Here is a 228,925-nt window from a genome sequence, read left to right on the forward strand (position 1 = left end):
ATTTTATCTGTTATTTGATGAAAGAGATACAGGGAATGAAAATGATTACAGTGCTGATGCATTGCGGCTTCCCAGTGGTAATTACGACTATCCCTTCAGTATTGGTGATCGGCGCTTTGATTCCAAAGGTATGCTCTATTACGATCAACTTCACCCAGAAGGTGTGTTGGGGGATAAAATTATCATCAATGGCCACATAGAGCCGGTTTGGGATGTCGTTGGAAGAAGGTACAGGATGCGCTTCCTGAACTCTGGTCCTAGCCGGTTTTATGATCTGGCTATCGTGGATAAATACAATGTAATACAGAGCTTTACCTATATCGCTAACGACGGCAATCTGCTTAAGTATCCGCTGATGAATACCAAGAGCATAAGATTGGGAAGTGCAGAGCGAGCCGATATCATCATGGACTTCAGTCGTTATAGCACGCAGGGTAAACCTGTGGAGCTTTATCTTGTTAATCGACTGGAACAAACACAAACTAGTAAACCCGGTAAGGTTAGAACCCCGGGCCAACGGATAATGAAAATCATTGTTTCTCCCGGCATTGTTGATGATCCCAGTGTGGAACTTAAAGACGGCATGTTATTAAGGAATTTACCTGGGAAGTTCAGCAAGACAGAGGATGAATTAAGAAGACTAAATATACCTGTGCGGCGTTGGGTATTCGAAAATAAAAGTGGTCTGTGGGTGGTCAACGACAAATTATTTGATGCAACCAAAGCGGCAGTGACGGTTAAAAAGGGCTCCTCAGAGATATGGGAATTTGTAAATCCCTCTGGCGGTTGGGCACATCCTATCCATGTTCACCTTGAGGAGGGGCGTATATTGAGCAAAGTTATTGATGGAATCAAAGTACCAGTCCCGCCCCATGAGCAAGGGCGCAAGGATGTTTATGTGTTGGAACCAAATTCAAAGGTCCGTGTCTATCTGGAGTTTCGTGATTTCACTGGCAAATATGTTATTCATTGTCATAATCTAATTCATGAGGATCATGTGATGATGGTCCGTTGGGATGTTATTTAATGAGAGTGATAAAGTTTTATTGTGACGGATAGCATTGTTATATTAATGACTAAGGAGTCATAAGATGAATCTTGATGGCTACAATAGCAGCCTACGGCGTCAACTTTTATTGGGTTTGGGTGCTGTGGGAACCATGGCAAGTTTGCCATTAATTGCCGTTACGCAATCTAAAACCACCAAGGTGCCTTATCTTGGTCCGAGTAAGATACCGAATGTTTCATTATTGACACACGAGGGAAGGGAGGTGAAATTTTATGATGACATCGTAAAAAACAAAATTCTGGTCATGAACATGATGTATGTTGACTGCGTGAGCTCATGTCCATTGGCTACTAGCAATCTCATACAGGTTCAACGGCTAATATCAAAGAAAATGCAAGGTGCCCCCGTGCAGATGTGTTCGTTAACCATAATGCCGGAGCAGGACACCGTATCCCACCTGTCTCATTATGTTAGGCAGCATAATATACCATCTGGTTGGTTATTTATGACCGGTGAGCCAGAGTTGGTGGATTTAGTACGCTACCGTTTGGGGTTCTATAATTCTGATCCTGCTATTGATGGGATCGTTGCAACGCATACCGGCATGTTAAGAATTGGCAATGATAAAATTTCTCGCTGGGGCATGATGCCAACTCAGGCAAAACCGGATCAGATTGTGAAAATGATTGAACATGTAGCCAGATGGCCCACTGTGTAACCTTTAGCTAGGTAGAGCTTTTTCCCGAAACGTGTTTGAGAGTCTTTTAGGGACTGGCGTCCAGGCAACCCGGTTTTCATGCCTAAAGGTCGCCAGGGCAGTACGACCGGGTAGTCCGAATCTTCTGGTGCGTGAATTTGCTCCCCCGCAGCCCAATCAGGTGTGGCAATATCATTTACGTGTGGGTCGGTGGCATGACTTGGCGGCGGTGCTTGACCTCCATACCCGGCGGGTCAATGTCTGACAGACCTGAGGCTGACTTGGTAGTGAAAGTGCTCGAGATGGCGTATCAGCAGCGGGGGAATCTGTCAGGCGTGCTGCTTCACTCCAATCAGGGGAGTCAATGCGGCAGTATGGTCGATATCGCTATCAGGCCTGGCGTCCAGCTCCGACGCATTGCTCAGGTTGGCGTGGTGCGGGTGAGGTTGCGCTTGAACTGTTCCCGTATCACGTGCCGGTTGATCTCGCCAAGCAGCGTCTCCTTGTTGATGGGCTTGGTGATATAGCCGTTCATCCCGTGGGACAGATAGTATTGCTTCGATTCGGGCATGGCATCGGCGGTCAGGGCGATGATGGGAATGTCGGCCCAGGGCTGCTGTGAGGCCCGGATATGGGTGGTGGCCGCCAGCCCGTCCATGACCGGCATCTGCACATCCATCAGCACCAGGTCGAAGCTGGCTTGTGCCAGTTTGTCCAGGGCCTCTGCCCCCTGTATCGCCAGGGTGACCTGGTGGCCGACCGAGTCGAGCATGGCGCCGATCACCTTGCGATTGGTGGCATTGTCATCTACCAGCAGGATGCGATAGCGCTCCTGTGCCACGGGTTTGGCAGGGAGGCAGACGATGGAGGGGGTCGTCACCCGGGCAGGCCAGCTGTAGGTGAAGGTGCTGCCACAGCCCTCCTGGCTCTCGACCGAGATATCCCCTCCCATCAGGCGGGCGAGGTTGCGGGAGATCTCGAGGCCCAGCCCGGAGCCGCCATATTGCCGCGTGATGGAGACATCGGCCTGGGAGAAGCGTTGGAACAGATTCTCTATCTGGTGGCGGCTCATGCCGATCCCCGTGTCCTGGATAGCGATGCGGATGGCATGGCGATCCTTGTCCAGAGCTTGGCTGTCCACCCTGATAGTGACGGCACCCTGGTGGGTGAACTTGATGGCATTGTTCAGCAGGTTGAACAGGATCTGGCGTACCCGCAGAGGATCCATCATCAGCCATTCCGGCGTGTCAGGGGCCAGGGTCAGGGAGAGCTGGATCCCTTTTGCGCTGCAGTTGTTCTGCATCAAGGCCCGGATGTCTTCCAGCAGCTTGGGCAGATGGCAAGGCACCAGCTGCAACTCGATGCGACCCTCCTCCAGTTTTGAAATATCCAGAATGTCGTTGAGCAGCCCCAGCAGATGGTTGGCCGATTCCCTGGCCGTCTCCAGATATTCCCGTTCTCTGGGCGCCATGGTGCGGTCAGCCAGCAGTGACAGCATGCCGAGAATGCCGTTCATGGGGGTGCGGATCTCGTGGCTCATGTTGGCCAGGAAACTGCTTTTGGCCCGTTTGCCCGCCTCGGCCTCGCGGTTGGCCTTGAGCAGCTTCTCGTTGAGCTGCTGCATCATCTTGTGCTGCAGGAAAGAAAGGTTCATCTGCCGCCAGATCAGCAGGGCAAGCACAAACAGCAGGGAAAACTGCAACGCCGCGATCAGGGTGGTGATGATGATCTGCTTGCGCACGCCGTCACGACGGGCCAGGTCGAACAGGGTTGCCTGCTCGTTGACCTCCAGGGTCAGCCGATGGAGCTGGGGCAGCAGCTGCTCCAGCCCCTGGATCAGGGTTTGATGGGAGTCTGGATCCAGCGGTTTGTCCTGCTCAGGCCCGAGCCAGAGATCGGCCAGGGCAGTGAAACGGCGCATCTCCTTGCTGGCCTGCTGGTAGATGGGCGTGTGTTGCAGCAGGTTGCGATCCTTGCTCTCCAGCACCAGGTCCATCCGGCTGACCAGGATGTCGTATCTGAGCTGGAATTTGGCTTGCGAGTCATGGCGCAGCGCATTTTGAAAGCGCAGTGCCTCGTTGTAGAGCTGGAAATAGTTCCACATGACGTTGTCTTCCCCCTGGCTGGTGCTGCGCGGCAGCTCCTGGAATTGCCGGTACTGGATGGTACTGATGCCGGCAAAGGCCAGCAGCAGGACACAGAGCACCACCAGCAGGGAACGTTGACTCGCTGCCATGGATTTCATGGGGTCTACTCCACCTTGATCTGGCTGATCTGCCAGATGGCGCGGCCGTAATAGAGCTTGTTGCGAAGCTCCGGGTACTGGTCGAACGGATAGATGAGGAACAGCGGCCCCTTGTCACGCACCGACAGCGGTTTGCCATTGATGCTGCGGGCCAGGATCACCTGATACCGGGTGGCATCGCTGGTGGGCACCTGGATCGAGTAGTCGTTGAGGGCGGTGATGGTCAGCTGCGTGCCGGTGGCGCCCACCTTGGCCAGCAGGTCGCTCAGACGGGGGCCACGGAAGACCTTCTCCTCGTCATACCAGGGGGTGTGGGTCTTGATCTCGTACTCGGGGAGCGCATCCAGCATGGCCTTGTCCCACAGGGCAGACTGCTGGTAGTTGGGCTGGGTGATGGCGCCTTCCACCCTGAGCTGCGCACTGTCGGGATCGGGAGTCGCCTGGGCGGTAGCGCAAAGAATGGCCAGCAGGGGGGCTATATAAAAATTGAGTCTCATACCTTCCTCCATGAATCCGTTCGACGCTGACACCAGGAGAACCACAGGTGTCGGTATCAGAAGCAGGGGCAAGAAGCATGCCGAAGAAGCAATGCCGCGATTTTCGGGGCCTGAGCACCGACATTCGGGGTGTGTCGCGCTTTTTCATCGCATTTTGCGAGGAAGGTATCGGCGTCATGTTGCAAATTGGTAACAATTTCCCGAAAAGAGAGGTCGCCATGGTGCCCCCTGGTGAGGGATAGCGAGCAAAGGATGGAGTCAGCTGGGTTCGGCATAGCTCTTGCAACGCTCTCGGTGTCATGGCGATGAGCCGTCTTGCAACAGCACAAGGAGCTTCAACATGGAAAGCATGACCTACACCCTGAATGACACCCAGGTAGTGGCCTTGGAAAACGAACTCGATGCGATGGCTGTCGGCGAGCTGCGCCCCTTGTTCGAGAAGTTGTCGGAGTATGCCGGGGATGTGCTCGCCGATCTGCGAGACGTGCATTTCATCGACTCGTCCGGCATCGGTGCCCTGGTGTTTCTGCACAAGCGCCTGGTCATGAATGGGCATCATTTAGAGCTCATCTGTGGCCCGGGCCAGCCCTATGACCTGCTGGAGATGCTGCACATCAACCGCTCCATCCCCTGTCATGAGAACGTAAAAGCTTACATGCTCGCTTCCGGCATGATGGCGGCGACATCATGAAACTCGGGTGCATCCTCTGGATGTGCGTGCTGGCCTCGGGCTGTACCCAATGGCCCCCGGAGGGCAGGGGAGGGATGGCCGAGGTGAGGCCCACCCGGTTGCCGTTAAATGAGGGTGAAGAGCGCCTGCTGTCGGGTTATGATGAGCGTCAACAGAGGCTCGATCAGCAACTGGCCGACTTGCAGCAGGCCCACCTGGGCGACTGCATGCCAGCCGGGCTGAAACTACTACAATCTCAACGAGTTGACATCGTTCGGGATATGCATGGCCGGCTCTGGTCAGAGGTCGCCTGGCGTCAGGCTATGCTGGCACAATCATTACAACAAGCGCGTTTGCAGCTGGAAAAGACAACCCGTGGGGGTTGTAGCGGTAACTGGTCTGGACTCCCCTTGCGGCAGTGGGGGCAAACGTAGCGAACAAAAAGGATCTCTATGGTTCGGGGCGCTATCAAAGGATTGATTGGTCTTGTTTTCTTGCTGTTTACCCACCCCTTGCTGGCCAGCACCCTGTTGGCACCCGGGGACAGGCTCTCAATCGTGCAGCCGGGGGAGGCGGCATTTGATCAGCCCTTCCAGATCAACAAGCAGGGGCAAATCACCCTGCCCGAGGTGGGGGACGTGGTGGTAGGGGGCAAGACGCTCCCCGAGGCCGAGGCCATCATCCGCACCGCCCTCAATCCCGTCTACAACAACCTCTCCCAGTTGACGGTGGCGCTCCTGGAAAAACGCCTGCTGGTGAGCGTCATGGGCTATGTGAAAAAGCCCGGCAGCTATGATCTCGCCCCCGACGGCAACATACAGATGGCGCTCGATGCCGCCGGCGGCCTGGTGCCGGGGGCCCAGCTCAACAACATGCAGGTGCGCCGCGGCGACAGCGTCTCCAGCTTCGACTACAAGCGCTATCTCGATACCGGCGATGCCGCCCTGCTGCCCCCGCTGCAATCCCTCGACGTGGTGTTCGTGCCCGCATCCCCCCTCATCGGCAACGTCCAGATCGATTTCGATGCGGCCACCCTGGCGGCCGGGGGCGATGGCGACACCGGCAAGGCGATCAAGGTGTTTGGCGAGGTGAACAGCCCGGGAGCCTTCAGCTTCAAGAGCGGCAACTCCATCGTGGATCTGCTGATGCGGGCCGGTGGCGTGACCCGCTTTGCCGGGGTGGAGCGGATCCGGGTGATCAACGGGGACGCCCCCGAGCTGTTCGATCTCAAGGCCTATCTCGATTCCGGCAACAGCAAGCTGCTGCCCGCCCTGGCTCCCGGTGCCACCATCTTCGTGCCCAAGGACGAGGAGCAGATCAAGCGGGGGGCGCGCACCATCTACATCATGGGGGAGGTGTTCAAACCCGGCGCCTACGAGGGGCGGGAGGGGGACTCCTTCCTCGATATCCTGGCCAACGCAGGCGGCCCGACCCGCTATGCGGAGAGCCGCCAGATCCGCTTGCTGCGCACCGACGGCACCGTCGAACCCATCGATCTGCAGGCCTATACCGAGGGGATGCAGAAGGCGCTGCCCCAGATAAGGCCGGGGGATGCCATCTTCATCCCCGAGAAGACCGACATCAACGAGAAGTCCTGGCTCAAGGTCGCGCCGGGGCGGGCGGTGATGGTGATGGGGGCGGTGCGCATTCCCGGGCGCTATGAATGGTCTGACGAGATGTCCCTGCTCGATCTCATCGCCCACGCCGGCGGTCCGAGCGAGCGGGCCGACATCGCCAAGGTGCAGATACTGACGGCGGAGGGGGGAATGGCGACGCCCACCGTCTTCGATCTCGACAAGTTCCTCCATCAGGGGGGGGCCCTTGGCAGCCTGCCCAGGATCCACGCCGGCTTCACCATCATGATCCCCGAGCTGCCCACCGATCCCAGCGACAACAAATCCCAGTGGGTGCGCCAGTCACCGGAGAGCTCCATCTACATCTTCGGCCAGGTCGGCGCCCCTGGCCGCTACGCCTTCAACGATCAGATGGGCTTTATCGACATCCTCTCCGCCGCCGATGGCCCCACCGCCGCCGCGGATTTGCGCAACGTGCGCATCGCCCATCGCAACGGCAGCACGGCGCGGGTGAGCAAGCTGGATCTGGCCCTCTACTTCGAGACCGGCGACGAGACCCTGCTGCCGAAAGTGCTGCCGGGGGACTCCATCTACCTGCCGGAGAAGAACCGTCCCTGGCTCGACGAGCCCAAGGAGAACACCATACGGGTGCTGGGGGCCATCTCCCGGCCCGGCCGCTATCGCTTCAACTCCTCCATGACCCTGCTGGATCTGCTGGCAGAAGCCGGCGGGCCGACCAGCTCGGCCTACATCAAGAAAATCGTGGTGATCAACATGGCGGCCAGCGGCCAGGGGGATCAGGCGCGCACCTTCGATCTGGACGGCTTTGCCAAGGAGCCCGATTTCAGCAAGCTGCCGGTGCTGAGGGCAGGGGACACCGTCTTCATCCCCGACAGCAAGAGCAGCAACTGGGCCATCTTCATGGACGGGATGCGGGACATCCTCACCACCATCTCGGTCGTCGCCCTGATAGGAACCCTGTGAGATGAGCATCCCCATCCAGTACCTGGAACTGGAGTCGCTCTACGCCTCGACCCTGGCGCGGGGGATCCGCTCCCTGGCGGTGACCTCGGCGGAAGGGGGCGAGGGGGTCAGCACCATCTGCGAGGCGCTGGCCAGGCGCGCCGAGGCGGACGGCCTCAAGACCCTGCTGGTGGATCTCAATCTCTGCCATCCTGGCCGGTCTGCCCCCCTGGCCTGGGGCCCGAACGACGTGCCCGAGCCTCTGCATCAGGGTCAGACCCTGGCGGTGCTGCCGGCACCCGGCAAGGATCTGATGGCCTTTCGCAACAAGGAGACCCTGCGCCAGCTGCTGGTGCGCTGGCTCGAGCATTATGACGTTGTGCTGTTCGATACCTCCCCCCTCAATGCCCTCAACCGGGGCAATATCCCGGCGGATCTGGTGTGCGCCGCCTGTGAGGGGGCCCTGCTGGTGGTGCTGGCCGGGGTGACGCCGACCACCATGGTGCAGAGCGCCGTGGAGAAGTTGACCCGGGCCGAGGCCAACCTGCTAGGGGCCGTGTTCAACGACAGGGTCAACCCTGGGCTGGCCAGCGAGATCCTGCGCGAGCTCAACCGGCTGCCGAGCAACCGCCTGACCGAGTGGCTCAAACGCTGGTGCCGGCGCAGCGCCCTGCTCAATTTCCGGATCTGAGGAGACGCGATGGAAGAGTGGCTGCGATCCGCCCCCGCCACCCTGCAGTCGGTGCGCGACCTGCGTGCCCGCCTGGCTCAGGGGTTGGCGCTGTTTCAGGTGCCTCCCCGGGAGCAGGCCAACTGGCTGCTCTGCTTTAGCGAACTCGCCACCAATATCGTGCGCCATGGCTCGCCGCCGGCGAGCCAGCTCTGGCTCACCCTGCAGCAGGATGAATCCGGTCTGAGCCTGCTGCTCGACGACGATGGCGGGCCCCAGCCTGCACTGGCGGCGACACCCCTGCCGGACGAGCCCCAGGAGGGGGGCTATGGTCTGGCGCTGGTGCACCGGCTGTTTGACGAGGTGAACTTCAGCCGGGAGGGGGATCGCAACCGGGTGAGGCTGCGAGCCCGGGGCAGTGCCAGTCAGGCGCCCGTGGTGGCGATGATCGACGATGACAAGGTGATGCGCACCCTGCTCACCGGCTATCTGCACGAGCACTACCGGGTCGAGAGCTACGCCGACCCCTGCGCCGCCCTGCAGGCGCTCGGTCGCCAGCCGCCGGCTCTGGTGCTCTCCGACATCGAGATGGAGGGGATAGACGGCTTCGCCCTGCGCCAGCAGCTGATGAAGGATCCCAAGATGCGCGGCGTCCCCTTTATCTTCCTGACCGGCCATCAGGATCAATGGACCCAGAGCCGGGCCGGTGCCCTCGGCATCGACGATTTTCTGGTCAAGCCCATCACCAAGCAGGCGCTGCAGCAGGCGGTCTTCAGGGTGCTGCAGCGTTCGGCCCAGCTCAAGGCCCAGTGGGGGGATCAGCTGGATCAGCGCATGACCTCGGCCCTTCGCCCCCTGCTGCCGGCCAACCAGCTGCACGGCTATCAGCTGGCGCTGCAGACCCGCGCCGCCGCTGTGGGCGGGGGGGATTTTCTGCTGGTGCGGGATCGGGTGCTGTGGCTCGGGGACGTGATGGGGCACGACGCCGAGGCCAAGTTCTTCGCCCACGCCTATGCGGGGTATCTGCGCGGCCTGCTGACCGCCCAGAGCGAACAGCGATCCCCTGCCAGCCTGCTGACCACCCTCGCCACCGCAGTCCACAGCGATCCCCTGCTGGGGGCCACCCTGCTCACCACCCTCTGCATCGAGCTGGGGGAGGCAGGCTTGATCCGCTGGGCCAGCGCGGGGCACCCGGCGCCCTGGCTTGTCGGGGCGGACGGCATGCGCCAGCTCGGTGTCACCGGCCCCTTGCCAGGCCTGAGGCCGGATCCCCACTACGAGACCTGCGAGCATCAGCTCCAGCCCGGGGAGCGCCTGCTGTTCTGGACAGACGGCCTCCTGGAGAGCCGGGATCCTGCCGAGCGCCAGTCGTGGGAGGCGCAGCTGCAACAGATCTGCCTGGCCCCCGAGCCCGAACTGGTCCGGCTGGCCCAGCAGATCGCCACCTGGTTTGACGAGCGGGCCGCCAGCGCCCCGGACGACATGACCCTGCTGCTGGTCGCCCTGCCTGCCGGCTGAAAGCACCCCATCTCTGGCCCGCTCTATGCAACCTCCCTGTGGTATCTGGTCCGATACCACGAGAGGAGTGCGCATATGTTGCCAACACATCAGATCTGGCTCGCCATCGATGCCCGCCAGGTCGGCGGGATCGAGGTTCACATCACCCACCTCGCCAGCGATCTGCTGGCCAGAGGGCTGGAAGCCACCATAGTGCTGGTGGAAGACCACGGCATGACCCCTTTTGTCGCCCTGCTGAAGCAGCAGGGGCTGCCGTATCGCGTCTGTCGCAACAGCCGGGACTTCGTGCGGGTGCTGGCGAGCCAGCCCGGCTTCGTGCTGCTGCACACCCATGGCTACAAGGCCGGGATCCTGGGCCGCCTCACCGCCTGGTGCACAGGTACCCCAGTGGTGTCGACCTTCCACAGCGGGGATGAGGGGGAGGGGAAGCTGAAATTCTACAGCTGGCTCGACCGGATCACGGCGCGCTTTGCGAAGTGCATCGCAGTGAGCGAGCCCATCGCTCGCAGATTGCCGGTGCCAAGCACCGTCATCAGCAACTTCGTGCCCATGCCGGCAACTCCGGCGGCGGTGGCGGGCAATCGCATCGCCTTCGTCGGCCGCCTCTCTGACGAGAAGGGGCCCGAAGCGTTCTGCCAGCTGGCGTTCCTCTGCCCCCAGGGGGAGTTTCACCTCTACGGCGACGGCCCCCTCATGGGAGGGTTGCGCATGCAATACGGGGACAGGGTGGCGTTTCACGGTTTTCGCCAGATGGCCGATGAGTGGCAGCAGATCGATCTGCTCTGCATCACCTCCCGCTTCGAGGGGCTGCCCCTGGTGGCCCTGGAGGCCATGGCCCATGGCATCCCGGTCTGCACCTTCGCGGTGGGGGGGCTGGTCTCCCTGATCGACCACAAGTGCAACGGCTGGCTGGTGGCGCCGGGCCAGGTGCAGGAGATGGCGGCCGTCGTCAACTACTGGCTGCACAGTGACGCACGGCTGCGTGGTGCCATGAGCCGGGCAGCCCGCCAGACCATCACCCGGGGCTACAGCGTCAACCACAGGGTCAGCGACATCCTGGCGGTCTATACCGCCTGATCCCGATCCGCAAACAACCAGCAAGCCCAGCGAGTGGCCAGGCCACTCGCTTTTTATGGCCTCGTGCCAACTCTACCGCCCGTGTTCTCTGCTCCCCTGTCATCCTCCCGTTGGCGTCTCTGCCCCTCTATCCGGCGAAAGCCAGGCTGAACGGCAGGATGGCTCGGTTCGCGAGGCACCCGGCCTCCGGGCGGCACACCGAAGGCACCAGGAACCGCGACACCATCACCTTGCCAGAGAGCGGGTCGCGGGGTCTGTGTCCCCGTTACAAGAGTCAGGGGCGCCGTGATGGCTGCGGCGCCAGCCGCCCCGGGGGGAACATGGCCGCCTGTCTGGTGAGGGGATGTGTGTGAGGCAAACCACGGGCGCGGCTTGCGGTCGGCAATGAAAAGGGGGGCAGGATGGGAAAAGCAGGGGGAACGTGGGGGAAAAGCATCGGGCCACCGCCAGGGCAGTGGCCCGCAAACAGACCAGGGGGGGATCAGCGCCCCTTTCGGCCCACCATGATGGCGACCGTCTTGCCGATGATCTGCACGTCCTGCACCAGCCAGCGCCAGGGGTGGAGCAGGGCGAGGGAGTAGGCGAGATCGAAGGCGAGCTTGCTGCGCACGTCATCCAGGGATTCGTCATAGCCCTGATTGACCTGGGCCAGCCCGGTGATGCCGGGAGTCACCTCATAGGTGCGCTCGATAAAGAAGGGCACCGCGTCTTCCAGCCGGTTGGCGATGCCGGGGCGCTCCGGCCGGGGCCCGATGAGCGACATCTCCCCTTTGAGCACATTGAGGAACTGGGGCAGCTCGTCGAGCCGGGTCTTGCGCAGGAAGTTGCCGCTGCGGGTGATCCGGCTGTCGGCCTTGCCACACCAAACCGGCCCCGTGCCCGCCTCGGCATCGGCCCGCATGGTGCGAAACTTGATCATGAAGAAGAGCTCGGTGTGGCTGGCGTGGCTGCGGCCGATGCGCAGCTGGCGAAAGAACACCGGGCCCGGGCTGTCGAGACGAATGGCCAGCATGATGAGGGGCCACAGGGGCAAGGTCAGCAGCAGGCCGAGGCTGGCGCCGACCAGATCCATGGCGCGCTTGATCACCAGGGTCATTTTGGGGATGGGATGTTTCATGCTGCTTTCTCCTGTGCAGTGGGGCGTGCCCGCATCCGCAGGCCGTAACGCAGGGTGCCGATGCCGTTGTACCAGTGTCCGAGCACCAGATAGTGGATCTTGCGAAGCAGGTTGGGCCAGGGATGGACCGGGGCGAACTGGATCAGCATCACCAGGGCATAACCCAGCAGTTGGGCGGCCAGCAGCGCCATGAACAGGGGCGAGTGGATGGCGAGCGGAATGGCGCACAGCCAGAGCAGGGTCAGGCACAGGGGCATGAGCACCCGCAAGCCCTTGCCGCTGGCGAAGTTGAATGCCACCCAGCCGAATCTGGGGTGGAGCAGGGGCAGCAGTCTGAGCAGCTGCTGGGTGTTGCCGGCGCCGATGCGCTGCCGGCGTACCGACTCCAGCATGGCATCGGAGACTTCCAGCTCCAGGGCGGCGCAGCGGTTGTCGTACACCGCCTTGTAGCCCCTGGCGATGGCCTGCATCGGCAGGATGAAGTCATCGTTGATGGTGTCGGGCGGCAGCGGGGCCAGGCAGTCACGGCGCATCACGTAGAAGGCGCCGTGGGCTCCCAGCATGCTGCCAAGGGCGGATTCGCACAGCTTGATCTGGCTCTGGTAGCGCCAGTAGCTCTCTTCCCCCTGGGAGCCCGGCTGCCAGAAGCGATAGGCCTCGCCCACCACGCCGATGGCGGGATCCTGGAAGTGGGCGGCGGCCAGCAGCAGGCTGTCGATGGGCAGCAGGGCCGACACATCGCTGAAGGCCACCAGGGGAGTGTCTATCTGGGTCATGGCCTCGTTGAGCACCGCCACCTTGCCGCGATTGCGGGAGTGATCGAACAGCCGGATCCGCAGCTGCTGCAAGGCGGGATCCCCGAGCTGGCACAGCGCGATGGGGTAGCTGTCGTCGGTGCAGCCATCGAAGTGCAGGTGCACCTCCAGCTTGTCGGCCGGATAGTCGAGGCTGGCCAGATTCTGCAGCTTGGCTGCCAGGGTCACCGCCTCGTTGTAGACGGGCATCACCAGGGTGATGGCGGGCAGGGCCGCGTCGTCAGGCGCCTGCCGAAAATCGCGCTGCCTCGGCGCCGGCCGGTGAAGCTGCGCGCTGGCCCGCTTGCCGAGGCAGCTGAGCAGCAGGGGATAGCCGACATGGTGGTACACCACCAGAGCCGCACACAGCCAGAACAGGATCATGAGCCACTCCATGGGACACTCCTTTGTTACTCGTTGACGCGCCTTGGCGCTAGGGTCGATTCAACGGACATACAGCGCCTGATAGGCTTGCGCCATCCGGCTCAGGCTGCCCTGCTCGCAGACAAAGGCGCGGGTGACGGCGCGCAGGCCATGGGAGTCGAGCAACCCCTGTGCCAGAAGTTGCGCGAGCAGGACGGGATCCCGTTTTTCGAGCAGCTGGCCGCTGGCCGGGCAGACGATATCGGCGGCGGCCCCCACGGCGCTCATCACCACGGGCACGCCGCAGGCCTGGGCTTCCAGCACGCACAGGGGCATGCCTTCCGCCAGCGACGGCAGGCAGAAGAGATCCAGCCCCTGATAGAAGCGGGGCATCTGCTCCACCAGACCGAGAAAGTGGACCCGATGGGCTATGCCCAGCTGCTGGCACTGCTGCTGCAATGCATTTTGCAAACTGCCCACCCCGGCCAGTGCAAGATGCACCTCGGGGGAGAGGTGCGCCATGGCCTCCAGCAGCAGGCTGTGGCCCTTGACGGTCTCCAGGCGGGCGGCGCAGCCGATGAGCCTCACCCCCAGGGGCAGTCTCAGGGCCTGGCGTGCCAGCTCGGCGGGGCCGGGGGCAAAGCGTCTCTCGTCGATGCCGTTGGGGATCACCAGGGGGGAGAGATTGCCGAGGCGGGCCTGCAGCTGGCTCGCCACCGGCGCGGCGTCCGCCACCAGGGTGGGCTTGAAGGTGCGAAGCCCGATCCCGGCCAGCTGACGCTGGCGGGGATCGTCGAGATACCAGGCGTCGTGCTCGGTGTGCACCAGGGTCGGCACCCGGGCCAGTCGGGCGGCCAGCCCGCCATAGAGCAGCGGACCCAGATGGTGGGTGTGCACCGCTGCCGGGCGCAGCTGGCGCAACAGGCGGATGAGGCGATAGAGGGTGGCCAGCGACCAGCCGGCGGGCTTGTCCAGACAGTGGATCCGCGCGGCGAACGGGGCCAGGGCGGGCCAGGCGGCGAGCAGCGCCTCCTTGCTCCCCTCAAGGGAGACGATGTGCATGGGCTGGTAGCACTCGTTGGCCTGGCTGAGGTTGAGCACCATGGTCTCCAGCCCCCCGGGCTGCAGATGCTGGACGACTTGCACGATAGCGGTGCTGGCAGAGACGGACATTGGGATTGGCATGGTGCTCTCCTCTGGACATTCGCTGGGCCATCCTGGGCGTCGGAGCCTGGGCTCCGTGACCATGGCTATGCGAATCCTGTACCACCCGCGCCGGAGTGCGGCGTCGAACGGTGCTTGATGTCTGGCATTGCCCTTGCAGTGCTCCTGCCTGTGGCGCTATGCCATGTCTGTCTTGTGGGGAGTGACGCCATGCCGGTCCAGTTCTACTACAACCTCCATATCATCCTCTTCGCCGCCTGGCGGCGCCGTTATCTCATCCTGATGCCGGCGCTGATAATGCCCCTGGTGGGGATGGCGATCGGTGTGCTGAGCCCCAAGGTGTACGAGAGCCGCACCACCTTCATGGTGCCGCAGGACTCCAATCAGACACCGACCCTCAAGGATCTGATCACCCAGGAGAGCCTCAAGGATCGCTTCGCGGTGCTGGAGGCCATGCTGCGCAGCCGCTACGTGATGGACGGGGTGGCGCGGGACCGCAAGCTGGTGGATGACAACACCCCGCCCGCCAAGCGCGACGCCATCATGGACTGGCTCTCCGCGTCCGTCTCCATTCGCCTTATCGGGGACGAGGTGATCGAGCTGAAGGTAAAAGCCGACTCGGCAGAGAGCAGCGCCGGCCTGCTGGAGGCCGTGTCGCGCCGCTTCTTCTATAACCTGCTGAACAAGGGGCGCCAGTCGGCCGAGTCCTCCGAGCGCTTCCTGCAAAGCCAGCTCGACAGCCGGCGCAGCGAGCTGCAGGGGGCCGAACAGCTGCTGGCGGATTTCAAGCGCGAGCACGCCAGCGCCCTGCCGGATCAGCAAAATGCCAATGCGGCCCGGCTCTACGGCCTGAAAGAGCGCCACGCCGAGAGCCTGATCCAGCTGCAGCAGGCCAAGGCCCGGGTCGAGCAGCTCTCCCGCGGGCAGGAGGGGCCGACGGCTCGCAGCCTGGAGGAGAAGCTGCAGCAGATGCAGACCGAGCTGGCGCTGCTGCGGGTGCGCTACAGCGACGAGCACAGCAAGGTGCAGAGCCTCCTCTACCAGATTGAGCAGCTGCAACAGGAGCTGGCGCGATTCAAGAGCCAGCCCGAGGCGGCCACGGGCCCCGAGTGGGAGCAGGCCAGGGCGCAGCTCGCCGAAGCCGAGCAGACGGCCGCAGGGTTGAAGCGCCAGCTCGACGAACTGACCAGGGTAGTGGCCTCCCAGGGGGAGACGGAGAGCCAGCTGGCAGAGCTGGAGCGGGACCTAGAGGTCAAGCGGGCCCTCTATCAGGATCTGCTGCTGCGCTACGAGAAGGCCAAGGTGACCGGGGCGCTGGGCAGCTTCGAGCCGAGCGAGCGGATCAAGGTGATCGACAAGCCCTTCGCCCCGAGCAAGCCCAGCAACTACCCGCTCTGGCTGTTTCTGATTGCCGGCGTGGTGGGGGGCCTGGGGCTCGGCTGCGGTCTGGCCCTGCTGATTGAACTGGCGGATACCAGCCTGCGCCGCACCGATCAGCTGGCAGCCCTTATCAAGGCGCCGGTGCTCAGTCGCATTCCCTATTGCGAGCCTGTGCATCCCCACACTAGCCAGGTAGCCCATGCCCAACCGCCACTGGTGGAGGTGCCGGGTTGATAACAGCCCATGGCCATCAAGACAGGTCATTGTTCTGGACCCGAATATTTCTAATAAGGCCTCGTAATGAGGCCTTTTTTTATGTCACTCAGGCAGCTTCTTGACTGTGATTTATCACGGTGATACAAGTGAAACCGTCATATGTCATTGAAAATACGCTTATAAATTAGAGGCTGGTTGGTAATGCGGATATTAACCTACAAAAGAACTCACATAGGCGATCCAAATTCTGCGGGTGAATTCGGAATAAACGGCTGCATGGGCCGCGTCCGCAGCTGGAGCTTTGATGCTGTTATCGGCGTTGGTGGTTATGGCAGCGAACCTCAGTCTTATGGAATTGCGGGGCGAGTCAATTGGGTTGGCGTAAGTCCCACATGGACCACACATCCACAAGGTCACGGACTCTTAGTAACGTTTGAGTCATTTTCTCTTTTTGAAGATAAGGGGCCAATGCTCCACGAACTTGCACCTCTACTTGCAAGGCGCATGTACGAGAAAAAGGCTCGAGTCCTATTCAAGTCTTACTCGCCACAGGAAAAAGCTGAGGCTGAAGCATTAATTCACTCACTTCTTGGCCAGCCCTCTGTCGTAGTTACAGCTAAGTTTCGTCGCTCTAAGTGTCGTACCAACAGAATATGCAAGCCCTGTCGGCCTGCAATATAAATATTCATCCAAGCTAACGCCTTAGGCGCCGCTTAATTCCAACCTTATAGGTATCAGCTTAGAGGGAGTTTTATGCAGTTATTTTTCCATGATGTTGGTTTAAAAGGAGCTAACGCAGACTTCCCTAAAACAATATTTGGCGATGTTGCTGTTTCAGATATCGTTGAACATAGCCCGGTTCATCTTAAAGCAGAGATTAAAGCTAATCTAATGGCTGAGTTTCCGGACGGTTGGTGTAATGTCTGGGGGGTTCCAGCCGGCGCGAAGAGTGTCATTCGTCAACTGAAAGCTAATGATGTAATGCTCCTCATAAAAACAACTGGCGGGAATGAGGAGATTCCCGCTCTTTGTCACGTGAAATGCTTTTGGAAAGAGCAGTTATTGGAGTTATCAAATTTCTTATGGGGTAGCACTCACTTCCCTTATGTCTTCTTTTTCAAAACACAGTCCATTAAACTTACTTGGACCCAGTTTAAGCAAGATGTTCAATATCTTCCGAAGTTTCGACCTGCAGGAAATGTTTATCGGGTGAAAGGTGAAAGGCTAGAGCATTTTGGTGGCCCAAGTGGTTATGTTCATCACCTTCTCCGAGAGGATTATGAGGCTTATGCTTATAACAGCTATCAAGTTCAGGAAAACTCTCCTGAGCAGGAATACGCTGAGGGTGAACGGCAGGTTCGAGAAGCTTCTTATTTTAAACGCAATTCACAACTAGTAAAAGATGCAAAGGCGAAATATGGCTTTATATGTCAAATATGTGAGTTTGATTTTGGAGCTGTATATGGCGATGAATTAGGAGCAGGTTTCATTGAATGCCATCATAAAAATCCGTTGGCTGAAAAAAATGAAACATATCACAGTACGCTAGATGATGTTTGCGTAGTTTGTTCTAACTGTCACCGTATGCTTCATCGAACTAAGCCAGCGCTGCTTCCCGAAAAACTGAAAGCAAGATTGCGTAAGTGAGGCGTATAACAAGTTGTTTAAAAGGATGTAAGTTGCTTAGCTTGAGCTCGTTCGCCGCTGATGATTGCATTGAAAGTGAATGGGGTGCCACAATTAATATCTATGACCCGGACGGAAGTAGAGTAGGTATTCGCGATGAGTTAAGTTTTAAAACGTACATCAAGTCTAACTAACGCATCAAGTGAGACTTTCAATATTCGGCGTTTCCAAGCCTTATGTCCGTGGTGCCATGGTGGCAGCAATAAATCAGGGAGCATCAGCTCCCTAATCTCTGCACTCGGGGTGACAAACTAGCCGATGACCGGCATCCGTTGCCATCCGACGTTCTGCTGGTTGCGGCCTTGAGTGCGACGCTGATAGCGCCAGGCCAGCAGCAAGGGCATGCCGAGCAGCAGCTGGGCCGCCAGCGGGATCTCCTCGATGGGGGCCGCCAGCGCCCCCTCCGGGATGATCCCCCCCTCAATCTCGGCCGCGAGTTTCAGCTCCAGGGCGCTGCCAAAATCGGCAAAGGTGGTGGCGTTGATGACGAAGGCATCCTCGCCGCCGGCGATATTGTTCAGATACCAATCCTGCAGCACCCCATCGGGGTAGTCCTGGCCTATGGTGATACCGTTGATGGTGTCGATGCCGGAGGCGAGCAGCTGATCCCGCACCGTGGCGGTATCGAGCCCTGCATTCTGGATCCCGTCACCGGAGACATCCATCACCTGGCGCGTCGCGGTAAAGTCGTTGGTATCGAACTGCAGGGCGCCGAATTGCATGGCCGAGCCCGGCGCCGTCATCCCCGAGTAGGGGCGCACCAGAGCGTCCAGGGTGGCGGCAAACTCGTTGATGGAGGTCATGTCATAGAGGTAGAACCAGTCGGTCATCACCGCCTGCTGGGTGGTGCCGCTCCACATCACCATCTGGACCGCGATGGAGCCCAGCTTGCCATCGCTGGTATCCAGGATGGCGTCTTGCACCGCCTGGCTGTAAAAGGCGTCCACATAGCCCTGCAACTGCAGGTTGAACTCGGACGCGCTGACGCTGCCCGACACATCCATCAGCAGTTGCAGCTCGGTATCCACTTCAGTCAGGGCGTAGGCGGGGGCGCTGACCAGCAGCATTCCCACCAGCCCAGCCAACGGTTTGAGTCTCATCGCTCGCTCCTTCTCCTTGGGCCTGGAACTCAGTGCCGACCAGAGTAATGAATAAAGCGTGCCACTTTGCAGGCGGTCCGAAGCGGGCATGGAACTTGCGGTCTCCAGCCAGGATGCGTGTGCAAGAGAGCGGGGTGAGGCGATGGAGATCCGTCCCTGGCAGTGGGCGCCCAACTGGTTGCTGTTGGGGCTGGTCAATCAGTGGGCCATGGTGTGGCTCAACACGGGGCAGTTCAACCTGCTGGTGGTGTTGCTGATCGCCAGCTGGTGGCAAATTGCATCGCGGGTTGCAGCGCACTGGCAGCCTGGCCGTGCCAGCCTACTGTGCTTCTCGCTGCTGAGCGTGATCCCGAGCGCCAGTTGCAAGGCGCTGGCCTGCCTGCTGCTGGTCGCGAGCCTGTGGCGGCGCAAGCAGGGGGCAGACGAGCGTGCCGTGCTGCACATAGTGGTGGCTTTCACCCTGGCCGTGTTGTGGGGGCAGCAGCTCTTTGCCCTCTTCTCCGGCCCCGTACTGGCGATCGATGCCTGGGGAGTGGGCCAGTGGCTGCAGCTGCTGGGGTGGGAGACGGTGCAAAGCGGCAATCGCATCGAGCGGGTGGGGGGGCATGCCCTGATCGTGCTCAAGGGCTGCTCCTCGTTCTCCCAGCTCTATCTGGTGGCCCTGGCCTGGCTGGTCTCTTCCTGCTGGCTGGCCCCCGGGCGGGCCCTGCATCGCCAGTTGCCCCTGCTGGGGCTGGTCCTGCTCTGCTATATGGGCAGCAACCAGCTGCGTCTGGTGCTGATGAGCCTGGATCTGCGCTGGTACGGCTGGCTGCATACCGGCACGCTTGCCCAGCTCTATCAATGGCTGGTGATGCTGCTGGTGATGACACTGCTGTTTATAAGGGGGCGCCATGAAAGGAGTGCCTAGGGGGTATCTCTGGCTGCTGCTGGTGGCGCTCGCCTCCACCGGCGCCATGGGGTGGCGCTATCAGCACCGCCAGCCGGTGGATGGTACGCGCCAGATGCTGCGCGAGCTCAGCCAGCTCGGCTGGCAGATGCAGGGGGCGCGCCCCGTGCTGGGGGGCACCTATGTGGGCTACCGGCTGCGCCACCCCGATTGTGACGGTGTCTTGCAGGCGATGGCGGTGGCCCCGGATCGGGAGGCCATGTCGGTGCGGCTCGCAGGGGCTGGCCGGCTGCAGGGGGTGATGTTCGAGGGGCGCTGGCACTCTGAGCCGCCGCTGCTGGCCTATCGCTTCCATCAGGGCTGGAACACGTTGTGGGGAAACGCGCCAGCCCCCCTCTATCGGGTCGCGCTGCCCGGGGCCTGCCTTGCCCTTATTGCGCCTGGTGAGCCTCGCTGAGAGGGCTCGCCGCGTCGGTGGGCAGCACCCGGATCAGCAGGGTGTTCGGGGCCAGCATGGGGTCGTAGCGCGGCTCTATCTCGATGGCGCGGGCACTGAGCAGGCCGGTCAGCTTGCCAAGGCGGCTGCTGGCAAGGCGCGCACTCTCCAGAAGGTCGGTCTGCGGCCCGGGGCCGCTGATAAGGGCTATCTTCGCCGGATCCCGCTGGCCGAGAAACTGGTGCAGCTGCTGCTCCTGATGCGCCGCCAACATCACCGCTTCCTCCTGATAAGTCAGCGACAGCTGGGCCTGCTCGGCCAACTGCTGCTGGCGCAGTTGCGCCAGCATGGGCAGGGGATCCTCGGTGGGCGTCTGGCGGGCACAACCGCCAAGTAGCAAAGAGAGCAGCAAGCCAGCGGCAAGCTTGATGTGACGGGGACGACGCCCGGCACTCTGGCGCCCGCAAGCCTTTATGTTGGTGACGTTCTGATGCGGCATAAGCTGGCCAGTCAGGGGGATGAATGGGCTCCAGTTTGCAATGTTTTCAAGCGCTTGGCCAGTTGTTCAATCTCGCCGCGAAAGCTGGCCCAGCGGTTGGCGGGGAGCGCTTCGGCCTGCTGCCAGCGGGTGGGGACCGCCTCGCGCAGCCGCTGCAGCAGCAGGGCTGCCTCCACCTGTTGGCGCGCCGCCTGCTCGAGCCAGGCGAGCCAGCGCAGATCCTCGATGCCCTGTTGCAGCAGCAATAGATCGTAGGAGAGGCGATGGGCCTCGCAGGCCTGCGGGCCCAGCAGCAGAAAGTCGCTCTCGCGCCCGTCGGTGGGGTCATAGGGCAGGGCGGTGGGCATGCGCCCGTGCCACTGCAGATAACCCTCGGCCCCGCTCTGCCAGAGGTAGAAGCCGGCGGCGCGCGGGGTGCCGAGGTTGTAAAACCAGGGGGTGGCCCCGGCGGCCCTCACCCGTTCCACATCGGCCTTGTCGGCGCCGAAACCTGCGTTGACCAGGGCTATCTCCACCTCGGCAAGCAAGGGCGCCTGGGCTGGGTGGTTGAAGTGACCGGCCCGCACCACGGCAGGATCCCGGTGTTTCATCTCGCGGGCCATGGCTTGAATGGCGGGCAGGGTGGCGAGGTCGGGTTCGTCAAACAGGCTCCAGGCCAGGGGCGGCAGCCCCTGGGCGCGAAAGGCCGCCTGGCGCTGCTGCCAGGCATCGAGCCGGCTGTTGGCGTCGCTGCCCCAGCGCTTGAGGGAGGCGTAGGCCAGCAGCGGCATGTGAAAACCAAGGCCGATGGCCTCCTCCTGAGTGGTGCCCATCCCGGCTTCATCCTGGGGCAGGGCGGGGGCCACGCCGCTTATTCCAAGCCCGGCAAGCCGCGCCAGATCGCAGCGACTGGCGGCCAGCTGGGCGCTGGCCAGCTCCGGGCCCTGGCCGAACCAGCCAAGGTAGGGGGGCGTGTCGAGGTAGATGCCGACCGGTTTGCTGGCGGCGGGCAGGATCAGGGGCAGCACCTCGACCTCTAACGGCAGCTGTACCAGCTGCTGGTGGCTGAGCAGCTGGATATTGCCCTGATAGCGCCCCGCCGGCGCATCTTTCGGAATGGGAAGATGCAGCACCAGGCGCCTTGGCACCCGGCGCTTGAGGGTGAGCCCCGCTACCCCCTCCACCAGCTCCTGATCCGAGGGGAGCAGCAGGGTGCCGCTCGCCTGGGGGCGCACCAGATGCCACTGGCCGTGGTAGGGGGTCAGCGGCAGGGTAACGCCGTTGGCCGCCGGCGGCTGGATCACCAGCAGGGGGGCGGCGTCATCCTCGGGCGTTTCGATGACGAACTCCAGCAGCAGCTGGCTGCTCCGGGCGGCCAGTACGGGAGCGGCGGGGGCTGCCGGGGTGGCCCTGGCACTCAAGGTCGGTTGCCCCTGGGCGATGGGGGTCAGGGTGAGACGAGCGGGGGATTCTGGTTGCGAATAGGGGGCCAGGGCCCACCTCTTCGTAAAGAGCTGACGCTGCTTAGCCAGCACCCGTCCGGTGGCTTCGGCCAGCACAGGAGCGTCCGTCTTGGCGTCAGCCTGCTTGTCCGCCGCCGGATAGGGGGCCAGCAGCAGGCCGGCGAGGAATTTCGCATCCGGCGAATTGCCTCCCAGGGTGAGGGTGAGCGGGCCGCCCGGGTGCTCAAGCACCAGGCTGACCGGCCCCCCCTGGCGGGCACCGAACAGCTGCCAGGGATCGGGATTGGGCAGCGCCTCCTGCTGCTGGCCGGCGAGATAGCGCCGGGCCAGCCACTCGCCCGGCTGCAACCGCTCGGCCCAGACCGGTTCCCCATCGATCAGCACGCTGCGCTCGAGGGGGTGGGGCAGGTACTCCCACTCGCCCGGATCGTCGAGCCAGAGGGTGAGCTGGTAGCGTCCCTTGGGCACCTCCAGTCTGACGCCGTCGAGGTTGCGCAGCCCGTCGCGGATCAGCGCATCGCCGGAGGGGCGCAAGACCGGGCTGGGGTGGCCCAGCAGACGCGGATCCCCCGGCGCCAGGGTCTCGAAACCGGTGAAACGGGGGGCATCGCTCGCCCCCAGATCGAGGGCAATGGTGCCGGCGGGCAGGGTCAGCCCGGGGGACCAGTACCAGCGTGTCAGGGTGAGCGGCGCCGCCCCGTCGGCCATAAAGAGATAGAGCCTGGTGAGCCGGTCGAGGGCCAGGGCCCTGGGCTGGGCGGTGCGCCAGTCGCTTAACGAAAAGCGCAGGGTAAAAGGGCCCGGGGGGATGATCCGCTCCAGATTGACCCGGCTGCGGTAGTTGACCGAGGCGGCGTCGTCGACCCGCAGGATCAGGGTCTGGGGGCCGGCCGCGGGATTGTGACCCTCGATCACCAGTTCGTCATCCGCCCCGACAGGCCAGGGCAGGCGCTCGAAGGTGAGCCGCTGGGGCGTCTGCTCGCCGCTGAGCGGCAACGGGGTGGGGCCATCAAGGCGGCTCGCCGCCAGCACAGCACTTCCTGTTAGCAGGCTGAGGGTGAGCAGGCCGAGTACCTGCAGCCAGAGCGTCTTGTGCAAACGCGCCGCCAGCCAGCCCATCAGGCCAGCCCCGCCAGCCAGGTTTTCAGTTCATCGGCCCTGTGATCCCAGCTCTGCTGCGCCACCGCCTGCTGGCGCTGCGCTTTTCCCTCGTGGCAGGTCAGCGCCTCCCACTCGTAGCGCAGGAACCAGTCCTGCCCGGGGGCGTCGAGGGCGGCGCGCTGGATGGCCTGGGCCAGGCTGTCGCCCGGGCGGGGCAGGTGCACCAGCGCCCGATAGCCGTCCAGGGCCGGAAAATCGGTGCTGACCACGGGCCGGCCGGTCGCCAGATACTCGCGCAGCTTCAGCGGATTGCAGGCACGGATCTGGGCATTGTCGACGAAGGGGAGCAGGCTCACCTGCCAGTGTTGGGCGTAGGCGGCCAGGGTGTGGTGAGGCCTCGGGCCGAGCAGGTGCACGTTCGGCAATCCGGCCAGCGGGCTCAAGTCAGTCTGCCTGGGTCCTATCAGCACCAGATCCCAGTGGGGCAGGGCGCGGGCGGTGTCGGCCAGCAGGGGAACGTCTATCCAGTCGCTCAGGCTGCCGTAAAAACCGGCGATGGGGCGTCCGCTCGGCAGATCCGCCGGCCTGGGTTGGGGGGGCATGAAGAGCCCGAGATCCACCCCGTGGCTCAGCAGCCGGGTCTTGTGGGGGGGGAAGCGGCTGGCCAGCGCCGGGCTGGCGGCCAGGATAAGGTCTGCCTTTTCTACCAGCCTGGCCTCGCAGCGGGCGATGGCGGCGTGATCCACCCCCGCCAGGGCCGAGAAGTCGTCGCCGCAGTAGTAGATCACCGCCCGCTCGCCGAGCTTGCCCACCAGATCCACCGCACTTGGCAGAGAGAGCCAGAGCAGCGGCCTGTCGAGCTCGGGCAGCTGGCGGCGGATCTGGGCCGCCAGCCAGTGGCCGTTGATCCGCCCCGCCAACGGGCTGCCGGGCAAAGGCAGCGCCAGCGGAGGCATCACCTGGGGCGTCGGCTCTTCCTGGGGGGCGAGGGCAGGGGACTGCTCCTTGGCCGGGCGGCGCAGCACGGCCCCCAGCTTGCGGCCGAGGCGGCCGAGGTCGCGCACATTGAGGCGGGGGCGGCGCAGGCCGATGGAGTTGACCCAGAGCACCCGATAGTCCGGCAGCAGGCGCTTGATGAGATGCTGGGTGCTGGAGGGGTGCTGGCCCCAATCTTCCCCCAGTACCACCAGTTGGGGCTGTGCGTTAGACGGCTTCATGGCTGCTTCTCCTCACTCAGGCGGCTGGCGGCACTCTCTGCCAGCGCGTCGCGGCAATCTTGCGCATCGAGGGGGCGCAGCACCCGGGCCGGCACCCCCGCGGCCAGCACCCCGGCGGGCAGGCTGTGGGTCACGATACTGCCGGCGGCGACCACGGTACCGGCTCCTATGGTGACCCCCGCCATCACCATGGCGCCGGTGCCGAGCCAGACGTCGTGTTCGAGCACGATGTCGCCGACCTGTTCGTCCCGATCCGGCAGCCCCCGGGCCCGCTCCTGGGCATCCAGCGGGTGGCCCGGGTAGCCTGCGAGAAAGGCGCGCCCGGCGATGCGCACGTTGTCCCCGAGCACCACCTGGCTGCCCACCGCGATGGTGGTCTGCCAGCCGATGCCGACGTTGTTGCCAATCCTGAGTGCGGGGGCCTTGCTCGAGGGGCGGCCGCTGATGGTCATGGCGGCGCTGAGGCGACAATCCGCCCCCACCTCGATCGACACCGGGCCGCTGATAAAGGGGATGCCGCCATAGAGATAGAGGCGGGGGGCGGGGGCGCGCAGGCGGGACTGGAACAGTGGCGTCCACCAGAGGGTGCGGGCCAAGGTGGCGAGAGTCTGGCTTGCCAGCCGGTAGAGGCGATAGAGCAGGCCGTGCAGGGGCGGAATGAGCGGGAAGCTCCAGCTGCGGGCCCCCTTGGCGAGCCGCCACACGAGGCGGGCCTGGGCTGACTCCCCCTGCTTGGCCCAGGCTTTCATCCGATACAGGCTGATGCTGTTCATGGCGTCCTCTCCTCTGGCTCTGCTGTCGTGATGGCCGAGCGTCACTGTCGGCGACTAGCCGGGATCTAGCAGGGATCGGGCCAACCGGCTCTCTGCATGCGCCGGCCACCCGCAGGAGCGTCTTGCGGCGGTGCGCGGTGCAAATTGCGCCGACGGGGCTGCAAAACGCAAAAAAGAGTCTCATTCTGAACCTTGATTCTTGCCGTGCGAGTGCCGCAGGTGCAAAGCGCGGGGCGCCGAGCTCCGTGCCCGGTGTCTACCCTGGCTGGCGTGCCCCTTGCATTGACGGGTAACAGAGTAAGCACGATCCGTTGCCCGGTGGCTGGGAGGCCCTATGAGACTCGGAGTGAACCAGATAGCCATGCTCTATTACGCCGCCGGCCTCTTGCTGATGAAGGGGATCTCCCTGCTGATGCTGCCGGTGCTGACCCACCTGCTGGCGCCCCGGGAGTATGGCCAGCTGGAGGTCTTGCTGACCATCATCAACCTGGGCTCCCTCATCCTGGGGTTCGGGCTGGTGGATGCCCTCTATCGCTTCGCCGGGATGGCGGCAGATGAGAGCGAGCGCAAGCAGGTGGTGGCGTGGGTGTTCGGCCTGGTCTGGATCATCGCCCTGGCGAGCCTGGTGCTGCTCTGGTGGCTGGCGCCCCTGGTGCAGCGGCTGCTGCCAACCGAAACCCGCCTTGCCGATGTGCGCTGGGTGCTCTGCGCCCTGCCGTTCGAGGGGGTGATCGGGGTGCCGCTGGCCTGGCTGCGGATGCGCAATCAGGCCCGTCTCTTCTTCGTGGCCACCGCCGGCAAGGCGGTGATCCAGTCCCTGCTGACCGCCTGGTGGCTCTGGCTCGGCTGGGGCGTGAGCGGGGTGCTCGCCTCCGGCACCCTCACCTGCGTCGGGCTGGCGCTGCTGCTGAGTCTCTGGCAGTGGCGCGATGGCGGCATCCGCTTTGACTGGCAATACTATCGCCCCCTGCTGCGCTACGGCCTGCCACTGGTGGTGAGCGGGCTGGCCGGCTTTGCCCTGAGCGGGCTGGATCGCTGGCTGCTGGCCGAGCACGTCGGCGAGGCCCTGCTGGCCTACTACGCGGTCGCAGGCAAGCTGGCGCTGGCGGTGGGACTTTTGCTGCAACCCTTCGCCCTCTGGTGGTATCCGCGCCGCTTCATGCTGCTCAGGGAGCCGGACGGCCTGCGTCTCAACGCCCACTACAGCGTGCTCGGCTCCGTACTGGGGTTTGCCACCGCCGGGGTGGTGGGGCTCACCGCGCCCCTGCTCATTCGCTGGCTCACCCCGGAGAGCTATCACGGGGCCATCGCCTATATCCCGCTGCTGGTGCTGGGGATGGCGGTGCGCAACGTATCTGATCTGCTCAACGTCGGCTGCTTCAGCGGCGAGGAGAGCAAGGCCCAGATGATTATCAATCTGGGATGCAGTCTGCTCGGCGTCCTTGGCTTTTTGCTCGCCATTCCGCACTTCGGGGTGGCCGGGGTGATCTGGACCCTGCTGCTGGTCTACCTGGTACGGGCGCTCGCCTTCTATCTGGTGAGCCAGCGGTTGCTGCCGCTGCCTTACCGTCTCTCCATGCTGTGGGCGAGCAGTGCCGGCTCCCTTGCCATGATGTGGCTCGGCCAGTGGTGGGCAGGGCAATGGGCCGCCTGAGCCACGCCCTCTGGGGGCTGGCCGCCACCCTGGTGGTGGCCGGACTCTGGTGGCGGCTGCCGCACCCGCTGCTGCTGCCGGTGCTGGGGCTGGCCATTCCCGCCATCTGGTTTGCCCTGCGCTGGCCGTTTCTGATGGTGCTGGGGTTCGTCACCTTCTCGTTTTTCCGGCTGCACGAGGTGTTTCCCCAGCTCTATCCCCTCAAGATCCCGCTGCTCTTCTCGCTGGCGGCGATCGGCGCCCTGATATGGCACACCCTGCTCACCGGCCGCATCAAGCCCTACTGGAGCCAGCCCCTCAGCTGGTTGACCGCCTTCTTCGTGATGGTTTCCATCGGGGTGCTGTTTGCCAGCAACCGGGGGGAGGCGATCGCCACCTGGACCGGCAGCTACAGCAAGATCTACCTGATGACGCTGGCCACCGCCTGGCTGGTGAGAAGGCCGGAGGACTTCGCCCTGGCGGTGCGGGTCTTCGTGGTGGCCGGCTGCATGGTGGCCCTGGTGGCGCTCTACAACAAGAGCAGCGGCATCGGGCTGGTGGAGGGGACCCGGGTCACCATAGGGCGCGAGCTCGGCTCTGTGCTGGGGGATCCCAACGATCTGGCGCTGGTGCTGCTGTTTCCCGCCGGCTTCTCCCTGAGCCTGCTGCTCAACCGGGGCAACGGCCTGGGAGGGCGCATTCTGGGGGCGGTGGGGTTCGTGCTGGTGGCCGCCGCCATCATCGCCACCCAGAGTCGAGGCGGCCTGCTCGGGATCTGCGCGGTGAGCGGCCTCTTTGCCTGGCAGCGGGTGCAGTCGAAAACCCTGCTGATCCTGTGCGGCACCCTGGCGCTCCTGGTGCTGTTCGCCGCCGCCGGGATAAGCGACAGGGCCTCCGGCGGGGCGGCGGAGAGCGGGGTGGATGCCTCGGCCATGGGCCGCCTCTACGCCTGGCAGGCCGCCTGGGGCATGGCGCTGGCCCATCCGCTCATCGGGGTGGGGCTCTCCAACTTCTACTACAACTACTTCTTCTACAGCCCCCACTGGGACGGCCTCAACCACGCGGTGCACTCCACCTGGTTCGGGGTACTGGCGGAGACCGGCTTCGTGGGGCTGACCCTGTTTGTCGGCATGGTGGCGGTGACCCTCTACCGGGCGTGGCACTGCCGCCTGGATGGCATGCCTCCTGCAGTAGTCACAGCCATGCAGGGGGTGATGGCGAGCATGGTGGGGTTCGTCATCTCGGGGTCCTTCCTGACCCAGGGCTTTACCTGGCCCATCTATCTGGAGCTGTCGCTGGCGGTGGCAGCCATCAAATATGTCCGGCAGGCCAGGGAAGCGGAAATGGCCATGGCCGAGGCGGAGCGGGATAAACAAGAAAAGGGAGCAGAGTCATGAGCGCAACCCCCATTTTGCTGGTGCATTACGGCGAGAACTGGATCCGTGGCAGCGAGCGCTGCCTGCTGGATCTGCTGGCCCACCTGGATCGCAGCCGCTTTGCCCCCCTGCTCTGGTGCAACAGCCAGCAGCTGGCAGAGGAGGCCGCCCTGCTCGGGGTGAAGGCGGTGGTCGAGCCCTTCTCTCTGCTGCTGGGCTGGCAGGCCCCCCGCTTCGATCTGGCCGCCCACCGGGCCCTGTGCCAGCGGGCGCAGGCGCTGATAGGCGAGCACGGCATCACCCTGGTGCATGCCAACAGCGCCGCCCCCTGCCAGTGGCTGGCCGGGGTGTGCCGCAAGATGAAGGTGCCCCTGGTGTGCCATCTGCACGCCCGTTATCAGCCCAGAGACAGGTTCACCCTGCGGGTGCATCAGGCCAACGTGCTGATCGGGGTGAGCCAGCCGGTGCTGGCCCCCTGGCGGGAGGATGGCTGCGAGCACACCCGGCTGGTCCACATCGCCAACGGCGTGGACGAGATGCGGCTCAATCGGGGTGAGCCCTGGCCCGTCAGCAGCCTGCCCGGGCTGCCGGCGGGGGAGCTGATCCTGGCCACCATAGGGTCGCTGATCAAGCGCAAGGGGGTGGACCTGCTGATCCGCTCCCTGGCCGAGCTCTGTGCTCAGGGGGGCAAGGCGCAGCTGCTGGTTGTCGGCAGCGGCCCCGAACTGGCCGCGCTCACGGCATTGGCCGCTGAGCTGGGGGTGGCCGAGCGGGTGCACTTTCTCGGGGAGCGGCCTGACAGCGCCGCCATCCTGCGGGGCGGAGTGGATCTGCTGGTCTCCGGCGCCCGCGAGGAGGTGTTCGGCCTGACCCTGGCCGAGGCGGGCATGCTGGGGCTGCCGGTCAGCGCCTATCGGGTGGGGGGCATCCCCGAGGTGGTGGAGCACGGGATCACGGGCCTGTTGGCCGACCCCGGCAACTGGCGCCAGATGGCGGCCCACTGGCAGCGATTGAGCGCTCCGGCCCTGCGCAGCCGATTGGGGCGGGCGGGGCAATTGCGTGCCAGCCAGCTGTTCACGGTCAAACGCTATGTGGAGAAGGTGAGCGAGCTCTGGTCGGCGACGCTGGCGGGGCGCTGGGACAGCCCCGCGCGCGCCCCCTATGGCCGCATGGTGCGCTGGGTAGGGCAGCGTCTGCTGGCCAGGGTGGGTCTTGCGGGGGAAGGTGCGCTGGCCGGGAGCCGGAGCCTCACCATCCCATCGGACGAAGGAGTGCAATCATGAATCAACGTCATGAGCCGGCCGCCGCAATGGCAGGCATGGGAGCGCGGTCAAGCGCGACGACAAAGCTGGTGCTGGTGGATCCCATCCCGTTTCGCGGGGGCTCCAAGGTGGCGACCGAGGCGATGCTGGAGGCCCTGAGCGAGCGCATGCCCGCCATGGAGCACCATGTCCTGACCGCCGATCATGGCTCCTGGCCATCCTGCCGGCACCACCACCTCCGGGTGCCGGCCCTGTTGCGGGGGCGCGAGTCAGGCGTGGGGTATCTGCTCAAGCAGGGGTGGCAGACCCTGATGATCCTCTGGCTGATATGGCGTCTGGGGGAGGTGCGCGGCCTGCTGGCGGCCTCCGGCCCCGGCGTGGATCTCTGCTGCTACTGGGCGGCCCGGTTTGCGGGGATCCCGGTGGTGCAGCTGATCCACGGCCCCGTTGGCGGTTCTCGCCTGTCAGCCAGGGCACTGTGGCGTGCAAGCCAGGTCTTCTATCTGGAGGCTGCCCGCCCGTCGCTGCTGGCCTTGATGGCGCACCTTGGGCAGCAGGATATCCCGGTACACTGGCAGCCCTTCATCAATGGCCTGAGGGAGGCCGACTGGCCGACGGCGACCTCGGGCGGGACCGGCATCTTGTGGGCGGCCTCCTTGCTCAAGTGGAAAGGGCTGGAGACCATGCTGGCGGCGCATCAGCAGCTTGCCGAGCCCCGTGTGCCGCTGACCGTCTGCTATCTGCAACCGCGAAACATACTGCAACCTTGCAGCAAACCCCGGCCAGATCTGCCCGATACCCGCTGGCATGAGAACCCCGGCAATCTTGACGAAATACGGGCCGGGTGCGGGATCTTCGTATCGACCAGCCACCACGAGCCCTTCGGGCTCTCCATTCTGGAGGCCATGGCGGCCGGCCTGTGCGTGGTGATCCCGTCTGACGGGGCCTGGTGGGATCGCCACCTGGTGGAGGGGGTTCACTGTTTCAAATACCAGCCAAACGCCCCTGATGATCTTGCCCGGGTGCTCAGTGAACTGAGTGACGCCCCAGAGGCGGCCGGCGAGGTGGGAAACGCTTCACGTCTTCATGCCATGGCGCACTATCACGCGGCCGATGCCTATCGGGGCATCATCGACCACATGGCGGGGCTGCTTGGTGAGGAGGAAAACCCCCACCTGGGCCGGCCCCTCTACCGATGAGTGAGCGCAGGCGCGACAGGGCGTCACGCTCGCGCCCCAGCCGCAGCGCCATCAGCCAGCGTTTTTCACCCGAGCGTCCTCCTTAGGTGCCCCCATCCCGAGCGGTGCGGGGCATTTCTCTCCTTGATCACTCTGGTGACCACCGCGCTGATCAGCCTATCTCGGCGAGGCCCTGCCCATGGGCCTGGCGCAGCTCCTCGGCGCCGAGCACGAACTCCGGGTTGTCGGTGAGGCGCTCGACCGCCAGATCGATGAAGCGGCGGACCCGGGCGGGCTGGGCGGCGCGGCTGCCGTAATAGAGGAACAGGCTGTAGACGTCGATCATATGCTCGAGCAGCAGGGGCACCAGGCGACCGGCCCGAATGTGCGCCGCCGCAGTCGGCCCGGCGAGCTGGCCGATCACCTCACCAGCGAGAACGGCCCCGAGCTCCACCATCTCGTCGTTGGTGGAGAGGGCGGGGCGCACGAGGTGTTCCTGTATGTTCTCCCCGACGTTCACGTGCCAGGGAACCAGGTGGCCGGTGCCCGCATGGCGAAAGACGCTGCAACGGTGCAGGCCGAGATCGTGCAGGGTGTGGGGCACGCCGTGCTTGCGCAGGTAGCTGGGGGAGGCGCAGATGATAAGCTGCAGGGGGAAGAGGCGGCGCGCGATCAAGCCCTCCTGGGGCGAGAGGCCGATGCGCAGGCCCACGTCGACCCGCTCCTCCACCCAGTTGCCGATGCGATCATCGAGCTGCACGTCCGGCTGGACTTCCGGGTAGAGCCGGCTGTATTCGTCCAGGACAGGCCCGATGACCCCCTGCACCACGGAGCGGGGTCCGACGATGCGCAGCGGGCCGGCGAAGGCCTCCCGGGTCTGGCGCGCCGCCGACAGGGCCTGCTGCAGGGCGAGCAGGGCGGGCTGGGCGGCCTCCAGGAAGCGTTGCCCCTCTTCGGTCAGGGACATGCTGCGGGTGGTGCGATGAAAGAGGCGCACCCCCAGATACTCCTCCAGCTGTTTCAAGGCCTTGCTGGCGGCCTGTGGGGAAATCTGCTGTGCCTGTGCCGCCTTGCTGAGGCTCCCCAGCTCCACTGTGCGCACAAAGATGGTGATGGATCGCAAGTCGCTGATCATGGTTTATCTCACCTATTTACATCATTTAGTTGTAACTGATTCATCCATTTGCCGTCTAGTTCGATGTCTATCGCACATTTATAGTTCGCTCCATCGACCAAGTGCCCTGCGTCAGAGCCTTGTGCAGAGAGACTACAAGATGGATAACTTCAGCTTCTGCACTGCGGCCCGTACCATCACTGTCCGTTTCACTTAATGCGTGGCCCCGTGCAGGGGCCGGCCTTGATTCACCAGACACAACACCGTCAGGAGTGTCATGAATGCAGAACCCGTCTGCATCTTCCCGCGCCCTCCCGAGGGGGCGCCGTTCTCTGTGGTTGCTCAAAGGAGCCCTAATGGTTGGCATGATCGCATCTCTACTCAAACCGGGCCTGCCTGAACACCCGGACTCCTCGCAATATCGCGGGGGCCAGTTCAACAATGCCGTGACACCTCAGGCGCGAAGCCTCTGGGAAGGGGCCCGGCTCTGGTGGGACTTCCTGTTCGCCAAGCCTGAGGGCACGATGCCGGATCGCGCCATCCCGGTGCAGGCCATGACCCTGGAGGGGCTCATCGCGGCGCCGGATAACAGCGTGTGGCGCCTCGGCCACTCCAGCCTGCTGCTCAAGTTGCAGGGCAAGTTCTGGCTGACGGATCCCGTGTTCAGCGAGCGGGCTTCGCCAGTGCAGTGGTTCGGTCCCAAACGCTGGCACCAGCCGCCCATCACCCTGGAGGCGCTGCCCTCCATCGAGGGGGTGATCCTCTCCCACGATCACTACGACCATCTCGATCACGGGGCCATCCTGGCGCTGCAGGAGAAGGTCGCCCACTTCATCACGCCCCTCGGGGTAGGGGCGCGCCTCAGGGACTGGGGCATTGCGGCGGAGAAGGTTCGCGAGCTGGACTGGTGGCAGCAGACCCGGGTGGGCGGCGTCACCCTGGTGGCGACCCCGGCCCAGCACTTCTCCGGCCGAGGCCTCGGGGACGGCAACCAGACCCTCTGGGCCTCCTGGGTCATTCGCGGGGAGGGGGTCAATCTCTTCTTCAGCGGAGACAGCGGCTACTTCGACGGCTTCAAGGAGATAGGCAGGCGCTACGGCCCGTTCGACGTGACTTTCCTCGAGACGGGGGCCTACGACAAGCGCTGGGAGCTGGTGCACATGCACCCGACGCAGACGGCGCAGGCGTTTCACGATCTCGGGGGGAAATGGCTCTATCCGGTGCACAACGGCACCTTCGATCTGGCCATGCACCGCTGGAACGATCCGCTGGAGCAGATTGCCCGCCTGGCCGCCGAACAGCAGATCCCCTTGACCACGCCTGTCATGGGAGAACCTCTGGAGGTGCTGAGCCCCCATGAGGGCAGCCCATGGTGGCGCGACTGAGCGAGGCAGGCTATCAGGCCCCCGTGCCCGGGGGCAGTTCGCCGGAGTCTGAGTGCGAAGGGGGAGGCGTGAGCCGGAATGCCTTGAGCCCCTGGATTACCCCAAGGGCAGGTGTCACCACCGCCGAAGCGGGTGGCAGAGAGAGAAACCGACCATCTCCATGATCCCGATGGCGTTCGACAGGGGTACCAGGGGCCTGAGGACGAGCATCATCGTCAATCTGTGATGACACAGAGAGTGCGCAACGGATATCCGGACAGGGGGAGTGCTGCACAACGTGAAGAGTCGGCCTTGTTCAGCCTGTTTGAATGTGGCCTCGGCGTCACAGTGCTTCGTGGTCGATGGCCACCGTCCTGTTGCGTCCTGCATATTTGGCGTGATACAGGGCCTTGTCCGCTCTGAGTAGTGCATATTGGAATCCCTCACTGCATGTTAATTCTTCTGTGGTCAATGCAGTCACACCGATACTGGCAGTGAAAGGAATATGCTGTTCATTGAATGAAATATTCAGAGAGACGAAGCTTTCGCGAATTCGTTCGGCGACTTCGATGGCCGAGGTGAGGGTGATATTCGGCATGGCGATAACGAACTCTTCACCACCGAGCCGGGCCGATATGTCATGCTCCCGTAAATCCGCTTTCAACCGTTCAGCCACTGCTTTTAATACTTCGTCTCCGGCGCTGTGGCCGAAGGTATCGTTGATTATTTTGAAATGATCGATGTCGATCATTGCCAGGCACAAGGTATCGTCCTGACGTCGTGCCAGGCTGCAAGCCTTGTGTGACCATTCATCAAATAACCGACGATTGGCCAATCCCGTGAGCGGGTCTCGTCTTGCCTCCTGAACAAGCACCTCACATCTGCGCTGGTATTTGGTCCGCATATATCTGAGTTGCATCCATTGCAGGAAGATCATTGAAACAAGAAAAGAAGTAACCAACATGGATAATAAGTACCTGTCAAAATGCAAGGGATGGCATCGTCACTGTGGTCATGATATTGCCTAAACCATCTATGGTGCACCCCGTAAGGGGGCTGTTTTAATACTGCAAATAAATAATTATGGGGCAATAGGTCATGATAACGATATTGAATGATGTGTCAGTGCTAAATAGCTTCTGAACGTATTGTCCTTGCCTCGGCTGATTGCATGAGATAAATCGCGTCAGGCTCAACTCTGGCGAGGTGTTTTTTTAAACAGGCCACTCGGCATGACAACAAGGAAGAGTACAAGTAAACCATGCAAGCCATTGAAGAGATCCTTGCCATGCAGACCCTCGCTGAGTATCGGGGTACAGGTAGAGATCAAGAAAACAACAGAGAACAGGAACAAATATCTCCCCCGTAAACCAATGTCACGGGCTCTCATGACGGCCAGATTGATATTCGCATAGCCGACCAATAAAAATAACGCCACCATGCCTGCTATCAGTGGTATTGCCATTTTTGCAATGTTGCTGGCAATTAAGTCATGTGCCAGGGTACCTGTGCCCAAGGTAGTCATTAATGCGGAGAGAACAATAAAAATTAACAGGAGCATGTAGCCAATATAGCCACGCCTCTGCAAACGCTTGTTCATCAAGCCGGTAAAAAGTCTCGATAACATGAGGTATATCCTGGTGGTGAGAGAGAAGAGACCCCAAACATAGGGGCACTCGCATGCCCCATCTGAATGAGGATGATCAATCGTTCATGATTGCGCGAACAGTGCCATCTTCTTCGACGGTGCAGACGGCAACATTGCCATTATCACCCCGCATCTCAACGTCGAACATGCCATCACCAGTGTATTGGGCACGACCGGCTTCCACTGCCTTGGGGCTGACCTCCCACTCTGCGGCAGTTTCATGAACACAGTTGCTCAAGGCATGGCGGCCCAGGGTTCGAGAGGATGGCTTGTTGCCGGGAAGTGGGTTGACCAGAACATCCATTAATCCCCCCTGGCTATCCAGGACACAGTTGAATTCGAAGCGATCGCCATTGCTGCGTGATAGCTGCCCGGTGACGGAGGTGCCTGAGCGGGAGTCCATGATCTGGACTCGTTTTTGTACGGCATCGCCATATCCACGGTCGCTGAGTGCGTCGTTACAGGCGGCTTGAGGATTGGCATTGACGATGGAGGACGTCAGCAAGACGCCCATCAATAACGCAGTTGTAGTCAATTTCATGTTCAGTTCCTGCAGAGTAAGGGAATTAATAACCAGACAGGCCGCTGGTATCTATATCACGGGTGGCCTCTTGTTCCATTTTTCGATAATAGTCATCCTGTCTTTTGTCATGAGGCTGTTTCTTTGTGGCTTTCTCCGCATCTTTTATGGTTCTTTGCATATTGGCTTGGCAGATATTAAATCCATCACGCCATGCATTGGCATAGTCGGGCTCTTTACGAAATTGCGCATCGTTCTTGGTATAGGTATCCAGATAGCTGCCTGCAGCCTGATTGCCACTGTGGCAACCATCTTCATACCCTTGCGCATAGGCTTGGCTATAGCCTTTAGACCTCATTTCGTCATATTGACTGACGCAGCCTGCCAAGAGGGTACAGGTCAGGCTGGTCAGGAGGATTATATGTTTCATCGGAAGGATCCTGCATGTCAAAAGTGATAGTTAACACCAATATCAAAACCATCCGCATCGACGTTCTTACCTTGGACAGGGGATGCATCCATATAATTATAGCTGGCACTGATTTCCAGGTTTTTTGTGATTGGATAACCTAACGTCAGGCCATATTCTATGGCGGAGTTTGTCTGACCATGTTGATCCAGTTTCGCGATCCCAATGCGTGGCATAACAGATAAGCCGGCAATATCAAACCGATGGCCTATCCCCAGATCCATGAAAGAGATATCTGTCTGGGTACTGTGTATATCTCCTTGCATATCAACATAGCTGTGTCCACTTCCTGTCGTTTTCCCTGTGCTGACACTGATATCCATCAGCCCAAGGTCATATCCTCCTTGAATGAAAAATCCGTAGGTATTTTTACCATCTAGTTGGCTATGAATATGCTGGAATCCACTACCGATATAGGGTTCAGCACTTGCACAGGGCGTCACAAAAAGCGCACTCGTCAGGATGCTGTATAATACTTTATTCATTGTTTTTGCCTTTTTAAGATATGGCTATTTGAGGCTTATCGAGAGTTGGTAGGGAACTCGTTTATCTATGTTGTCCCCCATATTGAAAACGTGAATGATGAAATCACCATCATAGGGCAATAACAAGCTGGCACTGTTGCCTTCACTGGAGCCGTCATAAAGACTGACACCGTCAAGCGTGGTGATATTGAAATAGGTTGCTTCCTGGTCCCTCAAAGACAATCTGACTTTCAGTCTCTGTTCTGCCCTGCCACGCAGTCTGTAAGTGTTGGCATCACGTTTAATCACTACATCTTGATACGATATCCCTGTCGTACCCTTCAAGAAATGCACATCGTAGGTTTTATCTGCGGCAGATGCGTTGTTCATGGACATGGCCAACAGTAAAGGCAGTGCGAGACGATAAAAAAGCATAATTTAAATCCGTATTACCAGACGATGTAGATGATTATAAATGCCATCTCAAAATGGGCTGTCAATTCTGATCAGGAGCGCATTCAATATGGCCATGCCATTCCTGGCAACTATTACCGCGGCTTGCCATATCACTGTGTCTGGCGTTATGGGCCCGAGATTTATTATGTTCTGCACGGTTAGCCCGTTCGCTCTCTTGTTCTGCCTTATGGTTTTTATGAACACCATAGGCTATTCCACCCACGGCCGCAGCAGCAGCGGCACCCAACAAGGCTTTCTGGCCAGTCGACATATGATCGATGTCCGCGCATCCGGCCAGGATGAGAGAGCATGAAATCATGGAGACGCAAAGTAATTTTTTCATGGTATATCCTATCAATTCGGTACGAGTAGTAGTTAATTCACATTTTATGTGTGACAGTCGGTTATTTTGCCGTCATGCGATTCAAGTTTTTTGCGAACTTTCTGAACGAGTCTTCATAGGCAGGGAATTTATTTTTTCCCAAGAACACATAGTCATCCAGTTCAATATTGCCATGCCAGTAGAGCTTGGTAATATCAAGAAACCATTTTTGGACCTCCGGGCTATCCAGGGGGATCCTGTGATAACTATCATCGGCCAATGTTATCTTTGTGGCGGAGACCATATCCGACTGGAATTGATTCACAATGGCGATGTTGCCAAAGTCACTTTCCAGAACCTCTACAGGAGTCTTCTCTGCTGCGTGAGTCACTGGGCTCATCATCAAAAAGACAGGCAGGAATATGGTCATTAAATAAATGTTTTGTTTCTTCATGTTGTTCTCAAATATTGATGCTTTATCAATGGTCAGTAGAGATAGAAATGTTCTTTCGAGTTATCATGGTATGAGCGTGGCACTGCTTGATTATCAGCCAACTCATGCTACGCGTTTCGTATTTCCATGTTACTCTGCGGGATAGACTCATTCCCGGAAAGGGCTGTCATTATTCATGGCGATAGTTGCCATCCCGATCCTTGTAAACGCGACCGTGTTGTATATTGCCATGTTGGTCAACATATTCATGCTGGGCATTATCATGTGGATGGTGAGCCGGAGCTGTCATACCGGCGAGGATCGCTCCCGTTGCACTGGATAACAGGAATCTATCGGTTGCAGACATATTGTCAGTCGAAGCGCAGCCAGACGCTGCGATGGAAAACATGACTGACACGGCCAGGGATAATGTAGACGCTCTCATGATATCAACACCTCATAATGGTATTTGCTACTCCCACCTCCCTTGTGCTGGCTCATCCTTATGGGTGACCTCGATGGACCCTGCCACCGCCTTCAGCTACTTGAGAAGGGACATCACCTGTTATGTGTATGATAGGCAGGGTCAGGGGCTTTCCATAGTCATAAAAAGCCATAAAAATTTAGCAAAGCACTGATTTTAAAGGGTTTTGATTTTAACTGTAAAATGGATGCCACTTCATAGACGCGAAGAGGTGGGAAAGAACCCCGAGTGTGGCGCGTGGCCAGGGGGTAGAGAGGGGCTGATGGCGGGTCAATTCGTCTGCAAACCTGCGACGGTCAGGTGGGAGAGGTGATGATGCATGTGGGCGCGTAAAACACGCAGGCCGTGCTTGAGCGGCCGGAGAGTGGAACAAGGATATAGAGGTCACCTGGGGTTGAGAAACCAATGACCGATTTTTGTCGCAGCCCCCGTGAGAGGGAATATCAAGGCTGCGACAAGGGGGAAGTAAATACTGAAAGAGAACAACTCCGTATCTGGATAACATCTGAGAAGGGCAGAGACGCACCCTATTTATTGCCAAGCAATGGTGTGGCAGGAAACAACCGATGGGAAAAACTGAACCAGCCGTTTTGCTGTACCAGGATAACGTCATGGTGCGGCGTTTTTTGGAACATGGCGATATGGCTTTTTGTGAGTGGAACCCAAGTGTAATTCACGATGGTATAGTCTGACTGGAGCTGGTTGTAATTGTTAAGTGCTGAGTGCTGGCCATTTCCCTTATTCAACAGTCGTCTCTCAGAGACGAAAAAAATAAATTGATTCATGAAAGCAACCTGCCAGCCGTCTACCTGCCACTTGGCTTTCGTCGCCGGTTCTTCCTCAATGATGCTGAGCATGCCCCAGCGACAGACTCCCTGATAATCTATACCTGCGGTGTTCATCTTCATTTCATAATTACAGCCAAAGCTGTCAATTGAAATGGCGGTGACAATCAACACGAGCAGGGTGAGTGGTAACCAGAGTAGCCAATGGGATATTGCCTTAGTGACTTTATTCATTTTTCTCTTCTCGTAAATTGAGAATGTTTCGCTGACTCAACTTTATCTTAACCGGACCTGAAATAAGCCAAAGCGTGTCACCGCTTTCATCCAGGGTAAGTTGATCTCTTGTCTGGGTTTGCTCGGTATCCAGAGCACAGATGATATTGCCATTATCATCCTGACAATCCACCGTCAGCCATTCGGATGCGGATATTAATCCTAATAATGCCAGCAAGGTGAGCGAGAGCACATTGACAGACAACAGTACTCTCTTAAACCAGAAAGTAGATTCCGGTAGTCGAGATGCAGGAGAAAGTGTTTCCTGAGCGCTTGGGGCGGATATTTCATGCTCGGGTTGGGGAGAGCGCTCGAGGGGGACCATCAGATTCAGAATATAACCCTTCTTGGGAATACTTCTGATCTCCAGCTCCATGTCCAGTCCCAGCAAATGGCGACGAAGATTGGCAATGGCAACAGTCAGCGAGTTGGGGCTGATCGGCCGCCCCTCCCAGCCTATGAATAATAGATGTTCTTTATCGTGAAGCTCCCCGGCATGCTCCAGCATAAAAGCAAACAACAGCGTTTCAGCACTGGGCAACCGGATCTCCTTCGCCTGATCGTTGCGTTTGAGCGACCGGTGGAGGCAATCAAGCTGGCAACTGCCAAACCAGAGTTGCTTGGGGGCAATGTATTGTAATGTCACGATAAAACCTGATAACGGCGAACTTAGCGTATTAGGCTAGCGTGACTCATGTAAAAAAGAAATACCGCGCAGGGCTGAACTCCTTACGCCTAGCCTGGACGCGAGTGAGAGATAACGGGCCGTATTTCTGTTTGAATACCCTACGAGTACATGGCGACCTCGTCGGTGAACACAGGGTGTCAGGGCACAAGGCAGGAGGAGGCGACGGTACCCGAAGCGAGCGTGTTCCTTCACGCTCGCATGTGTCCCGGTTGCTGCTACCCGTGCCACGGCCTGGCTTTTGCAAGGCCGGGAGCGTCACTCTGGCTGGGCGGCGGCCTGGCGCTTGAAGGGGCCGGGTTTGTTGGCCTTGCGGTGCTCCGAGACCAGGATCAGCAGGCGCTGCAGGGCGATGAAGCAAAACAGCAGCAGGCCGATGATGATCTTGGTCCACCAGGAGCTGAGGGTGCCGTCGAAGTTGATGTAGGTCTGGATCAACCCCTGGATCAGCACCCCGAACAGGGAGCCGAAGACGGTGCCCACCCCGCCGCTCAGCAGGGTACCGCCGATCACCACGGCGGCGATGGCATCGAGTTCCACCCCGACCGCGGCCAGCGGATAACCCGCCGAGGTGTAGAGCGCGAACACGATGCCCGCCAGGGTCGCCAACGTGGTGGAGAGCAGGTAGATGCGGATGGTAGTGCGGCGTACCGAGATCCCCATCAGGGCCGCCGAGGTGGCATTGCCGCCGATGGCGTAGACGTTGTTGCCAAAGCGGGTGCGATTGGCGAGCAGGATGCCAAACACTACCACCGCCAGCATGATGAGGGCCAGCAGGCTCAGGCGACCGCCCCCCGGCACCTTCCACGACAGGCTCGACAGATAGGTGAAGCTGGGGTGATCGATGGGCAGGGACTGCTCGGAGATGAGAAAACTGGCCCCCCGCAGGAAGAACATGCCCGCCAGGGTGATGATGAAGGCGGGGATCTTCAGGGTGTCGATGAGCCAGCCCATGAGGGCGCCGAAGCCCGCTCCCAGCACCAGCACCAGGGGGATGGCCAGCACGGGGCTGACCCCGAGATCCCCGATGAGCGTGGCCAGCAGCACGCCGGTGAAGGCGATGACGGCCCCCACCGACAGATCGATGCCCCCCGAGAGGATGACGAAGGTCATGCCCACCGCCACTATCCCCAGAAACGCGTTGTCCGTCAGTATGTTGCAGATGATGCGGGTGGAGAGAAAGGCGGGGAAGGAGGCCAGGCAGAGCAGGTAGCCCACCAGAAACACCATGATGGTCACCATCAGGGGGAGGTTGCGCTTAAACATGGCGAGTCCCTCGCTGGAAGAGGTGGTTGAGGGCCGGCGACTGCATGACGAGCACCGCCAGCACCACCATGGCCTTGACGATCTGGTTCCACTGGGGCTGGTAGCCGGAGAGCAGGATCCCGGTGTTCACCCCCTGGATGATCAGTATGCCGATCAGGGAGAGGGCGAGATTGAAGCGCCCCCCCATCAGAGAGGTACCCCCGATCACCACCGCCAGAATGGCGTCCATCTCGAGCCAGAGCCCGGCGTTGTTGGCATCGGCACCCCGGATGTCGGCGGCGACTATCATGCCGGCGACAGCGGCCATCATACCGCTCAGCAGGTAGGCGGCGATCACTACCATGGGGGTGTTGAGCCCGGCGTTCTTGGCGGCCTTGATGTTGATCCCCACCGCTTCGATGAAGAGGCCGAGGGCGGTGCGCTTGGTCAGCAGCCAGAGCAGCAGCGCCATGCCCAGGGTGATGATGACCGGGGTGGGCAGGTAGAAGAGGGCGCCGCTGCCGATCCAGGCCAGGGCGTCGTTGTTGAAGGTGATGATCTGCCCCTCGGTGATGAGCTGGGCGATGCCCCGGCCTGCCACCATGAGGATCAGGGTGGCGACGATGGGCTGGATCTTGAACACCGCCACCAGCAGGCCGTTCCACAGGCCGCACAGGAGGCCCACCCCGATGACGGAGGCGAGAATGACCGGCAGGCTGTGACCGCCGGTGGCCAGGCTGGCCATGGTGGCCCCGCTGATGGCCATCACGGCCCCCACCGACAGATCGATGCCGCCGGTGGCGATCACCAGCGTCATGCCGAGGGCGAGCAGGGCCACCGGGGCGCAGCGGTTGAGGATGTCGATGAGGCTGCCAAACAGTCGGCCATCCTGGATGTGGATGGCGAAGAAGTTGTCGGCGACCAGGGCATTGATGAGCAGCACGCCCACCAGGGCGACACATTGGGCCGAGCCCGTGGGCCAGGGCCGGCGGGGGCGGCTGGCCCCCTTGGAGAGGGGAAGAGTGGATGACGTCATATCAGGCCTCGCATGCAATGGCGTTCATGATGGCAGGGACGCTGAGGGCGTCCGTTGCAAGCTCTGCCACCTGTTTTCGATCGCGCAGGACTATCACCCGGTCGGCATAGCCCACCAGTTCCTCGAGCTCCGAGGAGATGACCAGCAGGGCCAGCCCGTTGGCGCAGAGGGATTCGATGAGGCGGATGATCTCGGCGTGGGCCCCCACGTCGATGCCCCGGGTGGGTTCGTCCAGGATCAGGAACTGCGGCTTGGTCAGCAGCCAGCGGGCCAGCAGCACCTTCTGCTGGTTGCCCCCGGAGAGAAACTGGATGGGCTGCTCCGGCCCCGGGGTCTTGATAGCCAGCTGGGCGATGAGGCGGGCGGTGATCTCGTCCTGCTCCTTGCGGGACAAGGGGCGCAGCCAGCCCCGCTGGGCCTGCAGGGCCAGCACCATGTTTTCCCGCACCGAGGCCGAGGCGATGATGCCGGCGCTCTTGCGATCCTCCGGGCAGAAGCCGAAGCCGTGGGCGGCGGCCTGGCGCGCACTGCGGATGGTGACCGGCTTGTCCCGCACCCGGCACTCGCCGCTATCCTTGGCACTATGCCGAACATCAGCTCGGCGGTCTCTGTACGACCGGATCCGAGCAGGCCGGCCAGGCCCACGATCTCCCCGGGCATGACGTCGAGGCTGAAGGGGGCAATGACCCCGCGCTTGCCATAGTCCCTGAACGACACCATGGGCTGGCTGCTGCGCAGGGTCTTGCCCGCCCGCTTGAGGGCGTTGTCGTCCAGCTCGCGCCCCAGCATCATCTTGACCAGTTCCAGTTGCGGCAGTGCCTGGGTGTCGCGGGTACCGACCAGCTCGCCGTTGCGCAGCACAGTGATGCGATCGCTGATGGCGTAGACCTGGTCGAGGAAGTGGGTGATGAAGACCAGGCTCACCCCCCGATCCCGCAGGCTCTTCATCAGGGCGAACAGCATCTGGACCTCGCTGGTGTCGAGGCTGGCGGTGGGCTCGTCCAGGATCAGGATCTTGGCGGACAGGGAGACCGCCCGGGCGATGGCCACGATCTGCTGCATGGCGACCGAGTAGTGACCCAGGGGCAGGGTGACGTCCATCTCGAAGCCATGGCTGGCCATGATGGCGCTGGCCTGCCGGGTCATGGCGACCCGGTCGATGAAGCCGAAACGGCGGGGCTCGTGGCCGATGAAGAGGTTGTCCGCCACCGACATGTTGGGCAGAAGGTTGACCTCCTGGTAGACGGTGCCTATTCCCAGGCGCTGGGCGTGGGCGGTGTCCGTCGGGGAGATGGGGACGCCATCGAGCTCGATGCGGCCCGCATCACGCTGATAGACGCCGGTGAGGGTCTTGACCAGGGTGGACTTGCCGGCCCCGTTCTCGCCGAGCAGCGCCATGATCTCCCCCCGTCGCAGGGAAAAATCCACCTGATGCAGGGCCCGTACCCCGGGAAAGGCCTTGCAGATCCCCCGGGCGTGCAGCAGGACATCGCGATTGTTTTCTGACATGGAAATGGCTCTCCGATATAACACGCCATATAAGCACTCGGGCATATATGGCGTGTTACTTGACAGGCTGTTTCAGAGGGTGGCCGGTATTAATAGCCCATGTCTTTTTTCAGTTCGAGCTGGGCCTGGGCACTCTCCGGCTCAAACAATTTGGACTCTGTCTTGATCTGTTTGGGAGGCAGGGTGCCATCTTTTTTATAGGCCAGCAGGGTGTCAAAGGCGGGGCCCGCCATATTCGGTGTGAGTTCCACCGAGGCGTTGGCTTCACCTGCGATCATCGCCTTGAATATATCCGGCACGCCGTCGATGGAGATGATCTTGATATCCTTGCCCGGTTTGAGCCCGGCTTCCTTGATGGCCTGAATGGCCCCGATGGCCATGTCATCGTTATGGGCGTAGACGGCGCAAATATTCTTGCCGCCGTTTTCCGCCTTGATGAAGCTCTCCATCACTTCCTTGCCCTTGCTGCGGGTGAAGTCGCCGGACTGGGTGCGGATGATCTTGATGGTGGGCACGGCCGCGACGGTATCGAGGAAGCCCTTCTTGCGGTCCAGCGCCACGCTGGCCCCGACGGTGCCTTGCAATTCAACGACGTTGCAGGGCTTGCCATCCTGCTGCTTGATGAGCCAGTTGGCCGCCACCGCCCCTTCGTGGACGCTGTCTGCGGCGACGCCCGTCATGAAGAGGGAGTCGTCCTTGACCGTGATATTGCGATCCAGCAGGAACACGGGGATCTCGGCCTCTTTTGCTTCCTGCAATACCGGGTCCCAGCCTGTCTGCACCACGGGGGCAATAAAGATGGCGTCCACGCCCTGGGCAATAAAGGAGCGAATGGCCTTGATCTGGTTCTCCTGTTTCTGCTGGGCATCGGCAATCTTCAGGGTAATGCCGCGTTTCTGTGCCTCGCTCTTGGCCACCGAGGTTTCTGCCGCCCGCCAGCCGGACTCAGACCCTATTTGGGAGAACCCCACCGTCATGTCCGCAGAATAAGCGGAGGCAGAGAGAATAAGGGTGCTGATAATGCCCGCCAGTTTCACTTTCTTATACATGTGACACTCCTTTGTGATGCATGGTGAAATAAACCGGAACGCGTCAGGTTTTTATTGTTCGGGTCAAGGTTATAGGCTCGCGGATTTAACGACGGGAGGTGGCTCACAGAAAGTTTTCAGCAGCACGATGCTTCATACAAACAGCAGAAGAGTTCATACCTCAGGTGGGGGCTGCATTGATTTATCTGTATATTTATTTTTGTCGGCGACCATTGTGTCCAGAATGCAGCCTGGCTCGCCCGCGTCTTTCACCCCGGCACCGTGTCTGACGCAAGCCTTAGCCCCATCACGGGACAGAGGGACACAGAGGGAGGCCACCCCGCCAGCGGCGAGGCGGGGTCAGGGTTGGGCCCGTCTGCTCTCAGTGCGCACCGCCGCCAGCAGGTAATCCACGAAGGCCCGCACCCGGGCAGAGAGGTGGCGATGCTGGGGATAGAGGGCGTAGAAGGGGCGGGAGCGCCCCGCAAAGGGGGTCATCACCTCGACCAGCTTGCCTTGCAAGAGCGCCTCTTGCGCCACGAAATGGTAGATCTGGAACAGACCGCCGCCCGCCACCGCCCAGCCCAGGCCCGCCAGCACGTCGTCCAGCACCCGCTGCCGGCTGTGCACCTGAAGATCGACGGGGGCTCCCTGCTCGTCCACAAACTGCCAGGGGAAGGGGCGACCCGTACTCGGGGTGATGAACTGGATCAGATCGTGCTGCGACAGCGTCTCCAGGGTGGTCGGCGCGGGGCGACGGGCCGCGTAGGCGGGGGCGCAGAAGACCCCTAGGCTGGCATCCTCCAGCTTGCGGGCGATCACCCGGGAGTCGCGGGGCTCCCCCAGACGAATGGCGAGATCGTAGCCATCCTCCACGAAGTCGATGTTTCTGTTGGAGACGTTGAGCTCCAGCTCGACCTCGGGATAAGCCGCCATGAAACCCGGCAGCAGGGGCACCAGACGGTGGTGGGCATAGACGGTGCCCACGCTGATGCGCAGCACCCCCTTGGGGTGGCGCTGGCGGCCGGTGATGGCCCGCTCGGCCTCGGCGATTTGCTCCAGCGCCTGCTGGCACTGATCCCGATAGAGTTCCCCGTCGTGGGTGAGGCGCACGCTGCGGGTGGTGCGATGGAAGAGTTTGACACCGAGCCTGGCCTCGAGCCGCTGGATGGAGCGGCTCACCGAGGCCGGGGTCACCCCCAGCACCTGAGCCGTGGCGGTAAAGCTGCCAAGTTCGGCCGCCTTGCAAAAGAGCTCTATGGTGCCGAGCTGGACGGGGTCGAAGGCACGGGACATATGTTCATCCATGTAAATAAACAAGTTCAATGGCGTGAGTTTATTTGCCTGTGGGTAATCAGTAAATTCGTCATCCATCGCGGCACCCTTGCCGCACAAACGATCACTGCCATCAGAAGGAAGATCACGATGAAGAACACCCTCAAGGCCTTGCTGGCCTCACTGCTGCTGGCGACCTCCGCTGTGGCCAGCGCCGCTTCGAAAGGCGAGATCCTGGTGCTGCTCTCGAGCGAGACCGAGCTGCCGCTTCAGGGGGGCAAGCACTTTACCTCCGGCTTCTATCTCAATGAGCTGGGTGTCCCTGCCGCCGCCCTGCTGGAGGCCGGCTACACCCTGACCCCGGTGACCCCGAGAGGGAACCGGCCGGAGGCCGACAAGGGCTCCGTCGATCCCCGGTACTTCGGCGGCAACCCGCAGGAGATGGGACGCATCGGCGCCGTGGTGGACGGCCTGCTCACCCCCGGCAAGGTGCTCTCCTTGAAGGAGGTGCTGCAATCCGGTCCCGAGCGCTATGCCGGCCTCTTCATTCCCGGTGGCCACGCCCCCCTCATCGATCTCGCGAAGGATCCCGAGGTGGGCACTTTGCTGCGCCACTTCCATGACAACCGCAAACCCACGGCGGCCATCTGCCACGGCCCCATCGCGCTGCTGGCGGCGCAGGCGGATCCGGCCGGGTTCGAGCAGTCGGTCATCGCAGGCAAGGCGGACGGCGCCAGGGAGTGGATCTATGACGGTTACAGGATGACCATCTTCTCCGATGAGGAAGAGGCGGTGTTCGAAGGCTCGCTCCAGGGCAACAAGCTGCGCTACTACCCGGCGCAGGCCATGGCACAAGCCGGTGGCAAGATGCAGTTCGTCGCCCCCTGGCAGCCCGGCGTGGTGATCGATCGCGAGCTCATCACGGGCCAGAATCCCTTCTCCGACCACGCCCTGGCGAGCGCCTTCATCGCGGCGCTGGACAAACAGCGACGGGCAGACTGACGTCATTCAGGGAGTCAGATCCCGACATCCATGTGCAGGCAGCCCCGGGCGGGCTGTCTTTTTCATGCCTCGGCCTGGGCGAGAAACGCCTTCATGGCGGGGGTGACGCTGTGCTTGCGGGTGATGAAGGCGATGGTGCCGGCGCTCGCATCGCTCAAGGGGTGGCAGGGCAGCTGGAACAGCCGCCTGGCGGTGGCGGCGATGCCGGCGCTGACCACGGCGCGGCCGAGCCCGTGGCTCACCCCGTTGACCAGGTGGAACAGGGAGTCGGTCTCCAGCACCACCCGCAGGCTGAGCTGCTGGCGGGCGGCCGCGTCATCGAGGTAGCGGCGAAACTGCATGGTGGTGCTCGGCAGGATCAGGGGGAGATCCTGCAAGTCCGCCAGTTTCAGGGGCTGGTGCTCGCCGAGGTGCGGGGGCAGGGGGCCCAGCAGCGCCATGGGGTTGGGGTGGCGCAGCTGGACGTCGAGGGCCCGGCGCTGGTGCTCGGTGAGCAGCTCGTCAAAGCCGAGGCCGATGTCGATGCGATGCAGATCCAGCTGCTCCATCAGGGTGCCGTGGGTCATCACGCTGAGGTGCAGGCTGACATTGGGGAAGGCGTCGTTGAACCCCTTGAGCAGCGGCATGATGTCGATGCTGGACTGGGGCACCACGCCGATGCGCAGGGCTCCCGAGAGCCCGCCGCTGAACAGGCTCAGCTCCTGGCGCAGGGCGTCCTGCTCCTGCAGCATCCGTTCGGCGTGGCGCAGCACCACTTCCCCCGCCTGGGTGAGCGCCACGAACTGGCTGTTGCGCACCACCAGCTCGGTGCCGAGGGACTTCTCCAGGGCGGTGATGCTGGCCGACAGGGTCGGCTGGGTGATGAAGCAGGCCTTGGCCGCCTTGGCGAAGTGACGGTGCTGGGCCAACTCGTAGAAATAGTGCAGCTGCTTGATGTTCATGTCGGGAGGCCGGAAGGGGCGGTGGCTGACAAAGTTAATCAATCGACATGGGGTTGGCAATAGAACTTCTCTATGGGTGGATAGATTTGTTTCATTGGTTTTGACCCGCCGGCTTATCTAAACTTGAGGCCCGAATACACGTTATAAGCGTCTCGCATGATCCCTATCACTTCACGGTTGCCCAGGCTGGATGAGCTGGTGGAAGAGGTGGCCGTGTCCGTCAACATCAACGGCATCAACCACGCCGTCATGATGGCCACCCCGGACGATCTCGACGATTTTGCCATCGGCTTCCTGTTCGGGGAGGGCATCATCGGGGGCAACCACGATGTGCACGATATCCAGAGCACCCCGTCCGAGCACGGCATCGTGCTCGACATCACCATCGCCAACCGCTGTCTGGCGGCCCTGGGGCAGCGCAAGCGCCGCCTGGCCGGGGCGAGCGGCTGCGGCATCTGCGGGGTGGAGGCCATGGAGCATGCGCTGCCTGTGCTCACCCCCTTGCCAGTGGCCGCGCCCTTTGACACCGGCCGTCTGCGGGACTTGCGCGAGCGCATCGCCCCCTGGCAGTGCAAGGCCCGCCAGAGCGGGGCCCTTCATGCCGCCCTGGCCCTGGACGAGCGGGGCGCCATCCTGGCCTGCCGGGAGGACATCGGGCGGCACAACGCCCTGGACAAGCTCATCGGCATGCAGCTGCGCCAGCCCGTGCGGGCAGCCACCCTGGCCATCACCAGCCGCTGTGGCAGCGAACTCATTCACAAGGCGGTGCAATTTGGCGCCGCTCACCTCATCAGCCTTGCCTCTCCCAGCCAGCTCGCGGTGCGGCTGGCGTTGAAATACAACCTGACCCTCATTCATGTGCCCCGATCCGATGCCCCGGTCTGCTATGCCAGCCCCCGCGCCCAGGATCAGTTCGGAGACTCCCATGTCCAGTCATATTGAGAAACCGGCCAAGGCCGGCGGCTTTTCCTCCCTGCAGTCCACCTTCAAGCAGGTGCTGCGCAGCCAGAAGACCCGGCAGAACATCAAGAACCTGCTGCGGGTCAACCAGACCGACGGCTTCGACTGCCCGGGCTGCGCCTGGGGTGACAACAAGCAGGGGGCCTTCCAGTTCTGCGAGAACGGCGCCAAGGCGGTGGCCTGGGAGTCCACCGGCAAGACGGTGGGGGCCGACTTCTTCGCCGAACATTCGGTGCGCCGCCTCGCCACCCAGAGCGACTACTGGCTCGAATACCAGGGGCGACTGACCGAGCCCCTGCGCTACAACCCGGCCACCGATCACTACGAGCCGGTGAGCTGGGATCAGGCGTTTGCCATCATCGCCGACAAGCTCAAGAGCCTGGCCAGCCCCGACGAGGTGGAGTTCTACACCTCGGGACGCGCGAGCAACGAGGCTTCTTACCTCTATCAGCTGTTCGGCCGCCTCTTTGGCACCAACAACTTCCCGGACTGCTCCAACATGTGTCACGAGGCGAGCGGCGTGGGACTCATCCAGTCCGTCGGGGTGGGCAAGGGCACAGTGGTGCTCGATGACTTCGACGCCGCCAAGGCCATCTTCGTGTTCGGCCAGAACCCGGGCACCAACCACCCGCGCATGATGAACGCCCTGCGCAAGGCGGCGCGCCAGGGGTGCCAGATCGTCACCTTCAACAACTTGAAAGAGGTGGCCCTCGAGCGCTTCGCGAGCCCCCAGAGCCCGGCGGAGCTGCTGACCCCGGCGGCCACCACCATCAGCCACCAGTACCTCACGCCCAAGCTCGGCGGCGACATGGCGGCCATTCGCGGCATGGCGAAGTACATCCTGGAGGAGGAGGAGGGGCGCATCGATCTCGCCTTCATCGAGCAGCACACGGCGCACTTTGAGCGCTACCTTGAGCAGGTCAAGGCCACCGAGTGGGCACAGATAGAGGCGCAGTCAGGACTCGGTCGCGAGGAGATCACCCGGGCGGCGCAGATCTTCGGGAGGAGCGAGAGCGTGATCAGTTGCTGGGCCATGGGGATCACCCAGCACAAGCACTCGGTCGACACCATTCGCGAGATCGTCAATTTGCACCTGATGTGCGGCCAGATTGGCAAGCCGGGGGCCGGGCTCTGTCCGGTGCGCGGTCACAGCAACGTGCAGGGCAACCGCACCATGGGGATCAACGAGAAACCCAACGCCGCCTTCCTCGACCGTCTGGAGCGACGCTTCCCGGTGGGGTTCAAGCGCACGCCGGGGCACAACGTCTACGAGGCGCTCAAGGCCCTGCACGGCGGCAGGAGCAAGGTGCTGGTGTGCCTTGGGGGCAACCTGGCGGCCGCGGCGCCGGATACCGAGTTCACCTATGAGGCGATGCGAAGGAGCGAGCTCAATGTGCAGATCAGCACCAAGCTCAACCGCAGCCACCTCATGGTGTCAAAAGATGCCTTGATCCTCCCCTGCCTGGGTCGCACCGAGCTCGATCTGCAGCGCACCGGCGTCCAGAAGATCACGGTGGAGGACACCTTCAGCATGGTCCACGCCTCCACCGGCATGAACGAGCCCGTCTCGCCGCTCTGCCTCTCGGAGATCGACATCGTCGCACGCATGGCCGAGGCGACGCTCGGCAGCGAGCGTGTGGACTGGCTGGCCCTGCGGGATGACTACGGGCTGCTGCGGGATCTCATCGAGGAGACCATCGCGGGCTTTGGCGACTTCAACCGCCGCATCGAGGAGCCCTGCGGCTTCCACCTGGAGAACAGCGCCGCCCTGCTGCGCTGGAACACCGCGAGCGGACGCGCCGAATTCAGGGCGAGCCGCTTGCCGGCCTCCATCCTGCCCGAATGCACCAGCCATGCTGAGCAGATGGTGGGCGAGCCCGTGCTGCTGCTGCAGAGCCTGCGCTCCCACGATCAGTACAACACCACCATCTATGGCATGGACGATCGCTATCGCGGCATCAAGGGGCGGCGCAACGTGGTCTTCATGAACGAGGAGGATGCCCGCATGCTGGGGCTTGCCGAGGAGCAGCGGGTGGACATGGCGGCCATCTGCAACGACGGGCGCGAGCGGGTGGTGCAGGGCTTTAGCGTCATCTTCTACGAGATCCCCAGGGGCAACATCGCGGCCTACTACCCGGAGACCAACCCCCTGGTGGCCATCGAGAGCATCGGGGAGGGGTCTTTCACTCCCACCTCCAAGTCGGTGCCCGTGCTGGTGACCCCCAGCAAGGCACAGGTCGAGAGCCTCGCGGTCACTGTATAATCGTCCAGCTCGCTCCCGGCCTTGTTCAACCCCTGCCATGGCAGGGGTTTTTTATGGCGAGCCCAGAAGCGTCCTGCGCTCAGGACCGACGGGGCGGATCAGGCTGAGGCCACCACCACGCAGTTTCTGCCCCCGTGCTTGGCGTCGTAGAGCGCCTTGTCCGCCTGCTTGAGCACGGCGGCGAGATCCCCTGATTGCGCCCCCCAGTGGGCGACCCCGAGGGAGAGGGTGATGTGGCCTGCCGTCTCCATCTCATGGCTGGCCACCCGGGTGCGCAGCCGCTCGGCGATGGCTGCGGCCTGGCTCAGGGAGACCCCGGGCAGCAGCAGCAGGAACTCCTCGCCGCCGCTTCGGCACAGGGCGGCCCCGGCGCGCTGCTCCTGGCGCATCAGATCCGCCAGGGCAATGATGACGGCATCCCCGACGTCGTGGCCGAAGCGGTCGTTGATGCTCTTGAAGTGGTCGATGTCGAGGGCGATCACGGCCAGGGGCTGGTGTTCGTCCTGGTAGCCATCCAGCATCTGCTGCATCGCCCGGCGGTTGAAGAGGCCGGTCATGGGGTCGGTGTGGCTGGCGGTGTGCAGCTTGTCGATCTTGGTGTTGAGCAATCCCAGCCCCTTGAGGATGGCGTGCTTGAGCTGGGCGGCCTCGAAGTACCAGGCGCGGATACCGGAGATATTGGTGGCGGCCTCCTGCTGATCCATCAGCCTGGCCCGGTTGGCCAGCTGGCGCAGCGGCCTGGCGATGATGGTGGCAGAGAGCCAGATAAAGAAGAGGATGAAGAGGGTCACCGGAACCATCCCCTTCAGGATGTCGATCATCTGCTGATCGAGCCCCGCCAGGGTAGCGCTGCGGGGACGCTGTGCCACCACGCCCCAGCCGGCACCCGTCACCGGAGCGAAGCCCGAGAGCATCTCGTTCCCGTCGGAGTTTCGCACGGCCAATGCCCCTTGCTCGCCCTGCAACACCTCGTCCACCACCCGGTTGGCCCCCACCTTCTGGCCGATGCGCTCGGGATCCGGGTGGTAGATGAGCGTGCGCTGGCGATCCACCACATAGAGATAAGAGCCATCCTGGTAGTAGTGCTGGCCCAGCAGGTGGGAGAGCACGCTGGCGGACTCCAGGTAGATGGTGCCGGCGACATAGCCCAGGTAGCGCCCATCCGCTGCAAAGACGGGGTAGGAGAGGCTGATGAGGTAGTTGCCGGAGAGGGAGACGAGGGGGTCTGAGATGACCGGCTTCTGGTTCTTCAGGGTGCGGCGGGCATTGGGGGAAGTGAGCTTGGCCCCCTTCACATTCAGGGTCTCGGGGGAGACGGCGATGATGGTGGAGTCTGTGTTGACCACGGCCACCGAGTTGAAGGTGTTGGTGCGCCTGCGCAGCTGGGTCACCTCCTGCTCGAGCCCGGCGATGTCATCGGCCTGCAGCAGGGGGGCGAGCTGGCTGGCGCTGTAGGCGAGCTGTCCCTGGGCAGCGCTCAGCATGGCATCGGCGGAGGCGGCCAGCTTGGCGGCATAGACCCGGTTCGCTTCCAGGGTGTTGTCGATCAGCAGTTGCCGCTGAGCCTGGTGGATGGCGTAGAAACTGTTGCCGAAGGTGGCCAGCACGCCGATGACGGCAAGGGAGAGGATGAGGCGATGAAGATCAAACCTCAGCAACCAGTGAGAGTGCATGAACGAAACGGATCCTTGTCGTGGGTGCCTGGCAGGGTGGCACGATTCTAAGGGGGGGGGCCACGCAACGCCACCCTTAATGTGGCACTCAGGTGGCACTCTGCCGTGCGTTTTCGTCACCGGCTGTTGCCAGGCTCTGGTCCCCGAGCTCGGCCACCGTCTGCCAGAAGGGGGCGATGAGGGGGTTGTCATTGCCCGGCGGGCGAATGATCCCGATGATCCAGCTCGCCTCGGGCTCCCTCAGGGGCAGGGTGATCACATCGGGGTGCTCTATGGTGGTGGAGGAGGGGACCAGGGTCCAGGCGATGCCGGCCGCTGCGGTGGCAATGCCGGCTGCGAAGTCGTTCACGTACTGGATATCCTGAAAACGCAGCCCGCTCTGGGCCAGGTAGTGCACGAACTGATCGTGAAAGGAGGGGGCCTTGTCCCGGCGCAGGATGGCCAGCGGCTTGTCCAGCAGATCCGACAACCCCTTCACCCCCTGGTAGGCGGCGGGCAGCACGGCGACGAAATGGGCGCGCACCACAGGCAGGCAGTGCCAGCCCTTGGGGGCGGGCAGGCGGCAGAAGCCGAGATCCAGCCTGCCCTCGGCCAGCGCCAGCAACTGGTGATGGGTGGAGAGATCGTTGAGCTCGATGGCGACGCCGGGGCGGCTGGCCCGAAAGCGGGCGATGGCGGCGGGGACCAGCAGCTTGGTGGCGACGCCAAAGCCGATGCGCAGGGTACCGCCATTGCCCGCCAGCACGTCGCGGGCGCTGCGGGCGAGCTGCTCGCTCTGGGCCACCAGGGTACAGGCCTCCCCGTAGAGGGCGCGTCCCAGGGCGGTGAAGCGGGTGCTGCCGGCATTGCGCTCGAACAGCTCGCCGCCAAGGTCCGCCTCCAGGCGGCGGATCTGCTTGCTCAGGGCCGACTGGGTGACATGCTGGCGTGCTGCCGCCTGGCCAAAGTGCATCACCTCCCCCAGGGTGACGAAGGCCTTCAGATCCCGTAGCTCCATGGCGCCTCCATTGATTCCTGTTTGGAATCTTGAGTGGTCATATTTGTCATTGGACGGAATTTTAGAAGTGTTGGATGCTGATGCCAATTCATTTCGACCCCAAGGGGGGTCGGGTTATCCGGGATGGTTGGTTCCATCCGCGCAGAAGGAGCAACACCAGATGCATCACCACAAGTTCAACGATTTCCCGAACGGTTTCCTCTGGGGGGCCGCCTCCGCTGCCTATCAGGTGGAAGGGGCCTGGGACGAAGGCGGCAAGGGCCCCTCGGTGTGGGACAGTTTCACCAAGCTGCCGGGCAAGACCTTCCAGGGCAGCAACGGGGACGTGGCGGTGGATCACTACCACCGCGTGGAAGAGGACGTGGCCCTGATGGCCGAGATGGGGCTCAAGGCCTACCGCTTCTCGGTGAGCTGGCCGCGCATCTACCCGACCGGCCGGGGCGAAGTGAACGAGGCGGGACTTGCCTTCTACGAGCGGCTCATCGACGCCCTGCTGGCCCACGGCATCGAGCCCGTGCTGACCCTCTACCACTGGGACTTGCCCCAGGCCCTGCAGGACGAGTACGGCGGCTGGGAAGACAGGCGCATCATCGACGACTTCGAGCGCTACTGCGTGACCCTCTACCAGTGCTTCGGCGCCAAGGTGAAGTACTGGGTCTCCCTGAACGAGCAGAACTACAACCTGACCAACGCCTACCAGCTCGGCACCCATCCGCCCGCAGTGCAGGACAGGAAGCGTTTCTTTGCCGCCAACCATATTGCGTTTCTGGCCAATGCCCGTGTCATCAAGGCATTCCGTGAGCATGTGCCAAACGGCCTCATCGGGCCGAGTTTTGCCTACTCCCCCGCCTACCCGGCCTCCTGCGCACCGGAGGACATGCTGGCGTTCGAGAATGCCGAGGAGTTCACCAACTACTGGTGGCTGGATGCCTACTGCTTCGGCCGCTATCCCCAGGCGGCGCTCGCCTACCTGAAGGAGAGCGGCGAGGCCCCCGAGATCCTGCCAGGAGATCTGGCGCTGCTGCGCGAAGGCACGCCCGACTACATCGGGGTCAACTACTACTACACCCTGACCTACACCGACAACCCCCTCGGCGGTCAGACCATGCAGCGCATCAACACCACGGGGCAGAAGGGCACCACGCCGTCCAGCGGCGTGCCGGGTCTCTACCGGACCACCCCGAACCCGCATCTCGAGACCAGCAACTGGGACTGGGCCATCGACCCCACCGGGATGCGCATCGCCCTGCGTCGCCTCTCGTCCCGCTATGCCTTGCCGCTGATGATCACCGAGAACGGCCTCGGCGAGTTCGACAAGCTGGAGGCCGGCGACAAGGTGCAGGATCCCTATCGCATCGACTATCTGCGCAGCCACATCAAGGCGTGCCAGGAGGCGATGCAGGACGGGGTCGAGCTGATTGGATATTGCGCCTGGTCCTTCACCGACATCCTGAGCTGGCTCAACGGCTACCAGAAGCGCTACGGCTTCGTCTATGTGGACAGGGGCGAGCAGGGCGGGTCCCTGCGCCGAGTCAGGAAGGAGAGCTTCCACTGGTACCGCCAGGTGATCGCCTCCGGCGGCAAGGCGCTGTGACTCACGGCGGGAGGGCTGAGCGCCGCCAGTGATCCGCTCCCGGGCTCAAGCCCGCGCTGAATGCCACAAGGCCCCCTCATCCGAGGGGGCCTTGTGCTTTATGGGGAGCCAGGGGATCAGATGAACATGCCCCCGGAGGCCTCGATGCGCTGGGCGGTGATCCAGCGGCTGTCGTCGGAGAGCAGGGCGGCGATGGCGCCCCCGATGTCGTCGGGCTGGCCGACCCTGCCGAGGGCCGTCTGGCTCGCGAGGAAGGCGTTCACCTGCTTGTCATCGCGCACCACACCGCCACCAAAGTCGGTCTCGATGGCGCCGGGGGCCAGCACGTTGACGGCGATGCCCCGGGGGCCCAGCTCCTTGGCGAGGTAGTGGGTCAGCACCTCCACGCCCCCCTTCATGGTGGCGTAGGCGGCGTAGCCCGGCATGGCGAAGCGGGTGAGGCCGGTGGAGAGGTTGAGAATGCGCCCGCCATCCTGGATGAGCGGCAGCAGCGCCTGGGTCAGGAAGAAGGTGCCCTTGAGGTGGATGTTGAGCAGGGTGTCGAACTGCTGCTCCGTGGTCTGCTCGAAGCTGGCGTGAATGCCGATGCCGGCGTTGTTGACCAGGAAGTTGAAGCGGGTGCGCTGCCACTCCCGGGCGAGCAGCTGGGTCACTTCTTCGGCGAAGGCGGCAAAGGTGGCGCTCTCACCCACGTCCAGGGCCAGGGCATGGGCCTTTACGCCGAGGGCGCGGGCACTGGCCACCACCGCCTCGGCCTCCCCGGCCTGGCTGCGGTAGGTGATGATGAGATCGACGCCTTTGGCCGCGAGGGCCAGGGCGCCGTGTTTGCCAAGGCCGCGGCTGGCCCCTGTGATGAGGGCGATGGGTCTGGTCATGGTGTGACTCCTGTCAGGGCAAGGGCTCGGTGTGAGCCGACGGGATCACTGTATTGTTCCTTTCAAACCGGATAAATAGCGTGATAATGAAAGGACTGTTCCACTTGACGAGACAATCATGGATCAACTGGATGCGATGAGGGCGTTCGTGCGGGTCGCCGAGCTGGAGAGCTTTACCCGCTGCGCCGAGCAGACGGGCATCCCCAAGGCGACCCTCTCCGCCGCCATCCGCCGGCTGGAGGAGCGCATGGGGACCCGGCTCTTGCTGCGCACCACCCGGCGGGTGCAACTGACCACGGACGGCCAGCTCTGCTACGCCAGATGCCGGGAGCTGTTGGCGGATATGGAGGAGTTTGACGGACTGTTTCGCCAGGGGGGCCAGATCTCGGGCCAGCTGAGGGTCGACATGCCGAGCCGGATGGCCCGCCACCTGGTCATCCCGGCGCTGCCCGCGTTTCTGGCGCAGCACCCCGGCTTGCAGCTGATGCTGAGCAGCACAGACCGGCGGGTGGATCTGGTGCGGGAGGGGTTTGACTGCGTGGTGCGGGTCGGGGCGCTCGAGTCCTCCAGCCTGGTGGCGCGGCCGCTCGGCCACTATCGCCAGATCAACTGCGCCAGCGCCACCTATCTTGCCCGCCACGGGGTGCCGCAGTGCCTCGCCGATCTGGCTCATCACCGTCTGGTGCACTATGGCTCCGGTTTTGGTGCCGGTCAGGGGCGCGGAGAGCCCGGGTTCGAGTACCGGGACGAAGACGGCAGCCGGGCCCTGCTGCCGATGACGGGGGCCCTGATGGTCAACGACAGCGAGACCTACCTGGCGGCCGCGCTGGCGGGGCTTGGCATCATCCAGATGCCGAGGGTGGGGGTGGAAGGGCTGCTGGCGAGCGGGGAGCTGGTGAGCATCCTGCCCGGCTGGCAGCCGCCACCGCTCCCCATCCACGCCCTCTATGCCCATCGCCGCCAGCTGGCGCCGCGAGTGCAGCTCTTCATCCACTGGTTGGGGGAGTTGATCGGTCGCACCCTGGCAGAGGGATCAGAGGCGGCTGCGCCTTGATCGAAACTCGCGGGGGGAGAGGGCGAACGCCGTCCGAAAGAACCGGGTGAAGCTGCTCTGGCTGGCAAAGCCGAGTCTGTCCCCCACCTCCTGTAGTGGCAGGGCATGATCCTGCAGCAGGCGGCACGCCTCCTCCCGGCGCACCTGCTCCAGCAGGGCGGAGAAGTGGCAGCCCTCCTCCCGCAGATGACGGTTGAGGGTCCAGCGGGTGAGCCGCAGGCTCTCGCAGACAGTGGCGAGCAGGGGCGGCGCGTCCAGACCCTCTTGCCAGAGTCGCTGGCGGATGAGCCCGAGCACGCGATCCCGGTAGCGGGGGCTGGGGCGCAGCTGGATCATCTGGCGGTCGAGCTCCTCCAGCAGCAGGGGCTGCAGGGGGACATTGCAGTTGCCATGGGCGAGATCGAGCAGGGCCGAGGGGAAGCGCAGCTCGAACCCCTGACCCCGCAGCAGGCGATCCCCCAGCCAGGCCGACAGTTGGCGCCACAGGTCGGGTCTGATCAGGGCGGGCAGGACCAGCTGACCCTCGCCCGGGTGGTAGAACTGCAGCAGGGCATAGAGATGGCCCAGGTTCGCCAGGCTGCTCAGTGCCACCACGTCCGGGTGATCGGATTCCGAGTGGTAGCTGAGCCTGGCCTCGTCCCCTTCCTCTCGCAGCGTGATCCTGTCGCACTCGCCGATGAGGGGACGGTAGGTGAGGAAGAAGTGCAGGGCCTGCCGCAGGCTGGCGCCGTTGCAGCAGAGGCTCCCGAGCGGCAGGAAGTGGGTGAAGAGGCCGGTGAGGGTGGGGGGCGTGTCCCACTGGTGGCTGCTCATATGGGGGGCCGCCTGGGCCAGCAGCCGGAAGTGGCGCTGGCTATCGATCCGCCCCTGGGGAAGCAGCAGCTCTTCGCGCGCGATGCCGGCACCCAGCAGGAGATGGTCCGGATCCCGCCCCTTGGCCTGCCAGTGGGTGAGGCAGAGCTGGGCTATCCGGTTGGAGACTGTTTTCACGGCAAAAATCCTTGTCGGCAGTGGCCCTCCATCATCCCCCTGCGGCGGCAAATTGCCGTGAGCCAGCGCTGGCTTCATGTTTCAAAATTGTAACCAAGGGTAACCCTGCAACCCTTTTCACACTTTTCGCATCTGCTCCCAACCGGCAATTTCCTGCACCCTGCGGGCAAGTGAGGGCAGCCGCTTTTGCATAGAGTGGCCTGACCTACACACACAAGGAAGGTCACAATAATGAAACACCATCCGCTCGCCCTGACTCGTCTGGCCCTGAGCATAGGGGCCCTGCTGCTGGCAGGGTGCAACGACAACGACTCCACCCCCAAGCCGACACAACCCACCCTGGGCCATCGCACCGCCGCCCTGATCGAGCAGGACGGCCTGCAGTTCAAGGATCTCGATGGCAACGGCACCCTGACCCCCTACGAGGACTGGCGCCTCGGCGCCGCCGAGCGGGCCCGGGATCTGGTGGGCAGGCTCACCCTGGCCCAGAAGGCGGGGCTGATGATGCACGGTACCCTGGTGCTGGACGCCGAGGGGCGGGTCAACCTCGACGCCATGGACAAGATGCTGCGCAGCGATGGTGTGAATACCTTCATCACCCGCATGGCCGGGGATCCCGCGGCCATCGCCGAGGACAACAACACCCTGCAGGCCCTGCTGGAAGGGGTGGGGCTCGGCATTCCCATGACGGTCAGCACGGATCCCCGCAACCATTTCACCCATGATCCCAAGGCTACCAGCATTGGTGCCGGCGCCTTCTCCCAGTGGCCGGAGACCCTGGGGCTCGCCGCCATCGGCGACGCCGCCCTGGTGCAGCGCTTCGGCGACATTGCCCGCCAGGAGTATCGTGCCGTGGGTATTCACGAGGCGCTCTCGCCCCAGGCGGATCTCGCGACCGAGCCGCGCTGGGGCCGCATCAACGGCACCTTCGGCGAGGACAACCAGCTCGCCAAGTCCCTGGTCAAGGCCTACATCGAGGGATTCCAGCAGGGGAGCGAGGGCATAGGCAAGGAGAGCGTGATCACCGTGGTCAAGCACTTCGCCGGGGCCGGCCCCCAGAAGGATGGGCTGGATGCGCACAATCCCTGGGGCAAGGAGCAGGTCTATCCCGGTGGACAGTTCGCCTATCACCTGGTGCCCTTCGAGGGGGCTTTCGAGGCCAAGGTGGCCGCCGTGATGCCCTATTACGCCCTGCCAGAGGGGCTGACCTACGAAGGGCAGACCATAGAGGAGGTGGGGTTTGGCTTCAACCGCCAGATCCTCACCGACCTGCTGCGGGGCCACTTCGGCTTCTCCGGGGTGGTGCTCAGCGACTGGGGTATCGTCAACGACTGTCCCACCCGTTGTGAGGAAGGGCTCAGCCAGGCGGAGGTGGATGCCGGCGTGAGCCCCTGGACCGTGCCCTTTGGCATGTCCTGGGGAGTGGAGAAGCTCTCCAAGGCCGAGCGCTATGCCAAGGCCATCGACGCCGGGGTGAACCAGTTCGGCGGGGTGGAGGATCCTGCGCCGCTGCTGGCGGCCGTGCAGGCCGGTCTGGTGACGGAGGCGGCGGTCACGTCATCGGCTGAACGCATTCTCGAGCAGAAATTCGAGCTGGGTCTCTTTGAAAACCCCTATGTGGACGTGCAGGCGGCGGTCACCCTGGTGGGCAACGACGCCTTCCAGAAGGAGGCCCAGGCGGCACAATCCGCCGCTCATGTGCTGCTCAAGAACGAGGGGGCATTATTGCCGCTGAAGGCAGATGGCAAGCGGGTCTACCTGTATAACGTCAATGCCGAAGTGGCCAGGGCCAACGGCTACACCGTCGTGACGAGCCTGGCCGAGGCCGATCTCGCCATCGCGCGGGTCAACACCCCGAACGAGCAGGATCCCCGCTTCCCCTTCGGCATGGTCCATTTCGGCCAGCTCGGCTTTGCCAGCCAGGCTGAGGTGGTGCAGGAGACGGCCCACGAGGGGGTCTATCAGGGGGCGGACGACCTGGCCGCCATCCAGGCCATCGAGCAGGCTGGCGTCCCCCTGGTGCTCTCTATCTATCTGGACAGGCCCGCCATCCTGACCGAGGTGGCACCGGCGGCCAAGGTGCTGCTCGCCAACTTCGGCGCCCTGGATCAGGCCCTGTTCGATGTCATGAGCGGCACGCAGAAGGCGCGCGGCAAGCTGCCCTTCGAGCTGCCCTCCAGCTGGCAGGCGGTGCTGAACCAGTCACCGGATGTGGCGAAGGACTCCCTGAACCCCCTCTATCCCTATGGTGCCGGTCTGGCCTATTGAGCAGAGCACATCTGACTATCTCCAAGGCGCCCGAGGGCGCCTTTTTCATGGCATGCGGCGGGGTGCCAATGGCGGGCCGTCCCCCGGCCTTTGCCATATTGGCCATGATAACGTTCTCAAGGCGTCCTCTACTGTTAATCTTGTTTATATTTGGTTATTGTTCGCCCACTCAACAGTGCTTCTTAATAACAAACATTTCAGATCACACATAGTTGTTATACTCTGACCGGGAGCGCTGGGGGGACTCCCGAACGCTTGGTTGCTGCGGAACAGGGCGAAGTGAAACAGTAATAAAAAAGCAGTGTGAGGTAGACATGCATCATAACGACAGAATATTTGATCCTCATTTTTTGTCTAAAGTTGGCCCTGGCAAAAAGATCACTGTTCCGGTTTCCTTTATTCAGGATCTGACTCAGGCTGCATCCCTTCAAGATGTGTTGAATGTGATGGCCAATTGGATTTTCCATATTTTCTCGGCCGAGAGAGCCAGCATCACCATCAAGGAGAGCGAGACCTCATTGCGGCTCTATGCCGTGATGGGCAACAACGCCATTCCCATGGAATCCCTGGTCCCGGTGGAGGGCACCATGGTGGGAAGGGTATTCTCTTCCGGCATGCTGGCGATCTGTGATGACTTGACGGCATCCAGCGATCAGGACTGTGTCATCCTGTCCCGGCACGGCATGGGGTGCTGCATGGATGCCCCCATGATCCAGGGAACCAGATGCATCGGTACCCTGAATGTCGCGCACCATGAGAAGGCCCATTACACCGTCGAGGACGCGATCATATTGCAGTGCCTGGCAAACTGGCTGGCCCTCAATATCCAGCTGCACCTTCAGGTGACGGAGATGGAGCATCAGGCATCCACCGATTACCTCACGGATACTGCCAATCGTCGCGCCTTCATGAACGAGGGGGAGCGCAGGTTGATATTGTCCCGATTGACGGATATACCGCTCGCCGTCGGGATACTGGATCTGGATCACTTCAAGAGTCTGAACGACAAATATGGTCACGATGCGGGGGATCATGCCCTCAAAGAGGTCGCCAGTGTCGTCAAAAGAAATATGCGGTCAGAGGATATGTTTGCCCGTATTGGCGGGGAAGAATTTGCCATTATCGTCACGGGCAGTCACCCCGATAATAATCTGGCCATCTTCGACAATATTCGTGCTGTCATCGAATCCCAGGTCATCGAGTACGGCGGAGAAATCATCAAACTGACGGCCAGTATCGGCTTTTCTTCCCTGTCTCATCAGGACTCGGATCTCAGCGCCATTCTCAAGCGTGCCGACAGCGCACTCTATGCCGCGAAGCGAAATGGCCGCAACAGGGTGGAGTGCCATCTCTAGCCAGGCCTGACGCCCGGGAACACAGTCCCGGGCGCTCCATCCCGGGCGGTGCGAGATCGCCACATCGATTGTCATCAGGGCGCCTGCGGGCGCCTTTTCTATGGCGGCCATCGACAATCCCGGTTTGGCGCAGGGGAGTGGCTTGGGCATAATGGCGCCCCAATACGGATGCCCTGGCCTTGCGACATGCGAGGAGGGCACAAGGCAACAGCGCAGAGGAGATGAGATGAAATTTATCGGAGCCCACGTCAGTGCGGCCGGCGGGGTGGAGAACACCATCGCCCGTGCCCAGGCTATCGGGGCCAACGCCTTCGCCCTGTTTACCAAGAACCAGCGCCAGTGGCAGGCGGCACCGTTGTCAGAGGCCAGCATTCGCGCCTTCAAGCTGGCCTGCGAGAAGGGAGGCTTTCGCCCCGAGCAGATCCTGCCCCACGACAGCTACCTCATCAACCTGGGTCACCCGGATCCCGACGCTCTGGCCAAGTCCCGGGATGCCTTCCTGGACGAAATGAAGCGCTGCGAGCAGCTCGGGCTCTGCTACCTCAACTTTCACCCCGGCAGCCACCTGAAGCAGATCCCCGAGGCCGCGAGCCTCAAGCTCGTGAGCGAGTCCATCAACTGGGCGCTGGAGCGAAGCGAAGGGGTGACGGCGGTGATCGAGAACACCGCCGGCCAGGGCACCAACCTCGGCTGGTCGTTCGAGCACCTGGCCACCCTGATCGAGGGGGTGGAGGACAAGAGCCGGGTTGGCGTCTGCTTCGACACCTGTCACGCCTTCGCCGCCGGCTACGATCTGCGCACCCCTGAGTCCTGCGCCGCAGTGTTCGAGGACTTCGACCGCATCGTGGGCTTTGACTACCTGAAGGGGATGCATATCAACGGCGCCAAGTGTACCTTCGGTAGCCGGGTCGATCGCCACCACAGCCTGCGGGAGGGCAATCTCGGAGAGGCGGTGTTCCACCACATCATGAACGACGACCGTTTCAACGGTATCCCGCTGATCCTCGAAACCATAGACGAAACTATCTGGGGAGAGGAGATAAGCTGGCTGCGCAGTCTGCAGGGCGCCCAGGCCATTGCCTGACGTCTTGTTTGCGTTGCCAGGCCGGGGTCGACGTCCATCCACAGAGGAGTGAGGAGGCAAGATGCAGGAAGAGGGAAGGGCGCCGCTGCGCTGGGGAATTGCCGGGGCGGGGGCCATCGCACGGCGTTTTTGCCGCGACGTCAACTTGCACGCCAGGAGCGCTGAGGTGGTGGCGATCGCCGCCCGGGATCAGCAGCGGGCCGACGAGTTCGCCCATGAACTGGGGCTGCCCCTTGCCTATGGCAGCTATCAGGCACTGGCCGAGAGCCCCGAGGTGGAGGCCGTCTATGTGGCAGTGATCCACCCCGAGCATGCCCACCTGATCAGGCAGATGCTGCTAGCGGGCAAGCACGTGCTGGTGGAGAAGCCGGCGGTGACCCGGGTGGCGGAGTGGGATGCTTTGGTGGCGCTTGCCCATGAACGCGGCCTCTTGCTGCTGGAAGCCATGAAGGTGATGTGCTTCCCCGCCATGCGCGCCCTGCTGCAACGCCTGCCGCTGCTGCCGGCCCCCCACCGTCTTTGCGCGGCCTTCGGTTCGGCTCAGCCGCCGGTCGGCAAGTTGTTCGATCCGGCGCTGGATGGTGGCGCCGCCTGGGATGTGGGGGTCTATCCGCTCTGGCTCTATGCCGTCTTCTGCGAGCGGCTGGGGCTGGCCTGCGGCACTCCTGAGGTCACCCTGGTGCGGGCCCCGGGAGAGGTGGACTTGACGGCCCGCTTCACCTTCGACACCCCCTTCCAGGCGGAGCTTGGCGCCTCCATCACCGAGGATCTCGACCGGGATGCCTGGCTGGAGGGGGAGGGCTGGTCCCTGCTCATCGAGGGCAAGTGGTGGAATCCCCAGCACATTCGCTGGCAGGGGGAGAAGGCGCCGGCCGCCTGGCCGGCAGATATCTACCTGCCGGTGGAGGGGGGCGGCATGCAACACGAGGCGGATCACTTCGCCGACTGCCTGCGCCACCGGCTGCTGGACTCCCCCTGGCTGCCCCACGCCCTGACGCGGCGGGTGCTGGGCTGGGTCGAGGCCGGGCTCAAGGAGAAGGGGTGAAGTCAGGCACCTGGCCGGCATTACCACGCAAAAAGAGAGGGCGCACCGGCGCCCTCTCTTTTTTGTATCCGCCATCGGGGATCAGGGGAGGGACTGGGCGCGGCAGAAGGCGAGGAAGCGGCGCAGGGCCGCGGAGTGAAACTTCTGTCTGTGCCAGGCGAGGGAGAGCTGGCGGGGGAAGCGGCGGTTCGGGGTGAGGGCCACCAGACGGCCTTGCTGCAGCCGATCGGAAACTGCGAGGCGGGAGACGAAGGAGATGCCGAGCCCCTTCTCCACCGCCAGCATCACCGCCTCCAGGGTGTTGAGCTCGATCCCCGCTCGCCAGCGCGGCAGCCCGGGCTGGATCTGTTGCTCGAACTGTTCGCGGCTGCCGGATTGAGGCTCGCGCAGCACCCAGGTCTCGTCGGCGAGGCGTTGAAGCGGCAGCTCTGCCTCGCCAGCCAGGGGGTGGTGGGGCGGGGCGATGATCAGCATCTCGTCTTCGAGCCAGGGCTCGCTCACCAGCTCCGGGTGGTGGTTCTCCCCCTCGATGAGCGCCAGATCCAGCTCGAAGTGGGCCAGGGCGTGGCACAGCAGGTGGGTGTTGGCGATGGTGACCCTGGGGGCGGCGCCCTGATCCCCGGCGCCGCCGGCCAGCAGGCTGGGCAACAGGTAGTTGCCTATGGTTTGGCTGGCTCCCAAGCGCAACTGGCCGCTGGGCTCGGCATCCGGGCTGAACAGCTGCTCAATCTCCTGCATCCGGGTCAGCATCTCCTCGGCGGCCGGTTGCAGCAGCCGCCCCTCGCTGTTGAGCTGTAGCCTGGGGTGTACCCGATCGAACAGCGGGGTACCGAGCTGGCGCTCCAGCTCCTGCAACGCCTGGGAGACGGCCCCCTTGCTGAGACAGAGCTCGTTGGCCGCCTGCCCCAGGTTGCCGTGGCGGGCGATGGTGGCGAACACCTTGAGTTGCTGGAGGGTGAGCTTCATGTTGTTTGGTTTTCCTAAACGTGTAATTCAATTCATTTAGATATCGTAAACGACAAGCCCTCTTTATCCTATGGTCATCGTCACCAAACAAGAGGGTATCCGAGATGATCGCACGCACCCGTCGTTCTCTGGGCCAGGCCCCGACCCCCATGGCCGGACTGGCACTCGGGATCGCCAGCCTTGGCTGGGCCTGGGAAAATGCCGGCCAGTTCGATGGCCGTCTGCAGTTGCTGGGGGCCGCCATCGCCACCGTACTGCTGCTGATCCTCACCTTCAAGTTCCTGCTGCACCCGCGCCTGCTGTGGCAGGATCTCGCCCACCCCGTGGTGGGCAGCGTGGTGCCCACCTATGCCATGGGGACCATGGTGGTTTCCAAGGCGGTCGGTCTGCTGGCTCCGACCCTGGGCCAGGGGCTCTGGTTGTTTGCGGTGATCATTCACCTGGTGTTCCTCGCTACCTTCGTCTGGCACAGGGCCAAGGCGTTTGAAATTCACCACATGGTGCCGAGCTGGTTCGTGCCGCCGGTGGGGATCATCGTCGCCGACGTCGCCTACCCGGGTGGCCCCTTCGCCGCCCTGGCACAGGGCCTGCTCTGGTTTGGCATGGCCTGCTACGCCCTGATGCTGCCGCTGATGCTCTATCGCCTCATCTTCAGCCACGAAGTGCCGGACGCCGCCAAGCCGACCATTGCCATCCTGGCGGCCCCTGCCAGCCTCTCTCTGGCCGGTTACCTGACCGTGAGCCCGGATCCGTCGCTGCTGCTGGTGGCCGTGCTGCTCGGGATTGCGGTGCTGATGACCGGCATCATCTACCTGGCCTTCATCAAGTTGCTGCGCCTGCCTTTTTCACCGGGTTATGCCGCCTTCACCTTCCCGCTGGTGATCGGCGCCACCGCCCTGTTCAAGGTGAGTCAGCTGCTGTCGCAGTGGCCAGAGGCTGCCGACTACGCCTGGCAGCTCCATCAGCTGGCCTATCTGGAACTGGGAGTGGCGACCCTGGTGGTGGGTTACGTGTCGCTGCGCTACCTGATGTTCTTCCTGCCCCCGGGTCAGACCGGTGTGCTGGAGGTGCCCGCACGCCGCTGATGCCACGCCCTTGCCTCTGTTACGGACCCCGCCTTGCGGGGTTCGTCGCATGCCACACACAGGGGCGGGGAGGGGAAGGCAGATGGGGTAAATGAGGCGGCTGTCAATCCGTGATCCCGCTTAAATACTTGTCCATACAGGTGACATTCAGTTGGCGTTAACTGGTAATACCTGTCAGGATGGCCGCCATTATCCCACCTCTATCTATTGCCCAATTTTCATGTCCTCATCTGATCCCGTTTTTGACGCCCGTTTCCAGACCCGCCTGTTGCATCCCCGTTACTGGCTGAGCTGGCTCGCCCTCGGCGCCATCGGTGTGCTTGCCTTCGTGCCTCCGCGCTGGCGGGATCGTCTGGCCGATGCCCTGGCCCCCCTGGTGTGCGCCATCTCGAAGAAGCAGATCTACATCGCCAGGACCAACCTCGCCATCTGCTTCAAGGACAAGAGCGAGGCCGAGCGGGAGGCGATTCTGATGACCTCCATCCGGGTCGGCCTCAAGAGCCTGCTGGGCTTTGGCGAATTCACCTGGCGCAGTCCCGCCCACGTGATGGGGCGGATCCAGGTCAGTGGCTGGGAACATATCGAGGCGGAGCAGGCCGCCGGTCGGCCGGTGATCCTGGTGGTGCCCCACAGCTGGCCCATCGACGCGGCAGGCTACTACTTCGCCCAGCGGGGCCTGCCCATGTGCACCATGATGAAGAGCGCTCGCAACCCGGTGTTCGACTGGCACATCAATGGCGCACGGGCCCGGCACGGCTGCCGCGTCTACGAGCGCAGCGCCGGCATCAAGCCGGTGATCAAGGCCGTCAAGTCGGGCCTGAGCTTCTTCTATCTGCCGGATCAGGATCACGGCCGCGAGGCGAGCCTGTTCGCCCCCTTCTTCAACCACCCCAAAGCGACGTTGCCGGCCCTGCCACGGCTGGTGAAGCTGACCGGCGCCCGGGCGCTGCCGGTGCTGGCCTGCTACGACGAGGCGGCGCACGGCTACCGGCTGGAGATAGAGGCCCCCTACGCCGATTACCCGAGCGAGGATCTGCTGGCGGACACCTGCCGCATGAACGACAGCGTGGAGCGCCAGCTGCGCCGACACCCCGGCCAGTACATGTGGTTCCTCAAGATCTTCGACACCCGGGAGGACCAGGTGGGCCCGGATGGTCTCTACGAAGAGGGGATCCGGCGCATTCGCCGGGGCCTGGCTCCTCACCCCTGAGCGCCCTTCAAAGGTGGTCCCATGCGGACCACTTTTTTTTTCTAACTAGTCTGATCAGTGACTTGGCGTCAGGGCCCGACGCAGGGCAGGGTAGAAAAAAATGTCAGGATCACTAAAATAACGGTCTGTTTCGATGATTCGATGGCGACCATGTCCGCACAAGACCCGGTGTTTGACACCTCCTTTCATCTTCGCCTGCTGCACCCCCGTCTGTGGGGCAGCTGGCTGGCGATAGCCCTGCTCTCCCTGCTGGCCTGGATCCCGGCCAGAGTCCGGGACAAACTGGCCAACGCCCTGGCGCCCACCCTGCTGCGGTTCTCCAGAAAGCAGGCCTACATTGCCGATACCAACCTCAGGATCTGTTTTCCCGAGCTCGATGAGGCGGGTCGTCAGGCCCTGCTGCTGAAATCGATCCGGGTCGGTCTCAAGACCTTCATGGGGTTTGGCGAGCTGACCTGGCGAAGCCCCGCCTTCCTCAAGGGGCGCATCAAGGTGCGGGGCTGGGAACATGTGGAGGCCGAGCGCGCAGCCGGTCGTCCCATGATCTTCGTGGTGCCCCACACCTGGGCGGTGGACATGATAGGCCGCTTCATCACCGACGAGGGGGTGCCCCTGTGCACCATGATGAAGAGCCCCAAGGATCTGGTGTTCGACTGGTACATCAACCGCGAGCGCAGCAAGGGGGGCAGGGTGTACGAGCGCAGCGTCGGCATCAAGCCCGCCATCAAGGCCCTGCGCAGTGGCGACAGCTTCTTCTACTTGCCGGATCAGGATCATGGCCGCGAGGCGAGCGTCTTCGTGCCCTTCTTCGGCCACCCCAAGGCGACCCTGCCGGCCCTGCCCAAGCTGGTGAAGCTGACCGGTGCCAGGGCCGTGCCGATCCTCGCCTGCTATGACGAGGACGAGGGCTGCTACCGGATGGAGATTGAACCGCCGTTCGATCCCTATCCCACGGCGGACCTGGAGGCGGACGTCAACCTCATGAACCGCATGGTGGAGCTGCAACTGACCCGCTTCCCCGAGCAGTACATGTGGTTTCTCAAGATCTTCGAGACCCAGGAGGATAACCTGGGGAAAGATGGTCTCTACGAGGAGGGGATCCGCCGCATCCGCCAGGGGTTGCCCCCCGAGCCTTGATCGACACGGCCCGTCTGCGGGCCGTTTTTATTGACCTGATGGCGCTGGCACCGCATGCTCCGGTTGCAGAGATGACCATGGCGGTCAGGGGACAAACAGAGGCAACTATGCCATGAAGAGGGTGACAGGGCGTTAATGAAAATTCCGAATCGAATCCAGCCCCTGGTTGATGACGGCCTGGTGGACGAGGTCATCAGCCGGTTGATGAGCGGCAAGGAGGCCGACGTCTACGTGGTGCGCTGCGGGGACGAGATCCGCTGCGCCAAGGTCTACAAGGAGGCCTCCAAGCGCAGCTTCAAGCAGGCGGTGGTCTACCAGGAGGGACGCCGGGTGCGCAACAGTCGCAACGCCAGGGCCATGGAGAAGGGCTCCAAGTACGGTCGCCAGCAGCATGAGGAGGTGTGGCAGAACACCGAGGTGGATGCCCTGTTCAAGCTGGCCGCCGCCGGCGTGCGGGTGCCCAGACCCCATGTCTGTCTGGATGGCGTGCTGCTGATGGAGCTGGTGACCGATGCAGACGGCAACGTGGCTCCCCGTCTCAACGACGTGGCGCTCACCCGGGAGCAGGCGCTCATCGACCATGGCAAGGTGATCCGCTACGTGGTGCGCATGCTCTGCGCCGGCCTCATTCACGGGGACCTCTCGGAGTTCAACGTGCTGGTGGACGCACAGGGCCCGGTCATCATCGACCTGCCCCAGGTGGTGGACGCTGCCGCCAACAACCAGGCGAAGGCCATGCTGGAGCGGGACGTCAACAACATGCGCAACTACTACGGCATGTATGCGCCCGAGCTGCTCAAGACCCGCTACGCCAGGGAGATGTGGGCCCTGTTCGAAGATGGCAAGCTGGGCCCCGAGACCGAGCTCACCGGCCTGTTCGAGGAGAGCCGGGAGGCCGTCGATCTGGACGGGGTGCTGCACGAGATAGAGAGCGCCCAGGCCGAGGCCATGGCTCGCCGGGCCAGGCAGCAGGCGGAGCAGGAGGAAGGGTTCTGATACGAGTCTGAGGCGTCCCTTGTCTCAGGCCTTCCGTATGAGAGGGCCGGCCATCTTGGAGCCGCAAGGGTATTGAGCACAGAACCAGAAGAGGGGCCGTCATGGCCCCTCTTCTGGTTGGCGCTGTGCCCGGCCGGGGTCGATTAACGAGGCGGATCAGCAAACTTGCCGACAAGGGCGCCGTGCCACCACGAACACCAGGGTGCACAAGGCCATCGGCACCATGAAATCCAGAATGCTCCCGAGATCCCAGACCCTGGGATCGAATCCGCCCCACCAGGGCATGTTGATCCGCCGCCCCTCTCCCAGCAGGGCTATCCAGCGGTATTCTGCCTGCGTCTGCTCCCGTGCGATAAACCAGATGCACCCCACGAGGCCGCCGTATCCCCAGTGCCCAAGACGGTATCCGATCAGCGCCTGGATAAAGAGCGCTGCGCCGGCGTGATAGAGGGGAGATAAATCCATAGACAGTCCTGGGTGGTCACCAAAAGAGCCCGTAGTCTGCCCTGTTTGACCCGCTTGTGCCAATGGCACAGCAGAGCCTGCTGGCTGACCTCAGTCGAGAGAGGCCGTGGCGGCCAGTCGGCCTCGCTCAGGTTTGGCGCCTGGCGAGGGGAATGCCGTGGGCGGGATGCCGGGAAGCGGCGCATCACCAGGCCCCACGGCACGAGCGAGGGCTGAGGGGCACCTCCATTGAGTCAAAAGAGCGCCATGGGCGCTCTTTTGCTTTTCAGCGGCGGGGACTAGATCCCGGCCAGGGGCGGCGCCTGGAGGCGGGGGCCGGCATAGCCCTGCACCTCGCCAAAGCGCGGATCGCCGCGCTCCCAGTCGGCGGCGGCGGTGCGAATGGCCTCACGGTCGAAGCTCACGAAGTTCCACCAGATCTGCAGCGGCTGGGTCAGGGGCTCGCCTCCGATGAGCAGCAGGCGGGCACCCGGGCTGAGCTCGACCGCCACCTCCCGGTTGCCCGGCGGCAGATAGAGCAGCTGTTCCGGCTCGAGCGCGTCCCCTGCGATGCTCGCTTGCCCTTGCAGCGGGAAGAGACCGTGCTCGAAGGCGGGGTTCAGGGTCAGGGTGAGCCGTCCCCCCGCGGGGGCGTGCAGATCCAGTCCCAGGATGGGGGAGAAGTGCAGGGTGGGCGCGCTACATCCCCCGTGCTCGCCGATGAGCAGGGTCAGGGTGATCTCCCCCTCCTGCCAGCGGGGGAGCCTGGGGTAGTGGTCGAAGCGGGGGCTGGTATGCTGATCCTCCTCCGGCAGCGCTATCCAGAGCTGGGCGGCATGCAGATCGGGCTGGTTCGGGAGGGACTCCTCGGTATGGGCGATACCGCGCCCGGCAGTCATCAGGTTGACCTGGCCGGGGCGGATCACCTGTTCGCTGCCAAGGCTGTCCCGGTGCAGGATCTCCCCCTCCAGCATCCAGGTGAAGGTCTGCAGGGCGATATGGGGGTGGGGGCCCACGTTGAGCCCCGGGGCGCCGGGTGCGAAGCGGGTCGGTCCGATATGGTCGAGAAAGCACCAGGGCCCTATGGTGCGCCGCTCCTTGACCGGGATGGCCCGGGCAACCGGGATGCCGCCCACGTCGGTGAGGCGGGAAGAAATGCGTTGCCACTCATGTGTCATGGGGTGCTCCTTGTGTGGGGAAAGGAAGAAGATAGCCGCTCTGGCGGTCCATCGCCGCAACGCTTCTGACTGGCGACGACGCAGCACAGGCGGCGATGAGCTGACCACAAGGCTACTATGCACCAATCCCGCGCCGGATGGCAGGCGAAGGCCTCCTGGCCGGGCAATTGCGGCAAGGCACTGTATGAACGTACAATAGTCCCATTCCAGCCTTGAGCCCGACAGCCTGCATGACCGAGATCCAGCCCCCCTCCGTGACTCCACCCGCCGATGGCTTCATCCTGACCCGTCATGGCCGGGACGTACACGGCCGCACCGAAATCGTGATGTGGCTCTGGAGCGAGCAGGGGCCGGTGCGGCTGGTGGTGCCTGGGCAGGAGCCGGTCTTCTTCCTGCCGGAGCGCCATCTGGAGGAGGCGGCCGAGCTCTTCAAGGGGGCCGGAGTGAGGGGGCGTTTTCGCCGCCTGCCCATGCACACCTTCGAGGGCTGCAAGGTGGTGGGCTGCTACTTTGCCACCCTGAGCGCCTTCCACCGCGCCATCGAGCTGCTGCTCATCCGTGGTCTGGAGCACTTCGAGGCGGACATCCGGCTGCCGGAGCGTTTCCTGATGGAGCGCTTCATCACTGCCGGGGTGCGCTTTGGCGGCAAGGCGAGGCGCAAGGGAGGCAGGCAGGGTTACTGGGAGGTGAGCGAGGCGCGCTGCGCCCCCCAAACCGTGACGCCGACCCTCTCCTGGGTCTCCCTCGACGTGGAGTGCGCCATGGACGGGGCCCTCTTCTCGGTGGGGCTCTACAGCCCCGAGGATGCGCGGGTCATCATGATTGGTGCCCCGGAGGCGGACAGCGACAGCTGGGGCACCCGGGTCGAGTGGGTGGCGGATGAGAACGCCCTGCTGGGGGCTCTGGAGAGCTGGTTCCAGCGGCACGATCCCGATCTCGTCATCGGCTGGAACGTGGTCAACTTCGACTTTCGCCTGCTGCTGCGCCGTGCCGAGCTCTACAAACGGCGGCTGCGGCTCGGGCGGGGGCGCGAGCTCTGCTTCTGGCGATCCTCCCGTGGCGATCCCCAGACTGGCAACGTCATCATCCCCGGGCGCATGGTGCTGGACGGCATCGACACCCTGAAAAGCGCCACCTGGCAGTTCCCGAGCTACAGCCTGGATGCGGTGGCGAGCGAACTGCTCGGGCGTGGCAAGGATATCGAGGACGTGGCGAACCGGGGGGAGAAGATCACCGAGCTGTTCCACTCCGACAAGGAGGCGCTGGCCCGCTACAACCTTGAAGACTGCAAGTTGGTGTGGGAGATCTTCGACTACTGCCACCTCATCCCCTTTGCCATCGAGCGGGCCTCCCTCACCGGCCTCGAGCTCGACCGGGTAGGGGGCTCGGTGGCGGCCTTCACCAACCTCTATCTGCCACGGCTCCATCGCGGCGGCTACGTGGCCCCCAACCTGCCTGCCGACGGGGGTCTCGCGAGCCCGGGTGGCTATGTGATGGACTCCAAGCCGGGGCTTTATCGCCACGTGCTGGTGCTCGACTTCAAGAGTCTGTATCCCAGCATCATCCGCACCTTCTGCATCGATCCCATGGGGCTGGTGGAGGGGTTGCAGGATCCCGTGCACGCCATTCCGGGGTTTCGCGGCGCCCTGTTCTCCCGCACCCGCCACTTCCTGCCGGATCTCATCGCGACCCTCTGGGCGGCGCGGGACAGGGCCAAGGCGGCCGGCAACAAGGCGCTCTCCCAGGCCATCAAGATCATCATGAACTCCTTCTATGGGGTGCTGGGCTCGGGGGGCTGCCGCTTCTACGATCCGCGCCTCGCCTCCTCCATCACCTTGCGCGGTCACGGCATCATGCAGCAGACCCGGGAGTGGATAGAGGGAGAGGGGTATGAGGTGATCTATGGCGACACCGATTCCACCTTCGTGCATCTGGCGGGGCATACCAGCCCAGAGCAGGCGGACGAGATTGGCCAGCATCTCGCGAGGATGATCAACGACAACTGGACGGCATTGATCAGGCGGGAGTTCGACCTGCCGAGCCATCTCGAGATCCAGTACGAGACCCACTACCGCCGCTTCCTGATGCCCACCATTCGCGGACTGGAGAAGGGGAGCAAGAAGCGTTACGCCGGCCTGGTTGGAAAACAGGATGAGGGGCGAGGGGAGGAAGAACATCTGGTGTTCAAGGGGCTGGAATCGGTGCGCACCGACTGGACGCCCCTTGCCAAGGCGTTCCAGACCCGGCTCTACGAGATGGTGTTTCACGACCAGGATCCCAGCGGCTATGTGCGCACCATGGTGGACGAGACCCGGGCCGGCCGGCACGACGATCTGCTGGTCTATCGCAAGCGGCTGCGCCAGAAGCTCGAGGAGTACCAGAAGAACGTGCCGCCCCATGTGCGGGCGGCGCGCCTGGCCGACGAGGAGAACCTGCGCCGCGGTCAACCCCAGCGCTACCAGCACAGGGGCACCATCGCCTACCTGGTCACCTTGAACGGGCCGGAGCCGCTGGAATACAGGCGCAGCGCCATCGACTACGAGCACTATATCGACAAGCAGTTAAAGCCGATTGCGGATGCCATCCTGCCCTTTATCGGCGAGTCGTTCGAGCGGATCTGCGGTCAGCAGCTGGATCTCTTCTGACGGCCAGGGGGGAAACAGGCTGGCCAGTGGCTGGCCACCTTTGCCGCCATGGTGTCTCTTGATGAAATACGGGCTTCGCTGTGGGGAAGGGGGCAATGCAAAAAGCCCGCTCAGAGAGCGGGCTTTTCATAAAATGGTGCGTCCTAGTGGATTCGAACCACCGACCCCCACCATGTCAAGGTGATGCTCTAACCAGCTGAGCTAAGGACGCAGGGTGCGCAAGGCGACTTTGTGCTTCGTTGCAATGAAGTGGTGGGTTTAATTGGATTCGAACCAACGACCCCTACCATGTCAAGGTAGTGCTCTAACCAACTGAGCTATAAACCCACATCAAATTCACATCTGCAATCTATTCAAACTGTTATGGTGCGTCCTAGTGGATTCGAACCACCGACCCCCACCATGTCAAGGTGATGCTCTAACCAGCTGAGCTAAGGACGCATAACAGGATTTCGTGATGGTGCGTCCTAGTGGATTCGAACCACCGACCCCCACCATGTCAAGGTGGTGCTCTAACCAGCTGAGCTAAGGACGCATCACGAAAAGTGGTGGGTTTAATTGGATTCGAACCAACGACCCCTACCATGTCAAGGTAGTGCTCTAACCAACTGAGCTATAAACCCACTTCATAAACCGGATTGAAAACCCGTTTTATCCCGCCAGCATTGCTGGCGTGGTCGGCATACTACCCATGGCCCCCAGGGCTGTCAACAAGGGACACGCACAAAGGAGACTGTTTGCCCAGTTCTTGCGCAGCCTGTTGATTTTACAGGCGAGCTTGCCACCGGGCAGGGTTACTTTGACTGCTATTGCGCCCGGGAAAGGGCGGTGCAGGCTGCGGGGCTCGCGAAGCGGCCATAGATGACGCGAAGCCGCGCTCCCAGCATCAGGGCGGCACTGGTCAACCCGACGATGAAGCCGACCCAGAAGCCCTGGGGCCCCATGCGCGGCACCACCCAGTCGGTCAGTCCCAGGATCATGCCGGTAGGCAGTCCCATGCCCCAGTAGGCGACGATGGTGACGTAGAAGATGGCCTGGGTGTCCTTGTAGCCGCGAAGGGCGGCGGCCGCGACCACCTGCACCGAGTCGGAGATCTGGTAGATGGCGGCGAAGAAGAGCAGGGTGGCGGCGAGGCCGATTACCTGCAGATCGTCGGTGTAGATCCCCGCGATGGGCTCGCGCAGCAGCACGGTGAGGGCGGCGGTGGCAGCGGCCACCCCCATGCCCAGCATCAGGCCGGTGCGGGCGGCGACCCTGGCCTGATCCGGCTGGCCTTCCCCTATGTTGTGACCGACCCGGATGGTCACGCCGACACCAATGGACAGCGGCAGCATAAAGACCAGGCTGGAGAAGTTGAGCGCTATCTGGTGGCTCGCCACCGTCTCCGCGCCAAAGGGCGCCAGCATCAGGGCCACCACGGTAAACAGGGTCACCTCGCAGAAGATGGCCATGGCGATGGGAAACCCTAAGCGGAACAGGCGCCAGATCCGGCTGCCGTTGGGGCGCGCAAGCTGGGCGAAGAGGTTGATCTTCTGGAAGTGGGACGAGAACTTCACATAGAGGATCATCGCCAGCAGCATGGCCCAGAGCACGATGGCGGTGGCCACGCCACAGCCGACCCCGCCGAGTTTCGGCATGCCGAAGTGGCCGTGGATGAAGATGTAGTTCGCGGGGATGTTGACCGCGAGGCCGACGAAGCCGATCACCATGGTCGGCATGGTGTGGGAGAGCCCCTCGCTGAAGTTGCGCAGCACCTGGAACAGCACGAAGGCGGGCAGCCCCCACAGGATGGCGTGCAGGTAGCCGGCGGTCTTGGCCGCCATGACGGGATCCACGTCCATGAACTGGAGCGCCAGGGGGCTGAAGTAGAGCGCTACCATGGCGATGGGCGTCACCATCAGTGCCAGCCAGAAGCCCTGATGCACGGCGGGGCGCACCTCGTCTTGTTTGCGGGCGCCGTTGAGCTGGGAGACGATGGGAGTGAGGGCCATGATGATGCCCTGCACCAGCAGGATGACCGGCAGCCAGAAGCTGGAAGCCACCGATACGGCGGCCAGATCCACGGCGCTCACCTGTCCCGCCATCACGGTATCGACGAAGTTCATGGCGATCTGGGCCACCTGGGCCACCAGTATGGGGCTGGCTAGACGAATAAGCTGCCTCGCCTCGGACCAATAACGTTGCACTGACACCTCCGAGTGGATCAGATAAAAGAGAAAGAGCGGGTAAGAGAGATGGGCTTTTGCCTCCTCGTCCTGAGGAGACAAAATGCGGGGGTGTCATTCTAGCCTGAAAAACCGCCAACGGGGAAGGTCGGCGGCGTAGTTTGACCCGGTGATCAGGCGTCCTCGTGATCGCTGATCAGCAGGTTGGCCGCGGCATAGGCGGCCTGCTCGCGCAGATCCGCCGGTACCCGCTCGTCGGAGGCCACGGCGTTGAGCGCCCGGATGGTGGCAGCGATGGCATGGGGCACATAGCCCTGTTCACCGGAGCCAATCTGGTTGTAGGCGATGCGAATGGCTTCACAGCATTGATATACCTGCATTTTTATTTCCTCGTTAAGCCTGGATTGAATGGGGTCACTATAGCGATCGCGCTCGTTCTTGTCAGCCGGCAGCCTTGTCTTGCACGGTGGCGAGGGGTAACCTGCCGACAAATTTGTCACAGTGTGGAGAGACACATGTTCACCGGCATAGTACAGGGGACCGCCGAACTGGTGGCCATCGAGGCGAAACCCAACTTTCGCACCCATGTGATCCGCATGCCGAGTCCGGCCTGGGGCGAGGGGCTGGCGCTCGGGGCCTCCGTGGCCCACAACGGCTGTTGCCTCACCGTCACCCGGGTGGAGGGGGATCTGGTCAGCTTCGATCTGATGCAGGAGACACTGCGCCTCACCAACCTCGGGGAGCTGGTGGTCGGGGACAAGGTCAATGTGGAGCGGGCCGCCCGCTTTGGCGACGAGATTGGTGGTCACGCCATGTCCGGCCACATCATGGGCACGGCGCAGGTGACCTCGGTCATCGACACCCCCAACAACCGCCAGGTGTGGTATCGCCTCGCCCCCGAACTCATGAAATACGTGCTGACCAAGGGGTATATCGGCATCGACGGCATCAGCCTGACCGTGGGTGAGGTACGTGGCAACGAGTTCTGCGTCAACCTGATCCCCGAGACCCTGGCCCGCACCAACCTCGGCTGGGTCAAGGCCGGCTGGCAGACCAACATCGAGATCGATCCCCAAACCCAGGCCATCGTCGACACGGTGGAGCGGGTGCTGGCGGCACGCCAATAAGCGCCGGACACGGCCGCCGAGGCTGTTGCTGCGCACAGGAGAGCGGGACCCATTGGGTCCCGCTTTGTCTTTCTCTATCCCGCGATAGGGTGACTCAGAACATCTGCTCGTCGTCGGCATCCACGAAGAGTTGCAGGCAGTCACGGGCTTCGTCCCTGTGCAGCCGCAGGTGGATGGGGTTGCAGCAGGCCATGCAATCCTCGTAGAACTCCTGATCCCCCTGGCTGGCATCCAGCTCGACCCGGGTGTGATGGCCGCAGTGGGGGCAGACGATGCGCTTGCTGGTGTACTCGATCATGGTGACCTCCTCGGGCCCTTGGGCCGCCTTTCTCCCCTGATTCTAGTTGGGTCGCGTGGCCTTGACCGCGAGCAAGCGCACGTTTATGACCCTGATCAAGGGAGAGGCGAGGTCACCCACGGATGAGGTCGACGGCTCAGGCACCAGGGTACCGTTTTGGGGCTCACCAGACCCAGCTGGCCAGCATCTCGGCGTCCAGCTCGGCAAGGGAGCGCAGCTCGTGGTTGGCGATGGCCAATACGCGGATCACCCGACCCATCTGGCCAGCATCTCGGCGTCCAGCTCGGCAAGGGAGCACAGCTCGTGGTTGGCGATGGCCAGGCGGGGATCGCCGACCAGGGCCGGGTCCGGCACGATCAGCGCCGTCATGGAGGCGGCCTTGGCGGCCAGCAGCCCGGTGAAGCTGTCCTCGATGGCGAGACAGTGCACCGGGTCCACACCCAGCTTCTCGGCGGCGTGGATGTAGACATCCGGGTGGGGCTTGCCAAAGCGCTCCACCTCGGCGGAGTGCACCGCCATGAAGCGATCCTGGATGCCCAGCTTGCCGAGGACGGCGTCCACCATGGCGAAGGGGGAGGAGGTGGCAAGCCCGATCTTGAGGCCCTGCGCCTCGATAAGGTCGAGGGCCTCCAGCACGCCGGCCTTGGGCTCGCCTTCCGCCAGAATGAGGGTGATCACCTGATCCAGGATGCGCTGTACCACCTCGTCCTGGCTGGGACCGCTCCAGGGGCGCAGTCGATACCAGTGGGCCACCAGCTGATCGATGCGCACCCCTATGGTGGAGTTGCAGTCCTCTTCCGTGTGGGGGTGACCCAACTCGGAGAACACGGCCATCTGGGCCCGTTGCCAAAAGGGTTCCGAGTCGATCAGAACGCCATCCATATCGAAGATCACGGCAGCTAACATCTTGTACTCCTGACAGAGGTGAAGGGGGGATTATACGGCAGGCGCCTCAATGGAAAAGGGGCAGTCGCCTGCCCCTTGCGCCAGATCATGCCGATAAGCGTTTGTGTTGTGCGCCGATGCAACGGGATCAGAAGAGGACCTCGACCCGGGCGGCAACCGCCTTGGCCTGTTCCACCGCTTCAGTGCAATCCTGGCCGCGGGCCAGGGCTACCCCGAGGCGACGGCGACCGGCGATCTCCGGTTTGCCGAACAGGCGCAACTGGGCACCCGGCACCAGAGCCAGCGCCTCACCGACACCCTGATAGCGAATGTCCTGGCTGTGGCCGTCCCGCAGTACCACGGCGGAGGCGCTTGGCCCGAACGTGGTGATGGTGCCGATGGGCAACCCCAGGATGGCGCGCACGTGCAGGGCGAACTCGGAGAGATCCTGGGAGATCAGGGTCACCATGCCGGTGTCGTGGGGACGGGGGGAGACTTCGCTGAACCACACCTCGTCACCCCTGATGAAGAGCTCGACCCCGAACAGACCGTAGCCGCCAAGGGCTTCGACCACCTTGGCCGCCACCTCCTTGGCGCGAGCCAGGGCCAGCTCGCTCATCGCCTGGGGCTGCCAGGATTCGCGGTAGTCGCCATCCTCCTGACGATGGCCGATGGGATCGCAGAAGTGGATGCCGTCCACGGCACGCACCGTGAGCAGGGTGATCTCGTACTCGAAGGGCACGAAGCCTTCGACGATCACCTTACCGCGACCGGCGCGACCCCCCTCCTGGGCATAGGTCCAGCTCTCGTCCAGTTTGGCGAGATCGCGCAGCAGGCTCTGGCCCTTGCCGGACGAGCTCATCACCGGCTTCACCACGCAGGGCAGGCCGATCGCCTCGACGGCGGCGACGAACTCCTCCCTGCTCTGGGCGAAGCGGTAGGTGGAGGTGGGCAGCCCCAGGGTTTCGGCGGCGAGGCGGCGGATCCCCTCCCGGTTCATGGTGAGCTGGGTGGCACGGGCGTTCGGCACCACCCTGACCCCCTCCTGCTCCAGGGCAGCCAGGGTATCGGTGGCAATGGCCTCAATCTCGGGGATGATGAGGTCGGGTTGGATCTCGGCCACCAGGGCGCGCAGGGCGGCGCCGTCCAGCATGTCCAGCACGCGGGCCTGGTGCGCCACCTGCATGGCGGGGGCGTTGGGGTAGCGGTCGGCGGCGATCACCTCGATGCCGAGCCGTTGCAATTCGATGGCGACTTCCTTGCCGAGTTCGCCGGAGCCGAGCAGCAGGGCACAGGTGGCGCCGGGGCGGGTGGCGGTTCCAAACATGTTATCTCTCCTGAGGTCGAGGATCAGCGGGGCTGATCCGGGTGAGCAAAAAAAGAGGCACGCATGGCGTACCTCAGGAAACGGGTTTGGTGGCGCGCTGCTCCAGATGGGTCAGCAGCGTGATGGCACCGATGATGATGGCGGCACCCAGCCACAATCGGCCGGGAGGCGCCCAGCCGAACACCAGCCAGCCGGCCAGCACGTTCATGGGCAGCTTGGCAAAGTCGAAGGGCTGCACGAAGGAGGCCTCCGCCACGCTGTAAGCGCGGGCGATGGACATCTGGGCCAGGGCCGACAGCACGCCGGAGGCGGCCACCAGCAGCCACTGCGCCTGGGTGGGCCACTGCCACTCGGGGAGCGCCAGCATGGCGTTGAACGGGGTGCTGAAGATGAGCAGGTAGACGACGATGGTATGGGACGATTCGCTCGCCGCCTGATAGCGCACCAGCAGGGAGTAGCCGGCCCAGAACAGGGCCGCCGCCACCGGCAACAAGGAGGCCCAGCTGAAGTCGTCGGTCCAGGGCGCCAGGATCAGCATGGCGCCGACAAACCCCGCCAGGGTCGCGAGAATGCGGGCCCGGCTCACCTGCTCTTTGAGAAAGAGGGCCGACCCCAGGGTGGCGAACAGCGGCGAGGTCATCAAGAGCGCGATCCCCTGCCAGATGGGGACGGGCACTGCCAGTGCCCAGAGCCAGAACTGAATGCCGACCACGGCCAGGGCGACCCGCAGCAGGTGCAGCCGCAGCTGGTTCGTCATCAGGGACTGGCGCAGGCCGTGGCGAACGAGCCAGGGCAGCAGGCAGATCAGGGCAATCAGGTACTGGTGGAAGGCGACCTGGGTCGAGGGGAGGCCGAGACTGAAGCTGACATACTGGCTCAGGCTGTTGACGGCGGCAAAGCAGAGGCCTGCCACCATCATCCAGACGGCGCCGGCAAAGGGGGAGTGCCTGCGGGAGGAGGTCATGGGATCCGGGTCACTTAAAAAAAGTGCGGCGGATCATAACGGCAATCGTTTGCCCTGCCAAGGGCGGAGCGCTCGCTGAGTACCGTCGTTTGCCCTGGGGGGCCTGAACATCAAAAATTTTGAATAACTTGAGCATCTATTTTCGCTATCAGGCTTGAACCTCAATCTTTATAGTGACCTCCATCGACAGCCTGGCTGTTCAATTGACAATCAAATGGAGTATCACCATGGCCAATATCCTCGTACTCAAGTCCAGCATCCTGGGCCAGTATTCCCAATCCAACGCCCTGATCGACGGCTATCTGGCCGATCGCCAGGGTGACACCATCAAGGTGCGCGATCTGGCGACCCTGAACCTGCCGGTACTGGACGGCGAGCTGGCCATGGGCCTGCGCGGCGGCGAGAACCTCAACGAGCGTCAGCTGGCCGTGCTGGCCCAGTCCGACGAGCTGGTTGCCGAGCTCAAGGCGAGCGACCTGGTGATCATCGCGGCCCCCATGTACAACTTCAACATCCCGACCCAGCTGAAGAACTGGATTGACCTGGTGGCCCGTGCCGGCGTGACCTTCCGTTACACCGAGACCGGCCCGGTGGGCCTGGTGGAGAATACCCGCGCCCTGGTGGTCAGCCCCCGTGGCGGCATGCACGTAGGCAACGCCACCGATCTGGTGACCCCCTACATGCGCACCGTGCTGGGCTTCATCGGCATCAACGAGGTGGACTTCATCTACGCCGAAGGCATGGGCATGGGTCCGGAGGCGCAAGCCAAGGGGATCGAGCAGGCCAAGGATCAGCTGGAAAGCCTGGCTTACTGATGCCTTGACGGGGAAAGCCCCGGACAGCCTGAAACAACAACGCAGCCCTCGGGCTGCGTTGTTTTTTTGTCTGGATACTGAACGGGCTGATCACCAGAGGGCGAATCGTCAGTCCTGCAGGAAGTGGCGGCAACCGCTGCCGATCACCAGGCAGACCGCCACCAGGGAGCCCAGCAGCAGGGTCGTCAGCCACTGTTCGGCGCTGTCAGGCAATTGGGGGGAGAAGAGGCTGATCATCAGCAGGATGCTGAGGGTGATCAGGCTGGTCGAACGGGTCAGGCGCATCATGGGTCATCCTTGGCTGCTGGCGTGAACGGAAGGCTAACCGCGGTCTGTGACAGCAAGATGTATCCATACGCCTTGCCGTGGGTTCGTTGACCGGGTAGCCATCACCATAGCATTTTTTGCCGCCGTGACCAGCCTCATGGGTCGGGTTGTGATCCGGATCCCTATCTGAACTGCCTCTGATCAGGCTGGTAGTGGAAATCCCCGCTGGCAAGGCGGGCGATCAGGGCCTCCTTGTCGAGATCCTGGGCCCGGCAGAGATCGTCCAGATCCGCGTAGTGATCGCGCAGCTTCATGTTGACCAGACTCAGCAGCATGTTGACGTCCATGGTGGCAAAGTTGTTCAGGTTCATGGCTGTTGCTCGCTATCCAGCAGGTGGAGTTGTTCGATGGCGTCGCTGACGCTTTGCAGGTGCACGCGGATGTTCTGGCGCGCCTCGACCGGCAGGTAGTCGGTCAGGGTGTGTTGCCAGCTGCCCGCTTCGGTCTTGAGCTGCTGGAACAGGGTGAGCCCGGCCGGAGTGAAGGAGACCAGGCTGATGCGCTTGTCCTGTACGCTGTTCTCGGTGAACAGGATGCCTTTCTCCACCAGACGATGGATCTCGCGGGAGATCCGCACCTTGTCCATGCCGCTCGCCTCCACCAGCTCTTTCTGGCTGATGGGGTAGTGGGGACCAAGCACCATCATCAGGCGCCATTGCGGCACGGTGAGTTGGTACCGCTGCTGATAAAACTGTTCAAAGGTATCGCGCACCATCTCAGCGGCGTGGACCAGCTGGTAAGGAGGGTAGTGCGCGAGCAGCTCTATGATTTTCGACATATGACATCCTGCTGTGGCGGCTGCATCGGGTGCAGTTTCTCTTGATACTTTGAACTTGATGATACGTAAGACAGGCACATTTGTCCGACCAGGCACCAGAAAAATGTGCGGTTGCGCACGTGTTGCATCATGGAAAAGAAAAATCGGGGTCTCAACTGGCCTGCTTGCCGACGGCGTGACGCAACCAGATCAGGGCATGATGGGTCAACCAGGCTTCGCGACTCTGCAAGGCATAGAGTGCGGCTTCGTCGCGGCTGCCCCCCTGCCAGTGGCGAGGCTCCTGCTTGGGCAGTTTGCGCTGGCCCAGCAGGGCGGCGGGTACATGAGGGTTGGCGGCAAGGGCGAGGGCCAGATGGGGGCGTGCGGCCTCTTCTCCCTCGCAGACGAAACTCATCAGCGCCCGGTTGTAGAGCAGCCAGCAGGAGGCTTCATCGAAGCGAACCAGGAGCTGTTGCAGGGCGTCCCACTCCCCTTGCCAGGCATAGAGGCTGGAAAGGGCATGGCGGCAACCCGGCTCGTCTGCGAGGCAGAGCGCGAGCAGGGAAAGGTACTCCTCCCTGGCCTGTGTCAGCTGTCCCAGGCGCAGCAGGCAGTCGGCCCGACCCGCTCTGGCCGCGATAAGGGGCCGCACTTCAGGGGCGCGCCAGCCGTAGCCGGCGTGGGCTTGCCAGAACGCCTCGTCGAACAGGGGGGCGGCATCGGCCACGATGCGCTCAAACCAGGGGAGACGGGCGAGAGGATCGCGGCAACTGGCCGCCTGCTCGAACCATTGCTGCCACTGGCGGGTCTGGTCGGTCTCGGGAAGCGCCGCCTCCTCGGGCTGGGCCTCATAGTGATCCTGGCTCAGCAAGAGGTTCAGGGCCGTTTTCATCTGCTGGCGCTGGCGCTTGCAAAAATCGAGGAAGGGCAGCTCGCTGGCCGCGGCCTGGTGCAGCATCTGGGCCATAGGCCTGTCGCGAAACAGGCAGAGCTCCGCCACCAGGCTGAAGCGATGGCGGGTCGCCGGATCGTTGAGATCCGTCGGGGTGGGCCAGCAGGCGACCCCCTGGCTGAAACCGTAGCTCCACTGGCCGAGGGGATGGCTCTGCTCGAACACCTGTTCCGGGGTCTCGTTGGAGAGGCGGCACTGGCTCGGCAGCGCGAGCCGGGCGTCGTCAGCCTGGGCCTCCAGCTCGGCGATCAGGTGGTGCAGCGCCTCGGCACTCTTCTCGTCCAGCTCGGCGTCATGGGGCAGCAGGCCGGCCAATGGGGTCTGCCAGTCGGGGGCCGTCGGCCCCGTCAGACGGGCGCAGAGAAAGCCGTGCAGGGCCGGGTAACTCATGTCCTGCCCGCTGTGGGTCTGGATCCACTGATTGAGATGACGGGTACGAGTGGCTGGGTTCATCGACGCTTCCTCCGGATTTGACGGCCGCGAAGTCTACCTAAAAGTGGGGGTATTTGCAGCAAAGATGCGATTGAATGATGCTAATATCGCCAATCTGGTCGCCGGAGCGCGCGAAAATAGTCCGCGCGGCGGGGCGCGGGGCTAGGTCCCGCCACCGCTCTGGGGTAACATGCGCGCCAGCATGAGAAACAAGCCCCGTCCTCTCCCATGGGATGGCGGCGAGGCACCTCTATTGACGGGCCGTGAGTGCAGGCCCACCCGGATATTGAAAGAAGAGATCACCATGTTACAGATTGGCAAGATGAACACCCTCACCGTCGTTGAGATCGAGGATCGCGGCGCCTGGCTGGCGGCTGGCGAAGAATACGGCGAGCTGCTGCTGCCCAAGCGCCAGCTGCCGGAAGGCGTCGTCGAAGGGGGCGAGGTGACCGTCTTCCTCTATCTGGACGCCGATTGCGAGCCGGTGATCACCACCGACAAGCCCTTCGCCATGGTGGGTGACATCGTTGGCCTCAAGGTGGTCAACGCCAACAAGATCGGGGCCTTCCTCGACTGGGGCATGAAAAAGGATCTGTTCGTGCCAAGCCGCGAGCAGAACAAGCCGATGCAGGTGGGGCACACTTATCTGGTGCACCTGATGCTGGACAACGAGGGGCGTATGGTGGGCACCAGCCGCCTCGAGCGCTTCCTGCGCATCGATCCCCCCTTCAAGGCCGGGGACGAGGTGACGGCGCTGCCGGGCGAGCACACCCCTCTTGGCATCAAGGCCGTGGTCAACGGCCAGTACGCCGGCATGCTGTTCAGGAACGAGGTGTTTGGCCGCGTGATGACGGGGCGGCCGCTGACCGCCTGGGTCAAACAGGTGCGTGAAGACGGCAAGCTGGATCTGGCCCTGCAAAAGCCGGGACTGGCCCGGATGGACGATGCGGGCGAGCGTATCCTGGTGCGCCTGCAAAAGCAGGGTGGGAGCCTGGCGGTGGGGGACAAGAGCGACCCCGAGCTCATCTACAAGATGTTCAACATGAGCAAGGGCACCTTCAAGAAGGCGATCGGCGGGCTCTACAAGCAGGGCAAGATCGTCATCGAGGAGCACAGCATCCGTCTCGTGGCAGAGCACACCGGGGAAGGCGAATAAGGTGCCGAGTCCCTGCATCGGCGATTGTCGAGCCAAGGATGGGCTCTGCCTCGGCTGCGGCCGCACCCTGACCGAGATTGGCCAGTGGTCTGCCATGGACAGCGAAGCCCAGCTCGCCCGCATGGCCGAGCTCGATGGCTCGAAGAGTACCCATGCCTGCCCAGGGTGTGGCGAGCCGGCGTTCTGCGCCGTGTCGGCGGGGGAACCCATCGAGCGCTGCTGGTGCAGCCAGCTGCCTGCCCTGCCCATGAGCGAGGCGAGCGCCTGCTGGTGCCGGCGTTGTCTGTCCAAGGCCATCGCCGCCCGTCCCTGACGGGCTGGAACGACGGACACGAAAAAGGCGCCTGGGGCGCCTTTTTTATGCCTGTTGCTGACGGTGCCAGCGCACGTGCACCTCGTGCTCGCTCTGATCCCGGGGCAACAGGAAGGTGGCGTAGATCACCTCGAATTCCTCCTGATGATCCAGCAGGCCGACCCAGACCTCGGCCCAACGAGCCATGTCGACCGGCACTCCGAGTTCGGTCGACCAGTCGGCATTGGGCAGGGTGGCCTCGACGGCCCCGCGTTGCTCGAACTCGAGGGTGATGTCGACGATTTGTTCGGGGGCCAGCATGTCGGCTGCCTGCTCCAGAAACTGATCATAGGCCCACTCGACCAGCTGATCCGGGCTACGTTGTTCCATGAAATCACTCCAGATACGTCCAGGTTCGCCACTTTAACAAGTATTGGGAGTGGCAGCCAGCCTGGGTCTGCACGGCGCACTGTCAAATGACGGGCTCAGGGGGTAAGGTTAACAGAGCCGCCAGCATGGGCGGCATGGCGAGGCGTGCGGGCAGTATGAAACGACGACAGCACAGGCGACGGATCACGCGGCGGCGGGAGACCTGGTGGTGGCACTATCTGCCGCTGCATCGGCAGACCGTCGGCGGGCATCTGGGCCCTGTGCCCGAGTCCGCCGACGTGCCTAGCCTGCCTCGTGGACACGGGTCAGGGTGATCTGGCCAAGCTGGCTCATCTGGCGGCGGATCCAGGCCGAGCGCTGCTGCACATAGGGCGAGGGGGGCTTGACCCGGTAGCGCCAGGGGTTGGGCAGGGCGGCCGCCAGCAGAGAGGCCTCATAGCGGGTCAGACGGGCCGCCGGCTTGCCGAAGTAGTGCCGGGCGGCGGCCTCGGCCCCATAGATGCCGGGCCCGAACTCGACGATGTTCAGGTACACCTCGAGGATGCGGGACTTGTCCCAGCCCAGCTCCATCAGCAGGGTGAACCAGGCCTCGATCCCCTTGCGCAGGAAGCTGCGATCGCTCCACATGAAGAGGTTCTTGGCCGTCTGCTGGCTGAGGGTGCTGGCACCGCGCACCCGCTCACTGCGCTGATTGTGCCTGAGCGCCGAGCTGATGGCGTCCATGTCGAAGCCGTGGTGTTCGGCAAAGCGCTGATCCTCGGCGGCGATGACCGCCAGCTGCAGCTCGCGGGAGATCTGCTCGAGCGGCACCCAGTCGTGCTTCACCTCCGCCACCTTGGCGGGGGGAAACAGCGCCCGCTCCAGGCGCCAGGTCCACATGGGCGGATCGATGAAACGCAGCACCACCACGGAGAAAATGGTGCTGAGGAAGGCGGCCAGCAGCAGCTTGCCGAGCCAGTTCAGCAGACGACGCACCCGGGACGGCGGCACCTCGTCAGATTCCGGCTCCCAGTCATAGTGGCGCGGATCATCGGGATCCGGAATTATTGGGGCAGCCATTCGATGTGGCAGAACTTCTCGTCGACACGGCGGGAGAGCAGCATGCGGGCGAACAGGTGCTCATACTCTTCCTGCTCGTTGCCAAGGCCGACCCAGACCTCGATATACTCGGCATCGCTGACGTCAAAGCCGACGTCGGCCGCCCAGTCATCGGCGGGATCGGTTTCCGCCAGCAGGCCGCGGTCGTTGAACTCCTGGTTGAAGCGGGCGATCTCCTGCTCCGGCAGGTTGTCGGAGGCCAGCTCCATGAAGAGTTCGAGGGCGGTGTCGAGCAGTTCCTCGACACTGTGCATTTCGTCGTTCAAAGACATAAGACCTGTGTTCCAGATAAAGGGGAGGGGCGCCGTCGGCAGACCCCGTGGTGCGCGGTATTCTAGCTGGCCGTGCCGCCCTTGGCGAGATGCCCTGGCACCAATAAAAAACCGGACCCTGGGACAGGATCCGGTCTTCATTGGGGGAAGGGGTCACGCATGGGGCGTCAGCTCATCCCTTCTTGTCGTCGGCGAAGGTGATGTTGAGCTCCAGTACCGACAGCTCGTCACTCTTCTTGTCGAGCTGGACCGTGATCTTGTCAGGGTCTATCTCCACATACTTGCGGATCACGTCGAGGATATCCTGCTTGAGCTGGGGCAGGTAATCCGGCCCCCCTCTGGATGAACGCTCGTGGGCGACGATGATCTGCAACCGCTCTTTGGCCAGTTGTGCGGTGCTCTGTTTCTTGTTGGAACGGAAATAATCCAATAATGACATGCTTAACTCCCGAACAGTCGGCTAAAGAAGCCCTTCTTCTCTTCTTCCAGAAAACGAAAATCCTTGGTGTCGCCCAGCAGACGCGCGACGGCGTCCTCGTAGGCCTGACCGGCATCGGACTCCTTGTCCAGGATGACCGGTTCCCCCGAGTTGGAGGCGCGCAGCACCGCCTGGGACTCCGGGATGACACCGAGCAGCTTGATGGCCAGGATCTCCTGCACGTCCTGCACGCTCAGCATGTCGCCGCGGTTGACGCGGGTCGGGCAGTAGCGGGTCAGCAGCAGGTGCTCCTTGATGGGCTCTTCGCCGCGCTCGGCACGGCGTGACTTGGAGGCCAGGATCCCGAGGATGCGGTCGGAGTCGCGCACGGAAGAGACTTCCGGGTTGGTGGTGACGATGGCCTCGTCGGCAAAGTAGAGCGCCATCAGGGCGCCAGACTCGATGCCGGCGGGGGAGTCGCAGACGATGTAGTCAAACTGCATCTCCGCCAGCTGATCCAGGATCTTCTCGACCCCTTCGCGAGTCAGGGCATCCTTGTCCCGGGTCTGGGAGGCGGGCAGGATAAACAGATTCTCGCAGCGCTTGTCCTTGATGAGGGCCTGGTTGAGGTTTGCTTCCCCGTTGATGACGTTGACGAAGTCATACACCACGCGGCGCTCGCAGCCCATGATGAGATCCAGATTTCTCAGGCCAATGTCAAAATCGATGACCACTGTCTTGTGGCCACGCTGGGCTAAACCGGTACTCAGGGCCGCGCTGGTTGTGGTCTTGCCAACGCCACCTTTGCCCGATGTAACGACTATGATTCGCGCCATTCTCGCTTCCTTGTAACTCTATTTGATTCGGTCTATACGAAGTTGTTCGTTGTCCAGCCGGATATGGACTGGCTCTTGGATAAGGCCTGCCGGCAATGCATCGCTGAGCTGGAAGGTGCCCGCGATGGAGAGCAGCTCGGCCTGCAATTGCTGGCAATAAATGCGGGCCCTGGGATTGCCCTTGGCCCCTGCGATGGCCCGGCCACGCAGGGCACCATACACATGGATGCTGTCGTCGGCGATCACCTCGGCGCCCGGGCTCACCGAGCCCAGTACCACCAGGGAGGTGCCGGCGGCATAGATCTGCTGGCCGGAGCGCACCGGGCCGACGTGGACCTTGCTGGCTTCCAGGGGAGCTGGAACGGGGGCGATCGGTGTCGCCACCACGGGTTCGGGGGCCGGTGCGGGCGTCACGGGTTCGGGCTCTGCCTTGCGGCTTCTGCCCGATACCATGACGGCGAGCCCGGCCGCCTTGGCCGCCGTCTTCATTGCCTCGTCCCGCGTCCCCGTGATACCGACCAGCACGAAGTCTTCCGACTCGACCAGCTCCTTGAGCTGTTCGAAGTCGGGGATCTCGGTGAGCCGTTCCACATTGAGGACGAGGGGGGCACAATTAAAAAACTGGGGGGCCTGCGCGACCTTGGCCTCCAGCAGTTGTCTGATCCGGGCCAGATTGCCATCGCTGAGATGCAACACAGAAATAGTGAAGGTAGTCCCTTTCAATTCGTTATCGCGTTCAACCATGAATCTTCCCCGAACCGAGACGGCAATACGTTATTGTTATTCAATTCCCGATGTTATAGTTTGCCACCACCAGAGGCAATAAACCCGTCGGATTATATCAAGTTCCATGTTGTGTGCAGTCTATAAAAGTCGCAAAAAAGCCGAGACCTATCTCTTTATTGAAAGAAGAGAGGATTTTTCCCGCGTCCCCGAGGTGCTGATGAGTACCTTTGGGCGCCCCGAGCTGGTGCTGATGACCAAGCTGGATCCGGCCAAGCCCCTGGGGCTGGCCTCGACCGAGCGGGTGATGGCCGCCCTGAAGAGCCAGGGCTTCTATCTGCAGGTGCCGCCTCCGCCGGAAAACCTGCTGGAGCAGCACAAGGCGCAGTTGAAGGGCGCCCGCTGATGCCGAGCCGGTCGGCACTGCTGTTGTTGGGGGCCCTGCTGGGGTCCCCCGTGCTGGCCGGCGTCGATTTCGACCACTATGTGGCGAGCCTCAGAGAAGAGGCTTTGGCGGCAGGCATCCCGTCTGCGACGGTGACCGCCGCCTTTGCCGATGTCCGGTTGGTGGAAGCGGCTATCAGGCACGACAAAAATCAGCCGGAATTCAAATTGACGCTGGACACATATATTCCACGCGCCGTCCCGGAATGGAAAGTCAAGCAGGCCAGAGCCTTATATCGCCAGCATTTGCCGTTGCTCACAAAAATAGGGCGGGAATATGGGGTGCAGCCCCGTTTTATTGTCGCCTTGTGGGGAATAGAAACCAATTTCGGCAAAATCACCGGTCATTATCCCCTGATCTCTTCCCTGGCAACCCTGGCTTGGGAAGGGCGGCGAGAGGCTTTCTTCAAGGGGCAGTTGTTCGATGCCCTGCACATCCTGGCGCAGGGGCATGTGAGCCCTTCCGCCTTCCAGGGCTCCTGGGCAGGGGCCATGGGGCAGGTCCAGTTCATGCCCTCGTCATTTCTCGCATACGCGGTGGATCAGGACGGGGACGGCAAAAAGGATCTTTGGGGCAATCTCGCGGATGTGTTTGGTTCGGCAGCCAATTATCTGCACAAGAATGGCTGGCGCGAGGATCAGACCTGGGGGCGGCGGGTGAGGGTGCCGGACTCCCTTGACACGGCGCTGATCGGGCTGGCAGTGCGCAAGTCGCTGCACGACTGGCAGGCCCTCGGGGTTCGCCAGCAGGATGGCTCCCGGCTTCCTAAGGCCGACATGCAGGCCTCCCTTATCCGGCCGGACGATATTCACGGGCGCAGCTACCTCGCCTATGACAATTACCGGGTGCTGCGCCACTGGAATCGCTCCCCCTATTTCGTGGTGGCCGTCGGCACCCTGGCCGATCGTATCGTGGAATAGCCGTCTCTCGTAACCTCATCTCATTCATGCCTCACGGCTACCCGTATCGGGCCGCTGCTTTCCGCTTTTCTCCTTGTCCCTTTATTTCATGCGGCCTGAATCTGGGCTTTCCCGACAGGCCCGTGAAATAAAGACCAAAAAAAAAAAGCGGGAACATATCCCGCTTTTTTCATGTCAGTGCGATCCGGATTTAGTCGCAGGCAACCTGCATCACCTTGATGGCCAAGCCACCGCGGGAGGTCTCGCGGTACTTGGAATCCATGTCCTTGCCGGTGATGTACATGGTCTCAATCACCTTGTCCAGGGAGACGCGCGGCTTGGAGGTACGGCGCAGGGCCATGCGGGAGGCGTTGACCGCCTTCATGGCGGCGATGGCGTTGCGCTCGATGCAGGGCACCTGTACCTGGCCGGCAACCGGGTCGCAGGTCAGACCCAGGTTGTGCTCCATGCCGATCTCGGCGGCTTCGCAGACGTGCTCCGGGCTGCCGCCCATCAGCTCGGTCAGGCCGGCGGCGGCCATGGAGCAGGAGACACCCACCTCACCCTGGCAACCCACTTCGGCGCCGGAGATGGAGGCGTTCATCTTGTAGAGCATGCCGACGGCGGCAGCGGCCAGGTAGAAGCGGGTGTATTCGTCGCGGCCCACCGGCTGGATGAACTTGTCGTAGTAAGCCAGCACGGCCGGGATGATACCGGCGGCACCGTTGGTCGGCGCGGTGACGACGCGGCCACCGGCGGCGTTCTCTTCACTGACCGCCAGGGCGAACATGTTGACCCAGTCCACGATGTTCATGGGATCGTTGGAGAGGTTCTCGTTGGTGGTCAGCTGGCGATAGAGCGGCGCGGCACGGCGCGGCACGCGCAGCGGGCCGGAGAGCACGCCCTCGGTGCGGCAGCCGCGCTCGATCCCTTCACGCATGGTGGTCCAGATCTTGCCGAGCTTCTTGTAGATCTCTTCCGGGGTGTTGAAGCACTTCTCGTTCTCCATCATCAGGGCGGAGATGGAGAGGCCGCTCTGGCCGCAGTGGGCGAGCAGCTCGGCCGCGCTCTTGAACGGGAAGCTGACGGCCATGTCGCCGCTGTCGCTCTTGCCGAAGTTCTCTTCGTCAACGATGAAGCCACCGCCGATGGAGTAGTAGGTCTTGCTGTAGATGGCGTCGTCTTCGATGAAGGCGGTCAGCTTCATGCCATTCTCGTGCAGGGGCAGGGCCTCGTCATGGAAGACCATGGCGCCTTTCGGGAAGCTGACGGTATGGCAGTGCAGGCCGATGGGCAGGCGGCCGGTCTGCTCGACACGGGAGATGAATTCGGGGATGGCGTCGATATCGACATTTTCCGGCAGGTTGCCCGCCAGACCCATGATGATGGCGGTGTCGGTGTGGTGACCCTTGCCGGTCCAGGAGAGAGAGCCGTAGACATCGACCTGGATCCGGGTGATGTCACGGATCTTGCCGCCAGCACGCAGTTCATCCACGAACTGTTTGGCTGCCTTCATGGGGCCGACAGTGTGGGAAGAGGAGGGGCCAACACCGATTTTGAAGATATCAAAAACGCTGATCATGTAACAATTACCTCAGGGTAGAAGGGGGCGCCATGCCCGCTTGCAGAAAGGGGATCCATGGGACTGTCTGTCATCACAAAGGCCAAGGAACCGAATAACCACAGTGTAACGGCTCAATACCTAAAAAAAGTTGAAACAGATCTATTTTTGTTGAATTCGTGGCGCGAGTATAAAATTTATTTTGATGGTTATCCATTTTGTTAAGCGCATGGCAAACGTTTTGCCAAAAAATACCCGGCGAGGCCGGGTATGAGAGCGCCATATGTGGCTTGTTTACGTCGCATTAACATTCGGTGATGTTGACGGCGAGGCCGCCACGGGCCGTCTCCTTGTACTTGGTCTTCATGTCGTTACCGGTCTCCCACATGGTCCTGATCACCTTGTCCAGCGACACCTTGTGCTCGCCGGTGCCCCGCAGGGCGAGGCGGGCGGCATTGATCGCCTTGACCGCCCCCATGGCGTTGCGCTCGATGCAGGGCACCTGCACCAGGCCGCCAATGGGGTCGCAGGTCAGCCCCAGGTTGTGCTCCATGCCAATTTCCGCGGCATTCTCGACGATGGCGGGGCTGGCCCCCAGCAGCTCGGCCAGGGCGCCGGCCGCCATGGAGCAGGCGACGCCCACCTCGCCCTGACAGCCCACTTCGGCCCCCGAGAGGGAGGCATTCTTCTTGTAGAGGATGCCGATGGCGGCGGCGGTGAGGAAGTACTGCATCAGCAGCTCGTCATCCACCTTGCGCACGAAGCGATCGTAATAGTGCAGCACCGCGGGGATGATGCCGGCGGCGCCGTTGGTGGGGGCCGTCACGACCCGGCCACCGGCGGCGTTCTCCTCGTTGACGGCCAGGGCAAACAGGTCGACCCACTCCATCACCATCAGGGGATCCTTGTTGAAGCTGGTTTCGCCGCAGAGCTGACGATAGAGGGCAGGGGCGCGCCGCTTCACCTTGAGGCCGCCGGGCAGCACCCCCTCGCTCTTGCAGCCGCGCTCGACACAGCCCTGCATCGCCTGCCAGATCTTGCGCAGGCCCGCCTTGATCTCCGCCTCGCTGCGAAACACCTTCTCGTTGGCCAGCATCAGCCCCGAGATGGAGAGGCCGCTCTCCTGACATTGTTCAAGTAACTCGGCGCCGCTCTCGAACGGGTAGGGGATGGGGTGGGCGGCATCGAAGCGGGCGGCCTCTTCCCGGGCGTTGGCGAAGTGGCTCTCCTCGATGATGAAACCGCCCCCGATGGAGTAGTAGGTCTGCTCGAAGATCAGGGAGTCACCCTCGAAGGCACGCAGGGTCATGCCGTTGGAGTGGGCGGGTAGGGTCTTGCGCCGGTTGAAGATGATGGCGCCGATGCGGGGGAAGGCGCTGGGCTGTTCGCCCCCGAGGTGCAGGTTCTGGCTCTTTTCCACCTGTTCGAGGAAGGCGGGGATGGCCTCGATGTCCACGGATTCGGGTTCAAACCCGGCCAGCCCCAGGATGATGGCCTTGCCGGTGCCGTGTCCCTTGCCGGTCTGGCCCAGGGATCCGTAGCACTCGACCACGACGCGGTCGGTGCGGGTCAGGAGTGCGTGCTGCTTGAGGGTGTGGACGAAGGCGCAGGCAGCCCGCATCGGTCCCACCGTATGGGAGGAGGAGGGACCTATCCCGATGGAAAACAGGTCGAAGACACTGATCATGACGTACTCCAGTTATGGATTTCGTCTAAACATTGTAAATTTTTTGTAGTCGATGAAAAGAGGATAAGTAGTGGCGTGTGATGACGGTGGGGAAATGGGGGCAAGGGGCGGGAGAGAAGCGCCATGGGAGCCGGCCAGGGATCCCATGGCGGGGGGCTATCAGTCGAGGAACTCGCACAGATAGGCGGTGGCCACCTTCACTTCCAGCTTGAAGGAGGAGTGACCGGCCACGTCGAAGGACTCGCCCTGGTGGTAGGTGTGCCACTCATCTTCATCGGCCAGCTGGATGGTGAGGGCTCCCTTGATCACGGTCATGCGCTCCGGGGCGGCGGTGTTGAACAGGTATTCGCCCGCTTCCATCACGCCGACCGTGGCTTTGTCGCCTTTTTGCTCGAAACCGATGGATTTAACATTTCCGTCAAAATATTCGTTAACTTTCAGCATCTTTTCTTCCCTGTATGCACGTTTGCTGAGCCAACGTAGCACAGAGTTTCGGATCTTGTCATGGTAAAAGGAGGAAAAACAGCCGTGTCTCTTTTGAATCTTTACTTTCTCATAAACTCATCAATGCATTTCATTAACGGATTCTGATGTAAAACGGGAAGCAAATATGAGATAAAGCGCACCGCCAGAGCAATGGAGAGGATTTGACGCTCTGGGTGGTCATTTACGCTGCAAAAGTGTGAGTAATTGCTAAATAAAGGAACATTCTGTGTTAACGAAAGGATTAATCAAAAACATCGGCTTCCAGGTTGTGGTTGCCATGGTGCTGGGTGCGCTGGCTGGTGCGCTCATGGGTGAACAGGCCACGGTGTTTGCGCCGTTCGGTACCCTGTTTATCCAGTTGATCAAGATGCTGGTGATCCCGCTGGTGGCGGTTGCCATTCTGTCCGGGGCCGCCAACCTGGGGGCCAGCCCGGCTGCAGGCAAGATAGGCGTCACCACGCTCGCCTTCTTCCTCATTACCTCCGCCCTGGCGGTGTTCCTGGCCCTGGTGATGGGACAGATCTTCAAGCCCGGTGTCGGCGTCGACTTCGGCGCTACCGCGGCCATGTTCTCCGGTGACTACGCCGACAAGGGCGAACTGCCCGATGCGGTGGCCACCCTGCTCGGCATGATCCCGACCAACGTCTTCAGCGCCCTGAACGAAGCGAACATCCTGCAGATCCTGGTCTTCTGCATGTTCCTCGGGATCGCCCTGGCCAAGCAGCCCCGCGAGCGCGCCAAGCCGCTGGTGGACGGGCTCAACACCCTGGTGGACGCCTTCGTCTGGATGATCAACAAGGTGATGCTGATCGCCCCCATCGGGGTCTTCGGTCTGATGGCCGACGCCATCGGCACCTACGGCTTCGATGTGCTGACCCTGGTGCTCAAGCTGTTCGTGGTCTATGTCGCCGCCATCCTGATCTTCGGTTTCGTGGTCTACCCGCTGCTGGTCGCGTTCTTCTCCAACACGCCGGTACGCAAGTACTTCTCCGCGATGAAGAAGCCGCAGATCGTGGCCTTCTCCACCGCCTCTTCCATGGCGACCCTGCCGGTCAACATGGAGACCTGCGAGCATGATCTGAAGGTGACCAACGCCACCGCTTCCTTCGTGCTGCCGCTGGGCGCCACCATCAACATGAGCGGCAACGCCATCTATTATGGTCTGGTCGCCATCTTCTTCGCCCAGGTCTACAACATCGATCTCTCCATGGGTGCCTGGGCGGCGATCATCGTCACCTCCACCCTGGGTGCCATCGGTCAGGCGGGTGTGCCGGGTCCGAGCTTCCTGGTGGTTGCCGTGCTGCTGGCGGCCGGTATTCCCATCGAGGGTCTGCCGCTCTTGTTCGCGCTGGATCGTCTGTTCGACATGATCCGGACCGCGCTGAACATCACCGGTGATGCGGCCTGTGCCATCATCGTCGACCGCTACAGCCCGGATTACGATCCGGACCGCTGGAGCAAGGAGGCCTGAGACCGGGTCTTCCGTCACCAATAGAAGAGGGAGGCATCACGCCTCCCTCTCTCTTTTTGTACGCTTCCCGGCCGCTCGCGATTCAGGGAGCGAGCTGGGTCAGTGCCTGCTGGCAGCGCTGCTCGGCGGCATCCAGCTCCAGCAGCACTATCTGGATGTCTTCCAGCTGCTGCTGCAGCGCTTCCCGCTTGTCGGCCACCAGTCCCAGCATGGTCTGCAACTGGGAGCGGCTGCTCTTGTCCGCGTCATAGAGATCGAACAGCTCGCGGATCTCCGCGAGGCTGAATCCCAGGCGCTTGCCGCGCAGGGTCAGCTTGAGACGTACCCTGTCCTGACGGCTGTAGATCCGGGTCTGCCCCTGACGGGTCGGGTTCAGCAATCCCTGATCCTCATAGAAACGGATGCTGCGGGTGGTCACATCGAACTCACGGGCCAGCTCGCTGATGCTGAAGGTACGGGTGTCATCCTTGGATTTGGTCATAGGGCAATCTTGGCTGTCATCTGGTTGTCAATGCAGGCTGGCACCTTACCCAAACGTCAACTTCCCCGCAAGTCTTGTTCCGGTGGCGGCGGCGGCATATGTTATCCCAATGTAACAAGGAGAGTGCTATCGATGGATATCGTGATTGTGGCGGCCAAACGTACCCCCATGGGGGCGTTCCAGGGGGCCCTGAGTTCCCAGAGTGCGCCCGAGCTCGGCGCCTGTGCCATTCGCGCCGCCTTGGCGGCGGCGGGCATCGGCGGGGAGCGGGTCGATGAGGTCTATCTGGGCAACGTGCTCAGCGCCGGGGTCGGGCAGGCGCCGGCCCGTCAGGCGGCGCTCAAGGCCGGCCTGCCGGATAGCGTGCCCTGCACCACCCTCAACAAGGTGTGCGGCTCCGGCATGAAGGCAGTCATGCTGGCGGCGGATGCCCTGCGCCTGGAGGAGGCCGAGGTGGTGGTGGCGGGGGGCATGGAGAGCATGAGCCGCGCCCCCTATCTGCTGGACAAGGCGCGCAGCGGTTTTCGCATGGGCCATTCGACCGTGCTGGATCACATGTTCCTGGACGGTTTGCAGGATGCCTACGAGGGGCACCTGATGGGCCACTATGCCCAGCTGAGTGCCGATAAGGCCGGACTGACCCGTGCCGACATGGATGCCTTCGCCATCGCCTCCCTGGAGCGGGCCCTGGCGGCTCAGCAGAGCGGTGCCTTCGAGGCCGAGCTGACCCCGGTGATGGCCGCAGGGACCCTGCTGCTGGCGGAGGACGAACAACCGGGGAAGGCGAGGCCCGACAAGATACCCGCGCTCAAGCCGGCCTTCAGCAAGACAGGTACCATCACCGCAGCCAATGCCAGCTCCATCTCGGACGGGGCGGCGGCCCTGGTGTTGATGCGGGCCGACACGGCCAGGCGTCTGGGGGCGCCGGTGCTGGCCAGGGTGGTGGGCTACCAGAGCCATGCCGCCCTGCCGGCGGCATTTACCAGTGCACCCGTCGGTGCCATCGAGAAGTTGCTGGCCCGGGTGGGCTGGTCGGTGGAGGAGGTGGACCTGTTCGAAGTGAACGAGGCCTTTGCCATGGTGAGCATGCTGGCCATGGCGGGGTGCCAGATCCCCCATCAGAAGCTGAACGTCAATGGCGGCGCCTGCGCGCTGGGCCATCCCCTCGGGGCCAGCGGCGCCCGCATCCTGGTGACCCTGACTCACGCCCTGCGGACCCGTGGGCTGAAACGGGGGGTGGCGAGCCTGTGCATCGGGGGTGGCGAGGCGACTGCAGTAGCCATCGAGGTGGATTGAGGCACGAGCCCGGTGTCCGCGCAACCGGCATGAACGCCCCTCCTGGAGGGGCGTTTTCTTTTATGGGGGGGCTGACTCGCCCTCCATGGCCTCAAGCTGCTGGTTGACCCAGGTGGTCGCGGCCAGATAGAGGTGGCTGACCTTCTCCTCGTTGAGCCCCAGGCGGGCGGTATTGGCGGCGATCCGCTGCCAGTCGGCCTGCTCGTAAGCCTCGCAGAAGGTGAGGTAGAACCCGAGGTTGCCCTTGCGCTCCAGCAGGGCGGTGCGCACCTCGTCTGTCAGGGGGAGGGAGCCGAGCAGCTGCTCCAGGGGTTGTCCCATCAAGACGTCCAGAAGGGAGAAGAGCCCGGTGGTAAAGGCCTGCTGGGCCTGCTGGGCCGGGGCATGGGTCTGGGCCAGCAGCTCGCAGAACCGGGCCCGGACGAGGGACATCTGATGGAGCTCGGCGCTCTTGTCGTGGCCGGCGCTGGTGGCGGCGATGAGGGCCACCAGGCGCTTGAGCTGAACATGACCCAGCGCGCTCGCGGCCTGGCGAAACGAGGCGATGGGCTGGGGAAAACCCTTGAGGTGGTTGATGTAGCGCAACAACTTGAACGAGAGGGAGAGATCCTGGTTGAGCAGCAACTCTATCTTGTCCAGATCCGGCTCGGCCTGGTTGACCACCTTGAGCAGCTGCATCACCACCAGCTGGGCCGGCGGCATGGCGGCCTGCTGCACGATCTGGGGATGGCTGAAGAAGAAGCCCTGGAACAGCTGAACCCCGAGCTGCTTCATCCGCTCGAACTCGGCCTCGTCCTCCACCTTCTCGGCGAGATAGGTGAGGGGCAGGTGGCGGTGACTCGCCATGAAGCGTTCGATGCTGGAGATGGAGGTGCTGCGCAAGTCGAACTTGATGATGTGGATATAGGGCAGAAACCGCTCCCAGGCATAGACCAGGGTGAAGTCGTCCAGCGCCAGGCGATAGCCCAGCTCGTAGAGCTGGATCACCTTGGCCAGCAGGGCGTCATCGGGGTCGACGTCCTCCAGGATCTCGATGACGACCTTGTCCCGGGGCAGGCACTCGGCCAGGCCGTCCAGCAGCAGGGAGTAGGGGAAATTGATGAAGCAGGGGTGATCCCCCAGCAGTTGATCGATGTTCTGCTGCACGAATTGTTCGGCCACCAGTCGGGAGGTGGCCTGCTGTGCGGAGATGGGTGGAAAGACGTTGTCCAGGCTGTCGCGAAACAGCAGTTCATAGGCTTGGGTTTTCAAGTCCCGATCCAGAATGGGCTGCCTGGCTACATAGGAATACATGCATCTCTCCACCATGAGGGCAGGTTTGATTCTATGGTGAAGCGGATCACTATGCCAGTGTCGAGCGGGTCGATGCGGTCAACAACTGGCAGAGTGCCGTGGCGCAGAGCCCTGGATCAGAAGAGGTAGTTGAGCTGCAGGCCGGCGAGCCAGGCATCCCCTTCAGAAGTGCCGCGGAAGGTGGAGGTGGTCTGCGGTATGCCGGGCTTGAGCTGCATGGTCTCGTTCACCTCGACCTGCTTGCCGTCGATCATGGTGAGACCCAGATCCAGGGAGAGGTTGCGATCGATCTGGTAGCCCACGCCGGCGCTGTACCAGATCCGGTCGGAATCCGGAATGGAGATGGTACGGCGATCGGCGGGCACCGGGCTGCGATCGTAGGCCATCCCTGAGCGCAGTTGCCATTGGGGGGCCAGCCGATAGGTCAGGCCGACGGCGTAGCGCCAGCTGTCCTGCCAGTGCTCGTCCTTGATGTGCATGGTGCCGTGGTGATCGAGCCCGGATTCCAGTTGCACGAACTTGCTCCAGTTGGTCCAGTTGATGCTCGAGTGCAGTGCCAGGGCCGGGGTCAGCTGATGGAACAGGGCCAGCTCGGCGGTGGCGGGGAGGGGCAGATCCAGACTGCCGGTGTCGGTGAAGGTGCGTCCCTGCAGGTCGGTGCCGACGGCGTCGCCGGAGAGGGTCAGGTTCACGTCGTGGCGATAGGAGAGGCCGATGCGGGTCGCCTCCGAGAGGGTCAGCAGGGTATCCAGGTGCCAGCCAAGGGCCCAGCCATCCCCCTTGAGGTGCTTGGCGATCTTGTTGTTGGAGGGGAAGGTGCCCCCCACTTCCCCCTCGCCGTGGATGGCGCCGAGCCCGCCGCCCACGGACCAGTGCTGGTTGACGCGATACGCAAGGGAAGCCCCGAGATCCACCGTCTTGATGTCGGAGACGTTGCCGAAGTGGCCGGCGTTGTAGTTGTCCGGCATCTGGACGCCGAGGCCATAGTAGGAGGTCGCCGACAGGCCCAGCCACCACTGCTCATTCAGCGGGAGGACGAGGTAGGCGTTGGGCACCCAGGCATTGTCGGCGATATCGTGGGCGCTGGCGTCGAGTGCCACCGGCCCCAGGGCGGTGGGCACCCGGGTCGAGCCTTCGATGTTGACGTCGGGCCGGATATGGATGACGCCACCGGAGAAGGCGGTGCGCTCGAAGCGGGTCATGGCGGCGGCGTTGCGAGCGAGCACGCTGGCATTGTCGGCGATGGCTGCTTCGCCTGCGAAGGCGCGCCCAAGGCCGGTGGCGGATTGCTCCGCCAGCTGGAAGCCGGCCCCCTGGGCGTGGCCAGAGAGCAGCGCCAGGGCGATGAGGGAAGGTTTGATGGTCGAATGCATGGTTTTTCCTCGGGATGAACTGGGTGTTCATTCTCTTATTCGGTTGGGGGCGGGATTTTATATGGTACGACCAGTAAGGCAACCGGGGCGGGGTCTGGGCGGGAAAAACGGGATTAAATGCTGAAAGGTATGTCTGTAACAGGTTGATAAAAAACGAAAAGAGTACACTTGTTTGCTACAGGTGTGCGCTGAGAAGGGTCGTCAGGATAAAAAAAGAGCGCCCGGGGGCGCTCTTTTCGATGACATGAAAATCAGAACTTCATGTTGAACTGGGCGGAAGCCAGCAGGGCGTTGCCGTGGGAGGTGCCCTTCCAGCGCAGCGCATCGCTGTGGCTGCGCAGGCCTTCGTTCACGTCCACTTCCTTGCCGTCCAGATAGGCCATGCCGAAATCGACGCTCATGTCCGGGTTGATGTGGTAGGTCGCGCCGGCGCTGTACCAGATACGGTCGGAGTCGGGGATGCTCAGGCTACGGTATTCCGGCTCGATCGGGCTGTTGTCGTAGGCGAAGCCGATGCGGGCTTCCCAGGACGGGTTGACGTACCAGGTGCCACCCAGGGAGTAACGGGCGGAATCCTTGAACTTCTCGTCTTTCTGCAGGCAGACACCGTTGGCGCAGGCGTTGCTGGTGGCCTTGAGCTCCTGGAAGGCGCTCCAGTCGGTCCAGTTGACGGAGTAGTGCACCGCGAACTGCTGGTTCAGGCGGTGGTAACCGGCAAACTCGGCCTGGGCGGGCAGATCCAGCTTCAGGTTGCCGTCGACGACACGGTTGCCGGAGGTGGCACCCTGGAAGTCGCCGTCAAAGCTCAAGTCTACCTGGGAGCGGTAGGTCAGGGCGAGGCGGTTGTTCTCGTTGAATTCATACAGGGTGCCGACGTTCCAGCCAAAGCCCCAGGTATCGCCCTTCAAATGTGCCAGGCGGGTATCGGCGTTGGCGCCCGGGATGGCGGCAGCCAGGGCACCCGCATAGCGGTTCAGCTCGGCTTCGGCGTAGACGGCGTTGATGCCGGCGCCCACGCTGAAGTTGGAGTTGACGCGATAGGCGATGTTGGGGTTGATGTTCAGGGTCAGCAGCTCGGTATCACCGGCACCGGCACCGGCCGCGAAGGTCTTGGTGTACTCGGTGGAGAGACCGTAGTTGGAGAAGAGACCGATCCCCCATGCCCACTGATCGTTCAGGGGCTGGATGAAGTAGCTGGCTGGCACGAAGGCATCGGGAGCAATGTTGCTCTCGCTGGCCGGGGTCAGCTTGTTGGGGCCGGCATAGATGTCGCCAGACACGTCCACGTCGGGCTTGATATAGGTACCGGACACGGACACTGCCATCTTGTCGAAGGTGGTCATGGCGGCGGGGTTGCGGGACAGCACGGCCGCGTTGTCGGCGATGGCGGCTTCACCTGCATAGGCACGGCCCAGACCGGAGGCCGAGTGCTCGTTCAGCTGGAACGCGGCGGCGAAGGTCTGGGTGCTGGCCAGGGCCACGGCCGCAGCGATCAGGCTTTTCTTGAAAAAGGCAGTCGTCATAGTGTTCTCTCGTTTTGTAAGCAGATTTTTTGTCGACATCCGGGCTCTTTGGCCCCTGTAGACGACAAGATCTGTTGTTATGTCAGCTTCTTCCCATACATTTCTGGCGTGATTCTATGGATCTGGTAGGAGGTAAGAAATCAGACCAGTGGCAGCAGAATACATAAAAGTTTCCATTATGTTAATCATTTGTTTGAATCAGCCGCTTTATTGGTCTGTTTTATCCATTATTGGATAAATAAGATACAAAAGGTTTCATTTGTGTCATTCAAAAAAATTGGCAGAAATGTGAGTTCGAGTGGGCAATGAGCAGGAACGTGCGGGGATTTTGAGATGAACAGGCAGACAACTAAGGTGTCTGCCTGTGGCATGGCGAGCGGCCGGACCGGGTCAGCCGGGGTTAAGATCTGTTAAATGGACCACTGCAGGCGGGACTCCAGCTGGCGGGCGACCGGGGCGAGTGACTCCTGCATGTCGCCGATAAGCACCATGTTGGCTCCTTTGAGCGGCAATATCTCCCCCTTGAGCCGGCCATCGGCGAAATCGGGCTGGATCGCCAGTGGCAGGTGCTTGGGCACCAGGAACAGGGTGACCGGCCCCATCTTGCCCTGGATCACCATGTGCAGTGCCGGCCCCTGATAGAAGGCACAGTGATTGACATAGGTGACCTTCATGCCCGGCATGTCCGTCAGGGTGGCGCCATATTTCTCCATCTTGGCGTTGATGGTCTGCAGGCTCACCTTCTCGTCCACATTGTGGATGAAGGGTTCCTCCCCGTAGACGTGGGCCATGGCTATCTGGGCCAGGGAGAGGGGCTCCACGGCCGGGGGCCAGCTTATCCAGCGGGTTCCCATGCCGAGCAGGAAGGCGACCGAGGCCGCGATGGCGACAGATCGCCAGCCGGTGCGCGGGGCCGGGGGAGGAAGGGGAATCACCACCTCGTCATTTGCCTCCATCGCCTGCCTGAGCAGGATCCGCTCGGCCAGTCCGGTCGGCACCTCCACCTCCAGGGTGCGGCGCAGTGTGCGATCCAGCTGCTTCATCTCCTCCAGGTGCTTGCGATTGGCAGGAGACGCCTCTGCGGCCTCGAGGAAGGCGGGGTCCTTGTCCGAAGGATGGGTGATGGCCCGGCGGCGAAATTCAAGCTCATCCATTGGTGTGTCCTCTCTGTTGAGCCGCAGACTCCATGGCCTCTTTTATCTGGTTGCGGGCCCGAAACAGCCGCGTCATGACGGTGTTCTTGTTCAGGCCGAGTTGTGCGGCGATCTCCTCACCGCTGAATCCACCCAGCACCTGCAACAGCAGGGGCTCCTGATATTCGGCGGGCAGGCGGGCGATGTGGCGCCTCAGCCACTCGTGCTCCATCTCCTGCTCGTTGTGCAGCGCGCCCGGATCGCTCTGGGGATGCTCGTCGAGATCGATGAGGTCGAACTGCTTGCGCTCGAAGCGCCGGGCATTCTCCCGCCGCAAGATGGTGATGAGCCACGCCTTGGCGGCCTTGTCGTCTTGCAGGGTGTCGATCGCCTTCCAGGCGCGCAGAAAGGTCTCCTGCACCAGGTCTTCGGCCACTTGCGGATCCCGGCACAGCCAGTAGGCGTAACGGTAGATGTCCCCGTGCAGGGCGTGCACCAGGGCCTCGTATTTGATTTGTTTGTCTGCCATCTCCTGATAGACCGGACTAGTCGAGGGATCCTTTCCCGTTCCCGCATTTTTTTTTCTAAAAAAACCTAACGCCATGAAGGGGTGTCCTTGTTCATGAGTGGCTCGTGGCAGGCATCAGAAGCGTCGCCACGCCAGCGTGCCAAGACCATAGGCTATCGCAAAAGTTTCCCGGGCGCACAGCCCCCGGGCGAGGGCCTGCCAATGAGGCATGTCTCCCCCGGGCGGGCCGAAACAGGCCCGATCCAGCGCATCGAGCAGGGGGCCCATGACGGGATCCCGATGGCAGGGCAGGCTGGCAAGGTGCTGGCAGGGGGCACCCCAGCGCAGCGATGCCCAGCCCAGCAGGGCCTGTCTGGCCGCGTCCGGCGCACGGGCGGCAAGGGCACGCTGCAGGCGATAGAAGGCGAGCCAGCGTGGCCCGCGCCGCCACAAGGCGCGCAGCAGGAGTGCCCATCCCACCCAGTGGAGGCTGTCCGGGGAGGAGCCCGGCCCAGCGTCTACCTCCTCGCTCGCCCCCTCTTCGAATACCAGGGTGTGGGCCGGCAGCCGCACCTCTTCGATGCGCCCGCTTTGGGTGCTGAACCAGCGCAGGCTCTGGGCCGGCAACTCATAACGGCCCGCCGCCCCGGCCGTCAGGGCCTGGCGCCATTGGCGCTCGACGCGCAGCGCCCCCTCGGCCACGAAACGCTCCTGCTGCTGCTCGCCGTCCGGCTTCATGGAGAGGCCGGCGGGCAGGGGCGGTGCCGGCAAGGGAGGCAGGCGGTTGCCATCCCCCCCTTCCATCACCAGGGTGAGGGTGCGGATCACCGGCTCACCGACCCTGGCCCTCGCCGGGCTGAAGTGCTGGCGCAGCACCAGACTGCTCGCCACCGGCTCCAGGGGGGCCTTGTCCACCTTGATAAAGAGGGTCGCCGCCCTGGCGGACAGCAGATCTCCCGCGTTCCCCGGCGCGGTCGCACCAGCCTCGTCCTGATGCGGCAAGCGCCCCTGAAAGCGGGGGGATTCGACGGGATGGAGCCCGGGCGCTTTGGCCTGCAGCAGCCATTTTCGCGTGAGACGTCCGGGCAGACCGGGGCTCGCAGGGGACTCCCAACGGTCGTCGCCGAGGCGGCGGATGGTGAAGGGGGGGGCGATGGGCTCGCCGAGGTTGGGGGTGTCCAGATTGGCCGGCAGCCACAGGGTCAGCTGATAGATGAAGGGCTGACCCGGGTAGAGCGGGCCCTGATGCAGTACCTGGGCCTGGAGCTCGACGGGAGAGAAGATCCGATCCTGCCGAGGCACCAGGGTGGCCGCCGAGTCCGTCTGGGTGCCCGTCGGCACGGCCAGTTCTGGGGTAAGCCCGGCCCCGAGGGCGAGGGGCGGCACCCGGCTCGGGCTGGTGTCCAGCAGGTGCAGGGGGATCTGCCAGCGGGTCAGGTCGCTGATCTGGGTGCTGGCGCGGCTGATGCTGACCCGCCCCACCGCAAACTGGCGCAGCAGAGGCTGGAGGTCGAGCGCGTCATCGTGCAGCACCCCGTCGGCCTCGATGATGAGCAGCCAGTCGCGCTCGCTCGCCCCCGGCAGCAGCTCGGCCCGTGGGGGGGCGGCCAGCGCCGGGAAGGCGAGCAGGGGGATCAGCAGCAGCCAGCACAGTCGCGACAGGCCCGTGCCAGCGCACCGCAGGCGTGAGGGGATGCTCGTGATCACCAGGGCTCCTCCACCTTGATCAGGGGGCGGCGCTGGGCCTCCTTGCGCAGGCGCTGCTCCAGCAGCAGCACGGGGGGCGCCGGGGGGCGGGGGGCTTCCGAGGCATCGGCGGGCTCGGGACGCGTCCCCGGGGCTGGCGGCGAGGGGGCCTCCTCGGGTGGTCTGGCCCGCAGCAGCGCCAGATTGTACAGGGCGTCCTGGTGGCTGGGCTCGCGCTTGAGGGCGGCCAGATAGGCCTGCTCGGCCGCGTCGAGATCCCCGAGCCAGACCAGGGCATTGCCCCGGTTGTAATGGGCGGTGGCGCTGTCGGCCCGGCCATAGGCGGCGACGGCCCTGGTATGGTCGCCGGCCCGATACCAGGCATTGCCCTGCCAGACGGGATCCTGGAAGGTGCGGGCCGCTTCCTCATAGTGCCCCTGCTGGAAGGCGCTCCAGCCCTGCCGATCCTGCCAGGAGACGGAGGCTGCCAACAGGGGGAACGGAGGCAGGCTCACCACGATGAGCAGCAGCCAGTGCGCACCGATGCGAGCCAGCAGCGCCAGAGGCAGCAGGGGGAGCAGCAGCCAGGGGCCGAGATCCCGGGACTGGCCCTGGGTCGGCGTCTGGCCCAGGGGCAGGGGGGCAAAGCGGGGCACGCCGTTTTGCAGCCACTGGAGCCTTCCCCCCGTGCTGGCCGCGAGGCGCGCCATGGCCCCTTCGTCGGGGGCGGGCAGGGGACGGCTCAGGGCGCGACCGAGTGACCTGCGTTCGGCGGGCACGGGGGGCAGCCTGGCCTCCTTGCCGGCGTTGACCAGCAGGATATCGAGGCGGGGCGAGGCCCCTTGGGGGCAGAAGAGGGTGTCAAGACAGGGCCAGAGGGCGGCGATGCGATCTCGCTGGGCCTGGGACAGGCCGTCGGTGACGAGCAGCAGGCGTGCGGGCTGGCCTGATGGGATCTGCGCAAGGGCCAGGGCCACGGCGCGCTCCGGTGCACTGCCCTGAACGGGCATGATGGCCGGGCGCAGGTCCGGCAGCAGCAGGGCGATGGCCTGATGATCCCGGGTCGGCGGCATGGCGAGATAGGCATCCCCGGCAAACAGGATGAGGCCGAGGGGATGGGGCGATGGCCGCGCATCCTCCCTGGCCAGCATCTCCTGAAGCAGCAGCCGGACCCGGGTCGCCCTGTCGGGGGGCAGATCCTCTGCCAGCATGGAGTCCGAAAGATCCAGCAGCCAGAGATCGAGCGCCGGGCTCTGGATGGGGAGGCTCTGTTGGCGCAGGGCGGGGCCCGCGAGGGCCAGGATCACCGGCAAGCAGGCGAGCCAGAGCCAGGGAATGGCCCGGCGCCGGGTCGGCAGCAGATAGGCCTGCATGGCGGGGGAGAGCAGTCCGGGCTGGCGACGGCGCCGCCATCCCTGCCACAGCCAGGGGATCAGGGCCAGCAGCCAGAGCGGGCGCAGCAGGATCAGCTCCATGGAGAGGCTCCTTGGCGCTTATTCATGGGGTCGCTCCGGTGACGGTTGTCGGCGCGCCGGCCACTGCCAGCGGGCGGGCCAGCAGAGCAGCAGCCAGGCCAGGGCCAGTGGCCAGGGGTAGAGCTCCAGGTGGGGGCGCGCGAGGATCCGGGGGCGGGCGAGGGGCTCCAGGGTGTCGATGGCCTGGTTGATGGTGGCCAGATCCCCCTGGCTGCGGGCGCGAAAATAGCGCCCCTGCCCCAGGGCCGCCAGCTGCTGGAGCAAAGGTTCATCGAGCTCGGCGCTGGGGTCCTCCTCCCCGAGGGGGCGGGCAAAGGTGTTGGGGTCGGCGCCCACCCCCAGGGTATAGAGGCGGATGCCGGCGGCCACGGCCCGTTTGGCCTCGGTCAGAGGATCCGCATTGCCCGAGGTGTTGCGCCCGTCCGTGACCAGCAGCAGGGCGGTGGGGCGGGCGGGGTCCGCGTGCTGGCGGGCCAGCTGAATGGCCTCGCCGAGGGCCGTGGTGCGCCCCGCCAGATCGAAGTCGAGCTCCTGGGTGAGGGCGAGCAGGGCCCCGGTCTCCTGGGTCAGGGGGGAGAGCAGGTAGGCGTGGTCGGCGAAGACGATGAGGGCAAGGCGATCGCCCGGGCGCGAGGCGATGAGCCCGGCAATCTGCTGGCGCACCGCGGCGAGCCTGTCCTTCTGCTGCCCCTCGTCCAGCATGTCCTGGGTGCGCATGCTGTCGGAGAGATCCACCGCCAGGATGAGATCCCGGCTGCTCTGGTAGTGGATGACGGGCGCTTCCTGCCACTGGGGGCGGCACAGGGCCAGCACCAGGGCACACCAGCAGAGCGCCATGCGCCAGACGGGCTGCCCCCCCTGGGGATGCAGCAGGGGAAAACCGCCGTGGGAGAGGCGCGCGCGGCCCCTGCCACCCGCGAGGGGCGGCAGGCCGAAACGCACCAGCAGCGGCAGGGCGAGGGCGAGGGCGAACCAGGGCCAGGCGAGGATCATCTGTTCCCCCCGACGGGCCGGCGCATCCTGGTCAGCCGCGGCGTGGCGACACAGCGGCGTCCCCATCGAAGGTAAGCGCGGCGAAGCCCTGCGCGCTCTGCCTCGTTCGGCTGCGCCGCGCCATAGAGCCAGTGCGGCCACTGCCCGGCAAACTGGCTGAAGTCGCTCCCGCTCTTGCTATCGAGCCAGTCGAGCCAGGCCTCTCCTTGCAGGGGACCCGCTTCGGGCCAACGGGCGAGGGCCGCCTCCCGCAGCAAGGTGTGGAGCCGGGGCACGAGATCCTCCCCCTGCCAGTGCAGCTGGCGTGCCCAGCGGCGCTGGCGCCAGAGGGTGCGTGCCAGGGTGGCCGCGAGCCAGAGGGTGAGCACCGTCAGCAGCAGTCCGCCCCAGGCCGCCAGGCGGGGATCGGGGGCCTCTTCCAGCGGCGCACCCGGGTGGATGTCACGAAGCTCTGCCTGGATCGACTGCAAGGCGAGCGACCCCGGGGAGGCCGGTACATCGGGTTGAGGGGGGCGCGGCTCGGCGCTCAAAACAGGCGACATCCGCCCTCCTGCCACTGGCGCTGCAGCGGCTCGCCGTTGTCGAGGCGATAGAGGCGCGTCACCAGGGGCATCAGTTGCTGCTGACTGGTTGCCGCCTGCTCCCTGGCCGCCTTCTGGTAGCGCTCGCGAAAGCGGGCCAGGCCGCCATCGAGCCAGCCGCTGCGCCTGCCCGCGGCCACCGCCAGCTGCCCCTGTCCGGGCAGGGTCGCCTCCAGGGGGTCGCGGATCTGCCAGTAGTGGATGTCGTGGCGCTGGCCGAGGCGCTGCAACTGCTTGCACAGCCCCGGATCCGGCGGCTGGTGGTGGCTTATCAGGGTCAGCCTGGCCCCATGGGGCAGGGTGAGCCCGGCCAGGGTGTGAGCCAGAGGGTGGTTAAGGGGGGCGCGATCCAGTCCCGCCTCGTAGTGGCGGCAGAGCGCCTCCAGCAGCGGCATGAGGGAGCCGTGCTGTTGCAGAGGGCGGGTCTCCAGGCCGTGACAGACGAGGGTGTTGGCCTGCTTCTCCCCTTGCCAGAGCAGGGCGGCCGCGAGCTCGCAGCCGAGGCGCGCCTTGAGCTGTTCCCCGGAGCCAAAGTACATGTCGGGGGAGAGATCCAGCAGCAGCCAGTGGGTCTGCTCCTGCTCCTCCCCGTAGAGGCGGGTGTGGGGGCGGCCGAGACGGGCGGTGACCCGCCAGTCGATGTGGCGCACCTCGTCCCCGGCCTGATAGACGCGCAGCTCGCGAAAGCTCAGGCCCGGCTGGCGCCGCACTCGCCCCTGGTGTGCGAGGTGGATGCGGGCCCGCTCGCCCGATCTGGCCCAGAGCCGCACCGCCAGCAACCTGGCGAGGGGCAGGGCGATATCGGGATGGGCGCGGGGGTCGGCGAGTGCGGTCATGGCTGGCGCATCGTCGGGGCAGAGGCAACCGCAGGCGGGCAGAGGCTCAGGGGCATGGGATGGCATCCAGCAGCAGGGCGATCAGTGCCTCGTTGTCCAGGTTGTCCGCGAGGGCCTGGTAGCTCGGGATCAGGCGGTGGCGCAGCACGGCGGGGGCGAGGTGCTGGATATCCTCGGGCAGCACGAAGTCGCGCCCTGCAAGCCAGGCGCGGGCGCGGGCCGCTCTCGCGAGGCCAATGCTGGCCCTGGGGCTCGCGCCCACCGCGATGAGGGGCTCGAGCTCGGGGCACAGGCCGCTGCCGGGGCGGGTGGCGCAGACCAGCTGCACCAGATAGTGTTCGAGGCGCCCCTGCATCTGTACCCCCTGAACGGCGGTGCGGGCCGAGAGCAGGTCGGCCTGGCTCAGGGTCAATGGCGGTGGTGGCAGAGCGTCCCCCCGGGCGTTGAGCTGGAGGATGGCGAGCTCCATGGCGGGGCTGGGGTAATCCACCAGCAGCTTGAGCAGGAAGCGATCGAGCTGGGCCTCCGGCAGGGGATAGGTCCCCTCCTGCTCTATCGGGTTTTGCGTGGCGGCGACCATAAAGAGGGGGGGCAGGCGCCAGCTCTTCTTGCCCACGGTGATCTGGTGCTCGGCCATGGCCTCCAGCAGGGCGGATTGCACCTTGGCCGGGGCCCGGTTTATCTCGTCTGCCAGCACCAGGTGGTTGAACAGGGGGCCTGGCTGAAAGACGAAGCTGGCGTCCTGGGGGTGAAACACCTCGCTGCCGGTGAGATCGGCGGGCAGCAGATCCGGGGTGAACTGGATGCGGGCGAAGCGCCCCTCCACGGCCCCGGCCAGCGCCTTGACGGCCCGGGTCTTGGCAAGACCGGGCGCCCCCTCGATCAACACATGTCCTTCACATAACAGGGCGATGAGGAGTCCCTCGATGAGGGAACCCTGTCCCAGGATCTGGCTGCCCAGATAGTCTCCAAGTGCTCTGAACTCGGCCGCTGCCATGCGATAAACCCGTTGTTTTTATGGAAGTTGATCTTTTTATACCCCAGTTGGCTCACAAGGGCGAGGGAGGGTGGCAAGATGGGAACAATTTAGTTTCAATCAGCTGTATGAAAGTTGTGAGTGGATTGTTAAGATGTGGCGCAATGAGGTCTGACCTCTGCCTTTTTAACCCAAGGAGCCAGGATGAAACAGCCATTGAAACTGACGACTCGCCAGGGCGAACGGATAGCCGTCGTGGCGGGTCTGCGCACCCCCTTTGCCAAGCAGGCCACCGCTTTTCACGGCGTGCCTGCGGTGGATCTCGGCAAACTGGTGGTGAGCGAGATGCTCGCCCGCACGGATCTCGATCCCAAGCTCATCGACCAGCTGGTGTTCGGCCAGGTGGTGCAGATGCCGGAAGCCCCGAACATCGCCCGCGAGATCGTGCTCGGCACCGGCATGAGCGTCAGTACCGATGCCTATAGCGTGTCGCGCGCCTGCGCCACCAGCTTCCAGGCGGTGGCCAACGTCACCGAGTCCATCATGGCGGGCTCCGTGGACATCGCCATCGCCGGCGGTGCCGACTCTTCCTCCGTGCTGCCCATCGGGGTGAGCAAGTCCCTGGCCCGCGCCCTGGTGGATCTCAACAAGGCGCGCAACCTCCAGCAGCGCTTCAACATCCTGCGCCGCCTGCGCCTGAAAGACTTGCTGCCTGTGCCGCCTGCCGTGGCCGAATACTCCACCGGCCTCTCCATGGGGCAGACGGCCGAGCAGATGGCCAAGACCCACCAGATCAGCCGCGAGGCGCAAGATGCGCTGGCCCACCGCTCCCACACCCTGGCCGCCGAGGCCTGGGCCCAGGGCAAATTGAATGGCGAGGTGTTCACCGCCCACGTGCCCCCCTACAAGTCGCCGCTGGAGCGAGACAACAACATCCGCGAAAGCTCGGATCTGGCGAGCTACGCCAAGCTCAAACCCGTGTTTGACCGGGCCCACGGCTCGGTGACTGCCGCCAACGCCACCCCGCTCACCGACGGCGCCGCCGCCGTGCTGATGATGCGCGAAGGCCGTGCCCGCGAGCTGGGCCTGGAGCCGCTCGGTTACATCCGCAGCTTCGCGTTCTCCGCCATCGACGTGTGGCAGGACATGCTGATGGGCCCCTCCTATGCCACGCCACTGGCACTGGACCGCGCCGGCATCACCCTTGGCGATCTCACTCTTATCGACATGCACGAGGCCTTCGCCGCCCAGACCCTGGCCAACCTCAAGATGTTTGCCAGTCACGAGTTTGCCCGCGACAGGCTGGGCCGGGATCAGGCCATCGGCGAGGTGGACATGGACAAGTTCAACGTGCTCGGTGGCTCCCTGGCCTACGGCCACCCCTTTGCCGCCACCGGGGCGCGCATGATCACCCAGACCCTGCACGAGCTGCGGCGTCGGGGCGGGGGACTGGGGCTCAACACCGCCTGTGCGGCGGGTGGGCTGGGTGCGGCCATGGTGCTGGAGGTGGAATGATGAGTGCCAAGACTTTTTCTCTGGATATTCGCAAAGACGGCATCGGCATCCTTACCATGGATGTGCCCGGTGAGAGCATGAACACCCTGAAGGCCTCGTTTGCGGACGAAATCCGCACCCTGCTGGCCGAGGTGAAGGGGAACGGCGACCTGATCGGCCTGGTGATCGTCTCCGGCAAGAAGGACTCCTTCATCGCCGGGGCCGACATCGCCATGCTGGCGGCCTGCACCAGCGCCCAGGACGCCGAAGCGCTGTCCCGGGCCGGGCAGGAGGTGTTTGCCGAGATCGAATCTCTGGGCATTCCGGTGATCGCCGCCATCCACGGCCCCTGCCTCGGCGGCGGGATGGAGCTGGCGCTCGCCTGCCACGGCCGTGTGGTGACCGATCACGGCAAATCCGTGCTGGGGCTGCCGGAAGTGCAGCTCGGCCTGCTGCCGGGCTCCGGCGGTACCCAGCGTCTGCCGCGCCTCATCGGCGTGGCCAAGGCGCTGGATCTGATGCTGACCGGCAAGCAGGTGCGGGCCAAGCAGGCCAGGAAACTCGGGCTTGTGGATGACGTGGTGCCACCCTCCATCCTGCTGGAGGCCGCCGTCAAGCTCGCCAAGAAGGGCAAGCCTCGCCACCGCCTGAAGCGGGATCTGCAGGGCAAGGTGCTGGAGACCAATGCCCTCGGGCGCAAGGTGCTGTTCGATCAGGCCCGCAAGGGGGTGAAGGCCAAGACCCGTGGCAACTACCCGGCGCCTGAGCGCATCATCGAGGTGGTGCGCATCGGCGTGGAGGAGGGGATGAAGGCTGGTCTGCAGGCCGAGGCCCGCCACTTTGGCGAGCTGGTGATGACGCCGGAATCCGCCGCCCTGCGCTCCCTCTTCTTCGCCACCACCGAGATGAAGAAGGAGGTCAGCTATCAGGGGGCCGCGCCGCGCAAGGTGGGCCATGCCGCCGTGCTGGGCGGTGGCCTGATGGGGGGCGGCATCGCCTTCGTCACCGCCACCAAGGCGGGGGTGCCGGTGCGGATCAAGGATGTGGCGAGCGTCGGCATCGGCAACGCCATGCGCTACAGCTACGACATCCTGGCCAAGAAGCTCAAGCGCCGTCATATGCTGCGCAGCGAGCTGGAGAAGCAGATGAGCCTGCTCACCGGCACCCTGGACTATTCCGGCTTCCACCGGGTCGACATGGTGGTGGAGGCGGTGTTCGAGGATATCAACCTCAAGCACCAGATGGTGCAGGACGTGGAGCGCGAGTGCGGTGAACACACCGTGTTCGCCTCCAACACCTCATCCCTGCCCATCCACCAGATCGCCTCGGCGGCGGCGCACCCGGAGCGGGTGGTGGGGCTGCACTACTTCAGCCCGGTGGACAAGATGCCGCTGGCGGAAGTCATCCCCCACGCCGGCACCAGTGCCGAGACGGTCGCCACCACCCTGGCCTTCGCCCGGGCCCAGGGCAAGACCCCCATCGTCGTGAAGGATGAGGCGGGCTTCTACGTCAACCGCATCCTGGCCCCCTACATGAACGAGGCGGCCCGTCTGGTGCTGGAAGGGGAACCGGTGGAGGTGCTGGACGGCGCCCTGCTCGACTTCGGCTTCCCGGTCGGTCCCATCACCCTGCTGGACGAGGTGGGCATCGACGTCGGGGCCAAGATCTCCCCCATCCTCGAGAAGGAGCTGGGTGGCGAGCAGTTCCAGGCTCCCAAGGCGTTTGACAAGCTGCTCGAGGATGAGCGCAAGGGGCGCAAGAACGGCAAGGGCTTCTACCTCTATGGCAAGGCGGCCCCGCGCAACAAGCTCACCGGCAAGGAGGGCAAGAAGACGGTGGACGCGAGCGTCTACGACGTGCTCGGCGTCACGCCGCTGGCCAAGCTGGGCCGCCAGGAGATAGCCGAGCGCTGCGTGCTCCTGATGCTCAACGAGGCGGCCATGGCCCTGGATGGCGGCGTGGTGGCCTCGGCCCGGGACGGCGACATCGGCGCCATCTTCGGCATCGGCTTCCCCCCCTTCCTGGGCGGCCCGTTCCGCTACATGGACAGCCTCGGCATCGAGTACCTGGTGGGGCGCCTCGAGCACTACCAGAAGCGCTTCGGTGACCGATTCGCCCCCTGTGCGCGACTGAAAGCGATGGCGGCGGAGCAGCAGACCTTCTACTGATGGCGTGTTGACCCCTGCGTTGGCGAGGCGACCTCATGGTCGCCTCGCTTTTTTCTGCCTGGTGCCGGGCAAAACGGGGGAGCAAGGGACTAAATTATTGATCTAGCGCAAACAGGTGCCCCATTTATTACTTTGGTGGCATAGGACTCAGGCGCGGGTTGAGGTCAAATAGCCTCATCAGGAACGGGGCTCACCCCGTCACAAAAGGGACACCCATTTCACTGGATGAAGGACACACTATGAGTCTGCTTGAACAAACCATCTGGACTGTATTGGGGTATGGGGCCATGCCCTTTATCTTCCTGAGCGGGTTCGTGGCAGTGGCAGTGACCTGCTGTCTGCTGCTCAATGCCTTCGGGGTCAAGTCCGCCGAGAAGTGAGTCACTCTCGTTCATGCCGCCAAATGCCAGTCTCGCGACTGGCATTTGTTTTTTCTGTCTCCTGAAGCACTTATCCCGTCCCTGATACGCAAAAGGGCGCGCAAGACGGTCGAACCCGACGGCCATTTTGATTACACTGGCGCCCGGCATGTCCGCCCCCTCTCTCTTTCTATCAGGTGTTCACGACTTCTATGGCGCTCAAGGCAACCATCTTCAAGGCCCAGATCAGCTTGTCTGACATGGATCGCAATCTGTATCAGGACTTCTCCCTCACCCTGGCCCGTCACCCCTCCGAGACCGACGAGCGCATGATGATCCGGCTGGCGGCCTTCGCCTGGCATGCCGCCGAGCGGCTGGAGTTCACCAAGGGCCTCTCCGCGGACGACGAACCCGAGCTCTGGTGCAAGAACTACTCCGACGAAATCGAACTCTGGATTGAGCTGGGTCAGCCCGACGAGCGCCGCCTCAAGAAGGCGTGCAACCGCTCCCGCCAGGTAGTGCTCTATCTCTACGGCGGGCGTGGCACCAGCGTCTGGTGGAAGCAGAACCAGGGCAAACTCGGCCTGCACGACAACCTGAGCGTCATCGAGCTCTCCGACAGCCAGACCCTGCCCCTGGTCGCCATGGTGGAGCGCACCATGCAGCTTACCTGCACCATCTCCGATGGCCAGCTCTGGGTGAGCAACGGCAACCAGGAGGTCACCCTGGACCCCGTGGTGCTGATGGGCCGCCCGGCCCGGGAACTGTAAGCGGAAGCCCCCATGTTCAGCGCGCTGCTCAATATCGTCATCCCAGTGTTTGCGGTGGCGGGCCTTGGCGCCCTCTACGGGCGGCTGCGGCCTGGCGGCGACCTGGGTTACATCAACCGGGCCAATATCGAGCTGTTCAGCCCGGCGCTGGTCTTCTCGGCGCTGGTGAAATACCCGCTGGATCTGGCGGCGCACCTGCCGCTCATCGCGGCCGGTGCCCTGGTGATTTTGCTGCCGGGGCTGCTGCTCTCCCTGCTCAGGCTCAAGGGCATAGAGCGGGCGGCGCTGATCCTGCCCGCCATGTTTCGCAACACCGGCAACCTCGGCATCCCGCTCATGGTGCTGGCCTTTGGCGAGCAGCAGCTCGGCGCCATCGTCATCCTGTTCGTGCTCTCCAACCTGCTCCACTTCTCGGTGGGCATGTTCATCCTCTCCGCCAGCACCTCCCGCTGGGGCTGGCTGAGAAGCCCGGTGCTCTGGGCCGCCTTTGCCGGCCTGCTGGTGGCCAATCTGCATATCCCGCTGCCCGAATACCTGGTGACCAGCGCCGATCTGCTCGGCCAGATAGCGGTGCCCTTGATGCTGTTTGCCTTGGGAGTGAGGCTGATGGAAGGGGAGCTCGATCATCTGGGGCTTGCCATCAAGTGCAACCTGCTCTACCTGCTGGCGGGGGGCCTGGCCCTCGGGGTGGCGGTCTGGCTGCTGCCCCTCAAGCCCGAGTGGATACCGCTCCTGATGCTCTCGGTGGCGCTGCCCCCGGCGGTGCTCAACTATATCCTGTGCGAGCAGTACCAGTGCCAGCCCGACAAGGTGGCCAGTATTGTGCTCGGCGGCAATGTGCTCTCGGTGCTGGTGATCCCCCTGGCGGTCTGGCTGGCGCTGCATCTGGGGAGCTGATCCGGTGCTATCTTCCCCTTCAAGGACGCCTGATGGCGTCCTTCTCATTTAAATCGCGAGAGTCCGATGATGCTTTGTTAATCGAACGTGGCCCGGTTTCTTACCGGGTCTGGAAATACGTTCCGGTTAGCCGGACAAGGCAGAGAGCGGAAAGAGAAGGGAATAAAAGGGCGGCCTTGGCCGCCCTGTTTATTGATGGGTGGCCGGCTGAACCTGGCCATCCTTGCGCAGCTGGGTATAGAGGCCAACCCCGGCCAGCAGGCCGGTGAGGGCAAGCAGCCACCAGATGGCGGTGGCGGGGCGGCTGCCCGCATCCCCCAGCATAAAACCGATCAGCAGGTTGCCAAAGAGCGCCATGCAACCCCCCGCGCTGGCATAGAAGCCGTAGTAGCTGCCGAGTTGCTCAGGGGGCGCGTAGCGGGGTAGCTGGGCGGCGAAGAGCGGGAAGCAGAGGATGGATCCCAGGGAAAGCAGGGCTACCTGTGCCAAGACACCCGCCGTCGGCCAGGGGGCCAGCAGGGGCAGGGCCAGGTAGCTCAGCCCCATCATCCCTATCCCCAGCCCCATGGCGAGCGGCACCCCCAGGCGACGCTCCACCAGGCGCGAGGCCGGGAGCTGGAGCAGGACGCCGATCACCGCCGTGAGGGTGAAGACGCCGCCGAGCAGGTGGGTGGCGTCCGGCAGGCTCTGGATATGGGCGGGCAGGGCGAGATAGAGCTGGTGGAACAGGATCTGGTAGCTGCCCGCCAGCAGGGTGAACCGCATAAAGGGGCGCTGGCGCACTATCTCCCCCCATTGATGCAAGATGGCGCCGCGCGGGCTCTGGTGGCTCACCGGGCGTTTGGGCAGCACCCGGTACTGCAGCACCCCGAGCAGGGCGAAGAGGCTCGCCGCCAGGATCCCCGTCAGGGTGTAGCTCTGCTGGGTCAAGGTCAGGCCGACCAGGGGGCCGAGCAGCATACCCGCCTGGCTGGCGAGATTGTGCAGGGCGAAGGCGCGCTGGCGCTGGCTCGGGGTCTGGCATTCGCTGGCGAGATAGGCCTGGGCGCAAGGGGTGAACAGGGCCCCGGCAAAGCCGGTCAGGGTCGCCGCCAGCAGCAGGATGGGCAGGGATTCCGCCCAGCCGAGCAGCGCGAACCCCAAGGATCGCACCAGGCAGCCCCAGACGATGGCGGGGTGATAGCCGATGCGGTCCCCAAGGGTGCCCCCGAGAAGGAAGAGCCCCTGCTGGCTGAAGACCCGCATCCCCATGACGAGGCCGCAGGCCCAGCCGGCGAGGCCAAGCCCGGCGCCCATGTGCTGGGCGAGGAAGGGCATCATCATGTAGAAGCCGAGGTTGAAGGCCAGCCCGTTGGTGATGAGCAGGCGGGCGGCCGGGCTCATGCCCTGCCAGTCCCGCCAGTAGGAGGCGCCGCTCATGTGGATGCCCTCCGGGCGAAGCGCCGGGGGCAGGGGGCGGCCAGCGGAAACCCGGGACGCGTCTTCATCCTGGCTGTCTTCGCACGGTGCGCAGGAAGGGGATGCCGCTGTGATCGTGGCTTATCTCCACCGGCACCTGATAGAGGCGCTCGATGAGGGCCGCGTCGAGCACCCGGGCGGGGGGGCCGAAGGCCTGCAGATCGCCGCCGGCCAGCACGATCAGCTGATCGGCGAACTGGGCGGCCAGGTTGAGATCATGCAGCACCACCAGGGTGATCCACTGCTGCTCCCGGGTCTGCTGGCACAGGTGCTCCATCAGCTGCATCTGGTGGTGCAGGTCCAGGGCGCTGACCGGCTCGTCCAGCATCATGATGCGGGGATCGCGCAGCAGCACCTGGGCGAAGAGCACCATCTGCCGCTGGCCGCCGCTCAGGGAGTAGAGGGGGCGATCCGCCAGATGGGCGATGCCGAGTGCCTGCAGGGCGCGGCCGGCAGCCAGGATGTCCTCGTCCGCGAGGCGCATGGAGAGGCTGTCGAGGCGCCCGAGCACCACCACCTCGATGACGCTGAGGTCCAGCTCCAGCTGGATGTTCTGGGGCATGTAGCCAAACTGCTGGCGCCACCTGGCCTGCGTCATCTGGCGGGCGCTCTGGCCATCCAGGCTGATGTCGCCGCCATCGGCGGCGAGCTCACCGAACAGGGCGCGCAGCAGCGAGGTCTTGCCGGTCCCGTTCGGGCCGATGATCACATGGACCTGACCCGGATGCAGGGTGAGGCTGAGCTCCCGCAGCAGGGTCTGCTGGCCGAGGGAGAGGGAGAGTCGGGATATTTCAAGCACGTTTACGCCCCCTGCCGAGGATCAACCAGATGAAGAAGGGCACGCCGATGAGCGCGGTGACGATGCCGATGGGGAACAGGGCCCCCGGAATGATGGACTTGGAGAGCACCGAGGCCGCCGAAAGCATGCAGGCGCCGCACAGGGCGGAGAGGGGGATCAAAAAGCGCTGATCTTCCCCCACCAGCATGCGGGCGATGTGGGGGGCCACCAGGCCGACGAAACCGATGACACCGACGAAGCTGGTGGCGGTGGCGGTCAGCAGGGCGACCAGCACCAGGGTCTTCATGCGCAGCCTGTCGACGTTGACCCCGAGACTGCGGGCGCGGGCTTCCCCAAGGCGCAGGCTGGTGAGGGCCCAGGCGTCCCGGTAGATAAGCACAGTGCAGATCAGGGTGACGGCGGCGGTGATGATCAGGGAGTCCCAGGTGGTGCGCATCAGGCTGCCAAAGAGCCAGAACAGGATCTGCTGGTTGAGCTCGGGGGAGGAGAGGAACTGCAGCAGGGAGAGCAGGGACTGGAACAAAAAGAGCAGGGCGATGCCCGCCAGGATCAGGGTCTGGCTGTTGACGTGGCGCATCATGGCCAGACCAAACAAGAGGCTCGCAGCCAGCATGCAGAGAATAAAGGCGCCGGCCGGAATGGCCACCAGGGGAGGAAGCCCGAGCCCCCCGGTATAGAGTGCGAGCGCCGCCCCCAGGCCCGCCGCCGCCGCGAGCCCAAGGGTGTAGGGGCTCGCCAGGGGGTTGTCCAGCAGGGTCTGCATCTGCACGCCGCCAAGGCCGAGGGCCGCACCGACCACCAGGGCCATGAGGGCGATGGGCAGGCGCATGTCGTGGACTATGGTGCGGGTCATGGGGTCGGCCTGGGCGGGGGAGATCAGGGCATCGACCACGTCGTGCAGGGCCAGCAGGGAGGGGCCGGTGGCGATGTCGAGCACCAGGGTGATGCACAGCACCAGGGCGAGCAGCAGGAGCCAGCGCCAGCGTCGGCGCTCCCGTTGCCGCTGCCGGGTGAGGGTCTGCTGCAGGGCAGCCAAATCATTCATGGTAAGGATCCTGACTCGGGCGCCACGAGGGGCGCCCACAAAGATTGAAGAGAGATGATGCAGAGGGCTCTGCCTGGGCAGGCAAGGCCCAGACTGCCGGTGTTAGTCTGTTTCACCCTGCTTGATACCCAGCATAAAGGTGCCCTGGGGGCGAATGGGCAGATAGTGCTGGTAGAACGCCTGATAGGTGGCCAGGGGATCGAGATCCTGGAACAGGTCCGGGTAGAGGGACTTGGCCATGAACTGGATGAGGGCGGCATCCATGATGCTGCGGGTCGCGCCGTGGTAGACCGCATAGAGGCGACCCTGCTGCACCGCGGGCAGCTCACTCCAGCCCGGACGGGCGGCGAAGCCTTGCAGGCGCTGGCGTACCGTCTGGGCCGAGATGTCCTGGCCGACCTGCATTGCCTCGGCGCTGCTCACGCTCTCGTAACCCGCCATCAGGATCACCTCGGGCTTGCTTGCCAGCAGTTGCTCCGGGTGAATGGGGCCCCAGCGATCGACGAAGGGGGCCGCCACGTTGTCGCCACCGGCCAGCAGGGCCATGGCGCCCCACATGTCCTTGCCATAGGTGTAGCTGTACTCCGCCGGGCCCTTGTCACCCAGCTCGATGTAGACGCGGGGCGGCTTGCGCTTCGCTGCGGCGATGCGTGAGGTGATGGTGTCGATGGTGGCCTTGTATTCATCCGCCATCTTGCGTGCCCTGGCCTCCTGGCCGGTGAGCTTGCCAAGCAACAGGGTGCTCGCCATGTGGCGCTCCAGGGTCTGGGCGTTGTAGTCGATGACCACCACGGGGATCCCCGCCTGCTCGAGGCGTGGCAAGTCTGCGGCCAGGGCCTCGTATTGCCACTTCGCCAGGATCACCAGATCGGGTTTGACCGCCAGGGTCTTCTCGATGGAGAAGCTCTGATCCTGGACGTTGCCAAGGTCGGCAACCTTGGCCAGCTGCGGCAGGCTGGCGACATAGAGAGACCAGATGGCGGGGCGGGATTTGACGAACCAGCCCTGAGACATGCCCACCAGGCGATCGGCACCGCCGTCACCGGCCACCGCCAGGTAATCCTCGGGGTAGAAGCCGAGCACGATGCGGCTGGCGGGCAGGGTCAGCGAGACCTTGCGGCCCATCACATCTTCCACTTCTGCGGGGGCGGCGGCCTGCACCATCCAGCTCATCAGCGCGAGCTGACCAAGCAACAACAACTTTGCCAGGGGGTGACGAAACATCTTGTGAAACCTCGGGGTGTGGTGAGATAGAAAAAGAAGCGAGAACTATTACCATTCGAGCGATGAAAAGCAATAAACGTTTGTGCGATTCCCCTCCTGTTATGCCTGTCTTTGTCTTTTGGCCGATCCGCCAGCATAAAATCATGTCCCAATAGAAACCACTTTTCCGGTGAGGGGGCTGTATGGCGCTCATTGGGGGTTGTTTGTTCTTTCTGAGGACGGGGGCGTCGCGCTGCCGGCGGGGGCTGACACCGGGGTCAATAGGGGCTGACACCGGGGTCAACAGGAGCCGGCGACAGCTTGTGACGGGCCCGGCACCTTGATGGGGTGCCAACCACCAATATGGGTATTGCCCGTCACCTGTACGCAACAATTTGTTGTCATTGTTAGCCAGCTCCCAGCGGCTCTGCTGCTAAACGGGCAGAGTACGCGCGATTTCGGCCTCTGGCCGGTATCCACAGGCAAAAGGTGCTGCGGCCCGCCTCCCGCGGGGCGCCAATAACATAATCAGCAAATAAAAAAGGAAACTGACCATGTCAGGAAGACACTCTCTTGTGGCGCTGACCGTCGGGCTGGCGTTGACGGGACAGGCACAGGCGCAACTGCTTATCAGCGAATATCTGGAAGGATCCAGCAACAACAAGGCGGTGGAGCTGAGCAATGTGGGCTCCAGCGTCATCGACCTCTCCGCATACCGTCTGGCGCTCTATGCCAACGGCAAACCCCTCACCGACACCCCCACTAACAGCCTGGCGCTGCAAGGCACCCTGGCCCCGGGTGCGAGCCTGGTACTGGCCAACCCCTCCGCGAACGCCGAGATCCTGGCCAAGGCGACCCAGACCAGCGGCAACCTGGTGTTCAACGGTGACGATGCCCTGGTGCTCTATCGCGGCAGCGAGCTTGTCGACAGCTTCGGCCAGGTGGGGGTGGATCCCGGCACGGCCTGGGTCTCCGGCAACGTCTCGACCCTGGACATGACCCTGCGCCGCAAGGCCACCGTCACCACGGGCCGGGTCGATGCGGCCTCACCTTTCGATCCGGCGCTGGAATACGTGGCCGCTCCCAAGGATGACGCCAGTGGCCTCGGCTGCAGCGGCGATGGCCCTTGCGATGGCACCCAGCCGCCCGCCTTCGTCTGCCCGGTGGACAACCTGGTGCCCGTGCCCGCCATCCAGGGCCCCGGCAGCAGCAGCCCCCTGGTGCCGGCCGGCAAGTTTGAATCGGAGCAGGCCCATGCCACCCGCGGCGTGGTGACCCAGGTGGTCAGCGGCCTCTACAAGGGCTTCTTCATCCAGGACGCGCAGGGTGACGGGGACCCGGCGACCTCCGACGGCCTCTTCGTCTACACCACCAAGGCCAACGCCACCGTCGTGCCGGGGGCCGAGGTGTGCGTCTCGGGCAAGGTGAAAGAGTATTTCAACCAGACCCAGATCAACGCCGACGATCTGGTGGTGACCCAGCCTGCCGGCGCCGTGCCAGCGGCGGTGGATCTGGTGCCGGTGGCAGGAGAGAGCCTGACCGAGCTGCTGGAGCGTCACGAAGGGATGCAGGTGCGGCTGGTGCCCGCATCCAGCCTGGTGGTGACCCGCAACTTCAGCTTCGACTACGACGGCAAGCGCAACAACCTGGTGCTCTCTTATGGCGCGCCGCTCATCAAGTCGACCCAGAAGTTTGCCGCCATGAGCGAGGAGGCAAGCAACTGGGCCCTTCGCAACCAGCAGAACCAGCTGGTGGTGGAGACCGACGCCAAGGCGCCGGATGGCGTGCTGCCCTGGTTCCCCGGCTTCAACGCCGAGGACGGTTACCTGCGAATCGGTGACAAGCTCAACGGGCTGGAGGGGGCCCTTGGCTACTCCTACAACCTGTTCCGTCTGGTGGCCAGCAACCGCATCGACGCAAGCCAGATTGATCACAGCGGCTGGGATCGGGTGGACACCCCCGAGCTCGCCGAGGCGGGGGATCTGCGGGTCGCGAGCTTCAACGTGCTCAACTTCTTCACCACTGTCGTGGGGGGCGATGCCAACCCCACCGGCAGCAACCGGGGCGCCCTGACGGTGGCGGAGTTCGAGCTGCAGCGCACCAAGATCGTCAGCGCCATCACCCGCCTCAACGCCGACGTGGTGGGGCTGATGGAGATCGAGAACAACGGCTACGGCGACAACTCCGCCATCGCCAACCTGGTGGCGGCCCTCAACGCCGCCCAGCCGGACGAGGCGGATCACTACCGCTGGATTGCCTCGCCCGACGGCAAGCCGATTGGCACCGACGCCATCACGGTGGGCCTCATCTACCGGCCCGCCAGCGTGACGCCCGAGGGGGCCGCCAGCCTTATCGCGCTGCCGATGCAGCAGGCCGAGGCTGTGGATGCCAGCGGCAAGACGGTGACCATCAACCAGGGGATGCGCGAGTCGCTGCTCCAGCGCTTCAGCTCGCCCAAGGGGGATGCGCCCCTGACCCTGGTGGTCAACCACCTCAAGTCCAAGGGCTCCGCCTGCTTCGAGGATTACCCCGACTACGTGAGTGCGGATCCCCTGGACGGCCAGGGCCACTGCAACGCGCTGCGGGTCTCCGCCGCCAAGGTGCTCGGGGAGAGCCTCAAGGATCTGTCCGGGGATCTGCTGCTCATCGGCGACATGAACGCCTATGGCATGGAGGATCCTATCCGGGTGCTGACCGACTATGATCCGGCGGCCCAACCCCGCCAGATCATGAGTGCCTCCTTCACCACGTTGGCGGGCCAGCCCCTTGAGGAGAGCGGCAGCGCCCTGGGCAAGGGGTATGGTTTTGTGAACCTGAACACCCGCTTCCACGGCACCGACACCTACTCCTACAGCTATGAAGGGGAGCTCGGCAACCTGGATCACGCCCTGGCCAATCCCAGCCTCGCGGCCAAGGTGATCGGCATCGAGGATTGGCACATCAACTCCGCCGAGAGCAACTTCTTCGAGTACGGCACCAAGTACAGCGGCCAGCTGGCGAAGTCCGAAGGCCCCTTCAGCGCCTCGGATCATGATCCCGTGCTGGTGGCCATCCAGTATCCGCTGCCCCCCGCCGGGGTGATCGCGCTGGAGAGCGCCGCCGCGAGCGTGGAGGAGGGGAGCACCTTGTCCCTGACGGTCAGCCGCCGCGACGGCACTTATGGGGAGGCCAGCGTCAGCTATCGCATCGTCTACGGCAGCGCGGACGCAAGCGACGTGGCGCCCCTCACCGGCACCCTGCACTGGGGGGCGGGCGAGAACGACAGCCAGATCATCAGCATCCCGGTGAAGAGCGACACCCTGCACGAGGGGGATGAGACCTTCACCCTGGAGCTGTTTGATGCGAGCGGCGCGGCTCTGGGGGATCAGCACCAGACCCTGGTCACCATCAAGGACAAGCTGGCACCGTCCACCATCGCCCTGGCTCACCCCGCCATGACGGTGAACGAGGGGCAGTGGTTTGTGGAGATCCCCCTGGTGCGCACCGGCGATCTCAGCAAGCCCGCCCGTGCCAGGGTAAGTCTTGAGGGGATCACGGCCCGCTGGGGGCTGGACTTCCTGCCCTGGCTCGGCCAGTCGGTGAGCTGGGCCGCGGGCGAGGGGGGCAGCAAGTCGGTCAAGGTGCTGATCATCGATGACTGGTTTGTCGAGCCCACCGAGCAGTTCAGCGTGCACCTCGAGAAGCTGAAAGGGGCCCAGCCGGGCGCTGTCCAGCAGACCCGGGTCGACATCCAGGACAACGACAAGTCCTGGTGGCCCTTCGGCCGCCGCTGAGGCGGTGATGACATCTGACATGAGGGGCCTGCGGGCCCCTTTTCGTTGCGAACCGCCTGGCTGATGGGCCGGATGGTTGACGGGGGGCGAATGCCGGCGACAAGGGCGTTTCCCCTGATCCCGTGAAGAGCCATGAAAAAGGCCCACCTCGACGGGTGGGCCTTCCTCATGGCGGGGCGCTCCTAACGGAGTATCAACCCTGCGCGTTGCTCAGTACCAGCTTGCCATCCTTGACCGGGATGGTGGCGCCGGGTGCTTTTTCCATTCTTACCACCCCTTCCTGACCGGCGAGGCGGTAGGTGACGTCATAGCCCAGGGTGCGGGTGCTGCTCTCCTGTACCGTCTTGCAGCGCTGCTCCGTGGTGGTGTAGGTGTCACCGGCCTGCATGTTGCCCTGTACCTGGTTGCCGGCATAGCCGCCGGCCACGGCACCGGCTGCGGTGGCGATCTTCTGGCCGCTGCCGCCACCAAACTGGTGGCCGACCACGCCGCCGAGGGCCGCCCCGACCACGGTACCCAGGATCTTGTGCTCGTCTTGCACCGGCTTGCGGTGGGTCACGGTGACGTTGCGGCACTCCTGACGCGGCGTCTTGATGGTCTCGGTCACCGGCTTGCTGGCCAGCACCTCGGCAAATTGGGGGGCGGATGAAAACATGGATCCGGTGGCGGCCGCCGACAAGGCCAGTGCAGAGGCCACTCCTATCCCGATACCTGCCAACATGGATGTGTTCATCGTTTTTCTCCTCGTACAGATGCCCGTTGCGGGGCTTGCGGCCATTGTTGGCATTTTGGCCCTTCGGCTCAAGCAATCTGCCCCTCCATTGCGACAGAGTCTGGCTGCGCAAAAAGTGACCATAGCAAAAGAGCGTCGGCGATTGGCGACAAACGCAGGGAAGGGGGCAGGCCAGCCTCTGCCCTAAGACGTTTCGCTAATACCTGGGCGTGCGCCCCCCTTGGTACCCTTTTGGCCAATCTCGGGGTGATACCAGGGAAGGTTGCCCGGTTGCGCGGACCCGCGAGATCCATCCGCTTTGTGACCTGATGAGGAAGGAACCCGATGACAGAGCAGAATATCTACGAGACCGGCCTTGGCAAGACCCCCGCCAATTACGAGGCGCTGACCCCCTTGAGCTTTCTGGGGCGGGCGGCCCGGGTCTACCCCGACTACCCGGCCCTGATCCACGGCCCCCTGCGCCAGACCTGGGCCCAGACCGAGCGCCGTTGTCGCCAGCTCGCTTCGGCCCTGCGCCTGCGCGGCATCGGCGAGGGGGATACCGTCTCCATCATCGCCCCCAATGTTCCGGCGATGTTCGAGGCGCATTTCGGGGTCCCCATGAGCGGCGCCGTGCTCAACACCATCAACACCCGGCTCGATGCCGAATCCATTGCCTTCATCCTCCAGCACGCCCGGAGCAAGGTGGTGCTGGTGGACAGGGAGTTCGGCGCCCTGGTGCGAAAGGCGCTCTCCCTGATAGACAGCCAGCCCCTGGTGATCGCCATCGACGATCCCCTCTATGAGGAGGGGGAGCTTGTCAGCGAACTGACCTACGAGGCGTTTGTTGCACAAGGGGACGGAGACGAGCCCGGCTGGCTGCCAGCGGACGAGTGGCAGGCGATTTCGCTCAATTACACCTCCGGCACCACGGGCAACCCCAAGGGGGTGGTCTATCACCATCGCGGTGCCCACCTCAATGCGGTCAACAACGCGCTCTCCTGGGAGCTGCCCAAGCACCCCGTCTATCTCTGGACCCTGCCGATGTTCCACTGCAACGGCTGGTGCTTCCCCTGGACCCTGGCGGCGACCGCCGGGGTGAGTGTCTGCCTGCGCCATGTGCAGGCGGCGGCCATCTACGGGGCGCTGCACGAGCACAAGGTGACCCATTTTTGCGCCGCCCCCATCGTACTCAATATGCTGAACAACGCCGATCCGGCCCTCAAGCAGGGGCTCGATCACCCCATCAAGGCGATGACGGCGGGGGCCGCGCCGCCCGCCACCGTGATCGCCGGCATGGAGGCCATGGGGATCGCCGTGACCCACGTCTACGGCCTCACCGAGACCTATGGCCCCTGCGTGGTGTGCGAGCCCCAGAGAAGCTGGCAGGGGCAGGATGCCACCACCCTCTCCCGGCTCAAGGCACGTCAGGGTGTCGCATCCCCCCTGCAGGGGGAGATGCGGGTGATCAACCCCGTCAGCGGCGAGCCTGTCCCCATGGATGGCAAGACCATGGGTGAGATAGTGCTGCGCGGCAACATCGTCATGAAGGGCTATCTCAAGAACCCGGCGGCGAGCGACGAGGCGATGGCGGATGGCTGGTTTCGCAGCGGCGATCTCGCGGTCTGGCACCCGGACGGCTACGTGGAGATCAAGGACAGATCCAAGGACATCATCATCTCCGGCGGGGAGAACATCTCCAGCCTGGAGGTGGAGGATGTGCTCTATCGCCACCCCGACGTGGACGAGGCGGCGGTGATCGCCATGCCGGACGAGAAGTGGGGGGAGGTGCCCTGTGCCTTCGTCAAGCTCAAGGAGGGGCGGGAGCTTACCCAGGCGGAGCTGATTGCGTTTTGCCGCGAGCAGATGGCCCACTTCAAGGCCCCCAAGCGCATCATCTTCACCCCCCTGCCCAAGACCTCCACCGGCAAGGTGCAGAAATTTATGTTGCGAAAGCAGCTGGACCGCTGAGGTCCCCACATCCGTAAAACAAAACGGGCCCATCAGGGCCCGTTGCTTATCTCGGCGTGTCTATTACTTGTTGTGGCGCTCATACAGGCGCTGCACCACATCTTTCAATTCCAGCCCTTCGTTTTGCAGCAGCACCGTGAGGCGGTAGAGCTGGGTCAACATGGATTCGTTGATCACTTGTTGTGGCGCTCATATAGACGCTGGACCACGTCTTTGAGCCCCAGCCCTTCGTTTTGCAGCAGCACGGTGAGGTGGTAGAGCAGATCGGCGGATTCGTTGATGAGCTCCTCCCGATCCTTGGCCATGGCGGCCAGGGCCACTTCCACCCCCTCTTCACCCACCTTCTGGGCGATGCGCTTGGTGCCCTTGGCGTACAGGCTGGCGGTGTAGCTGGTGGCCGGGTCGGCCCCCTTGCGGGCGGCCAGGATCTGCTCCAGCTCCGCGAGGAAGCCGAGCGGCGGCCGCGGGTGGCCGTCAAAGCAGGAGGGGGTACCCAGGTGGCAGGTGGGACCCACGGGATCGGCGGCGACCAGCAGGGAGTCCTGATCGCAGTCGGTGCTGATGGCGACGAGCCTCAGCACATGACCCGAGCTCTCCCCCTTGGTCCACAGACGCTGTTTGCTGCGGCTGAAGAAGGTGACCTGACCGGTGGCCAGGGTCTTTTCCAGCGCCTCCTTGGTCATGAAGCCCTGCATCAGCACCTCGCCGCTTAGGGAATGCTGGACGATGGCGGGGATCATGCCATCGCACTTGGTCCAGTCCAGGCGTTCGACCAGGGACACGTCGTTGTTTACAGCTTGATTATTCACGGATGGCGACTCCTTCGGTTTTCAGCCAGCGTTTCAATTCGGGAATGGGGATGAGGCCCTTGTGGAACACGGAGGCGGCCAGGGCCCCGTCCACGTCGGCCAGGGTGAAGGCATCGCGGAAGTGTTCCATGGCGCCGGCACCGCCGGAGGCAATCAGCGGCACCTTGCAGACGGCCCGCACCAGCTTGAGCTGCTCGAGATCATAGCCCTGGCGCATGCCGTCCTGGTTCATCACGTTCAGCACGATCTCGCCCGCGCCGCGCTGTTGAACCTCCTGTACCCAGTCCAGGGTGGTCCAGGCGGTGGTGCGGGTGCGGCTCTCGTCACCGGTAAACTGCTTGACCTGATACTGGCCGGTCTGTGCATCGAAGTAGGAGTCGATGCCCACCACCACGCACTGCACGCCGAAGCGCTCGGCCAGGCGGGTGATAAGGCGGGGATCGGCCAGGGCCGGGGAGTTGATGGAAACCTTGTCGGCCCCGAACTCCAGGATCTGGCGGGCATCCTCGACGCTTTTGATGCCGCCGGCGACGCAGAAGGGGATGTCGATGACTTCCGCCACCCGGCTCACCCAGCTCTTGTCCACCACCCGCTCGTCGCTCGAGGCGGTGATGTCGTAGAACACCAGCTCGTCGGCGCCCTCGGCGGCGTAGCGGCGGGCGAGGTCGACGATGCCGCCCATCACCTCGTGGTTGCGAAACTGCACGCCCTTGACCACCACGCCATCCTTGACGTCGAGACAGGGGATGATTCGTCTTGCCAGCATCAGTTGCCTCCTGTGGCTGTGGTGGATGCGGCGGGCGCCGCCCAGCAGGCGATGGCGTCTGCCACGTCGAATTTGCCCTCGAGCAGGGCGCGGCCGAGGATGATCCCCTTGACCCCGGAGCCCTTGAGGGCCTCTATGTCCTCGATGCCGCCGATGCCGCCGGAGGCCTGGAACCCTACGCTCGGGTAGCGGGCGCAGAGATCCCGGTAGAGCGCGACGTTGGTGCCGGCCAGGGTGCCATCACGGCTGATGTCGGTGCAGAGCACGTGCTTGAGCCCGACGGGGAGGAAGCGTTCGATCAGCGCTTCGATGGTCACGCCGCTGTTCTCCTGCCAGCCGGCCACCGCGATGTGGCGATTACCCTCTTCATCGATGTTGACGTCCAGGGCCAGCACGATGCGCTCGGGGCCGTATTTCTCCATCCAGCTGGCCACCAGGTCCGGGGACTTGACGGCGGTGGAGCCGATGACCACCCGGTTGGCGCCGGCAGCGAGGAGATCGGCCACGTCCTGCTCGGTGCGCACGCCGCCGCCAACCTGCACCGGCGCGCCTGTGGCCGCCAGCAGCCGGGTGAGGAGGGGCAGCTGGCGCGCCTTGGCATCCTTGGCGCCGTCGAGATCCACCAGGTGCAGCTGGGCCGCCCCCTGGGCGACATAGTCATCGAAGCGGGCCTGGGGGCTGTCGCCGTAGGCGGTCTTCTGGCCGTAGTCCCCCTGGTAGAGGCGGACCACCTGGCCGTTGATAAGATCGATTGCGGGAATAATCATGGCGGTCACAGCTCCAGAAAGTTTTGCAGTAGGCGGGCACCGGCCGGGCCGGATCGCTCCGGGTGGAATTGGGCGCCAAAGAAGTTGTCCCGCCCCACGATGGCGGTAAAGGGCTGGCCGTAGTCGCAGGTGGCCAGCGTTGCCCCGGTTACCTCCAGGGCGTAGGAGTGGACGAAGTAGAAGTAGCTGCCGCTCGGGATGCCCTTGAGCAGCGGGTGTGTCTCGTCGTGCTCAATCTGGTTCCAGCCCATGTGGGGCAGGCGCAGGTTGCCCACCTCCATCAGCCGGATCTTGCCCGGCACTATGCCGAGGCAGTCGATGAGCCCGCCCTCGTCGTTCATGCTCTCCTCGGACGCTTCCGCCAGCATCTGCATGCCGAGGCAAAAGCCCAGCAGCGGCTGCCTGGCGGCGCGAATCAGCGGCACCAGCCCCCGTTCGTTCAAGTTCTTCATGGCGGCGACGGCGGTGCCGACCCCGGGCAGGATCAGCTTGTCGGCTGCATCGATATCGGCCGCCTCGCGGGAGACCTGGGGTTGCACGCCGAGGCGTTCGAACGCCATCCTGACCGAGGCAAGATTGGCGCAGCCAGTGTCAATGATGACCAGTTTCTGGTTGCTCACCGCCATCACAGCACCCCCTTGCTGGAGGGCAGCTCGCTCCCTTCCACCCGGATGGCCTGGCGCAGGGCGCGGCCGAAGCCCTTGAACAGCGCCTCCACCTGGTGGTGGGTGTTGCCGCTGCCCACCTTCATCTGCAGGGTGATGGCCATGGCGTCCGAGAGGGAGCGGAAGAAGTGGGGCACCATCTCGGTGGCCATCTCGCCCACGCTGTCGCGACCAAAGCCGTTCGGGCAGTCGAACACGAAGTAGGGGCGGCCGCTGAGATCCAGGGCCGTGGCCACGTCCAGCTCGGTCAGGGAGGGGGCTTGTTCACTGCCGCGGGGACGGCCGTCGATCACCGCCTGCACCTCGTCCATCGCCAGCACGAAGCCGAAGCGGCCGATGCCGCGCTTGTTGCCAAGGGCCTGGCGCAGGGCCTGCCCCAGGGCCAGGCCGACGTCTTCCACCGTGTGGTGGTCGTCGATGTGCAGATCGCCGCTCACCTTGAGTCTGAGGCGAAAACCCGCGTGGGTAGCGATCTGATCCAGCATGTGATCGAAGAAGCCGATGCCGGTGGCAATCTGGTTGCCGCCGCTCTTGTCGAGATCCACCGCGACCTGGATGCGGGTCTCCTTGGTGTAGCGCTCCACCTCGGCCACGCGCCCCTTGGAGAGCAGCTGATCACGGATGGCGAGCCAGTTGTGATCCTGCGGGTGGTAGCGTATACCGCGAATGCCCATGTTTTCGGCGAGCTGCAGATCGGTCTGTCTGTCGCCAATGACGAAGGAGTTGGCAAAGTCGATGCGACCCGAGGCCAGGTACTCCTTCACCAGGCCGAGGTGGGGCTTGCGGCAGCTGCAGCCGTCGGTGGGGAAGTGGGGGCAGATCAGCACCTGCTCCCAGGTGACGCCCTGGGATTCGAAGAGGTGCATCATCAGGTCGTGGGGGGGCTGGAAGTTCTCCAGCGGCAGGCTGGCGGTGCCGAGCCCGTCCTGGTTGGTCACCATCACCAGCACGAAACCGGCGGCCTGGAGCTCCCGCAGTACCGGGATCACCATGGGCTCGAAGCGCAGCTTGGCCAGGCTGTCCACCTGCTTGTCGGTGACCGGCTCCTCGATCAGGGTGCCGTCACGGTCGATAAACAAAAAGGGGGTCTTCATCTCTCTACATCCTTATACGCTGGCGGCAGACGGGGTGTTGACACAAAGCTCGCGCAGCACCTGGAGCACGGCGTCCATCTCGCCCTGATACCCGATGGTGATGCGGATGCTGTTGTCCAGACCCGGCTTGCTGGAAAAATCTCGCAAAATGATGCCGGCGGCCTTCATGGCGGCGAACACGGCGGCGCCGTCAATGAAGCGCACCAGCACGAAGTTGCCCTTGTCCTCGAACACTTCCCTGACGCAGGGGAGGCGGGTCAGTTCGGCCTTGATGAGGGCCTTCTGCTTGTTGAGCTCCAGGACCCGCTCCCGCATCAGCTCCAACCCCATGGGGGAGAGCGCCTGGGCCGCAATCTGGGCGATGGGCTCCGGAATGGGGTAGGGGGCGATCACCTTGGCCAGCATGGCGATGACCTCGGGATCCCCCAGGGTGAAGCCGCAGCGGATCCCCGCCAGGGCAAAGGCCTTGGAGAGGGTGCGGGTGACCACCAGATTGGGGTACTGGGCGAGCAGATCCGCCACGGAAGCCTCCGGGCAGAACTCGATGTAGGCCTCGTCCACCACGATGATGGTGCGATCCCGGGCCTTCTCCAGCAGGGCGACGAGCCCCTTGCGGCCCACCAGATCCCCGGTGGGGTTGTTGGGGGAGCAGAGAAAGACCAGCTTCACGTCCGACAGGCGATCGGCGATGGCGGGCCAGTCCGGCTGGCGGCTCGCCGTGAGCGGCTGCTCCACGATGCCGACGCCGCAGGTTTCGGCGCTGATGGCGTACATGCCGTAGGTGGGGGGGCAGATGAGGATCTGATCCTCCCCCGCTTCGCAGAAGGTGCGGATCAGGAGTTCGATGGCCTCGTCGGCCCCGCGGCTCACCAGCACCTGGTTCGGGTTGACCCCGGCATAGGCGGCATAGCCGTTCACCACCTCGGCAGGCTGGCACTCGGGATAGCGGTTGAGGCGGCTCCCCTCGACGGTGAAGGGATAGGCCAGCGGGGCCTCGTTGGCGTTGAGCCAGACGTGGCCGTTGCCGCCGATGCGGCGGGCGGACTGATAGGGGGTGAGGGCCCGCACCACGCGGCGGGCCAGGTTGGCGATGCTCATGACAAATCCTTCTGCTGTGAACCGGTTTGGGCCGTGCCGGCCAGGGCCTGCAGTCTGAGAGTAACGGCGTTCTTGTGGGCATCGAGCCCCTCGGCCTGGGCGATGCGTTCGACGATGGGGCCAAGGCCCCGGATGCCCTCTGCAGTGAGCTCCTGCACCGTGTAGCGGCGCTGGTAATCGGCGAGCCCGAGGCTCGAGCAGGTGCGGGCGTATCCGTAGGTGGGCAGGGTGTGGTTGGTGCCGCTGGCGTAATCCCCCACGGACTCCGGCGTCCAGGCCCCCAGGAAGATGGAGCCGGCATTCTCGAGCCTATCCAGCAGATCCCTCGGCGCCTCGGTCTGCACGATGAGGTGCTCGGGGGCATAGGCGTTGGAGATGGCGCAGGCCTCCTCCAAATCGTCGCAGAGGATCACCAGGCTTGCGTTCAGCGCCTGCTCGGCGATGTCGCGGCGGCTGAGCAGCGCCAGCTGCGCCTTGAGCTCGTCGTTGATGGCATCGGCCAGACGGGGGGAGGTGGTCACCAGCACCACCTGGCTGTCGGGGCCGTGCTCGGCCTGGGAAAGCAGATCCGATGCCACGAAGGCGGGGTTGGCACTCTCGTCGGCGATGACCAGCACCTCGGAGGGGCCGGCCGGCATGTCGATGGCCGCGCCGCGCCATTCACGGGAGACCTGTCCCTTGGCTTCGGTAACAAAGGCGTTGCCCGGGCCGAAGATCTTGTCCACCTTGGGGATCGTCTGCGTGCCATAGGCCATGGCGGCGATGGCCTGGGCCCCGCCGATGGCGAAGACTTGTCGCACGCCGCAGGCGCGGGCGGCAAAGAGGATCTCGTCGCTGGCGGGCGACGGGGTGCAGAGCACCACCTCGCGGCAACCTGCGATGGCGGCCGGAATGGCCAGCATCATCACGGTGGAGGGGAGCGGTGCGCTGCCCCCAGGCACATAGAGGCCGACCCGGTTGATGGGCTGGGTGCGCAGCTCGCACAGGACTCCGGGCTGGGTTTCGACCCGCACCACAGGTTGCACCTGTGCGGCGTGGAAGGTGCGGATGTTGGCGATGGCCGCCGCGATGGCGCCCTTGATGTCATCGTCCAGTCGGGCGCAGGCCGCGTCGATCTCGGCCTCGCTCACCCGCAACTGCTCGCGGGGAGCGCGTTCGAAGCGCTGGCTCAGTTCGCGCAGGGCCTCATCGCCCCGGGCGCGCACGGCGGCGATGATCTCCCGCACCACGGTGCCGATGTCGGCCTCGTCACTCAAGGCCGGCCGGGTCAGCGCCTCGGCCTGGCGGGCGGGGGAAAGACTCTTCCAGATCAGGGTCTGCATGATGTTCCTTCCTTATTCCATCATTTTTTCGATGGGCAGCACCAGAATGGAGCTGGCACCCAGGGCCTTGAGCCGTTCCATGGTCTCCCAGAACAGGGTCTCGCTGGAGACGACGTGCAGGGCGACCTGGTTGGTGTCACCGGCGAGCTGCATGATGGTGGGGCGCTCGGCACCGGGCAGCAGGGAGGTGATGGCCTCGAGCTTGTCCTTCGGCGCGTGCAGCATGATGTACTTGCTCTCGCGGGCCTGCTGCATTCCCTGGATGCGGGGCAGCAACTTGTCGATGAGCTTCTGCTTGGCGTCCGACAGGGGGTTGGGGGCCTGCACCAGCACGGCCTTGGAGCGGTAGATCACCTCCACCTCTTTCAGGCCGTTGGCCTCCAGGGTGGCGCCGGTGGAGACCAGATCGCAGATGGCATCGGCCAGGCCAGCTCGGGGGGCCACTTCCACCGAGCCGCCCAGCATAACGCTCTTGAAGCCCAGGCCCTTCTCGTCGAAGAAGCGCTTGAGCAACCCCGGGTAGGAGGTGGCGATGCGCTTGCCAGCGAGGCACTCGGGTCCGGTGTAGTTGACATCTTCCGGGACCGCCAGCGACAGGCGGCAGCCGCCGAAGTCCAGCTGCTTGAGAGTCTTGACCGCGAAGGGTTGTCCCTGGGCTGCGCGGATGAGCTGCACCTCTTCCAGCACGTTCTCGCCAATGATGCCAAGGTCGACCACCCCTTCCATCACCAGGCCCGGGATGTCGTCATCACGCACCCGCAGGATGTCGATGGGCATGTTCTCGACATGGGCGATGAGGCGCTGCTCCCGCAGGTTGATCTTGAGGCCGCAGCTCTTGAACAGGGCCTGGGAGTCCTGGCTCAGACGACCGGATTTTTGCATGGCGATGCGCAGACGTTGTGTTTCCATTGCTCGATTTCCTTCTAGTCAAAAACGAAAAAACCCTCGGAAGTGGGTGCTTCCGAGGGTTCATGAATCTTGCGGTCCTTTTGGAAGTCACCAGTTAAGTGTCTTCCAGCAGTCAACCTCCTGAAAGACTATTCGGGATGATGATGGTGATGATGAGTCTTCAGGGTGGTGAACTTCATGATGTAATCAATCCTTTACAATGCAGATGTCGTTGTTGACGCCCGATTTAAACTACCTGCCTTGACAGAAAAAGCAACCGAAAAATGTGATCAGGGCGATTAAAGTTGAGAAAACGGTTTTCTGGTCGATAACTAGACAATGACGTACCGGAGGAGGCGACATCATGCCCAGTCAGGACCTGTTATTCCCCATCTTGCCTCGCGCACCCTCGACGCCGAGCCCGGAGGACATCAAGCGGGAAGTGACCCAGATCAGCCAGAAGCATCAGCTGCGCAAGATTGGCACCGAGAGTGATGGCGGCCAGTCGCGCCAGCAGGGGTATCATCCCGGGAAGCGTGATCAGCCGAAAACACAGGAAGATGATCACAAGCCGGACCCCGATCACCAGATCGATCTCTTCGTCTGACCGCATTAGCAGTCCCGCTTTTTCCGCACTTTTGGCATAATGCCGCTTTTGCTGCGGGATACGCCTTTGACCATCCAGACCCTGTTCACGCCAGACGGCCCTCTGGCCAGCCACATCGAAGGCTTCAAGGCCCGTGCGCCGCAACTGGAGATGGCCGAGGCGGTGGCGCGCGCCATCAAGAGTGCCGGCCGATTGCTGGTGGAGGCCGGTACAGGTACGGGCAAGACCTATGCCTATCTGGTGCCGGCCCTGGCGTCCGGCAAGCGGGTGGTGATCAGCACCGGCTCCAAGAACCTGCAGGAGCAGCTCTTCTACCGGGATCTGCCCACCATCGCAGGGGCCCTCGACTACACGCCGCCGGTGGCCCTGCTCAAGGGGCGCAGCAACTATCTTTGCATCGAGCGGATGAACCGGCTGCTCAGTGAATCCCACCTGCAAAAGCCGGAGATCCTGAGCGATCTGGTCAAGGTCAAGTCCTGGTCCACCACCACCGACAACGGCGACGTGGGGGATATTCCGGGCTTGCAGGAGAATGCCGAGATCCTGCCCCACGTCACCAGCACCAACGAGAACTGCCTGGGACGCGACTGCCCCTATTACGACGACTGCCATCTGGTCATTGCCCGGCGCCGCGCCATGGATGCCCAGGTGGTGGTGATCAACCATCATCTCTTCTTCGCCGACATGGCGGTCAAGGACACCGGCTTTGGCGAGCTGGTGCCCGAGGCGCAGGTCTATGTGTTCGACGAGGCACACCAGCTGCCCGAAATCGCCAGCAACTACTTCGGCAAGTCGGTGGGCAGCCGCACCATCCAGGATCTGGCCCAGGACATCCAGCTCGCCTACCGGGCGGAGGCTCACGACATGGCCCAGCTCGGCAAGGCGGCGGACAGGCTCGCCATTGCCAGTCAGGATCTGCGCCTCGCCTTCGGGGTAGAGGGGGGGCGCGGCAACACCCGGGATATGCTGCGCCAACCGCTCTGGGGACAGGCACTGGCCCGGCTCAACGACGCCCTCGGGCTCTGTTACGAGGTGCTGAAACTGGCGCTCGGGCGGGGCGAGCAGCTCGACCACTGTTTCGAGCGGATCAGCGAGCTGCGTACCCGGCTGGGGGAGGTGCTGGCCATCAACCAGACCGGCTTCTCCTACTGGTATGACTGCTCGCGACTGCACTTCACTCTCAACCTGACGCCGCTCTCGGTGGCGGAACGCTTTGGCGCCGAGGTGCAGCGTCCCGAGGTGGCCTGGGTCTTCACCTCCGCGACGCTCACGGTGGACAATCGCTTCGCCCACTTCGTGGCCGAGATGGGGCTGGCCGGCAGCGCCGAGCTGGTTCTCGACAGCCCGTTCGATTACGCCGAGCAGGCGCGCCTGTGCGTGCCGCGCTTCCTGCCCGAGCCCAATGCCTTCGGGCGGGGGGAGCAGCTCGCCAACCTGATGATCCCTCTCATCAACAAGACGCCAGGGGGCTGTTTCTTCCTCTGTACCAGCCATCAGGTGATGCGCCAGGTGGCCGAGGTGCTGCGCCGGGAGATAGGTCGCACCGTCTTGTTGCAGGGAGAGGACAACAAGCAGCGCCTGCTCAAGACCTTCGTCGAGAACGGCCGCGCTGTGCTGGTGGCGACCAGCAGCTTCTGGGAGGGGATAGACGTGCGGGGGGCCGCTTTGTCCTGTGTTATCATCGACAAGCTGCCCTTTGCGAGCCCGGACGATCCGCAGCTCAAGGCGCGGGTGGAGGATTGCAAGCTCAAGGGGAAGGATCCCTTCGCCGAGCTGCAGCTGCCCAAGGCAGTGATCGCCCTCAAGCAGGGGGTGGGGCGGCTCATTCGTGATCGCAGTGATCACGGCGTGCTGGTCATCTGTGATCCACGCGTGGTCAACAAACCCTACGGCGCCACCTTCATCAAGAGCTTGCCCGCCATTCCACGGACGCGGGAGCTGGCGACCCTGGGAGATTTCTTTGGGCCACGGGAGTGAGCCCGCAGCATCTGAGCGATGCTGAACAATTTTTACGGCAGGCCAAGGCCATGCTGACGATTTAACCGATAGATGTGAAGAGAATAAAAAGAATGGATGAGTTGAAGATCCTGGCCGTTGATACCGCCACCGAAGCCTGTTCCGCCGCCTTGATGGTGGGTGACAAGGTCTTCTCCCGCTGGGAGGAGGCGCCGCGGGATCACACCCGCAAAATCCTGCCCATGGTTCAGGCTGTGTTGGAGGAGGCCGGTCTATCGTTGGAGCAACTCGATGCCATTGCCTTCGGGCGGGGTCCGGGTTCCTTCACCGGGGTGCGGATCGGGATCAGCGTGGCCCAGGGGCTCGCCTTTGGCGCCGGTGTGCCGCTCATCGGCATCTCCACCCTGGCAGCCATGGCCCAGGGCGCCCACCGTCTGGATGGGGCCGAGCGGGTGCTGGCGGCCATCGATGCGCGTATGGACGAGGTCTACTTCGGCCACTACGAGCAGGTCGCGGGGCAGATGCAACTGGTGGGCGAGGAGGTGGTGAGCCACCCCGACGCACTGGTCGAGGCCAGAGGCAAGCTGGCCGAGTGTGTTACCTGCGTCGGCACAGGGTTTGAGACCTATGGCGAGAGCCTGAAGGGGCTGGCTGATGAGCTGGTGGCCAGCCAGGTGCGCTTCCCGGCGGCGGTGGACATGCTGCCCCTGGCACGGGTTGCCTGGTTGGCGGGCGAGGCGGTGCCGGTGGAGCAGGCGACCCCCGTCTATTTGCGCGACAAGGTGACCTGGAAGAAACTGCCGGGTCGCGAATAAGGTGACCTGCTGGCCGCCCTCCGAGGCGGATGCAGGCGGATCAAGGAGAGGCGAATGAGAAAATCCGTGATGGTGCTGGGATTGGTGGGGCTGCTGCTGCTGGGTGGCTGCAGCACTGTGCCCGACGAGCTGGCCTATGAGCCGGCGGATCAGCTGGTGGCCTATCAGCCCGCCCTGCAGGGGATGGAAGGCAAGCCTGCGCGCTGGAGCGGCGTCATCTCGGCGGTGCACAACGAGCAGGATCAGAGCGTGGTCGAGGTGGTCTATCTGCCCCTCAAGGCCAACGGTGTGCCGACCCAGACCGAGCAGAGTCCGGGGCGCTTCCTCGCCATCATGAAGGGCTTTATCGACCCGACCCTCTACGCCAAGGGGCGCAGTCTGACGGTGCTCGGCACCATCGACAAGCCGGTGGACAGCCAGATAGGGGAGCACAAGTATCGCTTCTCCGTGCTCAAGGTGACCGCCAGCAAGCTGTGGCCGCCGGTGAAGGAGGTGGAGATCCGCTACGTGGACCCCTACTTCTACGACCCCTTCTATGATCCCTTCTGGCCAAGGCGCCACCACTCCCGCTGGTGATGATGGAAGAGCGCGTCATCACCCTGGCGGACGGGCGCCGCGTCGCCCTGCTGGACAACGGTCGGCAGGGCCAACCGCTGCTCGTCGCCCTGCATGGCTGGCTCGACAACGGGGCCAGCTTTTTGCCCCTGGCCCCTCATCTTGAGGCATTTCATCTCGTCTGCCTCGATCTGCCGGGCCATGGCCACTCCGATCACAAGCACACACCCTATGTCTTCGTCGACTGGCTGGATGATCTCCACCAGATCGTGCAGGCCGCGGGCTGGACCAGGTTCACCTTGCTTGGTCACTCCCTCGGCGCGCTGATCGCCTCTGCCTATGCCGGGGTCTTCCCCGAGCAGGTGGAGCGACTCATCCTGATGGAGGGGCTCGGGCCCTTGAGCCAGCCTGACGAGGAGGTGCCGGGGCAGCTTCGTCGTGCCATTCTCAATCGCAGTCGCACCCGCGAGCGTGCCGCCAGCGGGTTTGCCTCCCTCGAGGAGGCGGTGGCGGCCCGTTGCAAGGTGGCAGACATCAGCCCGGCAGCGGCGCGCCTTATCTGCGAGCGGCAGCTGGAGGCGCGGGCAGGGCGCTGGTACTGGCGCAGCGATCCCCGTCTTCGCGATCTTTCCCCCCTTCGCATGAGCGAGGGGCAGGCCCAGGCGCTGATCAGGGCCATTGCCTGCCCGGTGCTCTTTATCCGGGGCGAGCAGGGCTTCCCCTGGCTGCTGGAGCAGTGGCGGCAGCGGGCAGGGGCCTTTGCGCAGATCGAGATGGTGCAGGTGGCGGGAAATCACCATTTCCATATGGAAAATTCGTCAGAAACCGCCGTTTATATCGAAAACTTCGGTCAAATCCGGTAGGATCGCCGGCTTTGAATCATGTCAGGTTTGCCTTCTCCCTCACAGTTCTCGTTGTTAATTTGCTGTTAATCGATGTTGCCTTATGTAAATATGGGCGGCATTAGAACATTAACTTAAAACAATTGATTGAATTGGATGTGACAGGGACGGAGGCAACACAGTGAGCGCACAGGTGCGAGTTATGCAGGAGAAGTTCGTGGAAAAAGTCTGGCTGAAGCGTTATCCAGAAGGGGTGCCCGCCGAGATCAATCCAGACCAATACGGCTCTCTGGTCGAGATGTTTGAAGAGTCGGTGAGCCAGTTCGCCGATCAGCCCGCCTTCGTCAATATGGGGCAGACCATTACCTATCGCCGGCTGGAAGAGCAGTCCCGCGCCTTCGCCGCCTATCTGCAAAACGAGCTCAAGCTCGGCAAGGGTGACCGGGTGGCGGTAATGATGCCGAACCTGCTGCAATACCCCATCGCGGTATTCGGCATCCTGCGGGCCGGCATGACGGTGGTCAACGTCAACCCGCTCTATACCCCGCGCGAGCTGGAACACCAGCTGAAAGACTCCGGCGCCAAGGCCATCGTCATCGTTTCCAACTTCGCCCATACCCTGGAAAAGGTGGTCTATGAGACCCCGGTCAAGCACGTGATTTTGACCCGGATGGGAGACAACCTGGGGCTCGCCAAGGGGACCCTCGTCAACTTCGTGGTGAAATACGTCAAGAAGCTGGTGCCCAAGTACAACCTGCCCCACGCCAGCACCATGCGCCAGGCCCTCGCCAAGGGGCGCTACCTGCAGTACATCAAGCCGGAGATCAGCAACCAGGACATCGCCTTCCTGCAATATACTGGGGGGACCACGGGTCTCTCCAAGGGGGCCATGCTGACCCACCGCAACATGATTGCGAACGTCGAGCAATGCCTCGGCGTCTATGGCCCTGTGCTGGAGCGGGGCAAGGAGTTCGTGGTCACGGCCCTGCCGCTCTACCACGTCTTTGCCCTCACCGTGAACTGCCTGCTGTTCATGCGTCTTGGGGGCTACAACCTGCTCATCAGCAATCCCCGCGACATCCCGGGCTTCGTCAAAGAGATCAAGAAGTACCCCTTCACCTGCATTACCGGGGTCAACACCCTGTTCAACGCCCTGGTCAACAACGACGAGTTCCAGGAGATGGATTTTGCCAAGCTCAAGCTCACCATCGGCGGTGGCATGGCGGTGCAACGGGCGGTGGCCGAGCAGTGGAAGGCGCTGACCCGCACCCCGCTGCTGGAAGGCTATGGTCTGACCGAATGTTCGCCTCTGGTGAGCGTCTGTCCCTACGATCTGGTGGACTACAACGGTTCCATCGGCCTGCCGGTCTGCTCCACCGAGATCCGCCTGGTGGATGACGAGGGGAACCTCGTCACCCAGAGCGGTGCTCCGGGTGAGATGCAGGTGCGCGGCCCCCAGGTGATGACCGGTTACTGGCAGCGTCCCGAAGCTACCGCCGAGGTGATGCAGGATGGCTGGCTCTGCACCGGTGACATCGCCGTGTGCGACGAGCAGGGGTTCTTCAAGATCGTCGATCGCAAGAAGGACATGATCCTGGTCTCCGGCTTCAACGTCTACCCGAACGAGATCGAAGACGTGGTAGCGCTCCATCCCAAGGTGCTGGAAGTGGCGGCCGTCGGCGTACCGAACACGGTGTCGGGGGAACAGGTGAAGATCTTCGTGGTCAAGAAAGACGCGACGCTGGCGCAAGAAGAGATAATTGCCCACTGCCGTAAACATCTGACTGCCTATAAGGTGCCGAAACTGGTAGAATTTCGCGACGAACTTCCCAAGACCAATGTGGGCAAGATCCTGCGACGCGTGCTGCGCGACGAGGAGATTGCCAAGCAATAACCGGCATGCACTGCTCCGCAGACGAGCGCTGTCGTTATGCAAAACCGTGGGGCATCCACGGTTTTTTCTTTCTGGGTCCGACCAACGTGCAGGCAACGATGCAATATCAACTCATTTCACAGCAAGCCGAACTGGATCAGTATCTCGCTTCTCTGGCCGACGTTCCCCTGGCCATCGATACCGAATTCGTTCGCACCCGTACCTACTATCCCCAGCTCGGTCTGTTCCAGATCTATGACGGCGAGCGTCTCGCCCTGCTGGATCCCCTGACGCTCGATCTCTCCGCTTTGTGGCAACGTCTCGGCCGGGCAGGGCAGATCGCCATTTTGCACGCCTCCGGCGAGGATCTTGAGCTTATCCAGCATCAGGCGGGCCATCTGCCGAACCAGATGCACGACACCCAGCTGGCGGCAGCCTTCCTGGGCCATGGTGTTTCGGTGGGCTTTGGCGCCCTGGTCAACGAGTTTCTCGGGGTCGAGCTCGAGAAGGATCAGGCCCGTACCGACTGGCTGGCTCGTCCGCTCACCCCTCGTCAGCTGGAATACGCAGCCGCCGACGTCTTCTATCTGATGCCCCTCTACGCCAAGGTGATGAGCAAGCTGCGTGAGAGCGGCAAGTTCGCCTGGTTCGAGCAGGAGTGCCAGAACCACTCCGCCCGCAAGACCCAGGGCAGCGATCCCCGCCAGGCTTATCTCGAGATCGTCAACGCCTGGCAACTGGGTCGCCGCGAGCTGGCCATCTTGCGTGAGCTGGCCGCCTGGCGCCAGCAAGAGGCGGTGCGCCGGGATCTCGCCCTCAACTTCGTGGTCAAAGAGCTGCACCTGTTCAAGGTGGCGGAGCGCAGGCCCGGGTCGCTGCGGGATCTCAACGAGCTGGGGCTCTCTCCCATCGAGATCAAGATCCACGGCAAGCGGATGCTGGACATCGTCGCCGCCGCCCAGCAGAGCGACCCCGAGAGCTGGCCAGAGCCCATCCGTCGGTTGGTGGACTTCCCCCAGTACAAGGCCGAGCTCAAGCGCATCAAGGCCATGGTGGAGGAGAAGGCCAAGGCCAGCAACATTCCGCCGGAGCTGGTGGCGAGCAAGAAGATCATCCACCAGTACTTCACCTGGAGCTGGCGCATGAACGAGGAAGAGCGGGCCCGGGCGGACAAGCCCATGCTGCTGCAAGGCTGGCGCCATGAGCTGGTGGGCCACCTGCTGGCGCAGTAATGGCCCCCCCTTTGTGATCAAAAAAGCCCCGGCAGTCCGTGCTGCCGGGGCTTTTGCTTATTCGGATTGGGTGAGTCGGGTTTATCCGTGGGTCAGCAGATTGCCTTGCTGCTGCAGCTCGTCGAGATGCAGCCCTGTGGAGCCCTGCAACATGACCAGATCCTGGAAGCCGGTCCCCCCGCAGTATCGTTCAGCTCAATGCTGAGTATTTATACGATGTTCAACCTGTGCTTGATCAGCGTCAGCCTATTAATTGGTTGATGCATTATTCCCATCGACCGTCAGTGGGTCACTGGTGGAATTCGTCAGCACTATATTCTGACTCCCCCGATGGCGCCGCTATATGCTCATCAGATGGTCACTCCCCTCGAATAGGATCTTCACGACGTCACTACCGCTGGTGCCGTAATTGGTCAGCGAAGCGACGTCCACGAAGTTGGCGCCGCCAGCACTGCCATCGGTGTCCACCTGTACGGTGACGTTGCTGCCGGTTTGGGTCAACTTGACGAAGTCGGACACTTGGCTGGTGTTGGTAAAATTGGCGTCCAGCAGCGTCGACAGATCGAGGGTATCACCTTGGCTAAAGCTGTAGTCGAGCACCGAGTCCAGGTTGAGCGTGCCGACTTCGGCAAATACGAAGCGGTCGGCGCCTGCACCGCCGGTGAGAGAATCGTTGCCAGTTCCACCGATCAGCAGATCGTTACCGTCGTTGCCGTTCAGGATGTCATTGCCGCCACCGCCGATCAGTAAGTCGTCGTCGTTTTGCCCGGACAGCGTATCGTTGCCCGCGTTGCCAAACAACAGGTCCCGACCACTGGCCCCACCGCCGCCGTCGATGGTCTGACTGCCAGAGGTGCCAGCGACGACATCGTTGCTGCCACCGTTACCAGCGTCAAAGTTGCTGCCGGTTTGGATGTTGTAGGTTCCGCTCAGCGCGTAGCCGAAGTAGCTCTGTCCGACGTCGAAGGTGATGCTTTCGATCGCATTGCCGGATGCACTGTAGTGGTTGAGAACGGTGATATCCTGATCACCGATCTCGATCAGCAGGTTGCTGCCGAGCTTCTCGAAGTTCAGCGTGCTGAGCTTGCTGTCGACGCCGGTGATCTGAATTGTATCGTTGGTGCTGCCCGGGTCGGTGATCGTATAGGCGCCGCTGCCCGTAGCGCTGAAGCTGTAGATATCTTTGCCAGTAGTTCCGCTTAGGGAAGTGGTGTCATTAAGACCCTGGATGGTCACGCTAACCAACTGCGCTGCACTGCCATCTTGCGATACGGCCTGGAAGCTGTCGCTCAGCGATTGCCCGGTATTCAGCGCCTGGATTGCCGCCAGGCTGTTGTTTACCGAATAGGTCCAGGCTCCGGCGGCCGTCAACGTGAAGGTGCCATAGGTTCCGGCTACCGATGCTTGAGGTCGGAAGCTCGACTGGCCGGAGTCCACATCGACGATAGTGAGAGAGCCACTAGCTGTCAGTTGACCGCCCACGACATTGGTGTCCTCCTGAACGCTTCCGGCCGAAGCTCCAGCAATAGTTGGAACGTCGTTGGTACCGTTGATGGTGATCTGCACGGTGCTGGGGGTGCCGTCGATGCTGGTGACGTTGTAGGTTTCGGTGACGGAGTCGCCGACATTGAGCTGGTTGAACGCGCTGTTGGCGGTGAAGGCCCAGGCGCCATCGGTGCCGATGATGAAGGTGCCGTAGTTGCCGACGGTGCCGGTCTGCGCGATGAAGGTTTCATCGCTGTCGACATCGGAGATGGTCAGGGTACCGGTGGTGATCAGGACGGCATTGGTCTCGGTCAGGTTGGCAGTGTCGGCGGACAGCACGGCGGCATCGTTGGTGCCGGTGATGTTGATGGTCACCGAGGTTTCGGTGCCGTCGGCACTGACCACAGTGAAGGTGTCGGTGTAGACCTCGTCCTTGACGAACGCGTTGTGTGCCGAGTCGGCGGTGTAGGTCCAGGCGCCATCGGTGCCGATGACGAAGGTGCCGTAGTTGCCGACGGTGCCGGTCTGCGCGACGAAGGTTTCATCGCTGTCGACATCGGAGATGGTCAGGGTACCGGTGGTGATCAGGACGGCATTGGTCTCGGTCAGGTTGGCTGTGTCGGCGGACAGCACGGCGGCGTCGTTGGTGCCGGTGATGTTGATGGTCACCGAGGTTTCGGTGCCATCGGCACTGACCACAGTGAAGGTGTCGGTGTAGACCTCGTCCTTGACGAACGCGTTGTGTGCCGAGTCGGCGGTGTAGGTCCAGGCGCCATCGGTGCCGATGATGAAGGTGCCGTAGTTGCCGACGGTGCCGGTCTGTGCGATGAAGGTTTCATCGCTGTCGACATCGGAGATGGTCAGGGTACCGGTGGTGATCAGGACGGCATTGGTCTCGGTCAGGTTGGCTGTGTCGGCGGACAGCACGGCGGCGTCGTTGGTGCCGGTGATGTTGATGGTCACCGAGGTTTCGGTGCCATCGGCACTGACCACAGTGAAGGTGTCGGTGTAGACCTCGTCCTTGACGAACGCGTTGTGTGCCGAGTCGGCGGTGTAGGTCCAGGCGCCATCGGTGCCGATGATGAAGGTGCCGTAGTTGCCGACGGTGCCGGTCTGTGCGATGAAGGTTTCATCGCTGTCGACATCGGAGATGGTCAGGGTACCGGTGGTGATCAGGACGGCATTGGTCTCGGTCAGGTTGGCAGTGTCGGCGGACAGCACGGCGGCATCGTTGGTGCCGGTGATGTTGATGGTCACCGAGGTTTCGGTGCCGTCGGCACTGACCACAGTGAAGGTGTCGGTGTAGACCTCGTCCTTGACGAACGCGTTGTGTGCCGAGTCGGCGGTGTAGGTCCAGGCGCCATCGGTGCCGATGACGAAGGTGCCGTAGTTGCCGACGGTGCCGGTCTGCGCGACGAAGGTTTCATCGCTGTCGACATCGGAGATGGTCAGGGTACCGGTGGTGATCAGGACGGCATTGGTCTCGGTCAGGTTGGCAGTGTCGCCGGACAGCACGGCGGCGTCGTTGGTGCCGTGAATGGTGACGGTCACCACCTGCTCGGTGCCGTCGGCCGTCTTCACCGTGAATGAGTCGTTGTAGTCCAGGCCCTCCTTGAACTCGTCGTGGGCGTCGTTCAACGTGTAGGTCCAGGCGCCGTTGGCATCGATGCTGAAGGTGCCGTAGCCGTTGCTGCTGGCCACGTTGGTCTGAGCCTGGAACACATTGTCGGGGTTGTCGAAGTCGTCGGCGAACAATTGGCCACTGGCTGTCATAGTTGCGTTGCTTTCGGTCAGCTCGGCCGTGCTCGTGCCGGTGATCAGGGCTGAAAGGTAGTCAAAGGACTCATACTTCCCGCCGGGCGAGCCCTGAACGTAGACCTCGAGCTTCTCCATCATCTGTACCGTCAGCGTGGTGCCGTTGGCGAAATTGAAGACGAAGTCGCTGGCGCTGCCGTTTGACACCTCACCGTTAGTATTCATCTTTACTTTCGACAAAAAGTCCACATAGCGCTGCAATTCTGCGCGAACGCTGGAATCAGTCCACTGATCCTGGGTCAATTCGAGCCGTATCGTGTCGATGCCTGACCCACCGGTGTAGACATCCTTCGAGCCGCTGATATTCTCGTTCAGGTTATAGATGAGGATGTCATTGCCCGAGTCGCCGTTGAGGGTGTCATTGCCGCTGCCGCCATCGAGGGTGTCGCCGCCGCTGCCGCCACTGATCTTGTCGTTGCCCGCACCGCCTTCAACGAGGTCGTTGCCGCTGCCTGCATTGATGATGTCGTTCCCCGAACCGAGAATCAGGGTGTCGTCCATGTTGGTACCGGTGACGTTAGTCATGAGCCACCTCCTGCATGCTGATACTCACGGCGCCGTTGTGGGCGAGGTCTTGCAGTGGGTGGTCATGGGTTGCCACGAGGCAGGCCTTCCTGGCTTGGGGGGTATTGGAAAATGAGGTAACGGTTCCGCCGTCTGTCGTGGTGGCCATCTCTGCTCTCCTTAACTTCAGATTTTCAGATTGCCTCCATGGCAACCTGTTCGCGCACTTGGCAACTATCGGGGTTATTTCACCAGCAGTTGCATTTCCTTGATCTTGACCGCTATCCCGGTCAGACAGCCCTCTTGTTCCCGTCTCATCACCTGCCCGCAGCAGCGCATCGTCATGACGCCGTGAGTCATGCCCATGTCGAGCTCGAAGCAGACGTCGCAGTCAGTCATGGCCGCGGCCTCGAGTTGCAGGTAACAGCCGCCGATGCTGATGTCCCGGGTGTAGCCCGTCTGGCCCGAGAGCCGGATTGGCAGCACCGCCGCGACGCGCTCATGCCGACGAGCATTGGTGTGGGTTGGCGTTGTCATGCAGATAGCCTAGGTCAGGGGCTTGCGCCGAAACATGGAAAAATCCGACCGATTTATACGGGACAAAGTGCTGTTTGACTTAGGACAAAACCAGGATATTTCGACTAGTTTAAGAGGGGGAAACTGTTGTCAGGCTGGATGCCTGTCACATCGTTGTCAGCGCTTGGAGAGCCGGGTATGGACGCCATCATCGAGGTGATCTTGGTCTGCGACTTGCCGATAGTCGCATGGGGGTTGTGCGGGGCGATCAATACGATGCCCGGCGAGATGAAGGTGATCGCCTGTGTGGCCGATCCCGCCGAGGCCGCGCAGTGGATAGCGCCGGGCAAGACCTATGTCGTTTTGTTCGATCTGGACGGCAACAATGGCATGGAGCAGATCTCCTCCTTGCTCTCTGGCACCCAGGTGCGCGTGCTGACCATTGCTACCACGGAGGACATGGATCTGCAGGACAGAGCAGTATTGGCCGGAGCCTGCGGTGCCATCAGCAAGCGAGAGTCGGTCGAGGTGCTGTGCAAGGCCATCCGCAAGGTGCATGGAGGAGAATACTGGGTGGATCGCGCCGCGACCGAGCGCATTTTGATGACCATTGCGCGGGAGAGGGGGGCGAGTCATGCCGAGCAGGCAAAGATTGCGCGGCTGACCCGCAAGGAGAGGCAGACCATCGTCGCCATCACTCTGGGCCTGGATGCGAGCACGCTGGAGATCGCCGCGCGTCTGAACATCAGTGAGCACACTCTGCGCAACCACCTGACGTCCATCTACACCAAGCTGGGGGTGCGCAATCGCATGGGGCTCTATGCCTATGCGCAGAAACATGCGTTGACGGAATAGGAGCGCTGGCCCGGGAGGCCCGTCAAGGTCGCATGGCTCACGGTAGCCGCCGCACTCTGATCCGGACTGTGCAAAGGAGGTTGTTCCCTGCACTGCGGGCTGTCGGGCAGGGCCTTGGCAAGGAGGGCAATCAGGGGATGAACGAGGGGAGAGGTATCCCCCCTCAGAGTTCGTGGGCGTGAAATCCCTTGCGATAGCGGGCTTCACAGCGCGGGCAGCGCTGCAGGGTGGGATCCAGATCAAGCTGGTCGATGTCGAGCGGCTCCTCGCAGTCGGAGCAGAGCCCATAGAGTCCGAGATCCATCTGGCAAAGCGCGGCGTCGAGCCGCTTGAGGCGCGCCACACTCTGCGCCACCTTGGGCAGATCGAGACGACTGGTCAGATCCACCAGTTGATCCCGCTCGCAATTCTCCACCTTCTGTGCCCAGTCGTCTTGTCGACAGGCCTTGAGCTGACCCATCAGCTCTTCTCTTGTTTGCGCCCAGTCGGTCAGAAGGCGCTCATGCCATTCGGCCAACCGGGCTTGCGTCACTTCACACACTGCAGCCCCCAAAGACGAGTCATAAAACCCGGCCAGTATAGGGAAAGAAGCAGTTTATCAAGATGACATGAGTCAAGTTAACCGTGCTTTAGCGCGTTTTTCCGGCTGCGGTTGCGGCTTGCCGGCGAGCACGTAGAGCACCCCCACCACCAGGCAGACGACGCCAATCAGGGTACTCATGGGGGGCATGGCCCCGCGCAGCATGAAGGCGTAGAGCAGCCCCGCCAGAGTCTCGAATACGATGAGCGGCCCGACCAGCACGGTCGGCAGGCGCTGGCTCGCCTCGTTCCAGCACAGTGTGCCGAGCCAGGAGCAGAAGAGCCCCACCGCCCCCATCAGCAGCACGAAGCGCAAAGGCGTCGGCCCGAAGGGCAGGGGGAACTTCGGCGCACTCAGGGCCAGGTGACCGAGGCTGCCGAGGTAGGCGATGAGCGCCACCGGCAGGGTCACCAGCCCCTGGGCGGTAGCCCATACGGCCGGGCTGCGGCCCGGGTGTGCGCGTAGCCAGCGGGCGTTGCGCAGGGGATACCAGGTCCAGCAGAGCACGGCGGCCACCGCCAGGGCGAGCCCGAACAACTGCTCGGTGCGCGCCTCGGCGTGCCAGGTCAGCTCGGCGCGGTTAACCAGATAGAGGCCGGCCCCCATCAGCAGCAGCGCTGGGTAGAGGCGGGCACGGGAGAGGCGCCCGTCCCGCTCGCCATAGAAGTGGTTGGCGGCCAGGGCGGTGACCACAGGCAGGGTGCCGATGATCATGGCCGCCAGGGGCGAGCCGATGCGCAAGATGGCCCCCGACAGGCAGAAGTAATAGATGAGGTTGCCCACCAGGGTGAGGGCGAGGGCCTCGCGCCAGTCGCTGGGCGAGAGGGCTGCGAGGCGTTTGCGGGCCCGCCAGGCGAGCGGCAGCACGATAAGGCCGAAGGCGAGGTAGCGGCCGCTGGCGAGCAGGGCGGGAGGGTAGCCGTCCACCAGCAGGGGGGCGACGAAGATGAGCCCCCACATCAGGCCGGCCAGCAGGGCAAACAAGACTCCGAGCAACATGATCACGTATCCAATGGAGAAGAAGGAGGTCAGCCTAGCAGGCGGGTGGGGCCGCGTATTGAACCAGATTGCGCTTTAACGGCCGGCCTGCACCTGTTTCTGGTAGCGCACCGGGGTGGTGCCATAGCGGCGCAGGAAGGCGCGGTTGAGGTGCGACTGATCGGCCAGGCCGCAGGCGGCGGCCACCTCGGCGGCGGGCAGACCGGCGGCCAGCCACCCCTTGGCGCGCTGCAGACGGATGGCCATCAGCATCTGCTGGGGAGTGACGTGAAAGCGGGCCTTGAAGCTGCGCTGGAAGTGGTAGGGACTGAGGTTCACCGCTCCTGCCAGCTCGGCCAGAGTAATGGGGCGGGCGAAGTACGCCTGCATATAGTCGATGGCACGGCCCAGGGGGTGGGCCGCTTCGCGCGGTGCCGCCAGGGCCCGGGCATGGGGGCGCAGGGTCTCGCACACGTTGAGCAGCAGGCCGTCGGCGGCGAGTTCGCTGTCGCAGTGCCAGAGGGCGTCGAGGGCCGCCTGCAGGACGGGCGCGGCGCGCGGGTCGCTGAGTACCGCCTCGGCGAAGTGCCATCCGCGCTCGCCGCTGATGGCCTCGAGTCGATCGGCGGGCAGATAGAGCATGCGGTAGCGCCATCCCTGCTCGCAGGCGGCCTCGCCCGTGTGCAGTTCATCGGGGTTCATCAGCACCAGGCTGCCGGGGCCCGCCAGGAGCTGGCTGCCGCGATAGCGAAAGCGCTCGGCACCGCACTCGATGACGCCGAGACCAAACCCCTCGTGGCTGTGGGGATCGAAGATGTGGTGCTGGATGTGGGCGCGGTAGAGCTCGGTAGCAGGCTGCCCCGGCAGGGCGCGAAAATCGGCCCTGTCGTGCTGATGGGTAAAGTTGACCGGTACGCCCTGCATCCTGACCTCCTGTCACCGTGCCGATATCATAAGCCGCCGGGTGGCGGCAGCCAAGACTAGGCCCGGGCGGCGCACTCGCGCTCGAGGGCGGCGCGGATCTCGTCCGCGGTCTTGATGGTGCGGATGCGGCGAAACAGCTCGTCGGCCTGGGGGTATTCCCGCACTATGTAGGAGAACCACTGCTTGATGCGGCTGGGGTAGTAGTCGGCCTTGTCGCTCGCCAGATCCTGCTCGGTATAGGTCACCATCAGCTGCAAGACCTCGTCCCAGCTCATGTGGGCACACCCCGTTTTCATCACGTTGGCGAGGTTGGGCAGGGAGATGGCACCCCGGCCCACCATGAGGGCATCGCAACCGGAGACCCGGGCGCAGGTCAGGGCATCGGCATGGTTCCAGATCTCGCCGTTGGCGGTGACGGGGATGGGCAGGGCGCGGCGAATGGCGTCCACGTACTCCCAGTGGGCAGGTGCCTTGTAGCCTTCGCGCTTGGTGCGGGCATGGACGGCCAGCTCGTCGGCCCCCCCCTGATAGACGGCCTGGGCATTGTCCAGATAGAGTTCCTTGTCATCGTACCCCAGGCGGATCTTGGCGCTCACCGGCAAGTGGGCGGGAATTGCCTCACGCACCGCCTTGACGATGCGATAGACGGTCTCGGGCTCCTTGAGCAGCACGGCGCCCCCCTTGCTCTTGTTGACCGTGGGGGCGGGGCAGCCGAAGTTGAGATCGACCCCGGGAGAGCCGAGCTCGATGGCGCGCACCGCGTTTTCTGCCAGCCATTCGGGATGCTGGCCCAGCAGTTGCACCCGCACCGGGGTGCCGGCACGGGTCTTGCCATCCTGCTTGAGCTCGGGGCAGAGGCGATGGAAGACCTTGGCGGGCAGCAGCTGATCGACTACCCGGATGAATTCGCTGACGCAGAGGTCGTAATCGTTGACGGAGGTAAGCACCTCCCGCATCAGGTGATCCAGCACCCCCTGCATGGGGGCCAAAATAACGCGCATAGCTGCTTCCGAAGACAAGGGGAGAAAAAAGAGCGCAGATTGTAGTGGCAATGGCGGGTGTTGTCAGCCGCCTGCCCACTCGATGAGCCCAATCGACTGCCGTTGCATGGGCCAGGCTGTCAGCTTTTGGGCCAACTCTGTTAGGCTAAAGGCAGAGATAGATTTCAGAGGAGTACCCATGAAACGCTGGTGTCTGATGGCCCTGGGCTGGCTCGCCTTCGCCACCGGGATACTCGGGATAGTCCTGCCCCTGTTGCCGACCACCCCCTTCATGCTGCTGGCGGCGGCACTCTTTGCCCGCTCGTCTCCCCGGTTTCACAGCTGGCTGCTGGCCCATCCCTGGTTCGGGCCCCCCATTGAGGACTGGCAGCTGTATCGCGGCATTCGCCGCCATGCCAGACGTCGGGCCATCATCTTCATCCTGATCTCCTTCTCGGTGTCACTGCTGGTCGTGCCGCTGCCCTGGGTGAGGCTGCTGCTCGTTGTCATAATGGTGATCCTGCTCACCTGGTTGATGCGCGTGCCGGTGCTGGAGCCAGTTGCAATGAAGAAGTGAAATCCCTAAGCTATTGCGGCAATAATGCTATGGAGTCGGCCTGTCATTGTTTGCATGACGGGCCTTTTTATTGCCCGCTGGCGGGCATTGCAATAGCCGCCACGTCTGGGCGCAAAAATAAGCGGTCAAATAATGAATCCGGATACCCTGAAGTTTATCGAAGCGAGCATCAAGACCATCCCCGACTATCCGAAGCCGGGCATCCTGTTTCGCGACATCACCAGCCTGATCGAGAACGCCGAGGCCTTCAAGGCCACCATCGATCTGCTGGCCGACCATTATCGTGATCAAGGGATCACCAAGATTGTCGGCACCGAGGCCCGCGGCTTCATCTTTGGCGCACCGGTCGCCTACGCCATGGGGCTGGGGTTCGTGCCGGTACGCAAGCCGGGCAAGCTGCCCCGCAGCGTCATCGAGGAGTCCTATGCCCTCGAGTACGGTACTGACACCCTGCAGCTGCACACCGATGCCATCGTGCCCGGTGACAAGGTGCTGGTCGTGGACGATCTGCTGGCCACCGGCGGTACCGTCGATGCCACCGTCAAGTTGATCCGCCGTGCCGGCGGGGAAGTGGCGGATGCCGCCTTCATCATCTCCCTGCCGTCCCTCGGTGGCGATGCCCGCCTGACCGCCGCTGGCGTCAAGGTGGTCTCTCTGGTGGAACTCGCGGGCGCCTGAGCCGCGAAGGTGCGTGACAGGCAGGCTTCGTCACGCTGCCATCTGCCGACAACCGGTGCCTGAACGGGCACCGGTTTGAAAATCAAGCGATCCCTCCCAAGGCGGCCGATAGGCCATACAGCCAGCCCCCCATTTGTGTTAGCATCCTGCCTCAATGCCTCGTTTTCCAGCATCGAGATCTATGAGCTATCAGGTTCTGGCGCGTAAATGGCGCCCCCATACGTTTGAACAAGTGGTAGGCCAGCAGCATGTGCTGACCGCCTTGACCAACGCCCTGGATCAGGGTCGGCTTCATCACGCCTATCTGCTGAGCGGGACCCGCGGGGTGGGCAAGACCACCATCGCCCGCATCCTGGCCAAGAGCCTCAACTGCGAGCAGGGGATCAGCAGCCACCCGTGCGGCGTGTGCGACACCTGTCGCGAGATCGATCAGGGCAACTTCGTCGACTTGCTGGAGATCGACGCGGCGTCCCGTACCAAGGTGGAAGATACCCGCGAGCTGCTGGACAACGTCCAGTACCGCCCGGCCCGTGGCCGCTTCAAGGTGTACCTCATCGACGAAGTGCACATGTTGTCGCGCCACAGCTTCAACGCCCTGCTCAAGACCCTGGAAGAGCCGCCCCCCTATGTGAAATTCCTGCTGGCGACCACGGATCCCCAGAAACTGCCTATCACCATCCTCTCGCGCTGCCTGCAGTTTCATCTCAAGAGTCTGGATCAGACCCAGATCGCCAGGCAGCTCGAATGGGTGCTGGACCAGGAGGGTCAACCCTTCGAGCCACGCGCCCTGCTGGCTCTGGCCAAGGCGGCGGACGGCAGCATGCGCGATGCCCTGAGCCTGACGGATCAGGCCCTGGCCCACGGCAACGGCAGCGTGCGGCTGGACAGCGTGCTCACCATGCTGGGCACCCTCGATCATCACCACCTGCACCAGCTGCTGGAGGCCATCCTGCGCCAGGATGCCCCGGCTACCATGGCCAAGATCACCGAGATTGCCACCCTGGGGCCGGATTTTGATCAGCTCCACGCCGAGCTGGAAGCCCTGCTTCACCGGGTGGCCATGGCGCAGCTGCTGCCGGCCAGCGTGCAGGAGCAGGGGGCGGATGCCGATGCCCTGCTGCAGCTGGCCCGGGCCATGAGCCCGGAAGAGGTGCAGCTCTGCTATCAAATCGTGCTGGGGGGGCGCAAGGATCTGCCCTGGGCCCCTGATGGGCGTACCGCGCTGGAGATGACCTGCCTGCGGATGCTCGCCTTCTCGCCGCGCCGTGAGGTGATGCATCCTGCCAACCTGACGGCCTTGCCGCCAGCCATGGCCGGGCAAGTCCCCTCAGCGGCGGGGAGGGAGGCAGTATCGACCCTGCTGGGAAAGCCTCAAGGGGCTGAGCCGGCCCCGCACGGGGGGAGCCTGCCGCCGGCCGAGACCGTGATGCCTGCCCCACAGGCTGATGCCATTGCTTCCCCGGTGGCAGCGCCCGCCATCGAAACGGCCGAAGCGACTCCTGTTCCCGTCGACGCCGACGAGGAGAGCGCACGCCTGTTTGCCGAGCAGGAAGAGCTGCTGCAGGAGGCGGCGGGCATGGGTTATGAGGCCGCCACCCGCGAGCCGGTCGGCGCAGCCCCGCAGCCCCAGGCAGAGCTTCACGAGGAAATCCCCGCAGCACAGGCAGTGCCCGAGACCGCCGCACCGGTCGAGTCTGCCGAGCCCCAGGGGATCTCCAGCATGCAGAGCCTGCTCGGCAAGCGCAATCTGCTGCGCAGCCGGCTGCGAGGCGAGGTCGCGACGGCGCCATCGACCCCTTCACGGGTGGCACCGGTCAAGCCGGCTCCCCAGCGCCAGGCCGAGGTGCCACCGGCGCCCCAGGTGACGCCGGCCTCAGCAGCTCAACCAGCGCCTTTGGGAGGTTATGACGATCTTCCCCCTCTCGATGCCTATGACGAGGGGGGCAACGACTATGAAGAGTACCTGGCCCAGGGCTTTGGCGAGCCGAGTGCACCGGCAGTGGCGCCAGCCTCGATGCGTCCCGCGGAGACGTCTCCCCAGGGAGATGATCTGCCACCCTGGGATCTGGACGGCGCACCGGCTCAGCGGGTGGCGCCGGCGCCGCGGCCCGTGGTACCCGAGTTGCCGAGAGGCCCCGAGCTGCCGGGCGAACCCGAGCCGCAGCCTGCCCCTGTGATGGAGACCATCGACTGGGATGCGCTGGAGAGTGACGAGCAACCCGAGGAGGAGGGGGAGGTCGCCCGCCTGATCCCCTCTTCCCTGCTGGTCAACTGCGGCGACCCCTGGGCCGAACTCATCGCCCGTACCGGGGTGGGCGGCCGGCTGCGTCAGCTGGCCATCAACGCCGTGATGACCTTCGAGGGGGATCGGGTATCGCTCCTGCTCAAGCCCGAGCAGCGCCATCTGGTGAGTGACAAGGCCCGCGCCGATCTGGCCGAGATCATCGGCCCCGAACTGGGTGGGGCCGTGAATATCGAGGTGACTCTCGGCACGGATCCCGAGCGGGAGACGCCGCTCGAGATAGAGCACCGCCTCTATCTCGGGGTGCGCGAGCAGGTGAGCCGGGATCTGGCGGCCGATCCCAACGTACAATTCTTGCAGCAGCGCTTCGGCGCCGTGCTCCATCCCGAGAGCATCGAGCCCCTGAGTCGCTGAGCGGCGATGAAAAAACCGTGCCGGGGGCTGCCCCCCGGTTGAAAAGATCTTTGGCTGCCCCCATTTAGGGCAGATGAACCCACAGCCCGGCGCTGGATGCCGGATTTCAAGACGAGAGACGATCTATGTTTGGTAAAGGTGGAATGGGTAACCTGATGAAACAGGCCCAACAGATGCAAGAGCGCATGCAGAAAATGCAAGAGCAGCTGGCCCAGATGGAAGTGGTCGGCGAAGCTGGCGCCGGCATGGTCAAGGTGACCATGGCGGGCAGCCACAGCGTGCGTCGTATCGAGATCGATCCCAGCCTGATGGAAGATGACAAGGAGATGCTGGAAGACCTGGTCGCCGCGGCCGTCAACGATGCCGTGCGCCGGGTGGAAGAGCAGAACAAGGCCAAGATGGGCGAGCTGACCGGCGGCATGCAACTGCCTCCGGGCTTCAAGATGCCGTTCTGAGGATCTCATTACTGTTGAGTCAAGAGGCTATGCCTCGTGGCTCTGTTGGATAGAGAGGTACGCCGCCCCGCATCAGGGGTAGCTGAGCCTCGTCATGACGCAGCGGATACGGTTTGCCCCGTCCCCGCTGCGTTTTGTTTTTACCCCATCCTGCCCGGGCAGTGACCGAGCTCGCCTCTGCACGGCAAACGTCCCTTCTCGAACCTGCTTCGCCGTATCGTTGCCCCTGCTGACTTGTCCTGTGCCTTGCACCCCGCGGGCATGCTTCACTCTCTTGCGCGCTGGTTTGAGGAGCGCCTGACTCACCTGGTCGGGAGGGGACCGTAAGCATACTCCCGCCCCGCTAATGCACACCTGGTGGGGGAAATCTTCTCTTGCAGACGCCTCGGGAGTAGGGGAGTAACCGAGCCGTGGCCCAACAAGGACCCCGGTTACCCGGGGCCGGTGTCAGGCTACTTGCTGCTCTGGACAGTGGTGTAGCTGTTGATCAGGTTGCGATAGTCGGGGATGTGGTTGGCGAACAGGGTACCCAGCCCCTCCACATCGTTGCGCCAGTCCCGGTGCAGTTCACAGGCGGCGCCAAACCAGGTCATCAGCTGCGCGCCGGCGGATGACATGCGATCCCAGGCCGAGTGACGGGTGATCTCGTTGAACGTTCCCGAGGCATCGGTGATGACAAACACCTCGTACCCCTCCTCGAGTGCGGACAGGGCCGGGAAGGCCACGCACACCTCGGTGACGATGCCGGCGATGATCAGCTGTTTCTTGCCGGTGGCCTTGACCGCCTTGACGAACTCCTCGTTGTCCCAGGCATTGATCTGCCCGGGGCGGGCAATGTAAGGGGCATCCGGGAAGGTCTCTTTGAGTTCCGTCATCAATGGGCCGTTGGGCCCGTTTTCGAAACTGGTGGTCAGTATGGTGGGCAGCTGGAAATACTTGGCCGTCGCGGCCAGCGCCAGGACATTGTTGCGAAACTTGTCCGGTTCGATGTCGCGCACCAGGGAGGAGAGACCGGCCTGGTGATCCACCAGCAGCACGGCAGCGTTGTGCTTGTCGAGTTTGACGTAGGGCTTGTTCATGACTTTTCTCCAGGTTTGTTGGTCAGGTCATTTACGGTGGTTGCAGCACACTCTGTGCTTGGCCGTTCGATCGTTTCCGCCGCGTTATCGAGGGGCAGGCCAGCCAGCACAGGGGCCAGTGTGGTGTCCGTGTCATCTTGGCTATGCCGGATCTGGCACCGCCGACATGGACGGGGCTGATCACTGTGCCCCTGTTGCCGGACTCGGGGTTCAGCGCCCGATCTGGCCGAAACGGCCGCTGTTGTAATCATTGATGGCTTGCACGATCTCTTCCTGGGTATTCATGACGAAGGGACCGTGACCGACGATGGGTTCATTGAGGGGGGCGCCATTGAGCAGCAACAGCGTCGTCTCCTCCTCGACCTCCATCACGAGTTCCGTGCCGCGGCGTTCCATGACCGCCAGTTCGGCGGCGCGAACCGGGTGACGGTCGCCAAGACGGATGGCCCCTTTGAGCACGAACAGGGCGGTGGTATGCCCCTGCGGCAAGGAGAGTGTGACCCTGTGATGGGCGTGCAGGCGCAGGTCCCAGACGTTCATCGGGGTGAAGGTGCGGGCAGGGCCAGCGGCCTCGCCGAAGCGCCCGGCGATGATGCGCGCTTCGCCAGCACCATGAGGCAAAGCTACCCGAGGGATCTCACCTGCGGTGATGCCCTGGTAGCCGGGGGGCGCCATCTTGTCACGGGCGGGCAGGTTCACCCACAGCTGCACCATCTCGAAGGTGCCACCAGTCCTGGCAAAGTCCGGGCTGTGGTACTCCTCATGGATGAGGCCGGATGCGGCCGTCATCCACTGCACGTCCCCCGGCCCTATGGTGCCGCCACCTCCCGAGGAGTCTCTGTGCGAGACGCCGCCGTCATAGACGATGGTCACCGTTTCGAACCCGCGGTGAGGATGCTGGCCGACCCCGAGCCGATGAGACGTGGCCGGAAACGTGGCCGGGCCCGCGTAGTCCATCATCAGGAAGGGGGAGATCTCTTCGGCGATGTCGTGGTAGGAGAAGATGTTCCTCACGGGGAAGCCGTCCCCCACCCAGTGCTGCCCATTGCTGCGCTTGATAAATGCCAGTTCTTTCATCTCGGTCTCTCCGTTGAAGCGATGACACCAGTGTAGGAAGTGGTCATCTGTCCAACTAGATGGTTAAATCAGAAAACACTTTCTATTGAGTTGGAAGATGGACTTCAATCAGGTCGTTGTATTCGTCAAGGTCGTGCAGGCCGGGAGCTTCAGTGCCGCAGCACGTCTGCTGGGGCTGCCGACCTCAACGGTCAGCCATCGGGTGGCCATGCTGGAGGCGCGCCTGGGCGTCACGCTCTTGCAACGGACGACCCGTCGTCTGCATCTGACCGAGGCCGGACAGATCTATTTCGAGCACGCGTCGGCCGGGTTGGTGCATGTGTTCGATGCCGAGGCTGCCATGAGCGAGTCGCGGGAGGAGCCCTGCGGATTGCTGCGGATCACGGCTCCCGTTGATATCGGCGATCAGATCCTGTCGTCACTCCTGGGGCAGATGCGCAGCCGGTGGCCAAAGGTCGACGTGGAACTGGTGCTGATGAACCGCTACGTGGATCTGGTCGCGGAAGGCGTCGATGTCGCCATCCGCACCGGCCCTCTCAAGGACTCGACGCTGATCGCCAGGCCGGTGGGCGTTGCACGCTGGGCACTGTTCGCGAGCCCGGATTATCTTGCCGGTGCGGCGGCGATAGAGGCACCTCAGGCGCTGCGACACCATGCCTGCCTGCAGTTCACCTCCCTGGGCAAAGAGTCCTGGGATCTTCAGGACGAGGCCGCCAACAGCGTGACCGTCCCTTTGTCACGGCAGACGCTGATCAACGATGTCGGTTTGATCATGACCATGGTGCTGGCTGGTGAGGGGGTGGCACTCTTGCCGTCATATCTGTGCCGCCAGGCTTGCGATGAGGGGAGACTGGTGGCTGTTCTTCCCCAATGGCAGGGGAAGGCCGATCCTATCCATATCGTCTATCCAAGGCAGCGTTTCATGCCGCCCAGATTACGTGCCTTTGTGGATCTCGCCACGATCACGTTGCGAAAATGGCTCGAGTGACGTCTCAACTTGCCCATTAACAACAAAGCGCCTGATGGCGCTTTGTTGTTTTGGGTCTGATTGCTTAGCCAAGCCAGCCGATGGCCAGGGCGAGCCGGCCGCACAGGGCGGCGAGGAAGATGCCAAGCAGGGTGCGCAGCAGCCAAATAACCACCAGCTGCCCCACGCTCACCGGGATCCGGGTCGCCAGGATGCAGGGGATGGAGGCGGAGAAGAAGAGCACCGAGCTCACCGAAACCACGGCGGTCACATAGCGCACCAGCAAGTCCGCATCCTTGAGCAGGATGGCGGGCAGGAACATCTCCGCCAGCCCGGCCGAGAGAGCCCGCGCAGTCTCCAGGGGTTCACCGAGGGCCAGCAGCCAGGTCAGGGGCCACAGCAGCCAGCCCAGCAGATCGAACAGCGGGGTGTGCTGCGCCAGCAGCAGGCCCAGCAGGCCGACCGACAGTATGGTGGGCACCACGGCGGCGGCCATCTGCAGCCCGTCTTTGAGGTTGTCCCTCAGCTGCTTGAGCACGGGATCCGCCTGGCTGGACTGGGCCAGACCGCAGGCGAGGGCGGCTTGCAAGCGACTCTGGCCGACAGGTAGCGGCTCGTCGGTTTCCCCCTCATCGTTCATGGTGCTGATGGGGGGAATGCGGGCCAGGATGGCAGTGATAACGAAAGTGATCACCAGGGTGGACCAGAAGTAGAAGTTCCAGTGACCCATCAGGTTGAGGGTCTTGGCCACGATGATCATGAAGGCGGCGGAGACGGTGGAGAAACCGGTGGCGATGATGACGGCTTCCCGCACCGTGTACTTGCCCGCCAGGAAGACACGGTTGGTGATGAGCAGGCCCACCGAGTAGCTGCCCACGAAGGAGGCGACTGCATCGATGGCGGAGTGGCCGGGCGTGCGCCACAGGGGGCGCATCACGGGCTGCATCAGCACGCCGATGAGCTCAAGCAGGCCAAAGCCGAGCAGGAAGGTGAGCGCCATGGCCCCGATGGGCACGATGAGGCCCACCGACATGGCGAGCTTGTCAAACAGGAAGGGCAGCCTGTCCGGCGTCATCAGCCAGGCGGGCCCGATGTTCGCCACGTACATGATGGCCAGCACCAGGCCGAGCACCTTGAACAGGCTCAGCACCCGATCGATGGGACGGGCGCGCCAGCGGCCATCCAGCAGGGGAGTGATGGCACCGTAGGCGATGATCAGCAGAATGATGCCAAGGGCAACAGGGCGCTGCGCTATCAGGGCGCCGGCCAGGTGATCCACCAGTATGGTGCTGCGGCCCCCCAGTTCGAAGGGCACGAAAAAGATGGCGATGCCGAGCAGACTGGTCAGCAGCAGCTTGAGGCCAGCCCCGGCACCTGCCGGTGCCGTGAGTACGCGTTCAGGTTCCATTTCCTCTCCTTGTGGTCCACATGGTTCAACTCCGTTGATGGCTGAATTTGTATATACAATAACGAGTGCCATCGGGAATGGAAATAGGAAAGAAACAAAAACCAAACATGGTGGAAACATTTAATTCATATGAATCCAGGGTAAGGAGGAGGGGGATGTCGGCAGCGTGTAAGCAGGTGGCAGACTTATCAATCACGCATTTAAGTGCGTGACAGTATGTGCGGGAGCTGGCGGGTATCACAAGTAAAGAGCCCTAAAGCGACCGGTTCTAAGGAAAACCTGAGCCATGACACGTCTTTTTTCACTCTTTTCATGAATGGACGTTATTCATGACCATTAATCAATTGGTCATAAAGGCTTTATTCATTTGACTACTTTTCGAGTTTCTCATTGCAGAGTAAGATGCCCCTTCAATAAAAATAAGAATTAGGAGTTCGGGTGTGAAGGCATTAGAGAAAGAAAGGATATCGCCCTATATCAGCCAGTTATATGAGTGCGGTATTAATGATTCTGACATTAAGCTGGTCGTGGACCAATTTCGTGCGGATGTGTCCTGCAGTTCGTCCCTGTTTTTATTGCGGGACGATGACAAGAGCGACGGAATAAAGCTTTTTTCCAGCGGTCTGACCGAGGCCCAGCAGCAGTTCTATGTGCAACACCATCGCCAGGATGTGTGGTTCAATCATTATCTGGACAAAGGCTGCCAGGGGATCGTCAGTGCCAATACCCTCTCGAACTCCGTGGGGCTGCTGGCCAGTTTCGGCGCCCAGTTCGCGGCGGGGGGGGTCTGTCAGGTCAAGGGACGGGGGCTTAGCAGCCTGTGCAGCTACCGTGGGGCGGCGCAGGAGGATTTCAGCAGTCAGGAACTCACGTCCCTCTCCGAAATCTATTCCGGTCTTGCCGCCTGGAGCCACCATTATTGGAATCTGCTGGCCCTGGAAACCCAGAACTACCAGCTGCAGCAGCTGGTGAAAAACCATAATAAGCCCAGCGCCATCATAGATGACAAGGGGCATATCCATTATTCCAATGTGGCATTCAATCGCATCGCCGATGAAAATGTGGAGCTGCGCGCCATCAATGGCATTTTCTCTTTGCAAAATAAAGAGCAGCAACGCCAGCTCAAGGAGATCCTGAGTGGTTTTGCCTATTTGTTGCCGGGAGCAAGCGCCTATATGTCCATTCCCCGTCAGGCCAATCTCAGGCCGCTGCTGATCCAGTGTTCCCTGATGAGCGGCCTGAGCCGGTTCGAGCGCTATGTGGAGGTGGTGCTGCGAGACCCCGAGCACTCCTTCAACCCCGATATCGAGGCGCTGGCCAGCCTGTACCCCCTTACCATCGGTGAGAAGGAACTGCTGGTACTGATGAGCAAGGGCTACAGCAGCAACGACATCGCCGAACTGCGCGGGGTCAAGGTGGAAACCGTGCGCTCCACCCTCAAGGGGGTGTTCAAGAAGACCGACTGTCACAGCCAGAACGAGCTGCTGCTCTTGCTGCAATCCATCTCCTGACGGCTGCGAGCTATGCTTGGAGGGAGCCAGGCATAGTGTCCGGCTCTTGCCTCCCCCAGGGGAGGCCTGTTGGGGGAAGCGTCATGGAATCACTCAAAGCAAGGGACTACATGCAGACCAAGCCCATCACGTTCAGCGCGGACATGATGGTGCAAAGCGCAGTCACCAAGTTTCTCAACAGCCATCAGCTGGGCGGTCCAGTGGTGGACAGTCAGGGGCATCTGATTGGCTGGGTATCCGAGCAGGATTGCATCGCCGTCATGCTGAAAGAGGCCTATCACTGTGAACAGGTTGCCCAGGTCAGGGATGTGATGCGCAAGGAGGTGCTGGCGGTGGGCCCCGACACCAGCATCCTGGATCTGGCCGAGATGATGATGGGCCAAAAACCCAAGATCTATCCGGTGGTGGAGGAGGGGCGCCTGCTCGGGGTGATCAGCCGCCACAACGTGATGCAGGCCATTCACGCCCAGCTCGGCACCTGCTTCGTGCACCAGGCCAACGGCTGACACCGGTTGTATGCAAGGAGCAGGCAGGTGCCTGCTCTTTTTATGGCCGGTATTCAGGCTCGCTACCCGTTACGCCTCACTCGCCGCTTTAAGGCTTGCACCGCCCAGCCTCGCTCTTTAGGATCTCCCCCAGCTATCGATATGGCCCTTGATGGGCACTCTTTTAAGGAATTCGTACCTTGTCTCTCTCTATCGAGGCGCTGCGCCGCCGTCTATCTGCTTGCATGAACCTCGACGCCCGCCGTCTCTCCAGCCGTCTGCACGGGGCCAAGAAGCTGCCGGAAGCCAAGCAGGTCGCCGTACTCGAGACCATCGCTGCCGATCTGGATGTGGCCGAGGCGCGCTATCAATCCCGTCTGGCCGGTGTGCCCAGGGTCACCTATCCGGACAATCTGCCGGTCAGCCAGAAGCAGGCGGAGATCGCCAAGGCGATCAGCGAACATCAGGTTGTGATCATCGCCGGCGAAACCGGCTCGGGCAAAACCACCCAGATCCCCAAGATCTGCCTGGCGCTGGGGCGCGGGGTGAAAGGCTTTATAGGCCACACCCAGCCGCGTCGTCTGGCGGCCCGTACCGTGGCGGCCCGTATTGCCGAGGAGATGGAGTCCGAGCTCGGTCACTACGTGGGCTACAAGGTGCGCTTTACCGATCAGGTGAGCGAGCAGACCCACATCAAGCTGATGACCGACGGTATTCTGCTGGCGGAGATCCAGAACGACAGGATGCTCACCCAGTACGACACCATCATCATCGACGAGGCCCACGAGCGCAGCCTCAACATCGACTTCATTCTGGGCTATCTCAAGCAGCTGCTGCCAAAGCGCCCTGACCTCAAGGTGATCATCACCTCGGCCACCATCGACCCGCAGCGTTTCTCCCGCCACTTCAACAAGGCGCCGGTGATTGAGGTCTCAGGGCGCACCTACCCGGTGGAGGTGCGCTACCGCCCGCTCGCCAGTGACAAGAGCGAGGGGTTGGAGGAACGCGACGAGCTGCAGGGGATCTTCGATGCGGTGGAGGAGCTGGCCCGCGAAGGGCTGGGGGACATCCTTATCTTCATGAACGGCGAGCGAGAGATCCGCGATACCGCCGATGCCCTGCGCAAGCTCAACCTGCGCGACACCGAGGTACTGCCGCTCTACGCTCGCCTCTCCAACGCCGAGCAGAACAAGGTGTTTCAGCCCCACGCCGGACGGCGCATCGTGCTCGCCACTAACGTGGCGGAGACCTCGTTGACGGTGCCAGGCATTCGTTACGTCATTGACCCGGGCACTGCCCGTATCAGTCGCTACTCCTGGCGCACCAAGGTGCAGCGCCTGCCCATCGAGCCGGTTTCCCAGGCCAGTGCCAACCAGCGTAAGGGTCGTTGCGGCCGGGTGGCGGACGGTATCTGTATCCGTCTCTACTCGGAAGAGGATTTCAACGGCCGCCCGGCCTTCACCGACCCCGAGATCCTGCGCACCAACCTGGCTTCCGTCATCCTGCAGATGCTGGCGCTCGGCCTTGGCAACATGGAGGCGTTCCCCTTCGTCGAGCCGCCGGAGTCGCGCCATATCAAGGACGGTCTGACCCTCTTGAAAGAGCTGGAGGCGGTGCGCGAGCTGCCCGCCACGGGCGATCGCGAAGCCAAGCTGCAGCTGACCGAGACCGGTCGCCAGCTCTCGCGCATCCCTCTTGATCCCCGCCTGGCGAAGATGGTGATCAGTGCCGCGCAAACCGGCTGCCTGAGCGAGGTGATGGTGATCACCGCCGCCCTCAGCATTCAGGATCCTCGCGAGCGGCCCATGGAGAAGAAGCAGGCCGCTGACGAGCAGCACCGACGCTTTGAAGACAAGGAGTCCGACTTCCTCGCCTTTGTGAACCTGTGGAACTACCTGAAAGATCAGCAGGATGCCCTTGGCAGCAACCCGTTCCGCCGTATGTGCCAGAAGGAGTTTCTCTCCTATCTGAGGGTGCGCGAGTGGCAGGACATTCACTTCCAGCTGCGCCAGACGGTGAAAGAGCTCGGCTTCAAGGCCAATGCAGAGCCGGCGGATTTCAAGACGGTGCACTGCGCGCTCTTGACCGGCCTCTTGAGCCATATCGGCAACAAGGATCTGGAGAAGCCGGAGTTCCTGGGGGCCCGCAATGGCCGCTTCCACCTCTTCCCGGCCTCGGGTCTGTTCAAGAAGCCGCCCAAGTGGGTGATGGCCGCCGAATTGGTGGAGACCTCCCGCCTCTACGCCCGCATCAACGCCAGGATCGAACCCGAGTGGGTGGAGCCGCTGGCGGGCCACCTCATCAAGCTGCACCACAGCGACCCCCACTGGTCGAAGAAAAACGGCGCCGTCATGGCCAAGGAGAAGGTGACCCTCTATGGCTTGACCCTGGTTGCCGAGCGCACCATCAACTTCAGTCGCCTCGATCCGGCCCTGTGCCGCGAGCTGTTTATCCGCCGCGCCCTGGTGGAGGGGGATTTCGAGACCCGCCACCGCTTCTTCAGCGACAACCGCAAGCTGCTGGCGGAGGTGGAGGCGCTGGAGCACAAATCCCGTCGGCGCGACATCCTGGTGGATGACGAGGATCTGTTCCGCTTCTACGATGCCCGTTTGCCGGAAGAAATCATCTCTGCCCGTCACTTCGACAAGTGGTGGAAGGAGGCGCAAAAGCAGGACGCCGAGCTGCTCAACTTCGAAAAAGAGATGCTGATGAAGGGAGATGCGGCCCACATCAGCGATCTCGACTACCCCAACTTCTGGCAGCAGGGGCGCCTCAAGCTGAAACTGACCTACCAGTTCGAGCCGGGGGAGGCCGCCGATGGCGTGACCCTGCATATCCCGCTGCCGCTGCTCAACCAGGTGGAGGTGAAAGGGTTCGAGTGGTTGATCCCGGGCTTGCGTCACGAGCTCTTGGTGGCCCTTATCAAGTCGATGCCAAAGCCGATGCGCAAGAACTTCGTGCCGGCCCCCAATTATGCCGATGCCCTGCTCGCCAGCATCCACCCCGAGCAGGGGCCGCTGCTGGATGAGATGGAGCGCCAGCTGCGTCGCATGACCGGCGTGACCGTTCCCCGCGAATCCTGGGATTGGACCGCGGTGCCCGATCACCTGAAACTCACCTTCCGGGTGGTGGACGACAAGCAGAAGAAGGTGGCGGAAGGCAAAGATCTGGAGGCATTGAAAGAGTCCCTGCGCGGCAAGGTGCAGGAGACCCTGTCACAAGTGGCGGACGATGATATCGAGCAGTCCGGTCTCACCCTCTGGAGCTTTGGCGAGCTGCCGAAGGAGTACAGCCAGAAGCGCGGCGGATTCGAGGTGAAGGCCTATCCGGCCCTGGTGGATCAGAAGGATTCGGTCGCCATCCAGCTGGTGGAGAGCCCGGTGGCCCAGCAGCAGCTGATGTGGGCGGGTCAGCGCCGGCTGGTGCTGCTGGGGGTGCCATCTCCCATCAAGTACCTGCAGGAGAAGCTGCCCAACAAGGCGAAGCTCGGGCTCTACTTCAACCCCTTTGGCAAGGTGGCCGAGCTGATTGACGACTGCATCGCCTGCGGCTGCGACAAGCTCATCGAGCAGCATGGTGGGCTCGCCTGGGATGAAGCCGGCTTCGAGGCCCTCAAGGAGTATGTCCGCGCCGAGCTCAACGACGCCGTGGTGGAAGTGGCAAGCCAAGTGGAAGCCGTGTTGACCCTCTCCCACGAGATCAAGAAGCGGCTTAAGGGCAAGATGCAGCTCGACACCGCCTTCGCCATGTCGGACATCCAGCTGCAACTGGACAAGCTGATCCACAAGGGCTTCGTGACCGAGACCGGCTGGCAGCGACTGCCGGATCTCTTGCGCTACCTGCGCGCCATCGAGCGGCGTCTGGAGAAGCTCGCCATCGACCCGAACCGGGACAGGGTCCACATGCTCAAGGTGCAGAGTGTGGAGTCTGAATACAAGGCGCTGCTGGCCAAGATCCCCAAATCCCAGCCGATCCCTCCCGAGGTGGCCAATATCCGCTGGATGATCGAAGAGCTGAGAGTCTCCTTCTTCGCCCAGCAGCTCGGGACGCCTTATCCCATCTCGGATAAACGTGTGCAGAGCGCCATCGCCCAGTGCTAAGCTGCTATCTATCTGTTTTATTGGATAGTAATAAGAACAGAACGGATTAACGGGCAAGGGAGACCGTCATATGCTGGGGATCTGGTTGGGAGTGGCGCTGGTCAACATCAGCGGTTATCAGCCCATTGCTGAGCAAACCTGGGTGCAGCTCAATCCGGAGTTCTATCCGCTGCACCGTGCCGTGCCGCCCATCTTCGCCGCCTGGCGGGGCAATCAGTTCCCGCCGCTGGCGACGAAGAAGAAGAACGGCCACTGGCAAATCCTGTTTCCCGCCCGTCTGGTGCCCCCCTTCGATCTGTTCGAGGGGGAGGCACAGCTCTCCAAGGCCTACCTGGCCAGGCTCAAACGCATCGACGAGATGGCCTATGGCATGGCGCCCCATCAACCGGTGCAGAGCGTGACAGCAGTGCATCAACCCTCCTTCGAGGCGTCAGGGGCCAGTGCCTTTATCGCCGAGTTCTCCTTGCCTGGGCCGACGAGGGGCTGGGAGCGGATGGCGCAAGGGGAGCCCTTGCTGGCGAGGCTGGCGGTGCCGTCATTGTCTAGGGCGGGCGGGAGTGGACAGCTTGCCACAGCGAGCCCGGCGCCAGAGGGCGCCACGTTGACCCTCACCGCCACGGCGGCAGGGGGGGATGGGCGGGTCTGTCATCAGGTGGCGGCGGGGGAGACCCTCTGGCGCATCGCGAGCCAGTTGCAGGCACAGGCGGGCAGCGGCTCAGATACCTACAGCTATCTGCTGGCGCTGGTGGCGGACAATCGCCCCGGGATGGGCAAGGGGATCAAGGTGCAGACCGGCCAGCGACTCTATTGCCCGAAAGCGGAGACCCTGGCGCAGTTCGACGCCCTGAGCCCGGCCCAGCGCCAGCAGCAGTTTGCCCGCCTGGAGCAGGGGCGCTGAGGCGTGTGCGGGGCAGGGGAACGCCTCCGTATCCGTCAGTACGATGGCACGCGGTTCGTCCCTTGTATCCACCCCGAGCCCATGCTAGTATTCGCGCTCGTTTTGCGAGGTGCTGACCGGTCGCAGTCAACACCATACATTCATCTATAAGAGATACTTACTATGTCTTTCGTATTCCAAGCTGAAGTCCGTTCTGACCTGGGGAAAGGTGCGAGCCGCCGCCTGCGTCATGCTGACCAAGTTCCTGCCATCGTTTACGGTGCAGGCAAAGATGCCGTGTCCATCACCCTGGACCACAAAAAGCTGATCCTGGCCCAAGAGAAGCCGGAGTTCTACTCCTCCGAGCTGACCCTGGTCATCAACGGCGAAGAAGTCAAAGTTAACGTCAAGGCGATCCAGCGTCACCCGGTACGTTACAAGCTGGTTCACCTGGACTTCGTTCGCGTCTAATCGGCAACGAACGTTCCTGTAAAGAGGCCACCCAATCGGGTGGCCTCTTTGTTTTTGCTGTATTTTTACCGACAAAAAATAAAATACTCAAATAGCTCTATTGGTCTTTACTTGTAGGCATGATTGACAGCAGGACACCGGTTGTGGTGCTCTGACACATATAAAGTATTCGAACAAGTCCATCTACGGGGTAATGTTGACCGTCATGAAGGGAATCATACGGGGATATTTCCTGCTGTTCTCACCCATTATGGTGCTGGTCCTGGTGGGGGGGTATCTGTTGGGAAACGCACTGATCGAGCGCGAACTTTATCGTCTTCGCAGCGATGAGAGCACCTTCCTGGCACTCGCCAGCGGTCGTCTCGAGGATGAGCTGGCAGTGCCGCTACGCCATGTGCGCAGCATGTCTGAAGAACCCCTCCTGCTCGAGGCGGCGGGTCGCAATGAACGTGACACCATGGCTGCCCAGTTCACCATTCTGATGAACCGCAATCCCGATTATGCCCAGGTGCGCTGGCTGGCGCCGGATGGCATGGAGATGGTGCGCATCAACCGCCAGGGGCCACATCTACGGCGTGTGGCCGACGACCAGTTGCAGAACAAGGGAGAGCGTTACTATTTCCGCGATGCCATGGCATTGCCCTGGGAGCGGATCTACGTCTCTCCGCTCGATCTCAACGTCGAACACGGGGTGATCGATCGCCCCTTCAACCCCATGATCCGCATCGCCAAGCGCCTGCGCCTGGGGGACCGTGATCTGGGCTTGCTGCTTATCAACGTGCAGGCAGGCCGTATGCTCAAGGAGTTCGCCAACAGCAGTGGCAAGGCTGCCGCCCATACCATGCTGCTTAATCAGGACGGGTATTGGCTGCGCAACCCTGATCCGGCACAAGAGTGGGGTTTTATGGTCGAGCGCCCGGATCTTACCCTGAGGCTGACCTCTCCCCAGGCCTGGCAGACGCTCTGGGGGGCCTCGAACGGCCAGGTCGAGTCCGCCGACGGGCTGTGGAGCTGGACCACCCTGTACCCGGCACTGAATCATGATCAGCTGATCTGGAAGGCCGCCTCCATGGTGCCGCGCAGCGAGCTGCTGGCCATTCGTACTCACATCTGGATGAGCATTTCGGCTACCTGCGCCACCTTGCTGCTGCTGTTCGGTATCGGAGTGGCCTCGCTGGTGCGCAGCTGGCGTCGGGAGCAGCTGGCACAGCAGGAGGCAGCCAGGCTGGCGCGGGTCAAGGGGGATTTCATCGCCAACATGAGCCACGAGATCCGTACCCCCATGAACGCCATCATGGGGGTGACCTACCTGCTCGAGCAGGGAGTGCTTGACGATGGCCAGCGTGCGCTGGTTCGCAAGATCCACCAGGCAGGGCATGCGCTGCTCGGGATCATCAACGACATCCTCGATTTTTCCAAGATTGAGTCGGGCCGGCTCGAGCTCGAGCAGGTGCCATTCAGCCTGGAGGAGGTGCTGGATCACGTGGCGGCCATCATGTCCACCTGCGTTGGCGACAAGCACCTCGAGCTGGTGGTGGGTAGTGCCCCCGAGCAGGCCGGCCATCTGATTGGGGACGCCCTTCGCCTCGAGCAGGTGCTGCTCAACCTGACCGGCAATGCCATCAAGTTCACCGAACGTGGGGAAGTGGAGGTCAAGGTCGAGCTGGAGGCCGAGCAGGACGGCATGGCCACCTTGCTGTTTCGGGTGCGCGACACTGGGATCGGCATTCCGCCAGAACAACAGGCCAACATCTTCAATGCCTTCTCCCAGGCCGACTCCTCCACCAGTCGTCGTTTCGGGGGGACCGGGCTTGGCCTGACCATCAGCCGCCGCCTGGTGAGCCTGATGGGGGGGGATATCGGCGTCACCAGCGAACTGGGCAAGGGGAGCGAGTTCTGGTTCCGTGTCCGTCTGGCGCTGGTGAGGCAGCCCGAGGCCTTCAACGAGCGGCTGCAACACGTTTCGCTGCTCATTGCCGACGACAACCAGGTGACCCGCGACACCCTGTCGATGACGGTGGGCTCCCTCGGCTGGCAGTCACGGGTAGTGGAGTCCGGTGAGCAGGCCCTGCACCATTTGCTGGGTCAGGGGGAGCGCTTCGATGTGATCCTGCTCGACTGGATGATGCCTGGCATGGACGGACTCGAGACCTGCATCGCCATTCGCCGTGCTTTCGAGCGGCAGGAGCACTCGCCCATCATCATCATGGCGACCGCCTACTCCCAGGACGAGCTGATGCGTCGCCCCGGCTCGGATCAGGTGGATCTGGTGTTGCACAAGCCCGTCACCGGCTCCAGTCTCTACAACGCGGTGGCGCGTCTCATCCACGAGAAGCGCGAACACGTGGCACCGCTGGAGAGCGGCCAGCGCCGTCTGCGCCTGCCGGGTGTGCACGTACTGCTGGTCGATGACAGTGACATCAACCTGGAAGTGGCGACCCGCCTGCTGCAGCGAGAGGGGGCCGAGGTGATCACCGCCATCGACGGAGAGCGGGCCCTGGCCTGTCTTGCCGATCCGGCGCGGTGCATCGATCTGGTGCTCATGGACGTGCAGATGCCGGTGATGGATGGCTACGAGGCGACCCGCCGCCTGCGCCAGCTGCCGGGACGCGAGGAGACCCCCGTGCTGGCACTCACCGCCGGTGTCTTCAAGGATCAGCGCGAGGCGGCGCTGGCCTCTGGTATGAACGACTTCATCGCCAAGCCGCTCGATGTGGAGCAGCTCATCGCAACGCTGCTGCGCTACCTGCCGGACAGCGTGGCACCGCTCACCGTGAACGACTTTGCCCGGGAGTCGGTGGCTGGCATCGATATCGATACCGGACTGCGAAACTGGGGTGAAGCGTCCGTTTATCTCAAATACCTGCGGCGCTTTCGTGATGACTACATGACGGTCGGCACCGTGCTGCCGGACTACATCGCTCAGCACGAGATTGATGCGGCTGCGAGCCTGACTCACAAGATCAAGGGGGTGGCAGGCAGCCTGTCGCTCACCGATGTGGCACGCATCAGCGCCGAACTGAACGAGGCCATCGAGCAGGGGGGCGACACCAGTCAGCTCATTCCCCCTTTCCTCGAGGCGCTGGAGCGGGCGCAGCAGGCCATCGACACCTATGCCGGTCGCGAGCCGGGAGCCATCAACTCCCCGCTGGTTCAGGGTGAGGTGCAGGAGGTGTACCTGCACGCCCTGCATCAGGCCCTGGTGAGCGAGGATCTCGAGCTGATAGAGCCTGCGCTGGGCCAGGCCAGGAGTTACCTGCCTTGCAAGCTGGTGAACGAGATCAGTGCGGCGCTGGAGCTGTTCGATATCCCGCTCGCGACCCGCACGCTGGAAGAGTATCTGGGGGATCGGAAGGAGTCTGCACCATGAATAGACCACGCGTGCTGATCATCGACGACGAGCCGAGCAACCTCGGGCTGCTGCGGCAAATCCTCAAGGAGGAGTACAACCTCTTCTTCGCCAAAGGGGGGGAGGAGGGGCTGGCTGCCGTTGAGCGCCACGAGCCTGCGCTGATCCTGCTTGACGTACGCATGCCCGACATGGACGGCTACGAGGTGTGCCGCCGACTCAAGGCCGATCCGGCTCACGCCGGGATCCCGGTGCTCTTTATCACGGCGAGTGACAATGCAGACAGCGAGAGCCAGGGGTTCGAAGCGGGCGGGGTGGATTACATCTACAAGCCGGTCTGCCCGAGTACGGTGCGTGCCCGGGTGCGCAACCATCTCTCTCTGGTGCGCCTCGAGCAGCTCGAGCGCAGCTACCGCACCGCCATCGTGATGTTGAGCGAGGCGGGTCACTACAACGACACCGACACCGGGGTGCATATCTGGCGCATGGCCGCCTATGCCCGGGCCCTGGCCGACGCGGTCGGCTGGAGCCCCGAACAGTCGGATCTGCTGGAGCTGGCAGCCCCCATGCATGACATGGGCAAGATTGGGATCCCTGATCACATCCTCAAGAAGCCCGGGCCTCTTACCGAAGAGGAGTGGGCCATCATGCGTACCCATCCGCGCATCGGTTACGAGATCTTGAAGCGTTCCGACGGACCCATCTTCCGCATGGCGGCGGAGATTGCCCTGCATCACCACGAAAAGTGGGACGGCACGGGTTACCCCGCAGGAACAAGCGGCGAGGGGATCCCCGAGGCGTCGCGGATCGTGGCCATCGCCGACGTGTTTGACGCCCTGAGCGTGCGTCGTCCCTACAAGGAGCCCTGGCCCCTGGAGCGGGTGCTGGCCACCATGCGTGACGGTGCCGGCCAGCACTTCGATCCCCGGCTGCTCGCACGTTTTCTCGAGATCATGCCGGAGATCTTGCGCCTCAAGATCCAGTGGGATGCCCGCGAAGCGCGGGGGGATTACCAGATGGATTGCGTCAGGTAGGGATTGCTCGCCTTCTCGTGCCCGAAGGTGGAGCTGGGGCCGTGGCCCGGGATAAAGACAATGTCATCCCCAAGCGGCAACAGGGTTTCGCTGATCGAGCGGATCAGGGTGGCGTGATCACCGCGCGGGAAGTCGGTGCGGCCTATGCTGCCGGCAAAGAGCACGTCCCCCACCCAGGCGAGGCGTTCGGCCTGGCTGATCAGCACGACATGACCCGGTGTATGGCCCGGGCAGAAATAGACTTCCAGCTCGCAGTGCCCGAGTTGCACCTTGTCCCCCTGGGTGAGCCAGCTATCCGGGGTGAAAGACGGGGTATGGGCAAAGCCGAACATTTGGCTCTGCTGAGGCAGCATGTCGAGCCAGAAGGCGTCTTCCTTGTGGGGACCCCTGATGGGAACGCCTGTCCGTTCGCGCAACTGGGCTGCAGCGCCCACATGATCCAGATGACCGTGGGTCAGCAGGATATGGGTCAGAGTCAGCCCGCGCCTGGCGACGGCAGCCAGCAGCTTGTCCGCCTCGCCACCGGGATCGACGAGCGCCGCCTGGTGGGTCTCGTCGCACCAGATGAGGGAACAATTCTGGGCGAACTGGGTGACCGGGATCACCTCGAACTTCAACATGTGGGACTCTCCTGGTGGGGATGAAGGGCGTGTTGCTCGGCAAAGAAGGCGAGGCAGGCTTGCCGGTCGCCGCGAAACAGGATCCGCTCGCGCTTGTTGTCCAGCTGGTAGCGGTACATGGGGTCATAGTAACGGGTCAGCAGCAGCTGGATCCAGACCAGGTGGGCGGCGGTTTGCCCGGTCTCGGCCTGCTCGGTGAGGGCGGCTTGCAACAGGCCGTCCAGCTCGCGGTGATCCTTGTCGCCGAGGCGACGCTTGAGGCGGGCCATGGCGTCGGTGAGGTAGCCGGCAAAGAGCGGCCAGCCCTCCTCCTGGCCATACATCTCCAGATAGCGCAGCCAGAGATCCTGCACGTAATCGATGCGGATCTGCTCGGCCCGCTCCTCCTGAGAAACTTCCACCACCACCAGAGGCGCCTGGCACATGGCTTCATAGAGGCTCAGGGGCAGGGCGCATCGGCCGATGAGGCGGCTCTCGTCTTCGACCACGAAATGGGCTTCACCCCGATGGCGGCGCTTGAGCAGCTCGATGGCGATGCGGTTCTCGAAGTTGATGTTGCTGGGCTGTCCCCCCGGCAACTGGCCAAAGGAGGAGCCCCTGTGATGGGCATGGCCCTCCAGGTCCACCGCCTGGGCAATGTGCTCCAGCATATGGGTCTTGCCGGAGCCGGTCATGCCGGTCAGCACGGTCCAGCCGCACTGGGCGGCGGCGCTCTCCTGGGTGTCGATGAGAAAGCGGCGTAGCTCCTTGTAGCCGCCAGCCACCCGGGGGCGGGTGACACCGGCCTCGGCCAGCCACTGCTGCACGGTTTGCGAGCGCAGGCCGCCCCGGAAGCAGTAGAGCAGGGCATCTGGCTGCTGGCGCAGCTGAGTCAGCCAGGCATCCAGACGCGCGGCGCGTACCGCGCCCCCCACCAGCTGATGGCCGAGTCTGATGGCGGCAGCCTGACCCTCCTGTTTGTAGCAGGTGCCGACCCGGGCACGCTCCTCGTCCGTCATCAGTGGCAGGCTGACGGCGGTGGGAAAGGCCCCCTCCTTGAACTCGACGGGGGCGCGCAGATCGATGAGGGGAACGTCCTCCAGGAAAATACGGGTGTAATCGCTGACCAGGGGCAGGTCACTCATAGGACAACCTCGATAAACTGGTTGCCGGTGCGGGCCTGCAGCTGGCCGATGGGGGAGAGGCTCAGCCCGGCCTGCTCGGCAATGGCGAGAAACTCGGTTTCACTTTCCTTGCCGACGGCGACCAGGAGGCCGCCGCTGGTCTGGGGATCGCACAGAATATTGCGGGTACGCTCATCCATGGCGTCAAGCTTGTGGCCGTAGGAGTCGTGATTGCGGAGGGTACCGCCCGGTACGCACCCCTCTGCCAGGTAGTGATCCACCTCGGGCAGGAGCGGCAGCCCCGCGAAGTCGAGGCGGGCGCATACATCTGAACCCTCGCACATCTCCAGCAGGTGGCCGGCCAGACCAAAGCCGGTCACGTCCGTCATGGCGTGTACGCCCGGCAGTGCGGCAAAATGCTGGCCAATCTTGTTGAGGGTGCACATGGCCTCGGGGGCCAGTTGCTCGTGCTCGGGCTTGAGCTTGCCTTTCTTCTGGGCCGTGGTGAGGATACCGATGCCAAGGGGTTTGGTCAGATAGAGGGTATCACCCACCTGGGCGGTGTCGTTCTGTTTGATGGCGTTGAGCGGCACTATGCCTGTCACCGCCAGGCCGAAGATGGGTTCCGGGGCGTCGATGCTGTGGCCACCTGCGAGGGAGATACCCGCCTCGTGACACACCTGACGACCGCCGTCGATCACCTGCTGGGCAACCTCGGGGGCCAGCGTGTTGATGGGCCAGCCGAGGATCGCGATGGCGACGATGGGCTTGCCGCCCATGGCGTAGATGTCGCTGATGGCGTTGGTGGCGGCGATACGGCCGAAAGTAAAGGGATCATCGACGATGGGCATGAAGAAGTCGGTGGTGGAGACGATGCCCTGGCCGTTGCCGATGTCCACCACGGCGGCGTCATCCTTGCTGCTGTTGCCGACGATCAGGGTGGGATCGTCAAAGCCCGGGATCTGGCTCTTCAAGATGGTGTCGAGCACCTTGGGGGAAATCTTGCAGCCACAGCCGGCGCCGTGGCTGTACTGGGTGAGACGAATGGCAGACATACTGACCCCTCTTGGTTCAAGCATCGCGTGATGCGTGCGATATGGGTGCGGTCATCGTATCGCGGATAATCGCAGAAAACGGGTGAGCCTGGTGGCATGACAAATCGGCTGGGCATGCCGCGTGGGGATGGCCCAGACCGCGCCACCAAAGGCCACGGGACGGGGCATTATGCCACAAAGAGGATGAGGGATCCGACTCGCAATTGAGAGGGGGAAGAGGCCTGGTCCAAGGCAGGAGTATCCATATCCTCGTTATCTCCCGGCTCTGCTACAACTAGCTCACCCCCTATTGCAAGGCATCATCATGAGCGACTCATCCATTGTCACCCTGAACTGGTTTGGCTGGGCCCTGCTCTCTGCCTTCTTCGCCGCCCTGACCGCCATCTTTGCCAAGGTCGGGGTAGCGCAGATCAACGCGGATCTGGCCACTCTGATCAGAACCGGGCTCATCTTCCTGCTGCTCTGCCTCTATGTGACCGCCACCCGGCAGTGGAGCAATCCGCTGACGCTCCCGGCCCACAGCTGGCTGTTCCTCGGCCTGTCGGGGCTCGCAACCGGTGCGTCCTGGCTCTGCTATTTTCGGGCCCTGCAACTGGGCACCGCCGCCCAGGTGGCGCCCATCGACAAGTTCAGCCTGGTGCTGGTGGTGATCTTCGCCGTCCTGTTTCTGGGGGAGCGCCCCTCCCTGCGGGAGTGGCTCGGCATCGCCCTCATCGCCAGCGGGGTCATGGTGCTCGCTCTCAAGGAGCCATAGCGGCGGGCCATCATCGCGACAAGAGTCATGACCGCCACGGTGAATGGCTCAAGTGAAGGTGACATCACCCAAGGGAATACAACTAGATACAAGGAGCCGGTGAGATGAAACTCTATGCCCATCCCTTCTCGTCCTACAGCCAGAAGGTGTTGATCGCCCTCTACGAGAATGCACTGTCATTCGAGTACCATAATCTGGAGGCCCCCTCGGTGAAGGCCGAGCTTGCCAGCCTCTGGCCCCTCAAGCGCTTCCCCGTGCTGGTGGATGAGGGGCGCACCCTGCTCGAGAGCAGCACCATCATCGAATACCTGCAGTTGCACCATCCCGGCCCCAACACCCTGGTGCCGGCGGGGGAGGCGGGCATCGAAGTGCATATGCTGGATCGCCTGTTCGACAACTATGTGATGACCCCCATGCAGAAGGTGGTGATGGACCGGCTGCGACCTGTGGCCGAGCGCGACGGCTTCGGGGTTGCCGAGGCGCGGGCCATGCTGGACAGGATCTACCCCTGGCTAGACAAGCATCTCGCCGATCGCCGCTGGGCGGCGGGAGAGCGTTTTACCCTCGCAGATTGCGCTGCCGCCCCCTCGCTCTTTTACGCCGACTGGGCCCACCCTATCCCGGCTGAGTGTGCCGTGCTGCGGAGCTATCGTGCCCGGCTGCTGGCCCATCCCAGCATCGTCCGGGTGGTGGACGAGGCGAGGCCTTATCGTCACTACTTCCCTCTGGGTGCGCCACAGCGAGATTGATATCGCTGCCTCTTGCATAAATAGGCCCGCATCGCGGGCCTGTTTTGTGTAAGAAAGCGCGATGTGTCTGTCTATTCCTCCCGTTAATCCTCCTGCTTCAACATGCCAGCGAGGTCAAAAAATTCAGGCCCGCATTGGGGCCTGATTGATCAAAGGAGAGAGGGGGGGCCGATCAGCGGGCACGTACCACCAGGCCCTTGAGGTAGAAGCCTTCCGGATAGGCGGTGCCGATGGGGTGATCGGAGGCCTGGGAGAGCAGCTCCAGGATCTGGGCATCGCGACCGGCATCGAGGGCCGCATCGGCGACGATCTTCTGGAACAGGCTCTGCTCCATCAGGCCGGAGCAGGAGTAGGTCAGCAGCACGCCACCCGGCGCCAGCAGCTGGAAGGCCAGCATGTTGATGTCCTTGTAGCCGCGGCAGGCACCCAGCAGCTGGGCCTTGCTCTCGGCAAACTTGGGGGGATCCAGCACGATGACATCGAACTTCTCGCCCTTCTCGCGGTATTCCCGCAGCAGCTTGAACACGTCGTGACGCACGAACTGGGTATTGCTGGTATCCAGGCCGTTCAGCTCGGCGTTCTGGCGGGCGATGTCCAGGGCGTTCTGGGAGAGATCCACGTTGACCACCTCCTTGGCGCCGCCCTTGAGGGCATAGACGCCAAAACCGCCGGTGTAGCAGAAGCAGTTCAGCACCCGCTTGCCTTCGGTGTACTTGGCGGCGGCCTGACGGTTGTCCCGCTGATCCAGATAGAAGCCGGTCTTGTGGCCGTTGCGGATGTCCACCAGGATCTTGACGCCGCCGTTCTCCTCGATCATCACGGGCTCGGTCGGGGTCTCGCCATAGATGACGCCGGTGCGCTCTTTCAGACCTTCCTTCTTGCGCACCGCCACGTCGGAGCGCTCATAGATGCTGCACTCGGGATAGAGGGTGCGCAGGGCCCGGGTGATGAGCTCGCGCTGGAACTCGGCGCCGGCGGAGAGAATTTGGCACACCAGGAAGTCGGCGTAACGGTCGATGGTCAGGCCCGGCAGACCGTCGGACTCGGCGGCGCACAGGCGATAGCCGGTGAGGCCCTGGCGTTTGATCAGCGGATCGCGGGACTCCTGGGCATAGGAGAGGCGGCGGATAAAGAAGTCGAGATCGATATTCTCGTCCTTGTCGAAGGTCCAGACCCGGGCGCGGATCTGGGAGCTGCCGGACCAGGCACCCCGGGCGAGCCACTTGCCATCGTTGGTGTAGATCTCGACGGTGTCGCCGTCGATGGGATTGCCCTGAACCCGCTCGATGCCCTTGGAGAAGATCCAGGGGTGGCGACGCAGCAGGGATTTTTCGCGGCCTTTGACGAGATAGATGGAAGCGCTCATGGGTAGTTGCCAGATGGTAGAAAGAGAAGGGGGCATATAGTAGGGGTTGTCAGGGTGGGGGTGCAAGCCACGTCGCTGCGATAAGCTCATCTGCCGGTGAATTGCGTGAATGAAGGGGTGGATTGCCAGGTTTATCGTACCCCTGAAAAAATACAGGCCATCCGGGGATGGCCTGTGGGGGATGGGGGCTCAGATCCTGAGGCCGGTCAACGCCTGACCAAGCTCGCTGGCCGTGCCCTTGAGGCCCATGGTGCCGGCCACCGCAGCGCTGGCTGACTCTTCCACCCGGCACGCCTCCTGCCGCACCTTGTCCAGACTGCGGGTTATCTCCTCGGCCACCGAGCTCTGCTCTTCGCTCGAGGTGGCTATCTGGGTGCTCATCTCCAGCACCGCATCGCTGTGGCTGCTGAGTTTGTCGATGTCGAGACCGACCTCGGTGATGAGCTGCTGGCTGCTGGCGGCGCGGCCCACCGTCTTCTCCATGATGTCGTTCAGCGCCCCGGTGCCGGCCTGCAGCTCTTCGATCATCTGCTGGATCTCCACCGTGGCTTGCTGGGTGCGGCTGGCGAGGGTACGTACCTCGTCCGCCACCACGGCAAAGCCGCGGCCCTGCTCACCGGCTCGGGCCGCCTCGATGGCGGCGTTGAGGGCCAGCAGGTTGGTCTGCTGGGAGATGGCGTTGATGACGCTGATCACCTCGTTGATGCGGTTGGCGTTGTGGGTCAGCCGCTCGACGGCGCCGGAGGCGTTGCCTATCTCGTCTGCCAGGGTGGCGATGGCATTGATGGTGCGGGCGACCCGTTGTGCGCCGTGGGCGGCTTCCTCGCTTGACTGGCGGGTTTGCAGCAGGGTGTCGTTGGCATTGCGGGCCACTTCCCGGATGGCCGCAGACATCTGCTCCATGGCGGTGGCCAGGGAGTCCATGTGCTGGCGCTGGGCGCGGGCCTGGGTCTCGCCGTCACTGGCGTGCTCGCGAAACTCGTCCGCCGCCAGGGTGAGTGCCTCGGCCGACTCCTCCACCAGTTGGACTATCTTGTGCTGGCGATCGGTGAACTTGTCGATGCTGCCTGCCAGGATGGAGAACTCGTCCCGCACCGGGAAGAAGTTGAGGCGGAAGGTGAGATCGCCCCCCGCCACCGTCTGTAGTGCCTTGTTGGTGGAGTAGAGGGCCCCGGAGACGAAGGTCATCAGATAGTGCGTGATGAGGGCCAGCAGGGCCGCCAGCACGGCGATGATGGTGAGGGTCGTGCCCTGGCCATCCCAGAGGGAATAGCGACCGGTGTCCAGGGAGCCGGTCAGGAAGCCCGCCTGGCCTGCGCTGGCGCTATAGTGATAGACCTCTCCCTGCTGGTTCAGGCCGGTCGTGGCGGTCGGTGACAGGACGAGATCCGCCGGCAGGGTGAGGGTCGGCTGCTGGCTGACCAGCTGGGCTGTGGTGTCGACCCGCTGCTGGAGCTGATCCAGCCTGATCCGCATCTCTTGATCATGACCGTCGGCCAGCAGATACCAGGTGAGGAAGGCGATGAACAACAGGGGAAACCAGAAGGTAATGAGAAATTTCTCGTTAATCGTGAGGTGAATGAGATAACGGTCAACCCACCGGAATTTAACTTCTTTCATAATGGTATTGCGTCCTGCAAGGGGAGGAAATGTCGCGTTCATTATCGCCCCGGAGAGAAATTACTTAAGCGAAAGGTGTGATAAATGGGAGAGCAATCGTTTGTCGTGCGGGTGTGGGGCCAGGTGCAAGGGGTGGGGTTTCGTTACTTCACCCGGGAGCGGGCGCTGCAACTGGGGTTGCGAGGCCACGCCTACAACCTGGAGGATGGGTCGGTTGAGATCCTCATTGCCGGCCCGGAGCAAAAAGTACAGATGATGCTGGGCTGGCTGGAGCACGGGCCCCGAACCGCCACCGTGACCCGGATGGAGTGCGCCCAGGCGTTGCCTCCCACGGGATCGGGTTTTCATACCAACTGATCGGGAGCGGATGATGACGACAGGGGGGATGGAGCAGGCCTGCCGCCTCATCGGTGAATACGGGGCGGCCACCCTGGCTCTGCGCCAGCGGGCCGGCACGGACGAGGTGCACGCCTACCGGATTGCGGCGCGCCGCCTGCTTGCCCTGCTCGCCCTGTGGCGGCCCCTCGTCCATGCTCCCGGCCTGGAGCGGCGACTCGAGTGTGCGGTGGGCCGGCTCTCCACCCTGCGCGATGCCCAGGTCTATGCGGCACACTTTGGGGCTTCCTCCCGCCATGGCGATGCCCCCCGGGTGCCCATGCTGACGGTGCGCCTGACCCGCTGGCTGGAAAGACTCCGGCAGGTGCCCGCCGACTTCAACCCCTTGCCATTGTTCCAGCTGCATCTGGCGCTGGATCTCGCCGATTGCCTGGCGGAGCCCGTACCGGTTTCTGCCAGGCGCAGGCAGCGGCTGCGCCATTGGCACAGGCTGCGACTGGTGTTGAAGCAGACCCGCTACGGGGTGGAGTTGCTGCTCGGCCAGGGGGCGGGGGAGTCGGCCTGGCTTGCCATGCTGGTGGATTGGCAGGACAGGCTGGGTCAGCTGCAGGATTCGCGGCAATGGCTCAGGCGTCTCGATAGGGAGCCAGGGCACGGCAGGCAGAAGCGGGCCCTGAAAGAGGCCATCCTTTGCCAGTTGCGCCAACTCGATTGTCGCCAGGCGGAGCTGGTCGGCCTCAGACTGGCGCTGCAGCGTTAGCCTCTGGAGAACAATCAGGCAGGAAAAAAAAGAGAGGCCATTGGCCTCTCTTCTCATGTCATGTTGCGTACAGCTTATTTGACACGCATGCCGGGCTGGGCGCCTTCCTGGGGCTCCAGGATCCAGAGATCCTTGCCGCCCGGGCCGGCGGCCAGCACCATGCCCTCGGACATGCCGAAGCGCATCTTGCGCGGGGCCAGGTTGGCCACCATCACGGTCAGCTTGCCTTCCAGATCTTCCGGGTTGTAGGCAGACTTGATGCCGGCGAACACCTGACGGGTCTCGCCGCCGATGTCGAGTTGCAATTTCAGCAGCTTCTCCGCTTCCGGCACCGCTTCGGCCTTCTTGATCAGCGCCACGCGCAGGTCAATCTTGGCGAAGTCGTCGTAGGCGATGGTCTCGCTGATGGGGTCGTCGACCAGGGGACCGGTTACTTTCGGCGCCTGCTCCTTGGCCAGATCCTCCTTGGAGGCCTCGATCATGGCTTCAATCTTGGCCGGCTCGATGCGGGAGAAGAGGGCCTTGAAGGGGGCAACGGTGTGGTCGACCAGGGGGGCAGCGATGCCGTCCCAGGTCAGGGTCTCGCCCAGGAAGGCCTCGGCGCGCTCGGCGAGCTCGGGCATGACGGGCTTCAAGTACGCCATCAGCACCCGGAACAGGTTGATGCCGACGGAGCAGACCGCTTGCAGCTCGGCGTCTGCGCCCTCCTGCTTGGCGATGACCCAGGGAGCCTTGTCGTCCACGTAGCGGTTCGCCTTGTCGGCCAGTGCCATGATCTCGCGGATGGCACGGCTGAACTCGCGGCTCTCGTAGGCTTCCGCGATGACGGCGCTGGCGCTCGCGAACTCGGCGTAGAGCTCTGGCTCGGCGCAAGTGGCGGCCAGCTTGCCGTCAAAGCGCTTGGCGATAAAGCCTGCGTTGCGGGAGGCGAGGTTCACCAGCTTGTTGACCACGTCGGCGTTGACGCGGGAGACGAAGTCTTCCAGGTTGAGATCCAGGTCATCGATGCGGCTGTTGAGCTTGGCGGCGTAGTAGTAACGCAGGCACTCCGGGTCCAGGTGATTCAGGTAGGTAGAGGCCTTGATGAAGGTGCCCTTGGACTTGGACATCTTGGCGCCGTTGACGGTCACGTAGCCGTGCACGTTGACCTTGGTAGGCTTGCGGAAGTTAGCGCCTTCGAGCATGGCCGGCCAGAACAGGCAGTGGAAGTAGGCGATGTCCTTGCCGATGAAGTGGTAGAGCTCGGCGTCGGAGTCTGCCTTCCAGTAGCTGTCGAAGTCGATGTCGCCACGCTTGTTGCACAGGTTCTTGAAGGAGGCCATGTAACCGATGGGGGCATCCAGCCAGACGTAGAAGTACTTGCCCGGGGCACCAGGAATTTCGAAGCCGAAGTAGGGGGCATCACGGGTGATGTCCCACTGTTGCAGGCCGCTTTCGAACCACTCCTGCATCTTGTTGGCCATCTCTTCCTGGATGGCGCCGGAGCCACGCACCCAGCCAGCCAGCCAGGCTTCGAATTGCGGCAGGTCGAAGAAGTAGTGCTCTGAGTCCTTCATCACCGGGGTCGCGCCGGAGACGGCGGATTTCGGATCGATGAGCTCGGTCGGGCTGTAGGTGGCGCCGCAGCTGTCGCAGTTGTCGCCGTATTGCTCGGGAGACTTGCACTTGGGGCAGGTACCCTTGACGAAGCGATCCGGCAGGAACATGGATTTTTCCGGATCGAACAGCTGGGAGATGGTGCGGATCTTGATCTTGCCGGACTCTTTCAGACGACCGTAGATAAGCCCGGCCAGCTCGCGGTTCTCGTCACTGTGGGTCGAGTGATAGTTGTCGAAGCTGATGTTGAAACCGGCGAAGTCACTCTGGTGCTCCTGGGAGACGGCGGCAATCATCTCTTCCGGCGTGATCCCCATCTGCTGGGCCTTGAGCATGATGGGGGTGCCATGGGCATCGTCGGCACAGACGAAGTGCACCTGATGGCCGCGCATTCGCTGATAACGAACCCAGATATCGGCCTGGATGTGTTCCAGCATGTGACCGAGGTGGATGGAGCCGTTGGCATAGGGGAGGGCGCAGGTTACCAGCATTCTACGAGGATCAGTTGCCATAATACGTTCTTTATGTGCCTGTTGGGATGATACAGTGCCGTGCATGTTACCCGAATTGGGGGCGCCCTGCCTAGGGTTGTGGCCCGTCCGGCCATGGCCTGTGGCGCCACGCAGGCATCGGCAAGCCACTGATTTGTGTGCGGTAACCGTCCACCTCAGGATAACGACAACATAATGGGGAGTTAATGGTGATTGATTCAGTAAAAAATATCCTGGCCGAATTTAAGCCGGCCGGATGGGGCAAGGATCTGGTCGCAGCCGGTTTTGTGCGAACCGTGGAGCATCAGGGGCAGACCCTGACCATCAAGCTGGTGCTGCCCTTTGCCGGTCAATCCCTGTTTGAACAGATAAAAGAGGCCTTCGATGCGCGGCTGCGCAGTGCCACCGGGGCGACCCGCATCGACTGGACGGGGGATATAGAGGTGGCCAGCATGCCGCGTGCGCAGCAGCTGGCGGCGGTACAGGGGATTCGCAACATCCTGGTGGTCGCCTCCGGCAAGGGTGGGGTGGGCAAATCCACCACTGCGGTCAACCTGGCGCTGGCGCTGCAAAAAGAGGGGGCCAGGGTGGCCATCCTCGATGCGGACATCTATGGCCCTTCCATCCCGACCATGACGGGGACCCTCAAGGAGCGCCCCGTGAGCTTCGATGGCAAGATGATGGAGCCTGTCATGGCGTGTGGCATCAAGAGCAACAGCATCGGCTATCTGGTGGCCGAGCAGGATGCCACCATCTGGCGCGGCCCCATGGCGAGCAAGGCGCTGGGACAGATCCTGCACGAGACCCGGTGGGGCGAGGTGGACTATCTGGTGGTAGACATGCCGCCGGGCACCGGCGACATCCAGCTCACCCTGGCCCAGCAGGTGCCGACCACGGCCGCCGTGATCGTCACCACCCCGCAGGACGTGGCCCTGGCCGATGCCCGCAAGGGGATCGCCATGTTCAACAAGGTTAATGTGCCCGTGCTCGGCATCGTCGAGAACATGAGCTATCACGTCTGCAGCGCTTGCGGCCACCACGAGCCCCTGTTTGGAACCGGCGGCGGCCAGAAGATGGCGGAGCAGTATCAGGTGGCGCTGCTCGGTCAGCTGCCGCTGCACATCGACATTCGCCAGCACATGGATGACGGCTGTCCCACCGTGTTCGGGAAGCCGGACGGCGAACTGGCACAGACCTACCTGAAGTTGGCGCGTCGGGTGGGCGCCGAGCTCTATTTCAGCGGTAAACCGATTGCGACCCCGCTCTACACGATGGCGCTGGACGAATAATCGGCTGTCGACCGCGCGAGGCGGATTTGGGGTGGGCATGGCCCACCCTTTTTCATATAATGGATCGGTTTAAACAATCCCCAGTGCTCTTCTCTTTAGGTATTTTCAATGTCTGATACTCAACATTCCTGTGTGATCATCGGTATTGCTGGTGCATCCGCTTCCGGCAAGAGTCTTATCGCTCAAACCATCTATGAAGAGCTGGTGGCCGAATTGGGGGCTGGGGAAATCGGTGTCATCTCCGAGGATTGCTATTACAAGGATCAATCCCACCTGACCATGGAAGAGCGGGTCAAGACCAACTATGACCATCCCAGCTCCATGGATCACAGCCTGCTGGTAGAGCACCTGGGTTCTCTGCTCAAGGGGGAGGGGGTCGAGATCCCGCAATACTCCTACTCCGAACACACCCGGATGAGTGAAGTGACCCGCTTTGCGCCGCGCAAGGTGATCATTCTGGAAGGGATCCTGCTGCTGACCGACAACCGGCTGCGGGAGCTGATGGACGCCTCCATCTTCATGGATACCCCGCTGGACATCTGCCTGCTGCGCCGCCTGGTGCGCGACGTGCAGGAGCGTGGCCGTACCATGGACTCCGTGCTCAAGCAGTACCAGAAGACGGTGCGCCCCATGTTCATGCAATTTATCGACCCGTCCAAGCAATATGCGGACGTGATCGTGCCCCGCGGCGGCAAGAACCGCATCGCCATCGACATGCTCAAGGCGCGTATCCGCCACATGCTGATTGGTTGAGTGAAAACAAGCCGGGTGATGCCCGGCTTTTTCAAATGAATCATTTTTCAGGAGAGTCGCACAATGCGTCTTTGTGATACCGATATCGAACGGCATCTGGATGAAGGCAAGATCGTCATCGAGCCTCGACCCGGTGTTGAGCGGATCAGTGGCGTCAGCGTCGACGTGCTGCTCGGCAACGAGTTTCGGGTGTTTCGCGATCATACCGCGCCTTATATCGACCTCGGCGGCACCAGTGCCGAGATGGCCGATGCCATCGAGCGGGTGATGAGCGAGGAGATCCACATTCCCGACGGCGAAGCCTTCTATCTGCACCCGGGCCAGCTGGCACTGGCGGTAACCTATGAATCCGTGACCCTGCCCGCCGATATTGTCGGCTGGCTGGATGGTCGCTCCTCCCTGGCGCGCCTCGGTCTCATGGTGCACGTGACCGCACACCGCATCGATCCGGGCTGGTCAGGCCGCATCGTGCTGGAGTTCTACAACGGCGGCAAGCTGCCCCTGGCCCTGCGTCCCAAGATGAAGATCGGTGCGCTGAACTTCGAGATGCTCTCGGGCACCGCGGCTCGCCCGTACAACAAGCGTGAGAACGCCAAGTACAAGAGTCAGCAAGGTGCGGTGGCGAGCCGGATCAACCAGGACTGAGCCGCCACATCCCGTCTTGCCTGTACAAAGAGGGTGCAATTGCACCCTCTTTGTGTGTCTGACAAGCGAGACATCGATGGCAACAGGATGAAAAAAGGGGGGCCGTCGACTTGCTACTTTTGATGAATTGGCCTCTTATGAGACTTAAGTTGAGAGTGGTGAGGGGCTTTAATTAATCTTCGACAAGCCTCACTCCGAGAGGGGCTAAGACATTTTCTGTCGGAATGCCCTTTTTTTTTCTTACTGAAATATTTCAACAACGGGTATGGCGCATCGAGCCTTCTGGCATAATCCGCCGCAACTCATAAACAGGTTCGTTTTTATGTTTGAAATGTTTAGTGGTTTGGGTTTTTGGTGGTCAATCGGTTTGGTATTGGCCGTTTTTTTTGTGCTGGCCTATGAGTTCATCAATGGCTTCCACGATACCGCCAACGCAGTAGCAACGGTTATCTATACCAAGGCGATGCCTGCCCATATGGCGGTGGTGGCTTCCGGCTTGTTCAACTTTGCCGGGGTCATGCTCGGAGGGTTGGGGGTGGCCTATGCCATCGTCCATCTGTTGCCCATCGATCTGCTGCTGGGGATGGACTCCACCCAGGGCCTGATCATGGTCTTCTCCCTGCTGTTTTCAGCCATTGTCTGGAATCTGGGGACCTGGTATTTCGGCATCCCGGCGTCCAGCTCTCACACCCTGATCGGCTCCATCCTGGGGGTAGGCGGTGCCTATGCCCTGATCAGCGATCAGCCCCTGAAAGAGGGCATCAACGTCGGTAAAGCCATCGACATCATGCTTTCCCTCATTATTTCTCCCACCGTGGGCTTCATCATTGCCGCTCTGCTGCTGTTCGCCATGAAGCGGATCTGGCTCGGCAGCAAGATCCACAAGACCCCGGAAGAGCGTCTGCTGGTGGATGGCAAGAAGCACCCGCCATTCTGGGCCCGTCTGACGCTGGTGGCCTCCGCCATGGGGGTGAGCTTCGTGCACGGCTCCAACGACGGTCAGAAGGGGATCGGTCTGGTGATGCTGGTGCTGATCTGCATGGCGCCCGCCTATTTTGCCCTGGACATGAACAGCCGCTCCTATGATCTGGACCGCACCCAGGATGCCAACCAGCGCATCATGGAGATCTACCAGCGCAATCAAGAGCAGGTCTCCCATCTGGTGAACTTCAGCGTACCGGCCAAGGCCCAGGAAGAGCTGATGACCCACTGTGAGGCCGGTGAGGCTCTGCAAGCCATGGCTACCCTCGACAGTCGTCTTGGCCAGGTGCGCACCTATGAGGAGATGAGCCTGGTGGATCGCCGTGAAGTGCGTCGTCTGCTGCTGTGTATCGACGATACCGCTCGCAAGGTCTCCAAGTTGCCGCTGCCGGCCAAGGAGCTGACGGATCTCGCCAAATGGCGCAAGGATCTGACCGCCACCGCCGAATATGCACCGACCTGGGTCATCGTCTCCATCGCTCTGGCCTTGGGCTGCGGCACCATGGTGGGCTGGCGTCGCATCGTCTATACCGTGGGCGAGAAGATCGGCTCTTCCGGCATGACCTACAGCCAGGGCATTGCCGCCCAGATCACGGCAGCCGCCTCCATCGGGGTAGCCAGTCTGACCGGCATGCCGGTTTCCACCACCCACATCCTCTCTTCTGCGGTGGCGGGAACCATGGTGGCCAACAAGTCTGGCCTGCAGAGTCAGACCATCAAGACCATTCTGCTGGCCTGGGTGCTGACATTGCCACTCACCATGCTGCTCTCCGGCGGCCTGTTCCTGGTAAGCAACAATCTGTTCGGCGGCTGATGACCGGATAAGACACGCGATTTAAAGGGCCTGCGGGCCCTTTTTTCTTGTCCCGGAAAGAGTCTTGGGGTATTTGGAGGATGTCAGGGGGAGGCTCGCTGGCTTCATTATGTGGGTTCAGCGGTTATCAGAGGCTATGCAAGAAACTGGCTGTAATGGTTGGCCTACCAGGGTTGATAGCCCGACCACACACGCCATGAAATCTCGCTTCTCCTATATCTTCGACATAAGACTCTATATGCCATCAAACTAGATTTTTAATAACCAAGGTCTCCCACCTTAACCCTCATGTTTTCCTCAAAACACCCTCGTAGCCAATAAGAGAAAAAGCACGGCAAGCGCGGGGGAGGTGCGTTGATGAGAGGGCAGATACCCCTCGGATACGTCCTCCAGGGATGTGCCCGCTCCAGATTGCGAAGATAGGGTTCGGCATTGCGCGAAATAAATGCTTGGTCGTTCGCAGGCCACTGCTCTAGCCCGGCTGAGCGGTGGTACAATATCGGGTGGGCTGATGAAGCGCCAGGGCGCTGCCAACGGTTCGGGGGACAAGGAAAAGGCGAGGCATCAATATGTGCGGAGAATGAACATCTGTCAGGGATACTTTGAAGACTGGCAACAAGCGTGGGATGTTTGGTTGGGTACTCACGCGATGGAGGTCTGGTTTCTCTGAGCACCAGAGAACCCTGAAGAAAGCAGGGCACAGCTAAAATGGTATTTACCAGTCAAAAAAAAGAGCCACACATTGTGTGGCTCTTTTGTCAGGCTAGCGAGTTAGCTCAGGGGCGACCGGCCGGGCTGGTTGCCACGTTGCTGGCAGAGGTGCTGCCACCGTGACGACCGGAGGTCGCGACCGCGCTACGCACCAGAGGAGCGTATTCAACCGGCTCGCGAGGCGTCGGCTCGGGGGCCGCAGCCGGGGTTGCCATGGGAGCAGAGGCCTTGCGAGCGCGGGCCAATACACCGGCCCCCTTGCTCACGACCTGGGTCACAGGCTCGGCGGCTTCAACGACGGCTTCGGGCTCTGCTGCGGCAGATGCCTTGGCGGAAACTTCGGCATCGGCTGGCGCTACGGGAGCAACCGGCTCGGCGACCACGGCAGGCGCTGCGTCCACGTTGGTGACGTCGTCAGCCACGGATTCGGCCACGACGGCTTCGCTTTGTGGGGCTTCCTCGGCCTTGGTCTCCACATCGACAACCGCAGGCTCGGCAGCAACCACCTCGGCGGCGGCTTCCACGACCACAGGGGTAGCAACGACAGGTTCAACCTGCGCGGCAGCCTCGACGGTGGCAGACTCGGCAACCTGTGCGGCTTGTGCCTGCTCAGCAGCTTCTTCGGCAACAACTTCAGCAACCACGTGCTCGGTCAGCGCGGCGGAAGCCTGCAGTGCGGCAGCCACGGCTTCCGCGCTCGGGATGGTGATGACAGGAACGGCAGGCTCTTCCACCTTCACCTGCGCTGCGTCGGCCTGAGCGGCGGCAGTCAGTTGTACTTCGCCCTGGGCTTCGTCATCACGCTGACCACGCGCTTCCTCGTTGATGCGCTTGCGACGTTGACCCTCGATGCGCTGATTGCGAGGAGTACGGCGGGAACGGCGCTGGCCTTCACCCTGCTCCTCTTGTTGCTCAGCGGCAACGGCGTGTACTTCGGCAACATCAGCAGCCAGCTCGTCTACGGGCAGGGCAGGGGTGTCGGCGGCGACATCGACGCGGATCTGCTTGCGCAGCTGGCGACGTTCGCGGCGTTCGGCCACTTTCTGCTCTTTTTCCTGGCGCGGCTCTGCGCTGGCAACGGCGGTCTCTACGGTATCGAGCGCTTCAACCACGACCTCGGCACGGGGCTCACGCGGGGCACGGGGCTCGCGGGCCGGACGCGGGGTGCGCGGTTCACGTTCCTGACGGGGCTCGCGGGGCTCACGCTCCATGCGCTGTTCGTTGCGCACTTCACGTTCCTGACGCGGTTCCCGCTCTTGACGAGGCTCACGTTCTTTGCGCGGACGGCGATTGCGATCACCGCTCTCGCGGCTGGCAGCGCCTTCGCGCTTCTCACCGGCCTCGGCACTGCGGTTGCCGCGATTGTCGTCACGACGACCACGCTGACCGCGGCTGCGAGACTCGTCGCGTTGATGGCGATGGCCTTCGTCCTTGCGCGCTTCGCGCTGGGCAGCCGGTTTCTCGGCAGGAGCCTTCACCTCGGCAGGGGCGCCATCGGTGGAAGAGCCGAACAGACCGGAAATGGCCTTGACCAGCTTGCCAAACAGACCGGTTTCGACCGGTGCCGGAGCGGCAACAGGTGCTGGCGCGGCGACGGGGACGACAGGCTGGGGAGCCTGTGCGAAGCCTTGCAGCAGGGGCTGCTCACGCTCGATGACCTGAGCCTGGCGCGGCTGGTACACCGGCTTGGCAATCTCGGTCTTGAGCTCGTAGCTGGCCGCTTCCGGTATTTCGTTCTGACGGATGCGGGTCACTTCGTAGTGAGGCGTTTCCAGGTGCTGGTTCGGAATGATGTAGACACGCACATCATTGCGCTGTTCCAGGTTGGCGATGGAGGTGCGCTTCTCGTTGAGCAGATAGGCGGCAACATCGACCGGGACCTGGGCATGCACCTGCTCGGTGTTGTCCTTCATGGCCTCTTCTTCGATGAGGCGCAGGATAGACAGGGCGAGGGATTCGTTGTCACGGATTACCCCCTGACCCTGGCAACGGGGGCAGATATGGCTGCTGGACTCGTTGAGGGAGGGACGCAGACGCTGACGGGACATCTCCAGCAGACCGAAGCGGGAGATACGCCCCAGCTGGATGCGGGCACGGTCCTGATGCACCGCTTCACGCAGGCGGTTTTCCACCTCGCGCTGATGGCGAACCGGGGTCATGTCAATGAAGTCGATGACAATCAGACCCCCCAGGTCGCGCAGACGCAATTGACGGGCAATCTCGTCGGCCGCTTCCAGGTTGGTCTGCAGCGCGGTCTCTTCGATATCGCCGCCCTTGGTGGCGCGGGAGGAGTTGATATCGATGGAGGTCAGCGCCTCGGTCGGATCGATCACGATGCTGCCGCCGGAGGGCAGACGCACTTCACGCTGGAAGGCCGACTCGATCTGGCTCTCGATCTGGAAGTGGTTGAACAGGGCGACGTCACCCTTGTACAGCTTCACGCGATTGAGGAAATCGGGACGAACCAGCTCGATATGCGACTTGGCACGTTCGAAGATGACCGGATTGTCGATCAGGATCTCGCCCACATCGCGGCGCAGGTAGTCACGAATGGCGCGCACGATCACGTTGCTCTCCTGATGGATGAGCACCGGCGCGGAGCGATTCTGTGACGCCTTGTGGATGGAGTCCCAGTGGTTCAGCAGAACGTTCAGATCCCATTCCAGCTCTTCCGGGGACTTGCCGACACCGGCGGTACGCACGATGAGGCCCATGCCGTCCGGCACGGTCAGACCACTCAGGGCTTCTTTCAGTTCAGTCCGCTCGTCACCCTCGATGCGACGGGAAATGCCGCCGGCACGGGGGTTGTTCGGCATCAGCACCAGGTAGCTGCCGGCCAGACTGATGAAGGTGGTGAGGGCCGCACCCTTGGTGCCACGCTCTTCCTTGTCGATCTGGACGATGACTTCCTGGCCTTCGCGGACCACTTCTTTGATGTTGGGACGACCCTGATAGGAGTAACCGGAGGGGAAGTAATTGCGGGCGATTTCCTTCAACGGCAGGAAACCGTGGCGCTCGGCGCCATAGTCGACAAAAGCAGCTTCGAGACTGGGTTCTACACGGGTGATTTTACCCTTGTAAATGTTCGCTTTTTTCTGCTCATGCCCCGGACTTTCAATATCCAAATCGTAGAGCTGTTGTCCGTCAACCAGCGCTACGCGCAACTCCTCTTCCTGAGTCGCGTTGATTAGCATTCTTTTCATTGAGTTCTCATTATTTTGTCATTTTGATTCCTCCACAGGGTCCTGCCGGCGCCGGCCTCGGGTCTTCAGCATGCTGGGGCAACCTCCCGGTTGGGGCATGCATGAGGCGCAAACTAAGGGCACTCTGGTTCAGCCATCTCGAGAGGGCGTGAATTAAGGATACCGGTGTGGAGACAATTTACGTCGGTTCTGTTTGCGTTCTCCATGCGTTGTACCTCGCACCCGGGAACCGTCATGTTCTTGTATACACGGTGTTTCGGGATTGGGTGGCATACATTTTGGCCACTTAGTACAAGGCTTGAACACAATGACAAAACCTTGTTTATTATCCCATTTAAACCACTTTTATAGCAAGACGCCATTTTTTAACAAAGCATGCAGCCAAGGGCTGTCGGCGGTGTTAAAATCCGCGCCATGACACAGATACATCAACAAGTGCAGCTGCTCACCATCGAAGCTGAGCATGACGGGCAGCGCATCGACAATTTTCTCAAGACTCAGTTAAAGGGCGTCCCTAAGAGCCTGATCTATCGCATCCTTCGCAAAGGCGAGGTTCGCGTCAACAAGAAGCGCATCAAACCGGAGTACAAACTCTGCACGGGCGACGAGGTACGGGTGCCCCCTGTGCGCGTGGCCGAGAAGAACGAGCTGCCCTCCGCCAATCTTGGCAGCATCCAGCGTCTGGAGAGCCAGATCCTGTTTGAAGACGACGCCATGATAGTGCTAAATAAGCCGTCTGGCATGGCGGTGCACGGCGGCAGCGGCCTCTCCTTTGGCGTCATCGAGGGGCTGCGTGCCCTGCGCCCGGAAGCCCGGTTCCTCGAGCTGGTGCACCGGCTGGATCGCGATACCTCCGGCGTGCTCTTGGTCGCCAAGAAGCGCAGTGCTCTGCGCAGCCTGCATGAGCAGCTGCGGGTCAAGACCATGCGCAAACAGTACCTGGCGCTGGTACGTGGTCAGTGGCAGCCCCACGTCAAGGTCATTAATGCCCCGCTGCGCAAGAACGATCTGCAGTCCGGCGAGCGCGTGGTGCGGGTCAGCAGTGACGGCAAGCCGTCCGAGACCCGTTTCAGGATTGCCCGCCAGTTCGCCGAAGCCACCTTGGTGGAGTGCAGCCCGATCACCGGGCGTACGCACCAGATCCGGGTTCATACCCAGCATGCTGGCCACCCCATCGCCTGCGATGACAAGTACGGGGAGGCGGCGTTCGATGAGAAGATGCGCGCCCAGGGCTTGAAGCGGCTGTTCCTGCATGCCTGGAAGCTCAGCTTCACCCATCCCGCCGACGACCGGGAGATGCAGGTGGAGGCGCCGCTGTCACCGGAACTCGAGGCGTTCCTCGGCAAGCTGCCACGCTGAAACTAGAACGGGAGCCAAGGCTCCCGTTTTCCATTGCCATCGCGCCCTCTTCTCAGGGCAGATGCAGGCCATGGCGCCCTAGCAGGTTGATCAGGGCGATAAGGGGGAGGCCGATCAACGCATTAGGATCCCGTCCCTCCAAGGCCTCGAACAGTACTATTCCCATCCCCTCGCACTTGAAACTGCCGGCGCAGTCGAGGGGCCGTTCAGCCTCCACATAACGGCGGATGGCGGCCTCGTCCAGAGAGCGAAAATGCACGGCGAAAGGCTCCACCATCTGCTCGGCATGGCCGCTTGCGGCATCGATCACGCACAGACCGGTGAGGAAGGTGACACGCTTGCCTTGCGCCCTCATCAGCTGGGCCACTGCGTTCTCCACCGTACCCGGCTTGCCAAGAATCTGCCCGTCACAGACACACACCTGATCCGACCCGATGATCAGCCCGTGATCATGACACTCGGCAATGGCCATCGCCTTGGCCTGTGCCAGCCGGCTAACCAGGGCTTCTGCCGATTCTCCGGGAATGGGGGTCTCATCCACCTCTGGAGAGACGCACTGGAACGGCAGGCCGAGTTTTTCCAGCAGCGCCTTGCGATAGCGTGACGTGGAGGCGAGGATCAGGGGCATTTGCATCTTCTAGGGATATCCATTTATAAATCAATTGCTTGATTCTATCTTCGGGCAACGGTCGGCGCAAATATCCCCCGGCATGGGCCCATGAGCGGTGGTGACAGCCTCTGAGCTGGAAGCTTGCACGCCGGCGGTCAAGAATGACACAGGGACGACATGACGAGGGCGAGGTGAGATGACGAGATACGCGGTGCTGATCCTGATGTTGTTCTCCTTCACCGCCTGGGGCGCGGGATGGCAATACCGCCAGGGGGAAGGGGGGATCCTGCTCTGGACCCAGCCACGCCCTCCAGCCGCTTTTCTGGCGCTGCGTCTGGAGATGATCGTCAGGGCCGAGCCGGCCGCGCTGCTGGCCGTGCTGCGCAACACGGCGCGCCACCGGGAGTGGTTGCCCCAGAGCCGTGAGGTGCGGCTATTGGCAAAGTCAGGTCCCGATGACGATCTGGTTTACACCCGGCTGCATGCCCCCTGGCCGGTGCAGGACAGGGAGCTGATCACCCGCTCTCATCTGATCAGGAGTGCCGACTGCGGATTGACGCTCGAGGTCTGGGCAGAGCCGGATGCCTTGCCGCTGCATCACGGGCTGGCCCGGATCCGGGAGAGTTCAGGTCGCTGGGAAGCCAGGCCCAGAGCGGATGGCACTACCCTGATCCGGCTCGAAACCTACACCAATCCGGGCAACAACCTGCCTGGCTGGCTGGTCAATTCCATGGCCATCAAGGCCGCCATGGAGAGTTTTCAAGCCATACGGCGCCTGATGGAAGAGCAGCCCAGGGTTGCCCCCTCGCAACGTTTACTCGGCGGTGGCCAGCGCTGTCACGATATTTCCTGAGGGAGGAGGGGAGGGGCCATGGCCCGTCCTCGCTCTGGCGATGCAGGATCCTGTGCGGGATCCTGCGGCTTGTGGCATAATCGGCCACCGATGAACACAAGTTCCTGCCCGCAGGGGCCTGTGCAGTTAAAATCATCGGCGGTAAGGACTTTTTCCTTTGACTATCCCTTGTTGGACCTATAATATTCGCGCCCTATGCAAAAGGTGAAGTTGCCCGTTAAGGTTGATCCAGTCCGTAATGCCTTGAAGCTACTCGATTATGTCGGGATAGTGGAAAAGTCGCAGATGCCCAGGCTGGAGGAATCAACCGAAGGCTTGCGAAGTGATGTGGATGTCACCCTGCACTTTGGCAAAGATGTCCAGAAGTTGACCGTTATGAAAGGCACTGCCCATGCCAAGGTCGACCTGGTTTGCCAGCGTTGTGGAGAGACGTTTGAACACCTTTGTGAAGCTAGTTTTATCTACACTCCGCTGTTCGAAAGGACAAACGAGGAAGAACTGCCGGAAGCTTATGAGCCCATTGAGTTGGACGAAAACGGCGAGATAGATCTTCATCAAATCCTGGAGGATGAACTCATCCTCTCGTTGCCTCAGGTGGCCATGCATCCAGTGGATGTCTGCCCGCGAGGAAACATGGAGATGACCTGGGGTGAAATCGAACCTGCTGATGAGCGGCCGAATCCCTTTGCAGTTCTTGAAGCGCTCAAACGTAAGTGAATTTTAGGAGTTAGCCTACCATGGCCGTACAACAGAACCGTAAAACCCGCGCCAAGCGTGGCATGCGTCGTTCCCACGATGCGCTGACCACTGCAGCCCTGACTGTTGATCAGACCAGTGGCGAAATTCATCGTCGTCACCACGTGACTGCCGATGGTTTCTACCGCGGTAAAAAGGTAATCGCTTAAGGATTGCCTTTGTCTACGCAAACTGTCGCGCTAGACATAATGGGGGGTGATATTGGCCCCTCGGAAACAGTGCCTGCCGCCGTGCAGGCACTGTCTCTTCTGCCCCAGCTACATCTTGTCCTGGTCGGTGACCAACACCAGACCGCTCCTCTGCTGCAGCAACATGGCTTGCTGAATCATCCCCGTGTTCGACTCGTGCATGCCTCCCAGGTGGTGGGAATGGGCGAAAAGCCGATCGTGGCGCTGCGCACCCTGAAAGACTCTTCCATGCGCGTGACCCTGGACTTGGTCAAGAGCGGCGCCGCCGACGCCTGTGTCAGTGCCGGCAACACCGGCGCCCTGATGGCCATGGCCAAGTGCGTGCTCAAGTCCCTGCCCGGGGTCAACCGACCCGCCCTCATCAAGGCGCTGCCGACCGTGAATGGCAAGCGCACCGTGATGCTGGATCTGGGGGCGAACGTGAGCTGCGATGCCGATACCCTGCTGCAATTTGCGGTGATGGGGGCCGTGGTCGCGGAGAAGGTCGAAGGCATAGCTTCCCCCCGGGTGGCGCTGCTCAACGTGGGGGAGGAGGAGATCAAGGGCAACGACCTGGTTCGCCACAGCGCCGAGCTGCTGCGCCAGTGCCGCGCCCTCAATTTTGCCGGTTTTATCGAGGGGGACAGGATCTTCAGTGGCGACTGTGATGTCATCGTCTGCGACGGTTTTGTCGGCAACGTGGCGCTCAAGACTGCCGAGGGCGTTGTGCGCATGATGGCCGAACTGGCCGGATATCCTCGCAAAAAACGCAGTATTCTTGGCCGACTCGCCGGATTTATGTTCAAACGGCGTTTTTCTTACCTGAACCCCGACCAGTATAATGGCGCGAGTCTGTTAGGATTGCGCGGCATTGTGGTAAAAAGCCATGGGCGGGCCGAACGGCGCGCTCTGTGTCATGCGATCCTGCTTGCCGCACAAGAAGCCAAACATCAACTTCCGTTGCAGATAGCAGATCGCCTTGAATCTGTCTTTTCCGACAGGGATTTATAAAACTCTATGCATAGCAAAATTCTGGGTACTGGCAGTTATCTGCCGAGTTCGGTTCGTACCAACGCCGATCTTGAGCAGATGGTTGAGACCAGTGACGAATGGATCGTGGAACGCACCGGGATCCGTGAACGCCGCATCGCGGGCAACGACGAAACCGTCGCCACCCTTTCTCATCAGGCGGCCTTGCGGGCGCTGGACGCCGCGGGTCTGACTGCGGCCGATCTGGACATGATAGTGCTGGCCACCACCAGTGCGGAGAATGCCTTCCCTGCCGCCGCCTGCGAACTGCAGGGGCTGCTCGAGGTGCCGGGGATCCCGGCTTTTGACGTCGCCGCCGCCTGTGCCGGCTTTACGTATGCCCTCGCCATCGCCGATCAGTTCGTCAAATCCGGTGCAGCCCGCCACGTCCTGGTGGTGGGTGCCGACGTGCTGTCCCGCATGTGCGATCCCGATGATCGCGGCACCATCATCCTGTTTGGTGACGGGGCAGGGGCCGTGGTGATCGGCGCGAGCGAGACGCCGGGCATCCTCTCCACCCATCTGCACGCAGATGGCCGTTACGGCGAGCTGCTCAAGTTGCCGCAACCCCGCCGTGGCATGCCGGGTGCCGAGCTCGAAGCCTACATGTACATGAAGGGGAACGACGTCTTCAAGGTCGCGGTGACGCGCCTGAGCGAGATCGTGACCGAAACACTGGCCGCCGCCAACATCGATCCGAGCGAGCTGGACTGGCTGGTGCCTCATCAGGCCAACTTCCGCATCATCAACGCCACCGCCAAGAAACTCGGCATGGGGCTCGACAAGGTGATCCTGACCCTGGACCGCCACGGCAACACCTCTGCCGCCTCCGTGCCCATCGCCTTCGATGAAGGGGTGCGCGACGGTCGCATCAAACCCGGCCAGCTGGTATTGCTGGAAGCCTTCGGCGGCGGTTTTGCCTGGGGCTCCGCGCTGGTTCGCCTCTGATAACGAGCGGCGCCCGGTCCTCGGGCGCCCGCTTCCCAAATTCGTCTTACCTTAAAGGAATCAATGATGACCCGATTTGCCATTGCCTTCCCGGGACAAGGCTCCCAGAGCGTCGGCATGCTGGCCGAGCTGGCCGAGCAACACGCCGTGATTAAAGAGACCTTCGCCGAGGCGAGCCAGGTGCTGGGTTATGACCTGTTTGCCCTGGTAATGGAAGGGCCGGCCGAGGATCTGAACAAGACCTGGCGCACCCAGCCGGCGCTCTTGACCGCCTCTGTTGCCCTGTGGCGCCTGTGGCAACAGCAGGGCGGGGCAACCCCTGCCGTCATGGCCGGTCACAGCCTGGGGGAATACTCCGCCCTGGTGTGCAGTGGCGCACTGGCCTTTAGCGATGCCGTCAAGCTGGTCGAGCTGCGCGGTCTTGCCATGCAGGAAGCCGTGCCGGAAGGCACCGGTGCCATGGCCGCCATCATCGGCCTGGACAATGAGAGCATCGCTGCCAACTGCGAGAAAGCGGCACAGGGCCAGGTGGTCTCCCCGGTGAACTTCAACTCCCCGGGCCAGGTGGTCATCGCCGGCCACAAAGAGGCGGTCGAGCGCGCCAACGTGCTGATGAAGGAATCCGGTGCCAAACGCGCGCTGCCGCTGCCGGTTTCCGTGCCGTCCCACTGCGCCCTGATGAAACCGGCCGCCGAAAAACTGGCCGCCGCGCTGGATGGGATCGAGATCAAGGTTCCCGCCATCGCCGTCATCAATAATGTCGACGTATCCTGTGAGCAGGATCCGGCCGCCATCAAGCAAGCTTTGGTACGCCAGCTGTTCAGTCCGGTTCGTTGGACCGAGACGGTAGAGCAGATGGCCAACGACGGCGTCACCCTCGAGATCGAGATGGGGCCGGGCAAGGTGCTGACCGGGCTGGCCAAGCGCATCGATGCGCGCGTGGAAGGCATTCACGCCAACGACGCCGCCTCATTCGAGCAGGCGCTGGCCCAGATCAAGTAAACAGGAGCAAGTCATGAGTTTTACCGATAAGGTTGTGTTGGTCACCGGTGCCAGTCGTGGTATCGGTCGTGCGATTGCCGAGACATTTGCGGCCCGTGGTGCAAAAGTCGTGGGCACGGCGACCAGCGAGAGCGGTGCCGACGCCATCAGCGCCTATCTGGGCGAGCAGGGCTGCGGCATGGCGCTGAACGTGACCAGCCAGGAATCCATCGAAGCCGTCTTCGCCGCCATCAAGGAGCGTTTCGGTGAGATCGACATCCTGATCAACAACGCCGGCATCACCCGCGACAACCTGCTGATGCGGATGAAGGATGACGAGTGGAACGAGATCATCGACACCAATCTCACCTCCCTGTACCGCCTCAGCAAGCCGGTATTGCGCGCCATGATGAAGAAGCGTAACGGCCGTATCATCAGCATCGGCTCCGTGGTCGGTACCATGGGTAACGCCGGCCAGGTCAACTATGCTGCTGCCAAGGCGGGTCTGGTTGGCTTCACCAAGTCACTGGCCCGTGAAGTGGCATCCCGTGGCATCACGGTGAATGCGGTTGCCCCCGGTTTTATCGAAACCGACATGACCAAGGCGCTCAACGAAGAGCAGCGCGCCGGCATCATGAATCAGGTACCTGCCGCCCGTCTGGGCGATCCGAAGGAAATTGCTGCCGCTGTGGTATTCTTGGCATCGGATGATGCCGCCTATATTACCGGCGAAACCCTGCATGTTAATGGCGGGATGTACATGGTGTAATCAATTTGTCGTGAGTTCTGTTCAAATTTGCGATAATACGCCGAAGTTTGGCACATTTCGTGGTTTGACCAGCGGCAAGTCACTTGCAAACTCACGTCAATTGAATACACTACCCCAACCAGACGCAATAGCGTATTTTTAAAGGAAAATTCAGGTCATGAGCAACATCGAAGAACGCGTAAAGAAAATCATCATCGAACAACTGGGTGTTAAAGAAGAAGACGTGAAAAACGCTGCTTCCTTCGTCGACGACCTGGGCGCTGACTCTTTGGATACCGTTGAACTGGTAATGGCGCTGGAAGAAGAATTCGATACCGAAATTCCTGATGAAGAAGCCGAGAAGATCACCACTGTTCAAGCGGCTATCGACTACATCACCGCTAATCAGGAATAAGTTCCTGTTCTGAAAGAAGCGGCCCAAGGGCCGCTTCTTTTATGTTTACCCCCTTTCAAAACACCTCTCGGAGACTACCTCAGTGTCAAAACGCAGAGTCGTGGTGACCGGCTTGGGGATGCTTTCCCCGGTAGGCAACACTGCCGAATCCAGCTGGCAAGCCCTGCTCAACGGGCAGAGCGGCATTTCCCTCATCGACCATTTTGATGCCAGCGAGTTTGCGACCCGTTTCGCAGGCCTGGTCAAAGATTTCGATCCCGAACAGTTCGGCATCAACCGCAAAGAAGCCCGCAAGATGGATCTCTTCATCCAGTACGGCGTGGCGGCGGGTGTGCAGGCACTGGACGATTCCGGCCTGGTCATCAACGAAGAAAATGCCGAGCGGGTTGGCGTCGCCATTGGCTCCGGCATCGGCGGCCTGGGTCTCATCGAGCAGAACCACAGCAGCCTCGTCAACGGCGGTCCCCGCAAGTTGAGCCCCTTCTTCGTACCGTCCACCATCATCAATATGGTGTCCGGTCATCTCTCCATCATGAAAGGCCTGCAGGGCCCGAACATCGCCGTCACCACCGCCTGCACCACGGGTACCCATGCCATCGGCATGGCCGGTCGGATGATCGCCTATGGCGATGCGGACGTGATGGTGGCCGGTGGCGCCGAGAAGGCATCGACCCCCATGGGCATGGGCGGCTTTGCCGCTGCCAAGGCACTCTCTACCCGCAATGACGAGCCGCAGAAGGCGAGCCGCCCCTGGGACAAGGATCGCGACGGCTTCGTGCTGGGTGATGGTGCCGGTGTCCTGGTGCTGGAAGAGTACGAGCATGCCAAGGCCCGTGGCGCCAAGATCTATGCCGAACTGGTTGGTTTTGGCATGAGCGGCGACGCCTATCACATGACGGCGCCCCCCTCTGACGGTGACGGTGGTGCGCGCGCCATGAAGAACGCCATCAAGGATGCCGGCATCGCGCCCGAGCAGGTGGGTTACATCAACGCCCACGGCACCTCCACTCCGCTGGGCGATGTCGCCGAGCTGCGCGGCATGAAGAAGGTGTTTGGCGAGCACGCCAAGTCCCTGATGGTCAGCTCCACCAAGTCCATGACCGGTCACCTGTTGGGGGCGGCGGGGGCCATCGAGGCCATCATCACTGTGCTCTCCCTGCGTGATCAGATGGTGCCTCCCACCATCAACCTGGACAATCCGGATGAGGAGTGCGATCTGGATCTGGTGCCCCACGTGGCCAAGGCCGGTCAGTTCGAGTATGCCCTGTCCAACTCCTTTGGTTTTGGCGGCACCAATGGCTCCCTGATCTTCAAGCGCGTATAATTCGCCCTGGGCGGCTTGCTACGCAAAGAGTCGGGCCCGATACCATGTATCGGGCCTTTTTTATCGGAGGGATCCACTTGCTGATTAACGGAATACCGACAGAAACCCTCAACGCCAGGGATCGTGGTCTGGCATATGGCGATGGCCATTTCACCACCATGCTGGCGAGGGAGGGGAAGGTGGTCTGGTGGCCGGCCCATCTGGCCCGGCTGCAATATGCCAACGCCCGGCTCGGCATGGCCGATCAGCCCTGGGATCTTCTCGCCGCCGAAGTGGCGCAATTGGCTGCAGGGCAGACGCAGGCTGTCGTCAAGATAGTGCTGACCCGGGGCGCCGGCGGACGGGGCTATGACTGTACCGGATGCGACACGCCGACCCGCATCGTCTCCCTGGCGCCCTACCCGGCGCATTATCATGGCTGGCAGCAGGACGGCATCACCGCCCTGGTCTGCCAGCAGCAGCTGGGAGATGTCCCCATGCTGGCGGGCCTCAAGACCCTCGGGCGTCTGGAACAAGTTATGCTGAAGCGCGAACTTGCGGCGCGTGGCGGAGTCGAAGGTATAGTATTGAACAGTCGGGGATTTCTGGTAGAAGGGGTCAGCGCAAATCTGTTTTGGCGTCGTGGCAGGACGGTGTTCACACCGGATCTCTCCCGCGCCGGGATCGATGGCATCATGCGCAAGCGTGTGATGGCGATGCTTAAACAGATGGGCATTGAACTGCGTGTCGTTGAGGCTCCTTTGGAGTCTTTATGGCAGGCCGAAGAAGTATGGTTGACCAATACCCTGATGGGTATAGTACCGATCACCCGCATCGGGGATGTGCACTATCCCAGCCCGGTATTGATCCGCCGTTTACAGGAGCGTTTGGTCATTGAAGTTTAATCGGCTCTACACCCTGATCGCGGGGGCGGCACTGACCGTTGCCGCCGCGGGAGGGTATGTGTATTACAAATGGCAACAGGTGGAGACCCTCACCAACAAGGGGCCGACCCGCCTCTTTACCGTCGAAAAAGGCGCCCATGCGGCGCGCCTGATTGCCGAACTAGGGGAGGGGGATACCAGCCCCTGGGCGGTGCGCCTCTGGTTGCGCGGCCACCCCGAACTGGTGGCCATCAAGTCCGGTACTTACGAGATCAAGGAGGGGGCACCGCTCAAGGAGACCCTCTCCCTGTTTGCATCGGGCAAGGAGTTTCACTTCAGCCTGACCTTCGTCGAGGGCTCCCGTTTTGAAGACTGGCTGAAGCAGCTCTCCAGTGCACCCTATCTGGAGCGCCTGACCCTGGAGCAGAGTGAGGCGGATCTGGCCCAGGAGCTTGGCATCGAAAATGGCAAGCTGGAGGGCTGGTTCCTGCCGGAAACCTACGCCTACACCACCCATGCCAGTGACATCTCCATCCTGCGCCGCGCCTATCAGGACATGAAAGCCTTCCTGGACGAATCCTGGGAGAAGCGTCAGGCCAATCTGCCCTACAAGACCCCCTATGAGGCGCTGATCATGGCCTCCATCATCGAGAAAGAGACGGGTCAGCCGGATGAGCGGGCCCAGATCGCCTCTGTGTTCGTCAATCGCCTGCGCCTTGGCATGAAGCTGCAGACCGATCCCACCGTCATCTACGGAGTGAAGGACAGGTACGATGGCAACATTCGCCGCAGCGATCTGACCGACGTGAACCCCTACAACACCTATGTGATCGACGGCTTGCCGCCGACTCCCATCGCCATGCCGGGCAAGGCGTCTATCGAGGCTGCGCTCAATCCCCTGTCGACCGACTATCTCTATTTCGTTGCCAAGGGGGGCGGTGCCCACTATTTCTCCAAGACCCTCGATGAACACAATCGGGCGGTACGCGAATACATATTGAAGAAGCCCTAATGTCTAAATTTATCGTGATTGAAGGATTGGAAGGGGCAGGGAAGAGCTCCGCGGTGCGCTACGTGACCGACTATCTACGGGCCCATGGCATCGAGCGGATCGAATGCACCAGAGAGCCGGGTGGCACCCCTCTAGCGGAGCGGATGCGGGCCATCGTCAAGGAGGTGCACGACGAGCGCCTGACCGTGGAGGCCGAACTGCTGCTGATGTATGCCTCCCGGGTACAACTGGTGGAGACCCGCATCAAACCGGCGCTGGCCGACGGCGTCTGGGTGGTGGGGGACAGACACGATCTCTCCTCCCAGGCCTATCAGGGGGGCGGCCGCGGCATCGATGCGAACCTCATCGGCGCCATCAAGCGGGCCGTGCTCGGCGATTTCAAGCCGGACTTGACCCTCTACCTCGATATCGATCCCGCCATCGGCTTGCAGCGTGCCCGCCATCGCGGCGAGCTGGACCGCATCGAGCTGGAGCAGATCGGCTTCTTCGAGCGCACCCGCCAACGCTACCTCGAGCTGGCGGCCGCCGATGATGCCATCCAGGTGATCGATGCCGGCCAGACCCCGGCGCAAGTCAAGGCCGCCATCGAGGCGGCGCTGGCGCGCTATCTGGCAAGCGAGGGCCTATGTATCCCTGGTTGATCCCGGACTGGCATGCCCTGAGCCAGACGGCCCAGGCCGGACGGCTCGGCCACGCCTGGCTGCTGCTCGGGGATCCCGGCCTTGGCAAGGAGCTGCTGGCCGAGCGCCTGGCCCGACTGCACCTGTGCCAACAACCGCAACGGGGCGAGCCCTGTGGTCAGTGTCACTCCTGTCAGCTGTTCGAGAAGGGCCATCATCCGGATCTTGGTACCATAGGGCCCGAGGGCAAGACCATAGGGGTCGAAGCCATCCGCGAGATCTGCGGTCGTCTGCAGAGCACCTCTCAACTCGGTCGTGGCAAGGTGGTGATCATCCAGGACGCGGAGCGCATGACGGAATCCGCCGCCAACGCCTTGCTGAAAACTCTGGAAGAGCCGGCAGGGGACAGCCTGCTGCTGCTGATCGCCTCCCAGGTGTCCCGCCTGCTGCCCACCATTCTCAGCCGCTGTCACAAACATGTCTGCCAGTTGCCGTCGGAGGGGGAAACCCTGGCCTGGCTGGCAGAGCAGGGGCATCAGGCCACCCAGGCCCAGGTGCGGATCTGCCAGGGGGCGCCGCTTCGGGTTTTGAATTACATCGAGGAGCAGCAGGACAGCGCCAGGCGTACTCTGCTTGAGGGGTTCACTTCCCTGTCGCAGACGCCCAGCCGGGCGACGAGCGTCTGTGCTCAGCTGGCTGACGCGACCCAGGTCAGGTTGCACTGGCTGCAGCTGTTCTTGTGCGACGCCCTCAAGACCCAGGCGGGCTGTGGCCACCACCAGCTGGCGATGCCGGATCTGGCGGTGCTGAGCCAACAGCTGGCCGAGCGCCACGGCAGCGAACGGCTGCTCGAGGCCGAGCAGCAACTGGTCGCGCTCAAGGCTGCGTGCCAACCAGGCCAGCTCTCCAACCCCACCATCCATCTGATGAACTGGCTCAATCGCTGGTTATAAACAAGGTTGTCTATGTTACTCGTTGATTCCCATTGCCACCTCGATCGCCTCAGTTATGGCACCAAGCAGACGGACATGGCCGACGTGCTGGCCAAGGCGGCCCAACAGGACGTGGGATATTTTCTCTGCGTGAGCGTGACCCAGGCGCAATTCCCGACCATGCTGGCCGCCATCGCCCCCTATCCCCAGGTGTTTGCCTCCTGTGGTGTTCACCCGCTCAATCAGGATCCCGGTGTCGATGCACAGTTGCTGCTGACCCAGGCGGCTGACGACAGAGTTGTCGCCATCGGGGAAACCGGGCTCGACTACTTCTACTCACCGGAAAACAAGGACGTACAGCAAGTTTCCTTCCGGGAGCACATTCGGGTGGCCCGGGCCCTGAACAAGCCGCTCATCATCCATACCCGGGATGCCCAGGAAGACACACTGAGGATCATGCGGGAGGAGGGGGCTGAACAGGTGGGCGGTGTGCTGCACTGCTTCACCGAGTCCCTCGAGATGGCTGAGGCCGCGATGGCCATGGGGTTCTATATCTCCATCTCTGGGATAGCCACCTTCAAGAATGCCGCCGCCCTGCAGGACGTGGTCAAGGCCTTGCCGCTGGAACGCCTACTGGTCGAAACCGACTCGCCCTATCTGGCGCCGGTTCCCCACCGGGGGAGGGAGAACGAGCCCGCATTTGTGCGGGACGTGGCCCAGTTCATTGCCGATCTTCGCCAGATCCCGCTGGCCGAATTGGCAGAGGCCACCAGCCACAATTTCTTCACGCTGTTCAAATTGGCAAAGAAATAACCCCAGTCAGCCCCGCATGTCGGGGCTGATTATTTTAAATTCCCAGACTCAACGCTCCTAGTTAATATCAACTACTTGCCTTGTTATCTCTCACGGCGATATCCAGCTAATGCAATTTCCTAATTGACTTGCATATCGGTATCAAAGGATGCGACGAATAGAATGGGAGAGGGAAAGGAGACAGTAAATAAAGACCATAAATATCGATAATGAATATTATCGATACTTGATAACCTTGAAAGATCCTGTAAGATCCTACGCAACTTCACATAAAATCATCAACTTACGTGACCCATCCAACCCTCTCAAGTTCAGCAGCCCACTCATTGCAAAGTGTCTTCGACGCGCAGCTCAATAGCAGGGCGAGGCGGTTTTTACGCAGTGCCAAAGCAGGCTCTACCCTCAATGCCTACCAGGCTGACACCCGTATCTTTGTCTGTTGGTGCCAATTGCACGGGCTGGATCCCCTGCAGACCAGCCATCACGACATCATGAATTTTCTCGCGGATCAGGCCGACGGTATTCTGGCGGACTGGGTGTGGCTGGACAAAGAAGAGGGGAAGGGAGAGCTGCGCAACGGGGAACCGCGCAAACCGGCGACCCTGGTGAGACGGCTCGCCGGCATCCGTTATGCCTTCAAGCAGAAGGGCATCCACCCCATGCCGACCGAGCATGCCGAGATAAAGGAGATGATGCGTGGCATAGTGCGACTCGGGGACAACCGCAAGCGCAAGACGGGGGCCCTGACCCTGCAACCCCTGGCCAATGTGCTCGACGAGATAGACACCTCCAATCTGGCGGGACTGCGGGATCACACCCTGCTGCTGCTGATGTTCAGCGGTGCCCTGCGCCGCTCGGAAGCCGCCAGGATAGAGGTGGATGATCTGCAATTCGTGGGGCAGGGGATACGGCTTCGTCTCAAGCCGAGCAAGCATCAGCTCCACGAAACCGAAATCGCCCTGATCCCGGGCAAGCAATACTGTCCGGTGTCGGCGTTGCAGCGTTGGCTCACCCAGAGCAGGATCCGCGAGGGAGCCCTGTTTCGCAGGATGACCCGCTGGGGACAGCTCACAGCTGACCCGTTAGGGCCGCAGGGCATCAACCTGATGATCAAGCGGCGAACCGGCCAGGTCATCGAAGATCTGCATGTCAGCGGCCACAGTCTCAGGCGGGGATTCATCACCTCGGCGGTGACGGCGGGCAAGCCCATGAACAAGATCATCGAAGTGACCCGTCACAAGGACATGCGCACCCTGCAGGAGTACTTCGACGATGCGCACAAGTTCTCCGATCATGCTCTTGCGGGGCTGCTTTAAATAACCGCGTCAGTGACTTTTTTATGTTAAATGATATCCCATTGATCTGATGATATATTTATCCCCACACTTCGTTCCTGAGTTGAGAGGGGAGCATAACGCTATCCCCCCAGCTCAATACGAGAATGAGTGAGAGATAACAGTCTCCATTTTTCTATCCAGCAAGGTCATATGAGCCAAGAAATGAAGACGAGCGGGGCGCAAGACAACGCCGAGCGACAGCGTCAACATGTGAAGCGCAAGCAGGAAACCCACAGCCGGCTGCAATGCTGGATCAGCAATCGCCATGCCGAGCGGTTGCAGGAACTGGGTCTCCACCTGGAAGACAGTCAGGCCTCCCTCATCGAGCAGGCGATCGATCTGCTCTACCAGCATGAGCTGGTGCCGCAAGTGCGTTCGGAGAGATCGCCGGTGGAGACCCTGGAGTAGGGAAGAGAAAGGAGAAACAGGGATGCTTCGAAAAGGCATAGGGACAAAAAAAGCCAGGTACGAATTCCTTGTACCTGGCATAGGGGAATTGGCTCCTTGCAGAGCCGTGCGCTAACTGGTATGTGGATAGCCTTAAGCTTAGACAAGGCTAGAGGCATTTCAAGAACCGGCTAAATGTTCAACCAGAGTGTGGGTTTTTAAGACTCGAACAGGCGCCTTTTACCGGCGCCCGAGCTCACTCGTTGAACAGGTTGTTGTCCCGTACCAGTTCGCGGGGCAGGGCATTCTTGATGCGACTCCCCACCCATTTCCCCATGCCGAGCGGATGCCCCTGATAGCGGACGATGACCTCGCCGTTACCCGCCTCTTGCTCGGGCCAGACATCCCGCCCCATCATGAATTCCCGCGCATTGGCGACATCCAGATCGATACATCCCCGCGTGGCCAGCGCGCCATAGGCAAGCGCCCACTCATGGGTCAACCGATATCCCTTCTTGAAGGTTTCCGCCAGCTTGATGCCGATGCGATCGAAGCGCAGCTTGCCCTGTACCTGCTCGAAGGCATCGGGGAAGAGCCAGATCTCGTCATTGCGGCCAAACAGCTGACCACGGGGAGCGGCCCCGAAGCTCGCCTCGATCTCCCGCAGCATGGGAACGGCGTCTTTCTCCGGCAGGGGAGAGAAGGGGAATTTGCCGAGCTTGCCCGGCTTGAACATGGTGTTGGGTACGGAGTGGTGCTTGCGCAATCTGGCGACGAAAAAGCCTTCAGAATCGAAAATCTGGGGCCAAACGTGCAGGTATCCTTCTATCGTGCAAGCCTGCTCCGCTCCCGGGAAGAGGTCCGCCAGGGAGTCTAAACTCAGGGCATCGCCGAACTTGTCCAGCAGGGATTGGCACACGGCCTGGTTCTCCTGCTCACTCAGGGTACAGGTGGAGTAGACCAGGACACCGCCAGGCTTGAGTGCGTGGAAGGCACTCTCCAGCAACCCCTGCTGCACGGCCGCGATCTCCTCGATGCTCTCGAGGCTCCAGTTGCGCAGGGCATCTTCATCCTTGCGCACCGTCCCCTCGCCCGAGCAGGGGGCATCGAGCAAGATGGCGTCGAAGGTCTCCGGCAACCACTGACCAAAGACCTTGGCATCGAAGTGGGTCATCCCCACGTTAGTCACACCGCAGCGCTGGATATTCGCACTCAGTACCTTGAGCCTGCTGCTGGAAAACTCGTTGGCGATCAACATCCCCTGGTTCTCCATCAGGGCCGCGATCTGGGTGGTCTTGGAGCCGGGGGCGGCGGCGGCGTCCAGCAACATGCCATCCCGTTTTATCTGCTCGCAGGCAAAGAGCGCCGTCACCGGCAGCATGGAGCTCGCCTCCTGGATGTAGAAGAGGCCGCACAGGTGTTCGGCGGTGTTGCCAAGGGGGACGCTCTCGTCGCTGCGAGTCAGCCAGAAGCCGGTCTCGCACCAGGGAACGGGGTCCAGTTGCCAACCCAGGGGCGCCATGCGGACGACAAAATCGTGCACGGCGATCTTGAGGGTGTTGACCCGGATGCTGCGCCGCAGCGGGCGACGACAACTCGCCACGAACTCCTCCATGGAGAGATGGGACGGCATGATGGCCGCAATGTGGCGGAGGAAGTGATCGGGAAGGTAGGTGTTGTCGTGCACGTCGCAATCTCGCTGACCCAAAATGAGGGGCGACATCTTACCACAGTGCGAGCATTTCCTTCAGGCGCCTTTCGCTCGGCGATGAAAGGAGGGCCCATAAAAAAACCGGCACACGGCCGGTTTTTCATATGAGCAAGGGATCAGGGCTGGATGCGGGGGCTCCACTCCAGCCACTCCTTCTCCGCCTTGGGATGCAGCGGGTAACGGTGACCCGCCTTGACGGTGGCCCCCATCTCCCGCTCCGGGGTATTGAAGGCGATACCGCCGGCCAGCAGGCTCTGCACGGTTTCTACCTCTATGGTGCCACCGGTCAGGCCGATGTCGGCCTTGACGCCGGAGACGTTCCAGAAGCGGCTGTTGGCTCGCACCAGGTGGGCGTACTGCCCGTCGACGTTCACGTCGATCAGCACCTCGCTGCCATCGCGGGCCAGCACCACGCGGGTGACGCTGCCCACCACCATCTTTCTAAACAGCAGAGGACTGCCCACGCTGACGCCGTCGACGGCGGGGCTTTTGAGGGTCAGCGCCAGGCCGACGGGGCCGCTCTCGCTCAACGGGAATCGCTCCTTGCCCGCGCCCTGGCCCGGGGTAGCCTCCACGAAGGCGCCCTTGATCAGGGTGTCGAGGTGGGTGACGCCCCCCAGTCCCACCTTGGCCTGCACCAGGGTGTAGCGTGCGCCGGATTGCAGGAAGCGGGCGGCATACTGTTGCGCCAGCTCGGCCTTGAAACGCACTTGGCCGAGGGAGGGATCCAGCTCGATCTGCTCCACCTTGCCGATGTCGACTCCCCGATAGCGGATGGGGCTGCCGACCCCGAGCCCCGGGTTGTGATCGGCGGTCAGGGTGAGGGTTCGCACCTGGGTGCCGGCCTGCTCCTTGTTGTCAAAGAGCTGATGACTGCTGCGACCGGTGCCGAGGCTGTCGAACTCGATGGCACCGCGCAGCAGGGTGGCGAGGTTACCCATCTTGACCTGTACCCCGTCGAGCCGGATCTTGCCGTCGATGGCGGCCTTCTTCCAGAACTGAGGCTGCTGCTTGAGGAGGGGGGCATAGGTGGCGTCGATCTCCAGGGTGATCGCCACACCACCATCCTCGGCTTTCAGCCCTTTGACCTTGCCCGCTTCCAACCCCAGGTAGAACACGGGGGAGCCAATGCCGATGCCGTCAGCCTGCTCTGCGCGCAGTGTCCAGCGCGCCGGCCTGGCGTTGCGACTGCCGAGCAGGGCCAGCTCCTGGCTGGGGTAGAGGCGATCGATACGCTCACCCTGCTGTGCCTGTACCAACTTGATCCCGCCCGCCAGCCAGGCACTCGCCGGACTGGCCTCCACCTTGAGCCCGCTGAGATCGGCCTCGACCTGCAGGGGGGACGCACGGTAGAAGCGCGCCCGCTGCAGCAGGTGCTGATAACCTTCGTTCACCAGCAGGTCGACGCGGGCATTGCCCCCCGCATCCAGGGTCAGCGTCCCCAGCTGGCCTATCTGCAGCCCCTTGAACCAGAGCGGTGCGCCCTCGCTCAAGCCGGCGAGATCGTCCGCCTGCAGGGTCAGCCTGGTGCCGCCACGCTGTGCCTGCTCCGTCAGCGTCATGGTGTTGACCTGCTCACCTGCCACGTAGTCAAGGCGGATGGCGGGTCCGGCCAGCAGGCGATCCGCATGCTTGACGCCGGACGGGGAGAGGGAGACCGTCTCCCAGAGGAGGCGGCTCTTGCCGGTCATCCGAAATGCCTGTTCAGGGTTGATCAGCGCCGTCACGACCCGGCCCTGTTCGGTCAGGCGAATGGGGTCGACCCGGCCAATCTCGATCCCTTCATACAGGATGGGCATGCCCTCCTTGATGGGGAGTTCGCCCGCCTGGATGGTGATTCGCTCGCCCCGGGCCGCCTCGGCCAGCCCCTTGTAGAGGACAAAATTCACCCCCTTCTGGGCGATGGGGGAATCCTTGGGGGAGTCAAAGGCGATGCCGCCGCTCAGGATGGAGGTAAGGCTGCCGGCCTCCACGCTCACGCCCGCCAGGCTGAAGGAGCCCTTGATGCCGCTGATGTTCCAGAAGCGGCTATCCGTCTTGACGAGGTGTTCGAAGCGCGGCTCTATCACCAGATCCAGGATCACGTTCTGGTTCGCTTCCCCGAGGCGGGTATTGATGACACTCCCCACCTCCAGCCCGCGGAAGTAGATCTTGGCCCCGATACCGACCGACCCCAGCGAGTCGGCGGTCAGGTGCAGGGTCCGCCCCTGGGCCTGATAGCCGGGGGGAGGGCCGTCCAGGGCATCGAACTCGTCCTCCAGCGGGTTGTTCTCCCGGCCGGGCTGCACGTTGATGTAGTTGCCGGAAACCAGGGTATCCAGGCCGGAGATCTCGGTGAGCGACGCCTTGGGGCTCACCAGCCAGAAATCGGACCCCTTGCGAATGAGCGGGCGGGCGCGACTGTCGACCTTGGCCAGCACTGCTATCTTGCGACCATCCTCCGCTAGCCCCAGCTCCTGGACGACACCGATGGCCACCCCCTGATAGCGCAGCTGGGTCTTGCCCGGCAGGATGCCGTTGCCCTGGGCAAAGTTGATGCGGATCATCTGGCCGCTGCTTGCCCACTGCTGGTAGAGGAAGCCTCCCGCCAGCAAGAGGGCGATGAAGGGCAACAGCCAGACCGGGGATAACCAGCGATGTTTCTTAATGACGGGTTCAGCCCCGATCATACGGACTCCTTACATTGGCTGTGATCACAGCACATCCGACACAAAAGACATTAACGGGCCGCCTTGTCCCACAACAGGCGGGTATCGAGCATCCGGGCCGACATCATGGTGAGCACCACCACGCCGGCAAAAGCCGTCGCCCCGGGACCGGCACGCACGTTGAGCAGTACGCCGCGATCCACCAGGGCCACCATCAGCGAGATGACGAACAGGTCCAGCATGGACCAGCGCCCGATGAAATCGATGATGCGGTACATGATGAGCTGACGCTTGCGGCGTACCGGCTTGCTGCGCTGCAACTGCCAACAGATCCACCCAAGACCCACTATCTTGCCGATGGGGACTACGATGCTCGCGGTCAGCACTATGGTGGCGATGCCGGACATCTTGCTGCGATAGAGCGCCATGATACCGCTGAAGATGGTATCGGACTGCAATAATCCCTTGTTGTAGAAGTGGGTGATGGGCAAGAGATTGGCCGGCAACAGCATGAAGGTGGCCAGCGCCAGCAGTCCCCACGTCCAGGCGAGGGAATGGGGAATGCGCATCTGCAAGGGTGTCTGGCAACGTGGGCAGCTCATGGCGCTCTGGTAGCGCACCAGCAAGCCGCAGGTATGACAGCGACAGAGCCCCAGTTTACGTGCGCTGGTCAGGGTCATTGTCTGGCTCCGTGGCCTGTTGCAGCGGGATCCGAGCCCAGTAGGGGGCGGGATCGAAGAGGATGAGCAGCGTCATGTTGAGCAGCATCAGGCAACCCAGGCTGAGCAGGCCTCCCCCCAGACGCACGTCGGCGATATCGACCAGCTTGAACAGGGCGACCAGCAGGCTGACGATGTACACCTCCAGCATGGCCCAGTGGCGGAAGACCTCGACCGATTTCAGGGTCAAGGCCAGCAGGTGCCAGCGTTTGGCGAGCCCGGATGCCAGCGCAAACACACCGAGCAGCAACCCCGTCGGTGCCACCACGGCGCACCAGAGCACCAGGCTCGCCACCCAGACCTCGCTCTCTGAGAACAGCATCAGAATGCCCTTCACCAGGTTTGCCTCGGAATTGACCCCGGCCAGACGCAGGTAGATCAACGGCTCAAAAAACGCAGAGGGCAACAGCAGGAAGCCGGTGATGGTCAGCGCCATCAACTGGGAAGGGCGAAAGGCATAGCGCCCGTAGAGGTGCTGGTGACAGCGGGGACAATGGGCGTGACGCCGCAGCGGCAACAACTTGCGTTCGATCAGCAAGTCGCAGGCCGGGCAGACGATCACGGAATGCGGATCCGACATACAATTCAACCTGTTGAAGGAATTGATAAAATTTACCCTAAAATGCCCTTCCTGTCTTGCCGCACCGCACGCCGTACCCAAGAAAAGGGGCAGATCGCCCAGTGGAGTGGGGGAGCGGCAACCATCCTGATACCACGCCCCGACTCGCCACAGCGGGCTGACCTGAGGCCCCTCACAGGGTCACCGCGGCCTTCTCGCCGACGCGGCTTGCGATACTGTATATCCATACATATACTTGTATTCACTATCAAGAGGAGGACGCCGCGATGGCCGTTGAAATCAAATATGTTGTGGTACGTGGGGGAGTGGAGAAGATGACGTTTACCAGCAAGAAGGAGGCGGATGCCTATGACAAGCTGCTGGATACTGCCGACGAGCTGATGACGCTGCTGGCGGGTGCCCCCGTCGCGCTGGCACCGGAGCAGCAGGAGAGCCTGGCCTTCTACCTGGCAGAACAACGGGATCTGCTGCAAAACGTGCTGCGCGGGGGCAAGGGGCAGGGGAGTGTCCCCGGCACCAACAAAGACGAGAAGCTGGATGCCATCCCTGCAAAGGGAAAGTCCCTCAAGAGCGTGGCCTGATATCGACGCGGGCAGGGGAACCGCCTTCTTCTGCCGCGCGACATGCATAAAAGCAGCAAACAAAGTCACTTTCATCGGTATTTACCCCGAGAATTTTCCAACCACATTGCATATTCATTGAATATTTTCATGTGCAGCGTGTTCGTCGCCATACGATATGCCATATCGCATATTGTGACAGCCGCCCTCTGGACGACCTGTGAGCACTGATGCCGATAACCCCATTTATCGGCATCAGGATGGCGTGACACCCACTCAGTTCCATCTACTCGACAACACAAACATCATCATGACCCATCCTCAACTTCCACCCGCCATGCCGCTGTTCGACAGCGTGACCCATCTGGAAGCGGGCAATCCCCAGGTCAACCAGTATCTGGCCACCCTGAGTCTTGGCAATATCCCCGATGCAGGGCTCGTCTACGAGCTGGCCGTCGACTGGCTGCTGGAGCAGCGTCACAGCGAGAACAACTACAAGACCTACCGCAGCGAGCTCACCACCTTCTTGCATTGGTGCTTCTGCGAGGTGGCCATCAGCCCCAGGGATCTCACCAGGCGCATCATGATGCGCTATCTCGACTATTGCCAGGCGCCACCATCCGAGCTTATCGCCTATCGGAACGTGGCCCAGTTCGTGCTCGACAAGGAGTGGGGGGAGAGGCTACCCAACCCCCTGTGGCGTCCTTTCCTGGGCAAACGGGATCTGGGCCGGGAGTTGCCGTATCGCCTGAGCGAACAGGCGATGAAAACCAAGCTCGCCATCTTGTCAGCCTTCTTCCAGTTCCTTATTCAGGAGGAGTACATGGATCGCAACCCGGCACTCCTGCTGCAGCGGGTGAAGCGGCCACTCAACCAGGATGCCGGCGACGAGGCGCAATCTTTCACCGAGTTGCAGTGGTCCTATGTGATGCAGGCCACCGAACAGCTGGCAGCCGAGGACCCGGCTCAGCACGAGCGCAGCCGCTTTCTCATCTGCCTGATGTACGCCTGTTATCTGCGTATTTCGGAGGTAGCCGCGAGACCGGGGTTCAGCCCGGTCATGAGCCAGTTTCGCCGTGATGGCAAGACGGGCGTCTGGGGCTATGACATCCCGCGCAGCAAGGGTGGCAAACGCCGTACCGTGGCCGTCTCCCAGGCGCTGCTCGAAGCCTTGGCTCGCTATCGTACCTTTCTTAGGCTCTCGCCGATGCCGGCACCCGGCGAGCAGACTCCGCTCTTCGTGCGCCACAAGGCCGCGGCCCATGGCCGCGAACAAGGCGAGCTCAATGCCAATCTCGGCATCCGTCAGCTGAGGGACTTGGTCATGGCGGTGTTCGAGCAAGCAGCCACGCTCGCCGAGCAAGACGGCTTTGCTCAGGATGCGGCCGAGATGCGCAACCTGACCCCGCATTCCATTCGCCACACCGGCATCACCCATGACATCAACCTGCATGGCCGACCGCTGTCCCACGTGCAAGCCGATGCGGGTCACGACAGCATCGACACCACCTCCAAGTATCTGCACACAGGCAGCAGCGAACGCCACGAGAGCGCCAGCAGAAAACCGCTAGACCGCTTGCTCGACTAAGCCTGTACACGTGAGAGATAACCAGTGACCAACAGCAGATTCATGCTCATGGGGGTCGTAAAGGTGATATTTGCCTGGATACACAGCTGATACGCCTAAAACACAACACTGCGCATAATGTATATTATGTTAAATGAAGTATCTTGGTATTCTGTCACCCTCAACCGAACTGTGTATAATAGTGGCAAATGATCCTATCCCCGACCGGATGTCTTAAGTGGCTGAATTAACATCAGAACAATTAAAACCCGCTTTCACGATTGAGCAGTTCCCTGCGCTCGGCGAACTCGAACCCATTCCTTTTGCTGCGCTGCAACCCAGAGCCATTTCGGGCATCAAGCGGTTGGCCAGTTTTGATGGCGACTGCCCGGTCATGATCCTCAACGGCTTCCCCGGTGCGGATTATGAAAATGTCTGCCAGACCCTGATTGCCTCATCCAACGGCAAGGATGGCGACCTGTTCGACCTCTGCTACACCGAGAACCTCAACAACCCGTTCAAGCCCATCTGGCTGCGGCTGCAACCGGGCTCCGGTTTCGAATTCTGCGAAATGGTCGGTGAGCTGCTCAAGCTGATGAGTCATCACCTGGATGCCGAGCGCCTGGTCACCCGGATCATTCGCAAACAGAACAATGACCCCAAGATTGTGGACTTTCTCTCCGATCTGGCGGCCCATGTGGCCCAGGGGCTCGAGTTCCAGCACCCCGTGCTCATCAACCTGCTGATCCACCATGAGGATCAGCAAGCCCCTGTCATCTATGGCCGCGATTTGAACTGGGACACCCTGTTTGGCTCCATCAACTACCAGACGGAACAAGGCTCCGTCTATGCCAACCAGCATCTGCTGGAACCGGGCCTGCTGCGCGAGGCCAACGGTGGCTACCTCATCCTGCAGCTCGACGAGTTGCTAGATCAGCCCCACCTCTGGTTCAAGCTCAAGAATGCCATGCAAAAAGGCGAGCTGGACTGGAATGCCTATCAGGAAGGCAAGACTCTCACCCCCTTCTTCACCCCGGAAGCAACGCCGATACGGTTCAAGCTGATCCTGGTGGGTGATCGACTGGATGTTGCCGAATTCCAGATGTTGGACAGAGACATGGCGGAGCGCATCTTCCTGCGAGCCGATCTGGTCTCCGAGGTGAACATAGAAGAGGACTTACCCGCGTTTCTGCAATATCTGGCCTGGTTGCGCGAGCGCTGGGAGTTGCTGGATTTCACGCCAGGAGCCCTCCTCGCCCTTTGTCGCCACGCCAGCCGCCTGTGTGACCACCAGGAGTGGCTCTCCCTCTCCGAGGTGCAGCTCAGCGCCATCATGCGCATGTCCGACAGTCTGGCCCGCGAGCTGGAGGCAGACTGCGTGACCGAGGAGCACATCATGCTCGCACTTGAGGAGCAGGATTACCGCCTCAACTATCTGGTGGAGCAATCTGATCAGGGTGTCATCGATGGCCAGATCCTGCTGCAGACCGATGGTGAGGAAGTGGGCCAGATCAACGGCCTCTCCGTCATCCAGGTGGCCGGCCATCCCTACGACTTCGGTGAACCCGTCCGCCTGACCGCCACCGTCCACCTGGGGGATGGCGACGTGGCAGATATCGAGCGCAAGGCCGAGCTCGCCGGCCACATCCACGCCAAGGCGATGATGATCATCCACGGCTACCTCTCCAACAAATTCGGTGCCGAGAACCCCTCGCCGCTGTCGGCCAACCTGGTGTTCGAGCAGTCCTACCACGAGATCGACGGCGACAGCGCCTCTCTGACCGGCCTATGTGCCCTGCTCTCCGCCCTCGCCCGCCAGCCCATCTACCAGCACTTCGCCGTCACTGGCGCGGTGGATCAGTTCGGCAATGTGCAGGCCGTTGGCGGTGTGAACGAGAAGATTGAAGGCTTCTTCCGGGTGTGCAAGATCCACGGTCTCAACGGCAAGCAAGGCATATTGTTGCCTGGCACCAATGCCCAACAGCTCAACCTCTCCGACGAGGTGATCGCCGCCGTCGAGGCTGGCCAGTTCCATATCCACCCGGTGGATCACGTGGAAGAGGCCATCGAGCTGCTGACCGGTTGCGTCGCCGGCGAGCCCGACATGCCGGATACCCTGTTTGGCCGGATCCAGGATCGGCTGGACGAACTCAACGGCACGACAGCCAGGAGCGGCGTGCTGCGCCGCTTGCTTGATCGGCTTCTCGGTCATTAATAAAGTGATCGGAGTTGTTTGGCGAACAACTGTAAGCTAAATTGGCCCGGCTTTGACCCATATGAAGGATAAACAGCGTGACCCTAGACAACGACACCACTGCTCCCCGCCTCTCCCTGTGCGAACAGGGCAAAGAGTCCTTTACCCGTGAAGAGCTGCTCGCCTGCAGCCGTGGGGAACTGTTTGGTGAGGGTAACAGCCAGCTGCCCGCCCCCAACATGCTGATGATGGATCGCATCGTCAAGATCAATGACCACGGTGGCGAGCATGGCAAGGGCGAGATCCTGGCCGAACTCGACATCACTCCGGATCTCTGGTTCTTCGATTGCCATTTCCCTGGCGATCCCGTCATGCCGGGCTGTCTGGGTCTGGATGCCATGTGGCAGCTGGTCGGTTTCTTCCTGGGCTGGAAAGGCGGTCCGGGCAAAGGACGCGCACTGGGGGTTGGCGAGGTCAAGTTCACCGGCCAGATCCTGCCGACGGCCAAGAAGGTCACCTACAAGATCACCTTCAAGCGTGTCATCAACCGCAAGCTGGTCATGGGCATCGCCGATGGCGTGGTAGAAGTGGATGGCCGTCCCATCTACAGTGCCACGGATCTGAAAGTGGGTCTGTTCAAGGACACCACCGCATTCTGATGACTCTGGCTCGTTGCCAGAGGGATAACGTAAAGGGGCCGTCATGGCCCCTTTCCTTTTTGCAATGAGTGATGAAGCAGGTTACTTCATGAAGAGGCCTGAGCCTCGCCCTTCCATGGCGTCGCGCCAACCACCAAGCCAGTGCCCTCTGGCATCCAGGCATTGATACGGACACGCTTCTTTCTGTTTGCCGACTACGCCAGCCTGATAACCACGAGCGCGAGCTCTCTCCAGACGGTCCCGTTTCTGTCTCTTCATCATCTACGACCCTCTTCGTGGAACAAAAAAAGCGACCAGTTTTTCACCGGTCGCTTTCATCTTTACCCCAGGGGGGAGGCAGGGTCAAACAAAAAATTCCATGCTATTCAGGCGTTGTGACACAAGATACTGAACCGCATTAATTTTTCATGACACGTATTTTTATCGCTGGTGGCGGCGCAGCCAGGCGAAGGGCAACGCCAGCAGCGTCAGCCAGAACAGGCTGCCACCGCCACCACCGTCACCATCCTGACCGGTCTGGTTGTTGATCGGGGCATTGCTGACCACATAGCTGGCCGGTGTATTGCCCTGGTAGTCCGCGACAGCGGGCTTCAGCTTGACGGCCACCACGGTGGCATTGCTGCGGTTGTTCAGTTCGCTCTCGCTGTTGTAGCGATAGGCAGTTGCCGCAATAGTACCATCGCTGCTGATGCCGCTGGCGTAGGCGATGTGGTAGTAGTAGCCATTCTGGGCGCACTGCTTGTTACCAGCATCATCCGTACCACAGATCAAATCGTTGAGGTACCAGCTGTTGGCCGGGGCAGCAGCGTTGAGCAGGAAGGCCTCCTGCATGCGGTTGGTGCCATTGACCACGGGCTGGGTCTGATGACGGGAATCGCGCCAGCCAACCACCATGTTGTGATCGTTGATGGCCGCCGCCTCGGAGCCGGAGCCGGAGAGCGGATTGTCCTGCAGGGGCACCACGGCCGAGGTAGTCGGGGTGTTCAGGTTGAAGAGGAACATCTCCACCGGGCGGTTCTGGCCCTTGTTGAGGCGATAGCGCTGGTTGCCGATGACATAGCCATTGTCGTTGACGGCCACCGCCCAGCTGTGTTGCAGCTTGGCGTCGTCCTTGCCTGGCTCCCCTTCTGGCAGCGGAATGATCTTGGTAGCCCCTACGGTGCCGGCACTCAGATCCAGAGTCCAGTAGCTGGCAATGTTGCGGCCATCCAGATCCCCAGACCCTACTTCGCCGCTAGAGCTGTAACCCACGCCATACAGGGTGCCGTTGTACTCGGCAGCGCCGAGCGCGGAAGCCGTCTGCAACACCTCATCACGCTGATGGGCATAGTCGCCGGCCTGGATCAGCGTGTTAAGTGCGCCAGAACTATTAAGCAACCAGAAGCTGGCCTGGGTATCGACCCCGGGGCAGTAACGGGAATCACCGTACTCGCTGTCGTTCCCCTCGAAGCACCACTTGTAGAAGTCGCCCCCGACCTTGTGGCGATACTTGTCGCTTGCGGCGGCCCCGGTCACCAGATACTGACCGTTGTCGAGCTTCTTGATGGCGGTCGGAATGCTCAGGCTATGGGTGCTGGCCGCATCTTTCAGATCGACCGCATTGCCGTCATTGACGATGGCAAAGGCGGTGCGCAGCTTGCCATCCATCTTGTAACCCACCCGATCTGCCGTTGTCTCACCCAGCGCGGTGACTAGGCCGTCGGCCTCGGAGCCCACCACATAGCCGACGTTGCTGCGCTGGTCGACATTATCGAGGAAATCACGGCGCCATTGGTAGGCAAAACCGGCATTATCATCCCAGAAGGAGTCGCAGACGGAGCTTGAGAGGAAACAGCCCTGCTCGAAGCGGAACCGATCGACCAGGAAGTCGGCAAAATGCACGGTCGAGAAGTACTCGGCCTGCTGGTTCTTGGTATTGATCCCTATGAGGCCGCTGCCATCGGCGCTGATCACGCTGGCATAGCCTTTGACTTCGTCGTCAACGATGGTGAAAAAGGAGCTCTGTGCCGCCTGCGCATTGAGGCTGGCGCCGACCAGGATGGCCAGCATGGATAATTGCTTTTTCATCTACTTCCTTAGTCTTGATGTTTCAACGCTTCCAACTCCTCCCAACGGGAGAAGGCGTGTTCCAATGCGGCCTCTGCCGCATTCAATGCATCCAGTTTGGACTGGGTCTGCTCCGCCGGCAGGGAGAAGAAACCGGGATGGTTGATCTCCCCCTGCAAGGCATCGAGTTCCGCTTCCAGCTGCTCCAGCCGTGCTGGCAGATTATCCAGTTCCAGTTGCAACTTGTAAGAGAGTTTTCGTGTTTTTTTCGCCGGCTCCGCCGCCTGCACGACAGGCTCTGCCACCTTGGCCGGTGCCGCCTTGGCTGCCAGCAAGGAAGCCTGCTGGGCGCGGGTGGCCATCATGTCGGCATAGCCCCCGACATAATCGCTGATCCGCCCATCCCCTTCAAACAGCCAGCAACCGGTCACGGTATTGTCGATGAAACGGCGATCGTGGCTGACCAGCAGCAGGGTGCCCGGATAATCGGTCAGCAGCTCCTCCAGCAGTTCCAGCGTTTCGACATCCAGGTCGTTGGTTGGTTCATCCAGAATCAACAAGTTACTGGGTTTGAGGAAGAGTTTGGCCAAGAGTAGACGGTTTTTCTCGCCCCCTGACAAGGCCTTGACCGGGGTACGCGCCCGCTTGGGCTCGAACAGGAAGTCCTGCAGGTAGCCGAGGATGTGTCGGGAGCGACCGCGCACCATCACCTCTTGCTTGCCCTCCCCCACGTTGTCCACCACCGTCTTCTCGGGATCGAGCTGCTCGCGGTACTGATCGAAGTAGGCCACCTCCAGGTTGGTGCCCTGACGCACCGACCCGCGGCTCGCCTCGAGCTGACCCAGCAGCAGCTTGATCAGGGTCGACTTGCCGCACCCGTTCGGGCCGACCAGAGCAATCTTGTCCCCGCGCAGCACCTGCAAGTCCAGCCCCTGGAACAGGGTGCGATCCCCGAAGTCCAGGCCCAGCCCCTCGGTCTCGAACACCAGCTTGCCGGAGCGGCTTGCCTCGTCCAGCTGCAGCTTGGCCTTGCCCTGCAGCTCCCGACGCTGGGTACGCTCCATGCGCATCGCCTTGAGGGCGCGCACCCGCCCTTCGTTGCGGGTACGGCGTGCCTTGATCCCCTGGCGCACCCACACCTCTTCCTGGGCCAGCTTGCGGTCGAACTCGGCGTTTTTCAGCTCCTCGACCCGCAGCCACTCCTCCTTGCCTTGCAGGTACTCGTCGTAGTTACCGGGCCAGGAGGTGATCACGCCGCGATCGAGATCGATGATCCTGGTCGCCAGCTTGTGGATGAACTCCCGGTCGTGGGAAATGAAGACGATGGCGCCACGGAAATCCTTCAGGAACTCTTCCAGCCAGTTGATGGCGTCGATGTCCAGGTGGTTGGTCGGCTCGTCCAGCAGCAGCAGATCCGGGTCGCACGCCAGGGCGCGGGCCAGGGCCACCTTGCGCAGCCAGCCGCCGGAAAGGCTGTCGAGGGTCACGTCGGGGTCGAGATCGAGCAAGGTCAACACCTGGTTGATGCGGGTCTCGTACTGCCAGCCATTCTGGTAGTCGAGCTGCTCCTGCAACTGGCTCATAGTGCGGATGTTGGCATCGGAGGGGTCGGTCGCCAGCGCCATGGAGACGTGGTGATACTGCTTGAGCAGCTCCCCCACCCCGGCCAGGCCTTCGGCGGCATAGTCGAACACGGTGAGTTCGCTCGAGGCAGGGGGATCCTGCTCGAGACGGGTCACTTTCAAGTCCTGCTGCAGCACCAGACGGCCATCATCCAGCGGCAGTTCGCCGGCGATCACCTTCATCAGGGTGGACTTGCCCGCCCCGTTGCGCCCCACCAGACAGAGGCGCTCGCCCCGCTCTATGGTGAGTTCGGCCTGGTCGAGCAGCGGGAAGTCACTGAACGACAGGGAGGCGCCGTGCAATGTCAAAAGAGCCATGTTTGTTCCTTGTTGCTTATGAAAAAACGGGCGGCAGACTGGATCTCCCCCCGTTTCATCGTCAAATCGGTATCACCCCTGGCCGCGCAGCCAGGTCCTGAGCTCAGCCAGGGTAAAGGGCCAGCCCAGCTCACGCCCGGCGTCATCGCAGAGCACCGGGATCCGCACCCGGTAGGCCTCGAGCCAGGCATCATCCTCCAGGATGTCGCAGCGGCGGGTCTCCCCGGCCAGCCCGGCCTGTTCCACCAGAGTCCAGGCCTGCTCGCACAGGTGGCAGCCGTCGGTGTGAAACAGGGTCAGCATCAGCCTTGCGCCTCGGCGTGGGTGATGATCCAGCAGTTGTGGATGTGCTGATTGCGCTCGAAATCCTTCGGCCGGGTCTTGCCGGTGATGTTCTGTGCCTTGAGGCCGATGGCCTCTAGACCGGCCAGATCCATCTTGAAGTGGCGCTTGTTGTTGGAGAACACCAGGGTGCCACCAGCAGCCAGCAAGCGCTTGAGGTGCTGCATCAGCAGCAGGTGATCCCGCTGCACGTCGAAGCTCTCGTCCATCCGCTTGGAGTTGGAGAAGGTGGGCGGATCGATGAAGATGAGGTCGTACTGCTCGTCCGCCTCGGAGAGCCACTTCAGGCAGTCGGCCTGCACGAACTTGTGCTCGCGGCCCACCAGCGAGTTCAAACGCATGTTGTCCTGCGCCCAGGTCAGGTAGGTGCGCGACATGTCCACCGTGGTGGTCTCGCTGGCACCGCCGAGCCCCGCGTGCACGGTGGCACTGCCGGTGTAGGCGAAGAGGTTCAGGAAGCGCTTGCCACGGGCCATCTCCCCCAGCATGCGACGGGTCTGACGGTGGTCGAGGAACAGACCAGTATCCAGATAGTCGTAGAGGTTGACCCACAGACGGGCGCCGTACTCCTGCACTTCCATCCGGTGCTGCTCTTCGGAGAGCTTCTGATACTGCTGCTTGCCTTCCTGACGCTCGCGCACCTTCAGGATCACCTTCTCGCCGTCCATGCCGGTCACCTTGATGGCGGCCTGGACCATGTCGAGCAGGCGCTGACGGGTCTTCTGGGCGGGGATATCCTTGGGCGCCGCGTACTCCTGCACCACCAGATAGTCCTGATAGCGGTCGATGGCGGCGTTGTATTCCGGCAGATCCGCGTCATAGAGACGGTAGCAGTCGAGGTTCTCTTTCTTCGCCCACTTCTCGAGGGCCTTCAGATTCTTGCGCAGCCGGTTGGCAAAATCCTGGGCCACCTCTTTCTGGGAGGCGACAGAGTCCAGCGCGATCTGGTAGTTGCGCAGCTGGCATTCCAGTGCCCCGTTGAACAGACGATACTGCTTGTCGGCGCGCAGGCGCAGGCAGCTCAAGAGCTCCGGCGAGGCGGAGAGGATGGTGACCTTCCACCCCTGGAAGCTGCGACGCAGAGCATCGCCAAGGGCCTGGTGCACCTCCAGCAACGCCGGGAACTCACCGAGACGTTCACCATAGGGCGGGTTGGAGATGAGCATGCCGACCTGACGGGCCTCCCCTTCCGCCGCCATGGGCAGCGGGTTTTCCAGGGCGGTCGCATCGGCCTGCTTGAAGGTGATGAGGTGAGCCACGCCGGCGGCTTTGGCGTTGTCACGGGCTTTGAGCAGCACGCGGGCGTCGGCATCACAGCCGAACAGCTTCACCTCACAGCGCTGCATGCCGCGTTTGGCACGCACTTGCGCCTCCATCATCAGGCTCTGCCACAGTCCGCTGTCATGTTGCAGCCAGCGATCGAAACCGAAGCGCTCCCGGCGCAGGGCCGGCGCCATGTCGGCTGCAATGAAGGCCGCTTCAATCAGCAGGGTACCGGAACCGCACATGGGGTCCATCATGGGCTCGCCTGCCCAGCCGCTACGGGCGATCATGGCCGCGGCCAGGTTCTCTTTGAGCGGTGCCTCACCGGTGCCCTGGCGGTAGAAACGCTGGTGCAGCGCAGGGCCGGACAGGTCCAGGGTGATGTTGGCCTTGCCCTTGCCCAGATGCGCCATGATGCGAATGTCCGGGGATTTCTTGTCCACGTCCGGGCGCACATGTCCGCGTTTGGTGAAGCGATCGACGATGGCATCCTTGATCTTGAGCGCCCCGTACTGGGTATTGCGAATGGCCGCGTTGGTACCGGTAAAGTCCACGGCGATGGTGGCGGTGCCGGAGAAGTGCTCCTCCCAGGGAATGGTGTGGGCCCCCAGATAGAGGTCCAGATCGTCGTTCATCTGGAATTCGGAGAGCACCAGCACGATGCGGGAGGCAAAACGGCTCCACAGACAGGCCTTGTAGCCGACGGCGAGCTCGCCCTTGAAGTGGACGCCAGCCACGGTCTCACGGACTTGCTCAGCGCCCAGGTTGGTCAGCTCGACGGCCAGCAGGTTTTCCAGCCCCTTGGGGCAGGTTGCAAAAAATTCTTTCATCACGCTCACGGGGATGCCATAAAAATAGTGCCGCATTATACCTTATCGGCCCGCACTCGGCACCCGAACCTTGGGCATCACACGAATATTCACGGGAAGGACACGGCAAACTCTCCCTTCCCCCTTGCGGGCGGCAGGATCCGGCAAGAGGATCCCTCCCCTGACTGGCATCTGTCTACCATGGCATTCGTAAAGAATTTGAAAATCTTGCCCGGGTCGGACAGAAAACGGTCATGACGACCTGACGAAGAAGAAAGGAGAAATAATTGAATAAGACAGCGGCGCAGCGCCCAAATATCAGACCTATATAACGGGACTATTCATCGTCATATAACGAGCCCGTCGTCAGCCAACTTCCCGATATTGTGTCTGTGCCCGCACTCTGGCTTGCATCCGGTTATTCATCACCTTGATCACGGCGAACCGTGGCAGGATCTTGCTGGTGGTCAGCACCAGTTCATCGGTCAGGTTCAGGCAGACGCTGGCCTGATCCCCGGCTTCGATGATCATGAATTCTCCCCGACCATGGGGCGTATCCATCCACACCAAGGATCCCATTTCCGGCATAAAGTGGGTCGACTGCTCATGAAAGAACCAGCTCTGCGGCATCAGGGGTTTATAAAAGCGGCTGACGGCGATGGCATTAAGCACCAGCTGCACCTGATGGGGCGTACTCCAGTCGAGTTCGGATGCCTTGTCCATCAGCTGATAATAGAGGGCCGCATCATCCACGCAAAAAGGCTGGGTGGTGAAGGAACAGGGAACAAGCTGCCGACCTTTATATTCGGTGGCAAATATCATGCGATCGGATAAATCCAGCATCAGACGATCATCCTGAGCGTCATAATGCCACTGCCAATTGTCATTGGGTTGGATACACATGGAGATGCCCTTATCTAAGCGGTTACTCGACTTTATTCCATGTCGAGAAATTGAGCAACTTTAAATAAGGGCAGTCGATTACTTTTTAAATATGGGTAACGATCTCTTTCACCAGACTCGGGCCCTTATAAATAAAGCCACTGTAAATCTGGACAAGGCTGGCACCCGCCGCCAGTTTCTCCCGGGCGGCCATGGCGCTGTCGATACCGCCCACACCGATGATGGGCAGCGCGCCATCGAGTGCCTTGGCCAGCTGGCGGATCACCTCGGTGCTCTTGTGCTGCAGAGGACGACCGCTCAGGCCACCCGCTTCCCCGGCATGGGGCATGTCGTAAATCATGTCGCGCTCGAGGGTGGTATTGGTGGCGATGACCCCATCGATACCATTCTTGACCAGGGATGTCGCGACCTGGTTAATTTCCTCCAGGGAGAGATCCGGGGCAATTTTAACGGCGAGCGGCACATACTTCTTATATTTTGCTGCCAGCTCCTGTTGGCGCTGCTTCAGTGCGGCCAGCAATTCGTCCAGTGCGTCGCCGTATTGCAATTGACGCAGCCCAGGGGTGTTGGGTGAGGAAATATTGACGGCAATATAACCGGCGTGCTCATACACCTTGTCCATGCAGATCAGATAATCGTCCTTGCCCTGTTCGATGGGGGTATCCTTGTTCTTGCCGATATTGATGCCGATGACCCCCTGATATTTGGCCTCCTTGACCCTGGCCACCAGATGATCGACCCCCTTATTGTTGAACCCCATCCGGTTGATGATCCCCTCGGCCGGAATAACCCGGAACAGCCGCGGCTTGTCATTGCCACTCTGGGGCTTGGGGGTCACGGTACCGACTTCAATAAAGCCAAACCCCATGGCCCCGAAGGCATCGATACACTCCCCGTCTTTATCCAATCCTGCGGCCAGCCCCACCGGATTGGCAAAATTAAGCCCCATGACGGTGACGGGGCGTTTTGGCAGGGTGTTGCGGAAGAAACAATCAAGCGGGGTACCGAGAAGGCGGGGCAAATATTTGATGGAGAGATCGTGAGCCTGTTCCGGATTGAGTTTGAACAGGAAATGCCTGGCGAGTGGGTACAGCATGCTTGCTCCTTAAAAAAAGCCCCGGCAACTGGCCGGGGCTTTTGGGGTTATGCCGAGGTTCGGCAATTCAACTGGAGCAGGTTCAACTCTCGCAAGGCCACCGAGAACTTGGCGAACTCGTGGGTGCTGGTAGTCTTGAAGTCGGCCAACATGTGGGTCCAACGGGACAAGAGCTGCTCATGCTCCGAAATCCAGTCGGCCAGTATGGTAGCGCATTCTCCCTGCTCTTTGCACCCTTCCAGTACCACGGAAGTGAGGCTGCGTTGTTGCCAGTCCAGATCCTCGCGGAAGGAGGAGCGCGCCATCGCCTGCCAGTGGTTGCCCACCGGCTGATGGTTGATCTGCTCGAGGAACCAGTGCAGATCCAGCTTGGCACCGAGACGGTAGTAGACGTTGGCGGCGCGCAGGATGTCAGTCTTGTGCTCCGCGGCGATCTGCGCCAGATCCAGGCAGGAGAAGAGGCTGCTCATGTGGGCCACCTGACGGGCGATATGCTCGGGAACCGCTCTGGCCACCAGGGCGGCGACCGCCTGCTGGTGCTCGGCCACTTCGCTCTCGTCCATCACCTCGTAGAGATGCTCGGCCAGGGTCTCGAAGGCCGGGCGGAAGAAGGCGATGTTCTCGCCGATGCTCCAGCTGCGGTTGCGAGCGCGCAGGAACCAGCGGGTGGCGCGGCGCACGATGCGGCGGCTGTAGAACATCAGCTCGAGCTGGGTGTTGGCATCCACCTGGTTGTCACACCCTTCGATGTCACGCCACAGGGTATTGAGGCCGAACACTTCCCGGGCCATGGCGAAGCAGCAGGCCACTTCCGCCACCGAGGCACCGGTCTCGTCCTTCATCCGGCTGGCGAAGTTGAGCCCCATGTCGTTGACCAGCATGTTGGCCACCCGGGTCGCGATGATCTCGCCGCGCAGCGGATGCTGGGCAAGGGCCGCGCCGAACTGCTGCTGCAGCTGGGTCGGGAAGCTGGTGACCAGCATGTTGGCGAGGAAGGGCTCGTCGGTCACTTCCGGGCAGTTGAGCTGCTCTTTGAGCACCATCTTGCCGTAGGCCACCAGCACCGCCAGCTCGGGTCGGGTCAGCCCCTGCCCCGCCGCCATCCGCTCGGAGAGCTCCTCGTCGGAGGGGAGGAACTCGAGACCGCGGTCCAGCTTGCCTTCCCGCTCCAGCCCCTGGATGAAGCGCTGCTGCTCCTTGAGCTGCTCGTCGCCACGGAACGCCGTGACCGAGATGGACTGGGACTGGCGATAGGCGTTGGTGATGACCACCTGCGCCACCGCATCCGTCATCTCGTAGAGCATCTGGTTGCGCTGCTTGAGGGTCAGATCCCCGGCGGCCACCAGCTGGTTCAGCAGGATCTTGATGTTCACCTCGTTGTCGGAGCAGTCCACGCCGCCCACGTTGTCGGTGAAGTCGGTGTTGATGCGACCGCCCTGGCTCGCATACTCCACCCGGCCGAGCTGGGTGAAGCCCAGGTTGCCACCCTCGCCCACGATGCGGGCACGGAGGTCACGACCGTTGACCCGCAGCACGTCGTTGCTGCGATCCCCGACGTCGGCGTCGCTCTCGCGGGCACTCTTCACATAGGTGCCGATGCCGCCGTTCCAGAGCAAGTCCACGTTCAGGCAGAGCAGGGCCTTGATCAGCTCGTTCGGTGCCATGCTGGCCTTGTCGGTGCCGAGCAGGGTCTGCATCTCGGGGCTCAGCTTGATGGACTTGGCCGAGCGCAGGAAGATGCCGCCCCCCTTGGAGATGAGCTCACGGTTGTAGTCATCCCAGCTGGAGCCCGGCAGTTCGAACAGGCGCTGGCGTTCGACGAAGCTCCTGGCCGCATTCGGGGTCGGGTCGACGAAGATGTGCATGTGGTTGAAGGCGCCCACCAGCTGGATGTGCTCGGAGAGCAGCATGCCGTTGCCGAACACGTCGCCGGCCATGTCGCCTATGCCCACGCAGGTGAAGTCCGTGGTCTGGCAGTTGACGCCGATTTCGCGGAAGTGGCGCTTGACCGACTCCCAGGCACCGCGGGCGGTGATGCCCATCTTCTTGTGGTCATAGCCGACCGAGCCGCCGGAGGCGAAGGCATCGCCGAGCCAGTGGCCATATTCCAGGCTGATTTCGTTGGCGATGTCGGAGAAGGTCGCGGTGCCCTTGTCAGCCGCCACCACCAGGTAGTAGTCATCCTCGTCGTGGCGTACCACGGATTTCGGCGGGATCACCTCACCCTTGATGATGTTGTCGGTGACGTCCAGCAGACCGCGGATGAACAGGCGGTAGCAGGCCTTGCCCTCCTCCTGGATGACGGCACGGGACGCGCCCGCCGGCATCTGCTTGCAGTAGAAGCCGCCCTTGGCGCCAACCGGCACGATGACGGTGTTCTTCACTTGCTGCGCCTTCACCAGACCCAGCACCTCGGTGCGGAAGTCTTCCTTGCGATCGGACCAGCGCAGCCCGCCACGGGCCACCTTGCCCCAGCGCAGGTGCACCCCTTCCACCCGCGGCGAGTAGACGAAGATCTCGAACTTCGGCAGCGGCAGCGGCATGTCGGTGATGCTGGAGGGTGCCAGCTTGAAGGAGATGTAGGGCTTGATGTTGCCCGCACCGTCCGGCTGGTAGTAGTTGGTGCGCAGGGTCGCGTCGATCATCTCCACATAGCGGCGGATGATGCGATCGTCGTCCAGGTTGGCAACCTGATCGAGCTTGGCGGCGAGCTGCTCGTGCAGCTTGGCCTGTACCTTGGCGTCCTGCTTGCTCGCCGGATCCAGGCGCTGCTCGAACAGGGTGAACAGCAGCTGGGCGATATCCGGGTAGCGGGTCAGGGTCTCTTCGATATAGGACTGGCTGAAGGAGACGCCGGTCTGGCGCATGTATTTGGCATAGGCACGCAGCACAGAGACCTGGCGGCCGCTGAGGCCGGCCCCCAGCACCAGGCGGTTGAAGCCGTCATCTTCCAGGGTCTTGTTCCAGATGGCGGCGAAGGCCTCCTGGAAGCGCTGCTGGCTCTGCTCCAGATCGAACGGCTGTTCGCCGCGCAGCAGCATGGAGAAGTCGAGGATCCAGAACACCTCGCCGGTCGGGGTACGCACCTGATACGGGGTCTCGCCGATGACGCGCAGCCCCATGTTTTCCAGCATGGGCAGGACGTCGGAGAGGTGGATGGGCTCGGTGCGGTGGAACAGCTTGAGGCGCACCCGGCGATCGTTCTCCTCCTCCTGGGCGCGGTAGAACAGCATGCCCAGGGGCTCGGCTTCACTCAGGCCATCGAGGGCCATGATGTCCGCCACGGCGGAGCCCGGCAGCACGTCTTCCTTGTAGGCACGGGGGAAGGCGGTGCTGAAGCGACGGCGCAGTTCGTTGCCGCGGGCCTCGCCATAATGGGAGAGCAGCACGGAATCCAGACGGTCATCCCAGCTGCGGGCCGCTTCGATCAGGTTGTTCTGTACTTCGTTCACATCCACATCCACGTTGTTGTTGTTGACCCGCACTATGTAGTGGGTCCGTGCCAGCACGCCCTCGGTGAAGTAGACGTTGAACTCCACCTCTTCGCTGCTGCCGAAATATTTTTGCAGGATCTGCTGGGTCTTGATGCGCAGCGCCGTGTTGTAGCGCTCCTTGGTGACATAGACCATGCAGGAGAAGAAGCGGCCGTAAACGTCGCGGCGCACGAACAGGCGCAGCATGTCGCGCTCCTGCATCTCCAGCACGCCGAGGCCGGTGGCCAGCAGCTCCTCTTCACGGGCCTGGATCAGCTCGTCGCGCGGGTAGGTTTCCAGCACGTTCAGCAGCGCCTTGTAGGCGTGAGAGCCCTTCTCATGACCGGAGGCGGCCATGATGCGCTCGAGGCGGTGGCTGATGAGGGGGATCTGGGTCGCGCTGGTGTTGTAGATGGAGGAGGCATACAGACCGATGAAGCGATCTTCCCCCACCACCTTGCCGTGCTCGTCGAAGCGCTTGATGCCGATGTAATCCACATAGGCCGGGCGGTGCACCCGGGACTTGCTGTTGGACTTGGTGAGGATCAGCAGGTCGGAACTCAGGGCGGCGTGGCGGGCGCTGGCTGGCATGGTGCCCAGGCGCTGCCCCTCGTCCTTCATGGAGTTCTTCATCAGACCCAGGCTGGAGTCAGGCTGGGGCAGGATCTCGTGATCCCCCTCCACCGCCTTGACGTCATAGCGGCGATAGCCCATCAGGGTGAAGTTGTGAGCGGCGACCCATTTCAGGAAGGCGACGCAGGAGTCCACCTCGGCCTTGCTGACCGGGTGCTTGCGTTTGGGCAGCTCGTCGATGATCTCGTTCAGGCGCGCCAGCATGGGCTGCCAGTCCCCGACCGCCAGGGCTACTTCCCGCGCCACCGAGTTCAGCTCGGCGGTCAGGGCCTCCATCTCCTCTTCAGTGGTCAGGTGGTCGATCTCGATGAGGAAGGCGGTCTCTACCGAGGTTTGGGACGCCGTGTTGTCCAGATCCAGGATGGCGCTGATCTTGCCCCCTTCGCTGCGGATCAGGTGCAGCGGCTGGTGCAGCATCATGTGCGCCGTGATGCCGCGACGCTTGAGGGCCATGCGGATGGAGTCCACCAGGAAGGGGGAATCCTGCAGGATGATCTCGACGATGGTATGGGGAGACTGCCAGCCGTGACGGGTCAGCTCGGGGTTGTACACCCGGATGTAAGGGTCGGTGTCGGTACGCTGATTGAGGGCATTCCACAGGCTGAGCGCCGCCCCGTAAAGATCGCTGTCATTGCGATCGTGCAGGTCGGTGCTGGCCATGTTGCCGTAGAACTTGGCGACGAAGCATTCGACCAGGGAGGCACTGTTTCTGGGCAATTTCTGATGGATCAGGCTGAGAACGTTTTCGAGCAGAACTGAGGTAGGGGCGTCTTTCAATGCCATTGCTAGTTTCCTTATCGGACGACATCACAGACACGGCGACATCCACCCTGGATGCCCACCGGTACAGAGTTGCAGCGAGTGTAATGTCTTGGATCAAGGAAGGCGAGCAAAGGTGATAACGGGATGTTAAAAACAAGGGGCAGATCACGGCTTGGGTTGTGATATATTTTGCCAAGTTGGCAAAAATCAGAAAATCACACTGGATGATGCGAGATTTGCCGGATAGATAGTGACTTTAAGCAGATAATTACCCGGAAAAATGTTCAAGTTTTGTTAATTTATGCGTTCCAGGGAAATGAAGCGATGATCGTCCTGGGTTGTCAGCCGAAAGTAGCCAGAAACCCC

General features: G+C 62.5%; 204 protein-coding genes, 5 tRNA genes, 2 pseudogenes and 1 other annotated feature (1 of these 212 cut by a window edge). Of the genes and pseudogenes, 97 read left to right on the top strand and 114 right to left on the bottom strand.

Translation table 11 applies throughout. The features are described 5' to 3' along the window. From J9885_RS07305 to J9885_RS19950, 3 genes and pseudogenes are all read left to right on the top strand, one after another. Positions 1-1,027: multicopper oxidase domain-containing protein (locus tag J9885_RS07305; protein ID WP_210548579.1), on the top strand; the 1,027-nt coding region annotated here is incomplete at its 5' end. A 64-nt stretch (positions 1,028-1,091) separates the two neighbouring features. Beyond that, the gene (locus J9885_RS07310; protein WP_210548580.1) at positions 1,092-1,727 is read left to right on the top strand and encodes an SCO family protein; all 636 of its coding nucleotides are present in this window, start codon (positions 1,092-1,094) and stop codon (positions 1,725-1,727) included. A gap of 50 nt (positions 1,728-1,777) precedes the next feature. Further along, positions 1,778-2,080: pseudogene (locus J9885_RS19950) on the top strand (IS3 family transposase); the annotation flags it as partial. A 47-nt stretch (positions 2,081-2,127) separates the two neighbouring features. On the opposite strand, the gene J9885_RS07315 reads toward J9885_RS19950, so the two are convergent. Together J9885_RS07315 and J9885_RS07320 are read right to left on the bottom strand one after the other, a co-directional pair. Further along, positions 2,128-3,951 (bottom strand): ATP-binding protein, encoded by a 1,824-nt coding sequence (locus J9885_RS07315; protein ID WP_210548581.1) that lies wholly within the window; start codon positions 3,949-3,951, stop codon positions 2,128-2,130. A gap of 5 nt (positions 3,952-3,956) precedes the next feature. Next, positions 3,957-4,448 carry a molybdopterin-dependent oxidoreductase gene (locus J9885_RS07320; RefSeq protein ID WP_210548582.1) on the bottom strand — a complete coding sequence of 164 codons (492 nt, stop codon included), beginning with the start codon at positions 4,446-4,448 and terminating at the stop codon, positions 3,957-3,959. A 77-nt stretch (positions 4,449-4,525) separates the two neighbouring features. Here J9885_RS07320 and J9885_RS07325 point away from each other — a divergent pair, with 77 nt between their 5' ends. The 6 genes from J9885_RS07325 (at position 4,526) to J9885_RS07350 (ending at position 10,920) form a co-directional block, all read left to right on the top strand. Then, positions 4,526-4,690 (top strand): hypothetical protein, encoded by a 165-nt coding sequence (locus J9885_RS07325; RefSeq protein WP_210548583.1) that lies wholly within the window; start codon positions 4,526-4,528, stop codon positions 4,688-4,690. 98 nt (positions 4,691-4,788) lie between these two features. Then, positions 4,789-5,139 carry an STAS domain-containing protein gene (locus J9885_RS07330; RefSeq protein WP_043760917.1) on the top strand — a complete coding sequence of 117 codons (351 nt, stop codon included), beginning with the start codon at positions 4,789-4,791 and terminating at the stop codon, positions 5,137-5,139. Positions 5,140-5,570: 431 nt separating this feature from the next. Continuing rightward, positions 5,571-7,676 (top strand): SLBB domain-containing protein, encoded by a 2,106-nt coding sequence (locus J9885_RS07335; protein ID WP_210548584.1) that lies wholly within the window; start codon positions 5,571-5,573, stop codon positions 7,674-7,676. 1 nt (position 7,677) lies between these two features. Beyond that, the gene (locus tag J9885_RS07340; protein ID WP_210548585.1) at positions 7,678-8,346 is read left to right on the top strand and encodes a capsular biosynthesis protein; all 669 of its coding nucleotides are present in this window, start codon (positions 7,678-7,680) and stop codon (positions 8,344-8,346) included. A gap of 9 nt (positions 8,347-8,355) precedes the next feature. Further along, positions 8,356-9,843 carry a SpoIIE family protein phosphatase gene (locus tag J9885_RS07345; RefSeq protein WP_210548586.1) on the top strand — a complete coding sequence of 496 codons (1,488 nt, stop codon included), beginning with the start codon at positions 8,356-8,358 and terminating at the stop codon, positions 9,841-9,843. 75 nt (positions 9,844-9,918) lie between these two features. Further along, a complete protein-coding gene (locus J9885_RS07350) occupies positions 9,919-10,920 on the top strand; it encodes a glycosyltransferase family 4 protein (RefSeq protein WP_210548587.1) in 1,002 nt (333 codons plus the stop codon). A gap of 481 nt (positions 10,921-11,401) precedes the next feature. Here J9885_RS07350 and J9885_RS07355 read toward each other — a convergent pair whose 3' ends face one another. Genes J9885_RS07355 through J9885_RS07365 form a run of 3 tightly spaced genes read right to left on the bottom strand, consistent with a single transcriptional unit; the run spans position 11,402 to position 14,379 of the window. Beyond that, on the bottom strand, positions 11,402-12,037 hold the full coding sequence (locus J9885_RS07355; protein ID WP_210548588.1) for a sugar transferase: 636 nt from the start codon (positions 12,035-12,037) through the stop codon (positions 11,402-11,404). Next, a complete protein-coding gene (locus tag J9885_RS07360) occupies positions 12,034-13,227 on the bottom strand; it encodes a glycosyltransferase family 2 protein (protein WP_210548589.1) in 1,194 nt (397 codons plus the stop codon). Before J9885_RS07360 ends, J9885_RS07355 begins: the two co-directional genes overlap by 4 nt. Positions 13,228-13,275: 48 nt before the next feature. Then, positions 13,276-14,379, bottom strand: a complete 1,104-nt coding sequence (locus tag J9885_RS07365) for a glycosyltransferase (protein ID WP_246876809.1) — start codon at positions 14,377-14,379, stop codon at positions 13,276-13,278. 189 nt (positions 14,380-14,568) lie between these two features. On the opposite strand from J9885_RS07365, the gene J9885_RS07370 reads away from it, so the two are divergent. After that, complete coding sequence (locus tag J9885_RS07370; RefSeq protein ID WP_210548590.1) at positions 14,569-15,972, top strand: GNVR domain-containing protein; 1,404 nt, start codon at positions 14,569-14,571, stop codon at positions 15,970-15,972. 735 nt (positions 15,973-16,707) lie between these two features. After that, positions 16,708-17,601 (top strand): HNH endonuclease, encoded by an 894-nt coding sequence (locus J9885_RS07375; protein WP_210548591.1) that lies wholly within the window; start codon positions 16,708-16,710, stop codon positions 17,599-17,601. Between the two features lie 290 nt (positions 17,602-17,891). Here the strand turns inward: J9885_RS07375 and J9885_RS07380 are convergent, their stop codons facing one another. Beyond that, on the bottom strand, positions 17,892-18,740 hold the full coding sequence (locus J9885_RS07380) for a DUF1194 domain-containing protein (RefSeq protein WP_210548592.1): 849 nt from the start codon (positions 18,738-18,740) through the stop codon (positions 17,892-17,894). 88 nt (positions 18,741-18,828) lie between these two features. Here J9885_RS07380 and J9885_RS07385 point away from each other — a divergent pair, with 88 nt between their 5' ends. Together J9885_RS07385 and J9885_RS07390 are read left to right on the top strand one after the other, a co-directional pair. Then, a complete protein-coding gene (locus J9885_RS07385) occupies positions 18,829-19,650 on the top strand; it encodes a hypothetical protein (protein ID WP_246876810.1) in 822 nt (273 codons plus the stop codon). Beyond that, the gene (locus tag J9885_RS07390; RefSeq protein ID WP_210548593.1) at positions 19,634-20,086 is read left to right on the top strand and encodes a hypothetical protein; all 453 of its coding nucleotides are present in this window, start codon (positions 19,634-19,636) and stop codon (positions 20,084-20,086) included. The genes J9885_RS07385 and J9885_RS07390 overlap by 17 nt, the downstream gene beginning before the upstream one ends. Here J9885_RS07390 and J9885_RS07395 read toward each other — a convergent pair. Genes J9885_RS07395 through J9885_RS07410 form a run of 4 tightly spaced genes read right to left on the bottom strand, consistent with a single transcriptional unit; the run spans position 20,061 to position 25,097 of the window. Beyond that, the gene (locus J9885_RS07395) at positions 20,061-20,564 is read right to left on the bottom strand and encodes a hypothetical protein (protein ID WP_246876811.1); all 504 of its coding nucleotides are present in this window, start codon (positions 20,562-20,564) and stop codon (positions 20,061-20,063) included. The genes J9885_RS07390 and J9885_RS07395 overlap by 26 nt on opposite strands. An 11-nt stretch (positions 20,565-20,575) precedes the next feature. Beyond that, positions 20,576-23,125 (bottom strand): hypothetical protein, encoded by a 2,550-nt coding sequence (locus J9885_RS07400; protein ID WP_349237379.1) that lies wholly within the window; start codon positions 23,123-23,125, stop codon positions 20,576-20,578. Beyond that, positions 23,125-24,324 (bottom strand): glycosyltransferase, encoded by a 1,200-nt coding sequence (locus tag J9885_RS07405; protein ID WP_210548594.1) that lies wholly within the window; start codon positions 24,322-24,324, stop codon positions 23,125-23,127. Before J9885_RS07405 ends, J9885_RS07400 begins: the two co-directional genes overlap by 1 nt. Beyond that, the gene (locus J9885_RS07410; protein ID WP_210548595.1) at positions 24,321-25,097 is read right to left on the bottom strand and encodes an acyltransferase; all 777 of its coding nucleotides are present in this window, start codon (positions 25,095-25,097) and stop codon (positions 24,321-24,323) included. The genes J9885_RS07405 and J9885_RS07410 overlap by 4 nt, the downstream gene beginning before the upstream one ends. 334 nt (positions 25,098-25,431) lie before the next feature. Here J9885_RS07410 and J9885_RS07415 point away from each other — a divergent pair, with 334 nt between their 5' ends. From J9885_RS07415 to J9885_RS07430, 4 genes are read left to right on the top strand one after another with little or no spacing between them, the layout of a single operon-like run. Continuing rightward, complete coding sequence (locus tag J9885_RS07415; RefSeq protein ID WP_210548596.1) at positions 25,432-26,751, top strand: oligosaccharide flippase family protein; 1,320 nt, start codon at positions 25,432-25,434, stop codon at positions 26,749-26,751. Continuing rightward, positions 26,739-28,127 carry an O-antigen ligase family protein gene (locus J9885_RS07420; protein WP_210548597.1) on the top strand — a complete coding sequence of 463 codons (1,389 nt, stop codon included), beginning with the start codon at positions 26,739-26,741 and terminating at the stop codon, positions 28,125-28,127. Before J9885_RS07415 ends, J9885_RS07420 begins: the two co-directional genes overlap by 13 nt. Then, on the top strand, positions 28,124-29,389 hold the full coding sequence (locus J9885_RS07425; RefSeq protein WP_210548598.1) for a glycosyltransferase family 4 protein: 1,266 nt from the start codon (positions 28,124-28,126) through the stop codon (positions 29,387-29,389). The genes J9885_RS07420 and J9885_RS07425 overlap by 4 nt, the downstream gene beginning before the upstream one ends. Continuing rightward, the gene (locus J9885_RS07430) at positions 29,386-30,567 is read left to right on the top strand and encodes a glycosyltransferase family 4 protein (protein WP_246876813.1); all 1,182 of its coding nucleotides are present in this window, start codon (positions 29,386-29,388) and stop codon (positions 30,565-30,567) included. Before J9885_RS07425 ends, J9885_RS07430 begins: the two co-directional genes overlap by 4 nt. A gap of 151 nt (positions 30,568-30,718) precedes the next feature. Here the strand turns inward: J9885_RS07430 and J9885_RS07435 are convergent, their stop codons facing one another. Next, complete coding sequence (locus J9885_RS07435; protein ID WP_210548599.1) at positions 30,719-31,681, bottom strand: LysR family transcriptional regulator; 963 nt, start codon at positions 31,679-31,681, stop codon at positions 30,719-30,721. Positions 31,682-32,025: 344 nt separating this feature from the next. On the opposite strand from J9885_RS07435, the gene J9885_RS07440 reads away from it, so the two are divergent. Beyond that, the gene (locus tag J9885_RS07440; protein ID WP_246876814.1) at positions 32,026-33,045 is read left to right on the top strand and encodes an MBL fold metallo-hydrolase; all 1,020 of its coding nucleotides are present in this window, start codon (positions 32,026-32,028) and stop codon (positions 33,043-33,045) included. A gap of 322 nt (positions 33,046-33,367) precedes the next feature. Here J9885_RS07440 and J9885_RS07445 read toward each other — a convergent pair whose 3' ends face one another. The 16 genes and pseudogenes from J9885_RS07445 to J9885_RS07515 form a co-directional block, all read right to left on the bottom strand. Continuing rightward, positions 33,368-33,988, bottom strand: coding sequence for a GGDEF domain-containing protein (locus J9885_RS07445; protein WP_210548601.1), 621 nt, complete (start codon positions 33,986-33,988; stop codon positions 33,368-33,370). Positions 33,989-34,216: 228 nt separating this feature from the next. Then, complete coding sequence (locus J9885_RS07450) at positions 34,217-34,651, bottom strand: DUF805 domain-containing protein (RefSeq protein ID WP_210548602.1); 435 nt, start codon at positions 34,649-34,651, stop codon at positions 34,217-34,219. Between the two features lie 76 nt (positions 34,652-34,727). After that, positions 34,728-35,213, bottom strand: a complete 486-nt coding sequence (locus J9885_RS07455; RefSeq protein WP_210548603.1) for a hypothetical protein — start codon at positions 35,211-35,213, stop codon at positions 34,728-34,730. 25 nt (positions 35,214-35,238) lie between these two features. After that, positions 35,239-35,622 (bottom strand): hypothetical protein, encoded by a 384-nt coding sequence (locus tag J9885_RS07460; RefSeq protein WP_210548604.1) that lies wholly within the window; start codon positions 35,620-35,622, stop codon positions 35,239-35,241. Positions 35,623-35,639: 17 nt separating this feature from the next. Then, positions 35,640-36,146, bottom strand: coding sequence for a porin (locus J9885_RS07465; protein ID WP_210548605.1), 507 nt, complete (start codon positions 36,144-36,146; stop codon positions 35,640-35,642). A gap of 24 nt (positions 36,147-36,170) precedes the next feature. After that, on the bottom strand, positions 36,171-36,560 hold the full coding sequence (locus J9885_RS07470; protein ID WP_043760844.1) for a hypothetical protein: 390 nt from the start codon (positions 36,558-36,560) through the stop codon (positions 36,171-36,173). Positions 36,561-36,621: 61 nt separating this feature from the next. Then, a complete protein-coding gene (locus J9885_RS07475; RefSeq protein ID WP_210548606.1) occupies positions 36,622-36,924 on the bottom strand; it encodes a hypothetical protein in 303 nt (100 codons plus the stop codon). A gap of 61 nt (positions 36,925-36,985) precedes the next feature. After that, a complete protein-coding gene (locus J9885_RS07480; protein ID WP_210548607.1) occupies positions 36,986-37,357 on the bottom strand; it encodes a hypothetical protein in 372 nt (123 codons plus the stop codon). A 990-nt stretch (positions 37,358-38,347) separates the two neighbouring features. After that, positions 38,348-38,839 carry a hypothetical protein gene (locus J9885_RS07485; protein ID WP_210548608.1) on the bottom strand — a complete coding sequence of 164 codons (492 nt, stop codon included), beginning with the start codon at positions 38,837-38,839 and terminating at the stop codon, positions 38,348-38,350. After that, positions 38,832-39,524, bottom strand: coding sequence for a winged helix-turn-helix domain-containing protein (locus J9885_RS07490; protein WP_210548609.1), 693 nt, complete (start codon positions 39,522-39,524; stop codon positions 38,832-38,834). The genes J9885_RS07485 and J9885_RS07490 overlap by 8 nt, the downstream gene beginning before the upstream one ends. A 297-nt stretch (positions 39,525-39,821) precedes the next feature. After that, positions 39,822-40,829 (bottom strand): galactofuranose ABC transporter, permease protein YjfF, encoded by a 1,008-nt coding sequence (gene yjfF, locus J9885_RS07495; protein WP_210548610.1) that lies wholly within the window; start codon positions 40,827-40,829, stop codon positions 39,822-39,824. Next, positions 40,822-41,844, bottom strand: coding sequence for a galactofuranose ABC transporter, ATP-binding protein YtfT (gene ytfT, locus J9885_RS07500; protein ID WP_210548611.1), 1,023 nt, complete (start codon positions 41,842-41,844; stop codon positions 40,822-40,824). The genes yjfF and ytfT overlap by 8 nt, the downstream gene beginning before the upstream one ends. 1 nt (position 41,845) lies before the next feature. Further along, a complete protein-coding gene (locus J9885_RS19955; RefSeq protein ID WP_349237380.1) occupies positions 41,846-42,400 on the bottom strand; it encodes an ATP-binding cassette domain-containing protein in 555 nt (184 codons plus the stop codon). A 491-nt stretch (positions 42,401-42,891) separates the two neighbouring features. Next, a pseudogene (locus J9885_RS19960) lies at positions 42,892-43,398 on the bottom strand (ATP-binding cassette domain-containing protein); the annotation flags it as partial. A gap of 44 nt (positions 43,399-43,442) precedes the next feature. After that, entirely contained in the window at positions 43,443-44,402 is a 960-nt protein-coding gene (gene ytfQ, locus J9885_RS07510) for a galactofuranose ABC transporter, galactofuranose-binding protein YtfQ (protein ID WP_043760823.1), read from the bottom strand. Between the two features lie 339 nt (positions 44,403-44,741). Continuing rightward, complete coding sequence (locus tag J9885_RS07515; RefSeq protein WP_210548612.1) at positions 44,742-45,677, bottom strand: LysR family transcriptional regulator; 936 nt, start codon at positions 45,675-45,677, stop codon at positions 44,742-44,744. 129 nt (positions 45,678-45,806) lie between these two features. Between J9885_RS07515 and J9885_RS07520 the strand changes: the two genes are divergently transcribed. Then, positions 45,807-46,658 carry a type 1 glutamine amidotransferase domain-containing protein gene (locus tag J9885_RS07520; protein WP_210548613.1) on the top strand — a complete coding sequence of 284 codons (852 nt, stop codon included), beginning with the start codon at positions 45,807-45,809 and terminating at the stop codon, positions 46,656-46,658. A 62-nt stretch (positions 46,659-46,720) separates the two neighbouring features. Here the strand turns inward: J9885_RS07520 and J9885_RS07525 are convergent, their stop codons facing one another. Beyond that, positions 46,721-47,599 carry a LysR family transcriptional regulator gene (locus J9885_RS07525; RefSeq protein WP_134695813.1) on the bottom strand — a complete coding sequence of 293 codons (879 nt, stop codon included), beginning with the start codon at positions 47,597-47,599 and terminating at the stop codon, positions 46,721-46,723. Positions 47,600-47,755: 156 nt separating this feature from the next. Between J9885_RS07525 and fdhD the strand changes: the two genes are divergently transcribed. Then, the gene (gene fdhD / locus J9885_RS07530) at positions 47,756-48,541 is read left to right on the top strand and encodes a formate dehydrogenase accessory sulfurtransferase FdhD (RefSeq protein WP_210548614.1); all 786 of its coding nucleotides are present in this window, start codon (positions 47,756-47,758) and stop codon (positions 48,539-48,541) included. Beyond that, positions 48,525-50,822 (top strand): FdhF/YdeP family oxidoreductase, encoded by a 2,298-nt coding sequence (locus J9885_RS07535; protein ID WP_210548615.1) that lies wholly within the window; start codon positions 48,525-48,527, stop codon positions 50,820-50,822. Before fdhD ends, J9885_RS07535 begins: the two co-directional genes overlap by 17 nt. A gap of 98 nt (positions 50,823-50,920) precedes the next feature. Here J9885_RS07535 and J9885_RS07540 read toward each other — a convergent pair whose 3' ends face one another. Together J9885_RS07540 and J9885_RS07545 are read right to left on the bottom strand one after the other, a co-directional pair. After that, the gene (locus J9885_RS07540) at positions 50,921-52,495 is read right to left on the bottom strand and encodes a sensor domain-containing diguanylate cyclase (RefSeq protein WP_210548616.1); all 1,575 of its coding nucleotides are present in this window, start codon (positions 52,493-52,495) and stop codon (positions 50,921-50,923) included. Positions 52,496-52,583: 88 nt separating this feature from the next. Beyond that, positions 52,584-53,492 (bottom strand): LysR family transcriptional regulator, encoded by a 909-nt coding sequence (locus J9885_RS07545; RefSeq protein WP_210548617.1) that lies wholly within the window; start codon positions 53,490-53,492, stop codon positions 52,584-52,586. A 160-nt stretch (positions 53,493-53,652) separates the two neighbouring features. Between J9885_RS07545 and J9885_RS07550 the strand changes: the two genes are divergently transcribed. Beyond that, positions 53,653-55,086 (top strand): glycoside hydrolase family 1 protein, encoded by a 1,434-nt coding sequence (locus J9885_RS07550; RefSeq protein WP_210548618.1) that lies wholly within the window; start codon positions 53,653-53,655, stop codon positions 55,084-55,086. A 116-nt stretch (positions 55,087-55,202) separates the two neighbouring features. Here the strand turns inward: J9885_RS07550 and J9885_RS07555 are convergent, their stop codons facing one another. Next, positions 55,203-55,961 carry an SDR family oxidoreductase gene (locus J9885_RS07555; protein WP_210548619.1) on the bottom strand — a complete coding sequence of 253 codons (759 nt, stop codon included), beginning with the start codon at positions 55,959-55,961 and terminating at the stop codon, positions 55,203-55,205. Positions 55,962-56,079: 118 nt separating this feature from the next. Here J9885_RS07555 and J9885_RS07560 point away from each other — a divergent pair, with 118 nt between their 5' ends. Then, the gene (locus tag J9885_RS07560) at positions 56,080-57,015 is read left to right on the top strand and encodes a LysR family transcriptional regulator (RefSeq protein WP_210548620.1); all 936 of its coding nucleotides are present in this window, start codon (positions 56,080-56,082) and stop codon (positions 57,013-57,015) included. Here the strand turns inward: J9885_RS07560 and J9885_RS07565 are convergent. After that, positions 56,995-58,005 carry an AraC family transcriptional regulator gene (locus J9885_RS07565; protein WP_210548621.1) on the bottom strand — a complete coding sequence of 337 codons (1,011 nt, stop codon included), beginning with the start codon at positions 58,003-58,005 and terminating at the stop codon, positions 56,995-56,997. The genes J9885_RS07560 and J9885_RS07565 overlap by 21 nt on opposite strands. Positions 58,006-58,236: 231 nt before the next feature. Here J9885_RS07565 and J9885_RS07570 point away from each other — a divergent pair, with 231 nt between their 5' ends. The 4 genes from J9885_RS07570 to J9885_RS07585 all read left to right on the top strand — a co-directional run bounded on the left by J9885_RS07570 (position 58,237) and on the right by J9885_RS07585 (position 63,757). Continuing rightward, on the top strand, positions 58,237-60,273 hold the full coding sequence (locus tag J9885_RS07570) for a glycoside hydrolase family 3 N-terminal domain-containing protein (RefSeq protein WP_210548622.1): 2,037 nt from the start codon (positions 58,237-58,239) through the stop codon (positions 60,271-60,273). A gap of 314 nt (positions 60,274-60,587) precedes the next feature. Beyond that, a complete protein-coding gene (locus J9885_RS07575; RefSeq protein WP_210548623.1) occupies positions 60,588-61,628 on the top strand; it encodes a sensor domain-containing diguanylate cyclase in 1,041 nt (346 codons plus the stop codon). A 226-nt stretch (positions 61,629-61,854) separates the two neighbouring features. Beyond that, positions 61,855-62,712: a deoxyribonuclease IV gene (gene nfo / locus J9885_RS07580; RefSeq protein ID WP_210548624.1), complete on the top strand. Its 858-nt coding sequence runs from the start codon at positions 61,855-61,857 to the stop codon at positions 62,710-62,712. 61 nt (positions 62,713-62,773) lie between these two features. Beyond that, positions 62,774-63,757 (top strand): Gfo/Idh/MocA family oxidoreductase, encoded by a 984-nt coding sequence (locus J9885_RS07585; protein WP_210548625.1) that lies wholly within the window; start codon positions 62,774-62,776, stop codon positions 63,755-63,757. Positions 63,758-63,838: 81 nt separating this feature from the next. On the opposite strand, the gene J9885_RS07590 is transcribed toward J9885_RS07585, so the two are convergent. Next, positions 63,839-64,723 (bottom strand): LysR substrate-binding domain-containing protein, encoded by an 885-nt coding sequence (locus tag J9885_RS07590; RefSeq protein ID WP_210548626.1) that lies wholly within the window; start codon positions 64,721-64,723, stop codon positions 63,839-63,841. Between the two features lie 104 nt (positions 64,724-64,827). Between J9885_RS07590 and J9885_RS07595 the strand changes: the two genes are divergently transcribed. The 4 genes from J9885_RS07595 to J9885_RS07610 all read left to right on the top strand — a co-directional run bounded on the left by J9885_RS07595 (position 64,828) and on the right by J9885_RS07610 (position 69,151). After that, entirely contained in the window at positions 64,828-65,808 is a 981-nt protein-coding gene (locus tag J9885_RS07595; RefSeq protein ID WP_210548627.1) for a TDT family transporter, read from the top strand. Between the two features lie 220 nt (positions 65,809-66,028). Further along, complete coding sequence (locus J9885_RS07600; RefSeq protein WP_210548628.1) at positions 66,029-67,018, top strand: lipid A biosynthesis (KDO)2-(lauroyl)-lipid IVA acyltransferase; 990 nt, start codon at positions 66,029-66,031, stop codon at positions 67,016-67,018. 141 nt (positions 67,019-67,159) lie between these two features. After that, positions 67,160-68,155, top strand: a complete 996-nt coding sequence (locus J9885_RS07605; protein WP_210548629.1) for a lauroyl-Kdo(2)-lipid IV(A) myristoyltransferase — start codon at positions 67,160-67,162, stop codon at positions 68,153-68,155. A 135-nt stretch (positions 68,156-68,290) separates the two neighbouring features. Continuing rightward, positions 68,291-69,151, top strand: a complete 861-nt coding sequence (locus tag J9885_RS07610; RefSeq protein WP_043760776.1) for a PA4780 family RIO1-like protein kinase — start codon at positions 68,291-68,293, stop codon at positions 69,149-69,151. Between the two features lie 156 nt (positions 69,152-69,307). Here the strand turns inward: J9885_RS07610 and J9885_RS07615 are convergent, their stop codons facing one another. Together J9885_RS07615 and J9885_RS07620 are read right to left on the bottom strand one after the other, a co-directional pair. After that, positions 69,308-69,616, bottom strand: a complete 309-nt coding sequence (locus J9885_RS07615; protein WP_210548630.1) for a hypothetical protein — start codon at positions 69,614-69,616, stop codon at positions 69,308-69,310. Positions 69,617-69,894: 278 nt separating this feature from the next. Beyond that, positions 69,895-70,773: a pirin family protein gene (locus J9885_RS07620; protein WP_210548631.1), complete on the bottom strand. Its 879-nt coding sequence runs from the start codon at positions 70,771-70,773 to the stop codon at positions 69,895-69,897. A gap of 230 nt (positions 70,774-71,003) precedes the next feature. Between J9885_RS07620 and J9885_RS07625 the strand changes: the two genes are divergently transcribed. Continuing rightward, on the top strand, positions 71,004-73,418 hold the full coding sequence (locus tag J9885_RS07625) for a DNA polymerase II (RefSeq protein WP_210548632.1): 2,415 nt from the start codon (positions 71,004-71,006) through the stop codon (positions 73,416-73,418). A gap of 134 nt (positions 73,419-73,552) precedes the next feature. Here the strand turns inward: J9885_RS07625 and J9885_RS07630 are convergent. The 7 genes from J9885_RS07630 to J9885_RS07660 form a co-directional block, all read right to left on the bottom strand. Beyond that, a tRNA-Val gene (locus tag J9885_RS07630) sits at positions 73,553-73,629 on the bottom strand. 39 nt (positions 73,630-73,668) lie between these two features. Then, positions 73,669-73,745 (bottom strand) — tRNA-Val (locus tag J9885_RS07635). Positions 73,746-73,782: 37 nt separating this feature from the next. Next, positions 73,783-73,859: transfer RNA gene (locus tag J9885_RS07640), tRNA-Val, on the bottom strand. A gap of 17 nt (positions 73,860-73,876) precedes the next feature. Beyond that, positions 73,877-73,953, bottom strand: a tRNA-Val gene (locus tag J9885_RS07645). Positions 73,954-73,964: 11 nt separating this feature from the next. Then, positions 73,965-74,041 (bottom strand) — tRNA-Val (locus J9885_RS07650). A gap of 183 nt (positions 74,042-74,224) precedes the next feature. Next, on the bottom strand, positions 74,225-75,604 hold the full coding sequence (locus J9885_RS07655) for an MATE family efflux transporter (RefSeq protein ID WP_210548633.1): 1,380 nt from the start codon (positions 75,602-75,604) through the stop codon (positions 74,225-74,227). Positions 75,605-75,756: 152 nt separating this feature from the next. Beyond that, positions 75,757-75,963, bottom strand: coding sequence for a YaeP family protein (locus J9885_RS07660; RefSeq protein ID WP_043760763.1), 207 nt, complete (start codon positions 75,961-75,963; stop codon positions 75,757-75,759). Between the two features lie 135 nt (positions 75,964-76,098). On the opposite strand from J9885_RS07660, the gene J9885_RS07665 reads away from it, so the two are divergent. After that, on the top strand, positions 76,099-76,710 hold the full coding sequence (locus J9885_RS07665; protein WP_210548634.1) for a riboflavin synthase subunit alpha: 612 nt from the start codon (positions 76,099-76,101) through the stop codon (positions 76,708-76,710). A 94-nt stretch (positions 76,711-76,804) separates the two neighbouring features. Here the strand turns inward: J9885_RS07665 and J9885_RS07670 are convergent, their stop codons facing one another. From J9885_RS07670 to J9885_RS07685, 4 genes are all read right to left on the bottom strand, one after another. After that, on the bottom strand, positions 76,805-77,008 hold the full coding sequence (locus J9885_RS07670; RefSeq protein ID WP_005301298.1) for a CPXCG motif-containing cysteine-rich protein: 204 nt from the start codon (positions 77,006-77,008) through the stop codon (positions 76,805-76,807). Between the two features lie 246 nt (positions 77,009-77,254). After that, complete coding sequence (hxpB, locus tag J9885_RS07675; protein WP_210548635.1) at positions 77,255-77,914, bottom strand: hexitol phosphatase HxpB; 660 nt, start codon at positions 77,912-77,914, stop codon at positions 77,255-77,257. A 127-nt stretch (positions 77,915-78,041) separates the two neighbouring features. Next, complete coding sequence (purT, locus tag J9885_RS07680) at positions 78,042-79,220, bottom strand: formate-dependent phosphoribosylglycinamide formyltransferase (RefSeq protein WP_210548636.1); 1,179 nt, start codon at positions 79,218-79,220, stop codon at positions 78,042-78,044. Positions 79,221-79,293: 73 nt separating this feature from the next. After that, complete coding sequence (locus J9885_RS07685; RefSeq protein ID WP_134695791.1) at positions 79,294-80,184, bottom strand: DMT family transporter; 891 nt, start codon at positions 80,182-80,184, stop codon at positions 79,294-79,296. Between the two features lie 227 nt (positions 80,185-80,411). Here J9885_RS07685 and J9885_RS07690 point away from each other — a divergent pair, with 227 nt between their 5' ends. After that, entirely contained in the window at positions 80,412-80,999 is a 588-nt protein-coding gene (locus tag J9885_RS07690) for an FMN-dependent NADH-azoreductase (RefSeq protein WP_210548637.1), read from the top strand. A 108-nt stretch (positions 81,000-81,107) separates the two neighbouring features. Here J9885_RS07690 and J9885_RS07695 read toward each other — a convergent pair whose 3' ends face one another. The 4 genes from J9885_RS07695 to J9885_RS07710 form a co-directional block, all read right to left on the bottom strand. Continuing rightward, positions 81,108-81,287 (bottom strand): hypothetical protein, encoded by a 180-nt coding sequence (locus tag J9885_RS07695; protein WP_043760749.1) that lies wholly within the window; start codon positions 81,285-81,287, stop codon positions 81,108-81,110. A 161-nt stretch (positions 81,288-81,448) separates the two neighbouring features. After that, a complete protein-coding gene (locus J9885_RS07700; protein ID WP_134695789.1) occupies positions 81,449-81,637 on the bottom strand; it encodes a DUF4250 domain-containing protein in 189 nt (62 codons plus the stop codon). Beyond that, entirely contained in the window at positions 81,634-82,104 is a 471-nt protein-coding gene (locus J9885_RS07705; protein WP_210548638.1) for a MarR family winged helix-turn-helix transcriptional regulator, read from the bottom strand. Before J9885_RS07705 ends, J9885_RS07700 begins: the two co-directional genes overlap by 4 nt. Before the next feature lie 151 nt (positions 82,105-82,255). Next, positions 82,256-83,488, bottom strand: a complete 1,233-nt coding sequence (locus tag J9885_RS07710) for a UPF0149 family protein (RefSeq protein ID WP_210548639.1) — start codon at positions 83,486-83,488, stop codon at positions 82,256-82,258. Positions 83,489-83,753: 265 nt separating this feature from the next. On the opposite strand from J9885_RS07710, the gene J9885_RS07715 reads away from it, so the two are divergent. Next, positions 83,754-84,623, top strand: coding sequence for a S1-like domain-containing RNA-binding protein (locus J9885_RS07715; protein WP_134695786.1), 870 nt, complete (start codon positions 83,754-83,756; stop codon positions 84,621-84,623). A 1-nt stretch (position 84,624) separates the two neighbouring features. Then, positions 84,625-84,936 (top strand): DUF1289 domain-containing protein, encoded by a 312-nt coding sequence (locus tag J9885_RS07720; RefSeq protein ID WP_210548640.1) that lies wholly within the window; start codon positions 84,625-84,627, stop codon positions 84,934-84,936. Between the two features lie 45 nt (positions 84,937-84,981). On the opposite strand, the gene J9885_RS07725 is transcribed toward J9885_RS07720, so the two are convergent. The 6 genes from J9885_RS07725 to minC all read right to left on the bottom strand — a co-directional run bounded on the left by J9885_RS07725 (position 84,982) and on the right by minC (position 88,673). Beyond that, a complete protein-coding gene (locus J9885_RS07725) occupies positions 84,982-85,305 on the bottom strand; it encodes an HI1450 family dsDNA-mimic protein (RefSeq protein WP_134695784.1) in 324 nt (107 codons plus the stop codon). Positions 85,306-85,587: 282 nt separating this feature from the next. Further along, positions 85,588-86,295 (bottom strand): monofunctional biosynthetic peptidoglycan transglycosylase, encoded by a 708-nt coding sequence (mtgA, locus tag J9885_RS07730; protein ID WP_210548954.1) that lies wholly within the window; start codon positions 86,293-86,295, stop codon positions 85,588-85,590. A gap of 53 nt (positions 86,296-86,348) precedes the next feature. Further along, the gene (locus J9885_RS07735) at positions 86,349-86,675 is read right to left on the bottom strand and encodes an HI1450 family dsDNA-mimic protein (protein ID WP_043760726.1); all 327 of its coding nucleotides are present in this window, start codon (positions 86,673-86,675) and stop codon (positions 86,349-86,351) included. 172 nt (positions 86,676-86,847) lie between these two features. Beyond that, on the bottom strand, positions 86,848-87,114 hold the full coding sequence (minE, locus tag J9885_RS07740) for a cell division topological specificity factor MinE (RefSeq protein WP_005301252.1): 267 nt from the start codon (positions 87,112-87,114) through the stop codon (positions 86,848-86,850). A gap of 2 nt (positions 87,115-87,116) precedes the next feature. Then, entirely contained in the window at positions 87,117-87,929 is an 813-nt protein-coding gene (gene minD, locus J9885_RS07745) for a septum site-determining protein MinD (RefSeq protein WP_210548641.1), read from the bottom strand. An 18-nt stretch (positions 87,930-87,947) separates the two neighbouring features. Next, entirely contained in the window at positions 87,948-88,673 is a 726-nt protein-coding gene (gene minC, locus J9885_RS07750; RefSeq protein WP_210548642.1) for a septum site-determining protein MinC, read from the bottom strand. A gap of 106 nt (positions 88,674-88,779) precedes the next feature. Here minC and J9885_RS07755 point away from each other — a divergent pair, with 106 nt between their 5' ends. Together J9885_RS07755 and J9885_RS07760 are read left to right on the top strand one after the other, a co-directional pair. Continuing rightward, positions 88,780-89,058, top strand: a complete 279-nt coding sequence (locus tag J9885_RS07755) for a YcgL domain-containing protein (protein WP_029314494.1) — start codon at positions 88,780-88,782, stop codon at positions 89,056-89,058. Beyond that, positions 89,058-90,017, top strand: a complete 960-nt coding sequence (locus J9885_RS07760; protein WP_210548643.1) for a lytic murein transglycosylase — start codon at positions 89,058-89,060, stop codon at positions 90,015-90,017. Before J9885_RS07755 ends, J9885_RS07760 begins: the two co-directional genes overlap by 1 nt. Positions 90,018-90,207: 190 nt before the next feature. On the opposite strand, the gene J9885_RS07765 is transcribed toward J9885_RS07760, so the two are convergent. The 3 genes from J9885_RS07765 to J9885_RS07775 all read right to left on the bottom strand — a co-directional run bounded on the left by J9885_RS07765 (position 90,208) and on the right by J9885_RS07775 (position 93,688). Then, entirely contained in the window at positions 90,208-91,578 is a 1,371-nt protein-coding gene (locus J9885_RS07765; protein WP_134695780.1) for an L-serine ammonia-lyase, read from the bottom strand. 283 nt (positions 91,579-91,861) lie between these two features. After that, positions 91,862-93,244 (bottom strand): L-serine ammonia-lyase, encoded by a 1,383-nt coding sequence (locus J9885_RS07770; RefSeq protein ID WP_210548644.1) that lies wholly within the window; start codon positions 93,242-93,244, stop codon positions 91,862-91,864. Positions 93,245-93,403: 159 nt separating this feature from the next. Then, on the bottom strand, positions 93,404-93,688 hold the full coding sequence (locus tag J9885_RS07775; protein WP_167576694.1) for a pyrimidine/purine nucleoside phosphorylase: 285 nt from the start codon (positions 93,686-93,688) through the stop codon (positions 93,404-93,406). Positions 93,689-93,956: 268 nt separating this feature from the next. On the opposite strand from J9885_RS07775, the gene J9885_RS07780 reads away from it, so the two are divergent. Continuing rightward, complete coding sequence (locus tag J9885_RS07780; RefSeq protein WP_210548645.1) at positions 93,957-95,201, top strand: dicarboxylate/amino acid:cation symporter; 1,245 nt, start codon at positions 93,957-93,959, stop codon at positions 95,199-95,201. 82 nt (positions 95,202-95,283) lie between these two features. Here J9885_RS07780 and J9885_RS07785 read toward each other — a convergent pair whose 3' ends face one another. Beyond that, the gene (locus J9885_RS07785) at positions 95,284-95,682 is read right to left on the bottom strand and encodes a MerR family DNA-binding transcriptional regulator (RefSeq protein WP_210548646.1); all 399 of its coding nucleotides are present in this window, start codon (positions 95,680-95,682) and stop codon (positions 95,284-95,286) included. A gap of 132 nt (positions 95,683-95,814) precedes the next feature. Here J9885_RS07785 and J9885_RS07790 point away from each other — a divergent pair, with 132 nt between their 5' ends. After that, positions 95,815-96,978, top strand: coding sequence for an acetyl-CoA C-acyltransferase (locus tag J9885_RS07790; protein WP_210548647.1), 1,164 nt, complete (start codon positions 95,815-95,817; stop codon positions 96,976-96,978). Positions 96,979-97,038: 60 nt separating this feature from the next. Here the strand turns inward: J9885_RS07790 and J9885_RS07795 are convergent, their stop codons facing one another. The 11 genes from J9885_RS07795 to J9885_RS07845 form a co-directional block, all read right to left on the bottom strand. After that, positions 97,039-98,271 carry an HDOD domain-containing protein gene (locus J9885_RS07795; protein WP_210548648.1) on the bottom strand — a complete coding sequence of 411 codons (1,233 nt, stop codon included), beginning with the start codon at positions 98,269-98,271 and terminating at the stop codon, positions 97,039-97,041. 116 nt (positions 98,272-98,387) lie between these two features. Further along, positions 98,388-99,644 (bottom strand): outer membrane protein transport protein, encoded by a 1,257-nt coding sequence (locus tag J9885_RS07800; protein ID WP_210548649.1) that lies wholly within the window; start codon positions 99,642-99,644, stop codon positions 98,388-98,390. Between the two features lie 251 nt (positions 99,645-99,895). Continuing rightward, positions 99,896-101,167 carry an outer membrane protein transport protein gene (locus J9885_RS07805; protein ID WP_210548650.1) on the bottom strand — a complete coding sequence of 424 codons (1,272 nt, stop codon included), beginning with the start codon at positions 101,165-101,167 and terminating at the stop codon, positions 99,896-99,898. A 410-nt stretch (positions 101,168-101,577) separates the two neighbouring features. Beyond that, positions 101,578-102,321, bottom strand: coding sequence for a DUF3379 domain-containing protein (locus J9885_RS07810; RefSeq protein ID WP_134695773.1), 744 nt, complete (start codon positions 102,319-102,321; stop codon positions 101,578-101,580). Beyond that, positions 102,314-102,904: a sigma-70 family RNA polymerase sigma factor gene (locus J9885_RS07815; protein WP_210548651.1), complete on the bottom strand. Its 591-nt coding sequence runs from the start codon at positions 102,902-102,904 to the stop codon at positions 102,314-102,316. The genes J9885_RS07810 and J9885_RS07815 overlap by 8 nt, the downstream gene beginning before the upstream one ends. Before the next feature lie 39 nt (positions 102,905-102,943). After that, positions 102,944-104,461, bottom strand: coding sequence for a hypothetical protein (locus J9885_RS07820; RefSeq protein ID WP_246876876.1), 1,518 nt, complete (start codon positions 104,459-104,461; stop codon positions 102,944-102,946). A 50-nt stretch (positions 104,462-104,511) separates the two neighbouring features. Beyond that, complete coding sequence (locus J9885_RS07825; protein ID WP_210548652.1) at positions 104,512-105,969, bottom strand: tetratricopeptide repeat protein; 1,458 nt, start codon at positions 105,967-105,969, stop codon at positions 104,512-104,514. Positions 105,970-105,987: 18 nt separating this feature from the next. Continuing rightward, positions 105,988-106,962: a VWA domain-containing protein gene (locus J9885_RS07830; protein ID WP_210548653.1), complete on the bottom strand. Its 975-nt coding sequence runs from the start codon at positions 106,960-106,962 to the stop codon at positions 105,988-105,990. After that, positions 106,959-107,504, bottom strand: a complete 546-nt coding sequence (locus J9885_RS07835) for a DUF4381 domain-containing protein (protein ID WP_210548654.1) — start codon at positions 107,502-107,504, stop codon at positions 106,959-106,961. Before J9885_RS07835 ends, J9885_RS07830 begins: the two co-directional genes overlap by 4 nt. Continuing rightward, positions 107,489-108,379: a DUF58 domain-containing protein gene (locus J9885_RS07840; protein WP_246876817.1), complete on the bottom strand. Its 891-nt coding sequence runs from the start codon at positions 108,377-108,379 to the stop codon at positions 107,489-107,491. The genes J9885_RS07835 and J9885_RS07840 overlap by 16 nt, the downstream gene beginning before the upstream one ends. A gap of 46 nt (positions 108,380-108,425) precedes the next feature. Next, the gene (locus tag J9885_RS07845; protein ID WP_134695767.1) at positions 108,426-109,376 is read right to left on the bottom strand and encodes an AAA family ATPase; all 951 of its coding nucleotides are present in this window, start codon (positions 109,374-109,376) and stop codon (positions 108,426-108,428) included. 183 nt (positions 109,377-109,559) lie between these two features. Here J9885_RS07845 and fadI point away from each other — a divergent pair, with 183 nt between their 5' ends. From fadI to J9885_RS07870, 5 genes are all read left to right on the top strand, one after another. Beyond that, entirely contained in the window at positions 109,560-110,870 is a 1,311-nt protein-coding gene (fadI, locus tag J9885_RS07850; protein ID WP_210548656.1) for an acetyl-CoA C-acyltransferase FadI, read from the top strand. Next, positions 110,870-113,017 carry a fatty acid oxidation complex subunit alpha FadJ gene (gene fadJ / locus J9885_RS07855; protein ID WP_210548657.1) on the top strand — a complete coding sequence of 716 codons (2,148 nt, stop codon included), beginning with the start codon at positions 110,870-110,872 and terminating at the stop codon, positions 113,015-113,017. Before fadI ends, fadJ begins: the two co-directional genes overlap by 1 nt. A 239-nt stretch (positions 113,018-113,256) precedes the next feature. Next, positions 113,257-113,397, top strand: a complete 141-nt coding sequence (locus tag J9885_RS07860) for a TIGR02808 family protein (RefSeq protein WP_005301193.1) — start codon at positions 113,257-113,259, stop codon at positions 113,395-113,397. Between the two features lie 191 nt (positions 113,398-113,588). Next, the gene (locus J9885_RS07865) at positions 113,589-114,146 is read left to right on the top strand and encodes a YaeQ family protein (RefSeq protein WP_210548658.1); all 558 of its coding nucleotides are present in this window, start codon (positions 113,589-113,591) and stop codon (positions 114,144-114,146) included. Between the two features lie 12 nt (positions 114,147-114,158). Beyond that, positions 114,159-115,043 (top strand): AEC family transporter, encoded by an 885-nt coding sequence (locus J9885_RS07870; protein WP_210548660.1) that lies wholly within the window; start codon positions 114,159-114,161, stop codon positions 115,041-115,043. Positions 115,044-115,232: 189 nt separating this feature from the next. Here J9885_RS07870 and J9885_RS07875 read toward each other — a convergent pair whose 3' ends face one another. The 4 genes from J9885_RS07875 to J9885_RS07890 form a co-directional block, all read right to left on the bottom strand. Further along, positions 115,233-116,462 carry an MFS transporter gene (locus J9885_RS07875; RefSeq protein ID WP_210548662.1) on the bottom strand — a complete coding sequence of 410 codons (1,230 nt, stop codon included), beginning with the start codon at positions 116,460-116,462 and terminating at the stop codon, positions 115,233-115,235. A 64-nt stretch (positions 116,463-116,526) separates the two neighbouring features. Beyond that, entirely contained in the window at positions 116,527-117,300 is a 774-nt protein-coding gene (locus tag J9885_RS07880) for an ABC transporter ATP-binding protein (protein WP_210548664.1), read from the bottom strand. Beyond that, positions 117,293-118,345: an iron ABC transporter permease gene (locus tag J9885_RS07885; RefSeq protein WP_043807981.1), complete on the bottom strand. Its 1,053-nt coding sequence runs from the start codon at positions 118,343-118,345 to the stop codon at positions 117,293-117,295. Before J9885_RS07885 ends, J9885_RS07880 begins: the two co-directional genes overlap by 8 nt. Before the next feature lie 102 nt (positions 118,346-118,447). Beyond that, on the bottom strand, positions 118,448-119,569 hold the full coding sequence (locus tag J9885_RS07890) for an ABC transporter substrate-binding protein (RefSeq protein ID WP_210548666.1): 1,122 nt from the start codon (positions 119,567-119,569) through the stop codon (positions 118,448-118,450). A gap of 533 nt (positions 119,570-120,102) precedes the next feature. Here J9885_RS07890 and J9885_RS07895 point away from each other — a divergent pair. Further along, positions 120,103-123,321, top strand: a complete 3,219-nt coding sequence (locus tag J9885_RS07895) for an ExeM/NucH family extracellular endonuclease (RefSeq protein WP_246876818.1) — start codon at positions 120,103-120,105, stop codon at positions 123,319-123,321. Between the two features lie 193 nt (positions 123,322-123,514). Here J9885_RS07895 and J9885_RS07900 read toward each other — a convergent pair whose 3' ends face one another. Beyond that, positions 123,515-124,054, bottom strand: a complete 540-nt coding sequence (locus J9885_RS07900; protein WP_210548668.1) for a glycine zipper 2TM domain-containing protein — start codon at positions 124,052-124,054, stop codon at positions 123,515-123,517. Between the two features lie 324 nt (positions 124,055-124,378). Here J9885_RS07900 and J9885_RS07905 point away from each other — a divergent pair, with 324 nt between their 5' ends. Further along, positions 124,379-126,004, top strand: coding sequence for an acyl-CoA synthetase (locus J9885_RS07905; RefSeq protein WP_210548671.1), 1,626 nt, complete (start codon positions 124,379-124,381; stop codon positions 126,002-126,004). 173 nt (positions 126,005-126,177) lie between these two features. Here the strand turns inward: J9885_RS07905 and hisIE are convergent, their stop codons facing one another. The 8 genes from hisIE to hisG are packed head-to-tail and all read right to left on the bottom strand — an operon-like array spanning position 126,178 to position 133,434. After that, positions 126,178-126,813: a bifunctional phosphoribosyl-AMP cyclohydrolase/phosphoribosyl-ATP diphosphatase HisIE gene (gene hisIE, locus J9885_RS07910; protein WP_210548673.1), complete on the bottom strand. Its 636-nt coding sequence runs from the start codon at positions 126,811-126,813 to the stop codon at positions 126,178-126,180. Next, positions 126,806-127,579 carry an imidazole glycerol phosphate synthase subunit HisF gene (hisF, locus tag J9885_RS07915; protein ID WP_134695755.1) on the bottom strand — a complete coding sequence of 258 codons (774 nt, stop codon included), beginning with the start codon at positions 127,577-127,579 and terminating at the stop codon, positions 126,806-126,808. Before hisF ends, hisIE begins: the two co-directional genes overlap by 8 nt. Beyond that, on the bottom strand, positions 127,579-128,346 hold the full coding sequence (gene hisA, locus J9885_RS07920) for a 1-(5-phosphoribosyl)-5-[(5-phosphoribosylamino)methylideneamino]imidazole-4-carboxamide isomerase (RefSeq protein ID WP_210548676.1): 768 nt from the start codon (positions 128,344-128,346) through the stop codon (positions 127,579-127,581). Before hisA ends, hisF begins: the two co-directional genes overlap by 1 nt. A 5-nt stretch (positions 128,347-128,351) precedes the next feature. Continuing rightward, positions 128,352-128,972 carry an imidazole glycerol phosphate synthase subunit HisH gene (gene hisH, locus J9885_RS07925; protein ID WP_210548678.1) on the bottom strand — a complete coding sequence of 207 codons (621 nt, stop codon included), beginning with the start codon at positions 128,970-128,972 and terminating at the stop codon, positions 128,352-128,354. Next, positions 128,972-130,105: a bifunctional histidinol-phosphatase/imidazoleglycerol-phosphate dehydratase HisB gene (hisB, locus tag J9885_RS07930; protein ID WP_134695752.1), complete on the bottom strand. Its 1,134-nt coding sequence runs from the start codon at positions 130,103-130,105 to the stop codon at positions 128,972-128,974. Before hisB ends, hisH begins: the two co-directional genes overlap by 1 nt. Positions 130,106-130,117: 12 nt before the next feature. Continuing rightward, entirely contained in the window at positions 130,118-131,203 is a 1,086-nt protein-coding gene (gene hisC / locus J9885_RS07935; protein ID WP_210548680.1) for a histidinol-phosphate transaminase, read from the bottom strand. Continuing rightward, positions 131,200-132,525 (bottom strand): histidinol dehydrogenase, encoded by a 1,326-nt coding sequence (hisD, locus tag J9885_RS07940; RefSeq protein ID WP_210548682.1) that lies wholly within the window; start codon positions 132,523-132,525, stop codon positions 131,200-131,202. The genes hisC and hisD overlap by 4 nt, the downstream gene beginning before the upstream one ends. A gap of 12 nt (positions 132,526-132,537) precedes the next feature. Next, entirely contained in the window at positions 132,538-133,434 is an 897-nt protein-coding gene (hisG, locus tag J9885_RS07945) for an ATP phosphoribosyltransferase (protein ID WP_043760619.1), read from the bottom strand. Between the two features lie 28 nt (positions 133,435-133,462). After that, positions 133,463-133,587, bottom strand: a sequence feature (His leader region). 190 nt (positions 133,588-133,777) lie between these two features. Between hisG and J9885_RS07950 the strand changes: the two genes are divergently transcribed. From J9885_RS07950 to J9885_RS07985, 8 genes are all read left to right on the top strand, one after another. Then, positions 133,778-134,020: a hypothetical protein gene (locus J9885_RS07950; protein ID WP_210548683.1), complete on the top strand. Its 243-nt coding sequence runs from the start codon at positions 133,778-133,780 to the stop codon at positions 134,018-134,020. Positions 134,021-134,086: 66 nt separating this feature from the next. Further along, a complete protein-coding gene (locus J9885_RS07955; RefSeq protein ID WP_210548685.1) occupies positions 134,087-135,997 on the top strand; it encodes an ATP-dependent DNA helicase in 1,911 nt (636 codons plus the stop codon). A gap of 92 nt (positions 135,998-136,089) precedes the next feature. After that, positions 136,090-136,791: a tRNA (adenosine(37)-N6)-threonylcarbamoyltransferase complex dimerization subunit type 1 TsaB gene (gene tsaB, locus J9885_RS07960; protein WP_210548687.1), complete on the top strand. Its 702-nt coding sequence runs from the start codon at positions 136,090-136,092 to the stop codon at positions 136,789-136,791. Positions 136,792-136,845: 54 nt separating this feature from the next. Further along, entirely contained in the window at positions 136,846-137,367 is a 522-nt protein-coding gene (locus tag J9885_RS07965; protein ID WP_210548689.1) for a Slp family lipoprotein, read from the top strand. Continuing rightward, complete coding sequence (locus J9885_RS07970) at positions 137,367-138,209, top strand: alpha/beta hydrolase (protein ID WP_210548691.1); 843 nt, start codon at positions 137,367-137,369, stop codon at positions 138,207-138,209. The genes J9885_RS07965 and J9885_RS07970 overlap by 1 nt, the downstream gene beginning before the upstream one ends. Positions 138,210-138,405: 196 nt before the next feature. Continuing rightward, positions 138,406-140,082 carry a long-chain-fatty-acid--CoA ligase FadD gene (gene fadD, locus J9885_RS07975; RefSeq protein ID WP_081843737.1) on the top strand — a complete coding sequence of 559 codons (1,677 nt, stop codon included), beginning with the start codon at positions 138,406-138,408 and terminating at the stop codon, positions 140,080-140,082. Between the two features lie 98 nt (positions 140,083-140,180). Beyond that, complete coding sequence (gene rnd, locus J9885_RS07980; RefSeq protein ID WP_210548693.1) at positions 140,181-141,293, top strand: ribonuclease D; 1,113 nt, start codon at positions 140,181-140,183, stop codon at positions 141,291-141,293. Between the two features lie 87 nt (positions 141,294-141,380). Further along, positions 141,381-141,554, top strand: coding sequence for a hypothetical protein (locus J9885_RS07985; protein WP_210548695.1), 174 nt, complete (start codon positions 141,381-141,383; stop codon positions 141,552-141,554). Between the two features lie 78 nt (positions 141,555-141,632). Here the strand turns inward: J9885_RS07985 and J9885_RS07990 are convergent, their stop codons facing one another. Together J9885_RS07990 and J9885_RS07995 are read right to left on the bottom strand one after the other, a co-directional pair. Then, the gene (locus J9885_RS07990; protein WP_210548697.1) at positions 141,633-145,118 is read right to left on the bottom strand and encodes a VCBS domain-containing protein; all 3,486 of its coding nucleotides are present in this window, start codon (positions 145,116-145,118) and stop codon (positions 141,633-141,635) included. 222 nt (positions 145,119-145,340) lie between these two features. Continuing rightward, a complete protein-coding gene (locus tag J9885_RS07995) occupies positions 145,341-145,634 on the bottom strand; it encodes a PilZ domain-containing protein (protein WP_210548699.1) in 294 nt (97 codons plus the stop codon). A 177-nt stretch (positions 145,635-145,811) separates the two neighbouring features. Between J9885_RS07995 and J9885_RS08000 the strand changes: the two genes are divergently transcribed. Then, positions 145,812-146,468, top strand: a complete 657-nt coding sequence (locus tag J9885_RS08000; protein WP_043808254.1) for a response regulator transcription factor — start codon at positions 145,812-145,814, stop codon at positions 146,466-146,468. A 163-nt stretch (positions 146,469-146,631) separates the two neighbouring features. On the opposite strand, the gene J9885_RS08005 is transcribed toward J9885_RS08000, so the two are convergent. The 4 genes from J9885_RS08005 to dusC form a co-directional block, all read right to left on the bottom strand. Beyond that, positions 146,632-147,000 (bottom strand): RNA polymerase-binding protein DksA, encoded by a 369-nt coding sequence (locus tag J9885_RS08005; protein ID WP_043760602.1) that lies wholly within the window; start codon positions 146,998-147,000, stop codon positions 146,632-146,634. A gap of 81 nt (positions 147,001-147,081) precedes the next feature. Further along, positions 147,082-148,047: a DMT family transporter gene (locus tag J9885_RS08010; protein ID WP_210548700.1), complete on the bottom strand. Its 966-nt coding sequence runs from the start codon at positions 148,045-148,047 to the stop codon at positions 147,082-147,084. Between the two features lie 75 nt (positions 148,048-148,122). After that, a complete protein-coding gene (locus J9885_RS08015; RefSeq protein ID WP_210548703.1) occupies positions 148,123-148,950 on the bottom strand; it encodes an AraC family transcriptional regulator in 828 nt (275 codons plus the stop codon). Between the two features lie 56 nt (positions 148,951-149,006). After that, entirely contained in the window at positions 149,007-149,951 is a 945-nt protein-coding gene (dusC, locus tag J9885_RS08020; RefSeq protein ID WP_210548705.1) for a tRNA dihydrouridine(16) synthase DusC, read from the bottom strand. 178 nt (positions 149,952-150,129) lie between these two features. On the opposite strand from dusC, the gene J9885_RS08025 reads away from it, so the two are divergent. The 4 genes from J9885_RS08025 to J9885_RS08040 all read left to right on the top strand — a co-directional run bounded on the left by J9885_RS08025 (position 150,130) and on the right by J9885_RS08040 (position 154,296). Beyond that, positions 150,130-150,507, top strand: a complete 378-nt coding sequence (locus J9885_RS08025; protein ID WP_210548707.1) for a YbaN family protein — start codon at positions 150,130-150,132, stop codon at positions 150,505-150,507. A 132-nt stretch (positions 150,508-150,639) separates the two neighbouring features. Continuing rightward, on the top strand, positions 150,640-151,185 hold the full coding sequence (apt, locus tag J9885_RS08030; protein WP_043760588.1) for an adenine phosphoribosyltransferase: 546 nt from the start codon (positions 150,640-150,642) through the stop codon (positions 151,183-151,185). A 181-nt stretch (positions 151,186-151,366) separates the two neighbouring features. After that, positions 151,367-153,841, top strand: coding sequence for a DNA polymerase III subunit gamma/tau (gene dnaX, locus J9885_RS08035; protein WP_210548709.1), 2,475 nt, complete (start codon positions 151,367-151,369; stop codon positions 153,839-153,841). A 125-nt stretch (positions 153,842-153,966) separates the two neighbouring features. Then, positions 153,967-154,296 carry a YbaB/EbfC family nucleoid-associated protein gene (locus J9885_RS08040; protein WP_005301028.1) on the top strand — a complete coding sequence of 110 codons (330 nt, stop codon included), beginning with the start codon at positions 153,967-153,969 and terminating at the stop codon, positions 154,294-154,296. A gap of 452 nt (positions 154,297-154,748) precedes the next feature. On the opposite strand, the gene ycaC is transcribed toward J9885_RS08040, so the two are convergent. Continuing rightward, positions 154,749-155,375 (bottom strand): isochorismate family cysteine hydrolase YcaC, encoded by a 627-nt coding sequence (gene ycaC, locus J9885_RS08045; RefSeq protein ID WP_042077773.1) that lies wholly within the window; start codon positions 155,373-155,375, stop codon positions 154,749-154,751. A gap of 210 nt (positions 155,376-155,585) precedes the next feature. Beyond that, entirely contained in the window at positions 155,586-156,452 is an 867-nt protein-coding gene (locus tag J9885_RS08050; RefSeq protein WP_134694327.1) for a pirin family protein, read from the bottom strand. 97 nt (positions 156,453-156,549) lie between these two features. On the opposite strand from J9885_RS08050, the gene J9885_RS08055 reads away from it, so the two are divergent. Then, entirely contained in the window at positions 156,550-157,440 is an 891-nt protein-coding gene (locus J9885_RS08055; protein ID WP_210548711.1) for a LysR family transcriptional regulator, read from the top strand. Positions 157,441-157,504: 64 nt separating this feature from the next. Here the strand turns inward: J9885_RS08055 and J9885_RS08060 are convergent, their stop codons facing one another. Then, the gene (locus tag J9885_RS08060) at positions 157,505-158,827 is read right to left on the bottom strand and encodes a YjiH family protein (protein WP_210548713.1); all 1,323 of its coding nucleotides are present in this window, start codon (positions 158,825-158,827) and stop codon (positions 157,505-157,507) included. 440 nt (positions 158,828-159,267) lie between these two features. On the opposite strand from J9885_RS08060, the gene J9885_RS08065 reads away from it, so the two are divergent. From J9885_RS08065 to J9885_RS08095, 7 genes are all read left to right on the top strand, one after another. Beyond that, complete coding sequence (locus J9885_RS08065; RefSeq protein ID WP_134694330.1) at positions 159,268-160,338, top strand: LuxR C-terminal-related transcriptional regulator; 1,071 nt, start codon at positions 159,268-159,270, stop codon at positions 160,336-160,338. Positions 160,339-160,421: 83 nt separating this feature from the next. Next, entirely contained in the window at positions 160,422-160,844 is a 423-nt protein-coding gene (locus J9885_RS08070; protein ID WP_043760572.1) for a CBS domain-containing protein, read from the top strand. Between the two features lie 179 nt (positions 160,845-161,023). Then, on the top strand, positions 161,024-164,923 hold the full coding sequence (gene hrpA, locus J9885_RS08075) for an ATP-dependent RNA helicase HrpA (protein ID WP_210548715.1): 3,900 nt from the start codon (positions 161,024-161,026) through the stop codon (positions 164,921-164,923). Between the two features lie 70 nt (positions 164,924-164,993). Next, a complete protein-coding gene (locus J9885_RS08080) occupies positions 164,994-165,821 on the top strand; it encodes a hypothetical protein (protein WP_210548717.1) in 828 nt (275 codons plus the stop codon). Positions 165,822-165,983: 162 nt separating this feature from the next. Further along, a complete protein-coding gene (gene rplY / locus J9885_RS08085) occupies positions 165,984-166,271 on the top strand; it encodes a 50S ribosomal protein L25 (RefSeq protein ID WP_134694333.1) in 288 nt (95 codons plus the stop codon). A 205-nt stretch (positions 166,272-166,476) separates the two neighbouring features. After that, the gene (locus J9885_RS08090; RefSeq protein WP_210548719.1) at positions 166,477-169,641 is read left to right on the top strand and encodes a response regulator; all 3,165 of its coding nucleotides are present in this window, start codon (positions 166,477-166,479) and stop codon (positions 169,639-169,641) included. Beyond that, positions 169,638-170,654, top strand: a complete 1,017-nt coding sequence (locus tag J9885_RS08095; protein ID WP_043760556.1) for an HD domain-containing phosphohydrolase — start codon at positions 169,638-169,640, stop codon at positions 170,652-170,654. Before J9885_RS08090 ends, J9885_RS08095 begins: the two co-directional genes overlap by 4 nt. Here the strand turns inward: J9885_RS08095 and J9885_RS08100 are convergent. Genes J9885_RS08100 through selD form a run of 3 tightly spaced genes read right to left on the bottom strand, consistent with a single transcriptional unit; the run spans position 170,630 to position 173,432 of the window. Further along, the gene (locus tag J9885_RS08100) at positions 170,630-171,274 is read right to left on the bottom strand and encodes an MBL fold metallo-hydrolase (protein WP_210548722.1); all 645 of its coding nucleotides are present in this window, start codon (positions 171,272-171,274) and stop codon (positions 170,630-170,632) included. The genes J9885_RS08095 and J9885_RS08100 overlap by 25 nt on opposite strands. Beyond that, positions 171,268-172,398 (bottom strand): tRNA 2-selenouridine(34) synthase MnmH, encoded by a 1,131-nt coding sequence (gene mnmH, locus J9885_RS08105; RefSeq protein WP_210548724.1) that lies wholly within the window; start codon positions 172,396-172,398, stop codon positions 171,268-171,270. The genes J9885_RS08100 and mnmH overlap by 7 nt, the downstream gene beginning before the upstream one ends. Beyond that, complete coding sequence (gene selD / locus J9885_RS08110; protein ID WP_210548726.1) at positions 172,395-173,432, bottom strand: selenide, water dikinase SelD; 1,038 nt, start codon at positions 173,430-173,432, stop codon at positions 172,395-172,397. Before selD ends, mnmH begins: the two co-directional genes overlap by 4 nt. Before the next feature lie 304 nt (positions 173,433-173,736). On the opposite strand from selD, the gene J9885_RS08115 reads away from it, so the two are divergent. Continuing rightward, complete coding sequence (locus J9885_RS08115) at positions 173,737-174,186, top strand: EamA family transporter (protein ID WP_134694338.1); 450 nt, start codon at positions 173,737-173,739, stop codon at positions 174,184-174,186. Between the two features lie 104 nt (positions 174,187-174,290). Continuing rightward, complete coding sequence (locus J9885_RS08120; protein WP_210548728.1) at positions 174,291-174,935, top strand: glutathione S-transferase family protein; 645 nt, start codon at positions 174,291-174,293, stop codon at positions 174,933-174,935. Positions 174,936-175,107: 172 nt separating this feature from the next. On the opposite strand, the gene J9885_RS08125 is transcribed toward J9885_RS08120, so the two are convergent. Both J9885_RS08125 and J9885_RS08130 read right to left on the bottom strand, forming a co-directional pair. Next, positions 175,108-176,301 carry a class I SAM-dependent methyltransferase gene (locus J9885_RS08125; RefSeq protein ID WP_210548730.1) on the bottom strand — a complete coding sequence of 398 codons (1,194 nt, stop codon included), beginning with the start codon at positions 176,299-176,301 and terminating at the stop codon, positions 175,108-175,110. Between the two features lie 189 nt (positions 176,302-176,490). Beyond that, a complete protein-coding gene (locus tag J9885_RS08130; RefSeq protein ID WP_134694342.1) occupies positions 176,491-177,921 on the bottom strand; it encodes a methyl-accepting chemotaxis protein in 1,431 nt (476 codons plus the stop codon). A gap of 84 nt (positions 177,922-178,005) precedes the next feature. Here J9885_RS08130 and J9885_RS08135 point away from each other — a divergent pair, with 84 nt between their 5' ends. Both J9885_RS08135 and J9885_RS08140 read left to right on the top strand, forming a co-directional pair. After that, on the top strand, positions 178,006-178,278 hold the full coding sequence (locus tag J9885_RS08135) for an acylphosphatase (RefSeq protein ID WP_043760538.1): 273 nt from the start codon (positions 178,006-178,008) through the stop codon (positions 178,276-178,278). A 10-nt stretch (positions 178,279-178,288) separates the two neighbouring features. Continuing rightward, the gene (locus J9885_RS08140; protein WP_210548731.1) at positions 178,289-179,017 is read left to right on the top strand and encodes a CHAD domain-containing protein; all 729 of its coding nucleotides are present in this window, start codon (positions 178,289-178,291) and stop codon (positions 179,015-179,017) included. Between the two features lie 74 nt (positions 179,018-179,091). Here the strand turns inward: J9885_RS08140 and metG are convergent, their stop codons facing one another. Beyond that, entirely contained in the window at positions 179,092-181,125 is a 2,034-nt protein-coding gene (gene metG, locus J9885_RS08145) for a methionine--tRNA ligase (protein ID WP_210548732.1), read from the bottom strand. Positions 181,126-181,310: 185 nt separating this feature from the next. On the opposite strand from metG, the gene apbC reads away from it, so the two are divergent. From apbC to J9885_RS08165, 4 genes are all read left to right on the top strand, one after another. Then, positions 181,311-182,393, top strand: coding sequence for an iron-sulfur cluster carrier protein ApbC (gene apbC, locus J9885_RS08150; protein ID WP_043760531.1), 1,083 nt, complete (start codon positions 181,311-181,313; stop codon positions 182,391-182,393). Positions 182,394-182,501: 108 nt separating this feature from the next. After that, positions 182,502-183,146 (top strand): uridine kinase, encoded by a 645-nt coding sequence (udk, locus tag J9885_RS08155; RefSeq protein WP_210548733.1) that lies wholly within the window; start codon positions 182,502-182,504, stop codon positions 183,144-183,146. 63 nt (positions 183,147-183,209) lie between these two features. Further along, a complete protein-coding gene (gene dcd, locus J9885_RS08160) occupies positions 183,210-183,791 on the top strand; it encodes a dCTP deaminase (RefSeq protein WP_043760526.1) in 582 nt (193 codons plus the stop codon). Between the two features lie 322 nt (positions 183,792-184,113). Next, the gene (locus tag J9885_RS08165) at positions 184,114-185,586 is read left to right on the top strand and encodes an inorganic phosphate transporter (protein WP_210548734.1); all 1,473 of its coding nucleotides are present in this window, start codon (positions 184,114-184,116) and stop codon (positions 185,584-185,586) included. 776 nt (positions 185,587-186,362) lie between these two features. Here J9885_RS08165 and rne read toward each other — a convergent pair. Further along, a complete protein-coding gene (rne, locus tag J9885_RS08170; RefSeq protein WP_210548735.1) occupies positions 186,363-189,500 on the bottom strand; it encodes a ribonuclease E in 3,138 nt (1,045 codons plus the stop codon). 414 nt (positions 189,501-189,914) lie between these two features. Between rne and rluC the strand changes: the two genes are divergently transcribed. Further along, positions 189,915-190,859 carry a 23S rRNA pseudouridine(955/2504/2580) synthase RluC gene (gene rluC, locus J9885_RS08175; RefSeq protein WP_210548736.1) on the top strand — a complete coding sequence of 315 codons (945 nt, stop codon included), beginning with the start codon at positions 189,915-189,917 and terminating at the stop codon, positions 190,857-190,859. A gap of 52 nt (positions 190,860-190,911) precedes the next feature. On the opposite strand, the gene J9885_RS08180 is transcribed toward rluC, so the two are convergent. Beyond that, on the bottom strand, positions 190,912-191,493 hold the full coding sequence (locus J9885_RS08180; RefSeq protein ID WP_282598283.1) for a nucleoside triphosphate pyrophosphatase: 582 nt from the start codon (positions 191,491-191,493) through the stop codon (positions 190,912-190,914). 172 nt (positions 191,494-191,665) lie between these two features. Here J9885_RS08180 and J9885_RS08185 point away from each other — a divergent pair, with 172 nt between their 5' ends. The 16 genes from J9885_RS08185 to J9885_RS08260 all read left to right on the top strand — a co-directional run bounded on the left by J9885_RS08185 (position 191,666) and on the right by J9885_RS08260 (position 204,675). Next, positions 191,666-192,322 carry an START domain-containing protein gene (locus J9885_RS08185; protein ID WP_210548738.1) on the top strand — a complete coding sequence of 219 codons (657 nt, stop codon included), beginning with the start codon at positions 191,666-191,668 and terminating at the stop codon, positions 192,320-192,322. Positions 192,323-192,517: 195 nt separating this feature from the next. Then, positions 192,518-193,039, top strand: coding sequence for a 23S rRNA accumulation protein YceD (yceD, locus tag J9885_RS08190; RefSeq protein ID WP_029314532.1), 522 nt, complete (start codon positions 192,518-192,520; stop codon positions 193,037-193,039). Between the two features lie 20 nt (positions 193,040-193,059). Continuing rightward, positions 193,060-193,227, top strand: a complete 168-nt coding sequence (gene rpmF / locus J9885_RS08195) for a 50S ribosomal protein L32 (protein ID WP_005300935.1) — start codon at positions 193,060-193,062, stop codon at positions 193,225-193,227. A gap of 9 nt (positions 193,228-193,236) precedes the next feature. Then, a complete protein-coding gene (plsX, locus tag J9885_RS08200; RefSeq protein ID WP_210548740.1) occupies positions 193,237-194,256 on the top strand; it encodes a phosphate acyltransferase PlsX in 1,020 nt (339 codons plus the stop codon). A 6-nt stretch (positions 194,257-194,262) separates the two neighbouring features. Continuing rightward, positions 194,263-195,222: a beta-ketoacyl-ACP synthase III gene (locus J9885_RS08205; protein ID WP_043760500.1), complete on the top strand. Its 960-nt coding sequence runs from the start codon at positions 194,263-194,265 to the stop codon at positions 195,220-195,222. Positions 195,223-195,288: 66 nt separating this feature from the next. Further along, complete coding sequence (gene fabD, locus J9885_RS08210; protein WP_210548742.1) at positions 195,289-196,224, top strand: ACP S-malonyltransferase; 936 nt, start codon at positions 195,289-195,291, stop codon at positions 196,222-196,224. Positions 196,225-196,237: 13 nt separating this feature from the next. Then, complete coding sequence (fabG, locus tag J9885_RS08215; protein ID WP_210548744.1) at positions 196,238-196,972, top strand: 3-oxoacyl-ACP reductase FabG; 735 nt, start codon at positions 196,238-196,240, stop codon at positions 196,970-196,972. A gap of 157 nt (positions 196,973-197,129) precedes the next feature. Further along, complete coding sequence (gene acpP, locus J9885_RS08220; RefSeq protein ID WP_005300909.1) at positions 197,130-197,366, top strand: acyl carrier protein; 237 nt, start codon at positions 197,130-197,132, stop codon at positions 197,364-197,366. A gap of 82 nt (positions 197,367-197,448) precedes the next feature. Continuing rightward, the gene (gene fabF, locus J9885_RS08225; protein WP_210548746.1) at positions 197,449-198,690 is read left to right on the top strand and encodes a beta-ketoacyl-ACP synthase II; all 1,242 of its coding nucleotides are present in this window, start codon (positions 197,449-197,451) and stop codon (positions 198,688-198,690) included. A 44-nt stretch (positions 198,691-198,734) separates the two neighbouring features. After that, on the top strand, positions 198,735-199,574 hold the full coding sequence (gene pabC / locus J9885_RS08230) for an aminodeoxychorismate lyase (RefSeq protein WP_134694356.1): 840 nt from the start codon (positions 198,735-198,737) through the stop codon (positions 199,572-199,574). Then, a complete protein-coding gene (gene mltG / locus J9885_RS08235; RefSeq protein WP_043760490.1) occupies positions 199,564-200,565 on the top strand; it encodes an endolytic transglycosylase MltG in 1,002 nt (333 codons plus the stop codon). The genes pabC and mltG overlap by 11 nt, the downstream gene beginning before the upstream one ends. Further along, positions 200,565-201,206 (top strand): dTMP kinase, encoded by a 642-nt coding sequence (tmk, locus tag J9885_RS08240; RefSeq protein WP_210548749.1) that lies wholly within the window; start codon positions 200,565-200,567, stop codon positions 201,204-201,206. Before mltG ends, tmk begins: the two co-directional genes overlap by 1 nt. Beyond that, positions 201,191-202,138, top strand: a complete 948-nt coding sequence (gene holB / locus J9885_RS08245; protein ID WP_210548750.1) for a DNA polymerase III subunit delta' — start codon at positions 201,191-201,193, stop codon at positions 202,136-202,138. Before tmk ends, holB begins: the two co-directional genes overlap by 16 nt. 12 nt (positions 202,139-202,150) lie before the next feature. After that, positions 202,151-202,930, top strand: a complete 780-nt coding sequence (locus J9885_RS08250; RefSeq protein ID WP_134694359.1) for a YchF/TatD family DNA exonuclease — start codon at positions 202,151-202,153, stop codon at positions 202,928-202,930. Positions 202,931-203,256: 326 nt separating this feature from the next. Continuing rightward, positions 203,257-204,246 carry a site-specific integrase gene (locus tag J9885_RS08255; RefSeq protein WP_210548753.1) on the top strand — a complete coding sequence of 330 codons (990 nt, stop codon included), beginning with the start codon at positions 203,257-203,259 and terminating at the stop codon, positions 204,244-204,246. Between the two features lie 171 nt (positions 204,247-204,417). Next, the gene (locus J9885_RS08260; RefSeq protein WP_210548755.1) at positions 204,418-204,675 is read left to right on the top strand and encodes a RepB family protein; all 258 of its coding nucleotides are present in this window, start codon (positions 204,418-204,420) and stop codon (positions 204,673-204,675) included. Positions 204,676-204,910: 235 nt separating this feature from the next. Here J9885_RS08260 and rsmF read toward each other — a convergent pair whose 3' ends face one another. The 4 genes from rsmF to J9885_RS08280 all read right to left on the bottom strand — a co-directional run bounded on the left by rsmF (position 204,911) and on the right by J9885_RS08280 (position 210,312). Continuing rightward, the gene (gene rsmF, locus J9885_RS08265) at positions 204,911-206,341 is read right to left on the bottom strand and encodes a 16S rRNA (cytosine(1407)-C(5))-methyltransferase RsmF (RefSeq protein WP_210548960.1); all 1,431 of its coding nucleotides are present in this window, start codon (positions 206,339-206,341) and stop codon (positions 204,911-204,913) included. Positions 206,342-206,481: 140 nt separating this feature from the next. Continuing rightward, on the bottom strand, positions 206,482-209,034 hold the full coding sequence (locus J9885_RS08270; protein ID WP_210548757.1) for an MlaD family protein: 2,553 nt from the start codon (positions 209,032-209,034) through the stop codon (positions 206,482-206,484). Between the two features lie 50 nt (positions 209,035-209,084). Then, complete coding sequence (locus tag J9885_RS08275; RefSeq protein ID WP_043760474.1) at positions 209,085-209,693, bottom strand: paraquat-inducible protein A; 609 nt, start codon at positions 209,691-209,693, stop codon at positions 209,085-209,087. Continuing rightward, entirely contained in the window at positions 209,671-210,312 is a 642-nt protein-coding gene (locus tag J9885_RS08280; RefSeq protein WP_210548758.1) for a paraquat-inducible protein A, read from the bottom strand. Before J9885_RS08280 ends, J9885_RS08275 begins: the two co-directional genes overlap by 23 nt. 266 nt (positions 210,313-210,578) lie before the next feature. On the opposite strand from J9885_RS08280, the gene J9885_RS08285 reads away from it, so the two are divergent. From J9885_RS08285 to fabA, 4 genes are all read left to right on the top strand, one after another. Next, on the top strand, positions 210,579-210,893 hold the full coding sequence (locus J9885_RS08285) for a YebG family protein (RefSeq protein ID WP_134694369.1): 315 nt from the start codon (positions 210,579-210,581) through the stop codon (positions 210,891-210,893). A 289-nt stretch (positions 210,894-211,182) separates the two neighbouring features. Then, positions 211,183-212,460, top strand: a complete 1,278-nt coding sequence (locus J9885_RS08290) for a site-specific integrase (protein WP_210548760.1) — start codon at positions 211,183-211,185, stop codon at positions 212,458-212,460. Positions 212,461-212,677: 217 nt separating this feature from the next. Beyond that, positions 212,678-214,654, top strand: coding sequence for a Lon protease family protein (locus J9885_RS08295; RefSeq protein WP_210548762.1), 1,977 nt, complete (start codon positions 212,678-212,680; stop codon positions 214,652-214,654). A gap of 77 nt (positions 214,655-214,731) precedes the next feature. Further along, a complete protein-coding gene (gene fabA / locus J9885_RS08300; protein ID WP_043760464.1) occupies positions 214,732-215,292 on the top strand; it encodes a 3-hydroxyacyl-[acyl-carrier-protein] dehydratase FabA in 561 nt (186 codons plus the stop codon). Positions 215,293-215,373: 81 nt separating this feature from the next. Here the strand turns inward: fabA and rmf are convergent, their stop codons facing one another. The 9 genes from rmf to J9885_RS08345 all read right to left on the bottom strand — a co-directional run. Beyond that, complete coding sequence (gene rmf / locus J9885_RS08305) at positions 215,374-215,550, bottom strand: ribosome modulation factor (protein WP_010674759.1); 177 nt, start codon at positions 215,548-215,550, stop codon at positions 215,374-215,376. A 162-nt stretch (positions 215,551-215,712) separates the two neighbouring features. Next, positions 215,713-217,359 carry a DUF3466 family protein gene (locus J9885_RS08310; RefSeq protein WP_210548763.1) on the bottom strand — a complete coding sequence of 549 codons (1,647 nt, stop codon included), beginning with the start codon at positions 217,357-217,359 and terminating at the stop codon, positions 215,713-215,715. Between the two features lie 8 nt (positions 217,360-217,367). Further along, positions 217,368-219,278, bottom strand: coding sequence for an ABC transporter ATP-binding protein (locus J9885_RS08315; protein ID WP_210548764.1), 1,911 nt, complete (start codon positions 219,276-219,278; stop codon positions 217,368-217,370). A 72-nt stretch (positions 219,279-219,350) separates the two neighbouring features. Then, on the bottom strand, positions 219,351-219,581 hold the full coding sequence (locus J9885_RS08320) for a glutaredoxin family protein (RefSeq protein ID WP_210548766.1): 231 nt from the start codon (positions 219,579-219,581) through the stop codon (positions 219,351-219,353). Continuing rightward, a complete protein-coding gene (gene rlmKL, locus J9885_RS08325; protein WP_210548768.1) occupies positions 219,581-221,749 on the bottom strand; it encodes a bifunctional 23S rRNA (guanine(2069)-N(7))-methyltransferase RlmK/23S rRNA (guanine(2445)-N(2))-methyltransferase RlmL in 2,169 nt (722 codons plus the stop codon). The genes J9885_RS08320 and rlmKL overlap by 1 nt, the downstream gene beginning before the upstream one ends. A gap of 309 nt (positions 221,750-222,058) precedes the next feature. Beyond that, positions 222,059-222,595, bottom strand: coding sequence for a cell division protein ZapC (locus J9885_RS08330; RefSeq protein ID WP_210548770.1), 537 nt, complete (start codon positions 222,593-222,595; stop codon positions 222,059-222,061). A gap of 85 nt (positions 222,596-222,680) precedes the next feature. Further along, positions 222,681-223,691, bottom strand: a complete 1,011-nt coding sequence (gene pyrD / locus J9885_RS08335; RefSeq protein ID WP_210548772.1) for a quinone-dependent dihydroorotate dehydrogenase — start codon at positions 223,689-223,691, stop codon at positions 222,681-222,683. Between the two features lie 47 nt (positions 223,692-223,738). Then, positions 223,739-228,580 (bottom strand): NAD-glutamate dehydrogenase, encoded by a 4,842-nt coding sequence (locus tag J9885_RS08340; protein WP_210548774.1) that lies wholly within the window; start codon positions 228,578-228,580, stop codon positions 223,739-223,741. Between the two features lie 273 nt (positions 228,581-228,853). Further along, positions 228,854-228,925, bottom strand: the 3' end of a protein-coding gene (locus J9885_RS08345; RefSeq protein ID WP_210548776.1) for a DUF2835 family protein. It continues 150 nt past the right edge of the window; 72 of the gene's 222 nt are visible here — the last part of the coding sequence; its start codon lies off the right edge, out of view — the gene reads right to left on this strand; the stop codon is at positions 228,854-228,856.

Source organism: Aeromonas sp. SrichE-2G (assembly GCF_017939565.1).
Classification (GTDB): domain Bacteria; phylum Pseudomonadota; class Gammaproteobacteria; order Enterobacterales; family Aeromonadaceae; genus Aeromonas; species Aeromonas taiwanensis.

Excerpts from the sequence above, each read along its gene's own strand:
- yceD (WP_029314532.1), top strand. The coding sequence starts at position 192,518 with ATGCAAAAGGTGAAGTTGCCCGTTAAGGTTGATCCAGTCCGTAATGCC.
- minD (WP_210548641.1), bottom strand. The coding sequence starts at position 87,929 with ATGGCGCGAATCATAGTCGTTACATCGGGCAAAGGTGGCGTTGGCAAG.
- J9885_RS07445 (WP_210548601.1), bottom strand. The coding sequence starts at position 33,988 with ATGTTGGTTACTTCTTTTCTTGTTTCAATGATCTTCCTGCAATGGATG.
- J9885_RS07970 (WP_210548691.1), top strand. The coding sequence starts at position 137,367 with ATGATGGAAGAGCGCGTCATCACCCTGGCGGACGGGCGCCGCGTCGCC.
- J9885_RS07325 (WP_210548583.1), top strand. The coding sequence starts at position 4,526 with ATGCCGAAGAAGCAATGCCGCGATTTTCGGGGCCTGAGCACCGACATT.
- J9885_RS07535 (WP_210548615.1), top strand. The coding sequence starts at position 48,525 with ATGTCCAGTCATATTGAGAAACCGGCCAAGGCCGGCGGCTTTTCCTCC.
- J9885_RS07825 (WP_210548652.1), bottom strand. The coding sequence starts at position 105,969 with ATGGAGCTGATCCTGCTGCGCCCGCTCTGGCTGCTGGCCCTGATCCCC.
- J9885_RS07815 (WP_210548651.1), bottom strand. The coding sequence starts at position 102,904 with ATGGCGTTAGGTTTTTTTAGAAAAAAAAATGCGGGAACGGGAAAGGAT.
- hisD (WP_210548682.1), bottom strand. The coding sequence starts at position 132,525 with ATGCAGACCCTGATCTGGAAGAGTCTTTCCCCCGCCCGCCAGGCCGAG.
- fabD (WP_210548742.1), top strand. The coding sequence starts at position 195,289 with ATGACCCGATTTGCCATTGCCTTCCCGGGACAAGGCTCCCAGAGCGTC.
- J9885_RS07385 (WP_246876810.1), top strand. The coding sequence starts at position 18,829 with ATGGAACTTGCGGTCTCCAGCCAGGATGCGTGTGCAAGAGAGCGGGGT.
- J9885_RS07830 (WP_210548653.1), bottom strand. The coding sequence starts at position 106,962 with ATGATCCTCGCCTGGCCCTGGTTCGCCCTCGCCCTCGCCCTGCCGCTG.
- J9885_RS07710 (WP_210548639.1), bottom strand. The coding sequence starts at position 83,488 with ATGAACCCAGCCACTCGTACCCGTCATCTCAATCAGTGGATCCAGACC.
- J9885_RS08165 (WP_210548734.1), top strand. The coding sequence starts at position 184,114 with ATGTTTGAAATGTTTAGTGGTTTGGGTTTTTGGTGGTCAATCGGTTTG.
- J9885_RS08310 (WP_210548763.1), bottom strand. The coding sequence starts at position 217,359 with ATGAAAAAGCAATTATCCATGCTGGCCATCCTGGTCGGCGCCAGCCTC.
- J9885_RS07410 (WP_210548595.1), bottom strand. The coding sequence starts at position 25,097 with ATGAACAGCATCAGCCTGTATCGGATGAAAGCCTGGGCCAAGCAGGGG.
- J9885_RS07800 (WP_210548649.1), bottom strand. The coding sequence starts at position 99,644 with ATGCATTCGACCATCAAACCTTCCCTCATCGCCCTGGCGCTGCTCTCT.
- pyrD (WP_210548772.1), bottom strand. The coding sequence starts at position 223,691 with ATGCTGTACCCACTCGCCAGGCATTTCCTGTTCAAACTCAATCCGGAA.
- J9885_RS08285 (WP_134694369.1), top strand. The coding sequence starts at position 210,579 with ATGGCCGTTGAAATCAAATATGTTGTGGTACGTGGGGGAGTGGAGAAG.
- J9885_RS07735 (WP_043760726.1), bottom strand. The coding sequence starts at position 86,675 with ATGTCTTTGAACGACGAAATGCACAGTGTCGAGGAACTGCTCGACACC.
- J9885_RS07700 (WP_134695789.1), bottom strand. The coding sequence starts at position 81,637 with ATGAACCTGAACAACTTTGCCACCATGGACGTCAACATGCTGCTGAGT.
- J9885_RS07470 (WP_043760844.1), bottom strand. The coding sequence starts at position 36,560 with ATGCTTTTTTATCGTCTCGCACTGCCTTTACTGTTGGCCATGTCCATG.
- J9885_RS07870 (WP_210548660.1), top strand. The coding sequence starts at position 114,159 with ATGTTCAGCGCGCTGCTCAATATCGTCATCCCAGTGTTTGCGGTGGCG.
- J9885_RS08060 (WP_210548713.1), bottom strand. The coding sequence starts at position 158,827 with ATGGAACCTGAACGCGTACTCACGGCACCGGCAGGTGCCGGGGCTGGC.
- J9885_RS08315 (WP_210548764.1), bottom strand. The coding sequence starts at position 219,278 with ATGGCTCTTTTGACATTGCACGGCGCCTCCCTGTCGTTCAGTGACTTC.
- hisB (WP_134695752.1), bottom strand. The coding sequence starts at position 130,105 with ATGAAGACCCCCTTTTTGTTTATCGACCGTGACGGCACCCTGATCGAG.
- J9885_RS08050 (WP_134694327.1), bottom strand. The coding sequence starts at position 156,452 with ATGAAAGAACTGGCATTTATCAAGCGCAGCAATGGGCAGCACTGGGTG.
- J9885_RS08290 (WP_210548760.1), top strand. The coding sequence starts at position 211,183 with ATGACCCATCCTCAACTTCCACCCGCCATGCCGCTGTTCGACAGCGTG.
- J9885_RS08270 (WP_210548757.1), bottom strand. The coding sequence starts at position 209,034 with ATGATCGGGGCTGAACCCGTCATTAAGAAACATCGCTGGTTATCCCCG.
- J9885_RS08125 (WP_210548730.1), bottom strand. The coding sequence starts at position 176,301 with ATGAGCGCTTCCATCTATCTCGTCAAAGGCCGCGAAAAATCCCTGCTG.
- nfo (WP_210548624.1), top strand. The coding sequence starts at position 61,855 with ATGAAATTTATCGGAGCCCACGTCAGTGCGGCCGGCGGGGTGGAGAAC.
- J9885_RS08280 (WP_210548758.1), bottom strand. The coding sequence starts at position 210,312 with ATGTCGGATCCGCATTCCGTGATCGTCTGCCCGGCCTGCGACTTGCTG.
- J9885_RS07420 (WP_210548597.1), top strand. The coding sequence starts at position 26,739 with ATGGGCCGCCTGAGCCACGCCCTCTGGGGGCTGGCCGCCACCCTGGTG.
- J9885_RS07900 (WP_210548668.1), bottom strand. The coding sequence starts at position 124,054 with ATGAACACATCCATGTTGGCAGGTATCGGGATAGGAGTGGCCTCTGCA.
- J9885_RS07450 (WP_210548602.1), bottom strand. The coding sequence starts at position 34,651 with ATGTTATCGAGACTTTTTACCGGCTTGATGAACAAGCGTTTGCAGAGG.
- J9885_RS08185 (WP_210548738.1), top strand. The coding sequence starts at position 191,666 with ATGACGAGATACGCGGTGCTGATCCTGATGTTGTTCTCCTTCACCGCC.
- yjfF (WP_210548610.1), bottom strand. The coding sequence starts at position 40,829 with ATGTTTAAGCGCAACCTCCCCCTGATGGTGACCATCATGGTGTTTCTG.
- J9885_RS08055 (WP_210548711.1), top strand. The coding sequence starts at position 156,550 with ATGGACTTCAATCAGGTCGTTGTATTCGTCAAGGTCGTGCAGGCCGGG.
- J9885_RS07575 (WP_210548623.1), top strand. The coding sequence starts at position 60,588 with ATGCATCATAACGACAGAATATTTGATCCTCATTTTTTGTCTAAAGTT.
- hisH (WP_210548678.1), bottom strand. The coding sequence starts at position 128,972 with ATGGCGGTGAGCAACCAGAAACTGGTCATCATTGACACTGGCTGCGCC.
- dnaX (WP_210548709.1), top strand. The coding sequence starts at position 151,367 with ATGAGCTATCAGGTTCTGGCGCGTAAATGGCGCCCCCATACGTTTGAA.
- hxpB (WP_210548635.1), bottom strand. The coding sequence starts at position 77,914 with ATGTTAGCTGCCGTGATCTTCGATATGGATGGCGTTCTGATCGACTCG.
- ycaC (WP_042077773.1), bottom strand. The coding sequence starts at position 155,375 with ATGAACAAGCCCTACGTCAAACTCGACAAGCACAACGCTGCCGTGCTG.
- J9885_RS07430 (WP_246876813.1), top strand. The coding sequence starts at position 29,386 with ATGAATCAACGTCATGAGCCGGCCGCCGCAATGGCAGGCATGGGAGCG.
- J9885_RS07965 (WP_210548689.1), top strand. The coding sequence starts at position 136,846 with ATGAGAAAATCCGTGATGGTGCTGGGATTGGTGGGGCTGCTGCTGCTG.
- J9885_RS07860 (WP_005301193.1), top strand. The coding sequence starts at position 113,257 with ATGAGTCTGCTTGAACAAACCATCTGGACTGTATTGGGGTATGGGGCC.
- J9885_RS07585 (WP_210548625.1), top strand. The coding sequence starts at position 62,774 with ATGCAGGAAGAGGGAAGGGCGCCGCTGCGCTGGGGAATTGCCGGGGCG.
- tmk (WP_210548749.1), top strand. The coding sequence starts at position 200,565 with ATGTCTAAATTTATCGTGATTGAAGGATTGGAAGGGGCAGGGAAGAGC.
- J9885_RS07560 (WP_210548620.1), top strand. The coding sequence starts at position 56,080 with ATGGATCAACTGGATGCGATGAGGGCGTTCGTGCGGGTCGCCGAGCTG.
- J9885_RS07350 (WP_210548587.1), top strand. The coding sequence starts at position 9,919 with ATGTTGCCAACACATCAGATCTGGCTCGCCATCGATGCCCGCCAGGTC.
- J9885_RS07545 (WP_210548617.1), bottom strand. The coding sequence starts at position 53,492 with ATGGAGCTACGGGATCTGAAGGCCTTCGTCACCCTGGGGGAGGTGATG.
- J9885_RS07625 (WP_210548632.1), top strand. The coding sequence starts at position 71,004 with ATGACCGAGATCCAGCCCCCCTCCGTGACTCCACCCGCCGATGGCTTC.
- J9885_RS07685 (WP_134695791.1), bottom strand. The coding sequence starts at position 80,184 with ATGACCTCCTCCCGCAGGCACTCCCCCTTTGCCGGCGCCGTCTGGATG.
- J9885_RS08130 (WP_134694342.1), bottom strand. The coding sequence starts at position 177,921 with ATGAAAGAAGTTAAATTCCGGTGGGTTGACCGTTATCTCATTCACCTC.
- J9885_RS07375 (WP_210548591.1), top strand. The coding sequence starts at position 16,708 with ATGCAGTTATTTTTCCATGATGTTGGTTTAAAAGGAGCTAACGCAGAC.
- J9885_RS07460 (WP_210548604.1), bottom strand. The coding sequence starts at position 35,622 with ATGAAACATATAATCCTCCTGACCAGCCTGACCTGTACCCTCTTGGCA.
- J9885_RS07390 (WP_210548593.1), top strand. The coding sequence starts at position 19,634 with ATGAAAGGAGTGCCTAGGGGGTATCTCTGGCTGCTGCTGGTGGCGCTC.
- J9885_RS07835 (WP_210548654.1), bottom strand. The coding sequence starts at position 107,504 with ATGTCGCCTGTTTTGAGCGCCGAGCCGCGCCCCCCTCAACCCGATGTA.
- holB (WP_210548750.1), top strand. The coding sequence starts at position 201,191 with ATGTATCCCTGGTTGATCCCGGACTGGCATGCCCTGAGCCAGACGGCC.
- J9885_RS07355 (WP_210548588.1), bottom strand. The coding sequence starts at position 12,037 with ATGAAACATCCCATCCCCAAAATGACCCTGGTGATCAAGCGCGCCATG.
- J9885_RS08000 (WP_043808254.1), top strand. The coding sequence starts at position 145,812 with ATGGACGCCATCATCGAGGTGATCTTGGTCTGCGACTTGCCGATAGTC.
- rluC (WP_210548736.1), top strand. The coding sequence starts at position 189,915 with ATGACACAGATACATCAACAAGTGCAGCTGCTCACCATCGAAGCTGAG.
- J9885_RS07885 (WP_043807981.1), bottom strand. The coding sequence starts at position 118,345 with ATGAATGATTTGGCTGCCCTGCAGCAGACCCTCACCCGGCAGCGGCAA.
- J9885_RS08320 (WP_210548766.1), bottom strand. The coding sequence starts at position 219,581 with ATGCTGACCCTGTTTCACACCGACGGCTGCCACCTGTGCGAGCAGGCC.
- J9885_RS07950 (WP_210548683.1), top strand. The coding sequence starts at position 133,778 with ATGCCCAGTCAGGACCTGTTATTCCCCATCTTGCCTCGCGCACCCTCG.
- J9885_RS08040 (WP_005301028.1), top strand. The coding sequence starts at position 153,967 with ATGTTTGGTAAAGGTGGAATGGGTAACCTGATGAAACAGGCCCAACAG.
- J9885_RS07485 (WP_210548608.1), bottom strand. The coding sequence starts at position 38,839 with ATGAATAAAGTCACTAAGGCAATATCCCATTGGCTACTCTGGTTACCA.
- J9885_RS07775 (WP_167576694.1), bottom strand. The coding sequence starts at position 93,688 with ATGCTGAAAGTTAACGAATATTTTGACGGAAATGTTAAATCCATCGGT.
- rnd (WP_210548693.1), top strand. The coding sequence starts at position 140,181 with ATGCAATATCAACTCATTTCACAGCAAGCCGAACTGGATCAGTATCTC.
- J9885_RS07550 (WP_210548618.1), top strand. The coding sequence starts at position 53,653 with ATGCATCACCACAAGTTCAACGATTTCCCGAACGGTTTCCTCTGGGGG.
- J9885_RS07335 (WP_210548584.1), top strand. The coding sequence starts at position 5,571 with ATGGTTCGGGGCGCTATCAAAGGATTGATTGGTCTTGTTTTCTTGCTG.
- minE (WP_005301252.1), bottom strand. The coding sequence starts at position 87,114 with ATGTCATTATTGGATTATTTCCGTTCCAACAAGAAACAGAGCACCGCA.
- J9885_RS07370 (WP_210548590.1), top strand. The coding sequence starts at position 14,569 with ATGCCGGTCCAGTTCTACTACAACCTCCATATCATCCTCTTCGCCGCC.
- J9885_RS08260 (WP_210548755.1), top strand. The coding sequence starts at position 204,418 with ATGAGCCAAGAAATGAAGACGAGCGGGGCGCAAGACAACGCCGAGCGA.
- udk (WP_210548733.1), top strand. The coding sequence starts at position 182,502 with ATGTCTGATACTCAACATTCCTGTGTGATCATCGGTATTGCTGGTGCA.
- J9885_RS08070 (WP_043760572.1), top strand. The coding sequence starts at position 160,422 with ATGGAATCACTCAAAGCAAGGGACTACATGCAGACCAAGCCCATCACG.
- J9885_RS07600 (WP_210548628.1), top strand. The coding sequence starts at position 66,029 with ATGTCCTCATCTGATCCCGTTTTTGACGCCCGTTTCCAGACCCGCCTG.
- J9885_RS07415 (WP_210548596.1), top strand. The coding sequence starts at position 25,432 with ATGAGACTCGGAGTGAACCAGATAGCCATGCTCTATTACGCCGCCGGC.
- fdhD (WP_210548614.1), top strand. The coding sequence starts at position 47,756 with ATGATCCCTATCACTTCACGGTTGCCCAGGCTGGATGAGCTGGTGGAA.
- apt (WP_043760588.1), top strand. The coding sequence starts at position 150,640 with ATGAATCCGGATACCCTGAAGTTTATCGAAGCGAGCATCAAGACCATC.
- J9885_RS07360 (WP_210548589.1), bottom strand. The coding sequence starts at position 13,227 with ATGGAGTGGCTCATGATCCTGTTCTGGCTGTGTGCGGCTCTGGTGGTG.
- J9885_RS07310 (WP_210548580.1), top strand. The coding sequence starts at position 1,092 with ATGAATCTTGATGGCTACAATAGCAGCCTACGGCGTCAACTTTTATTG.
- J9885_RS08100 (WP_210548722.1), bottom strand. The coding sequence starts at position 171,274 with ATGTTGAAGTTCGAGGTGATCCCGGTCACCCAGTTCGCCCAGAATTGT.
- mnmH (WP_210548724.1), bottom strand. The coding sequence starts at position 172,398 with ATGAGTGACCTGCCCCTGGTCAGCGATTACACCCGTATTTTCCTGGAG.
- J9885_RS07805 (WP_210548650.1), bottom strand. The coding sequence starts at position 101,167 with ATGACGACTGCCTTTTTCAAGAAAAGCCTGATCGCTGCGGCCGTGGCC.
- rlmKL (WP_210548768.1), bottom strand. The coding sequence starts at position 221,749 with ATGCGGCACTATTTTTATGGCATCCCCGTGAGCGTGATGAAAGAATTT.
- J9885_RS07525 (WP_134695813.1), bottom strand. The coding sequence starts at position 47,599 with ATGAACATCAAGCAGCTGCACTATTTCTACGAGTTGGCCCAGCACCGT.
- J9885_RS07590 (WP_210548626.1), bottom strand. The coding sequence starts at position 64,723 with ATGAAGCTCACCCTCCAGCAACTCAAGGTGTTCGCCACCATCGCCCGC.
- J9885_RS08140 (WP_210548731.1), top strand. The coding sequence starts at position 178,289 with ATGATGACGACAGGGGGGATGGAGCAGGCCTGCCGCCTCATCGGTGAA.
- J9885_RS08180 (WP_282598283.1), bottom strand. The coding sequence starts at position 191,493 with ATGCAAATGCCCCTGATCCTCGCCTCCACGTCACGCTATCGCAAGGCG.
- J9885_RS07380 (WP_210548592.1), bottom strand. The coding sequence starts at position 18,740 with ATGAGACTCAAACCGTTGGCTGGGCTGGTGGGAATGCTGCTGGTCAGC.
- J9885_RS07570 (WP_210548622.1), top strand. The coding sequence starts at position 58,237 with ATGAAACACCATCCGCTCGCCCTGACTCGTCTGGCCCTGAGCATAGGG.
- J9885_RS08275 (WP_043760474.1), bottom strand. The coding sequence starts at position 209,693 with ATGACCCTGACCAGCGCACGTAAACTGGGGCTCTGTCGCTGTCATACC.
- J9885_RS07340 (WP_210548585.1), top strand. The coding sequence starts at position 7,678 with ATGAGCATCCCCATCCAGTACCTGGAACTGGAGTCGCTCTACGCCTCG.
- fabG (WP_210548744.1), top strand. The coding sequence starts at position 196,238 with ATGAGTTTTACCGATAAGGTTGTGTTGGTCACCGGTGCCAGTCGTGGT.
- J9885_RS07785 (WP_210548646.1), bottom strand. The coding sequence starts at position 95,682 with ATGACCAAATCCAAGGATGACACCCGTACCTTCAGCATCAGCGAGCTG.
- hisF (WP_134695755.1), bottom strand. The coding sequence starts at position 127,579 with ATGCTGGCAAGACGAATCATCCCCTGTCTCGACGTCAAGGATGGCGTG.
- J9885_RS07515 (WP_210548612.1), bottom strand. The coding sequence starts at position 45,677 with ATGTCCCGTGCCTTCGACCCCGTCCAGCTCGGCACCATAGAGCTCTTT.
- J9885_RS08120 (WP_210548728.1), top strand. The coding sequence starts at position 174,291 with ATGAAACTCTATGCCCATCCCTTCTCGTCCTACAGCCAGAAGGTGTTG.
- dcd (WP_043760526.1), top strand. The coding sequence starts at position 183,210 with ATGCGTCTTTGTGATACCGATATCGAACGGCATCTGGATGAAGGCAAG.
- J9885_RS07795 (WP_210548648.1), bottom strand. The coding sequence starts at position 98,271 with ATGTATTCCTATGTAGCCAGGCAGCCCATTCTGGATCGGGACTTGAAA.
- J9885_RS07400 (WP_349237379.1), bottom strand. The coding sequence starts at position 23,125 with ATGGGCTGGCTGGCGGCGCGTTTGCACAAGACGCTCTGGCTGCAGGTA.
- pabC (WP_134694356.1), top strand. The coding sequence starts at position 198,735 with ATGTATCGGGCCTTTTTTATCGGAGGGATCCACTTGCTGATTAACGGA.
- J9885_RS08025 (WP_210548707.1), top strand. The coding sequence starts at position 150,130 with ATGAAACGCTGGTGTCTGATGGCCCTGGGCTGGCTCGCCTTCGCCACC.
- J9885_RS08015 (WP_210548703.1), bottom strand. The coding sequence starts at position 148,950 with ATGCAGGGCGTACCGGTCAACTTTACCCATCAGCACGACAGGGCCGAT.
- J9885_RS07660 (WP_043760763.1), bottom strand. The coding sequence starts at position 75,963 with ATGCAGGTATATCAATGCTGTGAAGCCATTCGCATCGCCTACAACCAG.
- J9885_RS07330 (WP_043760917.1), top strand. The coding sequence starts at position 4,789 with ATGGAAAGCATGACCTACACCCTGAATGACACCCAGGTAGTGGCCTTG.
- rmf (WP_010674759.1), bottom strand. The coding sequence starts at position 215,550 with ATGAAGAGACAGAAACGGGACCGTCTGGAGAGAGCTCGCGCTCGTGGT.
- J9885_RS07320 (WP_210548582.1), bottom strand. The coding sequence starts at position 4,448 with ATGAGACTCAATTTTTATATAGCCCCCCTGCTGGCCATTCTTTGCGCT.
- J9885_RS07615 (WP_210548630.1), bottom strand. The coding sequence starts at position 69,616 with ATGGATTTATCTCCCCTCTATCACGCCGGCGCAGCGCTCTTTATCCAG.
- hisA (WP_210548676.1), bottom strand. The coding sequence starts at position 128,346 with ATGATTATTCCCGCAATCGATCTTATCAACGGCCAGGTGGTCCGCCTC.
- J9885_RS08330 (WP_210548770.1), bottom strand. The coding sequence starts at position 222,595 with ATGTGTATCCAACCCAATGACAATTGGCAGTGGCATTATGACGCTCAG.
- J9885_RS07770 (WP_210548644.1), bottom strand. The coding sequence starts at position 93,244 with ATGATCAGTGTCTTCGACCTGTTTTCCATCGGGATAGGTCCCTCCTCC.
- J9885_RS08080 (WP_210548717.1), top strand. The coding sequence starts at position 164,994 with ATGCTGGGGATCTGGTTGGGAGTGGCGCTGGTCAACATCAGCGGTTAT.
- dusC (WP_210548705.1), bottom strand. The coding sequence starts at position 149,951 with ATGCGCGTTATTTTGGCCCCCATGCAGGGGGTGCTGGATCACCTGATG.
- J9885_RS07890 (WP_210548666.1), bottom strand. The coding sequence starts at position 119,569 with ATGTTTCGTCACCCCCTGGCAAAGTTGTTGTTGCTTGGTCAGCTCGCG.
- J9885_RS07790 (WP_210548647.1), top strand. The coding sequence starts at position 95,815 with ATGGATATCGTGATTGTGGCGGCCAAACGTACCCCCATGGGGGCGTTC.
- J9885_RS07895 (WP_246876818.1), top strand. The coding sequence starts at position 120,103 with ATGTCAGGAAGACACTCTCTTGTGGCGCTGACCGTCGGGCTGGCGTTG.
- J9885_RS07725 (WP_134695784.1), bottom strand. The coding sequence starts at position 85,305 with ATGGAACAACGTAGCCCGGATCAGCTGGTCGAGTGGGCCTATGATCAG.
- J9885_RS07845 (WP_134695767.1), bottom strand. The coding sequence starts at position 109,376 with ATGGCAGCGGCCGAGTTCAGAGCACTTGGAGACTATCTGGGCAGCCAG.
- J9885_RS07475 (WP_210548606.1), bottom strand. The coding sequence starts at position 36,924 with ATGAAAAAATTACTTTGCGTCTCCATGATTTCATGCTCTCTCATCCTG.
- J9885_RS08135 (WP_043760538.1), top strand. The coding sequence starts at position 178,006 with ATGGGAGAGCAATCGTTTGTCGTGCGGGTGTGGGGCCAGGTGCAAGGG.
- J9885_RS07695 (WP_043760749.1), bottom strand. The coding sequence starts at position 81,287 with ATGATGCGCCTGACCCGTTCGACCAGCCTGATCACCCTCAGCATCCTG.
- J9885_RS07840 (WP_246876817.1), bottom strand. The coding sequence starts at position 108,379 with ATGACCGCACTCGCCGACCCCCGCGCCCATCCCGATATCGCCCTGCCC.
- J9885_RS08115 (WP_134694338.1), top strand. The coding sequence starts at position 173,737 with ATGAGCGACTCATCCATTGTCACCCTGAACTGGTTTGGCTGGGCCCTG.
- J9885_RS08250 (WP_134694359.1), top strand. The coding sequence starts at position 202,151 with ATGTTACTCGTTGATTCCCATTGCCACCTCGATCGCCTCAGTTATGGC.
- J9885_RS07690 (WP_210548637.1), top strand. The coding sequence starts at position 80,412 with ATGGCCAATATCCTCGTACTCAAGTCCAGCATCCTGGGCCAGTATTCC.
- rplY (WP_134694333.1), top strand. The coding sequence starts at position 165,984 with ATGTCTTTCGTATTCCAAGCTGAAGTCCGTTCTGACCTGGGGAAAGGT.
- J9885_RS08205 (WP_043760500.1), top strand. The coding sequence starts at position 194,263 with ATGCATAGCAAAATTCTGGGTACTGGCAGTTATCTGCCGAGTTCGGTT.
- J9885_RS07540 (WP_210548616.1), bottom strand. The coding sequence starts at position 52,495 with ATGCACTCTCACTGGTTGCTGAGGTTTGATCTTCATCGCCTCATCCTC.
- hisG (WP_043760619.1), bottom strand. The coding sequence starts at position 133,434 with ATGGAAACACAACGTCTGCGCATCGCCATGCAAAAATCCGGTCGTCTG.
- J9885_RS07865 (WP_210548658.1), top strand. The coding sequence starts at position 113,589 with ATGGCGCTCAAGGCAACCATCTTCAAGGCCCAGATCAGCTTGTCTGAC.
- J9885_RS07480 (WP_210548607.1), bottom strand. The coding sequence starts at position 37,357 with ATGAAGAAACAAAACATTTATTTAATGACCATATTCCTGCCTGTCTTT.
- ytfQ (WP_043760823.1), bottom strand. The coding sequence starts at position 44,402 with ATGTATAAGAAAGTGAAACTGGCGGGCATTATCAGCACCCTTATTCTC.
- J9885_RS07520 (WP_210548613.1), top strand. The coding sequence starts at position 45,807 with ATGAAGAACACCCTCAAGGCCTTGCTGGCCTCACTGCTGCTGGCGACC.
- J9885_RS07555 (WP_210548619.1), bottom strand. The coding sequence starts at position 55,961 with ATGACCAGACCCATCGCCCTCATCACAGGGGCCAGCCGCGGCCTTGGC.
- acpP (WP_005300909.1), top strand. The coding sequence starts at position 197,130 with ATGAGCAACATCGAAGAACGCGTAAAGAAAATCATCATCGAACAACTG.
- apbC (WP_043760531.1), top strand. The coding sequence starts at position 181,311 with ATGGTGATTGATTCAGTAAAAAATATCCTGGCCGAATTTAAGCCGGCC.
- J9885_RS08090 (WP_210548719.1), top strand. The coding sequence starts at position 166,477 with ATGAAGGGAATCATACGGGGATATTTCCTGCTGTTCTCACCCATTATG.
- metG (WP_210548732.1), bottom strand. The coding sequence starts at position 181,125 with ATGGCAACTGATCCTCGTAGAATGCTGGTAACCTGCGCCCTCCCCTAT.
- J9885_RS07465 (WP_210548605.1), bottom strand. The coding sequence starts at position 36,146 with ATGAATAAAGTATTATACAGCATCCTGACGAGTGCGCTTTTTGTGACG.
- J9885_RS07405 (WP_210548594.1), bottom strand. The coding sequence starts at position 24,324 with ATGAAGCCGTCTAACGCACAGCCCCAACTGGTGGTACTGGGGGAAGAT.
- J9885_RS07610 (WP_043760776.1), top strand. The coding sequence starts at position 68,291 with ATGAAAATTCCGAATCGAATCCAGCCCCTGGTTGATGACGGCCTGGTG.
- J9885_RS07620 (WP_210548631.1), bottom strand. The coding sequence starts at position 70,773 with ATGACACATGAGTGGCAACGCATTTCTTCCCGCCTCACCGACGTGGGC.
- J9885_RS07755 (WP_029314494.1), top strand. The coding sequence starts at position 88,780 with ATGTTGTGTGCAGTCTATAAAAGTCGCAAAAAAGCCGAGACCTATCTC.
- J9885_RS07455 (WP_210548603.1), bottom strand. The coding sequence starts at position 35,213 with ATGAAATTGACTACAACTGCGTTATTGATGGGCGTCTTGCTGACGTCC.
- J9885_RS07905 (WP_210548671.1), top strand. The coding sequence starts at position 124,379 with ATGACAGAGCAGAATATCTACGAGACCGGCCTTGGCAAGACCCCCGCC.
- rne (WP_210548735.1), bottom strand. The coding sequence starts at position 189,500 with ATGAAAAGAATGCTAATCAACGCGACTCAGGAAGAGGAGTTGCGCGTA.
- J9885_RS07760 (WP_210548643.1), top strand. The coding sequence starts at position 89,058 with ATGCCGAGCCGGTCGGCACTGCTGTTGTTGGGGGCCCTGCTGGGGTCC.
- J9885_RS07365 (WP_246876809.1), bottom strand. The coding sequence starts at position 14,379 with ATGCCAATCCCAATGTCCGTCTCTGCCAGCACCGCTATCGTGCAAGTC.
- hisC (WP_210548680.1), bottom strand. The coding sequence starts at position 131,203 with ATGAGCATCGCCAACCTGGCCCGCCGCGTGGTGCGGGCCCTCACCCCC.
- J9885_RS07595 (WP_210548627.1), top strand. The coding sequence starts at position 64,828 with ATGATCGCACGCACCCGTCGTTCTCTGGGCCAGGCCCCGACCCCCATG.
- J9885_RS07670 (WP_005301298.1), bottom strand. The coding sequence starts at position 77,008 with ATGATCGAGTACACCAGCAAGCGCATCGTCTGCCCCCACTGCGGCCAT.
- J9885_RS07765 (WP_134695780.1), bottom strand. The coding sequence starts at position 91,578 with ATGATCAGCGTTTTTGATATCTTCAAAATCGGTGTTGGCCCCTCCTCT.
- rpmF (WP_005300935.1), top strand. The coding sequence starts at position 193,060 with ATGGCCGTACAACAGAACCGTAAAACCCGCGCCAAGCGTGGCATGCGT.
- J9885_RS07435 (WP_210548599.1), bottom strand. The coding sequence starts at position 31,681 with ATGATCAGCGACTTGCGATCCATCACCATCTTTGTGCGCACAGTGGAG.
- J9885_RS07810 (WP_134695773.1), bottom strand. The coding sequence starts at position 102,321 with ATGGATGAGCTTGAATTTCGCCGCCGGGCCATCACCCATCCTTCGGAC.
- J9885_RS07345 (WP_210548586.1), top strand. The coding sequence starts at position 8,356 with ATGGAAGAGTGGCTGCGATCCGCCCCCGCCACCCTGCAGTCGGTGCGC.
- J9885_RS07995 (WP_210548699.1), bottom strand. The coding sequence starts at position 145,634 with ATGACAACGCCAACCCACACCAATGCTCGTCGGCATGAGCGCGTCGCG.
- ytfT (WP_210548611.1), bottom strand. The coding sequence starts at position 41,844 with ATGACGTCATCCACTCTTCCCCTCTCCAAGGGGGCCAGCCGCCCCCGC.
- J9885_RS07705 (WP_210548638.1), bottom strand. The coding sequence starts at position 82,104 with ATGTCGAAAATCATAGAGCTGCTCGCGCACTACCCTCCTTACCAGCTG.
- selD (WP_210548726.1), bottom strand. The coding sequence starts at position 173,432 with ATGTCTGCCATTCGTCTCACCCAGTACAGCCACGGCGCCGGCTGTGGC.
- minC (WP_210548642.1), bottom strand. The coding sequence starts at position 88,673 with ATGGTTGAACGCGATAACGAATTGAAAGGGACTACCTTCACTATTTCT.
- J9885_RS08095 (WP_043760556.1), top strand. The coding sequence starts at position 169,638 with ATGAATAGACCACGCGTGCTGATCATCGACGACGAGCCGAGCAACCTC.
- J9885_RS07315 (WP_210548581.1), bottom strand. The coding sequence starts at position 3,951 with ATGAAATCCATGGCAGCGAGTCAACGTTCCCTGCTGGTGGTGCTCTGT.
- J9885_RS08010 (WP_210548700.1), bottom strand. The coding sequence starts at position 148,047 with ATGTTGCTCGGAGTCTTGTTTGCCCTGCTGGCCGGCCTGATGTGGGGG.
- J9885_RS07605 (WP_210548629.1), top strand. The coding sequence starts at position 67,160 with ATGGCGACCATGTCCGCACAAGACCCGGTGTTTGACACCTCCTTTCAT.
- J9885_RS07665 (WP_210548634.1), top strand. The coding sequence starts at position 76,099 with ATGTTCACCGGCATAGTACAGGGGACCGCCGAACTGGTGGCCATCGAG.
- fadJ (WP_210548657.1), top strand. The coding sequence starts at position 110,870 with ATGAGTGCCAAGACTTTTTCTCTGGATATTCGCAAAGACGGCATCGGC.
- purT (WP_210548636.1), bottom strand. The coding sequence starts at position 79,220 with ATGTTTGGAACCGCCACCCGCCCCGGCGCCACCTGTGCCCTGCTGCTC.
- J9885_RS07440 (WP_246876814.1), top strand. The coding sequence starts at position 32,026 with ATGATCGCATCTCTACTCAAACCGGGCCTGCCTGAACACCCGGACTCC.
- fadI (WP_210548656.1), top strand. The coding sequence starts at position 109,560 with ATGAAACAGCCATTGAAACTGACGACTCGCCAGGGCGAACGGATAGCC.
- J9885_RS08340 (WP_210548774.1), bottom strand. The coding sequence starts at position 228,580 with ATGGCATTGAAAGACGCCCCTACCTCAGTTCTGCTCGAAAACGTTCTC.
- J9885_RS07395 (WP_246876811.1), bottom strand. The coding sequence starts at position 20,564 with ATGCCGCATCAGAACGTCACCAACATAAAGGCTTGCGGGCGCCAGAGT.
- J9885_RS07875 (WP_210548662.1), bottom strand. The coding sequence starts at position 116,462 with ATGAGCGGCGCCTCCTACTGGCGGGACTGGCAGGGCATGAGCCCGGCC.
- J9885_RS07990 (WP_210548697.1), bottom strand. The coding sequence starts at position 145,118 with ATGACTAACGTCACCGGTACCAACATGGACGACACCCTGATTCTCGGT.
- tsaB (WP_210548687.1), top strand. The coding sequence starts at position 136,090 with ATGGATGAGTTGAAGATCCTGGCCGTTGATACCGCCACCGAAGCCTGT.
- J9885_RS07425 (WP_210548598.1), top strand. The coding sequence starts at position 28,124 with ATGAGCGCAACCCCCATTTTGCTGGTGCATTACGGCGAGAACTGGATC.